General features: G+C 68.3%; 180 protein-coding genes and 2 pseudogenes (1 of these 182 cut by a window edge). 103 read left to right on the top strand and 79 right to left on the bottom strand.

Translation table 11 applies throughout. The features are described 5' to 3' along the window. On the top strand, positions 1–2,289 hold the 3' portion of the coding sequence (locus NE2_RS05785; protein WP_063024648.1) for a CaiB/BaiF CoA-transferase family protein. The gene continues 96 nt to the left of window position 1, outside the view; the window shows 2,289 of its 2,385 coding nt (coding positions 97–2,385); the start codon falls outside the window, past its left edge; it ends in the stop codon at positions 2,287–2,289. Positions 2,290–2,374: 85 nt separating this feature from the next. Here NE2_RS05785 and NE2_RS05780 read toward each other — a convergent pair whose 3' ends face one another. The 5 genes from NE2_RS05780 to NE2_RS05760 all read right to left on the bottom strand — a co-directional run bounded on the left by NE2_RS05780 (position 2,375) and on the right by NE2_RS05760 (position 7,622). Further along, positions 2,375–3,295, bottom strand: coding sequence for a LysR family transcriptional regulator (locus tag NE2_RS05780; protein WP_063024646.1), 921 nt, complete (start codon positions 3,293–3,295; stop codon positions 2,375–2,377). Next, entirely contained in the window at positions 3,292–5,667 is a 2,376-nt protein-coding gene (locus NE2_RS05775) for an acetyl-CoA acetyltransferase (RefSeq protein ID WP_063024647.1), read from the bottom strand. The genes NE2_RS05780 and NE2_RS05775 overlap by 4 nt, the downstream gene beginning before the upstream one ends. A 115-nt stretch (positions 5,668–5,782) precedes the next feature. Next, positions 5,783–6,259 (bottom strand): Dps family protein, encoded by a 477-nt coding sequence (locus NE2_RS05770; protein WP_063024505.1) that lies wholly within the window; start codon positions 6,257–6,259, stop codon positions 5,783–5,785. A gap of 33 nt (positions 6,260–6,292) precedes the next feature. Next, a complete protein-coding gene (locus NE2_RS05765; RefSeq protein ID WP_063024503.1) occupies positions 6,293–6,937 on the bottom strand; it encodes an HD domain-containing protein in 645 nt (214 codons plus the stop codon). Positions 6,938–6,962: 25 nt separating this feature from the next. Next, positions 6,963–7,622 (bottom strand): MIP/aquaporin family protein, encoded by a 660-nt coding sequence (locus tag NE2_RS05760; protein ID WP_063024645.1) that lies wholly within the window; start codon positions 7,620–7,622, stop codon positions 6,963–6,965. A 252-nt stretch (positions 7,623–7,874) separates the two neighbouring features. Between NE2_RS05760 and NE2_RS05755 the strand changes: the two genes are divergently transcribed. Continuing rightward, positions 7,875–8,531 carry a response regulator gene (locus NE2_RS05755; protein ID WP_063024501.1) on the top strand — a complete coding sequence of 219 codons (657 nt, stop codon included), beginning with the start codon at positions 7,875–7,877 and terminating at the stop codon, positions 8,529–8,531. On the opposite strand, the gene NE2_RS05750 is transcribed toward NE2_RS05755, so the two are convergent. Next, positions 8,509–8,880 (bottom strand): response regulator, encoded by a 372-nt coding sequence (locus NE2_RS05750; protein ID WP_307617224.1) that lies wholly within the window; start codon positions 8,878–8,880, stop codon positions 8,509–8,511. The genes NE2_RS05755 and NE2_RS05750 overlap by 23 nt on opposite strands. A 215-nt stretch (positions 8,881–9,095) precedes the next feature. On the opposite strand from NE2_RS05750, the gene NE2_RS05745 reads away from it, so the two are divergent. The 3 genes from NE2_RS05745 to NE2_RS05740 all read left to right on the top strand — a co-directional run bounded on the left by NE2_RS05745 (position 9,096) and on the right by NE2_RS05740 (position 11,964). After that, entirely contained in the window at positions 9,096–10,640 is a 1,545-nt protein-coding gene (locus tag NE2_RS05745) for a sensor histidine kinase (RefSeq protein ID WP_063024493.1), read from the top strand. A gap of 456 nt (positions 10,641–11,096) precedes the next feature. Next, positions 11,097–11,243, top strand: a complete 147-nt coding sequence (locus NE2_RS35470) for a hypothetical protein (protein WP_157110922.1) — start codon at positions 11,097–11,099, stop codon at positions 11,241–11,243. 70 nt (positions 11,244–11,313) lie between these two features. After that, positions 11,314–11,964, top strand: coding sequence for a TetR/AcrR family transcriptional regulator (locus NE2_RS05740; protein ID WP_063024491.1), 651 nt, complete (start codon positions 11,314–11,316; stop codon positions 11,962–11,964). Positions 11,965–12,006: 42 nt separating this feature from the next. Here the strand turns inward: NE2_RS05740 and NE2_RS05735 are convergent, their stop codons facing one another. Together NE2_RS05735 and NE2_RS05730 are read right to left on the bottom strand one after the other, a co-directional pair. Next, positions 12,007–13,023: a DUF2889 domain-containing protein gene (locus NE2_RS05735; RefSeq protein ID WP_063024489.1), complete on the bottom strand. Its 1,017-nt coding sequence runs from the start codon at positions 13,021–13,023 to the stop codon at positions 12,007–12,009. 214 nt (positions 13,024–13,237) lie between these two features. After that, positions 13,238–13,987: an enoyl-CoA hydratase/isomerase family protein gene (locus tag NE2_RS05730; protein WP_063024487.1), complete on the bottom strand. Its 750-nt coding sequence runs from the start codon at positions 13,985–13,987 to the stop codon at positions 13,238–13,240. 128 nt (positions 13,988–14,115) lie between these two features. Between NE2_RS05730 and NE2_RS05725 the strand changes: the two genes are divergently transcribed. After that, complete coding sequence (locus NE2_RS05725; protein ID WP_063024485.1) at positions 14,116–14,928, top strand: enoyl-CoA hydratase; 813 nt, start codon at positions 14,116–14,118, stop codon at positions 14,926–14,928. 7 nt (positions 14,929–14,935) lie between these two features. On the opposite strand, the gene NE2_RS05720 is transcribed toward NE2_RS05725, so the two are convergent. From NE2_RS05720 to NE2_RS05710, 3 genes are all read right to left on the bottom strand, one after another. Further along, complete coding sequence (locus NE2_RS05720; protein ID WP_167356705.1) at positions 14,936–15,838, bottom strand: acyl-CoA thioesterase; 903 nt, start codon at positions 15,836–15,838, stop codon at positions 14,936–14,938. Between the two features lie 108 nt (positions 15,839–15,946). After that, positions 15,947–18,088 carry an acyl-CoA dehydrogenase family protein gene (locus NE2_RS05715; RefSeq protein WP_063024483.1) on the bottom strand — a complete coding sequence of 714 codons (2,142 nt, stop codon included), beginning with the start codon at positions 18,086–18,088 and terminating at the stop codon, positions 15,947–15,949. Positions 18,089–18,117: 29 nt separating this feature from the next. Next, positions 18,118–18,876, bottom strand: a complete 759-nt coding sequence (locus tag NE2_RS05710; protein WP_063024642.1) for an SDR family NAD(P)-dependent oxidoreductase — start codon at positions 18,874–18,876, stop codon at positions 18,118–18,120. A gap of 200 nt (positions 18,877–19,076) precedes the next feature. On the opposite strand from NE2_RS05710, the gene NE2_RS05705 reads away from it, so the two are divergent. Further along, positions 19,077–19,385, top strand: a complete 309-nt coding sequence (locus tag NE2_RS05705) for a hypothetical protein (protein WP_063024481.1) — start codon at positions 19,077–19,079, stop codon at positions 19,383–19,385. A 34-nt stretch (positions 19,386–19,419) separates the two neighbouring features. After that, positions 19,420–20,922 carry a class I adenylate-forming enzyme family protein gene (locus tag NE2_RS05700; protein ID WP_063024479.1) on the top strand — a complete coding sequence of 501 codons (1,503 nt, stop codon included), beginning with the start codon at positions 19,420–19,422 and terminating at the stop codon, positions 20,920–20,922. Positions 20,923–21,005: 83 nt separating this feature from the next. On the opposite strand, the gene NE2_RS05695 is transcribed toward NE2_RS05700, so the two are convergent. After that, positions 21,006–21,815, bottom strand: a complete 810-nt coding sequence (locus NE2_RS05695; protein WP_063024477.1) for a FadR/GntR family transcriptional regulator — start codon at positions 21,813–21,815, stop codon at positions 21,006–21,008. Between the two features lie 172 nt (positions 21,816–21,987). Here NE2_RS05695 and NE2_RS05690 point away from each other — a divergent pair, with 172 nt between their 5' ends. Then, complete coding sequence (locus NE2_RS05690; RefSeq protein WP_063024475.1) at positions 21,988–23,268, top strand: FAS1-like dehydratase domain-containing protein; 1,281 nt, start codon at positions 21,988–21,990, stop codon at positions 23,266–23,268. A 156-nt stretch (positions 23,269–23,424) separates the two neighbouring features. Here NE2_RS05690 and NE2_RS05685 read toward each other — a convergent pair whose 3' ends face one another. Beyond that, the gene (locus NE2_RS05685) at positions 23,425–24,222 is read right to left on the bottom strand and encodes a FadR/GntR family transcriptional regulator (protein ID WP_063024473.1); all 798 of its coding nucleotides are present in this window, start codon (positions 24,220–24,222) and stop codon (positions 23,425–23,427) included. Positions 24,223–24,500: 278 nt separating this feature from the next. After that, positions 24,501–26,963, bottom strand: a complete 2,463-nt coding sequence (locus NE2_RS05680; RefSeq protein WP_084493825.1) for a CaiB/BaiF CoA transferase family protein — start codon at positions 26,961–26,963, stop codon at positions 24,501–24,503. Between the two features lie 305 nt (positions 26,964–27,268). Between NE2_RS05680 and NE2_RS05675 the strand changes: the two genes are divergently transcribed. The 5 genes from NE2_RS05675 (at position 27,269) to NE2_RS05655 (ending at position 32,210) form a co-directional block, all read left to right on the top strand. Further along, entirely contained in the window at positions 27,269–28,462 is a 1,194-nt protein-coding gene (locus NE2_RS05675; protein WP_373862222.1) for a thiolase C-terminal domain-containing protein, read from the top strand. Further along, positions 28,459–28,890, top strand: coding sequence for a Zn-ribbon domain-containing OB-fold protein (locus NE2_RS05670; protein ID WP_063024469.1), 432 nt, complete (start codon positions 28,459–28,461; stop codon positions 28,888–28,890). Before NE2_RS05675 ends, NE2_RS05670 begins: the two co-directional genes overlap by 4 nt. Positions 28,891–29,077: 187 nt before the next feature. Next, complete coding sequence (locus NE2_RS05665; RefSeq protein WP_063024467.1) at positions 29,078–30,115, top strand: phosphotransferase family protein; 1,038 nt, start codon at positions 29,078–29,080, stop codon at positions 30,113–30,115. Between the two features lie 50 nt (positions 30,116–30,165). Further along, a complete protein-coding gene (locus NE2_RS05660) occupies positions 30,166–31,470 on the top strand; it encodes an acyl-CoA dehydrogenase family protein (RefSeq protein WP_063024465.1) in 1,305 nt (434 codons plus the stop codon). Beyond that, the gene (locus tag NE2_RS05655; RefSeq protein WP_063024463.1) at positions 31,467–32,210 is read left to right on the top strand and encodes an SDR family NAD(P)-dependent oxidoreductase; all 744 of its coding nucleotides are present in this window, start codon (positions 31,467–31,469) and stop codon (positions 32,208–32,210) included. The genes NE2_RS05660 and NE2_RS05655 overlap by 4 nt, the downstream gene beginning before the upstream one ends. Before the next feature lie 29 nt (positions 32,211–32,239). On the opposite strand, the gene NE2_RS05650 is transcribed toward NE2_RS05655, so the two are convergent. From NE2_RS05650 to NE2_RS05640, 3 genes are all read right to left on the bottom strand, one after another. Continuing rightward, on the bottom strand, positions 32,240–33,217 hold the full coding sequence (locus NE2_RS05650; RefSeq protein WP_063024461.1) for an NADPH:quinone oxidoreductase family protein: 978 nt from the start codon (positions 33,215–33,217) through the stop codon (positions 32,240–32,242). Between the two features lie 17 nt (positions 33,218–33,234). Continuing rightward, positions 33,235–34,065 carry a mycofactocin-coupled SDR family oxidoreductase gene (locus tag NE2_RS05645; protein ID WP_063024459.1) on the bottom strand — a complete coding sequence of 277 codons (831 nt, stop codon included), beginning with the start codon at positions 34,063–34,065 and terminating at the stop codon, positions 33,235–33,237. Between the two features lie 113 nt (positions 34,066–34,178). Further along, positions 34,179–34,793: a TetR/AcrR family transcriptional regulator gene (locus tag NE2_RS05640; protein WP_063024457.1), complete on the bottom strand. Its 615-nt coding sequence runs from the start codon at positions 34,791–34,793 to the stop codon at positions 34,179–34,181. Positions 34,794–34,994: 201 nt separating this feature from the next. Here NE2_RS05640 and NE2_RS05635 point away from each other — a divergent pair, with 201 nt between their 5' ends. The 3 genes from NE2_RS05635 (at position 34,995) to NE2_RS05625 (ending at position 40,642) form a co-directional block, all read left to right on the top strand. Beyond that, on the top strand, positions 34,995–36,458 hold the full coding sequence (locus NE2_RS05635) for an aldehyde dehydrogenase family protein (protein WP_063024456.1): 1,464 nt from the start codon (positions 34,995–34,997) through the stop codon (positions 36,456–36,458). A 70-nt stretch (positions 36,459–36,528) separates the two neighbouring features. Then, entirely contained in the window at positions 36,529–38,997 is a 2,469-nt protein-coding gene (locus NE2_RS05630) for a CaiB/BaiF CoA transferase family protein (protein WP_233429679.1), read from the top strand. A gap of 112 nt (positions 38,998–39,109) precedes the next feature. Further along, complete coding sequence (locus tag NE2_RS05625) at positions 39,110–40,642, top strand: AMP-binding protein (protein WP_167356704.1); 1,533 nt, start codon at positions 39,110–39,112, stop codon at positions 40,640–40,642. A 93-nt stretch (positions 40,643–40,735) separates the two neighbouring features. On the opposite strand, the gene NE2_RS05620 is transcribed toward NE2_RS05625, so the two are convergent. After that, positions 40,736–41,737, bottom strand: a complete 1,002-nt coding sequence (locus NE2_RS05620) for an alpha/beta hydrolase (RefSeq protein ID WP_063024452.1) — start codon at positions 41,735–41,737, stop codon at positions 40,736–40,738. Positions 41,738–42,054: 317 nt separating this feature from the next. Here NE2_RS05620 and NE2_RS05615 point away from each other — a divergent pair, with 317 nt between their 5' ends. Further along, the gene (locus tag NE2_RS05615; RefSeq protein WP_233429678.1) at positions 42,055–42,396 is read left to right on the top strand and encodes a hotdog family protein; all 342 of its coding nucleotides are present in this window, start codon (positions 42,055–42,057) and stop codon (positions 42,394–42,396) included. A gap of 366 nt (positions 42,397–42,762) precedes the next feature. Here the strand turns inward: NE2_RS05615 and NE2_RS05610 are convergent, their stop codons facing one another. Further along, positions 42,763–43,848: an NADH:flavin oxidoreductase/NADH oxidase gene (locus tag NE2_RS05610; RefSeq protein WP_063024450.1), complete on the bottom strand. Its 1,086-nt coding sequence runs from the start codon at positions 43,846–43,848 to the stop codon at positions 42,763–42,765. Positions 43,849–43,956: 108 nt separating this feature from the next. On the opposite strand from NE2_RS05610, the gene NE2_RS05605 reads away from it, so the two are divergent. After that, a complete protein-coding gene (locus NE2_RS05605) occupies positions 43,957–44,739 on the top strand; it encodes an enoyl-CoA hydratase/isomerase family protein (RefSeq protein WP_106958372.1) in 783 nt (260 codons plus the stop codon). 28 nt (positions 44,740–44,767) lie between these two features. Next, a complete protein-coding gene (locus tag NE2_RS05600; protein WP_063024448.1) occupies positions 44,768–45,955 on the top strand; it encodes an acyl-CoA dehydrogenase family protein in 1,188 nt (395 codons plus the stop codon). Between the two features lie 157 nt (positions 45,956–46,112). Here the strand turns inward: NE2_RS05600 and NE2_RS05595 are convergent, their stop codons facing one another. Next, on the bottom strand, positions 46,113–46,316 hold the full coding sequence (locus tag NE2_RS05595; RefSeq protein ID WP_063024446.1) for a hypothetical protein: 204 nt from the start codon (positions 46,314–46,316) through the stop codon (positions 46,113–46,115). Between the two features lie 35 nt (positions 46,317–46,351). Further along, positions 46,352–47,506: an amidohydrolase family protein gene (locus NE2_RS05590; RefSeq protein ID WP_063024444.1), complete on the bottom strand. Its 1,155-nt coding sequence runs from the start codon at positions 47,504–47,506 to the stop codon at positions 46,352–46,354. Positions 47,507–47,647: 141 nt separating this feature from the next. Here NE2_RS05590 and NE2_RS05585 point away from each other — a divergent pair, with 141 nt between their 5' ends. Beyond that, a complete protein-coding gene (locus tag NE2_RS05585; RefSeq protein ID WP_063024442.1) occupies positions 47,648–48,280 on the top strand; it encodes a TetR/AcrR family transcriptional regulator in 633 nt (210 codons plus the stop codon). A gap of 60 nt (positions 48,281–48,340) precedes the next feature. On the opposite strand, the gene NE2_RS05580 is transcribed toward NE2_RS05585, so the two are convergent. Further along, the gene (locus NE2_RS05580; RefSeq protein WP_063024439.1) at positions 48,341–49,405 is read right to left on the bottom strand and encodes an acyl-CoA dehydrogenase family protein; all 1,065 of its coding nucleotides are present in this window, start codon (positions 49,403–49,405) and stop codon (positions 48,341–48,343) included. A 171-nt stretch (positions 49,406–49,576) separates the two neighbouring features. Between NE2_RS05580 and NE2_RS05575 the strand changes: the two genes are divergently transcribed. From NE2_RS05575 to NE2_RS05555, 5 genes are all read left to right on the top strand, one after another. After that, positions 49,577–51,118 carry a class I adenylate-forming enzyme family protein gene (locus NE2_RS05575; RefSeq protein ID WP_063024437.1) on the top strand — a complete coding sequence of 514 codons (1,542 nt, stop codon included), beginning with the start codon at positions 49,577–49,579 and terminating at the stop codon, positions 51,116–51,118. A gap of 6 nt (positions 51,119–51,124) precedes the next feature. After that, on the top strand, positions 51,125–52,273 hold the full coding sequence (locus NE2_RS05570; RefSeq protein ID WP_063024435.1) for an acyl-CoA dehydrogenase family protein: 1,149 nt from the start codon (positions 51,125–51,127) through the stop codon (positions 52,271–52,273). 12 nt (positions 52,274–52,285) lie between these two features. After that, complete coding sequence (locus NE2_RS05565; protein WP_063024433.1) at positions 52,286–53,431, top strand: thiolase family protein; 1,146 nt, start codon at positions 52,286–52,288, stop codon at positions 53,429–53,431. After that, entirely contained in the window at positions 53,431–54,228 is a 798-nt protein-coding gene (locus NE2_RS05560; RefSeq protein ID WP_063024431.1) for a crotonase/enoyl-CoA hydratase family protein, read from the top strand. The genes NE2_RS05565 and NE2_RS05560 overlap by 1 nt, the downstream gene beginning before the upstream one ends. A 337-nt stretch (positions 54,229–54,565) precedes the next feature. Then, positions 54,566–57,895: a serine/threonine-protein kinase gene (locus NE2_RS05555; protein ID WP_063024429.1), complete on the top strand. Its 3,330-nt coding sequence runs from the start codon at positions 54,566–54,568 to the stop codon at positions 57,893–57,895. An 82-nt stretch (positions 57,896–57,977) separates the two neighbouring features. Here NE2_RS05555 and NE2_RS05550 read toward each other — a convergent pair whose 3' ends face one another. Next, positions 57,978–58,589: a TetR-like C-terminal domain-containing protein gene (locus tag NE2_RS05550; protein WP_084493823.1), complete on the bottom strand. Its 612-nt coding sequence runs from the start codon at positions 58,587–58,589 to the stop codon at positions 57,978–57,980. A 64-nt stretch (positions 58,590–58,653) separates the two neighbouring features. Here NE2_RS05550 and NE2_RS05545 point away from each other — a divergent pair, with 64 nt between their 5' ends. Both NE2_RS05545 and NE2_RS05540 read left to right on the top strand, forming a co-directional pair. Then, a complete protein-coding gene (locus NE2_RS05545; RefSeq protein ID WP_063024425.1) occupies positions 58,654–59,190 on the top strand; it encodes a glutathione peroxidase in 537 nt (178 codons plus the stop codon). 144 nt (positions 59,191–59,334) lie between these two features. After that, positions 59,335–60,003, top strand: coding sequence for a hotdog domain-containing protein (locus NE2_RS05540; protein ID WP_233429677.1), 669 nt, complete (start codon positions 59,335–59,337; stop codon positions 60,001–60,003). A gap of 27 nt (positions 60,004–60,030) precedes the next feature. On the opposite strand, the gene NE2_RS05535 is transcribed toward NE2_RS05540, so the two are convergent. From NE2_RS05535 to NE2_RS05525, 3 genes are read right to left on the bottom strand one after another with little or no spacing between them, the layout of a single operon-like run. Beyond that, a complete protein-coding gene (locus NE2_RS05535; RefSeq protein WP_063024423.1) occupies positions 60,031–60,756 on the bottom strand; it encodes an ABC transporter ATP-binding protein in 726 nt (241 codons plus the stop codon). After that, the gene (locus NE2_RS05530) at positions 60,753–63,512 is read right to left on the bottom strand and encodes a branched-chain amino acid ABC transporter permease/ATP-binding protein (protein WP_063024421.1); all 2,760 of its coding nucleotides are present in this window, start codon (positions 63,510–63,512) and stop codon (positions 60,753–60,755) included. Before NE2_RS05530 ends, NE2_RS05535 begins: the two co-directional genes overlap by 4 nt. 42 nt (positions 63,513–63,554) lie before the next feature. Further along, on the bottom strand, positions 63,555–64,799 hold the full coding sequence (locus NE2_RS05525) for an ABC transporter substrate-binding protein (RefSeq protein ID WP_063024419.1): 1,245 nt from the start codon (positions 64,797–64,799) through the stop codon (positions 63,555–63,557). Between the two features lie 374 nt (positions 64,800–65,173). Between NE2_RS05525 and NE2_RS05520 the strand changes: the two genes are divergently transcribed. From NE2_RS05520 to NE2_RS05465, 12 genes and pseudogenes are all read left to right on the top strand, one after another. Next, positions 65,174–65,968: an enoyl-CoA hydratase/isomerase family protein gene (locus NE2_RS05520; protein WP_233429676.1), complete on the top strand. Its 795-nt coding sequence runs from the start codon at positions 65,174–65,176 to the stop codon at positions 65,966–65,968. Between the two features lie 9 nt (positions 65,969–65,977). Beyond that, the gene (locus tag NE2_RS05515) at positions 65,978–66,964 is read left to right on the top strand and encodes an NAD(P)H-dependent flavin oxidoreductase (protein ID WP_063024417.1); all 987 of its coding nucleotides are present in this window, start codon (positions 65,978–65,980) and stop codon (positions 66,962–66,964) included. Between the two features lie 21 nt (positions 66,965–66,985). Further along, positions 66,986–67,836 (top strand): annotated as a pseudogene (locus NE2_RS05510) (alpha/beta fold hydrolase). Positions 67,837–67,853: 17 nt separating this feature from the next. Further along, a complete protein-coding gene (locus NE2_RS05505; RefSeq protein WP_084493822.1) occupies positions 67,854–68,633 on the top strand; it encodes an enoyl-CoA hydratase-related protein in 780 nt (259 codons plus the stop codon). After that, on the top strand, positions 68,626–69,459 hold the full coding sequence (locus NE2_RS05500) for an acyl-CoA thioesterase (protein WP_063024415.1): 834 nt from the start codon (positions 68,626–68,628) through the stop codon (positions 69,457–69,459). Before NE2_RS05505 ends, NE2_RS05500 begins: the two co-directional genes overlap by 8 nt. After that, positions 69,456–70,127: a PaaI family thioesterase gene (locus NE2_RS05495; RefSeq protein WP_084493821.1), complete on the top strand. Its 672-nt coding sequence runs from the start codon at positions 69,456–69,458 to the stop codon at positions 70,125–70,127. The genes NE2_RS05500 and NE2_RS05495 overlap by 4 nt, the downstream gene beginning before the upstream one ends. After that, a complete protein-coding gene (locus tag NE2_RS05490) occupies positions 70,124–70,555 on the top strand; it encodes an acyl-CoA thioesterase (protein WP_063024413.1) in 432 nt (143 codons plus the stop codon). Before NE2_RS05495 ends, NE2_RS05490 begins: the two co-directional genes overlap by 4 nt. Before the next feature lie 140 nt (positions 70,556–70,695). Further along, the gene (locus tag NE2_RS05485) at positions 70,696–72,996 is read left to right on the top strand and encodes an acyl-CoA dehydrogenase family protein (RefSeq protein WP_373862221.1); all 2,301 of its coding nucleotides are present in this window, start codon (positions 70,696–70,698) and stop codon (positions 72,994–72,996) included. Between the two features lie 13 nt (positions 72,997–73,009). Continuing rightward, the gene (locus tag NE2_RS05480; protein WP_063024626.1) at positions 73,010–73,525 is read left to right on the top strand and encodes a DoxX family protein; all 516 of its coding nucleotides are present in this window, start codon (positions 73,010–73,012) and stop codon (positions 73,523–73,525) included. 31 nt (positions 73,526–73,556) lie between these two features. Further along, on the top strand, positions 73,557–74,606 hold the full coding sequence (locus tag NE2_RS05475; protein WP_063024409.1) for an aldo/keto reductase: 1,050 nt from the start codon (positions 73,557–73,559) through the stop codon (positions 74,604–74,606). Next, positions 74,603–75,775: pseudogene (locus NE2_RS36930) on the top strand (AMP-binding protein); the annotation flags it as partial. The gene NE2_RS05475 and the pseudogene NE2_RS36930, both read left to right, overlap by 4 nt. Further along, positions 75,726–76,979: an AMP-binding protein gene (locus NE2_RS05465; RefSeq protein ID WP_106958371.1), complete on the top strand. Its 1,254-nt coding sequence runs from the start codon at positions 75,726–75,728 to the stop codon at positions 76,977–76,979. The pseudogene NE2_RS36930 and the gene NE2_RS05465, both read left to right, overlap by 50 nt. Positions 76,980–77,154: 175 nt before the next feature. On the opposite strand, the gene NE2_RS05460 is transcribed toward NE2_RS05465, so the two are convergent. Beyond that, positions 77,155–77,916: a 3-hydroxyacyl-CoA dehydrogenase gene (locus NE2_RS05460; protein WP_063024405.1), complete on the bottom strand. Its 762-nt coding sequence runs from the start codon at positions 77,914–77,916 to the stop codon at positions 77,155–77,157. A gap of 137 nt (positions 77,917–78,053) precedes the next feature. Between NE2_RS05460 and NE2_RS05455 the strand changes: the two genes are divergently transcribed. Beyond that, positions 78,054–79,112 (top strand): enoyl-CoA hydratase/isomerase family protein, encoded by a 1,059-nt coding sequence (locus NE2_RS05455; protein WP_233429673.1) that lies wholly within the window; start codon positions 78,054–78,056, stop codon positions 79,110–79,112. 54 nt (positions 79,113–79,166) lie between these two features. Here the strand turns inward: NE2_RS05455 and NE2_RS05450 are convergent, their stop codons facing one another. From NE2_RS05450 to NE2_RS05430, 5 genes are all read right to left on the bottom strand, one after another. Further along, complete coding sequence (locus NE2_RS05450) at positions 79,167–80,567, bottom strand: amidohydrolase family protein (RefSeq protein ID WP_063024403.1); 1,401 nt, start codon at positions 80,565–80,567, stop codon at positions 79,167–79,169. Beyond that, a complete protein-coding gene (locus tag NE2_RS05445; RefSeq protein WP_106958370.1) occupies positions 80,564–82,048 on the bottom strand; it encodes a CoA transferase in 1,485 nt (494 codons plus the stop codon). The genes NE2_RS05450 and NE2_RS05445 overlap by 4 nt, the downstream gene beginning before the upstream one ends. 940 nt (positions 82,049–82,988) lie before the next feature. Further along, the gene (locus NE2_RS37415; protein WP_063024400.1) at positions 82,989–83,741 is read right to left on the bottom strand and encodes a hypothetical protein; all 753 of its coding nucleotides are present in this window, start codon (positions 83,739–83,741) and stop codon (positions 82,989–82,991) included. Between the two features lie 188 nt (positions 83,742–83,929). Beyond that, the gene (locus NE2_RS05435) at positions 83,930–84,682 is read right to left on the bottom strand and encodes a helix-turn-helix domain-containing protein (RefSeq protein ID WP_063024398.1); all 753 of its coding nucleotides are present in this window, start codon (positions 84,680–84,682) and stop codon (positions 83,930–83,932) included. A gap of 175 nt (positions 84,683–84,857) precedes the next feature. Beyond that, positions 84,858–85,130: a hypothetical protein gene (locus tag NE2_RS05430; RefSeq protein ID WP_146165154.1), complete on the bottom strand. Its 273-nt coding sequence runs from the start codon at positions 85,128–85,130 to the stop codon at positions 84,858–84,860. A 257-nt stretch (positions 85,131–85,387) separates the two neighbouring features. Between NE2_RS05430 and NE2_RS05425 the strand changes: the two genes are divergently transcribed. Continuing rightward, the gene (locus NE2_RS05425) at positions 85,388–86,122 is read left to right on the top strand and encodes a helix-turn-helix domain-containing protein (RefSeq protein WP_146165153.1); all 735 of its coding nucleotides are present in this window, start codon (positions 85,388–85,390) and stop codon (positions 86,120–86,122) included. A 407-nt stretch (positions 86,123–86,529) separates the two neighbouring features. Here NE2_RS05425 and NE2_RS05420 read toward each other — a convergent pair whose 3' ends face one another. After that, positions 86,530–87,906, bottom strand: coding sequence for an MmyB family transcriptional regulator (locus NE2_RS05420; protein ID WP_157110921.1), 1,377 nt, complete (start codon positions 87,904–87,906; stop codon positions 86,530–86,532). A gap of 412 nt (positions 87,907–88,318) precedes the next feature. Further along, positions 88,319–88,702 carry a hypothetical protein gene (locus NE2_RS05415; RefSeq protein ID WP_063024390.1) on the bottom strand — a complete coding sequence of 128 codons (384 nt, stop codon included), beginning with the start codon at positions 88,700–88,702 and terminating at the stop codon, positions 88,319–88,321. A 51-nt stretch (positions 88,703–88,753) separates the two neighbouring features. On the opposite strand from NE2_RS05415, the gene NE2_RS05410 reads away from it, so the two are divergent. Beyond that, on the top strand, positions 88,754–89,113 hold the full coding sequence (locus NE2_RS05410) for a hypothetical protein (protein ID WP_146165151.1): 360 nt from the start codon (positions 88,754–88,756) through the stop codon (positions 89,111–89,113). A gap of 153 nt (positions 89,114–89,266) precedes the next feature. Further along, on the top strand, positions 89,267–89,830 hold the full coding sequence (locus NE2_RS05405) for a hypothetical protein (protein ID WP_063024386.1): 564 nt from the start codon (positions 89,267–89,269) through the stop codon (positions 89,828–89,830). Positions 89,831–89,850: 20 nt separating this feature from the next. Here the strand turns inward: NE2_RS05405 and NE2_RS05400 are convergent, their stop codons facing one another. Then, entirely contained in the window at positions 89,851–90,420 is a 570-nt protein-coding gene (locus NE2_RS05400) for a hypothetical protein (protein WP_063024384.1), read from the bottom strand. Between the two features lie 1,125 nt (positions 90,421–91,545). Next, positions 91,546–91,884 (bottom strand): histone-like nucleoid-structuring protein Lsr2, encoded by a 339-nt coding sequence (locus NE2_RS05395; protein WP_063024382.1) that lies wholly within the window; start codon positions 91,882–91,884, stop codon positions 91,546–91,548. Positions 91,885–93,516: 1,632 nt separating this feature from the next. Here NE2_RS05395 and NE2_RS34735 point away from each other — a divergent pair. The 5 genes from NE2_RS34735 (at position 93,517) to NE2_RS05375 (ending at position 110,729) form a co-directional block, all read left to right on the top strand. Further along, complete coding sequence (locus NE2_RS34735; protein ID WP_084493816.1) at positions 93,517–93,696, top strand: helix-turn-helix transcriptional regulator; 180 nt, start codon at positions 93,517–93,519, stop codon at positions 93,694–93,696. Between the two features lie 13 nt (positions 93,697–93,709). Further along, positions 93,710–95,041, top strand: a complete 1,332-nt coding sequence (locus NE2_RS05390) for a tyrosine-type recombinase/integrase (protein WP_063024380.1) — start codon at positions 93,710–93,712, stop codon at positions 95,039–95,041. A 156-nt stretch (positions 95,042–95,197) separates the two neighbouring features. Further along, positions 95,198–108,841: a non-ribosomal peptide synthetase gene (locus NE2_RS05385; RefSeq protein ID WP_084493815.1), complete on the top strand. Its 13,644-nt coding sequence runs from the start codon at positions 95,198–95,200 to the stop codon at positions 108,839–108,841. After that, positions 108,838–109,827, top strand: coding sequence for an ATP-binding cassette domain-containing protein (locus tag NE2_RS05380; RefSeq protein ID WP_063024378.1), 990 nt, complete (start codon positions 108,838–108,840; stop codon positions 109,825–109,827). Before NE2_RS05385 ends, NE2_RS05380 begins: the two co-directional genes overlap by 4 nt. 119 nt (positions 109,828–109,946) lie before the next feature. Beyond that, positions 109,947–110,729, top strand: coding sequence for an ABC transporter permease (locus NE2_RS05375; protein ID WP_063013596.1), 783 nt, complete (start codon positions 109,947–109,949; stop codon positions 110,727–110,729). 66 nt (positions 110,730–110,795) lie between these two features. Here NE2_RS05375 and NE2_RS05370 read toward each other — a convergent pair whose 3' ends face one another. Next, positions 110,796–111,131: an RNA polymerase-binding protein RbpA gene (locus NE2_RS05370; protein WP_063024376.1), complete on the bottom strand. Its 336-nt coding sequence runs from the start codon at positions 111,129–111,131 to the stop codon at positions 110,796–110,798. A 204-nt stretch (positions 111,132–111,335) separates the two neighbouring features. Here NE2_RS05370 and NE2_RS36920 point away from each other — a divergent pair, with 204 nt between their 5' ends. The 3 genes from NE2_RS36920 (at position 111,336) to NE2_RS05355 (ending at position 115,240) form a co-directional block, all read left to right on the top strand. After that, the gene (locus tag NE2_RS36920; RefSeq protein ID WP_228816733.1) at positions 111,336–111,662 is read left to right on the top strand and encodes a hypothetical protein; all 327 of its coding nucleotides are present in this window, start codon (positions 111,336–111,338) and stop codon (positions 111,660–111,662) included. A gap of 1,342 nt (positions 111,663–113,004) precedes the next feature. Next, on the top strand, positions 113,005–114,378 hold the full coding sequence (locus NE2_RS05360) for a prenyltransferase/squalene oxidase repeat-containing protein (RefSeq protein ID WP_146165150.1): 1,374 nt from the start codon (positions 113,005–113,007) through the stop codon (positions 114,376–114,378). 4 nt (positions 114,379–114,382) lie between these two features. After that, complete coding sequence (locus tag NE2_RS05355; protein ID WP_146165149.1) at positions 114,383–115,240, top strand: DMT family transporter; 858 nt, start codon at positions 114,383–114,385, stop codon at positions 115,238–115,240. On the opposite strand, the gene NE2_RS05350 is transcribed toward NE2_RS05355, so the two are convergent. After that, positions 115,179–115,877 carry a phosphoribosylanthranilate isomerase gene (locus NE2_RS05350; protein WP_063024371.1) on the bottom strand — a complete coding sequence of 233 codons (699 nt, stop codon included), beginning with the start codon at positions 115,875–115,877 and terminating at the stop codon, positions 115,179–115,181. The genes NE2_RS05355 and NE2_RS05350 overlap by 62 nt on opposite strands. Positions 115,878–115,957: 80 nt before the next feature. Continuing rightward, on the bottom strand, positions 115,958–116,938 hold the full coding sequence (locus tag NE2_RS05345; RefSeq protein WP_063024369.1) for a glycosyltransferase family 9 protein: 981 nt from the start codon (positions 116,936–116,938) through the stop codon (positions 115,958–115,960). A gap of 221 nt (positions 116,939–117,159) precedes the next feature. Here NE2_RS05345 and NE2_RS05340 point away from each other — a divergent pair, with 221 nt between their 5' ends. Further along, positions 117,160–117,450 (top strand): hypothetical protein, encoded by a 291-nt coding sequence (locus NE2_RS05340; protein ID WP_030517012.1) that lies wholly within the window; start codon positions 117,160–117,162, stop codon positions 117,448–117,450. Between the two features lie 192 nt (positions 117,451–117,642). Further along, positions 117,643–117,993 (top strand): hypothetical protein, encoded by a 351-nt coding sequence (locus NE2_RS05335; protein ID WP_063024367.1) that lies wholly within the window; start codon positions 117,643–117,645, stop codon positions 117,991–117,993. Positions 117,994–118,051: 58 nt separating this feature from the next. Here the strand turns inward: NE2_RS05335 and NE2_RS05330 are convergent, their stop codons facing one another. The 4 genes from NE2_RS05330 to NE2_RS05315 form a co-directional block, all read right to left on the bottom strand. Next, entirely contained in the window at positions 118,052–119,245 is a 1,194-nt protein-coding gene (locus NE2_RS05330; protein ID WP_063024365.1) for a Dyp-type peroxidase, read from the bottom strand. Next, a complete protein-coding gene (locus NE2_RS05325; protein ID WP_233429672.1) occupies positions 119,238–119,669 on the bottom strand; it encodes a copper chaperone PCu(A)C in 432 nt (143 codons plus the stop codon). The genes NE2_RS05330 and NE2_RS05325 overlap by 8 nt, the downstream gene beginning before the upstream one ends. A 917-nt stretch (positions 119,670–120,586) precedes the next feature. Next, a complete protein-coding gene (locus NE2_RS05320) occupies positions 120,587–121,144 on the bottom strand; it encodes a hypothetical protein (protein WP_063909286.1) in 558 nt (185 codons plus the stop codon). A 111-nt stretch (positions 121,145–121,255) separates the two neighbouring features. Next, positions 121,256–121,765 carry a GtrA family protein gene (locus tag NE2_RS05315; RefSeq protein ID WP_063024618.1) on the bottom strand — a complete coding sequence of 170 codons (510 nt, stop codon included), beginning with the start codon at positions 121,763–121,765 and terminating at the stop codon, positions 121,256–121,258. 101 nt (positions 121,766–121,866) lie between these two features. On the opposite strand from NE2_RS05315, the gene NE2_RS05310 reads away from it, so the two are divergent. Next, the gene (locus NE2_RS05310; protein WP_030517006.1) at positions 121,867–122,667 is read left to right on the top strand and encodes a helix-turn-helix domain-containing protein; all 801 of its coding nucleotides are present in this window, start codon (positions 121,867–121,869) and stop codon (positions 122,665–122,667) included. On the opposite strand, the gene NE2_RS05305 is transcribed toward NE2_RS05310, so the two are convergent. Together NE2_RS05305 and NE2_RS05300 are read right to left on the bottom strand one after the other, a co-directional pair. After that, positions 122,653–124,425 carry a hydroxysqualene dehydroxylase gene (locus NE2_RS05305; RefSeq protein ID WP_063024616.1) on the bottom strand — a complete coding sequence of 591 codons (1,773 nt, stop codon included), beginning with the start codon at positions 124,423–124,425 and terminating at the stop codon, positions 122,653–122,655. The genes NE2_RS05310 and NE2_RS05305 overlap by 15 nt on opposite strands. A 124-nt stretch (positions 124,426–124,549) precedes the next feature. Beyond that, positions 124,550–126,010, bottom strand: coding sequence for an NAD(P)/FAD-dependent oxidoreductase (locus NE2_RS05300; RefSeq protein ID WP_084493813.1), 1,461 nt, complete (start codon positions 126,008–126,010; stop codon positions 124,550–124,552). Between the two features lie 235 nt (positions 126,011–126,245). On the opposite strand from NE2_RS05300, the gene NE2_RS05295 reads away from it, so the two are divergent. Next, positions 126,246–127,598, top strand: coding sequence for a WS/DGAT/MGAT family O-acyltransferase (locus NE2_RS05295; protein WP_063024361.1), 1,353 nt, complete (start codon positions 126,246–126,248; stop codon positions 127,596–127,598). Between the two features lie 68 nt (positions 127,599–127,666). On the opposite strand, the gene NE2_RS05290 is transcribed toward NE2_RS05295, so the two are convergent. The 4 genes from NE2_RS05290 to NE2_RS05275 all read right to left on the bottom strand — a co-directional run bounded on the left by NE2_RS05290 (position 127,667) and on the right by NE2_RS05275 (position 131,332). Then, the gene (locus NE2_RS05290) at positions 127,667–128,737 is read right to left on the bottom strand and encodes a cobalamin B12-binding domain-containing protein (RefSeq protein ID WP_063024359.1); all 1,071 of its coding nucleotides are present in this window, start codon (positions 128,735–128,737) and stop codon (positions 127,667–127,669) included. A 26-nt stretch (positions 128,738–128,763) separates the two neighbouring features. Next, a complete protein-coding gene (locus NE2_RS05285; RefSeq protein WP_063024358.1) occupies positions 128,764–130,371 on the bottom strand; it encodes a PP2C family protein-serine/threonine phosphatase in 1,608 nt (535 codons plus the stop codon). 61 nt (positions 130,372–130,432) lie between these two features. Continuing rightward, a complete protein-coding gene (locus NE2_RS05280) occupies positions 130,433–130,948 on the bottom strand; it encodes an ATP-binding protein (protein ID WP_063024357.1) in 516 nt (171 codons plus the stop codon). 24 nt (positions 130,949–130,972) lie between these two features. Continuing rightward, positions 130,973–131,332 carry an STAS domain-containing protein gene (locus NE2_RS05275; protein ID WP_063024356.1) on the bottom strand — a complete coding sequence of 120 codons (360 nt, stop codon included), beginning with the start codon at positions 131,330–131,332 and terminating at the stop codon, positions 130,973–130,975. Positions 131,333–131,767: 435 nt separating this feature from the next. Between NE2_RS05275 and NE2_RS05270 the strand changes: the two genes are divergently transcribed. After that, positions 131,768–132,154 carry a DUF1304 domain-containing protein gene (locus NE2_RS05270; protein WP_063024354.1) on the top strand — a complete coding sequence of 129 codons (387 nt, stop codon included), beginning with the start codon at positions 131,768–131,770 and terminating at the stop codon, positions 132,152–132,154. 18 nt (positions 132,155–132,172) lie between these two features. Here the strand turns inward: NE2_RS05270 and NE2_RS05265 are convergent, their stop codons facing one another. Continuing rightward, on the bottom strand, positions 132,173–133,009 hold the full coding sequence (locus NE2_RS05265) for a glycosyltransferase family 2 protein (RefSeq protein ID WP_063024353.1): 837 nt from the start codon (positions 133,007–133,009) through the stop codon (positions 132,173–132,175). 408 nt (positions 133,010–133,417) lie between these two features. Here NE2_RS05265 and NE2_RS05260 point away from each other — a divergent pair, with 408 nt between their 5' ends. Then, positions 133,418–133,918 carry a TspO/MBR family protein gene (locus NE2_RS05260; RefSeq protein WP_063024352.1) on the top strand — a complete coding sequence of 167 codons (501 nt, stop codon included), beginning with the start codon at positions 133,418–133,420 and terminating at the stop codon, positions 133,916–133,918. A gap of 23 nt (positions 133,919–133,941) precedes the next feature. On the opposite strand, the gene NE2_RS05255 is transcribed toward NE2_RS05260, so the two are convergent. Continuing rightward, a complete protein-coding gene (locus NE2_RS05255; protein ID WP_063024612.1) occupies positions 133,942–135,495 on the bottom strand; it encodes an AMP-binding protein in 1,554 nt (517 codons plus the stop codon). Positions 135,496–135,658: 163 nt separating this feature from the next. Between NE2_RS05255 and NE2_RS05250 the strand changes: the two genes are divergently transcribed. After that, positions 135,659–136,297, top strand: a complete 639-nt coding sequence (locus NE2_RS05250; RefSeq protein ID WP_063909277.1) for a TetR/AcrR family transcriptional regulator — start codon at positions 135,659–135,661, stop codon at positions 136,295–136,297. A 77-nt stretch (positions 136,298–136,374) separates the two neighbouring features. On the opposite strand, the gene NE2_RS05245 is transcribed toward NE2_RS05250, so the two are convergent. The 3 genes from NE2_RS05245 to NE2_RS05235 form a co-directional block, all read right to left on the bottom strand. Then, complete coding sequence (locus tag NE2_RS05245; RefSeq protein ID WP_218018560.1) at positions 136,375–137,295, bottom strand: SDR family oxidoreductase; 921 nt, start codon at positions 137,293–137,295, stop codon at positions 136,375–136,377. 116 nt (positions 137,296–137,411) lie between these two features. Beyond that, on the bottom strand, positions 137,412–140,072 hold the full coding sequence (locus tag NE2_RS05240; protein ID WP_167356703.1) for an excinuclease ABC subunit UvrA: 2,661 nt from the start codon (positions 140,070–140,072) through the stop codon (positions 137,412–137,414). Between the two features lie 207 nt (positions 140,073–140,279). Continuing rightward, a complete protein-coding gene (locus NE2_RS05235) occupies positions 140,280–140,987 on the bottom strand; it encodes a DUF8020 domain-containing protein (protein WP_063024350.1) in 708 nt (235 codons plus the stop codon). A gap of 336 nt (positions 140,988–141,323) precedes the next feature. On the opposite strand from NE2_RS05235, the gene NE2_RS05230 reads away from it, so the two are divergent. From NE2_RS05230 to NE2_RS05215, 4 genes are all read left to right on the top strand, one after another. Further along, positions 141,324–141,953 (top strand): TetR/AcrR family transcriptional regulator, encoded by a 630-nt coding sequence (locus tag NE2_RS05230; RefSeq protein WP_063024349.1) that lies wholly within the window; start codon positions 141,324–141,326, stop codon positions 141,951–141,953. Further along, entirely contained in the window at positions 141,950–142,819 is an 870-nt protein-coding gene (locus NE2_RS05225; RefSeq protein ID WP_063024348.1) for a fructosamine kinase family protein, read from the top strand. The genes NE2_RS05230 and NE2_RS05225 overlap by 4 nt, the downstream gene beginning before the upstream one ends. 176 nt (positions 142,820–142,995) lie before the next feature. Beyond that, positions 142,996–143,382, top strand: a complete 387-nt coding sequence (gene gloA2 / locus NE2_RS05220) for an SMU1112c/YaeR family gloxylase I-like metalloprotein (protein WP_063024346.1) — start codon at positions 142,996–142,998, stop codon at positions 143,380–143,382. 251 nt (positions 143,383–143,633) lie between these two features. Beyond that, the gene (locus tag NE2_RS05215; RefSeq protein ID WP_030516987.1) at positions 143,634–144,125 is read left to right on the top strand and encodes a peptidylprolyl isomerase; all 492 of its coding nucleotides are present in this window, start codon (positions 143,634–143,636) and stop codon (positions 144,123–144,125) included. A 99-nt stretch (positions 144,126–144,224) separates the two neighbouring features. Here NE2_RS05215 and NE2_RS05210 read toward each other — a convergent pair whose 3' ends face one another. Further along, complete coding sequence (locus NE2_RS05210; RefSeq protein WP_063024344.1) at positions 144,225–144,944, bottom strand: SDR family oxidoreductase; 720 nt, start codon at positions 144,942–144,944, stop codon at positions 144,225–144,227. A 101-nt stretch (positions 144,945–145,045) separates the two neighbouring features. Between NE2_RS05210 and NE2_RS05205 the strand changes: the two genes are divergently transcribed. Next, positions 145,046–145,918 carry a helix-turn-helix domain-containing protein gene (locus NE2_RS05205; RefSeq protein WP_063024342.1) on the top strand — a complete coding sequence of 291 codons (873 nt, stop codon included), beginning with the start codon at positions 145,046–145,048 and terminating at the stop codon, positions 145,916–145,918. Here NE2_RS05205 and NE2_RS05200 read toward each other — a convergent pair. Further along, the gene (locus tag NE2_RS05200; protein WP_063024340.1) at positions 145,856–146,566 is read right to left on the bottom strand and encodes a metal-dependent hydrolase; all 711 of its coding nucleotides are present in this window, start codon (positions 146,564–146,566) and stop codon (positions 145,856–145,858) included. The two genes, NE2_RS05205 and NE2_RS05200, sit on opposite strands and share 63 nt — an antisense overlap. Before the next feature lie 42 nt (positions 146,567–146,608). Beyond that, positions 146,609–148,879, bottom strand: coding sequence for a serine/threonine-protein kinase (locus NE2_RS05195; RefSeq protein ID WP_063024338.1), 2,271 nt, complete (start codon positions 148,877–148,879; stop codon positions 146,609–146,611). Positions 148,880–149,263: 384 nt separating this feature from the next. Here NE2_RS05195 and NE2_RS05190 point away from each other — a divergent pair, with 384 nt between their 5' ends. Genes NE2_RS05190 through NE2_RS05175 form a run of 4 tightly spaced genes read left to right on the top strand, consistent with a single transcriptional unit; the run spans position 149,264 to position 151,319 of the window. Beyond that, positions 149,264–150,010, top strand: coding sequence for an SCO6745 family protein (locus tag NE2_RS05190; RefSeq protein ID WP_063024337.1), 747 nt, complete (start codon positions 149,264–149,266; stop codon positions 150,008–150,010). Positions 150,011–150,050: 40 nt separating this feature from the next. Then, a complete protein-coding gene (locus tag NE2_RS05185) occupies positions 150,051–150,323 on the top strand; it encodes a hypothetical protein (RefSeq protein ID WP_030516981.1) in 273 nt (90 codons plus the stop codon). Next, positions 150,320–150,727, top strand: a complete 408-nt coding sequence (locus NE2_RS05180) for a hypothetical protein (protein WP_036508401.1) — start codon at positions 150,320–150,322, stop codon at positions 150,725–150,727. The genes NE2_RS05185 and NE2_RS05180 overlap by 4 nt, the downstream gene beginning before the upstream one ends. Positions 150,728–150,776: 49 nt before the next feature. Continuing rightward, positions 150,777–151,319 carry a hypothetical protein gene (locus tag NE2_RS05175; RefSeq protein WP_030516979.1) on the top strand — a complete coding sequence of 181 codons (543 nt, stop codon included), beginning with the start codon at positions 150,777–150,779 and terminating at the stop codon, positions 151,317–151,319. 4 nt (positions 151,320–151,323) lie between these two features. On the opposite strand, the gene NE2_RS05170 is transcribed toward NE2_RS05175, so the two are convergent. Beyond that, on the bottom strand, positions 151,324–152,265 hold the full coding sequence (locus NE2_RS05170; RefSeq protein ID WP_063024335.1) for a LysR family transcriptional regulator: 942 nt from the start codon (positions 152,263–152,265) through the stop codon (positions 151,324–151,326). A gap of 100 nt (positions 152,266–152,365) precedes the next feature. Between NE2_RS05170 and NE2_RS05165 the strand changes: the two genes are divergently transcribed. From NE2_RS05165 to NE2_RS05155, 3 genes are read left to right on the top strand one after another with little or no spacing between them, the layout of a single operon-like run. Next, positions 152,366–153,469 carry an alcohol dehydrogenase catalytic domain-containing protein gene (locus tag NE2_RS05165; protein WP_063024333.1) on the top strand — a complete coding sequence of 368 codons (1,104 nt, stop codon included), beginning with the start codon at positions 152,366–152,368 and terminating at the stop codon, positions 153,467–153,469. A 27-nt stretch (positions 153,470–153,496) separates the two neighbouring features. After that, positions 153,497–153,790, top strand: a complete 294-nt coding sequence (locus NE2_RS05160; RefSeq protein ID WP_051043657.1) for a hypothetical protein — start codon at positions 153,497–153,499, stop codon at positions 153,788–153,790. After that, positions 153,772–154,110, top strand: a complete 339-nt coding sequence (locus NE2_RS05155) for a ribbon-helix-helix domain-containing protein (RefSeq protein ID WP_030516975.1) — start codon at positions 153,772–153,774, stop codon at positions 154,108–154,110. The genes NE2_RS05160 and NE2_RS05155 overlap by 19 nt, the downstream gene beginning before the upstream one ends. A 6-nt stretch (positions 154,111–154,116) precedes the next feature. On the opposite strand, the gene NE2_RS05150 is transcribed toward NE2_RS05155, so the two are convergent. Together NE2_RS05150 and NE2_RS05145 are read right to left on the bottom strand one after the other, a co-directional pair. Continuing rightward, a complete protein-coding gene (locus NE2_RS05150; protein WP_063024331.1) occupies positions 154,117–155,580 on the bottom strand; it encodes a MutS-related protein in 1,464 nt (487 codons plus the stop codon). Further along, positions 155,577–157,097 (bottom strand): MutS-related protein, encoded by a 1,521-nt coding sequence (locus NE2_RS05145; protein WP_063024329.1) that lies wholly within the window; start codon positions 157,095–157,097, stop codon positions 155,577–155,579. Before NE2_RS05145 ends, NE2_RS05150 begins: the two co-directional genes overlap by 4 nt. Before the next feature lie 259 nt (positions 157,098–157,356). Here NE2_RS05145 and NE2_RS05140 point away from each other — a divergent pair, with 259 nt between their 5' ends. Continuing rightward, positions 157,357–157,920 (top strand): isochorismatase family protein, encoded by a 564-nt coding sequence (locus NE2_RS05140; RefSeq protein WP_063024327.1) that lies wholly within the window; start codon positions 157,357–157,359, stop codon positions 157,918–157,920. Then, a complete protein-coding gene (locus NE2_RS05135) occupies positions 157,917–159,320 on the top strand; it encodes an MFS transporter (RefSeq protein WP_063024325.1) in 1,404 nt (467 codons plus the stop codon). The genes NE2_RS05140 and NE2_RS05135 overlap by 4 nt, the downstream gene beginning before the upstream one ends. 1 nt (position 159,321) lies before the next feature. Here NE2_RS05135 and NE2_RS05130 read toward each other — a convergent pair whose 3' ends face one another. The 5 genes from NE2_RS05130 to NE2_RS05110 all read right to left on the bottom strand — a co-directional run bounded on the left by NE2_RS05130 (position 159,322) and on the right by NE2_RS05110 (position 164,711). Next, positions 159,322–160,278 (bottom strand): SRPBCC family protein, encoded by a 957-nt coding sequence (locus tag NE2_RS05130; protein WP_063024323.1) that lies wholly within the window; start codon positions 160,276–160,278, stop codon positions 159,322–159,324. Further along, positions 160,271–160,636, bottom strand: a complete 366-nt coding sequence (locus tag NE2_RS05125; RefSeq protein ID WP_063024321.1) for an ArsR/SmtB family transcription factor — start codon at positions 160,634–160,636, stop codon at positions 160,271–160,273. The genes NE2_RS05130 and NE2_RS05125 overlap by 8 nt, the downstream gene beginning before the upstream one ends. A 49-nt stretch (positions 160,637–160,685) precedes the next feature. After that, the gene (locus tag NE2_RS05120; protein WP_063024319.1) at positions 160,686–161,897 is read right to left on the bottom strand and encodes a TerC/Alx family metal homeostasis membrane protein; all 1,212 of its coding nucleotides are present in this window, start codon (positions 161,895–161,897) and stop codon (positions 160,686–160,688) included. A gap of 138 nt (positions 161,898–162,035) precedes the next feature. After that, positions 162,036–164,261 (bottom strand): catalase/peroxidase HPI, encoded by a 2,226-nt coding sequence (gene katG / locus NE2_RS05115; RefSeq protein ID WP_063024317.1) that lies wholly within the window; start codon positions 164,259–164,261, stop codon positions 162,036–162,038. A gap of 36 nt (positions 164,262–164,297) precedes the next feature. Then, the gene (locus NE2_RS05110) at positions 164,298–164,711 is read right to left on the bottom strand and encodes a Fur family transcriptional regulator (protein WP_063024315.1); all 414 of its coding nucleotides are present in this window, start codon (positions 164,709–164,711) and stop codon (positions 164,298–164,300) included. A 477-nt stretch (positions 164,712–165,188) separates the two neighbouring features. Here NE2_RS05110 and NE2_RS05105 point away from each other — a divergent pair, with 477 nt between their 5' ends. The 3 genes from NE2_RS05105 (at position 165,189) to NE2_RS05095 (ending at position 186,091) form a co-directional block, all read left to right on the top strand. After that, positions 165,189–165,374: a hypothetical protein gene (locus NE2_RS05105; RefSeq protein ID WP_146165148.1), complete on the top strand. Its 186-nt coding sequence runs from the start codon at positions 165,189–165,191 to the stop codon at positions 165,372–165,374. A gap of 246 nt (positions 165,375–165,620) precedes the next feature. Next, positions 165,621–183,854, top strand: coding sequence for a non-ribosomal peptide synthetase (locus tag NE2_RS05100; RefSeq protein ID WP_063024311.1), 18,234 nt, complete (start codon positions 165,621–165,623; stop codon positions 183,852–183,854). Positions 183,855–184,360: 506 nt separating this feature from the next. Next, positions 184,361–186,091, top strand: a complete 1,731-nt coding sequence (locus NE2_RS05095) for an FAD-dependent oxidoreductase (RefSeq protein ID WP_063024309.1) — start codon at positions 184,361–184,363, stop codon at positions 186,089–186,091. Between the two features lie 25 nt (positions 186,092–186,116). On the opposite strand, the gene NE2_RS05090 is transcribed toward NE2_RS05095, so the two are convergent. From NE2_RS05090 to NE2_RS05080, 3 genes are read right to left on the bottom strand one after another with little or no spacing between them, the layout of a single operon-like run. Further along, complete coding sequence (locus tag NE2_RS05090) at positions 186,117–186,908, bottom strand: ABC transporter permease (protein ID WP_233429684.1); 792 nt, start codon at positions 186,906–186,908, stop codon at positions 186,117–186,119. A 10-nt stretch (positions 186,909–186,918) separates the two neighbouring features. Beyond that, positions 186,919–187,764, bottom strand: coding sequence for an ABC transporter ATP-binding protein (locus NE2_RS05085; protein ID WP_063024305.1), 846 nt, complete (start codon positions 187,762–187,764; stop codon positions 186,919–186,921). Beyond that, the gene (locus NE2_RS05080; protein WP_233429671.1) at positions 187,761–188,234 is read right to left on the bottom strand and encodes a MarR family winged helix-turn-helix transcriptional regulator; all 474 of its coding nucleotides are present in this window, start codon (positions 188,232–188,234) and stop codon (positions 187,761–187,763) included. The genes NE2_RS05085 and NE2_RS05080 overlap by 4 nt, the downstream gene beginning before the upstream one ends. 186 nt (positions 188,235–188,420) lie before the next feature. On the opposite strand from NE2_RS05080, the gene NE2_RS36665 reads away from it, so the two are divergent. From NE2_RS36665 to NE2_RS05060, 4 genes are all read left to right on the top strand, one after another. Beyond that, positions 188,421–189,122: a type 1 glutamine amidotransferase domain-containing protein gene (locus tag NE2_RS36665; RefSeq protein ID WP_084493834.1), complete on the top strand. Its 702-nt coding sequence runs from the start codon at positions 188,421–188,423 to the stop codon at positions 189,120–189,122. Next, complete coding sequence (locus NE2_RS36660; RefSeq protein ID WP_063016149.1) at positions 189,119–189,469, top strand: UBP-type zinc finger domain-containing protein; 351 nt, start codon at positions 189,119–189,121, stop codon at positions 189,467–189,469. Before NE2_RS36665 ends, NE2_RS36660 begins: the two co-directional genes overlap by 4 nt. 120 nt (positions 189,470–189,589) lie before the next feature. Beyond that, positions 189,590–190,144: a flavodoxin domain-containing protein gene (locus NE2_RS05065; protein WP_063024302.1), complete on the top strand. Its 555-nt coding sequence runs from the start codon at positions 189,590–189,592 to the stop codon at positions 190,142–190,144. Next, positions 190,078–190,692, top strand: coding sequence for a flavodoxin domain-containing protein (locus tag NE2_RS05060; protein WP_084493809.1), 615 nt, complete (start codon positions 190,078–190,080; stop codon positions 190,690–190,692). Before NE2_RS05065 ends, NE2_RS05060 begins: the two co-directional genes overlap by 67 nt. Before the next feature lie 31 nt (positions 190,693–190,723). On the opposite strand, the gene NE2_RS05055 is transcribed toward NE2_RS05060, so the two are convergent. After that, entirely contained in the window at positions 190,724–191,185 is a 462-nt protein-coding gene (locus tag NE2_RS05055) for a cupin domain-containing protein (protein WP_063024298.1), read from the bottom strand. A 74-nt stretch (positions 191,186–191,259) separates the two neighbouring features. On the opposite strand from NE2_RS05055, the gene NE2_RS05050 reads away from it, so the two are divergent. After that, positions 191,260–191,838: a TetR/AcrR family transcriptional regulator gene (locus NE2_RS05050; RefSeq protein ID WP_063024603.1), complete on the top strand. Its 579-nt coding sequence runs from the start codon at positions 191,260–191,262 to the stop codon at positions 191,836–191,838. A gap of 10 nt (positions 191,839–191,848) precedes the next feature. On the opposite strand, the gene NE2_RS05045 is transcribed toward NE2_RS05050, so the two are convergent. Continuing rightward, positions 191,849–192,751 (bottom strand): LysR family transcriptional regulator, encoded by a 903-nt coding sequence (locus tag NE2_RS05045; protein WP_063024296.1) that lies wholly within the window; start codon positions 192,749–192,751, stop codon positions 191,849–191,851. Between the two features lie 79 nt (positions 192,752–192,830). On the opposite strand from NE2_RS05045, the gene NE2_RS05040 reads away from it, so the two are divergent. The 4 genes from NE2_RS05040 (at position 192,831) to NE2_RS05025 (ending at position 196,625) form a co-directional block, all read left to right on the top strand. Continuing rightward, positions 192,831–193,487, top strand: a complete 657-nt coding sequence (locus NE2_RS05040; RefSeq protein WP_063024294.1) for an SDR family oxidoreductase — start codon at positions 192,831–192,833, stop codon at positions 193,485–193,487. Beyond that, positions 193,484–194,041, top strand: a complete 558-nt coding sequence (locus NE2_RS05035; RefSeq protein ID WP_063024292.1) for an ester cyclase — start codon at positions 193,484–193,486, stop codon at positions 194,039–194,041. The genes NE2_RS05040 and NE2_RS05035 overlap by 4 nt, the downstream gene beginning before the upstream one ends. Positions 194,042–194,210: 169 nt before the next feature. Continuing rightward, positions 194,211–195,437, top strand: a complete 1,227-nt coding sequence (locus NE2_RS05030) for a cytochrome P450 (RefSeq protein WP_063024290.1) — start codon at positions 194,211–194,213, stop codon at positions 195,435–195,437. Positions 195,438–195,485: 48 nt separating this feature from the next. Next, positions 195,486–196,625 carry a phosphotransferase family protein gene (locus NE2_RS05025; protein ID WP_063024288.1) on the top strand — a complete coding sequence of 380 codons (1,140 nt, stop codon included), beginning with the start codon at positions 195,486–195,488 and terminating at the stop codon, positions 196,623–196,625. A gap of 6 nt (positions 196,626–196,631) precedes the next feature. On the opposite strand, the gene NE2_RS05020 is transcribed toward NE2_RS05025, so the two are convergent. Then, on the bottom strand, positions 196,632–197,534 hold the full coding sequence (locus NE2_RS05020) for an alpha/beta fold hydrolase (protein ID WP_063024286.1): 903 nt from the start codon (positions 197,532–197,534) through the stop codon (positions 196,632–196,634). Positions 197,535–197,615: 81 nt separating this feature from the next. On the opposite strand from NE2_RS05020, the gene NE2_RS05015 reads away from it, so the two are divergent. The 4 genes from NE2_RS05015 (at position 197,616) to NE2_RS05000 (ending at position 200,444) form a co-directional block, all read left to right on the top strand. After that, positions 197,616–198,203 (top strand): TetR/AcrR family transcriptional regulator, encoded by a 588-nt coding sequence (locus NE2_RS05015; RefSeq protein ID WP_063024284.1) that lies wholly within the window; start codon positions 197,616–197,618, stop codon positions 198,201–198,203. 222 nt (positions 198,204–198,425) lie between these two features. Further along, complete coding sequence (locus NE2_RS05010; RefSeq protein WP_063024282.1) at positions 198,426–199,526, top strand: GGDEF domain-containing protein; 1,101 nt, start codon at positions 198,426–198,428, stop codon at positions 199,524–199,526. An 82-nt stretch (positions 199,527–199,608) separates the two neighbouring features. Next, positions 199,609–200,031: a sigma factor gene (locus tag NE2_RS05005; RefSeq protein WP_063024280.1), complete on the top strand. Its 423-nt coding sequence runs from the start codon at positions 199,609–199,611 to the stop codon at positions 200,029–200,031. A 113-nt stretch (positions 200,032–200,144) separates the two neighbouring features. Then, positions 200,145–200,444, top strand: coding sequence for a hypothetical protein (locus NE2_RS05000; protein ID WP_063024278.1), 300 nt, complete (start codon positions 200,145–200,147; stop codon positions 200,442–200,444). A 133-nt stretch (positions 200,445–200,577) separates the two neighbouring features. Here NE2_RS05000 and NE2_RS04995 read toward each other — a convergent pair whose 3' ends face one another. Then, the gene (locus NE2_RS04995; RefSeq protein ID WP_063024276.1) at positions 200,578–200,943 is read right to left on the bottom strand and encodes a MerR family transcriptional regulator; all 366 of its coding nucleotides are present in this window, start codon (positions 200,941–200,943) and stop codon (positions 200,578–200,580) included. A gap of 47 nt (positions 200,944–200,990) precedes the next feature. On the opposite strand from NE2_RS04995, the gene NE2_RS04990 reads away from it, so the two are divergent. Further along, positions 200,991–201,830, top strand: a complete 840-nt coding sequence (locus NE2_RS04990) for an amidohydrolase family protein (RefSeq protein ID WP_218018559.1) — start codon at positions 200,991–200,993, stop codon at positions 201,828–201,830. Positions 201,831–201,866: 36 nt separating this feature from the next. Here NE2_RS04990 and NE2_RS04985 read toward each other — a convergent pair whose 3' ends face one another. Then, positions 201,867–203,396: a PucR family transcriptional regulator gene (locus tag NE2_RS04985; RefSeq protein ID WP_063024272.1), complete on the bottom strand. Its 1,530-nt coding sequence runs from the start codon at positions 203,394–203,396 to the stop codon at positions 201,867–201,869. Positions 203,397–203,595: 199 nt separating this feature from the next. On the opposite strand from NE2_RS04985, the gene NE2_RS04980 reads away from it, so the two are divergent. Beyond that, on the top strand, positions 203,596–204,042 hold the full coding sequence (locus NE2_RS04980) for a GreA/GreB family elongation factor (RefSeq protein WP_063016795.1): 447 nt from the start codon (positions 203,596–203,598) through the stop codon (positions 204,040–204,042). Between the two features lie 45 nt (positions 204,043–204,087). Continuing rightward, positions 204,088–204,339 carry a hypothetical protein gene (locus NE2_RS04975; RefSeq protein ID WP_030516939.1) on the top strand — a complete coding sequence of 84 codons (252 nt, stop codon included), beginning with the start codon at positions 204,088–204,090 and terminating at the stop codon, positions 204,337–204,339. 4 nt (positions 204,340–204,343) lie between these two features. Here NE2_RS04975 and NE2_RS04970 read toward each other — a convergent pair whose 3' ends face one another. Then, positions 204,344–204,586, bottom strand: coding sequence for a hypothetical protein (locus NE2_RS04970; RefSeq protein WP_063024601.1), 243 nt, complete (start codon positions 204,584–204,586; stop codon positions 204,344–204,346). Positions 204,587–204,823: 237 nt separating this feature from the next. Here NE2_RS04970 and NE2_RS04965 point away from each other — a divergent pair, with 237 nt between their 5' ends. The 3 genes from NE2_RS04965 to NE2_RS04955 all read left to right on the top strand — a co-directional run bounded on the left by NE2_RS04965 (position 204,824) and on the right by NE2_RS04955 (position 209,096). Next, complete coding sequence (locus NE2_RS04965; RefSeq protein WP_063024270.1) at positions 204,824–205,693, top strand: class II glutamine amidotransferase; 870 nt, start codon at positions 204,824–204,826, stop codon at positions 205,691–205,693. Positions 205,694–205,784: 91 nt separating this feature from the next. Continuing rightward, positions 205,785–207,308 carry an acetyl-CoA acetyltransferase gene (locus tag NE2_RS04960; protein WP_063024599.1) on the top strand — a complete coding sequence of 508 codons (1,524 nt, stop codon included), beginning with the start codon at positions 205,785–205,787 and terminating at the stop codon, positions 207,306–207,308. Between the two features lie 30 nt (positions 207,309–207,338). After that, positions 207,339–209,096: a DUF3556 domain-containing protein gene (locus NE2_RS04955; RefSeq protein WP_063024268.1), complete on the top strand. Its 1,758-nt coding sequence runs from the start codon at positions 207,339–207,341 to the stop codon at positions 209,094–209,096. 29 nt (positions 209,097–209,125) lie between these two features. Here NE2_RS04955 and NE2_RS04950 read toward each other — a convergent pair whose 3' ends face one another. Then, positions 209,126–211,423, bottom strand: a complete 2,298-nt coding sequence (locus tag NE2_RS04950) for a hypothetical protein (protein WP_146165350.1) — start codon at positions 211,421–211,423, stop codon at positions 209,126–209,128. A 289-nt stretch (positions 211,424–211,712) separates the two neighbouring features. Here NE2_RS04950 and NE2_RS04945 point away from each other — a divergent pair, with 289 nt between their 5' ends. Beyond that, a complete protein-coding gene (locus NE2_RS04945; RefSeq protein WP_228816735.1) occupies positions 211,713–212,708 on the top strand; it encodes an SMP-30/gluconolactonase/LRE family protein in 996 nt (331 codons plus the stop codon). A gap of 37 nt (positions 212,709–212,745) precedes the next feature. On the opposite strand, the gene NE2_RS04940 is transcribed toward NE2_RS04945, so the two are convergent. After that, on the bottom strand, positions 212,746–214,491 hold the full coding sequence (locus NE2_RS04940; protein WP_063024597.1) for a serine/threonine-protein kinase: 1,746 nt from the start codon (positions 214,489–214,491) through the stop codon (positions 212,746–212,748). A gap of 110 nt (positions 214,492–214,601) precedes the next feature. After that, positions 214,602–215,864, bottom strand: coding sequence for an MFS transporter (locus tag NE2_RS04935; RefSeq protein WP_063024595.1), 1,263 nt, complete (start codon positions 215,862–215,864; stop codon positions 214,602–214,604). 520 nt (positions 215,865–216,384) lie between these two features. Between NE2_RS04935 and NE2_RS04930 the strand changes: the two genes are divergently transcribed. From NE2_RS04930 to NE2_RS04920, 3 genes are all read left to right on the top strand, one after another. Continuing rightward, complete coding sequence (locus tag NE2_RS04930; protein WP_228816897.1) at positions 216,385–218,256, top strand: APC family permease; 1,872 nt, start codon at positions 216,385–216,387, stop codon at positions 218,254–218,256. A 439-nt stretch (positions 218,257–218,695) separates the two neighbouring features. Further along, positions 218,696–222,742, top strand: coding sequence for a Pls/PosA family non-ribosomal peptide synthetase (locus NE2_RS04925; RefSeq protein ID WP_084493807.1), 4,047 nt, complete (start codon positions 218,696–218,698; stop codon positions 222,740–222,742). A 13-nt stretch (positions 222,743–222,755) separates the two neighbouring features. Continuing rightward, positions 222,756–224,114 (top strand): M1 family metallopeptidase, encoded by a 1,359-nt coding sequence (locus NE2_RS04920; RefSeq protein ID WP_063024260.1) that lies wholly within the window; start codon positions 222,756–222,758, stop codon positions 224,112–224,114. Position 224,115: 1 nt separating this feature from the next. Here the strand turns inward: NE2_RS04920 and NE2_RS04915 are convergent, their stop codons facing one another. Next, complete coding sequence (locus NE2_RS04915) at positions 224,116–224,850, bottom strand: patatin-like phospholipase family protein (RefSeq protein WP_084493806.1); 735 nt, start codon at positions 224,848–224,850, stop codon at positions 224,116–224,118. 189 nt (positions 224,851–225,039) lie between these two features. On the opposite strand from NE2_RS04915, the gene NE2_RS04905 reads away from it, so the two are divergent. Both NE2_RS04905 and NE2_RS04900 read left to right on the top strand, forming a co-directional pair. Next, a complete protein-coding gene (locus tag NE2_RS04905) occupies positions 225,040–225,660 on the top strand; it encodes a TetR/AcrR family transcriptional regulator (RefSeq protein WP_063024255.1) in 621 nt (206 codons plus the stop codon). Between the two features lie 45 nt (positions 225,661–225,705). Continuing rightward, the gene (locus NE2_RS04900; RefSeq protein WP_063024253.1) at positions 225,706–226,359 is read left to right on the top strand and encodes an enoyl-CoA hydratase-related protein; all 654 of its coding nucleotides are present in this window, start codon (positions 225,706–225,708) and stop codon (positions 226,357–226,359) included. Between the two features lie 9 nt (positions 226,360–226,368). Here NE2_RS04900 and NE2_RS04895 read toward each other — a convergent pair whose 3' ends face one another. Beyond that, positions 226,369–229,344, bottom strand: coding sequence for a type II toxin-antitoxin system Rv0910 family toxin (locus NE2_RS04895; protein ID WP_063024251.1), 2,976 nt, complete (start codon positions 229,342–229,344; stop codon positions 226,369–226,371). Between the two features lie 99 nt (positions 229,345–229,443). On the opposite strand from NE2_RS04895, the gene NE2_RS04890 reads away from it, so the two are divergent. Next, positions 229,444–229,806, top strand: coding sequence for an ArsR/SmtB family transcription factor (locus tag NE2_RS04890; protein ID WP_063024249.1), 363 nt, complete (start codon positions 229,444–229,446; stop codon positions 229,804–229,806). Further along, positions 229,803–230,288 (top strand): SRPBCC family protein, encoded by a 486-nt coding sequence (locus tag NE2_RS04885; RefSeq protein WP_063024247.1) that lies wholly within the window; start codon positions 229,803–229,805, stop codon positions 230,286–230,288. The genes NE2_RS04890 and NE2_RS04885 overlap by 4 nt, the downstream gene beginning before the upstream one ends. The last annotated feature ends 398 nt before the right edge of the window (positions 230,289–230,686 follow it).

The following is a 230,686-nucleotide window of genomic DNA, read 5'->3' as shown; positions in this document are numbered from 1 at the left end:
GGCGCAACGGTCCTCAGGGTTCGGCTCGCCGGAGTCACCGACGACTCCGGCTTCGGTCCGGTGGTCGGCGGGATCGCACTCGGCAGTGCGATTGCCGCGCGTGGAGCCGGCACGGTCACGATCGATCCGGCCACCGATGCCGGGAGCTCGGAATGGGCGAATCTGCTTGCCGCATCGGACATCCTGATCGAGAACACGGCGCCGGGTAGTTCCGCCGAAGCCACACTCGCGATACCGGAGATCACCACAACTCATCCGTCGCTTGTGGTGCTGTCCATCAGCGACTTCGGCCGTGACAACGACTTCAGCCGATGGCAGGCCACCACCCCGGTCATCCATGCCCTCACCAGTGAGTTGTCACGCTCCGGCCTCCCGGGCCGGGCCCCGCTGATGCCGCCGGGGGAGCTGCCCTATGACGTCGCAGCCGCCCAGGCGGCGTTCGAGGCGCTGAGCATGTATGTCGACCGGTTGCGCACCGGTTCGGGGTGCCGGATCGATTTCTCTGTACTCGACGGTGCGATGCAAGCACTCGATCCCGCCTACGGCATGACCGGCAGCGCATCGGCCGGAGTACCGCTGAGTTCGCTTCCGCGGGGTCGTGCGGACGAGCGGTACAAGTACCCCATCATCGCGTGCAAGGACGGGTTCGTACGGATCTGCGTACTGGCCCAGCGGCAGTGGCGTGGCATGTTCGAGTGGATGGGACGCCCGGAGGAATTCGCGGACCCGAAGTACGACAAGCTCCTGGTCCGATTCAAATCACCGGACCTGTTGCCTGCCATTGGGCGGCACTTCGCCGACAAGACACGGACGGAACTCGAGCAGCAGGGGCAGGAATACGGGGTCCCCACGGCGAGCGTCCTGACGCCGGACGAGGCGCTGGCCACCGAGCAGATCAGGTCACGGGGTTTCCTGCGTGAGGTGGAACTGGCGCCCGGTGTGATCGTGCCGGTGCCGGCGGGGGTCATGGAAATCGACGGTGCGCGGGCCTGGGTGGACACCGCACCGGAGACCGCAGCAGAACAACGACCGCGAGGCGACATCCTGGCCGCCCGCCCCCGCACTCGTCCGGGGTTGCCGCTCGACGGTATCCGAGTTCTCGATTTCGGCGTGATCGTGGTGGGTGGTGACACCGGCCGACTGGTCGGCGATCTCGGTGCCGATGTCATCAAGATCGAGAATTCCGCCTTCATCGACGGTGCGCGAGGCGCCCAGGGCCCAGCCGGGATGACGCCGGGTTTCGCGGCCGGGCACCGCAACAAGCGCAGCATCGGAATCGATCTGCGCAACCCCGCCGGCCAGAAACTGGTCCGGCAACTGGTTCGTTCCGCCGATATCGTATTGACGAATTTCAAACCGGGCGTAATGAATTCGCTCGGGCTGGATTACGGCTCACTCGAAGACATGAATCCCGGGATCGTGGTCGTCGACAGTTCCGCGTTCGGGCCCACCGGCCCGTGGTCGCGGCGCCTGGGCTACGGCCCGTTGGTGCGCGCGGCCACCGGCTGCACCGCACGGTGGGTCTATCCGGATGATGCGGGTTCTTTCAGTGACGCGATCACGGTATATCCCGACCACGTCTGCGCTCGTATCGGTGCGCTGGGCGCGTTGGCTCTGCTGATCCGCCGGGAACGCACCCGGCTCGGCGGGTCGGTCAGTGTCGCCCAGTCCGAGGTGATGCTCGGTCACTTCGCCCCCGTGATCGCGGCCGGGCACCTGCTCGAAGGCGGGTCACCGCAGGCGGATGTTCTCGAGCGGGATGCGCCGTGGGGGCTGTTCCCGGCTGCCGGCGACGACGAGTGGCTCGCCGTCACGGTCCGCGACGATACGGATTGGGCCGCACTGTGCTCGGCGATCGGGCGCACCGACCTGCTGGCCGACGAGGCGCTGTCCGCCGCCGCCGGTCGCGACGCGCAGCGGGACCGCATCGACACCGCGCTCGCGGAATGGACACGCGAGCATGCACCTTTGGATGCGATGACGTTGCTGCAGGAGGCGGGCGTTCCCGCCGGTGCGATGCTGCGCGGCACCGATCTGCCCGAGTGGGCCTACTGCAAGCAGCGGGGCGCGTTCCGCGAAGAACGTCATCCCCACGGGCGTGAACCGTATGTGCTGGAGAACGTGCAGATTCACGCCGACACCGTGGCTGAGCCGCCGTATGGACCGGCGCCGTTGCTCGGGGAGCAGACCCGCCGGATCGCTGAGGATCTGCTCGGCCTCGACGAGGACCAGATCGATGACCTGCTGCGGCAGGGTGTGCTCGAGATCGCGGTGCCCCGGACCTCCTGATCGCTGGGGCGGCCGGCGGCCCAGCCGCCGACCGCCGACCCAGCATGTCTTCGCCCCCCGGGGGGGGCGTACCGGCTGGTAAGTGTCACGCCGCGCCGAAGGTCTCCATCAGTTCGCCGATGGCCGCCCGGAGTGCGGGATGCTGCTCCGGGCGGTCGCGTGACCACGCCAGCGCGAGTTGTCCCGGTTTCCACCGCTGGTCGTCGATGGGGATCAACTTGAACTGCGGTGGCGAGAAGACCCGGCCGAGAATGGAATCAGGAGCATAGGCGATCAGCAGGACCAGTCGCCTGCTCCGCACCTGCGCCGCGAGTTCGACCTCACTCGCGCGGCTGCCGGCGGCTTCCACGACTCGCGCGACACCACTGGAGTTGAGGCGGCGGATGAGTGTCGCCATAGCCAGGGGATTGGCTCGTGCGATGTCCACGGCTACCTCGCGATCCCGCAGATCATCGATCGTGATGACTTCGCGTGCGGCTAAAGGATCGTCGTTGCGTACCGCGATACCGCTTCGGTACCGGGAGATCACGCGGAAGTCGACTCGGGATTCGGGACACGGCAAATGGATCAGGCCGAGGTCGAGATGGCCGGCGACCAGGTGGGCAGCAACCTCCGCGGCGGAGCCGGGAAGGCTGAATTCCGTTGGCGCAGCGATTAATTGGTTGACCGCGTCCTCGAAGGCGTATAGGAAATCGGAGGGCGCGAATGCCGTCGCACCGACGCGCAGCGGCCCGGCGCTCCCGGCGATCTTGCTCGCGGTCGCTCGGAGCTCGGTCACCATGTCGAGAATTCGGTGAGCCGGCTCGACGAGCGCCGCGCCGAGTGGTGTCAGCCTCACGTCGTGGTAGCTGCGCGCGAACAACTCGCCGCCCAGCTCGCGCTCCAGCAGTTTGATCTGCTTGCTCAGTGGCGGCGGCGTGATGTGCAAACGGTCGGCCGCGCGTTTGAAATGCAATTCTTCGGCGACCGCCACGAAGTACTTCAGGCGGGTGAAGTCGACGCTCACCGATTGCGCCATACGGGCCGTCGCTTCTGCGCGAAGGCGGTCATCCCTTCGACACTGTCTTCGCTGAGCAGGAGTGCGTCGAGCGCCGGCGAGAGGTGGGTGACGGCGTCGATGGTATCGGCGATGCCGGCGGTCTCGCTCATGATCTGCAGGGAGGCGCGCACGGAGGTGGGGCTGCCGTCGAGAATCTCGGCTGCCAACGCGCGGGCGCCCGCCATCGCGGTACCGGGCGCCACCACACGGTTGACCAAACCGTAGGAGTGGGCTTCGGCGGCGGTGATGCGTCTGCCGGTGAGTATCATCTCGTTGGCGAGCTTCGCCGGTATCGCGCGCGGCAGCCGTACCAGGCCGCCCGCCGCGGCAGCGAGGCCGACTTTCACTTCGGACAGCGCGAACGTCGCGGTCTCGTCGGCGACGATGAGATGGCAGGCGAGTGCTATTTCGCACCCGCCGCCCATGGCGAAACCGTTGACCGCGGCGATGACTGGTTTCGTCATATCCCGGCGGCTGGTCAGCCCGGCGAACCCGTTCTTGGGCACCCAGACGGATTTCCCGGACGCGGAGTAGACGAGGTCGTTCCCGGCCGAGAATGCCTTGTCCCCGGCGCCGGTCAGGATAGCTACCCAGAGGTCCGGATCGGCGAAGTAGGCGTCGAAGATCTCATCGAGTTCCTCGTTGGCCGGCGGGTGCAAGCTGTTGCGCACCTCGGGCCGGTTGATGGTGATCTCGAGCAGATGACCCTCGCGGCGGACCGATACGTGTTCGTAGTTCTCGCGCAGCACCTTCGGCCGAGGTGGGAACAGTTCGTTCATCCGGGCCTGGTCCGTGGTCACCCTGTTTCCGAATCCGAACGAGCGGACGTAGACGCGGGTGCCGATCGGTTCGCCGGTACCGAGCCGGTCGAGAATCTCCTCGTCGCCGTGCTGGGTCATGGCGACGAAGCGGCGGGCATCGGCCTCGAGGCGTCCGATCACCACACCGGTGCGATCACCGTTGCGGCCGTGCTTCACGGTGTAGGTCTCGATGGTTGCCCAGCCGTCGGCGGCCGCTGCCTGCTCCGGGGTAGGCCACGCATCGATATCGGCCTGCAGTTCCGCGCTACGGTCGGTACGCCACGGGGCGGGAGCGGTCGAGTAGATGCCGACCGAATACTTGCTCAGAGTGCCGCCGTTGGCACCCACCAGACCGAAGGTGCCCGGCCGGGCACGTAGCCGGTTCACAGTTTCGGCGATGGCGTGCATGGAGTAGTTGTTGCCCGCGCCGCCGAAGAAGGGTAAGCCCCCGGTGAGGGTCAGTCCGCGCGGATCGTCCGGCGCCAGATCCAGGCCGTCGCAGATGTTGGATACCGCGATGGGGAAGCAGCTGTACAGATCGAACGTCGCGATCTCGTCCAGTTCGATCCCCGCGACTTCCAGCGCGTGCCGGACCGCCGTGACCGACGCCGGCGCGCACGAGAGGTCCTCGCGGTCCATCAGTGCGGGCTCGCGAAGATCGGCATGGCCGTGCAGGAACACCCAGCGTTCTTCGGGAACGCCGAGACGCCGGGCGGCCGCCACGGACATGAGAAGTACGGCCGCACCCTGGTTGACCTGGTCGCGAGCGACGAGAAACCGCGGATAGGGCTCGGATATGAATCGGTTGCGCTCGGTCGGTGTAGCCAGCTCGTGCGCGTCCCGCTGCACGGGTGCGGCGGCGTGCGGATTGGCCGCGGCCACCGCGGAGAAGGGCTCGAACAGGCGGCCCATGGACAGCGCGTAGTCCGCCCGCGACTGCTTCAGTCGTGCTCGCCGCGCATTCTCGAACAGCGCGTATTGGCTCGGTGCGTTGGTGAGGCCGTGCATGGCCAGGTGGCGGGAGGACAGGCCCTCGAGACCGTAACCGCGATCTTCCAGCTCGCCTCCGACGGTTTCGCTGAAATCCGGTTTGTCGGCGGACTTGGCGAGGTGGCGGGTAGTGGAAATTGCCTCCGAGCCGAAGACGAGTGCTACCTCGAGGTCACCACGGGCGATTGTCGCGGCCATTTCCGTGACCAGATGTTGCGGGGACTGTCCGCCACTGACTTCGAGTATGGCCTTACGCGGGTCGGCTCCGATTCGGCGCGCTACCGAGCGTGGATAGTTGTCGGACTTGCCTAGTGGTGCTCGAGCCCCGGGGGTGGAGATCTCGAATTGCCGGACAGCGGCGACGGTTTCGATCGCAGCGCCTACTGCGACAGCGTCGGCACCCGTGTCGGCCAGCGCCTCGGCGGCTGCCTCGGCCGCGAGTTCGACGGCGGACAACCCGCGGTATCCGGGATCGTCGATACGTTCGGAGGACTGTCCGACCCCGACGAGAACGGGGGTCCAGGAGTCCGGTTCGGAGAGGTCGGTCATGCCCGAGTACATATCTAACTATTATCACTATGTGCTCTAACAGTCGAGTGTCGGCGTCGACCCGTTTGCCGCGGTGAGCCGGGCTACGCTGGCTGGTCCGGCTCACCGATGACGTCTATCGGCCGCGGTTCTCGGAGCTGAGCAGCCATGCCAGCTTCTCGAGTTGATCGATCACGGCGTGTAGAAGATCGGCAGTGGACGGGTCCTCGGCGTCCACCTCGTCGTGCACCTCGCGTATCGTCGCGACAGTGGTGCGGATCTGGGTGGTGACCAGGTCTACGACACTGGAGGTGTCCTGTTCACCGGGTGGGAGTACCGGCAATCGGGTGGTGGCCGACACTGTTAGCGGCCGACCGTCGGGAACGGCGTCGAGGGCTCGCATACGTTCGGCGATGGTGTCGCTCGCGTCGCGGGCGGCATCGACGATCTCATCGAGCTGCAGGTGGAGGTCGCGGAAGTTGTGACCCACGACGTTCCAGTGGGCCTGTTTGCCGTTCAGGTGCAGGGCGGTCAGGTCGACGAGGACCCGCTGCAGGTGGCCGGCCAGTTGTGCCGATGCGTGGAAGCCGAGGCGTGTTTCGGTCTGAGTCATGATCGTTGCTCCTGATAGGTGGAAGGGGGCGATTTATTCGGGCCAGGGATTGGATTCGATGACGTCCACGAAGTCCGTTCGGACGAAGCCGGGGACGAAGTGGGCGAGAACGTCGGCATTGACGGTGCCGAACGTGGTGTCGGGACGATCGGCGAAGCCCTTGGTGAACGCGGCGAGAATCTGTCGTTTGAAATCGGGCCGTGGGTGAGCGTCGGTGACGGCTTCGATGTCGGCGGGTGCCAGGTCGTGGTATCCGATGCCGAGAACGTCGGTTTCGACACCGGCGGTCACGAGTGCGATCTCGGGTTCCATGTGCTCGGGGATTCCGGGCGTGGTGTGCAGGGCGATGGCAGTCCAGACCCGTTGTGCCGCTTCGGGTTCGATGCCGTGCTCGAGGAGGAAACGGCGAGCCTCGTCCGCGCCGTCGACCTCGAAGCGCCGATCCTCGGTGCGATAGGCATCGGTCAGCCCCAAGTCGTGGAACATAGCACCGACATACAGCAGTTCGGGATCGGGCTCGAGCCCGCGCAGTTGCCCTTGCAGCATCCCGAACAGGTAAACGCGGCGAGAGTGATGGAACAGCAGCGCCGGAGCAATACCGCGGACGAGGTCGGTGGCCTCGGCCACCACCCGGCTGTCGGGGATCGCGATCCCCGCGATGCGCATCGGTTTCGTCATTGTCGTGCCTTTCTAGTGGTTGAGGTCATTTGTCGTCGGGGTTGAGCGCGAGGAACACCGCGCCCGCCCCCGCGGCGGCGAGGAGTTGCGCCACGAAATACACCCAGAGCGTCGGCCAGGCGAAGACCCCCATCACCGCCGCACCGAGGGTGACCGCCGGGTTGAACGCGCCGCCGGAGATCGCGCCGACCGCGAATGCGCCTGCGACGACGGTGAATCCGATCGCGAGGCCGTAAAACGAGTTGTCAGGGTGACTCTTGCTGGTGGCGACGTTGAGCATCACGTAGCACAGCGCGAAGGTGAACAACAGTTCCACCGCGAACGCGGCCCCCACCGTGTGACCGGTCAGTGTCAGGGTCGGCGTGGTCGCGGTTCGTGCCGGATCCACCACGTAACGCACCACCAGTGCCGCGAGCAGTCCGGCGACCAGTTGTGCGACCCAATACCGCACGGCGTCGCGAAACTCGATCCGGCGCCGCATCAACACCGCCAGGGTCACCGCCGGGTTGTAGTGCCCGCCGGAGAGGTGCCCCCCGGCATAGATCATCACCATCAGAACCGCGCCGATGGCCAACGGGGCGAGCTGGCTTCCGCTGCGGACGGCCGCCCCCACCGTGAATACGAGAAGGAAGGTGCCGATCAACTCCACCGCATATTTCGACCTGAGCCGGTGGGCTGAGGTCATCGCGATATCTGTGTCGGCAGTGTTCGTCTCGGCTGAACGGAACTCTGTGGAAGTGACCATGTCACTACTCCTCGAATCTGTCTGGTGGACACCTCTCAGAATTGCTCGTCCGGATGCCGATGTCGTCGGCGCTGACGCCTATACGCGGTGCCCGCCAACCCCACTTCTGGTCTACCTGCCAGCTGCAATACGCCCGGGCTATGCTCGAATCCGATCGGTCGCGTCCCGAGCATCCGAGGAGGTCGAGCCCAGGTGACGACCCCGCTGCGGGTGCTTCTCGCCGAGGACGACGTCCTGCTGCGCGAGGGTGTGGCGAGCCTGCTGGCCAGGTCGGGGTTCGAGGTCGTGGGGCAGGCCGGCGACGCCGCGCAACTGCTGGAGCTGGTTCGGCAGGAGCCGCCCGATGTGGTGGTGGTCGACATTCGCATGCCGCCCTCGCACACCACCGAGGGACTGGACGCGGCCCGTGTCATCCGTGCGGAATTTCCCGACATCGGCATCCTCGTCCTGTCGGCACACTCCGATGTCGAACACGCGATGGAGTTGCTGGCCAGCGGGCACGGAATCGGCTATCTGCTGAAGAGCCGGATCACCGACGTCGAGGACTTCATCGGCACCCTCGGGCGAATCGCGAAAGGAGCCTCGGTCGTCGACCCTATGGTGGTGACGGAATTGGTGTCGGTCCGACGGCGCGACGATCCGCTCGCGATGCTCAGCGCGCGCGAGCGCGAGGTCCTGGCGTTGATGGCCGAGGGACGTTCGAATGGCGGTATCGCCCGGCAGCTGTGGGTCACCGAGGGCACGGTCGAAAAGCACGTGCGCAGCATTCTGACCAAACTGGATCTGGCGGAGGAAGCGGACGATCACCGCCGAGTGCTCGCGGTGATCACGTTCCTCGAATCGCGCTGATCCTATCCCCGTCCCGTCCATCGAGCAGCGCGAGGATCGCTACCGACGACAGGTCCGATTTGGCCAGGAAACCCACCGCCGGACTCTCCGCGATCAGGTCGGCGAAATCCTGTTGCGCATGAGTGGATATCAGAACAACCGGTACCGATGTCCCAGCCAGCCGCTCGGCCAGCTCGAAGCCGCTCTCTCCGCCGAGATCGATATCGACCAGGGCCAGATCGGGCCGGAGTTCCTCGACGCGCCGCAGCGCCTCGCCGACAGTGACTGCCACTCCGACAACGCTGATTCCCTGCTGCTGCAACAGGTTTCGGGCAGCAGCCAGGAAAAGGGGGCTGTCGTCGACGATCACGCAACACAGAGAGTCGGCCCTCGCGATCATGATCGCAGTCTGCCCCCGCCGCTCCCGGCGCGCATTACGGCTACCCGGAAAAGCCCGCCGATACGGAGTGGACCTCTACCCGACTCGGCCCTGCTCTGGATGACGATATGACGTGGACGGCTACGATGGATGTCGGAACCGAGGATTCATCCATACCCGTCGATGATCGATGTGAGCGACACATCATGATCCCGAAACCGTCACACGGACGCCGCTGGCGTTTCCGCTGGCTCTCACTGTCCATGCGCCCGGCGCCGCCGTCGCTGTCGCTCGGCCTCACCGTCGCGGCGTTGGTCATCGCTGTGGAGACGGTGGTCGTGCTGGGGCTCGAGCGGATCGCTCCCGGCAACTCGTTCGGAGTGCTGTATCTGCTCGGGGTCCTGATGATCTCCACACTGTGGGGACTCGGGCCGGCGATGATCACATCGGTCGTCAGCGCCATCGGCTTCGACTATTTTCGGCACTGGCCCGCCGAATCCGGCCCGGTCGCCCCGCAGAACGCCATCACGGTCGCGGTGTTCCTGATCGTCGCGGTATCGGCCAATACCCTTGCCACACTGGCCCGTTCGCACGCGGCCGAGGCCGATCGACGACGCCGGGAAGCCGATCGGGTGGCCCGGCAACAAGCCGCGTTGCGCCGGGTGGCCACCCTCGTCGCGCGCGGTGCGATATCGTCGGAGGTGTTCTCGGCCGTGGCGCAGGAATCGGCCCGCTGTCTCGGGGTGTTCAACGCAACCCTGCTGCGTTTCCAGCCTGACGGCTCGGCCGTTCTCGTCGCTGCCCGCGACGAGCCCGAATTGCCGAGAATGCCGGTCGGCATGCGATTCACCCTCGAGGGCGACAATGTGGCGGCGATGGTGCTGCACAGCGGCACCACTGCACGGATGGACAGCCATGACCAAGCCGCCGGCTCGGCCGCCGCGCTGATCCGTTTCTATGGTCTGCGCGCCGGTGTCGGTGCTCCGATCGTCGTCGACGGCCACGTATGGGGCGCGATCGTCGCCGGAACCACAGGTCGAGAGCCGTTACCGCCCGACACCGAGCAGCGGCTGGCCGAGTTCGCCGACCTCGTCGCGACCGCAATCGCGAATACCGAGGCTCACGCCGAACTCACAGCCTCCCGCGCCCGCATCGTCGTCGCCGCGGACCAGGCTCGGCGCCGATTCGAACGTGATCTGCACGACGGCGCGCAACAACGCCTCGTCTCCCTCGGACTCGCTTTGCAGACCGCCCGCAGCGCGGTACCTCCCGAGTTGGATACCCTGAAAACCGAACTCTCCCAGATCGTTCGGGGGTTGGTCGACGTGTCGGAGGACTTGCGCGCGATCTCCCACGGGATCCACCCGGCCATTCTGTCCAACGGCGGACTCGGCCCGGCGCTGAAGGCGCTCGCCCGTCGCTCCGCGGTCCCGGTCGATCTCGCCGTCGACATCGACCGGTCCATGCCGGAATCCACCGAGGTCGCCGCGTATTACGTTGCGGCGGAAGCGCTGACGAACGCGGTCAAACACGCGCAGGCGTCCGAGGTGACCTTACGTGCGACGATGAACGACGGCGGTCTGTGTCTACGGATTCATGACGATGGAGTGGGCGGAGCCGACCCCGGCAAGGGGTCCGGGCTGACCGGCCTGACCGACCGAATCGAAGCGCTCGGCGGCCACCTGCACATCACCAGCCACATCGGCCACGGCACCACCCTGACCGCGGCAATCCCCGTTCCTGCCGAATGACGCCGCGTCGTCACCACGTGACCAGACTCGAGCAGCACGTTTTCGGTTCGGTTCGGCACGGGCCACGTTCTGGGAATCACCAGGCAGGGGATGGGCAGCGAAATCGCCAGTACGAAGCGCGTACGGGGTACATCCGTCGGCGACCAGGTCTTGCAGGAGGAGCGGATGGTGTGCCCCGGCCACCGGCGTGTGCGGTGTAAGCGTGCGGCGCGGTGTCGCCGGGGAGATCGGCCCGCGCGGTCCGGTGGGAAGTTGCTTCGGGATACTGAGGCCGATGGATCTGTCGGAGCTGCGCCGCCTGGGTCGAGCGTTGTCGAATGCCGCGTTGACCTCGATGCATTTGGCCGTGGACAACTCCCTGACCGGGTAGCGAGGTCGCCGTCCTCGATTGCATACGGACGCCCGCGCTGGTGGAATTGCTCGCCAATTCCACCAGCGCTCGACGCGACGCCGACGTTGCGCAGCCTGTTCGCGGACCTGCCCGATGCCGAGGCGAAGGATTTGATCGCCGCGATCGAGAACGCCGCCCGCGCCATCGAGCCGCAAGCCGAGGCCTATCGCGATCGAACCGGCGGAACCCGCCGGCGGAAAGCCGACCTCTAGGTGTTCGATTACGACGCTAGAGTTGGAACACTGTTTCCAAACTGTCGTTCTGAGATCAGGGAGTCCGCACGTGACCGGTGGCAGCCCGAAAGGCGCGGATTCGGTGGTTTCCGGTGGTCGTCACCTGCGTAGGGTCGCCAATCCGGCCAGGCAGGCGCGCTACGACGACGAGGTCAAGGAGCTGATCCGGGCGACACAGGAGGTCATGCTTCGCAAGGGGCGGACCGAGGTGCCGACGGTTGCCGAAATCGTGCGCGCCGCGGGGGTGACGAATCAAGCGTTCTACCGGCACTTCCGCAGTCGCGACGACGTCATCGTGGCCACTTACGAGCAGGGGTTGCTGACCCTGCACAGCTACCTCGAGCACCGGGTATCGAAGTACTCCGGCGTGCACGATCGGATTCGAGCCTGGATCGATGGGGTACTGGCGCAGATCGAAGATGCTCGTCTGTCGGAACTGAGCGCGGTGATTCTGTGGAATGTCGGGCGGGTTGCCCGGGGCGACAGTGAGATCGAACCCGTCGGCTTCGTGCGGATTCTGGACCTTCTCGACACGATTCTGGCCGATGCTGGGGTGGTCGATCACCAGCGCAATGCGCTGTTCGTGCAGACGCTGGTGCTCGGCATGACCTCCCGGTATCACGACAGCGGCACAGTGCCGACGGCGGCTGATCGTGAGCAACTGCTGCGGTTCTGTCTGGGTGGGATCGGAATCGCTTGAGCCGCAGAGAGTTCCGTGGGGCGGCGGCCGTGGTGGTTCGGTTCAGCGGCGATCGCTATCATCGTGCAGGGCGCGGACCAGGGTGGGAACCTCCGCGAGCGCGCGCATCGCGTCGTTGAGGTGTGTACAGCCCTCGGTGCCGGGGAACGTATCCAGCACGACGGTGCGCAACTCGGAAAGCGGTGTGCCGAGGATCTTTTCGACATTGCGGGAGGCGAGGGGGCACTCGTCGTAGGGCAGCACTCGGGGGTCGGCATCGATCGTGAGCAATTCACCGGAGGCCGGATCCGCGGTGGCGGTGAGCCGATACTCGTGCACCGCGACGCGGCCGCCGGTCGGCACCGTCGAACTGTCCTGGAACATCGAGTCGATCGTGATCACCTCGCCGACGTGCACGTCGATGCGGCGGGCCCGGCGCATCGCCATCTCCGTGATCTCTTCCAGCGCATGCCAACTCACCGGATCGCCGGGTCGGGGAAGCGGTTCTACCGGCTGGACCTGGTGGTTCCATGCGGATGAGCCGTCGGGCATCAGGGCGCCGGAACCGGGCTGGAATCCCGTGCAGATACCGGTCATATCGCGCACCGGCGCGGCACTGATTTCCCGCATGAGCAGGTCGCGGTCGATCCATCGGGAATAAGCGAACCCGGCGATGAGTGAGCAGCCCGCGATATCGTCCAACAACAGATACAGCGGAGTGCCGGCCGCGGCCTCGTCGGCCATCGCCTCGGCGAGCACCGCGCGGGAATTGCCGCCGCCGCGGGCACCGATCAGCTGCGTCAGATTCGCGCGAGCGGGGGTTGCCGCTATATCCTCGATCGTGCGGGTAGCGGAGTTCACGCCTGCGCGCATGCTGTCCTCGCGCAGCACGATCGGATCGCGACCGTCGTTGGGGGTCAACAGATCTCGTGCGCGCCCGAGCATTCGGAGCTGAGTGCCGGGGCCGTCGGGCCAGTGCATGTCGATACTCGAGGTGCGCCGCACGGATCCGGGCCGGCGCAGCGGAGTCGGGTCGGCCGGGCCTCTGGCAACGAGGCCGAACGGTATCTCGACAACCAAGACGGACCTCCTTCGAATCGGTCGCGCACCGGCTCACTTCACGATGCCGTCGAGGCGAACCTTTGCCCCGAGCACGAGGTGTACTTGGTAAGTTATCACTGCGGGATACATAGCCGTGCTCCGGTACCGGAACGTGGACCCCGGAAAGATCCTCGCCCGATGAATTCGTCGTCGGTGGCGGGGGTGCAGTGCGATCGCGCGGTCGGTATCGCGATTACGTATTCCTGGCGGTCAGCCCGGAGCGCTCCACCCGATGGGCGAAATCGGCCGAGGTGAGTCGGTGTGACTGGAGCCGGGCGCATTCGTGGAGGTAGTGGTCGTCCGGCAATCCGGTTCGGGTGAGCTCTACGTATCCGGCCAGGGCGTCTGTGCCCGCGCGGGACAGTGCCGACGCGAACTCGACAGCTGCCGCGACGGGATCTGCGGCGACCTCGGCGATTCCGTGAGCGGCGGCTTCCTCGACGGTGAGGTCACCGCCGGTGCCCAGCAATTTCCAGAGCAGGCCGGGCGCCAGGCGCTCGAGCAAGGCGGCGCCACCTGTCCCGGGTATCAGCCCCATACGCGCCCAGCCCTGGCCCAGTCGCGCCGAGGGGGCCACGAATCGCCGATCGCACCATAGGGCGAGGTCGAGTCCGAGGCCGATGGCGGCGCCGTTCACCGCGGCGATCGTGGGGATGCGGGATCCGCGCAGTGCCCGGGCGAGTTTCTGGAAGCGGTCGTACACGATGCGTTCGACGTCCGCGGGGGCGGCACCGTCGATCGCCGACAGGATCGAGGGCAGATCACCGCCGGCGCAGAAGGCCCTTTCCCCGGTCAGCACCAAGGCTGCGGCATCACTGGCTGCCGCTTCCCCGATCGCCTCGGCGACTTCGCCGGCCTCCTGTGGCCCGAGGGCGTTTCGCCGCTCGGGCCAGCGCAGGGTGACGACTGCGGCGTGTTCGACTCTGTCGATCGTGACGCTCACTGATGCTCCTCGGGCCGCGCGGGTGCAGATGGAAAGTGCTGTCGTCCGCTGCACGTAGATAACTTAGATTAACAAGTGGCGTAGGATTGGTGGCAGGAAATCGGCCGTGAACTCGACGAGGAGCGCAAATGACCAATGCCGATAATTCGATGGGGCCGATACTGCTCACCGAACAGCGGGGCGGGGTTCGCATCCTCACCCTGAACCGCCCGGCGGCGCGAAATGCGTTGACCAGCAGTCTGATCGAGGCATTGCGCCACGAACTCACCGCCGCCGACGACGATGCCCGGGTGGATGTGATCATTCTGACCGGCGCCGATCCGGCGTTCTGTGCGGGGCTGGATCTGCGTGAGCTGGGTGCGACCGGAGACAATGCCGCCCGGATCGCCGCTGCGGAAGTCCCGGTCGGTCACCCATGGCGTCCGCTGTCCAAGCCCGTGATCGGCGCCGTCAACGGTGCGGCGATCACCGGCGGATTGGAGCTGGCTCTCGCGTGCGACTTCCTGATCGCCTCCGAGCGTGCGAGATTCGCCGACACCCACGCTCGAGTCGGTGTGTTGCCCGGCTGGGGCCTCACCTCACGGCTGCCCGCGGCGGTCGGGCGCGGCTTCGCTCGCCGGATGAGTCTGTCGGGGGATTTCGTCGATGCCGCAACCGCCCTGCGCATCGGACTGGTGACCGAGGTGGTCGCACACGACCAGCTGCTGCCGACCGCGATGGAAGTCGCGGTATCGGTGGTCGGAAACGACCAGAACGGCGTCCGCACGTTGCTCGAGTCCTACCGGCTCGCCGAGGCCCATCTCGTCGATCCGGCGCTCGACGTCGAAGACGCCACGTCGCGGGCATGGATGGCGCAGTTCGATCCGTCCCAGGTCGCCGACCGCCGCAACGCCGTCATCGACCGGGGGCGCGCACAGAATCAGAGCGTGCGCCACGGGTGAGTTGCGGCTACTTCCGCAGGCGTAGCAGCCCCTCCTGCATGGTGCTGGCCACCAGCACGCCGTCGCGGTCGTAGAGGTGGCCGCGGGCCAGGCCACGCCCACCGCCGGTCCACAACCCTTCCTGTTCGTAGAGGTGCCACTCGTCGGAGCGGAAGTCCGCGTGCAACCACACCGAGTGGTCGAGGCTGGCCAGCTGCATACCCGGCTCATCGATGGTGACGGCGTGCGGAGGTAGCGCCGACGACAGCAGGAACAGGTCCGAGGTGTAGGCGAACCCCGCCGCCTGGACCAAGGGGTCGTCAGCGAGCGCGGTGGCGGTGCGGACCCAGGCTCGCTGGCGCGGTGGCCGGGATTCGCCGCGCGCGTTGGCAATTCGCGGATACTCCTCCGGGAACCGGAACTCGACGGCGACATTCGCGCGCAGCTGTGGCAGCCACGCGGCGTCGGCCAGATAGGCGGAGTCCACCGAATCTTCGAACGCGGGAAGCTGTTCGGGGGCAGGGGCGGTGGTTTCGCGGGCTTGGTGCGAGAACCCCTGCTCGGGTCGCTGGAAAGATGTGGTCAGCAGGAAGATGGTCACCCCACCTTGGGTGGCCCGCACCGATCGGGTCGTGAAACTCCCACCGTCCCTGACTCTTTCGACGTGGTAGAGCACCGGCGCCTGCGGATTGCCGGGGTGTATGAAATGTCCGTGCAGCGAATGTGCCCGGCGCTCCGGGGGCACCGTCCGTCCGGCGGCGATCAGGGCTTGAGCGACGGCCTGTCCGCCGTAGATACGCAACGCCGCGTCGTTGTAGGAGCGGCCCAGGTAGAGATCGGTGTCGACCTCCTCGAGTTCGAGGATGCGCCGCAGCGGTGGGCGGTGACCGTGTAGTAGATCGACGGCGCCGGTCTCGGGGATGCTGGACATACGCCTAAGTGTATAACTAGGTGATACTTGTCGCGCAATCGATCGCAGCAACGGCGAAGGCCCCGGCATCGAATGATGCGGGGCCCTCGCCCTATCGGGAGTCCGGGGTCATCGTGCGAGCTGTTCCCGGGGCAGTCCCAGCAGCCGCTCGGCGATCACGTTGCGGTTGATCTCCGAGGTGCCACCCGCGATGGTGTGTGCCCGCCCGAACAGATAGTCGCGACTCACCTCGGGAAGCTGACCGACCACCGCAGCCTCGCCCGCGAGCCGCATACCCGCCTCGGCGGTGTGCTGCAGATGTTCGGCCGAGAGCATCTTGGTGACGCTGCCCTCGGGACCTGGGGCAGCACCTGTCACGGCGCGTGCGACGTGGCGCAGGTTCAGCACCTGCAGTGCCTGCTCTTTGGCGAGCAGGCCCGCGACTTCGCGTATCGCCGCGGTGCTGTCGCCGCCGAGATGGACCAGATCGATCAGATCGAAGGGTGTGCGGCCGTGCGCCATGCCGCCGATGGAGACGCGCTCGTTGCCGAGGGTCGCCCGGGCCACGATCCAGCCGTTGTTCACGTCGCCGACGACGTCGGAGTCGGGAACGAAGACATCGTCTAAGAACACCTCGTTGAACACCGCGTCGCCGGTGATCTCGCGCAGCGGGCGCACCTCGACACCCGGCGCCTCGAGATCGATGACCATCGCCGTGATGCCCTTGTGTTTCGGTGCGTTTCGATCGGTCCTGATCGTGGCCAGACCGCGGTTGCAGTTCTGCGCGTTCGAGGTCCACACCTTCTGCCCGGTCACCCGCCAGCCGCCCTCGACCCGCACGCCCCGCGTGCTGACCGCGGCCGCATCCGATCCCGCACCGGGTTCGGAGAACAACTGACACCACACCAACTCGCCGAGCAGGCTCGGGCGGATCCACCGCTCGACCTGTTCGGGCGTGCCGTGCTGGCTGAGCGTCAGCGTCACCCACGCGCCGATACCCAGATTCGGCAACTCCACATCGGCGAACTCCTCGTCGATGACGAGTTGTTCGACGGGGCCGGCCTCGCGGCCGAAAGGCTTGCGCCAGTGCGGCATCAGATAGCCCGAGTCGACCAGCATCCGGCGCCGGTCGGGCTCCGGCGCGGCGCGCAATTCGGCGACGAAGCCGGCCGCTTCGGTACGAAACTTCTCGGCCTCCGGCGGCAGGTCGACCGTGTATTCGCGGCGCACCCCCGCGACCGCGCTCGCGTACACCTCCGCCAAGGCGTCGTCCACCGCCCCGAACAAGGCTCGAATGCTTTGGGCGCGGCGCAGATACAGATGGCAGTCGTGTTCCCAGGTGAAGCCGATACCGCCGTGGACCTGCAGGCTCTTCTCGGCATTGCGGACGTATTCGTCGTAGGCGGTCGCCCCCGCGACACTTGCGCTCAGCGTGCCCTGTTCGCCGTGCACACCCGCGCGGGCGGCATCCCAGGCCGTGGCGACGGCGAGTTCGGAACCGGCCAGCATATTCGCCAGGTGGTGTTTGACCGCCTGGAAGGAGCCGATGGTGCGGCCGAACTGCTCACGCACCTTCGCGTAGCCGAGCGCGTGCTCGAGCGTGGCCCGGGCGCCGCCGGCGGCCTCCGCGGCGCCGAGGGTGCGGGCAGTGCGGACGGCGGTCGCGGCCGCACCCGGCAGGAGTGCTTCGGGGGTGACGTTCCGTAGTCGTACGGTGCGGATCTGCAGGGTGGGATCGAGCGCCTCGACGGCCTGCGAGCCGACTCCGTCGGCGGCTGCCGCCACCAGAGCGATATCGTCTCCGACGCGCACCGCGAGCAGGGTTGCCGAGCCCGCGCCGACGACGTAACCGGCATCACCGCTCACCGCGCCCGAATCATCGGCTACCAGCGTGCCACGCAGACCGAGCCCCGCTGTCCACGAGCCGTCCGCGAAACCGGGCAGCAGCGCCTTCTTCGCGGCATCGGCGCCGGAGGCGGCGAGTACGGACGAGGCGACGACGGTCGCAATGAACGGCAGCGGCGCGACCACGGCGCCGAGTTCCTCCGCGACGACGGCCAATTCGGGCAGCCCGTAATCGTCGCCACCGAATTCGCTCGGCAGATGCAACCCGAGCCAGCCGAGACCGGCGAGCTGTTTCCACAGCCCGGCGACGTCGGTTTCCGGATCGTCGAGCAGACGGCGCGCGAGGTCGTGTGCCTTCTGATCGGTGAGGAAGGATCGGACCGCCTCCGCGATGGCGAGGTGGTCCTCGGTCAGTGCCAACGGCATGGGAATCTCCTAGCTGGTGCGAATCGAAATCAGCGGGGCGCGAACCGCTGGCCGGCGTCCAGGCGCAAGCACTGACCGTTCAGCATCTGATTGTCGACGATCGCGAGCGCGAGCTTCGCGTACTCCTCCGGCCGCCCCATCCGCTTCGGGAACGCGGCATCGGCGACCAGCGGCGCGACCTGCTCGTCGGTGAACGCCGCGGTGGCGCCGGTGGCGAACAGGCTCGGCGCGATGGCCAGGACCCGGATCCCCTGCGGGCCCAAGTCGCGAGCCATCACCAGCGCCATCCCCGCGATGCCGGCCTTCGAGGCGGTGTAGGCGACCTGGCCGATCTGCCCCTCGAACGCCGCGATCGAGGAGGTGTTGATGATGACGCCGCGCTCGGAATCCTCGGGCTCGTTCTTGCTCATGTGGAACGCCTGCAGCCGGTTCAGGTTGAACGTGGCGATCAGGTTCAGATCGACGACCTGACGGAAGCTCTCGAGATCGTGTGGGCCGCTGCGGCCGAGGGTCTTCTTCACGGTGCCGCCACCCGCGGTGTTGACGGCGATGTGCAGGCTGCCCAATTCGGCCTCGGCGGCCGCGAGGGTGGCCCCGGCGCCCTCGAAATCGGTGATGTCGATGGCGTGGAAGATGCCACCGATCTCCTCGGCGACCGCCTTGCCATCGCTGGACTCCCGGTCGAGGATCGCGACCTTCGCCCCCGCCGCGGTGAGGGCCTGCGCGCTGGCCTTGCCCATACCCGAGGCGCCGCCGACGACGATCGCGTTCTTACCGTTGATCTCCATATGCGCTTCCTGTCCGCTGATTCGCCGGGCCCGGATGACGGCCGCCAGGCGGGGGGTTCCCACGAAGGTGTGTGGTGGGTCTTGCTTCGCTCACTTATAGTACTATCTTAACTATGTGACAGGGGCCACGGATCGGTGAAGTATCGAAAGCACCCCCCGTGACAAGGCTCGGTCCGGTAAGAGGCACAGATGGAGGCACCGTGATTCTGAAGGTAGGCCAGTCGCTGGCAAGTACCACCGACTCGACAGCGCTCATCGTCGTGCGCGCGCCCGCGGGCGATGTCGCGCTCACCTGCGGCGGCGCGGACATGGTGGTGGGCAAGGCGGGCGTCGGCGACGGCAGCGCCATCGACCCCGCGCACCGCGGCGGAACCTTACTCGGCAAGCGTTACGTCGACGAGGAGGCCGGGCTCGAGGTGCTGTGCACCAAGGCGGGCGACGGCTCGCTTGCGGTGGGCGAGCGGCCGCTCGAGGTCAAGCAGGCCAAACCGCTGCCGTCCTCGGACTGACCCCGCCGCGACCGCGAACTTTGGAGTATTTCGAATGAATCTGACGATGCTGCTGGACATGGCGATCGACGGTTTCGGGGACCGTGTGGTGATCGGTCGCCGCGAGGGCGGCATCACCGCCGCACGGCTCGCTGAGATGGCCGCGACAGGTGCGGCCGCGATTCGCGAATCCGGTGCGGACTCGGTGGTCTACCTGGCGGTCAACGGCCCGGCCTTCCCCGTCGCCATGTTCGCCGCGGCGCGGGCGGGGGTTCCGCTGGTGCCGGTGAACTACCGGCTCGGCGCCGAGCAACTCCAGTCGTTGCTGGCGAACCACCCGCGGGCGATCGGCATCGCCGACGACGCGCAGCTGCCGACCCTCCAGGCAGCCGGGCTGAGTGTGCTGACACCGGAACAATGGCTGGTCAGGACCGCAGAGCCCGCTTTCGCCGACGCGTCCCCGGACCTCGAGGAGACCGACGCGCCCGCGGTTGTGATCTACACCAGCGGCACCACCTCGGCGCCCAAGGGCGTGCTGCTGCGGCACGAGAACCTGACCTCCTACGTGTTCGGATCGGTCGAGTTCGCCTCCGCCGAGCCGAGCGATGCCGCGTTGATCAGTGTGCCGCCGTATCACATTGCGGCAGTGGCGAATGCGATCACCAGCCTGTATTCGGGCCGGCGCACCCTGGTGCTCGAACGGTTCACGCCCGGCCAGTGGCTGCGGCTCGCGCGCGAGGAGGAGATCACCAACGCGCTGGTCGTCCCCACGATGCTGGCCCGGATCGTCGATTCCGACGAGGACAAGGCGCTGCCGTCGCTGCGCAGCCTCGCCTACGGCGGGGCGCCGATGCCCACCTCCGTGATCGAGAAGGCGTTGCGGATGTGGCCGGAGGTCGGCTTCGTCAACGCCTACGGACTCACCGAGACCAGTTCCACCGTCGCGGTGCTCGGCCCGGAAGACCATCGGGCCGCGCTCGCCAGCGACGAGCCCGCCGTGCGCGCGCGGCTGGGATCGGTCGGCAGGGTGGTGCCCGGCGTCGATCTCGAGATCCGCGACGTCGACGACGCGGTGGTCGCGCCCGGGATCACCGGCAGCATCTGCGTGCGCGGCGAGCAGGTGTCCGCCGAGTACGCGGGTATCGGGCGTGCGGTCGACGCCCGCGGCTTCTTCAACACCCGCGATCAGGGGTACGTCGACGAGGACGGTTACCTCTACATCGGCGGGCGGATGGACGACACGATCATTCGCGGCGCGGAGAATATCGCGCCGGCGGAGATCGAGGACGTCATCCTGCGCCACCCCGCGGTGCTCGATACCGCCGTCGTCGGGGTGCCGGACGAGGAGTGGGGCCAGCGGATCGAGGCGGCCGTGGTGGTCCGCCCGGGCATGACACTGGATCCCGACGAGCTGCGCGCGCACGTGCGTAGTGTGCTGCGCGGCAGTAAAACACCCGAGCGGATCGTCTACTGGGACGAATTGCCACGTACCGAGACCGGAAAGTTGGTTCGTCGCCACGTGCTGGAGCGGATCGTCGCCGACGATGTCGCGGTCTGACACGCACCTCGGTCGACGACTGTGCCCCTTCCGAATATGGAAGGGGCACAGTTGGTTTCGGCCCGATGCTGGTGCAGTGGATCTCAGGCGAACAGGTCGACGATGGTGGTCTGGCCGGAGCCGTCGCGAAACAGTCCCTTGCCCGCCGCGCGCATATGCTCGGTCCAATGGCTCTGGGCGCCTTCGCGATCGCCCGCGGCGATCAGGCCGACGAGCTTCTCGAGTGAGCGCAGGTTGCGGTGAAAGTTCTCGGCGGGCCGGTCGGTTCGCGCCCCTTTCGTGAACGCATGCGCGTGATGGGTGTCGATGATGTCGCGGACGACCCCGGCTTGCACCGCGAGGGTTCTGTTGCCGGCGCGTTCGGTGATCAGCCGATGAAAGCGTGAGGACAGTGCCGACCACTCGGACAGGGCCGCGGCCGATTCGAGGTCACGCTCGCCGAGCCGGTGCAATTGCTCGATGCAGGCCCGCAGATCGCGGAGGTCCCGCTCGGAATGCCGCTCCGCCAGCAGGCCCGCGCACGCGGGCTCGGAGATCATCCGGGCCTCGTACACATCGGCGAGCGTGGTGCCCTGCAGTTGCAGGATCAACCCCACATAACGTGCGGCGACGCCGATGTCGGGCCCGGTGACCTGCGCGCCGCCGCGCGTGCCGCGCCTGCTGCTGATCAGCGACTCGGCCTCGAGAATACGAATGGCTTCGCGCAGCGTCGGACGAGACACGCCGAACTGCTCCATCAGTTGCGCCTCGGTCGGCAGCACATCGCCGGCGACGAGTTCGCCGTGCACGATCTTGCTCCGCAGCCGCATGGCCACCAGCTCCGCGGTCTTCGGCGCACGCACCGAAAGCCCTGGTTCGAGTTCCCGGGGCGAGGAGGCGTCGGTGGTGCTCATCCGGTTAGTCTACCTCGTTAACTTAGATAACGAGCTCAGTCGAACTTTGGGCCAACGTCTTTTACTTAGTTTACTTTCTATGTAAGGTGGAAGTGCGCCCCTCGGGTACGAGGCTCGGCCGCCGAATCGCAGCGCGGGCCCGCATCAGCTCACGATCACGGAGGTAGTACCGATGACGACGGCGGAAGAAAAGCAGAAGGACGCACCGCAGGTGTACACCTTCCGCGAAGAGGATATTCAGCGCGCGCACGACCTGGTCGGCACCTACCACGCGGTGACGCAGCGCGAGCAGTTCACCCGCGCCACACCTGATGTCATGCGCAATTTCGCGCGCAGCTACGGCGACGACAATCCGCTGTTCGTCGACGAGGAGTACGGCCTGGACACCCGCTGGGGTGGGCAGATCGCGCCGCCGATGATCAATATCGCCCTTACTCGGGATCTGCGCGCGGATCCGGTTCCGAAGGACCAGCGCCGCCCGTCTTTCCGTGGCATCCACGTTTTCGTGTCCGGCACCACCACCGACTGGTATCGCCCGGTATATGACGGCGACACTCTGTACTCCTTCCAGGGCTTCAGCGATGTGGAGCTCAAGGAGTCCGAATTCGCCGGCCGCTCCTTGATCGTCACGCGCTCGCACGTCCAGATGAATCAGCGCGCCGAGGTCGTGCAGGTGCAGAAGGTCATCACGATCCACACCGAACGTCACGAGTCGAAGAAACGCAACAAATATCAGGGAATCGAACCGGCCTCCTACACCCCCGAGGACATCTCGAAGATCGACGAGATCTATGCGGCCGAGCAGCGCCGAGGCGCGAATACCCGGTACTGGGAGGACGTTTCGGTCGGTGAAAGCCTCGGCACGATGGCCAAGGGGCCGCTGACCACCACCGATATGGTCGTCTTCCATTCCGGCGGTTACGGTTTCGCGCCCTACACACCCTCGACCGGGCGCCTGACCTACCTGAATCGCCAGCGCATCGCGCCGTTCTACATTCCCAACGAGCAGGGCATTCCCGATGTCGCACAACGCATTCACTGGGACAGCGACTACGCCCGCTCCATCGGACTGCCCGCCGCCTACGACTACGGCATGATGCGCGACTGCTGGCTCTCGCACTACCTCACAGACTGGATGGGCGACGAGGGATGGCTGGTGAGCATGTCCAGTCAGATGCGGAAGTTCAACTACCAGGGCGACACGCACACCATCACCGGTGAGGTCGTCGGCAAGCGTGTCGAGGGCGATCGCTACCTGGTCGACGTCGAATTCCGCGGCACCAGCCAGCGCGGTGAGGTCACCTGCCCGGCGACCGCCACCATCGCCCTGCCCAGCCGCGAGCACGGTCTGGTCGTCCTGCCGTCTCCGCCGAAGGAGCTCGAGGTGGTCGCCGCGCAGATGCTGGCTCGCCACGGTGAGTTGCGCGCGGCGGCTCGCGGCACCGCCAACTGACCGTTCCGCCAACCGATTCCAGCCGTGATGCTGGATCCTGAACGAACTCGCCGGGGTGTGTACATGTCCACCCCGGCGAGTTCTTTCCAAGTGTCGAAGCAGATCGACGACATGGTGATCGGTCCGCGTTCTCGACGGCGCGCGGCCGTGGCCGTGTCAGTCGAGGATGTCGCGGACCTGGACGTTTTCGCGGCCCTCCATCAGCGACAGTCGCGCGTTGACCATGTGCTTCTGCCAGTGCGCGAAGGCGCCGTCCGCGTCGCGGGCGCGCAGTAGTTTGATCAGTCGCCGGCAGGAGCGGATCTCGAGTTTGTAGGAGGCCTCGTAGCGCTCCTTGTCGGCGCGCGTCTCCAGCAGCACCGCACCGGTGTGGCGTTCGGTGATCTCGTGCAGCATGCCGGCGATGATGGCCAAAGTCGCATTGCCCGACAACTGCACCATCCGCAGGTGGAACGCCGACGTGCCGGCCGCGAGGTTGTCCGAGGCGAAGGCCGCGGGGATCTCTTCGTCGACGATCCGCTCGAGCTCGTCGAAATCTTCCTCGGTCCCCTCGGTCGCGAGGATGCGGGCGGCATCGGGCTCGATGGCCTCCCGGGCGACGAACACATCGGCGACCGTCGCCCCCGAGAGTTCGAGCAGCAGCGACGCCGGTCGCGCCACGATTTCGGGACCGGGGACACACACGCGGGCCCCGGAGCGCGAGCCGCGGCGCACCTCGACGAGGCGCTCGGATTCCAGGACGCGGACGGCTTCGCGCAGAGTGGGCCGGCTGACGGAGTAATGCTCCATCAGTTCGGCCTCGTGCGGCAGGTGGTCGCCGTCCTTCAGGTTGCCGTCGATGATCATGCGGCGAAGGTTGTGTGCGACGAGCTGGGCGGTCTTTGGCGTCCGGATCGGGCGAGACGCGGCGGCGTTGCGCGCGTCGAAGATCGGTGCGAGGGCCCTGTCAGCCACGTATTCCTCCCGGTAGATCGTTTTCGTCGGCCAAGTGAACCATCTGGTTCCAGTCCTGCCCGGCCGCGCCGACAGCTTCCCGCGACCGCTGGAAAACGGACTTCCCTTGAGCGTCGCTATGTATCGTACTAGGTTTAATAAGTTTCGCCGACCAGCGTGTCGTCGAGGTCATGAGCGAGTCGAAGGGCGGGTAGGTGTGGTCCGGCCGGGGCGGCAGAGTGAAGGCGTCCCGAAATTCCCCATCGTGAGCGGGATGCAGGTGTTCGGGTGTCGACAGGTCAGCTCACGATGCCGCGCGCTCGCAGATCGGCGATCTTTTCCGTGTCGTACCCGATCTCGGTGAGCACCGCGTCGGTGTGCTCGCCGGTCAGGCAGCCGCCGTCTGCCTTGGTGCGCGAGCGCGAGAACGTCGTGGCCGGACTGAGCCGGCGATGCACATCGAAGGTCGGGTGCACGGCCGTCACGCCGTAGCCGGCGTCGAAGAATTCGTCGCTCTGCAGCGTTTTTTCCGCGACCTGCTCGGCGACCGCCACGCAGCCCACATCCGCCGCGCCGAGTTCCTTCTCCCACAACGCTTTCGCGCGGGTGGCGAAGACCCGTGCCAGCTGTTCGGCGAGTGCGTCGTCGTTGTCGATGCGAGCCCGCGCGGTAGCGAAGCGGGGGTCGTCGGCCAATCGGAGTTGGGGTCCGAGTGCGGCGGTCAGGTCCGCCCATTCGTGTTCGAGCGGAGCGGCCAGGAAGATCCAGCCGTCCTCGGCCCGATAGAGCCGGTAAAGGGCGCTGTAGCCGTACATCTCGGGGTCGGGACGCAGCAGTTCGGGCCGGCCCGGGTAGTCGACGTTGCGGTCCACCAGCGCGTGGGTTCCGGTGGCGATCATGGTGGTGGTCAGCGTGCCCAGCGGCCGGCCCCTGCGACGGGCGAGCAGGCCGAGCAGCATCGCCGACGCCGCCCCGAGCGCCGCGATCCCGTCCGCCTGCACCGACAGGTTGGCGGCGGCGGCATAGAGCCGGATCACCGTGGCCTTGACCTCGTCGAGTTTGTCGACCCGCGCGGCGACGTCGGGTGCATCGGTCAGTCCGAGGCCGGTAGCCGCGCCGATGGACGGGGCATAGGCGGGTTTGGCGCCATACGGTCCGTCGATGCCGTATCCCGGTGCGCACAAATAGACGAGCTTCGGGTTGAGCGCGGTCAGGGTGGCGGCGTCGACTCCGGCGCGTTCGGCCGCACCCGCCCGATAGGTCTGCAACACCACATCGGCCCGCTCGGCGAGCCGGTGCACGATTGCCAGGCCCTCGGGTGAATGCATATCGAGCGCGATGGATTCCTTGCCCTGCATCACCTTCGCGCCCCCGGCCTCGGGGAACGGCACGAGGCCGCGAATGGTGTCGCCCGCAAGAGGTTCCACCTTGATCACGCGGGCACCGAGATCGGCGAGCAGAGTAGCGGCGTAGGGACCCGCGAACATGGAGCCGAGTTCGAGAATTGTGATGCCCGCCAGCGGAAGCTCGGCGGGGGAGTCGTCGAATGTCGTTCGCGCGGAGGGATTTCGGTTCGCGCGTTGCCGCAGTGCTTCGGTGTCGGCCCCCAGTCGCGGCGCTGGCCGTGGCGGTGTCAACGCCGCGCCGTCGACGTGAACGAGCGTGGAGGGCTGGCGCACCTCACCGAGATCCGGATCGGTGATCGTCACGACCCGCCCGTCGTGCACCAGCTGCGGGTGCCGCAGCGCATCAGCCGGGGTGCGGAAGACCTCCGCGCTGAGGTCGGGATTGGTGTCGAAGACCCGCTGCCATTCGGCGAGGGTGCGCGCGGAGGCCCGCTCCAGCATGATCTCCCACAGCTCGGTCCGCAGGGCGACGTCGTCGAGCTGCGGGACGGCGGCCCACTTCGGATCGGTGAACATCCAGGTGAGGTCGAGCTCCTTCATCAGCGCCAGGAACAGTCGCGGCTCGGTCTGCGCGAACTGGATGAAGTGTCCGTCCTTCGTCGGCGTCACCAGCAGCGGATAGATCAGGTGCCCGTTGGGATTTCCGTCGTCGTCGAACGCCGACACCGGGATAAAGGCATCGGGCCATCGGTTCACCACCAGTTCGGAGAACCACTGCCAGGTGTCCATCGTGGCGATTCCGCGGACCAGGTCGGCCTCGACGTGTTGTCCGGTCCCGCTGTCCTCGCGTTCGAGCAGTGCGGCGAGGATGCCGTGCACCGCGGTCTGCGCGGCGCCCCAGGAAGCGAACGGTGTGGGCACGAACGACGGACCGGGACGGGCCGTGGTCTGGCGTTTGCCGTACATGATGCCGAGCTTCGCCATCACCAGGGCCTCATAGCCCTTGAGATCTTTGAACGGCCCGGTCGAACCCCATCCGGTGATCGCGGCGCTGACCAGCCAGGGGTTCAGTGCGCCCACGGTCGCTGGGTCGAGACCGAGCCGGGCGGCGGCCGCGGGCCGCATGGTGGTCACCAGGACGTCGGCGGTGCGCAGCAGTCCCCGCAGGGTCTCGGCGTCGGTCTCGTCGTGGAGATCGAGGATGATGCTCTTCTTGCCGCGCCCCAGCGCGGGCCAGCCGGGTAGGGCTCGCAGCCGGCTGCCGGAGGGCGGTTCGACGAAGATCACTTCGGCTCCGGCGTCGGCCAGGAACATCGTTGCCTGCGCGCCGGGCAGCGTGGTCGACAGATCGATCACCGTGAGACGGTCGAGGGGGCCGGCGGGGATCTGGTTGCGGGGCTTCGAGTCGACAGTCACTGGCGATCCTCCGGATCAAGGGTGAGTTTCCGATCGGCCGCGCGAAGAATGGTGTGAGCCCGAACACTGTGCCGATCGCATGTGAGCTGCATCTCACAGTAACGTCGAGCTTACATAGTGCACAAGGTTCAATTTCTAGACCGGTCAGACGTCCGGGTTGCGCTACGTTCCCCATCAGAGATGAATCTGATAGATTACTATGTGAGATAGGTGACCTCATGGTCTCGCCTTCCCGGCGCCGAGGTTCCCGTATGGTTCCGCGCCTCGGGTTCGGTGGCCGGCGGCAACCAGAATGGAGTGTTGATGTGTCCAACGGTTTGAGGGATGTCGCGATCGTCGGGGTGGGGGCGACCCCGTACTACAAGCGCGGCGGATCCGCGCCGCAGACCAATCTGGAGTTGGCGGGCAAGGCAATCCTGGCGGCCTGCGAGGATGCCGGGATTTCGGTCAAGGAAGTCGATGGCTTCGCCTACTATTCCGGCGCCGGCGCCGGGTACGGCGACAAGATGGACACCGCCGATTTCATGGAAACTCTCGGCATTCCGGAGGTCACCTTCACCGCCTCGCTCACCTCCGGGGGTGGCGGTGCGGCCGGGTCGATCGGGCTTGCCCGCGCGGCCATCGTCGCCGGTGACGCCACCACCGTGGTCACGGTGATGACGCTGCAACAGCAGAAGCAGCGCCTCGGCTCGGTATTCGCCGCCAGCGCTCCGGATCCGATCAACTCCTTCCTGCAGCCGTCGGGTCTGTCGGGTCCGGGCCATCTGATGTCGGTGCTGGCGCGCCGGCACATGCATCTGTACGGCACCCGTCGCGAGGCGTTCGCCGAGATCGCGATCTCCACTCGGGAGAATGCGCTCAACCGCCCCAAGGCGATTCAGAAGAAGCCGTTGACCAAGGAGGAGTACTTCAACGGCCGCATGATCGCGGATCCGTTGTGTCTCTACGATTTCTGCCTCGAGACCGAGGGGGCCGTCGCGGTCGTCACCACCAGTGCCGAGCGGGCCAAGGATCTGCGGCAGAAGCCGGTGCCGGTCGTCGCGGTCGCGCACGGCGGCCGCCGCGAGTGGGGGCGCGCGTTCGCCTGGTACGGGATGCCCGACGAGTACTTCGCTTCCTCGGGTAACGCACCGATCGCCAAGCGACTTTACGAGCAATCGGGACTCAGTGCCACCGATATCGATGTGGCGCTGCTGTACGACCATTTCACGCCGATGGTGCTGATGCAGCTCGAGGACTACGGGTTCTGTGGCAAGGGTGAGGGCGGTGCGTTCGTCGAGAGCGGCGCCATCCGATACAAGGGCGGCTCTATCCCGGTCAATACTCACGGCGGCCAGTTGTCGGAGGCCTACATCATCGGGATGACTCACATCAAGGAGGCGGTGGAGCAGATGCGAGGTACCGCGATCAATCAGGTGAAAGATGCCGAATTCGCGCTCGCCACAGGCGGTCCCGCGTCGTTGCCGGTCAGCGGCCTGATTCTCGGGAGTGCGGCATGAGTGACCTCCGTGCGACCACACTGCCCGCCGAGGCCGTGCACATCACCACCAACAGCGATACCGAGCCGTTCTGGCAGCATGCCAAGGAGGGCGAACTCGTTGCGCTGCAATGCGGTTCGTGCGGGCACTTCCGGATGCCGCCGACGCCGTTCTGTCCGGAGTGCCAGTCCACCGAGAAGAACTGGAAACAACTGTCGGGTCGCGGCAGCGTCTACAGCTACGCCGTCATCCACGGCTTCCCCGGAATTCCCGATATCACTCTCGTCGGAGCGGTGATCTCGCTCGAGGGTGCGGGGGATGCCCGGCTGGTGACCAATGTCGTCGATGTCGATCCGGGAGAGGTGCAGATCGGGATGGAGGTCGAGGTGACTTTCTCGCCGATTTCCGATGGCTGGCAGTTGCCGGTGTTCCGTCCGGTTCAGGGGTGAGAATCCGGCCGCTCTGAGACATCGAATATCAAGTACCGCAACGCGGGTCACGGTTTTCCGGGCCCGCGTTGCGGCGTTTCCGGGGTTGACAACGCGCAGCGAACGCAGAATCATATTCTCAGAATGGCGTTCTGAAACGCGACCCCGCCGGACGTGCTCGATCGTCCCGGTTCGAAAGGGCATCTCCATGCACCCGTCCGACGCGGCCTCTCGGGTCGATGACCAGACTTTCGTCGACCAGCTCGCGGAACGTGCCACCGCGGCGGCGGCTCGGATCGGAGCCGCCGTGTCGGGCGTGCGGCCGTTGACAGGCGGTACATCGAGCCTGACCTTCGTCGCCGACCTCACCGCGGCCGGGGCGACGCTGCCGGTGGTGCTCAAAGTCGCGCCGCCCGGGCTGGATCCGGTCCGCAACCGGGACGTGCTGCGGCAGAGCCGGGTGATGGCCGCTCTGGCGCAGGCGCCGAGCGTGCGGGTGCCCGCGGTGCTGTTCGACGACGAAGGGCGGCCGCCGCAGATTCCGCCGTTCGTAGCCATGGATCTGGTGGCGGGCGAATGTGTGGAACCGCTGCTCGAGGATGGGCGCGACGCCGAAGCGGCGCGCCGGGTCAGGGCCCGCTATCTCGACGCCGCGCGCATGCTCGGTCACCTGCACCGTGTGGAGCCGGCCGATATCGGCCTCGGCGACGAGCCCGCAGTCGGTCTCGATGCCGAGATCGACCGGTGGACAAGGGCTTTCGAGACGGTGCCGGAGGATCTGCGGGGCAACTACCGCGCTTGCGCGCGTGCGTTGCGCGAAACCATGCCGGAGCAGGCCGGGCCGGTGGTGAACCACGGCGACTACCGGCTGGGCAACACCCTGTGCGACGGCGACAAGGTCACCGCGATCATCGATTGGGAGATCTGGTCGGTCGGTGATCCGCGAGTGGACCTGAGCTGGCTGACCTACTTCACCGACGAAGCGGGCCATCCGGCCGCGCCCAGCGCGCAACCGTGCGGTACGCCGACCATCGCCGAGGTGGTCCGGGAATACGAGCAGGCATGGGGACGGCCGGTGACCGACCTGGTCTGGTTCGACGCGCTGACCCGGTACAAGGAGGCCGCGGCTACGGCGCTGCTGATCAAACGGGCCCGCAAGGCCGGTGCCGTGCCGCCGGCGTTCCAGCGGATGGAACCAGGGCTGGCGGGCATGGTGGACGAGGCGATGGCCTTGATCGGGCATTGAGGTTCGCTGTCGAACAGCCGACTACCTTCTGAGACAAAGGATCAGAGCATATGTGGGATTTCCGGACCGAGCCGGACTTTCAGGCGAAGCTGGACTGGATGGACGCGTTCGTGCGGGAGGAGTGCGAGCCGCTCGATTTGCTCTTCCCTCATATCGGCCAGCCGTACAACACCGAGAACGCGGCGGCCCGCGCGATCGTGAAGCCGCTGCAGGACCGAGTGCGCGAGCAGGGTCTGTGGGCGTGCCACCTCGGCCCCGAACTCGGTGGCCAGGGTTACGGGCAGCTCAAACTCGCCCTGATGAACGAGATCATCGGCCGATCCATGTGGGCGCCAACCATTTTCGGTACCGCGGCCCCCGATACCGGGAACGCCGAAATTCTCGCCGTGTTCGGCACCGCGGAACAGAAGTCACGATATCTGCAGCCGCTGCTCGACGGCGATATCGTCTCCTGCTTCTCGATGACCGAACCGCAGGCGGGCGCCGACCCGAAGGAGTTCGTCTGCGCCGCACGCCGTGACGGTGACGAGTGGGTCATCAGTGGGGAGAAATGGTTCTCCTCCAACGCGCGCTACGCGGCCTTCTTCATCGTCATGGCCGTCACCGACCCGGATGCGTCGCCGTATCGCCGGATGTCGATGTTCGTCGTGCCCGCCGAAACACCGGGCGTTGAGATCATCCGCAATGTGGTGGTGATGCCGGACCGGGAGGAACTCGACGAGGGCACCCACGGCTACATCCGCTACCACGACGTGCGGGTCCCCGCCGATGCGATTCTCGGCGGTCCCGGCCTGGGTTTCGAAGTGGCGCAGGCACGCCTGGGCGGCGGCCGCGTTCATCACGCGATGCGCACGGTCGGCAAATGCCGGCGCGCATTCGACATGATGGCCGAGCGGGTCCTCTCGCGACGCACCCAGGGTGAACTGCTGGCCGACAAGCAGATGGTGCAGCAGTTCATCGCGGATTCGTGGATCGAATTGGCCCAGTTCCGGCTGTTGGTGATGCAGACCGCGTGGATCATCGACAACGAGCCGCACGGTGCGGCCCGCACCAATATCGCGATGTGCAAGGTGGCGATGGCGAAGGTCTTCGGTGACATCATCGGCCGGGCCGTGCAGATCCACGGGTCTCTTGGTGTCACCACCGAATTGCCGCTCTACGAGTGGTGGACCAGTGTTCCATCGCTGGCGCTGGCAGACGGGCCGACGGAGGTGCACAAGGTGACCGTCGCCAAGCAGGTGCTCAAAGGCTACGGGCCGGCCGCGGGACTGTTTCCCTCCGAACATATTCCGACACGTCGCGCCGCGGCCCGCGCACGATACGCCGACATTCTGAAGGAGTACGGCCTCGCATGAATGATCTGTTTTCACTCGCTGGAAAGGTCGCCCTCGTCACCGGCGGCAGCCGTGGTCTCGGCAGGCAGATGGTGCTGGCCTTCGCTGCGGCCGGAGCCGATGTCGTGATCACCAGCCGAAAGACCGAAGCGTGTGAGGAGGCGGCGAAAGAGGTTGCGGCACTGGGGCGTCGAGCGCTCGCGGTCGGATGTCACGTCGGCAAGTGGGACCGGATCGATGCGTTGGTCGAGGCCGCCTACGCCGAGTTCGGCAGGGTCGACGTGCTGGTCAACAATGCCGGGATGTCGCCGCTGGCACCGTCGTCCGCGCAGACGAGCGAGGAACTTTTCGACAAGATCGTCGATGTGAACTTCAAAGGTCCGTTCCGGCTGTGCGCCCTGGTGGGGGAGCGGATGGCGGCGGGCGAGGGTGGTTCGATCATCAACGTGTCCTCCTCCGGCGCGCTCATGCCGCAGCCGCGATTCGGCCCGTACTCCGGAGCCAAGGCCGGACTGAACGCGCTGACCCAGGTCTTCGCGCGCGAGTACGCCCCGAAGGTCAGGGTCAACACCATCTCGGCGGGCCCGTTTCTCACCGACATCTCCAAGGCTTGGCCCGAAGAGGTGCGGCGGACCACTCCCAGCGCGGCGGGCCGGCCGGGTGACCCCTCCGAGATCGTGACCACCGCATTGTATTTGGCGAGCCCAGCATCCAGTTACACTACGGCGTCACTGATCCGGGTGGACGGCGGCTTGTACTGAGTTCGGCGGGTGCCCGCCACTCACTGTGGCTACATCGTGGGGTCGAGCACGATCTTCCCGCGGGCTTCGCGGTCTCGGATCAGGGTCAGTGCGCGCGGCGCATCCTCGAGCGCGAACACCTGAGAGACGTGCGGCCGCATGCCCGTGGCTACCAGACCTGCGATCGCCGCCGTCCCCTCGGTCACGGCCTCGGGCCGGTGTTCGGCGAGCGTTCTGATCTCGAACCCGCGCAGGATCGCCCCTTTCAGGAGAACGAGATTCATCGGTATGCGCGGAATCTCGCCGGTTGCGAAGCCGACACAGACGTAGCGTCCGCCCCAAGAGGTGGCGCGGATCGCCGGTTCCGCGTATGCGCCGCCCACGGGATCGATAACCAAGTCGGCTCCGCGACCGGCGGTGATCGCCTTGATGCGGTCTTTGAGGTCCTCGTCCTCGTAGGCGATACCTGCGACCGCGCCGAGGCGGCGGCACAATTCGATCCGTTCCCGGGACGACGCCGCCGCGATCACCCGGCCCCCGAGTCGTGTCGCGATGTCGACACACGCGGTTCCCACTCCGCCCGCGGCGCCAAGGACGACCACCCAGTCGCCGGGCCGCATCTCGCCGATGGTGACGAGCGAGTGATACGCAGTTCGATACGTGACCCCGAACGCGGCGGCGTCGATCATGCTCAGCCCGGGCGGAATCGGCGAAAGCGAGGCCTCGGGCACCGCGATCCGCTCCGCGAAGGCGCCGGTGAACGCCACACCCATGACCGCGTCCCCGGGGGCGACGGACCGCACTCCCTCGCCCACCGACAGCGCAGTGCCCGCGAACTCGCTTCCTACCGTGAAAGGTGTCGGCACGCTGATCTGATACCGGTCGGAGGCGACGAGCACATCGGGATAGTTGACAGCTGCGGCCTCTACTCGGACAACTACCCGGCCGGGGCGCGCCTCCGGGGCGGGAATGTCTGTGACGGTGAGGGATTCGGGCCCGCCGTATTCCTCACATCGGACCGCGCGCACGGATCGTTGCCCTTGGGCTAGCGGATGGAGAAGCCGGCGTCCACCGGCAGGGAGACGCCGGTGATCCACTTCGCCTGATCGGAGACCAGAAAGGCGATCGCGTCGGAGATGTCGCCCGGCTGCAGAATCTCGATCGGCATCGCATTCTGCATCTGCGAAATGGAATTGTCGCCGCCCGCGGCGGCCTCCTGGGCGAGCCGGGCCATCGCCTCGTTCATCGTCATACCCGAGGCGACGCCGGTCGGATGCACGATGTTGACTCGAATCGAGTGCTGGGCCAGCGACGCGGCGTACTGCTTGCAGATACCGACCAGCCCCCACTTGGACGCGGTGTAGGCCAAGGCGGCGGTGTTGAGGCTCGCCGTCGGGCGCACGCCTGCCGTCGAGCCGGTGAAGACGATCGAACCGCCGCGGCCGCCTGAGATGATATGTGGCACAGCAGCATTCACTACGTGGAAGCCGCCGCTCAGGTTGGTCGACAGCACGTCCCGCCACGTCTGCGCGTAATCGTCGGGACTGTCGCTGAGCCGGACGATGCCCGCATTGGACAGCACGATGTCGAGTCGCCCGAACGTCTCGTAGCCCCGGTCGACGGCCTCCCGGGTCGCGGCGGCATCGCGAACGTCGGTCTCGGTCGCGACGATCCGCCGGCCGAGTGCCTCGACCTGGGCTACGGTTTCCTTCAAATCCTCGGGGGCCGCGTTCGGGTAGTCCATCGTGTCGATATCCGCGCAGATGTCGAGGGCGATGATGTCGGCGCCCTCGCCGGCCAGGCGCACCGCATGTGAGCGGCCCTGTCCTCGTGCGGCTCCAGTGATCAGGGCGACTTTGCCCTCGAGTCCGGCCATGGTGGTCCTCCGTCTGATTGACACGGGTTTGCCGCGGGGAGGGCCCCGTGTGCGGGGTGGGAACGCATGCCTCATGCGTGACCAAGTTAACCCACTGAGTTATATATGTGCAATCACTTCTTCGTCGGGCGGGCGGAGCGCGCGATTACTTCGACGAGTGGCCCGACGTGCTCGACAGGATACGTGCGTGCGTGCGCGCGCTCATCCGGTGAACATGCGAGAGTGTGCATCAGCACGGCGCCGAACAGCGACTCGATCAGTGGCCCGTGTGCGGTGTCCGTGGCCATCTCGCCGCGCTCGACGGCGCGGGTGAAGGCTCCGGTCGCCGCCGCTCGCAGCGCCTTCACGATGCGCTGTTGGAAGGGCTGCAGATCGGTGAACTCGGCGGTGACGTCGATGGTGATCCGCAACGTCGCCCAGCCGATCGGGTCGAGGAAGTGCTCGAGCAGTGCGGTGGCGAGCGCTGTCAAATCGCCGGTCAGCGAGCCGGTGTCGACATTGACGCGCAACGTCAGCGCCACCGATTCGACGCTGTCGAGCAGTAGTTGTTCCTTGTTCGCCCAGCGCAGGTAGAGCGCGGACTTGCCGACGCCGGCGCGCCTGGCGACGCCCTGCATCGTGAATGCGCCCCACCCCAGTTGGGCGTATTCGAGCAGCGCCGCCGTCATCAGTTTCTCGTCGAGTTCGGGGTCGCGCGGTCGTCCGAGCGGTGTGGCTTGCCGGCCCATGTGTCACTCCTCGCCTCGCATCTGTCCGCGCATTCCTCTCGGATCAACCAATCACAGTCGGCCGCCGCTGCGGCCGAGCGGCCTTCCTATTTTGCTACTTGCAGACACTTTAAGTCCGTAATAGTGTGTGAGCTGCGCAACATAGATAACTAAGATGGCGTTGTCATCTCACCCGACCGCAGCGAAGCGAGTGGCGAACCCATGACCAGTCACGCAATCGATACCACCAGGCCCACCGTGCACCTCCGAATCGGTACCGATCGGATCGCGACCGGATCGGGCGGGGTGCACGAGCACGTCAACCCCGTCGACGGCACGGTGGACGCGCGGATCCCACTGGCAGGTGCCGACGAGGTCGACCGGGCCGCCCGCACCGCACAGGACGCCTTCGCCGAATGGCGCCGCACCCGGCCGGCGGAGCGGCGGCGGCTGCTGACCAGGCTCGCCGATCTGATCGAGGCCAACGCCGGAGAATTCGCTCGATTGGGCGCACTCGACAACGGCACTCCCCTCCCGGTCGCCGCCGGTCTGGTCGTGACGTCCATCGAGTGGACGCGCTACTACGCCGGCTGGGCGGACAAGCTCACCTCCGAGGTCACCGGATCGCTCGGTGTGGACGGCGAGTTCTCCTATTCGCTGGGCCAGCCCTACGGCGTGATCGGTGTGATCATCACCTGGAACGGTCCGCTGATCTCGCTCGCGATGAAGATCCCGGCCGCATTGGCGGCGGGAAACACCGTGGTGGTCAAACCGTCGGAGCTCACACCCTTCACCGGCGAACTCTTCGCCGATCTGGTCGAGCAGGCCGGCATTCCGGCCGGTGTGGTCAACATCCTGCCCGGCGCACCCGAGGCCGGCGCGGCGCTGGTCGAGCATCCGCTGGTGAAGAAGGTGACCTTCACCGGCGGGCCCGATACCGCCCGCAAGATCCTGCACAGCTGCGCAGATCTGATGAAGCCGTCCGTACTCGAACTCGGCGGCAAGTCGGCCAATATCGTGTTCGACGACGCGGATCTGGACCAGGCGTGCTCGCACGGCACGATGATGTCGATCGGTGCGCTCAGCGGCCAAGGCTGCGCGCTGCCGACTCGAATGTTGGTGCAGGACAGCATCTATGAGGAGATGATCGGGCGGGTCAAGGCGTTCGCCGAATTCATCACCGTCGGCGATCCGCTGGCCGAGGGAACCGTATCCGGTCCCGTCGTCAACGAGGCGGCATTACATCGGATCCTGGGCATGATCGAGCGCGCTCGGGCCGATGGCGCGCGTCTGGTCACCGGCGGCCACCGGGGCGAGGGTGCACTGGCCGACGGTTTCTTTCTGGAACCAACCGTGTTCGCCGATGTCGACCCGCAGTCCGAACTCGCTCAGAAGGAGGTGTTCGGTCCGGTGCTGGCGATCACCCCGTTCGCTACCGAGCAGGAGGCGATCGAGATCGCCAACAACAGCGAGTACGGCCTGTCCGGTTATATCCAGACCAACGATCTGCGCCGCGCGCATCGGGTCGCCGAGGAGTTGGTCACCGGTGAGGTTCTGATCAACGGTGCGATGAACCTCGGTGTCAACCGGGCCTTCGGCGGTGTCGGGCTCAGTGGCCTGGGCAAGGAAGGCGGGCGGCAAGGGATCGAGGAGTTCCTGCGCCTGAAGAACATCGCCATCGCTTGATCTTTCGCCGTGCCCACGGGCAGGGCGTGGCACCGCGGTGCCGACCAGATTTGTGACGAAAGGATTCACCGTGACGACAGAACCGGACCAGGCAACCAGCTCGGGTCCCCTCGCGGGGGTGGTGGTCGTCGACCTCTCGACCACCCTGCCCGGCGCGCAGGCGAGCCAGTTTCTGGCCGACTGCGGTGCGGACGTCATCATGGTCGAGCCGCCCGGCGGCAGCGACCTGCGCCACCTCGCGGGCTGGCCCGGCCTGCTGCGCGGCAAGCGGAGCATCACCCTGGACCTGCACGCCGAGGACGATCTCGCGGCGCTGCGCGCGTTGCTGGGTACCGCGGATGTGCTGATCACGACGATGCGGCCGACCTCGGCGGCGCGGATCGGACTCACCCCGGAGTCCGTGGACGACAAGTATCCGCGGCTGGTCTGGGCGTCGATCACCGGCTGGGGCAGTACCGGCCCGTGGAAGAACTACAAGGGCTGGGAAGGCCTCGTGATGGCCAAAACTGGGGTCATGTTCGAGAAACGGCAGCTGACGATTCGGCCCGGACCGGCGTTCGTCACCGCGCCCTACGCGTCGTTCGGAGCGTCGCAGGCAGCTGTGCACGGCATCCTCGCCGCGCTGATCGAGCGCATGTCCAGTGGCCGCGGGCAGGCCGTCGAATCCAACCTGGTCACCGGGATGGGCGCGATGGATCCCTACAACTGGTTCTACGAAATGGTGCTCGAGCGCTACCCCGACGCCTTCAGCCCGATGGATGTGGCCTACGACGACGAGGGACGCCCGCAGGCCTACCTGATCTACGCCCTGCTGATAGCGGCGACCGAGGATGGTCGCTGGCTGCAGTTCGCACAGACCGCGCCCCGGTTGATGCAGGCCTGGCTCACCGAACTCGATCTGGTGAAGGAGCTGGCCGACCCCAAGTGGACCGGTTTCCCGATGCTGCCGACCCCCGAGCTCCGCACCGAATTCTGGCAGATGATGCTCGACCGGGTGGGCGCCCGCACCTTCGAGGAATGGCAGCAGGTCTTCGAGACCAACCACGACATCAGCGCAGAGGCATTCCGCACCCCCGACGAGGCATTGGATCACCCGCAGGTCGTCGCGGAGGGCCGAGTCGTCACGGTCGACAACCCCGGGATCGGTCCGGTGCGCCAACCGTCCACCCTCATCCACGCCGACGGGAAGCCGCTGACGCCGGTGCGTCCCGCGCCGCTGCCGGGCCAGCACGACGACGAGGTCCGGGCCGCGATCGCCGCGGCGACGCCCGCACCGGCGGCCGGTACGCCGGCGTCGGCGGAGTTGCCGCTGCGCGGGGTGACGGTTCTCGAATTCGGCACCATGTTCGCCGGTCCCTTCGGGGCAACTGTGCTCGGCGATCTCGGCGCCAGGGTGATCAAGATCGAGCCGATCGCAGGCGACAACATTCGCAACCTGGTCGCCTTCCCCGAGGCCGGGGGCGCGAAGGTGTTGCAGGGCAAGGAAAGTGTGGCGATCGACCTCACCACGCCGGCCGGACTCGAACTCGTCTACAAGTTGGTCAAGCGCAGCGACATTGTGCTGCAATGCTTCCGGGGCGCCGCTGCGGAGCGGGCACGGATCGACGAGGCGACGCTGAAGTCGATCAATCCCGACCTCGTCTATCTGAACACCCCCGGTTACGGGGTCGATGGCCCGTACGCGGCCAGGCCCGCGTACGCGCCCTCGATCGGCGCGGCGACCGGACTGTCGGTCGTGGACGGGCGGGACGCCGCCAACCCGCCGCGTGATGCGGACGCGTTGCGCGCGGGTGCGCGCACCCTGCACGCGGCCGGTGCGGTGCCGGCTGTCCAATCCGACGGTATCGCCGCGCTGGGGGTCGCCTCGGCGATGCTGGTGGGTCTCTACGCGAAGCGCAACGGCGTCGAACTCTCGACGATGGTCACCACCATGCTCGGGACCGTGCATCAGGCGCTGATCTCCTACAACTCCAGCTACGAAGGCCGCCCGCAGATCGCGATCCCGGATGCGCAGTTCTACGGGCTCGGCGCGCTCTACCGGATGTATCGGACCGCAGACGGCTGGGTCTTCCTGGCCGCGCCGCTGCCGAGCGAATGGGAGGCGCTGGTGAAGGCGCTGTCGCCGTACGCGGATCTGGCGTCGGATTCGAGGTTCGCTACCGCGCAGGATCGCCACACCAACGATGCGGCGCTCGCCGACGTCCTCGCCGGCGTGTTCGCGGGCAAGGGCAACCAACAGTGGGAGGACGAGCTCACCGCGCTCGACGTGGGTTGCGTGGCTATCCTCGAACGCAACTCCGAATCGGCGCTGCAGTCCGATCCGTTCTTCGAGGCCGGCTACAGCGTGGAGGCGGTGAGCCCGATCTTCGACGAACACCGCCGCCTGGCCCCGCTCACCCGCTTCTCGCGCTCGCGCACCAAGGCCGATGCGGGCTGCACCATCGGCCAGCACACCCGACCGGTGCTTCGCGAGATCGGGGTGGGTGAGCAGCGCATCGATGAGCTACTCGAGCTCGGAATCATCGCCTGCGACAACTGAATTGCCGACAGGCCGCGGGCGCCGGGCGGGCGCCCGCGGCCCGATGCGGCGCCGGCCCGCTCGCCAGGGCACTGCCGGTCGGCGTCCGAAGCGTGAGAAGAAAGAGGCCCCGGTGTCTGCTGTATCGACGTTCGTTTCCGCGGTGACCGATCCGGCGTCGATGTTGCCGGTTCAATTACGTTCTCGCGCTGGATCGGAGCCGGACCGGCCGTTTCTCCAGGAGGTCACCGGCTCCCACGCCACCTACGGTGCGACGTGGGAGGGCGCGCGCGGCTGGGCGGAGTACCTCCGCGGCCTCGGTGTAGCCCGGGGCTGCCGGGTGGCGACGGTGCTGCCGCCGTCGATCGATGCGGCGATGATCTGGATCGCGCTCGGTTGCCTCGGCGCGGTGGAGGTTCCGGTCAACCCCGAACTGAAGGGTGCCTTCCTCGAGCACGTTCTCGACGACGCCGCCCCGATACTGTGCCTGGCCCGACCGGAATTCGTCGACCACATCCGAAATACCCGACCGGCCTTACCTATTCACACAGTCGAGCGTGGCGGATGGCAACACTTACCCGCGGCCACTATCGAATTCGATGCGTTGCCGGCACCGGCCGATATCGCGTGCGTGATCTACACCTCCGGTAGCACCGGACCCGCCAAGGGCGTGATACTCGACTGGGCACAGTTCGCCACGATGGCCGACCGAATTCCCCTGGGCCCCAACGATGTGACCTACAACTGCCATCCGATGTTCCACGTCACCGGACGCAGCCCGCTGGTGGCAATGTGCGCCACCGGCGGCCAAGTCGTCTTCCGGGAACGATTCTCGGCGAAGGCCACCATGGACGATGTCCGCGAGTTCGGTTGCACCACAGCGACTCTGCTGGCGCCACTGTTGCTGGCGCTGCCACCGTGCGCGGATGATCCCGACAATCCGCTCGAGGCCGTGTTCGCCGGCCACAATGTCGCTCTCGCCGCCGAATTCTCCCAGCGATTCGACGTGAAATGCTACGACCTCTACGGATCCACGGAGGTCGGCTTCCCGCTGGTGCTGAGTGATCCACCCGATCTCGACCACATGTGGTGCGGTCGCGTACGCGATGGCTATCGAGCGCAAGTCGTGGACGAGAACGGCCGACCGGCGGCCGACGGCGTCGCGGGAGAGCTGTGGATCCAGCCGAGTGACCGGCTCATGATCATGGTTGGCTACCTCAACCAGCCGGAGGTGACCGAGCGGGTACTGGCCGGTGGTTGGTACCGCACGGGCGACATCGTGATTCGACACGTCGACGGCAACTTCGAATTCTGCCACCGGGCCGGTGACACCATCCGCCGACTGGGTGAGAACATCTCGACCACCGCGGTCGAAGCCGTCATAGACGAGCATCCGCAACTCGTCGCGAGCGCGGTCATCGGCGTACCGGATCCCATTGTGGGACAAGAGGTCCTGATTGTGGTGGAGGTGGCAGAAGGCAGCGCCCTCGACGAACCGGCACTCTACGAGTGGATGACGATCCGCCTCCCCAAACACGCTTTGCCGAAATACCTGACTCTGACCGGCGCGCTGCCGCGCACGCCCACGAACAAGATTCTCAAAACCGGTCTACTGGACACCGTCGACCTGGCCCGGGCCTGGAGCCCACCGGCCCGACGACGCTGACCTCAGCGCCCTCGGGCCCCGCGATGCGCGACGACCGGCTTTCACCCCTGCGCGCGAAGGTCGGTGACGACCACCCATCGCGCCATCTGTACCTCAGTTCGCGGTCTGCGCGGGCGGGCCGGTGACCGTGGGGATCCATGCGGCGATTCGGTCCCACAGGGTAGCGCGCTTGCCCGCGAAGTTGTGACAGTGTGCGGATCCCTCGACGAGATGCAGAGTCACATCGGGGGAGTGGCGGTAGTTGCCCGGCTCGGCATGCGGGTTCGGTGATACGTCGAGCACGGCCCCGAGCCCGATGAACACCGGCACATCGATCGTCTTGGCGAACGTGGCGACGTAGCCGGGGGTGGTGACTTCGGATGCGGCGCGGACCGGGACCACCGACTCGACGGCGTCGTCGGCGGCGACGATGTCCTCGGGGACATCGGGGGCGTGGAAGATCGCGCGCAGATGCGCTCTCGGGACGACACACGAGTTGGCTTCGGCCGCAACGCCGTTGAGTTCGCGGAAGACGCGTTCGCTGTCGGCGACGCGGTCTTCGAGGTCGTCGGCGTCGTTGGATTCGTCGTAGACGTTGGCGATATCGACGCCATAGCCGAGCAGGGCGACCGCGGCGTAGGGCCGCTGCTCTGCCTGCACGATCGTGGTGAGGCAGGCCCCCATGGAGTGGCCGACGCCGATCAGTGGGATATCGAGTGCGGGCAGGTCCGCGCTGAGTGTGCCGGCGGCCACCCGCTGCTTGATCTGATGTGCGACAGTGGCATCCCCGCGGGCGAGAAGAGACAGTCCGACCGGCCCGGCGCCGGTCGGGTCACTGCTTTCCCCGACGCCCAGGTGATCTACGGCCACGACGGCGAACCCACGGCCGGCGAGGTGCTCTGCGAAACTGTATCCACGCCGGGCGGGTACGTCGAGGTGCCAATAGTGCCAGTCGTAGGTGCCACCGGCGAGACAGACCAGCACCGCGGGTGTGCGCTCGGGGTGTTCGGGGAGGAAGAGGCGGGCGGTCTGGGTGAGCGAGCCCCCCGATCCGATGGCCTCTGTGACGTCGAACGTGATCACGGTGGGGGCGGTGAGGTGGGTGGTCTGGGACATGTCGGCTTGTCTCCTTGCCATGCTTGATAGTGAACTATGACACCGTTCAGTCGGCCGCCACGCACTCTCCGGCGGTGTCGATTGCGCGTTGTGCGTGCTCAGGCGGCGGGAAATGGAAGGCGCTAGTCGTAGATATAATACTTGGTGAACTATCTGTCCGGGGCGGATCGAAGATTCGGGTTCGGAATCAATTCCCGCCCCTGCTGTCGAGCTATACCGCGCCACCTCGGCGCGCGGTTCACACCGGCGCGCAATCGGCGAGTAGTATCACTAAGTGATATACGGTATGGCAGTTGCGGCGGGAAGAGGGTACGGCCATGAGCGTGGGTATCGAAGTCGTTGATGCACTGGTGGAGACGACCGGTCGCCCGCATCTGGCCAGGTCCCACCTCGGGCTGTACCCACTTGTCCGGACATCGCAGGGCCGGTATGCCGACATGGATGCCAATGCGCACCTGAACAACTTGGCATTGGAGTTGCTGCACGAAGATGCCCATGCCGTCTTGAATGCGAAGGTATTCCCCGGCGTGTACGACCCGCGAGCACGGCAGTTGCGGTTGGTCGCCTCCCAGAATGTCGTCCATTTTCGCGCCGAAGCGCACTGGCCCGCCACCATCGAGACCGGCGCGTGGGCCGGATCGGCCGGACCTCGTTCGTAGCTTCCTCGGCACTGTTTCGTGACGGAGTATGTATCAGCGTGTGCGACACCGTGGTCGTCGCGGTCGGTGACGACGGGCCCGTTCCGATACCGGGGTCAGCCCGAGAGGCATTGTGCGAGTTGCGGATCCGGCAAGACTGACACGACACTGGCCCTGTCGTCGCCGGGTTGCGCGCGCTCGCGCCGTCGTGGTGACGAGCGCGTCGGCCCGGCGCAGCCGTTGTCGTAGCGCAGGAGGAGATTCGGGCCGCTGTCGACGCCTTGCCTGCCGAGCACCGTCGCGCGGAGTGGGCAGCAAAGTGGCGGCGGGCGGCCGAGGGGTGCGCCGACGTACCGCACTGACCGGAGCGGATCGTCCGAGCGCGGGTCAGGGGATGCTGCCCTGGTATCGGGCCGAACGGTATGGGCCGGGCCAGCGCAGTTCGGATTTGAGTTCGACTGCCGCGCGGAAGGGCCAGTGCGGTTCACGTAGCAGTTGGCGGCCGAACATGAGCGCGTCGGCCGCGCCGTCGACCAGGAGCTGTTCGGCCTGGACGGCCTCGGTGATCAATCCGACCGCGATCACCGGGATGGATGAGGCCGCGCGCGCGGCGCGGGCGAACGGGACCTGGTAGCCGGGGCCGACCGTGATTTTCTGATGGGCGACCATGCCGCCGCTGGAGACGTCGATCATGTCTACGCCGGTGCCCTCGAGGTCGGCGCACAGCCGCACGGTGTCCTCGACCGTCCAACCGCCCTCGGCCCAGTCGGTGGCCGACAGGCGCACGAACAGCGGCATCGTTTCGGGGATCACCGCGCGGATGGCCCCCACGACCTGGTGCAGGATGAGGGTGCGGCCGGTGAAGTCGCCGCCGTAGCGGTCGGTGCGGTCGTTGCCGAGCGGCGAGAGGAATTCGTTGAGCAGATAGCCGTGTGCGGCATGGATTTCCAGAACCTGGAAACCCGCCTCGACGGCGCGTCGCGCGGCGGCGGCGTAGGCGGCGACGATCTCCGCGATTTCCTCGATGGTCAGCGCATGCGGTTGCGGCAATCCCGTATAGGCGATCGCGGATGGAGCCACGGTGCGCCAGCCGCCCTCGGCTTCGGTGATCGCGCCGCGTCCCTGTGTGGGAATCTGGGTGCTGCCCTTGCGGCCGGCGTGCGCGAGTTGCATCCCCGGAACAGACCCTTGGCCGACGATGAATCGAGTGATCCGGGACCAGGCTTCGGCGTGTTCGTCGCTCCAGATACCGGCGTCGGGGATGCAGATGCGGCCCTCGGGCACCACCGCGGTGGCTTCCGACATCACCAAACCGGCGCCGCCGCGGGCCATGCCACCGAGGTGGGCCAGGTGCCAGTCGGTCGGGACGCCGTTGTCGGTGGCGGAGTATTGAGCCATGGGCGCGACCCACAGCCGGTTCTTGACCGTGACCCCGCGCAGGGGCAGCGATGAGAAGAGCAAGCTTTGCGTCATGGATCGGGTCTCCCGGCCTCGTTCTTGTCGGCGCACGGCCCGACTACTGACATTTGAAGGATAACTTAGTAAGCTTTGTCGAGATCATAGGCGACGGCAGGAGGAACGGTGGATCTGAACGGATTGACCACGGTCATAGCGGAGCGCAAGGACCACGTCTTGACCATCACGCTCAACCGGCCGGATCGGTTGAACTCCTTCAACGACGCGATGCGCGCGGAGTTCAAGGCGCTGTGGCGGTTCGCCGACGACGAGGACGATGTGCACGCGATCGTGCTGCGGGCCAGCGGTGATCGCGCCTTCTGTACCGGGGTGGACGTGAAGGAAGGGACCTTCCTCGCCGACAATCCGTTCAGCCGGCAGGACCCGGGCGTCGATCTCTCGCCCAAGCAGAACGGGTGCTGGAAGCCGCTGATCTGTGCGGTGCACGGCATGGTCGCCGGTGGTGCCCTCTACTGGCTCAACGAGGCCGACATCATCATCGCCAGCGACGACGCTCAGTTCTTCGACCCGCATGTCTCCTACGGTATGGTCGCGGCCCTCGAGCCGATCGGTCTCGCTCACCGCATCCCGATCGGTGAGGTGCTGCGGATGGTGCTGCTCGGACTCGACGAGCGCATGTCGGCCGAACGCGCGCATCAGATCGGTTTCGTCAGCGAGGTGCTGCCGCGGGCGCAGTTGTGGGATCGTGCGCAGGCCCTCGCCGAGCGAATCGCCGCCAAACCACCGGCCGCGGTGCAGGGCAGCATCCGGGCGATCTGGGAGTCCCGCGACACCGGCCGCTCGAACGCCCTCGCCACGGGTATGTCGTACACGATCATTGGCAACCCGATCGGTCAGGAGCAGGTCGTACGGTCCGAAGTGCCCACCCGCAAGTACGAGGTTCGCTGACCGCCGGGTCGCCAGGAGGAGTAGCCAGATGGACTACGGAATGAGCCCGGAGCTCGAGCGGTTCCGGCTCGAAGTGCGGGAATTCGTCGAGGCCAATGCGCCCGCGATCCCGCCGAAGGCCGGTGTGCGAAGCGCCGAGAACCGGGCCGAGCAGACCCTGATCACCGAGTGGATCGGCAAGCTTTTCGCCGCCGGATACATGGGCGGGGACTGGCCGGAACAGTACGGGGGACAGGGGAGTTCGTATCAGGCCGAACGTGATGTGGTGGTCGGGGAGGAGATCGCGCGAGCCCAGGCGCCGCACTTCGCGGGCGCGGGCGCTCTGGTCTCGCACGCCCTGATCGACTTCGGCACCGAAGAGCAGCGTCAGCGCTACCTTCCGGGTATCCGTTCCGGCAAGGACACCTGGTGCCAGCTGTTCAGTGAGCCCAGCTCCGGCAGCGACCTGGCATCGCTGCGCACCAAGGCGGTCCGGACCGAGAGCGGAGGCTTCCGGGTCACCGGCCAGAAGGTGTGGACCACCAACGGACACTGGGCCGACTATGGCTATCTGCTGGCCCGCACCGATCCGGACGCGCCCAAACACAAGGGCATCAGCGCGTTCATCGTCGATATGAGCCTGCCCGGTGTCGATGTGCGCCCGCTGCGCGAGATGACCGGCACGTCGGACTTCAACGAGGTATTCCTCGACAATGTCGAACTGCCCGCCGACGCCTTGATCGGCGAGCTCAATTTCGGTTGGGCCATTGCCAATTCGAGTCTCGGACACGAGCGCAGCGGGGTCGCCACGAGCGTGGTGCGGCTGCGTCAGAACGTGGACGCGCTCGAAGATCTGGCGAAGCGAATCACCAGAGGTGGACGGCCGGCCATCGAAGACGGCGCGGTGCAGGAGGCGCTCGGCAAGTTCCGGGCCGAGGTCGAGGCACTGTCCGCGCTGGTCTACGCCAACATCAGCCGGTGGTCGCGTGGTACCGAGCGAGTGCAGGACGCGCCCATGGCCAAACTGATGTTCAGCGAACTGGGCGTTGACATTTCGCGCTTCGCACTGGAATTGAGCGGGGAGGCGGGCATTCTGGTCGAAGGTGACCGCGAGGCGGTCGACAACGGCCGATGGCAGGACGAATTCCTCTACGCCCGCGCCTACACGATCGCCGGAGGCAGCTCGGAGATCATGCGGAACATCATCGCCGAGCGCGGGCTGAAGATGCCGCGCTGACGGACGCTGGCGGATCACGAACGCTTGACCCCCAAGCACGTGGAAGCCCCGGAGCACATCGGCTCCGGGGCATTCCTATTTGTCTGAAACTGTGTCTGAGACGTAACATCCGCACCGGCCCGTGGGGCGCGATGCGGATGCTTCGTATTCGGTTGTGCTATGCGGTTTCCGCGGTGTGCGCGCGGGCCAGCGCCAGGCCCTCGTCGCGGGTGGGGGCTTCGACGTCCCAGCGGCCACAGGTGCAGTGGCACAGGTACCGGCCCTCGACGGGCAGGATGGACTGGGCGTCGCAGTAGCCTGAGGCGGCGGCCATGTCGGCGAAGAACTCGGTCGGCAGGTCGTAGAGAACGCTGTCTTCCATGAGGTGTTCTCGATTCTGTCGGGGACGGCGGGGCTTCAGACTGTCTCTGCGGCCGGGTTCACGGTGCCCGGGGCGGGCGGCAGCGGGGCGTCGGGGAACAGTTCCTGGAAGGCACCGAACATGATTCGGTCCCGCGTCTTCTGGTCGACGTTGTCGAACAGGTGGTGCAGGGTTTTCTGGGTGTGCCCGTAGGTGCCTTCCATATGTGGGTAGTCGCTGCCCCACATCACGTTGTTGAAGCCCATTCCCGTCATCGCGGCGACGGCAGATTCGTCGTGCTGGAACGACGCGTACACCTGAGAGTAGATGATCTCCTTGGGCGAGCGGTTCAGCTTCGGGCGCACCACCTGCGAATGCTGGCGGTAGCCCTCCTCCATCCGGTCGGCGATGAACGGCACCCAGGTTGCTCCGCCCTCGGAGACAAGGACTTTCAGGTTCGGGTGCCGGTCGAGCGCGCCGGAGGCGACCAGCTTCATCACCGCGCGCTGGCCGCCGAAGGTGGTCTCGGTGTAGTTCAGTACCGCGCCACCGGGGCCCCGGTACATGACGCCGGCCGCGCCGCCGCTGGCCATATCGATCGGCTCGGTGCCGATGTGGAAGGAGATCACCATGCCGATGTCCTCGGCGAGCGCCCAGAACGGCTCCCACGAGTCGTGGTTGTAGTCCTTCTGCTGCGGGTGCGGGGAGACGGTCAGGAATACGGCCTTGAAGCCCAGCTCTCCGCAGCGCTTCAGCTCGGCGCAGGCGTCCTCGATGGACAGGGTGGAGACCTGAGCGGTGGGGAGCAGGCGCGGCGAGTAATCCATGATGACCTCTTTGGCCCAGTCGTTGGACGCCCGGGTCGCCTCCCGGAGGACCTCGGGAGTGCGGAACGACGACGCCCACATGCCCAGCGACGGGAACACCAGCTCCGACCAGATTCCCTCTTCATCGAGGTCCGGCAGGCGCTTGGTCACATCGCCCGAGCCGGGCGCGCGGTGACTCGCGGCGAAGAACTCCTCCTGCGAGATCGTGGGCAGCCGGCGTCGGAAGGCCTGTCCGTCGACGAACACCGTCTCCCACTTGCCATCCGGATCCTTCTCCGACCGGGGAACGAGTTCGGCGAGCCGCTTCGGCAGCCGGGTCCGCCACAGGTCCTCGGGCTCGAGGAAGTGCGAGTCGGCCGAGTTCGCCCACAGCTTGGTTGTCATTTCGATGCCTCCTGATCGCTTCACCCGGGACGGTGATGCGGTTGTCGAAGAATTAGTTTCTAGAATCAGATTTTAGAATGTAAGGTGATTATCACCACGAAGGGTGGGAGAAGTCAAGGTTCGAATCGACGGAGGATCGCGATGACGGAAGCGAAGGGCCGCCCCCGCACCCGCGGCTGGACGAGTTCACCGGAGACCAAGGATCGGGTCCTCGAAGCCGCCGCGGAGATCTTCGGAGCGCAGGGGTTCACCGCGGCCACGATGGCCGACATCGTCGAGAAGTCCGGCGTCAGCATTGGCAGCATCTACCACCACTTCGGCGGGAAGGCGGAGGTCTTCCTGGCGATCTGGACCGATCTGATCGAGCGGATAGACGGACGTGCGCGGGACGCCGTGGACAAGGCACGCGCAAACGGAGTCGACGACCCGATGGAGCTCTACGGTGTGAGCACCCGCGCCTATCTGGAATTGCTGTGGGAGAACCAATCTCGCGCGCGCGTGGTTGCGATGGGGGATACACCGCCCGGTTTCGACGCGCTGCGCCGGGAGCAGGCCCGCCGCGGCAGCGATCACGACATCGCCCTGCTCGGCCTCGGCACCTCTCGCCGGGAGAAGCTGTTGCGCGACTTTCTGCTGGCGATGCGCGCGGAGTCCGCCCGCGTGGTGCTCAAATGCCGCACCCGCGCGCAACTGAGCGACGCGATCGACACCGCGCTCGAATACATCGGATGCCTGAATCCGGTGAATTTCGGACTGGGTCAGGCGCGTGGCTGAGCCCGGATCGGGGCGTCGAACGACACTGCGGGAGAGCAGAATCGGTGTTTCCGGGGGGGCTCAGGCATCGATGAGGCGCCTGCGGTGCCAGCTCACGGTGCCGTTCAGCAATTCGTCAACCTTGATCCGGCGGGTCAGCAGGTGCAGGTCATGCTCCCAGGTGAATCCGATACCGCCGTGGACCTGCAGGGCGATCGAGGCGACGGTGCTGGTCGCCTCGCCGGCGTAGGCCGCGGCGGCGGATACCGCGGTGCCGCGGCGGGCGGCATCGGTCCCGTCGAGCGCGACGGCGGCGGCCCACAGCGAGGCCCGCGCGGCCTCGGTCCGCAACGCCATATCGGCGCAGTGATGTTTGACGGCCTGGAACGAGCCGATCGGCTGACCGAACTGGGTGCGCTGACCGGCGTATTCGACCGTGAGGTCGACCAGTCGCGCGGCCGCGCCCAACGCATCCATCTTCCGGTAGAACGCGAGTGCGTCGGCTAGATAGGACACGGTTCCGCTCGGCACGCTCACCCAGCGGTGTGCGGGCACCGTCACGGCCGGCTCGAGTACGGACCAGGACCGGGTGAGGTCGAGGGTCTCGAGTGTGCGCAGCGCGGCACCGTCGCTCGGTATGTGGGCGAGGATCTCCGTTCCGTCGGAAGTGGTTGCGGCGAGCAGGAATCCGGTGGCGTCGAGCAGGGCGGTGGCGGGCGCGGTGGCGCCCCCGAGTCGCAGTTCGTCGCCGCTGATCTCCACAGTGGGCTGTGCGCCTTCGGTCGAGGCGAGAACCAGCGGGGTCGATTCCGCGCCGCTCGCGTTCGCCTCGGCCAGGCTCGACAGCGGGTGGTCGAGCCGGTCGAGAGCGGCGGTGGCCAAGGCCAACTCGGCCAGTGGGACGGCGCTGCCGGCCCGGCCGTGTTCTTCGACGAGCACTGCCAGGTCGACGTGCGTGCCACCCATCTCACTGGTCAGCAGTCCGATCAGCCCTGATTCGACGGCATGTTTCACGGCGGTGTCGGGAACGCGCGCCGGGGCGGTGTCGATGGTCGGCCGGCGCGCGGCGAGGGGGTCATGCTTGGCCAGCCAAGCCCGCTCACTGGCGGCGAGCTCTTCCTGTTCGGCGCTCAATGCGAAATCCACGGGGCTCCTCCCTTTGAATGTTGACCTAGTTAACCATGTCAGCTACCTTCTGAATAGAGCATACGACAGCCGGGATTCCGGATTGCGTGTTCATGGCGATCGATACGGCCGGAGCGCTGAGCACGGCGTTCCGACTCGGTGGCCCGCTACCGCAAGAGTGGGAGGAAACGAATGACGAGTATCCGAGGCGCGCTGGCGCGGCTATGGGAAGCCGACGACGACGCTGCCATGATCCAGCAGGGCGACACCTGGTTCACCTGGGGAGAGGTCCGGGCGCTTGCGGAAACCCTGGACACCGAACTGGCCGCCGCCGGGTGTGGTGCCGGCAGCCGGATCGGCGTGGTGCTCGACAACCGGATGGAGTCGATCGCAGCCCTGATCGCCATTCTCGGCAAGGGCCGCACGGTTATCACCCTCAATCCCATGCAGCCGGTGGCCCGGCTGACAGCCGATACGGCCGATGCGCATCCGAGCGCTGTGCTGGCGTCGGCGGCGCTGTGGCGCGAGCCGGTGTTCCGGTCCGCGGCCGAGGAGGGCGGCATGATCGGATTCGCCGTCGACGGGCAGCAGGTTGTCGCAACCACCGAGGCGCCGGCGGTGCCGGCACCGCAGGATGCCGAGATCGCGGATCCGGTGGGAGTGGAGATGTTCACCTCGGGCACCACGGGCCCGCCCAAGCGGATTCCGCTCACCTGGCGCCAGCTCGAGGCCGCTCTCACCGCCGTGCACGGACATACCGGCGCGGCCGGACCGCCCGACCGTACGCCGCTCACCGGGCGCGTCGCGCTGGTCACCCTTCCGATCGTCCATATCGGCGGTCTGTGGGGTGTGTTGCAGAACCTGGCCGAGGCCCGGCCGTTCGTGATGCTCCCGCGCTTCACCGTCGAAGGCTGGTGCGCGGCGGTGAAGGAACACCAGCCCAAGGTCGCCGGATTGCCGCCCGCTGCTATGCGCGCGGTGATCAATGCCGACATTCCGGCCGAGGATCTGGCCAGCTTGCGTGCCATCACCGCGGGCACCACATTCGTTAACCCCGATCTGGCCGACGAATTCACCGCGAAGTACGGCATTCCGGTTCTGGTCATGTACGGCGCTACCGAGTTTTCCGGCGCGATCGCCGGCTGGACCAAGCCGATGCACGCGCAGTGGTGGGACAAGAAGCGAGGCAGTGTCGGCCGCGAAATGCCGGGGGTCAAGCTCCGGGCGGTCGCAGAGGACGGCACGGTGCTGCCGGTCGGGCAGTCCGGACGCCTCGAGGTCAGTTCCAGCCAGACCGGCACCGGCAAACACGAGTGGGTCCGCACCTCGGATCTGGGCCATCTCGACGAGGACGGCTTCGTCTACATCGATGGCCGCGCGGACGACGCGATCATCCGGGGCGGATTCAAGGTTCACCCGGAGACGGTCGCCGAGGCGCTGCGCGCACACGACGCGATCGCCGATGCCACGGTCTACGGCCGCGAAGACGATCGTCTCGGGAAGGTGCCCGTCGCGGTCGTCGAATTGCGCGAGGGCGCGGCCGAGGTTCCCGAGGACGAACTGAAAACCTTCTGCCGCGGCCGGCTCACCGCCTACGAGATCCCGGTGCGGATCTACACGGTCCCGGAATTGCCGAGAAGTGTGTCGCTGAAGGTGGATCGGCGTCGGCTCCTCGAAATGGTCTCCGAGATCGACGAATCCGCGGCGGTTCCCGCGGTGGCATCGGGAAGGTAGCGCACAATGCAGCGAGAGATTTTCGGAACCGAGCACGAGCAGTACCGCGCAACCGTCCGGGAGTTCTTGGCCCGCTATGCGACTCCGCATCAGGAGCAGTGGGAGAAGGACGGCATCATCGACAAGCAGCTCTATGTCGAGGCCGCCAAGTTCGGACTCCTCGGCTTCTCGGTTCCCGAGGACTTCGGCGGCGGCGGAATGTCGGGCGACTTCCGCTACAACGCGATCGTCGCCGAGGAAGTGGCCCGCGCGAGTTCCGGTGGCCCGGCCTTCACCCTGCAGAACGACGTGCTCGCCCCTTACATGCTCGAACTCACCAACGACGAGCAGAAGGCCCGCTGGCTGCCGGGGTTCGCACGCGGCGAGCTGGTCGTGGCGGTGGCGATGACCGAACCGGGCGCGGGCAGTGACCTGCAGGGGATTCGGACCTCGGCGCGCAAGGACGGCGACGATTGGGTGCTGACCGGATCGAAGACGTTCATTTCTTCGGGTATCCACGCCGATCTGGTCATCGTGGTCGCGCGCACCGATCCCGACGCCAAGGCCAGCGCCGCGTTCACGCTACTGGCCGTCGAACGTGACATGGCGGGATTCACTCGCGGACGCAATCTCGACAAATTGGGTATGCATTCCCAGGACACCGCGGAATTGAATTTCGACCAGGTGCGAGTCCCGGCGGCGAATGTGATCGGTGAGGTCGGCAAGGGATTCCTGCACCTGATGCGAAACTTGCCGATGGAACGGCTGTCCATTGCCGTCACCGCTGTCGCCTCCTGCCGCACGCTGCTGGACATGACTCTCGAATATGTCAAGTCCCGCAAGGCATTCGGGACGCCGATCGGATCTTTCCAGGCCAACAAGTTCGAGCTGGCGACCCTGGAGACCGAAGTCGATCTCGCGCAGGTCTACGTCGACCGGTGCATCACCGCGTTGAATGCGGGCACCCTCGACGGCACCGATGCCGCCAAGGCGAAATTGTGGACCACCGAACTGCAGCAGCGGCTGATCTACACGTGCCAGCAGATGCACGGCGGCTACGGCTACATGATGGAGTACCCGATCGCCAAGGCCTACGCCGACGCTCGGATCCAGACGATCTACGGCGGCTCGACTCAGATCATGAAGGAAATCATCGGGCGCTCGCTCGGACTGTAGAAAGGAAACCCCATGGGTGCAGTAATTGTCGAGGCCGTCCGGACCCCGGTCGGGAAACGCAACGGTGGCCTGTCCGGCATTCATCCTGTCGATCTGTCGGCCGTGGTGCTGCAGGAACTGGTCAAGCGGGCGGGCATCGAACCTGAGCTGATCGAGGACGTCATCTGGGGATGCGTCGGACAGGTCGGGGAACAGACCCACGACATCGCGCGCAACGCGGTGCTCGCGGCGGGCTGGCCGGAATCGGTGCCGGGCGTGACCGTCGACCGCCAGTGCGGATCGTCGCAGCAGTCGCTGAACTTCGCGGTGGCCGGCGTGCTCGCCGGTCACTACGAGGCCGTCGTCGCCGGTGGTGTGGAGTCGATGTCGCGGGTTCCGATGGGTGCGGCGCTGGCAGGCGGTGGCAGCCCGCTCAGCCCGAAGTTCACCGAGCGCTACAACGCCTCGCCCAATCAGGGCATCGGCGCCGAGATCATGGCCGAGAAATGGGCGCTGTCGCGCACTGAAGTGGATGCGTTCTCGGCCCGTTCGCACGAACGCGCCGCGGCCGCGCAGGACGCCGGTCTGTTCGACGCGCAGATCGTGCCGGTCACCCTGCCCGACGGCACCGTGGTCTCGAAGGACGAGGGTATCCGCCGGGGAACGACCGTCGAGAAGCTGGCGGGACTCAAGACCGTCTTCAAGGCGGACGGTGTCATCCACGCCGGCAACTCTTCGCAGATCTCCGACGGCGCGGCGGCGCTGCTGATCGTCAGTGACGAATTCGCGAGCAAGCACGGCCTGACCCCGATCGCCCGGGTGCACACCGCGGTCGTCGCGGGCGCGGATCCGGTGATGATGCTCGGTGCCCCGATCCCAGCCACCGAGAAGGCGCTGGAACGGTCCGGCCTGACGGTCGACGACATCGGTGTGTTCGAGGTCAACGAGGCGTTCGCGCCGGTGCCGATGGCATGGCAGAAGGAGATCGGCGCACCGGACGAGAAGCTGAACCCCAACGGTGGCGCCATCGCGCTGGGTCACCCACTCGGCGGCTCCGGCGCCCGCATCCTGACCGACATGATCTTCCATATGCGCCGCAACGACATTCGCTACGGGCTGCAGACCATGTGCGAGGGCGGAGGCCAGGCCAACGCGACGATTCTCGAGCTGGTGAAGTGATGACGGCGGCAACCGAGACCGGCGCCCTGGTCGAGCGCAAGGGCAACGTCCTGCTGATCACCATCAATCGTCCCGAGGCGCGCAACGCGGTCAACGCCGCGGTGAGCGAGGCCGTCGGCGGCGCGTTGGTCGAGGCGGAGAACGATCCGGAGATCCGAGTGGTCGTGATCACCGGCGCGGGCGACAAATCCTTTTGCGCGGGAGCGGATCTCAAGGCGATCTCCCGAGGCGAAGGTCTGTTCGCGCCCGGCAACGAGCACTGGGGCTTCGCCGGCTTCGTCCGGCACGTCATCAGTAAACCGACCATCGCCGCGGTCAACGGAACCGCACTCGGCGGTGGCACCGAACTGGCTCTCGCCGCCGACCTCATCGTCGCGGCGGAGGGCGCCAGCTTCGGACTGCCCGAGGTCAAGCGCGGGCTCATCGCGGGTGCGGGCGGTGTGTTCCGGCTGCCGACGCAGATTCCGCAGCGCCTGGCCATGGAGATGATCCTCACCGGCGACCCGATCTCGGCAGCCACCGCCCGCGAGTACGGCCTGATCAACCAGGTCGTTCCCGACGGCACCGTGGTCGAGGCCGCGCTCGCGCTCGCCGAACGGATCGCGGTCAACGCCCCGCTGTCGGTGCAGGCCAGCAAACGGATCGCGCTCGGCATCCAGGCCGGAGACCGGCCCGCCGAGAACGACCGGTGGGGGCATTCCGAGGTCGAATGGCAGAGCCTGATGAGCAGCGAGGACGCGAAAGAAGGTCCGCTGGCCTTCGCTGAGAAGCGCGCCCCGGTGTGGAAGGCGCGGTAACCGTCGAGAGACTGCAACAGTCGTCGAAGGTACAGTGCGCCGATGTGATTCGAGCATCAGAGCCGAGCGGCGGGTCCGCCCCTGCGGGTAGCGCAGAGGCGGACTCTTCGTCCCCTGGGTATTTCGCCTGCCACCTACGGATATGAGTGCGTCACGAAACCGGACGATCACCTCTGCGACCCCGGAGATTATCCTGGCTACCTTCGAGACAACTTCGGGTCTATCGTTTGTGGGGTGGTCGGTGAGCCCGCGTGGGTTCGGCCATGATCCGACGGACTACCACCGTCCCGACAGGTAGCTGAGGACCGAAGTGGACAACGTCACGACACAACGGGATATGTCCAGCGGGATCGTCGGAGAGTTGCTCGCGGCAGGTTTCGGCGACCCGGTCGAGGTCGGGCGCGGCGGTTCCGGGGTGGTCTATCGGTGCCGGGAGTACGCACTGGACCGGTATGTCGCGGTCAAACTGCTGCTGTCGGAGGTGCGGGGTGACGAGCGCGAGCTGTTCGTGCGCGAACAGCGGGCGCTGGGGCGGTTGTCCGTGCACCCGCACATCGTGCAGGCGCTGCATGTCGACCTGACGCCGACCGGCCGCCCCTACATCGTGATGCCGTATTTCGCGCGCGGGTCACTGGATCAGCGCATGCGTCAGACCGGCCCGCTGCGCTGGCCCGAGGTGCTCTCGATCGGAGTGAAGATGGCCGGCGCGCTGGCCGCCGCCCATGCCGCAGGCATGGTGCACCGCGACGTGAAGCCGGGCAACATTATGCTGACCGACTACGGCGAACCCCAGCTGTCGGATTTCGGCATTGTCGACGTCGGCGAGGTCACGACCGGTTCGACGCCGCTGGTGCACGGGACGCCCGCGTTCACTGCCCCTGAGATCCTGCGTGGCGCGACCGCGACCGAACCGGCCGACATCTACGGTCTGGGCGCCACGATGTTCTGCCTGCTGACCGGGCACGCGCCGTTCGAGCGGCGCAGCGAAGAACCACTCGAGGTGCAGTTGACCCGGATCGCCGAGGCAGCGTTGCCCGACCTGCGCAAGTACGGCGTTCTCGACGCGGTGTGCGTGGTGGTCGAGTCGGCGATGGCCCGCGAGCCCGCGGATCGCCCCGCATCCGCCCTCGAACTCGGCGAACGGCTGCGTGATGTGCAGCGCGAGACCGGACAGCCGGTCGACGCCGTGGTGGTTCCCCCCTCCGACGAAGACGTCGCCGAGGGGACAGGCTCGGGCTCGCCGATACTGCCCGCCGTCTCTGCGGGCTCGGTCACCACACCGCCGCCACCCTCCGCGGCCACGAAATTCCGCCCGCCGACCGCCGCCCGCACCGCGATCGAACGCACGCGCCTGCGCGAGATTCTCGACGCCGGTGGCAGACGGCGGGTGATCCTGATTCACGGGCCGGCGGGGTTCGGCAAGACCACTCTCGCCGCGCAATGGGCCACCGGCCTCGAGGCCGACGGCGTCCCGGTGGCGTGGCTGACGACCGATCCCGACGACGACAACGTGGTGTGGTTCCTGGCCCACCTGGTCCAGGCGATCCGCCGGGTGCGCCCGGAGCTGGCTCGCGAGCTGGGCGCGCTGTTGGAGGAGCGATCCTCCGACGCCACCCGCGCGGTGCTCTCGGCCCTGATCGACGAAATCCACGACAGCGATCAGGCGATGGTGCTCGTGGTCGACGACTGGCAACTGGTGCGCGGTGATAACACCTTGGCGGCAATGAATTACCTGCTGGAGCACGGTTGCCATCACCTGCGGGTCGTACTGGTCACCCGGGGCCGGGAAGGGCTGGCACTGACCAAGCTGCTCGTCCAGGACGAACTGATCGAAATCGGCACCACCGCATTGCGTTTCGACGCCGACGAGGCTACCGCGTTTCTGGTCGGCCGCAACGATCTGCGGCTGGCGGCCGAGGACGTGGCCAAAGTACGCAGGTCGACCGAGGGCTGGGCCGCGGGGCTGCAACTGGCGCAACTGTCGCTGGCCGGCCGCGACGACCCGGCCGCGTTCATCGACAACCTCACCGGTCGACACCACATGATCGGCGAATATCTGACCGAGAACGTGCTGGGCTCGCTGGATCATCCGCTGCTGGAGTTCCTCATGTCCACCTCGATCACCAGGACTACCTGCGCTGATCTGGCGGCCGCCCTGTCCGGGCGGTCCGACAGTCAGGAACTGCTCGAGCTGGTCGCCGACCGGAACCTGTTCCTGCAGCGGATGGACGAGGATGACCAATGGTTCCGGTATCACCGTCTGTTCGCCGGTCATCTGGTGCGCAGGCTCGAGCATCAGGACCCGGATCGGTTGCGGCAGTTGCACTCTCGCGCGTCGGACTGGTTCGCCGAACACGACATGCTGGTCGAGGCCGTCGATCACGCCCTGTTCGCCGCCGACCCGCAGCGTGCGGTCGAGCTGGTCGACGCGCACGCGATCGAACTCATCGAATCCTTCCGCACGTCCACGTTCCTGGGCCTGATGGCGAAACTGCCGACCCCGCTGACCGAATCGCGACCCCGCCTCCAGTTGTGCCTGGCCTGGGCGGCACTCGGCCTCGAGCGGCACACCCAGGTCCATACCGCGCTGGACAGAGCCCTCGCCGCCGTCGAGACGCGCGATGTCGACGGGCGGGCCTCCAGGGTACTGCGTGCCGAAGCTGCCCTTCTGGTGGGCTTGGAGGACTACGCCCTCGACCGGCTCGACACCGTGCCCGACCCGGTCACCGAGCACATCGATGATCTGGCGGCTCCGGTGATGTCGGTGTCCGCGGCCGACCTGCTTGCCGCGGACGCGCTGAACCGGTTCGAGTATCCCGCGGGCCGGCGCTGGCATCGTTCGGCCCTGCGGCACGGTGCGAGCAGTGGCGCGCTGGCCGTTCAGCACAGTCACTGCATCGCTGGGCTGGCCGCGTGGGAGCAGTTCGACATCGCCGGGGCCGAGCGGCATTTCGCGATCACGCCGACGGTGCCGCGGGGCGCGGATCTCGGGACCCGCATCGCACTCATGTCCGGCGCCCTGCTGGGAGATCTGCGGTATCGGCAGGGCCGTCTGGTCGAGGCTGAGCGACTGCTGCGGGCCGGTGCCACGCTCGAACGGCTCGGCGGTATGCCCGATGTCCTGCTCGCCGCCTACGGGACCGGTGCGCGGCTGGCCATCGCGCTGGGCGAACTCACCGATGCCGAGCGGCTGCTGAGCATCGGCGCGCAGATCGCCGAGGACAAATCGCTGCCCCGCCTGGCCGCGCGCATCGTCAACGAACGCGTGCGGGCGAATCTTCCGATCCCGGACGACATCCGCTCATGGCTCGCCGCCCTGCCGCCGTACCGCGCACAGGACACCAGAATCCGCGCAATGACCGCCGAACTGGCCCAGGACTCGCTCATTCGTCTCCTGCTGGCCGAACGATCGCCCGCCACGATCGGCGAAGCGTGCGACCGCTCCGAGATCCTCGTACGCGAAATCGGCAGGCAGGCTCGTCCGGTGGCGCTGGTGCAGGCGCAGCTGTTGGCCGCCTGCTGCTATTGGGCCGCCGGACATCACGAGGAGGCGAAAGGCCTTGCCGCACCGGCGATCGCGCGGTGCATCGCAGGGGGAGTGCCGAGGCTCGTGGACGACGCCGGGCCGGGGATTCACGACATCGTCGGCGATCTGGTGGTCGGCTGAGCGCACGTCGGATACCGGCGAGGCCCGGCCGATGCCACGCCGTACGAACGGGCCGGCACCGGTCGCGGTGTGATCCCGCCCATTACGGGCGAGGGCGTGATGGCCGAGCGTCGCGCGGGCTCAGGCCGCTGAGCAGAAGCCGAATCAACTCCTCGCGGCGGTCGGCGGGCAGGACGTCGGACGGGTCGGTTGTGGCCCGGAACATGATGGTGCCGGTGATGGTCTCGGCCACGGTGGCGCGGTGGATGTCGGCGCGGATTTCGCCGCGGGTGATGGCGTCGTGCAGCGCGTCCTCGATGGCCGCGAGACAGCGATCGATCGAGTCGCGTGTGAAGGCGGCATACATCTGCGGGTGATCGGCCATCTCCGCCACGCAGCGGCGCAGGATGCTCAGCCGCGGCTCGACGAATACACCGGCGATCCGGTCGAGCAGCACGGCCAGATCCTCGGCGATCGATCCCGTGTGCGGTGGAATCAGTCCGGCGGCGAGGGTCGACATTCCCGCCAGGATTAGGTCCTCGCGCCGGGGCCAGCGCGTGTAGATGCTTCGCTTGGCGGCGCGGGCGCGGGCGGCCACCGAGGTGATGCTGAACTCGGAGATGCCCTTCTCCGCCAGCTCCTCCACGGCGGCATCGAGCACGCGCTGGTCCACGGTCTCGTCGCGAGGACGTCCCCGCGGCCGGGTCGATGTCATCGCGGCAGCATATATGGATCTGGTACCGTTGCATAATTCTTGATACTGAAATACGCTGGCGGCTATGGTATTTCACGAATTTTCCGTCGCCACTTCCGACGGTGGAAGCCGCTCGCTCGAGGAGTACGCGGGCCGCGTCGTCCTCGTGGTCAACGTGGCCAGCAAGTGTGGCTTCACGCCCCAATACGATGGCCTGGAAGCCCTGTACAAGAAGAATCGGGACCGCGGGCTGGAGATCCTCGGCTTCCCGTGCAACCAGTTCGGGGATCAGGAACCGGGCGACGACGCCGAGATCCAGGAGTTCTGCTCCACCAACTACGGCGTCACCTTCCCGGTGTTCGGCAAGATCGAGGTCAACGGGCCCGGCGCGGCTCCGCTGTACACCTACCTGCGTGCCGAGGCGCCGGGGGATTTCGGTCCCTCCGCCGGGCGGCTGTACGACCACGTCAAGGCCACGCGGCCCGAGGCGATCGGCACCGACGAGGTGAAGTGGAACTTCACGAAATTCCTCGTCGGCCGTGACGGCAAGGTGATCCGTCGCTTCGAGTCGACCGTGACGCCCGAGCAGATCGAATCCGAGATCGCCGATCTGCTGGACTGATACCCCCGCCGGACCCGGACCCGGACAGCGTCCGGCCGGCACAGTCGAATCATGTCGCCACGGCGCGGCTTTGCTCGAAGCAGCGGCAGGTCGCAGATCATCGGGCGATGTCGGCGTAATGCCCACGTATCGAAGGGAAAGTTGATGTCGCACAAGGACAACGGTGGAACCGGCAATGCCGAATCGAGCAGTCGCGAGCCCTACGACGCGAGTCCGCTGTCGGGCGAATCAGCCTGGAAGGTGGCGGTGGCGGCCGAGGGCGCGCAGCAGTTCGCCGCGATGATCGAATCGCTGCGGGCCCTGCAGGACCGGGTCGCCGGCTCGAACCCGCCGGCCTCGGAGATGGTCGAGGTCACCAAGCGCATCGACGAGCTCGAGCGGCTGCTGTCCGCCTACCAGGTCCCGCATGCGGAGTCGGTGGCCGGTCATCTCGAGGTGCCAGGCCGGGGACAGTCGCTGGCGCCCGCGTTCGTGGTCGACCACGGCGACGCCGATCAGGTCAGCGGACACGTGACCTTCAGCCGCTTCTACCTCGGCGGCGGGGGAGCCGTGCACGGCGGGGCGATCCCGCTGGTATTCGACGAGGTGCTGGGGCGCCTTGCGAACGCCGCCGGCCGTCCTCGCTCGCGCACCGCATATCTGCATGTGAACTACCGGGCGATTACCCCGCTCGATCGCGAATTGACCCTGACCGCTCGCTTCGACCGTGAAGAAGGCCGCAAGCGTTACCTGACCGCCGAACTGCGCGACGGCGACACATTGCTCGCTGACGCGGAGGGATTGTTCGTCGCACTGCGGCCGGGACAACCCTGAGCGGCGGGCCGTCGTGACCGCCGTCTGTCAGGCACCAGCCACAACCGCCGCTTCGCCCAGGTAGGCACGCTCGATCCGTTCCGGATCGGCCGCGAGTTCGGCGGCACTGCCGCGTAGTACGTCGCGTCCGTGCGCGAGAACGATTGCGGTGTCGGCGATGTCGAGGGCGAGCCGTACGTGCTGCTCGACGAGGATCACCGCGGTGTCACTCTCGTCGGCGACCCGCCGGATCACCGGCAGTAGCGATTCCACGATTACGGGGGCCAGACCCATGCTCAGTTCGTCGATCAGCAGTACCCTCGGCCGCTGCATCAGGGCGCGCCCGATCGCGAGCATCTGTTGTTCACCGCCGGACAGCATGCCCGCGGCGACCTTCGTGCGCTCGCCGAGTCGCGGGAAGTATTCGATGATCTGGGCGATGGCCGGACCCGAGCGGCGGCGGGCGAGCGCGAGATTCTCCTTCACGGTCAGTCCGGTGAACAGTGCCCGGTCGTCCGGAACGAGTACCAGTCCGGCGCGTGCGGACGCGCGCGCGTGCCCCGGTTTGATGCCGGCGCCCGCGATGGCGACCGTGCCGCCGAGACCGGGCAACAAACCGGCCAGCGTCATCAGCAGGGTGGTCTTGCCCGCACCGTTGGGCCCCAGCAGGCACAACACCTCACCCGCGGCGAGCGAGAGGTCGAACCCCCGCACACACGGGCGCCCCTTGGCATATCCGGCGTCGACTCCGGTGCATTCGAGAACCGTGGTCATGCGGAGACCTCCGTGGTGGCGTGGGTGGTGCCGAGGTAGGCGCGCACCACATCGGGATTCGACTGGATTTCCTTGGGCGTACCCTCGGCGATGACCCGGCCGAGATCGAATACCACGATCCGGTCGCAGATCTCGAGGACGAGTTCCATATCGTGGTCGACCATCAGCACGGTCACGCCCGCATCCCGCACAGCCTTCAAACGCGCACCGAGCCATTGGCTTTCGGTGCTGTCCAGACCGGCGGCAGGTTCGTCCAGCAGCACGATCCGGGGGTGCCCGGCCAGGGCGCGGGCTACCGAGACCAGCTGACGCTGGCCCTGCGACAGCTCGCTGACCGAACGGTCGGCGACCGCGTCGAGGTGGAGCACACCGAACAGGGCATCGATGTCCGGCAGTGCGGAGCCGGAGCCCTGTGCGCGGTCGACGGCGGCCACCGTGCCGACAGCGACGTTCTCGCGCACCGTAAGGTCGTCGTACAACTCGATGCCCTGGAAGGTCCGGCCCAGGCCGAGCCTGCTGCGTTTGTGCGGTTCGAGCCCGTCTACCCGCCGGTCGCCGAGTGTGACCGTTCCGGAGCACGAGGCGAAGCCGCTGAGTGCATCGATGCAGGTGGTTTTACCGGCGCCGTTGGGCCCGATCAGCCCAACGATTTCACCGGACCGCACCTCGAATCCGACATCGTCGAGCGCCACCACGCCCCCGTAGCGGACGCCGACGCCCGCGGCGGACAGCAGGACCTCGTCGGAAACCTCCCGCAGTCGCGTCGCCGCCTCGGGTACAGCGGACATGACCGGCGGTTCGGGTGCGGACGGGTGAATGCGATTGATCCACTGGCGAATTCGCGCCGAATGCTGATGCAGATGCCCGGCGAGCCCCTCGGGGTACCGGATGACCGTCAGCACCAGCAGGATGCCGGAGATGATCGAGTAGTAGTCGCCCAGGTGCAAGACCCGGTCCATGGCGATGAACAGAATTCCGCCCGCGCCGAGGATGCCGCCGAGGATGCCGCCGGAGACGCAGGTGATGCCCGCGATGTAGACGATCGCGAACAGCCCTATGCCGGCGAGTACGGAGAACGATTCGGCGGTGGCGACGGTCTGCTGGTAGCCCATCAACGCGCCGCCCAGTCCGGCGATGAACGCGCTGATGGCGAATGCCTTGATCTTGGTGCGTGCGACGTCGATGCCCGAGGCCGCCGCCGAGCGTTCGTTGGCCCGGACCGCGAGCATGGAGGCGCCGAGCCGGCTGGTCCGCAGTTTCGCCACGCCCACCGCGACCAGGACCAGCACCACCAGGCAGACGATGCCGAAGGCGATGCGCGGATATGCCTGTCCCGCACCAATACCGAGGTCGACACCGAACAGGGTCGGGTTCTCGATGTGCGCGCCGTTCAAGCCGCCGTTGAGGTTGCTGTTGCGGAACCAGAACGCCTCGAGGAAGACCGCCAGCGCCAAGGTGACGACGGTGACGGGTAATCCGCGAATTCGCAACGCGGGCAATCCGACGACGACACCGATCACCGTGGCGACCAGCGCGGCCAGGACCGGCGCAATCGGGAAGGGGATGCCGAGGTCGGCGGTCAGGCGGCTGAGGGTGAACGCGCCGACGCCCGCCAGTGTCAGCTGCGCGAGGGAGATCTGTCCGGCGAATCCGGTGACGACCACCTGCGACAGCGCGACCACCGCCAGGATCAGAGTGGTGATGACGGCGGCGCGGTAGCTGCCCGATGTCGTCAGCAGCGCGATCACGGCCACGACGACCGACAGGATGGTCGGGACGAGCAGGCTCTTCGGTCGCGGCGCGCGGCCCAGGGTCTGGACGATAATCGCGCCACGCGAGGGTAGCGGGCGCCCTCGGAACACCAGGAAGATGAGAATCAGCACCAGCGGAACCAGTTCTGCCATACCGGATTTCGGAAACCAGTCGACGGTGCTCTGCAGATGCGTGGTCTCCGACTGCAGCATCCCGATGCCGAGGCCGGCGACCACCGTCAGCCCGAGTGCGTTGAAGTTGCCGACCAGCGCGGCTGCGAGTGCCGGCACGATGAACAGTGTGTAGGAGACGGGGATGAGCGGCACGATCGGTGCGATCAGGATTCCGCTCAGCCCGGCCACCATCGTGCTCAGCGCCCAGTTGCCGAAAGCGATGCGTTCGGGTGAGAGCCCGGTGACCAGGGCGCCCTTCTCGGACTCGGCTGCGGCCCGGGTGGCCAGGCCGAACCGGGTCCAGCGGAACGAGAGCGTGAGAACCACCGCGAGCACCAGAATCACCCCGGCGAACCAGAGCCGGTCCGCGGGGATCCGAGCGCCGCCGAGCTCCAGCGCCCCGGACGGCAGAATCGCTTTCACAGATACCGGGGTGGTGCCGACCCGCAGCGCCAGCAGGGCTTGAACGAAGAGCATGACGCCGATCGAGGCCACCGCCTTCGCGACCGGTGGCGCGGTGCGCAGCGGTCGGAAGACGACGGCGTAGATCAACATTCCGAGTACTGCCGCGATGACCAGCGATATCGCCATCGCCGACCACAGCCCGAGTCGCCCGCCGAGATGGATGGACTCCGCCATTCCGGGGATCGGGTTGAGCAGCTCACCTTTGCGCAGCAGCCCGTAGGTGTAGGCCACGTACAGGGCTACCGCGCCGGTGCTGAAGTTCACCACGCCTGAACTGCGGAACGTCAACACCAGCGCCAGGCCGAGCGCCGCGTAGACGGCGCCGTTGCCCAGCCCCAGGGTCAGGAAGACCAGATGGTCGGTCACGGAAAGCTCCTCGGGTGCAACATATTTCGCCGAAGCGGGGACTTACTTGGTGACCTGGGGGTCGGTCGGCTTGCCGTCGGCGACCGTCACGGTCACCAACTCGGTGCTGCAGATCGAGGGCAGCTGTGCCATCGCGGTGCCGTTGCAGGTGAAGGTGATGCCGTGGCCGGCGGGCAGGGGCACGTTCTGGGCGGATTTGACGGCGGTGGAGACCGCCGCGGCGTTCGGATTGCCGGTGACGCCCTGGGCTGCGCGGACCAGACCGAGCATGCCCTGGTAGCCGGTGTAGGTGTAGCCACCGAGGTCGGTGCCGGGGGAGTACTTCTTCATCACGCTGCGGTAGAGCATCGCCTCGGGATCGTTGGAGACCAGGTCCGCGGTGGTGAAGACGTGGGCGCCGTTCATCGCGTCGCCGACGGCCTCGATGGTGGCGGGATCCAGGCACGGCTGGATCAGCATCTTGTCTTGCGTGGCGCCCAAGTTGCCGAGCGCCTTGACCACCGAGGTGCACATCGTCGCGTCGCCGACTACAGCGATGGCGCCGACATTGCCGGCGATTCCCGAACTCACCTGCGGGGTCGCATCCGGCGTGCCCGGCGGAATCGGCACGACCTGAAAGTCGACGCCGGCCGCGCCGAATGCCGCACTACCCATCGTCTTCGCGGTGGCGGTCGCGGCGCCGGAATCGACGACGAAGGCGGTGACCTTCTTGTATCCCTTGCCGGCGGCATAGACCGCCATCGACTTCAGGGTGCCGGGGAATCCGCCGGTGAGGGCGAAGGCGCCTTGGGTGGTCATCTCCGCGGCACTCGCGCCGGCCGGGGTGAGGTAGGGGATACCGGCTCCCGTGATGATCGGGACCATCGCGTCGCCGAACGCGGTCGTGGTGACGACGACGGCGGACACCTGTGCCTCGACCATTCGGTTGGCGCAGTCGCGGTTCGAGGCCGGGTCTTCTTTGCTCGCGCACGTGACAAGTTCGACGTGGTGCCCGCCGATGCCACCCAGGTTCGCGTTCGCGTACTTCACGACGGCCTCGGCCGCCTCACGATTCGCCGGTTGCGAAACAGCCGGCCCGCCTTCGGGATTGATCAGTCCGATCTTGATCGGGCTGCCGGTTGCAGGCATGTCAGGGAAGGCGCTGCTGGGAGCCTCGGCCGAGGTGCTCGAGGAGTTGTCGCCGCTGCTGCAGGCAGTGGCGAGTGCGATCGCGGGAACCAGCGCGATCAGGCCGAGCCGCCCGACTCGGGTCTTGATGGATCGCCAATTGTCACGCTTGTCGGTCATGGTGCTTCCTTCTCTGAGGGGCCTGAGCTGCGACGCTCGGAGGTGATGTGGGTCACAAACCCGGGGTCAGGTAAACCTAGGTGCGAAAATTAGATGTGTCAATAAGCAATCTAAGTTCACTTGGTGCTCATTGAAGTTCGGCGAACAGCGGCACGCGTGGCGGGCGTTGCGCAGCTCCTGCCGGGAGCGGTTGCGGGGGTGAAAAATACGGGCTGAGCACCCGAAATCTACTGAGCATTGCTAATGATTTCGGCGCGTTGGCGGCGTTCGCTGGACGTTGTGATGCGATCTTGCGGCGTGTCAGATAGTGAACTATGTTATCTAGGTGAGTTCCCGGTGATGTCGCCGGAAGGCTCGGCAGAAAGGTGGGCAGGGTGCAGACGGTCGAAGTCGAACGCCACGACGGGGTGGTGACGGTCGTGATGTCGCGGCCGGAGAAGAAGAACGCGGGCAGTCCGGCCATGTGGCGCGAGCTTGCCGAAACGTTCACCGAGATCGAACGCACGCCGGGCGACCGGGTCATGGTCCTGACCGGCACCGGCGGCGACTTCTGTTCCGGCGCCGACCTGGATGGGATCTCCGGCGACGCACTGGAGTACATGAACCGTGCGAGCCATGCGGCCGCGGCGCTGTCGGCGCTCACCATCCCGGCCATTGCCAAGGTCGATGGGGTCGCGGTCGGGGCGGGCTGGAACCTCGCGCTCGGATGCGACTTCGTCGTGGCCACCGACCGGGCCAGGTTCTCCCAGATCTTCATCCGCCGCGCCCTCTCGCTCGACTTCGGCGGCAGCTGGCTGCTGCCCCGGCTGGTCGGCCTGCAGAAGGCCAAGGAACTCGCCTTCTTCGGTGAGATCCTCTCGGCCGCAGAGGCTTACGAGCTCGGTCTGGTGACCCGAATCGTGGCCCCCGACGAGCTCGACAGCACGGTCGAGTCCATGGCCCGGCGACTGGTACACGCACCCGCCCAGGCCCTGTCGCTGACCAAACAGCTGCTCGACGCGGCCGCGGACGGCGGCAGTATCGAGGCCGCGCTGCAGCGCGAGAACCATGTGCAGGCCAACAACATCGTCGGGGCGGACGCGGCGGAGGCGCGTGCGGCGTTCCTGGAGAAGCGTGCGGCCCTCTTCTATCGACCCGATTCGCAGCCCGCCCCCACCGCGCACGTCTAGGAGTCCCTCATGTTGACCACACGATTCACCGAAGAGTTCGGCATCGAGCATCCGATCGTCCAGGGCGGAATGATGTGGGTCGGGCGCGCCGAACTCGCCGCTGCGGTCTCCGAGGCCGGTGGCCTGGGCATCATCACCGGGCTCACCCAGCCCACCCCGGAGGATCTCGCCAAGGAGATCGCCCGAACCCGGGAGATGACCGACAAGCCGTTCGGTGTCAACCTCACTCTGACGCTGTCGATCAATCCGCCGCCGTACGAGGAGTATCGCCACGCGATCATCGACTCCGGAGTGAAGATCGTGGAGACGGCCGGCTCGAACCCGCAGGTGCACGTCGAGCATTTCAAACAGCACGGCATCAAGGTGATTCACAAGTGCACCAGCGTCCGGCACGCCCTCAAGGCGCAGAGCCTCGGCGTGGACGCATTGAGTATCGACGGTTTCGAATGCGCCGGGCATCCCGGCGAGGACGACGTGCCGGGGCTGGTGCTCATTCCCGCGGCGGCGGACAAGTTGAGCGTCCCGATCCTGGCCTCCGGTGGCTTCGCCGACGGTCGCGGTCTGGTCGCGGCACTGGCGCTGGGCGCTGACGGCATCAATATGGGCACTCGCTTCATGTGCACGGTGGAGAGCCCGATTCATCAGCGGGTCAAGGAACAGATCGTCGCCGCGACCGAACTCGACACCCAGCTCATCTTCCGGCAACTGCGCAACACCATGCGCGCGGCGAAGAATTCGGTCAGCGAAGAAGTCGTCGAAATTCTGGGCAAGGGTGGGCGATTCAAAGATGTGCAGGAGCTGGTGGCGGGTACTCGCGGCCGTAAGGTCTACGAGAACGGTGATCCCGAGGCCGGCGTCTGGACCGTCGGCATGGTGCAGGGCCTGATCAACGACATCCCGACCGCCGGTGAGCTGGTCACCCGAATTGCGGCCGAGGCCGAGAGCGTCCTGCGTCGCAACGCGGCCCTGATCTCGGACCCGGTCGTGGTCTCCTGATCCCGTCGTAGGAGGAGCATGATGAGTATCGCGACCACCGGTTCGGCCCGGCCCGTGCAGTTCCGCGGAGCCGGTGGCCTGCGGCTGGCGGGGGATTGCTGGGGTGACGACGGCGATCGTGTGGTGCTCCTGCTGCACGGCACCGGGCAGACCCGGCACTCGTGGAAGAGGACCGGTATGCACCTGGCGGCCAAGGGGTTTCGCGTCATAGCGATCGACACGCGCGGACATGGGGACAGTGCCTGGGCATCATCGGCCGAGGGCTATGAGCTCGATGTCCTCACTCAGGACGTGTGCGCGGTGCTCGATCAGATCGGGGAGCCGGTCACACTTGTCGGGGCAAGTCTCGGCGGGCTGACCGGTTTGCAGGTCGCGAGTGAACTGGGCGCCGAGGGGGTCTGCAAACTCGTGCTGGTCGACGTGGTGCCGCGGATCGAGATTGGCGGCGGCACCCGGATCAGAACCTTCATGCAGGGAAATCCGGACGGTTTCGCCAGCCTCGAAGAGGCTGCGGACGCGATCGCGGCCTATCTGCCGCATCGGCAGCGCCCGCGGAGCCCGGAGGGCTTGCGCCGCAACCTGAGACAGCGTCCGGACGGCCGCTGGCGATGGCACTGGGACCCGCAGTTCCTGCACAAGCCGGATCGGCGCCTGCGCACGTGGTAGGCGAACTCGAATCGGCGGCCGCGACGCTGGGTGTGCCGATACTCGTAGTGCGCGGCGCGTTGTCCGATGTGGTCAGTCGCGAGGCGGTCGAGAAGTTCGTAGCGGTGGTGCCGACCGCGCGATTCGTCGAACTGAGCGGCGCGGGCCATACCGCCGCCGGCGACGACAACGACGCGTTCACCGATGCTGTAGTCGAATTCGTTTGAGAGACAAGGGAGTCCCGATGGGTGAGAAGAACGAGGGCGTCGAGGCCGAACCGGTCCTGGTGACCAGGCAGGGCCACGTCGCGATCCTGACGTTGAATCGCCCGGACCGGCGCAATGCCATCAACCGGGCGATGCGCAAGTCGATCAAACGGGAATTGTGGAAGGCCGACGCCGATGATGATGTCCGAGTGGTGGTGATCACCGGCGCGGGGACCGCGTTCTCCGCAGGCGTCGATCTGCCCGAGGCACTGACCGGGCCGCCTCCGCGCACCGAGGGGACCACTCCCACCCAGGTGTTGCGGGCGATCGGTAAACCGGTGATCGCGGCGGTAAACGGCCCCTGCTACACGGGTGGTTTCGAGTTCGCGGTGAACTGTTCGTTCATCATCGCTTCCGAGCAAGCCGTCTTCGCGGATACGCATGCCTCGATCGGACTGCTCAACGGCTGGGGCGGCAGTGCGATGCTGCCCCGCATCGTCGGGTTGCCGGCCGCGCTTCAGATCATCCTCAGTGGCGATCCGATCGACTCCGCGACGGCCCTGCGCATCGGCCTGGCGAACGAGGTTGTGTCACACGAGAAGTTGATGGAACGTACCCTCGAGATCGCGGAATCGATCGCGGCGAGCCATCCGGTGGCGGTGCAGCGCATGCTGCGTCTGCTCAAGGAGGGCGCCGGCGCTTCGGTCGCGCATGCGCTCGGCTTGGAGGCCGAGGCATCGGCCTCGTGGCGTCCCGACGGCAAGGATATCGGTGACCGCTTCGGCAAGCGCTCGACGAAATCGAAGGCCGATGACTGAGGTGGACGTGGCGCGCAATGCCGACGAATTGCGCACGGTTCCGCTCACCGACGTATTGCGCCTGGATCGTATCGACCGTGATCTGTTCCGTTCGGTGCACCGCTTCGATGTCGAGCGCCCGCTGTACGGGGGCCAGGTGATGGCGCAGGCGCTGCTGGCCTCCGGTGCGACAGTCGAACCCGAGCGGGTGCCGCATTCGCTGCACGGCTACTTCCTGCGCCGAGGCAATGGCGCTCGATCGGTCCTGTACCGGGTGGACAACGATCGCGACGGCCGTTCGTATTCGGCGCGCCGAGTGGTCGCATTGCAGGACGGCGAGGTCATCTTCAGCATGTCGGCGTCGTTCCGGACGGTCGCCGAGGGGCAGGAGCGGACCCGCTCGGGAGTGACGCCGGTGGCGGCGCCCGAGGAGTGCCGGGCCCTTACGCTCGATCCGGAACTCGCGCTGGAGGTGCGGGTGCAGGACTGGTCGAGCCCGGACACGTTCTTCCCGGTCAGGTTCTGGGCCCGTCCCAATGGTGAACTGCCGCAGCATGTTCCGCTCGTCCATGCGGCCGCGATCGCCTACCTGTCGGATTTCTCCACGGGACTGCAGCGCACGGTCGGCAGCGAGGTCCTCGGCCCGAGCCTCGATCACGCCCTGTGGTTCCACCGGCCACCGCGCTGGGACGACTGGCTGTTCATCGACTATCGCAACGGTGTGTCGGCGGGCCTGCGTGGCTGGTATCAGGGCGGCGTCATCGACAACGGCGAGGTCGTGGCGAGCTTGGCCCAGGAAATGGCGTACCACGATACCGCGCCTCGGCTCGACGGCCCGGCGCGATGATCGACTGGATCGCACCGGCCCGGCGAAAGTTGCTGTCGCGCTTCACTCCTGGTGATCCGTCCCTGACCGCGTTGCCGATCGATGATCCGCTCAACGACTCTGCGGTCGCGGTGCGGCGCATCATCGGCGCCTTGGCGCGCACTGCCCCCGACGACGCCGCGCTGCCCGCGGCCGCGGCCGAACTGGAACGCATCGCCGACGCGCTGGAGAGCCGTACCCGCCCCGTTCGAGCGCAGCTCTCGCAGATGTGGCAGGGGGAGGGAATCGCGCGACACGATCCGGCGACCGGTCCGGAGAACCCGATCGCGCCGCCGTTGACCATGCGGGACGCCGGTAACGGCTGGGCGGAAGGCATTGTCACCCTGGGGCTTCCGTACCAGGGGCCGCCCGCACTCGTGCACGGCGGCGTGTCCGCGCTGCTGCTCGACGGTGCGCTCGCGGTGGCGAACGAGCTGGCGGGTTCCGGCGGTATGACCGCACAGCTCGAGATCAGCTACCGCAGGCCGACTCCGCTGTATGCTCCGCTGACCGTGCGGGCCCGGCGGCTCCGCCGGGACGGCCGCAAGGTATACACCACGGGCGAGATCGTCGCCGACGGACAGGTGACGGTATCGGCGCAGGGGTTGTTCATCGTGTCCGACCGGTCCGGTGCGGGAGGTGCCGAATGATCGTCGCTCTCCCGCTCGAGGCATATCCGTGCCGGCGTGAGATCAGCCTGATATTCGCCGACATCGACACCATCGGCCACGTCAACAATGTCGCCATCGCGCGATTCTTCGAAGAGGGCCGCGTCGCGGTGGGCCGGATCATCGTCGAGCTGCTGGGCGAGCGAGTGCCGCTGCGCATGGTCCTCGCGCATGTCGAGATCGACTACCTCGCGGAAGTGATGTATCCGGGTGAGGTTCAGCTCGGCGCCGGCGTGCACCGGGTCGGACGGACCTCGATCGAGTTCCGGGCCGGGTTGTTCCAGCACGGCCGACCGGTAGCGGTGTCACGTTCGGTCGACGTCAATACCGTCGAGGGCCGACCGGGGGCTGTCCCGCTGAGCGAGCAGTACCGGACCGTGGCGCAGAAGCTGCTCCTGCCTGGCGACTGATTCTCGAACGTCGAAGCGGACCGGCCCGGATATTCGGGCGGTCTGCGGGCCTTTCGCTGGACAAGCGAGGGCGGTAATCTGTAACTAAGTTAACCTAGTGCTGATTGAGTCCAGCGCGTAGTGAAAGAGGCCGAGGAGGCGTGGTGGAAGGATCGACAGGCGCGGCGAAGGTGCCGGCAGCGACGGGCGACTGGCGTGCGCGTTTGACCGCGCTGCTCGACGACTATGTGCGGCGTCCGCGGCCGGAAACATCGAGAGAGCGCGCCGCGGCCGCCCGCGCCTGGCAGTCGGAGATGGTCGACGCGGGCGTTGCCGCGCCGGGGTGGCCGAAGTCGGTCGGCGGGCTCGAGCTGGGGCTCGAAGACCAGCTCGACTACTACCGGATGACCAGTGCCGCCGGTGTGCCCAAGCATCCGAACCCGATCGCCTTCATCGTCGCACCCACCCTCATCGTCTACGGCAACGACGCGCAGAAGAAGCGCTTCCTCGAACCGCTGCTGCGGGCCGACGAGACCTGGTGCCAGGGCTTCTCCGAACCAGGCGCAGGCAGCGATCTGGCCTCGCTGTCCACCAAGGCCGTGCGCGACGGCGACACCTACCGCGTAACCGGCCAAAAGATCTGGACCACCCAGGCCACCGAGGCCGACTGGATGTTCACGCTGGTGCGCACCGGCCCCGCAGGGCGCGGCACCGACGGCATCAGCTATCTGTTGATTCCGATGAACTCACCCGGTATCGATGTCCGGCCACTGCGCGACGCCTCCGGCGGCTACCACTTCGCCGAGGTCTTCTTCGACGATGTCGTGGTGCCCGCGGGGAATCTCGTCGGCGAGGAGGGCATGGGGTGGTCGGTGATGCGCACCTCGCTCGGTCACGAGCGCGCCACCGCATTCCTCGCCGACGAATTCCGCTACCGCGGCTTGGTGGACAAGGTGTTCTCGCTCGCGATCAGCCAGGGTTATGCCGACAACGCCTTGATTCGCCAGGAACTCGCTTTCGTCGAGACCGGTGTGCGAGCCATCGCGGCGAACAGTGCACGCGCCCTCGATGCCGTTCTGCGCCAAGCGGATCCGGGTGGAGTCGCCTCGGTGAACCGGCTGGTGAAATCGGAATTCGAACAGCAACTGCATCGGCTGGCGCTGCGGCTCACCGGATCGGGGGCGGCCCTCGGTGGCCGGTCGCCCGGCGCGGTCGCCGGCGGCAGTTGGACCTACGGCTACTTAATGACCCGGGCCTCGACCATCGGCGCCGGCACCGCCGAAATTCAGCGCAACGCCATCGCCGAGCAGGTGCTCGGCCTGCCGTCGCATCGTGGTGAGGGCACCCGCCTCGCGGCGGTGGTACCGGGCCGTCCACTGTCATCGCCCGACGAAGACGAGGCCGCGCTGCGTGAAGTGCTCGGCAAGGCGCTCGCCGCGCACAGCGGAACCGACCAGCTGCTGTCCTGGGCTACCAAGACGGCCGACTACGACATCGGGCTCTGGGACGAGCTGATCAGGTTCGGCCTGCCCGGCCTCGCGCTGCCCGAGACCCTCGGTGGCGGGGGCGCGAGCCTACGCCTGCTGGCCGCGGCCGTCGAGGAAGCCGGCTACGCGGTCGCCCCGGTGCCGCTGGTCCCGACGCTCATCGCACTCGAAGTCCTGCGGCAGGCCGGCGCCACCGACGTCGTGCGCGCGATCTGCGACGGCGCCACCGCCGCATTCGTCGTCCCGGTCGATGACCACGGCTGGGCGGTCGAGGGCAGGTTGCCAACATTGGACGGAACCCGGCTGTCGGGGTCGGTCGAGCGGGTGTCCGGTGCGCCGGTCGCTGATCGGCTGGTGCTGCTCGCCCGCGATAGCGGTACCGGCGAGTTGGTGCTCGGTACGGTGAAACCCATCGAGGTCGAGATAGAAGCGCAGGAATCGGTGGACGTTACCGGCACCATCGGCGTGGTGGTATTGGACGGGGTCGAGCCGGAGGTCATCGCCCGCGGCGCCGACGTGACCCGGATCCTCGACGCCGCGCGGCCGATGGCCCAGCTGGTTCTGGCGGCCGACTCGGTCGGTGTGGCGAACCGGGCCCTGGCGCTCGCCGTCGACTGGGCCGGACAGCGCGAACAGTTCGGTCACCTGATCGGCTCCTATCAAGCCATCTCACATCGCTGCGCCGACATGCTGGTGCGGGCCGAGGGTGCGCGCGCCCAGGTATTGTCCGCCGCGGACGTCGAGTCTGACGACGCCGAAACGCGACTGTCCGTGGATGTCGCCACCGCGGCCGCACTCGACGCCGCGGTCTGGGCGGCCGAGAACTGCATCCAGATCCACGGCGGCATCGGTTTCACCTGGGAACACCCGGCGCATCTGCTGCTGCGCCGAGCCACCGGCAACCAGGTGGCGCTGGGACGCCCGGAGAATCTGCGCGACCGTGCCGCCGGCGCGGTGCTGGCCCGACTGTCGTGAACAAGGAGATCTCGTGACTGCGATCGATGCGGCCCTGGCCCTGCTGCGAGTGTGCCTGGGACTGACCATGGCCGCCCACGGATACGCAAAGCTGGTACGCGGCGGCCGAATTCCCGGCACCGCACGATGGTTCGACAGCATCGGTATGCGGCCGGGCAAGGTGCAGGCGTGGTTGGCCGCGGGCACCGAGCTGGGTGCCGGAGTCCTGCTCGCCCTGGGCCTGCTCACCCCGTTCGCGGCGGCGGCATTCGTGTCGCTGATGGCGGTGGCGGCTTGGACAGTGCACCGCGGGCACGGCTTCTTCATCACAGGTAACGGGTGGGAGTACAACCTGATCCTCGCGGTCGGCGCAGTCTCGGTCGCGATCGGCGGAGCGGGCAGGTTCAGTCTGGACTGGGCGATTCTCGGGCACAACGTCTGCGACGGATGGGCCGGATTCGCGCTGTCGATGATTCTCGGCCTCGCGGCCCCGGCCGCACTACTGGGTGCGTGCTATCGCCCGGTGCGGGAGCCGGAGGCCGCGCGGTGACCCGGACACCCATACGGAAGGGACGATGACCATGGAGTTCGAACGTCTCGGACGCAGCGGAGTCACCGTGTCCAGATTGTGTCTGGGCGCGATGTCGTTCGGAGCGATGGGCAACGCCGACCACGACGACTGCCGCGCGATCATCGACCGGGCCCTCGACGCGGGCGTCAACTTCATCGATACCGCCGACGTGTACTCGCGCGGCGAGTCCGAACAGATCGTCGGGAAGGCGATCGCCGCTCGCCGCGACGAGGTGGTGGTGGCGACCAAATTCTTCAACTCGATGAGCCGCGATCCCAATCACCGCGGGGCGTCACGGCGATGGATCGTACGGGCCTGTGAGGACAGTCTGCGCCGTCTCGGCACCGACTACATCGACCTGTACCAGGTGCATCGGCTCGACGAGGCCACCGATCTGGACGAAACCCTCGGCGCCCTGTCGGATCTCGTCCGCGCCGGCAAGGTCCGTATGGTCGGCACCTCGACATTTCCGGCGGAGGCGATCGTGCAGGCGCAGTGGGTGGCCGCCGATCGCGGTCATATCGCGCCGCACTGTGAACAGCCGCCGTATTCGATCTTCGTGCGCGGCGCCGAGCGCGATGTCTTTCCCACCTGTCAGCGCTACGGAATGGGTGCCATCGTCTGGAGCCCGCTCAACGGGGGCTGGCTCACCGGAAAGTACCGCGGGGACAGCACATCCGACGAGGGGGCACGGTTCAACCGCCTCGGTCACGGAGCTTGGCGGATGGATTCCGAAGGCGCGCAACGCAAACTCGCGCTGCTGGTGCGGCTCGACGAGATCGCTGCCGAGGCGGGCACGGATCTGATCACCCTGGCGCTCGGCTTCACCCTCGCACATCCGGCGGTCACCTCGACCATCATCGGCCCGCGCACGATGGAGCAGCTGAAAAGCCAACTGAAGGTGCTGGACACCGCGCTCTCGGACGAGGTGCTCGATCTGGTCGACGAGGTGGTCGCCCCCGGCGTGACTCTCGCCCGCACCGACCTTGCCTACGAACCACGGGCGTTGCGGCACAAGCATTTACGACGCGCCGCTCGCCGAATCGGAAGCACCGCATGACCACCGGCGAGATCACCACCTACGACCCCGAGGCGTTGCGCGCCAAGTGGTATCGCGACGGCTGGTACACCGATCGAACCCTGCTCGACGCGTTCGAGGCCGGCGTGGAGTCCCACGCTGGTTCGGCGGTCGTGTTCGCCGGGGCGGACACGGTGCTCGAAACCACGGTCGGCGATCTCCATCGCGAGGCACAGTGTGTCGCGGCTGCCCTCCAGGGCATGGGGATCGGCCCCGGCGACGCGGTGGTCGTGCAGCTGCCCAGCCGGTTCGAATGTTCGGTGGCCTACGAGGCGGTGCTGCTGACCGGTGCGACGCTGGTACCGGTCGTGCATATCTACGGCACCGCCGAGCTGTCGTTCATTCTCGCGGAATCCAGGGCGAAGGTCCTGATCATGCCGGAGCGAGTGCGTTCGACCCGGTACACCGACCGGATCACCGACCTGTCGGCGGTGCCCACGCTGGGACGGATCGTGGTCGTCGGCCCTGCCGAATGCGAGGGTGCGACGACGTGGGCGCAGCTGGACCGTGACGGCGTGTATCGCGCCCCGCAGGTGCGTTCGGACGACGTGTGCCTGCTGGTGTACACATCCGGGACCACGTCGGCGCCGAAAGGTGTGCAGCACAGCCATAATTCGATACTCGCCGAGCAACGCACCATGCCGCGCCTGCAGAATGCGAATCCGGGAGCGGTGCATCTGGTGTCGTTCCCGCCCGGCCACATCGCGGGAGTCGGCGCCGTGCTGCGCCCGATCCTGCACGGCACCGACACCGTCTACCTGGAGAACTGGGATCCGCACGCGGCGGTGGAGTTGATCGCGCGTTACGGGGTCACCTCCACGGTCGGCACCCCCTTCCATCTGACCGGGATCCTCAACATCGCGGACCGGGGTGACAAGCTGGCCACTCTGACCGAATTGATGCTCGGCGCGGCCACTGTCCCGGACGAACTCGGCAGGCGGGCCGCGGCGGCGGGCATCACGACCTATCGGTGCTACGGCTCGACCGAACACCCGACTATCACCGTCTGCGGTGTCGACGATCCGCCGGACGCGCGGATCAACACCGACGGAGTCCCGCTGCCTGGCGTGCAGGTTCGGGTCCTGGACCCCGCCGGTCGCGATGTGGCGGCCGGAGTCGACGGCGAGATCGTCACCCGCGGCCCCGACCAGTTCGTCGGCTACCGCAACCGCGCGCTCGACCGGAGCGCATTCACCGACGACGGCTGGATGCGCACCGGAGATCTCGGCCACCTCGACGCCGACGGCCGGCTCTCGATCACCGACCGGATCAAGGACGTCATCATCCGGGCCGGAGAGACGATCTCCTCCGGTCAGATCGAGGACGTGCTGCGCACGCATCCGGCTGTCGCCGAGGGCGTTGTGGTCGCCGCGCCGGATGGGCAGCGCGTTCGGCTTCGGACCGGATTCGGTCTACCTCAGCCCCGGCCCGCTTTACCACGCCGCGCCGCTGGGCTGGACCCTGGGCACCGTGCGCAACGGCGGCACCGCGATCGTGATGGAGAAGTTCGACGCCGAGCAAACTCTACGGCTCATAGATCGATTCCACGTCACCCACGCCCAGTTCGTACCGACCATGTTCGTGCGAATGCTGAAGCTGCCCACCGATATTCGGGATCGCTACGACGTATCCAGCCTACGGCTGGTCGTGCATGCCGCCGCCCCGTGCCCGGTGGAGGTCAAAGAGCGCATGATCGAATGGTTCGGCCCGAAGCTGACCGAGTTCTACTCCGGCAGTGAAGGAACCGGATTCTTCATGATCAACACGCCGGAGTGGCTCACCCATCGAGGATCGGTCGGCCGCGCTGTCCAAGGCGTCGTGCACATCTGCGACGACGACGGCAACGAACTTCCGCCGGGCGAGATCGGGACCGTCTGGTTCAGCGACATTCAGCGATTCGAATACCTCGGCGACGCCACCAAAACCGCGGAAGCGTTCAACGACAAGGGCTGGAACACCCTCGGCGATCTCGGTCATGTCGATGCGGACGGCTACCTCTACCTGTCGGCCCGTCGCTCCGATCTGATCCTTTCCGGTGGGGTGAACATCTACCCGCAGGAGATCGAGGACGCCCTCACCCTGCATCTCGCGGTGTTCGACGTGGCGGTGATCGGGCTACCGGACGAGGAGATGGGCCAGCGCGTGCACGCCGTCGTCCAGCCGGCAGCCGGTGTGACGCCGGGCCCGGATCTCGAGCGAGAACTGATCGACCACTGCCGCGACCGGCTCGCACACTACAAAGCGCCCCGGTCGATCGCCTTCGGTGAGGTGCCACGGCTGCCGAGCGGAAAGATCCTGCGCCGTCAACTGATGTCCGATTACATCGACGCGCACACAGCATCGGCCCAGAACTGAATTCGGCTGCGTCCCCAGCGGAATCACGTGTTGCCGCTGCTGTCCTTCCGCAACTCGGACGCGTGGGCTTTGTCGTGCCGGGCACTGGTCACGGTGTCCACCGGGGCGGTCGGCCCACTCGGCGAATGTGCAGCGGTCCGGTCTGTTCATGGATCGAACCGCCGCACGATCACCCTCAGCGCGGGGCCATGCGGATGGCGCCGTCGAGGCGGATGGTTTCGCCGTTGAGCATCGGGTTGGACACGATGTGCGCGGCGAGGGCACCGTACTCGGACGGATCACCGAGGCGGGCCGGGTGCGGCACCTGGGCGCCCAGTGACTGCTGCGCCTCGTCGGGCAGGGTGCCGAGCAGCGGCGTCTTGAACAGCCCCGGCGCGATGGTGTTCACGCGAATCAGCAGTGAGGCGAGATCGCGGGCGATGGGCAGGGTCATCCCCACGACACCGCCCTTGGAAGCGGAATAGGCGGCCTGGCCGATCTGGCCCTCGAAGGCGGCAACCGAAGCGGTATTGATGATGACGCCACGCTCGCCATCGACCGGTTCGGTCTTGGCGATGCGTTCGGCGGCCAGTCGGATCACGTTGAAAGTGCCGATCAGGTTGACGGTGACGACCTTGGTGAAGCCGTCCAGCGGGAAGGGGCCCTTCTTGCTGACGGTCTTGGCGGCGTTGCCGATGCCGGCGCAGTTGACCGCGACCCGCAGCGGCCCCAGCGACTCAGCGACATCGAGCGCCTGCGATACCGCATTCTCGTCGGTGACGTCGGCGGCGACGAAACGCACCCGCCCGCCGAGTTCCTTGGCGACGGCCTCGCCGTTGGAGGAGGGGAGGTCGATGATGACGACGTGGGCGCCGTCTGCCAGCAGCGCCTTGGTTGTGGCCAAGCCGAGGCCGGAGGCTCCGCCGGTGACGACGGCGACGCTGTCGTTGATCTGCATCCGAATGTCCTTTCGCGACGCGGGAGATTCCGACACTCCCGGTACATAGTTCACTATGTAATCTATCTGAAAGAATTAACGGGCGGTAGCCGCGACTTCCGATCGAAGGTCGGATCCGTGGGTGCCAGGATCGAGGGGTGGTGTACGAACGGTTGTCGCTCGCCCCGGGCGAGTGGGAGTTGCGGATCGGTCCGCTCGGTGAACCCGAGGGGCCGCTGGTGGCGGTGTCGTTGGACGAGTGGCGAGCGGAGTCGCCGGCCAGGATTCGGCAGGCGGCCGAAGCGGTAGCGGGGAGCCTCCGGATCGTTGTGGGCGTTCTCGAGTCCGAGCCGACGGCTCGGTTGGAGCCGCTGCTGCGTGCCACGACGCTGACGCTGTCGTCGTCGGCCGAGGGGCGGGAGCTGATCGGGTGTGTGGATCTGCGGTCCGGCGTGGATCGGATTTCGGACGCGGTGGGCCGGAACCCGCGTGCGAGTGTGGCTTTGGCGAGGTTGGTGCGTCAGACGTCGGCGCTGGATGTCGAGGCGGGGCTCGCCGCGGAGGCCGCGGTGTATTCGATGTTGCTGGGTGGCAGTGAATTCGCGCGCTGGCGTGCCGAAAGGCCGGTGCGCCCGGTGGTGGCCCCGGAGCAGCCCGTGGTGCGGGTCGAGCGCCGCGGCGACCGGCTCGAGGTTCTGCTCGACAATCCGGGACGTCGCAATGCGGTGAGTATGCGGATGCGTGAGTCGCTGCTCGAGGCGTTCCAGCTGGCGGAGCTCGATCCTTCGATCGCGCGAATCGAATTGCGCGGTGCCGGACCGGCTTTTTGCAGTGGTGGTGATCTCGACGAGTTCGGTGTCGCTACCGATCTGGTCGCCGCGTATCTGGTGCGTCTGGAGCGGGCGCCGTGGCGGATCATCGATCGGCTGCGTGATCGGGTGACGGCCCGGGTGCACGGTGCGTGTATCGGGGCCGGCATCGAGATGGCGGCCTTCGCGGGGCGGCTGACCGCTGCTCCCGACGCATTTTTCCAGCTGCCCGAGATCGGGATGGGATTAGTGCCGGGAGCCGGTGGCACGGTGAGTGTCGTGCGGCGCATCGGACGATGGCGAGCGGCCTGGATGATGCTCACCGGGGAGCGAATCGACGCCGAGACCGCCGTGCGCTGGGGGCTGGTCGACGAGATCGGCCCCGTCGAACCCGGGTTCTCCGTATAGAAGGTGTCCCGCCGAGGGCGAGGCGCCGACCCGACCACCGACCGGATCGGTTCGTCAGCCCCGCCGGAAGACGATCTCTCCGGCTTGCACGACGACGCGGACCGCCGAGGAGGCTGGGTGGGTCAGCGCGACGCCCAGTGGTTCGGACAGCAGGCACAGATCTGCCGGGCAGCCGGTGTGCAACCGTCGTGGCGGCCCGCCCGGGTTGTCGGGCGCGGAAAGGAATCCGTCCAGGGCCACTCGAGCCGAAACGCGTTCTGCCGCTGCCACTCTCACGCCCGAACCGGTGGTCCTGCGGACGGCGGCGCGGATAGTGTGCCATGGATCGGCTGCGCCGAAGGGGGCATCACTGGAGGGGGCGACTCGGACTCCCGCGGCTACCAGCGACGCATACGGGTACAGCAGGTGATGGTCACGTTCGTCGACGGTGGCGAGGTATTCATCGCCACGGTCTGCGATGAAACATGGCTGGGTCACCACTGCCAGGTCCATGCGAGCAAGGTCGCGTCGCGTCTCGGGCGGGATGATCGCGGCGTGTTCGATGCGGTCGCCCGGCATCGTCCCGGTCGATTGCAGCGCGGCCAGTGTCAACAGCAACGATTCGCGGGTCACACAATGGACGGCGACGGCCCGTCCCTTTTCTCGTGCGGACTCGATAGCAGCGATGAGCTCGGGCAGGGTGGGCAGGTCGTGGTCATGTAGCAGTAACTTGCGTGGTCCGGCGGTCAGGCCTGAGACGGGGTGTGTGATCGCCGCCGCGCCGAGGACGTGGACTCGCAGCCGAAGCCTGCCGTCGCGGACGGCGGCGCCGAGAGTGAGCTGGCCGGTGCCGTCCTCATCGGGGGTGGCATCGGTGACTCCGGTGATTCCGTAGGAGGCAAGCCGCGTGCCAAGTGCGGCGAGGTCGGGTTCGGAGGTTCCGAGTGCCTCGCGCAGTCGTGCGTCGAAGCGCCAAAGCCGTCCCGTGGCAACACCTTCGGCATCGCGCTCCACGTCTGGGCTGGTGTCGACGGTGCTGCCGAGTGCGGCGATACCAGCCGAATTGAGTGTCCACAGCGCTCCGCCGCGGTGCTGGATTCGGACAGGCCGGTCGGCGATCATCCGATCGAGGATGGCGCGATCGAGAATTCCCGCCACGGATTCGTGATAGTTGACGCCGCGAATCCAGTGACCCGCCGGCAGCCGAGAGCTCACGTCGCGCAGCGCGTGCCGAAGTTGTTCGGCCGAGTGCACCTGAGGCGGGCCGCAGTCGAGGGAGTCGGCAGCCGCCGCCGCGGCCAGCAGGTGAATGTGATGATCGTGCAGACCCGGAATCAGGGCGCCACCATGTGCCGCGATCACGTCCTCGTCCGCCCGCGGAACCAGCCCGGCTGCCAGTTCCCGGACCACACCGTCGGCTATCCGGGCATCGAGCAGCCGCCCCGCTACGTCGGCGCCTTGGATCAACACGCTCATCCGCTCAACCACCGCGACAACGTCTTCTGTGTATCGGCGCCCAGTGCCGCGGCCGCGGTCGGTGCGTGGCGGGCGCGGGGTGCGGCGACCGGAAATTCCGCGTCCGCGGTCCGCACGTGCCAGAGGTCGTCCGGGCCGTTGACCACTTCGTGGGGCTCGACGCGATTGCGGAGGGTGGCAGCGACGACGTCGCGCATCGACAGGTCGACCAGAAACGCCCGGTCCGACGACAATACGGCGGCTGCGGCAACCGCGGCGTGCACTCCGGCCACCGGATCTGCCAACGCATCGCCGCAGGGCAGCACCTCGCAGCCGTCGAAGACGACCGCTCCGGCCGCAGCGGCCACATCGTCACCGAAACCGACTCGATCCGACCACGGTCCCGTTCGCCCGTAGGCGGTGATACTCAGCCAATTCGTGCCGCCCGCGACCGCGGACTCGGCATCGATACCGAGCTGGCGTAGCGCTCGTGGCCGGGAGGCCTCCAGCACCAGATCAGCGACGTCGATGAGACGCTGTAATGTTTCGACGCCTTCAGCGGTGTTCAAATCGATTGCCACGCAAGCATGTTCGGCATGCATCAGGTCGAAGAAATCGCGGCAACCGGAACGAGCCCCGTCCGGTCGGCGCGTGCTCTCCACTTTCACGATGTGGGCTCCGGTGCGGCCCAACAGGTGCGCGCACAGGGGGCCCGCCCACAGCGAGGTCAAATCGACGACAACCGGCTCGGCTCGGCGATGTTGCCGAAAGCCGCCTGGCCGCACGACGATTCCGCGCCCACCACGATGTCGGAACTGTTCGTCCTGCGGCATTCCGGGGGTGTCGGGGACCGCCGCGGCGGCGATTCCCAGTAGCTGGGCGCGTGCCGCCGCATCCTCGGCGGAACACGTTCGCGCCCATTCGGCAACCGCCTGCCATGGGGCACCGCCGACCTCACCTTCGACCAGGGCGGGCAGCAAAGCGAAGTCGTCCTGTCGTGGCAACGAGATACCCAGGTACCCGTGCATAGTCGGGAACATTCGAAAGGCTCCCCCCACCGACCATGGCGCATTGCGACCACGTCCGAACAAGGCTGCACGTTCACCGAGAACTTCGACCCCGGGCCACGGCAGCGCGCTCGACCCGTCAGGGGGGCGCAATGCCGCCAACAGAGCCAATGCGGCCCCGGTCGCGGCGGCGGGCGCCCCGGGAGAGACCATTGGCGGGCCGCCGGCCCGGCCGGTGAGCGCCATCGCGCCGGAGTCCGCCCAGGCCCGCACCGCCGAACGAGAATCGACGAGTACCGTGCGCCGCTGTCCACGGTCGTTCTCGGGGCGGGCGCCGAGCTCCTGGAGCAGGCGCCGGGCATGCTCCGCGGCCGCTCCCTCGCCCCGCGCCTCGATGGCTACGCCGGACAAGGGCATGGCATCGGCCGACTCGGCCGTCACTGCCTCGTCACAGTGGCGTACGGGTCGGGTCTGTTCGATGTCTGATTCGTTCATATGTCGATTCGATCGGGCGTTGAAAGGGCCCGTGCCAGCCTACGTAAAAGTTGTGGAAGAGTGCGGAAACCGCGGCGTCGGGCAGTGAACTGAGCCGGCCGTGGGATGCGGCGGCATCATCGTGGGCTGTGGCGCGCTGCACGACCCCGCTGAGATCAAAAGCCGATGACGGCAGCGGTGACAGCGCCTCGGGGCTACCTGCCTGATCCAAGCGGCAGAATGCAGCAACACAACATGCACTTCGGCCTGCTCCTCGTCCTCGGCCTGGCGCCGGGGAGCTCCAGCAGCGGCATCCTCGGACTTGATGAGTTCACCTTGGTCGCCACCCACCGCCCGGCAGGAGCAACAGTCGATCGGAAGGTCGTTGAACGTATTTTGCCTGGCAATCGACTGCCGCCCTCGGAGTATGCAAAAAGTTGACCTCAGCGTGGCGGCCAAGTGCTGGGCCCATTGGGTTCCGCGCCCTTCACACCCTCGGCGTCGAACGTGCGAAACTCGGCATGACCGAGCCCGTCTCGGGTGGCCCTTGCCGGATGTGAGTTTGGGAGTTTTCGGTTCGGTACTGTGAGATCGCCGTCGAATTTGGCTCCTCCGGATTCTCGGTCCCGCAGCGCCGTGTGCTGCAGGCACGGCTGGACAAGATCGCTGGCAGGTAAGCCCTTTCGCGGCTCCACGGCGGTTCGGGCCGCCGACCTACTGGGTCGAAGCCGGTACGTTCGCGACCGGGAACTATCGGGAGTTTGCGACCGTGCTGAGGTATCCGAGCTGTGCGCCGGCGCTTCGCGCCGACCCGATCCCCGCGACGGTGGTCACGGACTGACCCAGTCAGGCTGAACGCTATTTGTCGGTGCGGGCCCCGGTTGCGGCACCGAGGTGATCATGGGCGGCACCATGCCCGAGCTGCCTAGGATCAACGTCGCTCGACGCTCATGGTCGATCGTTAGCGGATGCTGAGTAGTGCGAGTGCCCACGTGCCGAAGGCGTGGCTGATGGTGAGGACGATCTGGTCGGGCGCGGCGCCGTCTTCGAGATAGCTCTGCAGGTTCAGTAGATTGTCGGCGGAGTGCACGTGGGCGAAGTCGGCGACGTTGTCGACATAGCAGAGGTTGTGGTCGAGTCCGGCTGACAGGGTCATGAACCGTAGTGCTTCGGTGTTGATGTTGTTGGTGATCACCTGCCGGATCTGGGTGCGGTCGATGTCCGCACGCGACAGCACCTCGTCCACAAGGCCGAGCAGGGTGCGGCGGGTGAGGGCGGCGATGGTGTCGGGGTTGGTGGCGGCGCGGATGAGTTGGTCGGTGGCGGTGGCGGTGGTAAGGATTTCGATGCGGGCGGGTTCGGTGGTGACGAGGCAGGAGGCGGCGCCGTCGCTGATGACGGAGTTGACTTGGCGGAGCAGGCGCTGTTCGGGTGCGGTGCAGGCGTCGGCGGTGACCAGCAGGACGGTGCGGGCCTCGCCGGAGGCGACGAGGGTCCGGGCCAGGTGTAAGGCGGTGCCGAAGTTGGCGCATTCGGCGGCCGAGATCCCGATCGGTGTGGCGTGGCTGAGTCCGAAACGCTCACTCAGTTGCAGCAGTTCGGTGTTTTCGATCTGTCCGAACCCGATGGTGGAGGAGGCGAGCATGAGGATGTCGATCCCAGACGCCGGTATCCGCGATTGGTCGAGGGTTTCCGCGATGCAGGCGGCGGCCATGTCGACGGGCGAGTCGCGAGCGCGCCTGTAGGTGGCGAGTCCGACCTCATGTAGGGCATCGACCAGTCTTGGCTCGGCGGCAATGGGTTCTATGTCTGTGATGGGCCGCGGGTCGCCGGTGGTGTGAGCTATTCCGGTCATGAAAACGCGCATGGTGTTCTGCCTTGAAACGTGTTGGGACACTGACGTTATCTGCATTCCGCGCTGGCGTTGCTGATGGCGTAAGCGACGAGGATGGCGTGTGGGCTGTGGAATTCGCTGATCTGCAATGAGATAGCGGCCGGATTGGGAGAACCGGTGTGCCGCAGTAGGACCGGCTTGCCGGACGGGCGGCCATAGCTGACGGTGGTGGGATGTCTGGTCCAGAGTTCGGCGAAGTGCGGGTTGGCGGCCAAGGTGTGCAGCAGGGCGCGAGCGTGGTGGCTGCGGCGGTAGGGGCCGATGGCCGCACGCAGCGCGGCGACGACGTGCGGTGCTTCGTCATCCCAGTCGACGAGCAGCCCACGCGCGGTCGGCTGGAAGAACCACAGCGCGATGTTGTTGCCGGCCTGACGGAGGCCGGGCAGCGCGGCATACAGCCGGTCGCTGGCGGTGAGCACGGTCGACAGGGGAGTGGTGTAGGCGCAGATGATGTGCGCGGCATCTAGATGTGCGAGGTGGGCGTTGACTTCGGATGTTGCGATCTGGTGCCGTAGTTCGTCGTCAGCCGGAAGCCGCTGGGGCGGGTTCCACAAGTCGTAGGTGTGGCGGCGTTGGGCGGGATCGAGGTCGTAGCCGCGCACGATCTTGGCCAGGGTGTCGACGGTGGGAACGGACCGGCCGTGCTCGATTTTGAAAAGATAGGCCGTGCTGATTCGGGCGCGAGCGGCGGCGATCTCGCGTGACCAGCCCCGCTCGTTGCGTAGCTGATCCAACCAGATGTGCAGGTTCGGTATCTCCACCCGTGCGGCGGCGCGGGCGCGTCGGGTGCGTCGAGGTGGGTGCCTGCCGTCTTTGTGGCCGCGTATTCGGTTCACCCGCCTGTCTCCATCTCTCCCCGACACCGTCTCGACCGGATCTGAAATATGAATAGTCATAGAGTTCGCGCGCATTGGACCGTGACCGATCACTGGTGTTTCAATGCCGCTCGTTGGTGTCGGTGCGATGGCGAGCGCTGAATTCGGTCCATGACATGGGTGGTTTCTTGGCGGTGAGTAATTGGGCGCGGTCGCGGAGCATGCATTCGGTGCGCAGCTGCATGGCGAATTGCCGGACGAATGCCGCCAATTCGAGGTCGTCGGCGGTGTCGGCGTAGGTTTGGATGAGGTTCGCGGCGTCGCTGACCTGCGACGCGACTCGGTAGCCGCGGTCGAGGTCGGATGAGAACAACTCCCGGCGCTCTGGACTCATGATGCAATTCCCTCCCGCATTACGCCGTAGGCGCTTTCGAACGAAATTCGTTGCACGACGGTGTGCTTCGACGGTGTGGCAGCCGAAACGCATATACCCCTGTGTATTCATGACCGGAGTCACACCGAATTGTGTGGTTGCGGCCTGTATGCGCTTGCGATCTCGCTCTAGCATTGTGTGCACAGTGCGGGGGGTCAACGGTTGCAGCGGGGACAACTTGTGCCCGGTGGCGGCACACGATCGGTGGGGAGGAAGCCATGACAATACCGGCGAGGTTCAGGAACCTCGGCGCGTTCATCGAAAAGCGCAGGAAGCAACTGGGTTTGGACCGGTTCCAGCTGGGCCAGCGGGTCGGGCTGGCGGCGGACACGATCAAGAAGATCGAGCTCGAGAAGCGTCCGCTGGTCGATGAGAACATTCGAAAAGTGTTGGCAGCATTGGAAGTTCAGGAGAACAACGTTCGCTTGCTTCTGTCGGCGCGGGAGGGGCGGCTGCGGTCCGACGACAGTGCGCCCTGTGATCTGGAGCTTCGCGCTATCGAGGCGATCACGGTGCCGGTGTTCATCCTCAACACCGTCATGGGCCGCATCGTGGCCGCCAACCGCGCGTGTGAGTCCCTGATGCATCTGCGCGCCGGTGTGAGTATCTACGAATGGCTGGTCGCCGACCCGTGGACGAGGCAACTGCTCGGGCAGGACTGGCGCACGATTGCCCACGGCCTGATCTGGGGTGCCGCGCCACTGATCGAGTGTGTGATGCCAGACAGTGAGCGGGAGCGGCTGCTCGAGGTCTGCAGTCGGGTTCCGGAATGGGAGACGTTGTGGACCACCCGCCCCGCCACCGCCGAATACATCTACGGCACACGCATGACCAACCCCGGCACAGGAGACACGCTCGACTACTCGTTCACCGCGTCCGAGCTGCGGTTTCCACCTCGGGTGGGGTGGTGGCAGGGGCAGCTCACCCCGCAGCGCCAGAGTTGGCGCGGGTGAGTGCATGAACGTGGCCCGGGAGGGAACAGGTGGATGCCTGGTGGTCTTCCCTCCGGGCCACGCCGTCCCGTGACGCCATACCGTCACGGGGTCCACCTTGTCGCCGCCGCCGCGGCAGCGGCGGCGGCGACAAGGTGGACCGCTGTGACGGCGTGGCGTCGGTGGCGGTGTGTTCGATGGCGGCGGCGATGTCGGTGGCGGTGAGAGCCCATGTTCGCCCGGCCCGATGTCCCGGCAGCGTGCCGGCTTTCAGCTGCCGCAGATACCACGCTTCGGACTTGTGCAGCGCGCGCGCCGACCGAGACCGGGTAGGTACGTTCATGCGGAACCGCCACTACATCCGCGGCATCCTCGAAACCCTTGGTGTCTGGGTGCTCATCGGTCGACACACCAGCACCGCCTTCACGCTATGAAACAGGCTGTGCCCCAACGCCGTCCGGGCCCCTACGCCCAGCAGTGTGCGATCGATACGCCAAGAACAGCCGAACTCCGGGTTCTTCGATTAGTTCGGCGACTTGCACGGTGACCGGCGCATTGTGGTCGCCCGAGCGGCGCGGAGAAGGACCGCCGTCGTAGGCGACTTCGACACCGCTACGCCACAGCGCGGCGAAGTGCGTACTAGCGGCGAGTCGTTGAAGGAGTCGGGCTCCCTCCGGCGCGTGGCGGAAGCGGCCCAGCGCCGCGCGCAGCGTCGCGACAAAAAACTGCGCATCCTCCTCACCGCCACCGCCACCGCCACCGCCACCGCCACCGCCACCGGCAGCGGTACCCGGGTGGGAGGGTTCGCCGGGCGACGAAAAGCGCCAGATGGCGAGGTTGTTCTCGGCTTGGTCCAGGCCGGGAAACATGCTGCGGAACAGGCGGTTGGCTGCTACGACGTTCCACAGAGGATCGCAGAAGCCGCAGGTAATCGACCGGGCCTCCCACGTCGCCAACTCGGCCCGGCGACCAGGAGTCGCTATACGCTCACGCAGCTCGTCCAGTGGAGCCAGGACGGCTGCGGGTTCCCACAGGTCGATGGTATGGCGGCTTTGGATCGGTGTCAGTTCGTAGCCGGTGATGATCTTGTCGAGGGTGTGGCGGCGCGGAGTCGCGGCGCCGGTCTCGACCGACTTCAGATAGGCGGCACTGACGTGTGTGTACTGGCCGGCCTGCTCACGGGTCAGGTCGCGGTGTTCGCGCATCACCCGTAGCCAGGACCCGAGCGTTGGAATGCGGACCGGCACATCACCAGCCAAACGGGCGACCTCGGGTGGCTGTAGAGCATAGGGTGAACCGGGAGTGGTGGTCATGAAACCCCCTCGAACGCCGACACTTTCGCGCCAGCGAATACAGGAAATGGTGAAAAGCTCTCTCCCCTGAGCGCTTTCATGCGACACGAGTTCGAACCCGGACGGCCTGATGGACGAATCGCGTTTCAGGTACCCGAGGCCGCCGAGCTGGTCGGTGGCGAGACCGGCGCAGGTGTCGAAACGGTGTTCCGGAACGATGATTTCCAGTTCCAGCCCGAGGTAGAGGGGGCCGGTGCCGTGGAAGCGGGGGTCGGGGCGGTAGGTGTAGTTCCACACCTTCCCCCGCTGGGCGCAGCCCTCGCATCCGTGTCCGGGTTGGACGAGGGTGCCGCATTCCGGGCAGGCGTGGAAGCGGCTGGCGCAGCGGGGGCAGGCGCGGTGCCCGCCGGAGATGTAGCGGCTGTCGGCACTGAACCGCCCGCAGCTGAAGCACGCGGCGAACAACGCGCCCGCGCACCGCGCGCACACCGGGTCATCGGTGTCGGTGCGCAAGTGCGGGCCGGTCAACCGCCGGCACGACAGACACCCCGCCCACCCGGACAAGCAGTGAGCACACAACTCGGATTCCTCAGCGGTGCGAGTCAAACGCAGTGACGGGGTCCGGCAGTAGTCGCAGCGGGGCAGTTGCTGCCAACACGACTCGCACACAGCGACATTCGCGATGCACAGCTCCGTTTCGGATGGCGCGCCGTCACAGACCGCGCACGGCGGGCCAAGGATCGGATCGGTCATGAACGCACACACCCTCCACAACAGAAAAGAGCGCCGGCCGACAAGGGAGTCGACCGGCGCACGGAGACGGACAAGAACAGGGCAAAACAAGAACAACGGCGAGCATTCGAAAGGAGCCGAGGGCCGAGCCGCTGCGTCATGAAGAGATGCCTTGACGCGGGGGGCTGTTCGTTCAGGCGGCCAGGCTGGGACGGGCGTATTCGCAGTCGTCGGCCGGTTGGCCGTGGTGTCGGCCCGGGCAGTCGATAGACCCCACGGCACGGTCGGTCACGGACAGCCGGGTGCGGGTCTCGGCTTCGAGATCGTCGATGCGGGACTTCGCGATCGCTTCGTAATGCTCGTGCGAACCGGTCACCGATTCCAGGTGAGGGAATCCGGCCTGGATCCACATGCGCACGTAGAGACCGAAGGCGGCCGTGTTGAGCGGCGCCTTTTGGCTGGCCTGCATGATCGCGAGCGCAACCTCGGCCGCGGTCCCAGAAACAGGGGACAGGCTCGCGGCGACGCGGTCGAGCAGTTCACGGCAGTGCGAGCGGTACACGAATTCCTGGCGCATCCGGTCATGGGTAGGTGTCAACAGCGCGAACGAGTGGTACAAGATGTTGCGGTGGCGCGGATGGCGTCGTTGCGCGCGGGTGATTTCGTCTTCGGCCCAGTCGATCTGTTCGAACGCAGGCTCGAGATCGGACAGACACCGAGATACCGCCGATGCGATATCAGCGACACGTCGAGCTGGCTTTCGGTCACGACGGACTCCTATCGTTGGATGAAGGAAGCGAACCGGTACTCCAGCGTCGGCTGGCTCGCACGCCGCGATTCGCTGCCCATATCGATGCCGGCAGAAGAGGCGATGAACGCGGGTGCGGCCAGCGCGCTGCATGCCGAAAATGTTTGGTGTTCATGCGCATTGGATGCATCCGAATACTGGGATCTGGCGCATCTGGAAGGCAGCAGAGCAGCAGTTTGATGCTGAGCGTGGGTGTTGGTTCGAAGTTTTAGCTGTCCGCGGCGGACACGTCGCTCACGGCCTACTCCGACTCCAGGGGCGAGGCCGGACCGTGGTTGTATCGTTGAAACTGCGAGGCACGACTGATCTCCTCAGCCGTTGGGAGATCCCGCGATGAACGATGACCGCAACACAGGGCCGCAGCGCGGACAGGGCAGTAGTGAACTTTCGGCGCGGCTGCAACATTCGCGTGATGTGCTGGAGCGCCGACGGGCCGCCGAACGCCAACGCGAACAAGGCGTCGCCGACGCAGTGCGCGAGTACTGGTCTGCATGGCAGGCGATAGCGACGATCGAACGACGCCGCGACCGCCGCATCCAATCCCTGCGCGACAAGATTCGCGACATCACCAAAACCGCTGCCACGGACATCGCCGTGCACCAGGAGACTCAGGCCGCAGCCGTGACACGCATGGACGAATACGGATGCAATGCCAACGACATCGCCGAACTACTCGAAATCAGCACCAAGGCCGTGCGTCAATTCCTCGCCGCCGGCCGCGCGGAGCCCGGACCACTTGACCAGACGCCACACCTGGGAAGCAAACCATCACCCGCGGAGTCGCAGCCGCCCTCGCGATCAGAACGAGGACCGAACAGTCACGGTTCGAGTGCCGGACCGCACATCGGGACTGTCATGCCATCGCCGCCGCCGCATGATGGCGGGGTCGTCCCATAGCGGTCAAGGGTGGCTTAGCATCAGGCGTCGTTCACGTAACCGCCTGCGTTCCAGACGATCCACTGAAAGGTGCCAGGAAAAACCGGATGTCGCACGGGGATTCCCTCCGCGGGCGCGAACGGCCAAAAACACACACCACACCGATGGCAGTAGACACCGGCGCGCCATACCGCATACGCGGCCGGCGCTCCGCGACGAATCCGAGCAGATCGCCGAATCCGTTGAAAGGCGGACCACAACATCCACAACGAGGGCGCCGCAAGAAACAGCACGACTACCGAGCTGACAATGATCAGGGACAGAATCGACATGTCGCGCGGAGGTTCGGCAACGACACCACCGACCGCAATCACGGCGACGGCCACAGCGGGCAGTGCGAGAACCAGGGCCCAAAAGGTCAGCCGGCCAGCACCACGGAAACTGGGCTCCGCCGCGAGAGAAGAAGCGAGCTCCGTGGACGACGTCTGCTCGAACGTCGACGACCCGGCGACCGGGAGTAGGCCACCCGAGCCGACACCAACGCCGGTGTAGTAACCAGTGCCGTACACCGTGGCGGTGCCGGAAGCCCGGATCGCAGGCACGCTCTGCACGCAATCGTCGTATCCGCAAGAGGGGCACGATATATCGACGCTCATGAGGTTTCGAGTCCCTCCGACCGCCGCTGCGCCGGGAAGATCGCAGGTGCGCAACAACGTCTCTGCTCGTAGCCGGTATCGAGATGGTTGCGTCAATCGAACACCGCCATCCGGAGCCTGTCGATAGGTAAAACGCACAACGGTGTCACGCATCGGGCAGGTACCTCCGCATCTATGACACAAATGTGGCGCACATCATCTGAACCGGCTAGGGATGCCTGCTCGTGACCTGCACAAATCCGTGAAGTATGAGTCGCGTCTCGGCGTGCTCGAGTGCGGCGCCGCCTACGGGGACCTGTCACGTGTGGTCGACTGGTCGACTGACGCTGTCAGGTGCAGGGATGGAATGTTCACGGCGGCAGTTGGGAACGGGTATGGTTTTCCCCGGAAAAGTGCGCGAATCCTTTGAGTTCCGCGGTGGGAGTCACAGAGGGCACGACCGCTGGATGATGCACGTGTTGTCCCTCGTCAGTTGAGCCGGATCGGACTCCAGTACTTCCTGGAATCCCTTGCGGCGACTGCGGGAAAGCGATGGTGCTCGGTCTGAATACCGGAGTGGCGGCTGTATGCAGCACCTCTCGGTGCGTGGCTGGGATCTCGATCCCGTTGTGGCGGCTGGTCGATGCCTCCGGGAAGGACTGCAACCCTGCGGGTCCTCACCGTCCGGTCCCTCGTGATGCCGATTCCGTGATCACACCGGTCAGCTCTGACTCCACCGGCGAGCTGCGGCCGCACTGGCTAATGATCCATTGAGTACGACTTGCCACCGCTCAACAACAGTGGCTGTGCGAACACGGTCTAGACCGGACGCAAACGCCGCGGTCGTAGTCGTCGACGACAGCGGACACTGCCTCACGCCGGCGCCCCTGCATTCGAGCTGCGCGGACGAATCAGTCTTACTGTTCCCACATCTCGTCCGAAACCCGGCCAGCACAGTCACGATCGCCCGCGCGCAGGTGGACCGTGAGGGTGATCTGGCCCCGGAAATCGGGCTCACCCAAGACTGGCGAGTGCCGACCGGGCTGTACTGGTTCGGCGCGACCAGGGTTGACACACCGCGTCGACATTGCGAAGGCAGCTTCAGTGAGCCTTGTTGTAGGCCTCGACGATGTCTTTGTGAATCCGTCCCCGTCGCGACACTTCGTATCCGTTGTCGCGTGCCCAATCTCGAATCGCCGCAGTCTGCTGCTTGTCGGCGGTGGTCCGGGTTTCGATCGTCTTGCTCTTACCCCGCGGGATCCGACCGACCCGCCGAGCAGGCTCGGTCCACGGTTCGAACGCTGCCCGCAGCTTCCCGGCATTCTTCAGGGACAGGTCGATCTCGTACTCCACGCCGTCGATGCCGAAGCGCACCGTCTCATCAGCCTTGGACTTCCCGTCGTAGTCGTCCACCAGCTCGACAATGACCTTCTTCGCCATGAAGCACCTTTCAACAGCCGACACGTGACGTGGCGAAATGCTAATGCGCCGTAGGTCTTGCAACAAATCCGGCACAACCAGGGCGGGGTGGAACGTCCGCGAATAAGTACGTCGGTGGAGCCTCAGTAGACCAGGGCGATACCGCCCTGAGTTTCCGACGACGCTGGCCGGGACGGACTGGATCCGGATGATTAAGACGACATGGGCGGTCGCTCTATCGATTCCGTGGGTGCAATACTCGTCTTATGGTGCGGCGTTGAGGATGTTTTGTCCGTAGGGTGCGGCGGGTGGGCATAGGCATTTGACGCTGGCGCCGGCGACGATTTCCATTGTGTGGAAGTCGTCGGGCCGGGTGTGGGGGAGTGCTGCTCCGCTGCTTCCGCGCCTCTTCGGGATGGGGCACCTGAGCCGCACTCAAAGCAGCGGCCCGCAGCCTTCCGAGGCTGAAGGCCGCTTGTCATCATTTTGGTGCAATCGCAGGAAAGTTCCTCTATCCCGCGGAACCGGTAGATGCCGGCGGACCTGATGTCGCCCCGAGGTCGGCCGGACCTGCAACGCGCAGGCCACCGTTCGTTCCTGTCCCGCATCGGGCCGACACCTCCTCCTCTCCGCATAAGTCGGCCTCCGGTCGCCGTACCATCACACGAGACACGGGCCCGGCTCGATGACGGCCCCCGCCCGGACGACCGTCAACGGGAAGCGAGGGAGGTTGCCGACGATGCAGCCGAAAGACTCGACCCGCAACATGTTTCGACACACTGTCAGCCAGTGTTATTGAGTGTCAACGGGTGAGGACGAGTGATGTGCGATCGACGTTACGCTAGACGATGAAGCCATTGGGGGACAGCGAGTGCCAACGGCAAATGTGATTGGTTAAGGAACATCTCTCAATCATTTTCTTGGTCGATGGGTATCCGATGTTCGGTCCGGGGAATGCTTTTCGTGACCGCGCATAGCGGCGTTGATGAGTGTAGATGTTCACAGTCGTGTTGCGAACCGAGGATGCCTTTCTTGTCTACCGGAACGCTTCGGTAGCGAAGCTGAGTGGCCGCCATTCGTGGCCGGATCCGGCACCGGCCAGCCGTTCCGATGCGACCCTTTCTGGTCATGTCGAACCGCGCCGCTGGCCTCTCCGGGAGTGCGGCCTTCATTACAAGACGGTCTCATTGATGCGGATGCGCGCAGCGCATCGTAATCTCGAAGTCGCGAGGAACCAGCGGTCTCAGTGACATCCGTCAGGAGACGAAGTTGCTGTGTTCACACTGTCTGAAGAGGTTCCCGCGCAAATTCTCGGTGGGTATCAATCTCGCCTGTCAGCTCTGGGCTATACGCCACCGGGGCGTGATCGCCTGCGACGGAGGCTGTTGTGTCTATGCCCGTCGAGCTGCGAGTCAAGTTCCCAGTGCGGTGGCGGCGAATTCGAGTATTGAGTTCTTCGCAGTCCGAGGTGACCTTCAGTGCGCTTTAACCGGCTATGGCGAAATCGCTTGTAAGAGCTATTGCCGCCTTCGAAAGGCGTCGACTCGCGACGAGCGAAAGCTCGGAGCTTTGTGGGGGCGGACACCATTCGGGCAATCCTTCAGCTACCTCGACAGCCCTTGCTTCCGACCCCACCGATAGCGGAGTTTATCCATGCCTGCCTACCTGACCCCCGAAGAAGTCGCCGAACGCCTTCGGCTCAGCCCGCGAACCCTTTCCAACTGGAGGGCAAAGGGCAAGGGCCCCAAGTGTATTCGCATCGAAGGCGGCCGTGTCCGCTACCCCGAAGCCGACTTCATCGACTGGCTACGGGAACTGGAACAACAACCATGAGAAAGGTCGAACAATGCCACGAGACGCGTTGACGCCCGGCGCGTACCCGCCCAAGGACAAGATCGTCCCGATCAAAGGCCGCGACGGTGTGTACCGGCTGACAGACGTCCGTCACCGCACCATCAGCGGTTGCTACACCCGGACATCGGCGCAAGGGCGCACGATAGACGAATGCCTGGAGTCGTTCGAGCGACGATGGAAGGTCAACCGCCTCAAGGGCGGTACGGTCCGTCGCAACAGTAAGCGCCAGGAACGCGTAAAACTGCAGCTCACCGACAAGATGAGCGCGGCCTTCAAGATGTTCGACGAGATGAAGAAGGTCAAGGCGGAGCAAGGCAAGCTGAAGTGGTACACGTACGACCTCTATCACCGCACGATTTACGCCAACGAGGGCGCACGGGCGCGTAGAGACGCGATCAAGCTGAATGTCGAGCTGGGCAGCTTCACCATCAGTGAGATGGGACGTCCGTCCGAACTACATGGTTACCTGCTCGACATTGCCGACCTGTCACCGTCGGTGGCCTACCGGCACCATGTCATTCTGCGCGCGGTCTTCACGGAACTTACGCTGCAGGGACTGTTCGATGTCTCGCCGATGCGAGACGTTCCCGCTCCGGACACCACGGTCGAGACGCCGCAGCGGGCGTTGAGTGAAGACGAGCGAGCCCTTCTGCCTGCGGTCCTCGGTGACGAGCAGAAGCGGCCCGAAGGGCATGAGTACGTGCTTCCGCTCGGTCTGGCCTTGCTGGGCACGGGAATCCGCCTGGGTGAGGGCCTCGCGCTGCGGTGGATGGATATCCCCGAGCTGGACGATCCGACCGTCGGGTGCGCCGTGGCGCACATCTGCGGCACGATGACCAAGCGCGTGGGGCTGCCTGCCTACCGTCAGGACGCCCGCAAGTGCGTCGGTGTCCCCGAGTATTGGATCAGACTGCCTCAGTGGCTCACAACAGTGTTGAGGGCGTGGAAAGACCTGTGTGAGCCGGCCGGCGAGGAAGAACACCTCTTCACCATCGGGGACCGTCCGGTCGACGCCTATCGCGCGCAGTATGCATTGGCCCGTCTTCGTCGTGGTACGTCCCTCGATTGGCTGTGTTGGGGTAATCTCCGCGACACAGCAGCTACGGAAGTGATGGGGCGTAGCGCAGACCGGCGCAGGGCGAGTGCGCAGCTCGGGCATTCCGAGGGGTCGACGATGGCGACTCGGCACTACGTCGACCGCAGAGGCTTCAAGCATCCCGTCGTCGACAACTCGGAGTACCTCGAGTACCTGAATCCGCAAAATGACGGCAATGTGCCGAACTTGATCTCCCGGTCGACCAGGACATCGCTCTGGCCAGCATAAATAGGGCGCCGCTTTGGTAACGACATCGTTACCAGTCCGGCCGCAACAGGGCTCCGAATCATAGGGCGTGGATCACGTCCTCCCGCTGGCGCGCGCTTTTCCGCTCGCGGACGGGGACCGGGGAGTTGCGTATACAGCGGCAGAACGGAGTGATTGATGGGTTCATTGGCCACCGATCGTGTCGACCAATGTGCTTCCGGCGAATTTTCAGCACAACCCTTCGCTCTGTCACCGGCGCAAACCGCCCTGTGGTACGCGCAGCGGATTCGACCCGATGTGCCACTGACCATCGCGCAATACGTGGACATTCACGGTGATCTCGACGTGGGCCGGCTGCTCTACTCCATCGAGCGGTTCGGCGCGGAATCCCAGGTGGGCCAGCTGCGCGTCGTGGAAATCGACGGCGTGCCACAGCAGGTGGTGGATTCGGCGCATCGGCCCGGGTGGGCCCGGATAGACCTGCGCCAGGAACCCGATCCGCGCGCGGCGGCGCTGCGGTGGATGAACGAGCACGCCAGCAGCCCGATCGATATCGAACACGAGCCGTTGACCATCAACGTCGTTCTGCGCCTCGGCGACCAGGACTATATCTGGTACTGCCGCGCTCACCACATCGTCATCGACGGCTATGGCGCCATGAACGCGCTCACCCGCACCGCCGAGATCTACACCGCACTGGAGAAACACACCGAGCCGTCGGTCTCGCGGGCCGCCTCGCTGGCCGAGATCTACGCCGGGGAGTCGCAGTACCGGGAGTCCAGCCGCTACCGCGCCGACCGGGAGTACTGGCGGGAGCAGCTCGCAGGGGTAGGCGCGCCGCTGACCCTGTCGTCGTCGGGGATCGCCTCGTCCACGCCGGATCCCGGCCGGCGCATCGCGGCGGCCGTGCTCGACGCCGAGACCGAAGCCGAACTCGACACCGCCGCAACCACTTTCGCTACGCAGAACTCCGCACTGGTGGTCGCGGCGCTGGCCGGCTACGTGCGCGCGGTAACCGGCACCTCCGATGTGGTGCTGAGCCTGCCGATGTCCGCGCGGACCACGGTCGCGCTGCGCCGCTCCGCGGGTGTGGTGTCGAACGTGGTGCCCATCCGGGTGCGATTCGACGCCGGCACCACGGTCGCCGACGTGGTCAAGGCCACCGAACTGCAGATCACCGGCGCCCTGCGGCATCAGCGTTATCGCCACGACGACATCAGACGCGACTGCGGTTATTCGCGCGATGCCCGCGGCTTCTTCGGGCCGATGGTCAACATCATGCTGTTCCACAGTGAACTGAACTTCGGCAGCTTCGTCGGCTCGTTGAACGTGCTGTCGACCGGACCGGTCGAGGATCTGTCGATCAACCTCTACAACGGCGAGGGCGGGCGCATCCACGTCGATTTCGAAGCCAATCCGCAGCTGTACGGCGCGGCCGAACTGGCGCGCCACCACGAGCGGTTCCTCGGCTACCTGAACCGCTTTCTGACCGCCGATCCGGCCGATCCGGTCGCGGCGGTGCCGGTGATCACCGACGCCGAACGCGACGAGGTGCTGCGGCAGTGGAATGCGACCGCGGTGCCGGAGCGGCCGGGCACGCTCGCCGACCTGTTCGGCACGCAGGCGCGGGCCACGCCGGATGCGATCGCACTCGAATTCGACGGCGACACATTGACTTACGAACAGCTACGGCAGCGCGCGGACCGGCTGGCCCGCATGCTGATCGCCCGCGGCGCCGGACCCGACACGGTCGTGGGCCTGGCCATGCGTCGCAGCCTCGACCTGGTGGTCGGCATGTACGCGATCGTGCGCGCGGGGGCGGCCTATCTGCCGATCGATCCCGATCATCCGGCCGAGCGCACCGCGCACATCCTCGAGCAGGCCGCGCCGCTGTGCGTGCTGACCGCGGCCCGGGACGAGGTCGACTTCCCCACAGAGGTCGCGGTGATCGACGTCCAGGAGCTCGGCACCGAAGATTCCGGCGCCGAACCGCCGATCACCGACGCCGACCGGCGCGCACCGCTGCACCGCGACCACCTGGCCTACGTGATCTTCACCTCCGGCTCGACCGGTAAACCCAAGGGCGTCGGCATCACCCACGCCGCCATCGTGAACCGCCTGGCCTGGATGCAGCACCGGTATCCGCTCGACGACAGCGACACCGTCTTGCAGAAGACTCCCGCGACCTTCGATGTGTCGGTGTGGGAGTTCTTCTGGCCGTTGCAGATCGGGGCGCGGCTGGTAATCGCCGCGCCGGACGGCCACCGCGATCCGGCCTATCTCGCGCGGATCATCGCCGAAAAGAACGTGACCACAGCCCATTTCGTGCCGTCGATGCTCTCGGTCTTCGTGACCGACACCGATGTGCGCGGCTGCGGCGGACTGCGCCGGGTGTTCTGCAGCGGTGAGGCGCTGCCGGCGGCGACCGTCCGCGATTTCCACGCCGTGGTTCCCGGTGCGCGACGGTCCGGATCGTCGGCATCGGCCGGTGGGGCGCAGCTGCACAACCTGTACGGGCCCACCGAGGCGGCCGTCGACGTCACCTACTGGGCCTGCGCGCCGGAGAACGACGTCATCCCGATCGGCGCGCCGGTCTGGAACACCCAGGTCTACGTCCTCGACGAGACCTTGCGGCCGGTCGCGCCGGGTGTGGTCGGCGAACTGTATCTGGCAGGCGTGCAGCTGGCCCGCGGCTATCTGGGCCGCCCCGGCCTGACCGCGGATCGCTTCGTGGCCAATCCGTTCACCCCCGGTACACGCATGTATCGCACCGGCGACCTGGTGCGATGGCGGATGGATCCGATACCGCCCGCGACCGGTGCCGACCGGTTGCCCGCAGTCCTGGAATACTTGGGACGCAGTGACTTTCAGGTGAAGATCCGCGGGCAGCGGATCGAACTGGGCGAGGTCGAGGCGGCGCTGCTGGCCGACGAGCGGATCGCCCGCGCGGTCTGCGTCGCCCACACCACACCGGCCGGTGACGAGCTGGTCGGCTACGTGGTGGCCGCGCCGGGGCACACCGTCGACAGCACGGCGCTGATCGCCGACCTGCGCGGCGTCCTGCCCGGGTACATGGTGCCGACCGTGGTCGTCGTACTCGACGAATTGCCGTTGAGCGCCAACGGAAAGATCGACCGCAAGGCGCTGCCCGCACCGGAGGCGACCGCGCGCCGCGGCGGCGACAGCATCGTCGAGCCGCGCACGGCCACCGAACGCCAGCTGGCCGCCCTCGTCACCGAGGTCCTCGGCTGTGAGAGCCTCGGCGTCGAGGACAGCTTCTTCGACCTCGGGGGCAATTCGCTCTCGGCCGCCCGGGCCGTGGCCCGGATCAACGCCGCCTTCGGTTCCGGTCTGACCATCCGGGATCTGTTCGAGTCGCCGACGGTCGCCCAGCTAGCCGAACGGATCGGCGCGCACGGCGTCGACCGTTCCTCTCCGAAATTGGTGGCCGGCCCACGGCCGCAACGCATTCCGCTCTCACTCGCTCAGCAGCGGCTATGGATCCTCAACCGTTTCGCCGAACACGCCGGCGCCTACAACATGCCGCTGGCCGTCGAGCTGAGCGGACCGCTCGAGGTCGAGGTACTGCGCGCCGCGCTGCTCGATGTGCTCGACCGGCACGAGAGCCTGCGCACCACCTTCCCCGATTCGCCGACCGGCCCGGTCCAGGTCATCCACCCGGCCGCCGAGATCCCGCTGAACCTCGAGCCGATCGACGCCACCGGTGCCGACGCGCTGGCCCTGGCCACCGAATACGCCGGATACGGCTTCGATCTGCGCAGTCAGGCGCCGATCCGGGTGGCGCTGTATGCCACCGGACCCGACGAACACATCTTCCTGGTGGTCCTGCACCACATCTGCGGTGACGGCTGGTCGGTGGCGCCGCTGGCCCGCGATCTGATGGGTGCGGTCGCCGCGCGGACCACGGGGCGGGCCCCGCAGTGGGCGCCGCTGCCGGTGCAGTACGCCGATTTCGCGCTGTGGCAGCGCGAACTGCTGGGGGACGAGACCGACCCCACCAGCGCGTTGGCGCGGCAGCTTGCCTACTGGCGCACCGCCCTGGCCGACCTCCCCGATCAGCTGGACCTTCCGCTGGATCGCCCGCGCCCGCGTCAGCGCGACACCGCCGGTGGCCGAGTCGAATTCACGATTCCGGCCGAAACCCGCCGCGCGGTGGCCGCGGTGGCGGCCGAGCGCGGCGTCAGCACGTTCATGATCATGCATGCCGCTCTGGCGAGCCTGCTCTCACGCCTGTGCGGCACCGCCGATATCGCCATCGGCACTCCGATCGCGGGCCGCTCCGATCCCGCGCTCGACGACCTGGTCGGCATGTTCGTCAACACCCTGGTGCTGCGCACCGAGGTGGACCCCGCCACCGGATTCGATCGCATCCTCGACCGCGTCCGCGAAACCGACCTCGACGCCTTCGCCAACGCCGATGTGCCGTTCGAGCGGCTGGTCGAGGTCGTCAACCCGTCTCGCGACGCGGGCAGGCACCCGCTGTTCCAGGTGATGCTCTCCTACGAGAACAACCCCGAACTGCGGGTCGAATTGCCCGGTCTCAGCGCGCGCGTGCTGCCGATGGATGTCGGCGTCGCGAAATTCGATCTGCAACTGATCGTCCACGACAGCGATGCCGCCGACGCCGAGGACGGCCCGCTGACCGCCGAATTCGGTTATGCCGCCGACATTTTCGACCACTCCACGGTCGAGTCGGTGGCGCGGCGTTTCGTCCGGCTGCTCGACGCCGCGGTCGGCGCGCCGGAGACCCCGGTCGGTGATCTGCCGATTCTCGACGCGCGAGAGGTCGGCAAACTGGTGCCGATCGCGGGCGCGCCCGGTGTGCCACCGCTGAGCCTGGCGCGGCTGCTGCACGAAACCGCGGAACGGGTCCCGGAGCTGGTCGCGGTCCGATACCGGGGCCGTGACACCACCTACCGGGAGCTCGACGAGGACTCCAACCGGCTGGCCCGGGTGCTGATCGAACACGGCGCCGGTCCCGAGGTGGTGGTCGCGATCGCGCTGCCGCGCGGCCTGGCCTCGATCACCGCGATCTGGGCGGTCGCCAAGACCGGTGCCGCCTATGTGCCGGTCGACCCCGGCTACCCCGCCGAACGTATCGAGCACATGCTCGCCGATTCCGGTGCGATGCTCGGCGTGACCGACGCCCGCAGCCACGCCGCCATGCCGAAGCGGCCGATGCACCGCGGGCGCCACCGCAAACAGGGCGCCGACTGGCTGCTGATGGATTCGGGCGTCCTCACCGACGCCCTCGCGCGGGTCTCGTCCGCGCCGATCACCGACCGGGATCGTCCACTGCCGCTGCGCATTTCGCATCCGGCGTATCTGATCTACACCTCCGGCTCGACCGGAAGGCCCAAGGCGGTCGTGGTCACCCACGGCGGTATCGCCTCGCTGGCGCACGAGCAGATGCACCTGTTCCGGGTCAACGACACGGCGCGCACGCTGCACTTCTCCTCGCCCTCGTTCGACGCCTCGGTGCTCGAACTGCTGCTGGGCTTCGCCGCGGGCGCCACCATCGTGGTCGCGCCGGCCGGACTCTACGGCGGCGCCGAGCTCGCGCGCCTGCTGCGCGACGAGCGGATCACCCACGCGTTCATCACCCCGGCCGCGCTGGCGACCGTATCCCCGGACGGCCTCGACGATCTCGAGGCCGTCATCGTCGGCGGTGACGCATGCCCCGAGGATCTGGTCCGCACCTGGACCGCCGGGCGGCGCATGCACAACATGTACGGCCCCTCCGAGGCCACCGTCGCCGCCACCGCCAGCGATCCGATGGTCGCGGGCCGTCCCGTCCCCATCGGCAAGCCGGTGCGTGGGATGCGATTGTTCATCCTGGACAACAGGTTGCGTCCGGTTCCGCCCGGCGTCGCGGGGGAGTTGTACATCTCCGGGCCCGGCCTGGCGCGCGGCTATCTGGGCCGCCACGGCCTGACCGCCGCCCGGTTCCCGGCGAATCCGCACGGGCGCCGCGGCGAGCGCATGTACCGCACCGGCGATCTGGTGACGACCGACGGCAACGGTGTGCTGCGCTTCCTGGGCCGCGCGGATGATCAGGTGAAGATCCGCGGCTTCCGCATCGAACTGCGCGAAATCGACCATGTGCTGCGCGCGCATCCGGGTGTGCGGTTCGCGATGACCGTCGTGCACACCGGTGAGCACGGTGCCGCCCGGCTCGCCTCCTATCTGGCCGCCGACACCGAGATCGATCCGGCCGAGGTGCTCGAGACCGCGCGCCGCCACCTGCCCGCCTATATGGTTCCCGCGGCGATCACGGTGCTGGACCGGGTGCCGGTGACTCCGGCGGGCAAGGTCGACCGTAAGGCGCTGCCCGCGCCGGTATTCACCTCCGCCGGACCGTCCCGGGCGCCGGAATCGGAACTGGAACAGCGGGTCGCGCAGGTCTTCGCCACGGTGCTCGGCCACGCCGTACCGGGCGCCGAGGACAGCTTCTTCGACGCCGGCGGCAACTCGCTGCTGGCCACGCGGCTCACCGCCGCACTGCACGCCGAATTCGGCGTCGAATTGCCGGTCCGGGCCATTTTCGAAACGCCTACCGTGGCCGGTGTCGCGGCGCACCTGGAACACGCGCCGCGCACGAACCGGGTGGCGCTGACGCGGTACGACCCGCGCCCCGGCCGGATTCCGCTGTCGCTGCCGCAGCAGCGAATGTGGTTCCTGAACCGCTTCGACCCCGAATCCAGCGCCTACAACATCGCTTTCGCGTTGCGCATCGACGGCGATCCGGATCTGCCCGCTTTGCGTGCCGCGGTGGCCGATCTGGTCTACCGGCACGAGGTGCTGCGCACGATCTTCCCCGAGGATCAGGCCGGTCCGTACCAGTTGGTCCTCGACTCCGACCGCTGCCTGCCGGTGCTGGAACCCGTGGTGACCGACGACCATGACGCCCGGCTGGTGCTGCGCGGCCTCGCCCAGCGCGGATTCGATCTCACCCGGGAGATTCCGTTGCGAATGATGTTGCTGCGCACCGGGATTCGTACCTATCAGCTGGGCATCGTGGTCCATCACATCGCCGCGGACGGCTGGTCGCTGGGACCGCTCACCACCGATCTGATGGTCGCCTACACCGCGCGTCGCGACGGGGCGGCTCCGGCCTGGGCGCCGCTGCCGGTGCAGTACGCCGATTTCAGTCTGTGGCAACGCGAATGCCTCGGCGACGAATCCGATCCGGCCAGCGCCGCGGCGGTGCAGCTGCGGTTCTGGCGCGAAACTCTCGAGGGCCTGCCGGAGGAGCTGCCGCTGCCCTACGACCGGCCGCGCCCGGCCGAGCCGACCAACAGCGCCGGCACCGTGCGGATCCGGATGCCGGAAGAGCTGCGGGAGCGGCTCGAGGAGCTGGCCCGCGCGCAGGGCGTGAGCCTGTTCATGGTGTTGCGCTCGGCGCTGGCGGTGGTGCTGCGCGTTGTCACCGGCGGCCGCGACATCGTCATCGGCACCCCGGTGGCCGGGCGGGGCGACACCCGCCTCGACGACCTGGTCGGCATGTTCGTCAACACCCTGATGCTGCGCTCGGATGTCGACCCCGACCACACCTTCGCCGATCAGCTGCGCGCCGACCGTGACGGTGAACTCTCCGCCATGTCGCATGCGGAACTGCCGTTCGAGCGCATCGTCGAGGAACTCGGCCGCGGCAACGGCGGACGGCGGCCGCTGCTGCAGGTCGCGCTCACCGTGCAGGACACCACGCCGCCGGCCCTGGAATTGCCCGGCCTGCGGTTGCGCGCGGAGGAACTCGACATCGCGGTGGCCAAGTTCGATCTGGAACTGCGGGTGCCCGCCGATACCCGGGACCTCGAAATGGTCTACGCCGCAGAGCTTTTCGACGAGGACACGGTGCGCACGCTGGCCGAGCGGCTGCTGCTGGTGCTGGAGTCGGTCAGCGCCGATGCGCGGATTCCGGTGCGCGACATCGACGCCCGCACCGACGTCGAACGCACGGACTTCACCCCGCGCCGCGGCCCGGCCGCCACCCCGCAGTGCAGCCTGGCGAACTACTTCACCGCGACTGCGCACCTGCATCCGCACCGCACCGCGATCCGCAGCGGCGACGACGAGCTCAGCTACGCCGAGCTGGAGGACTGCTCGAATCGGATCGCCCGCGCCCTGATCGCTCGCGGCGTCGGCAGTGGCGACCGGGTCGCGATCGGACTGACCCGCTCGATCGAATCGGTGGTCGCCGCCTTGGCCGTCACCAAATCCGGGGCAGCGTTCGTCCCGGTCGATCCGAAGTACCCGGCCGACCGCGTCCGGCATATGCTCGCCGACTCCGGGTGTGCGCTCGGAATCTCGATGACCGCGCATCTGGACCGGTTGCGCTCCGCCACCGCAGGTAACAACTCGGCGCCCGGCACCGACTGGCTGCTGCTCGACGACCCGGTACTGCGCGTCGAGCTGGACGTGCAGGACGAGCGCACGATCACCGACGCCGAACGCCTGCGCACGGTGAGGACATCCGACCTGGCCTACCTGATCTACACCTCCGGTTCGACCGGAAAGCCCAAGGGCGTGGCCGTCACGCACGCCGGGTTGTCCAATTTCGCCGACTGGTTACGCGACCGGATGCGCGTGGACGGCGAGGCCCGGACTCTGCACTTCGCGAGCCCGAGTTTCGATGCGGCCGTGCTGGATCTGCTGCTGACGATCTGCGCAGGCGCGACCATGGTGATCTGCCCGCCGGATATCTACGGCGGCGACGAACTGGCGGCTCTGATGGATCGTGAACGCATCAGCCACACCTTCATAACCACCGCCGCCTTGGCCACCATTGATCACCGTCGCTGGCCGCTGCCGCACCTGCGCTCGATCATGGTCGGCGGTGAGGCGCTCGGAGCGGATCTGGTCGAGCGGTGGGCGCCGGGCCGGATGCTGTTCAACGGCTACGGCCCGACCGAAACCACCATCGTGGTGACGATCGCCGGACCGATCGCGGTCGGTGCACCCATCACCATCGGGTCGCTGGGGCGAGGTGTACACGCCGTAGTCCTCGACGAACGGCTGCGTCCCGTCCCGGTCGGCGTCCCGGGCGAGTTGTATCTCGGTGGCCAGTCGGTCGCGCGCGGCTACTTCGAGCGCCCCGGCCTCAGTGCGGCCCGATTTGTCGCCGACCCGTACGGGCCCGAAGGCGCGCGGATGTACCGCACCGGCGATGTGGTGCGGTGGCGCGCCGACGGCGAGATCGTCTACCTCGGCCGCAGCGATCACCAGGTGAAACTGCGTGGTTTCCGCATCGAACTCGGCGAGATCACCGAGGTGCTGGCCGCGCACCCGGCGCTGCGTTTCGCCCACACCGAGGTGCGCACGATCGCGGGCACACCGCGGATCGTGTCCTATGTGCAGCCCGCCGAGACCGCCGCCGAACTCGATGTCGAGGCGTTGCGTGACCATGTGGCCGCGCACCTGCCGGCGCATATGGTGCCCAGCAGTGTCACCGTGCTGGACCGCATTCCGCTGACCCCGGTCGGCAAACTCGACCGGGACGCGCTGCCGGAACCGCGGCAGATCACGACCGCGGCGCGGGAACCGGGCACCGACACCGAACGCCTGGTCGCGCGGGTGATGGCCGAGCTGATCGGCGCCGAATCCGTCGGCGCCGACGACAATTTCTTCGAGATCGGCGGAAACTCGCTGCTGGCAACGCAATTGGTCGCCCGGCTCAGCGATGCCACCGGGGTGCGGGTGCAGGTGCGTTCGGTCTTCGGCGCTCCCACCGTCGCCGAACTCGCCGCCCTGCTCGACGGCGGCGTCCGCGACGGCGACCACGGTCCCGTTCTGACGCGGCGCGAGCGCCCCGCCCGGGTGCCGCTCTCGGCGGCGCAGCGGCGGCTGTGGTTCCTCAACCGGTTCAACGCCTCCTCGGCCGAGGATCTGTCCGGCGTCTACAACGTGCCGGTCGCTTTGCGCATGCGTGGCGCGTTGGATGTGGCGGCGTTGCACGCTGCCCTGCACGCGGTGCAGCGGCATCACGAAACGCTGCGCACGGTCTTCCCGGAGGTCGACGGCGAGCCCTACCAGCGGGTACTCGCACCCGGCGAGGCCGCGGTGGCGCTGCCGGTCGTCGACGTCGACGAGGGCGAAATCACCGGCGCGGTACGGACTTTCGCGGCGGCCGGATTCGACCTCGCCACCACCGCACCGCTGCGCGCGCAGCTGCTGCGGATCGCCGCCGACGATCACGTACTGGTGCTGGTGGTCCACCACATCGCGATGGACGGCTGGTCGCTGGAGCCACTGGCCGCCGATATCGCCGGTGCGTACCGGTCGTATGCGGCCGGGTCGGCGCCGGAATGGGCCGAGTTGCCCGTCCAGTACGCCGATTACACGCTGTGGCTGCAGGACACCCTGGGCGCGGAGGACGATCCGGAATCGCCGATCAGCCGCCAGCTCGACTACTGGCGCCAGGCACTGGACGGCATTCCCGAACTGCTGCCGCTGCCCACCGACCGGCGCCGCCCGGCGACGCCGAGCTATCGCGGCGGCACGGTGGAGTGCGTCCTCGATGCCGTCACCCACCGCGAACTGCAGACCGTCGCCGCCCGCCACGGCGTCACCATGTTCATGGTCCTGCACGCCGCGCTGGCCTCGCTGCTGCACCGAATCAGCGCCGAGCACGACATCACCGTCGGCACCCCGATCGCGGGACGCGGACAGCAGGCCCTCGACGCGATGGTCGGCATGTTCGTCGGCACGCTGGTGCTGCGCACGCCGGTCAGCGGCGCGCACACCTTCGCCGATCTGCTGCGCGCGGTCCGCGACACCGACCTCGAGGCCTTCGCACATGCGGATGTGCCGTTCGAGCGGCTGGTCGAGGTGCTCAATCCGGCGCGCTCGCAGGCGCACCACCCGATGTTCCAGGTGATGCTGTCGGTGCGGAATCAGCCGGTTCGCAGCCTGGAGCTGCCGGAGCTGACGATCGAGGCGTGCGACGCCGATCCGGGGATCGCGAAATTCGATCTGCAGTTCACCCTCACCGAATCGTGGACCGAGCAGCGGGAACCGGCCGGGATCACCGTCTCGGTGAATTTCGCCCGCGACCTGTTCGACGACACCAGTGCCGCCCGCCTCGGCGCCCGCTTCGCCCGGCTGCTGCAGGCAGCGGCCGCGAATCCGGAACTGCCGGTGGGCGATCTGGAGCTGCTCGACCCCACCGAATGGTCGACGCTGGCGCCCGTGCGGGGTGCGCTCGCCGGCCGTCCGGGGACGCTGCCCGAGGTCTTCGCCGCCGCGGTGGCCGCCGATCCGCGGGCGATCGCCCTGCGCACCGAAGACGCCGAGATCAGCTACGGTGCGCTGGACCGGTGGACCAACCGCCTGGCACGAGTACTGATCTCGCTCGGGGTCGGACCGGAAATGCTTGTGGCCGTGGGTATTCCGCGGTCGATGGAGTCGGTGGCGGCGACCCTGGCGGTGGCCAAGGCCGGTGCGGCGTTCGTGCCGGTGGACCCGAACTATCCCGAACACCGCATCGCCCACATGCTCACCGATTCCGGTGCCACCCTGGGCATTACGCTCGCCGCCCACCGCGAGCGGATGCCCGCGGGCGCCGAATGGATGGACCTGGACGGACCGGACCTGCAGGAGCACGTGCTGCGCGCCTCCGAGGCGCCGATCTCCCCGGCGGAGCGGCGGGGCCGGTTGCGGATCGAGAACCCGGCCTACGTCATCTACACCTCCGGTTCGACCGGCACCCCCAAGGGCGTGGTGGTCACCCACGGCGGTCTGTCGAACTTCGCCGCCGAAACCGCCGAGCGGTTCGACGTGCGGCCCGACAGCCGGGTGCTGCACTTCGCCACCCCGAGCTTCGACGCGGCGATGCTCGATCTGCTGTTCGCCCTGGGCGGGGCGGCGACGCTGGTCATCGCCCCGACCGGGATCTACGGCGGTGCGGAGCTCGCCCGACTGCTGGCCGAGGAGGACATCACCCACGCGTTCATCACCACCGCCGCGCTCGGCACGGTGGATCCGGCCGGACTCGATTCGTTCCGGCACGTGCTCGTCGGTGGCGAGGCGCTGCCGCCGGAGCTGGTGGCGCGGTGGGCGCCCGGCCGGAACCTGCACAACGTGTACGGCCCGACCGAAACGACCATCGTGACGCTGATGGCCCCGCCGATCGCACCGGGTGCGCCGATCACCATCGGCGAACCGATTCGCGGTGTGCACGCGGCGGTCCTGGATCCGCGGCTGCATCCGACCCCGGTCGGCGTCGTCGGCGAGCTGTACCTGTCGGGTCCGGCGCTGGCGCGCGGGTATCACAACCGCAGCGGGCTCAGCGCCGGGCGGTTCGTGGCCAATCCGTTCGGCAAGCCCGGCGAACGTATGTACCGCACCGGCGATCTGGTGCGCTGGGTGCAGCGCGGTGGCCGCTTCGAACTCGAGTACGTGGGCCGCACCGACCACCAGGTCAAGATTCGCGGTTTCCGCATCGAACTCGGTGAGATCGACGCCGCACTGCACCGCCACGCCCAGGTCGAGTGGTCCACCACGATCGGTCACCGGACCGCCGCGGGCGCCACCGCGCTGGTGTCGTATGTGAAGCCGCGTACCGGCACCGATCCGACGCCGGCGCAGTTGCGCGCCCATGTGGCCGGCCTGGTGCCGAGTTATATGGTGCCGCAATCGATCATGCTGCTGGAGTCGGTGCCGCTGAGCCCGGTGGGCAAGCTGGATCGCAAGGCGCTGCCCGAACCGGTCTTCGCCACCGAGCACGGCTACCGCGCGCCGTCGGGACCGATGGAAACGGCGGTCTGCGACGCGTTCGCCGAGGTTCTGGGAGTCGACAAGGTCGGCGCCGACGACGGGTTCTTCGATCTGGGCGGCAACTCGCTGCTGGCGACGAAGGTGGTGGCGCACCTGCGTTCCGCGGGGATCGAGATGCCGGTGCAGCTGATGTTCGCCGAATCCACCCCGGCCGGCATCGCCCGGCAGCTGGCGGCTTCCGGCGAGGATGTGCTGGCGGTCGCGATGCAGCCGCTGCTGCCCATCCGTCCCGCCGCCGAGGCCACGCTGCCGCCGCTGTTCTGCGTGCACCCGGCGATCGGCCTGTCGTGGTGCTACGCGGGCCTGCTGGCGCATCTGCCCGGCGACCGCCCGGTCTACGGGCTGCAGGCGCCGCACATCACCGGCGAGCAGGAGCACGACTCCATCCGGGCGGCCGCGAAAGATTACGTCGCGCATATGCGTTCGGTGCAGCCGGAGGGGCCGTACCATCTGCTCGGCTGGTCGCTGGGTGGTTTGATCGCCCACGAGATCGCGGTGCAGCTGCAGGAGGCGGGCCAGCGGGTGGCGCTGCTGGCGATGATGGACAGTTACCAGCTCGGCGACCGCTGGCTCGACCAGGCGATGCCCGGCGTGGCCGACATCATCGGCGAATTCGGCAGCGATCTGCTCGGCGGCGACAACGGCGTGGATCCGGGCCTGACCCTGGAGGAGGCGGCCGAGTTGCTGCGCGGCCGGCCCGGCCCGTTCGCGGCGCTGACGATGGATCACCTGCAGCGGCTCTACACCGGATACGCCAACGGCACGGTGCAGGCCAACGGATTCCGGCCGCGCGTCTTCGACGGTGATCTACTGTTCTTCACCGCCGCCGACGACGAGGTCAACCTCGTCGATCCCGAGCGCTGCGCCGCGGCCTGGGAACCGTTCGTGACGGGTGTGATCGAGGACCGCAAACTGCGCTGCCGGCATTCCGGCATGACGACACCGGAAGCGCTGGCCGTCATCGGTCCGGTGCTGCGGCAACAACTCGAGGCCGCCGCCGGCGGCGACACGGAGGAGACGCTGTGAGTTTGGCAGTGGAAGTCACCGATCTGGTCAAGACCTACGGTAAGGCGCGGGTACTCGACGGCGTCGACCTGGAGATCCCGTCGGGGACCGTGATGGGGCTGCTGGGTCCCAACGGCGCCGGTAAGACGACGACGGTCCGAATCGTCACCACCCTGTTGAAACCGACCTCCGGCAATGTCCGGGTCGCCGGGGTCGACGTGGTGCATCATCCGGCGCGGGTGCGCACCCGGATCGGGCTCTCGGGGCAGTACGCCGCGGTCGACGAGAACCTGTCCGGATTCGAGAACCTGCGGATGGTGGCCCGGCTGTACGGCATGGACCACAAGAAGTCCGCCGAGCGCGCGACCGAACTGCTCTCCGCGCTGGGGTTGGAATATGCGGCCGGGCGGCGCGCGGGCACCTACTCCGGCGGTATGGCCCGCCGTCTGGACCTCGCCGGTGCGCTGGTGGCCCGGCCCACGGTCGTGGTGCTCGACGAGCCGACCACCGGCCTGGACCCGCGCGGCCGGCTCGACATGTGGAAGGTGATCGGCGATCTGGTCGACGACGGCACCACCGTGCTGCTGACCACCCAGTATCTGGAGGAGGCCGATCAGCTGGCCGACCGGATCACGGTGATCGACAAGGGCCGGGTGATCGCGCGCGGCTCCGCCGACGAACTGAAGACCTCGATCGGCGGCGACCGGCTCACCGTGACTCTGGCCGAGGGGCAGGACCCGGGCCCGGCGAAGTCGGTGCTGGGCGAGGTCGGCCTCGGCGAGCCGATCCACGAGCCGGGCGCCGATCACGTCTCGATCGTGGTCGGCGACGGCACCCGGACCATGGTCGAGGCCCTGCGCCGGCTCGACGACGCGGGAGTGTGTGTGGTGGATGCGGAGGTGACCCGGCCGAGTCTCGACGATGTGTTCCTGTCGCTGACCGGCACGCCCGCAGAGCCGATCGAGGAATCCGAAACCGAAGACGTAGCAGAGGAGATCATGTCGTGAGTACCGTCGAAGCGGCGGTCGCCGAATCGGAGACGGCGGCAGAGCCCACGCAGACCGACGCGGCGGTGACGCGGCCCGACACCGACAGCGACGTCCATACCATCGCGGCGCCGGTCCGGGTGTTCCGCGACAGCGCGATCATCGCCTACCGCAACCTGCTGACCATCCTGCGGGTGCCGACGCTGCTGGTGACCGCGACGGTCCAGCCGTTGATGTTCGTCTTCCTGTTCGCCTACATCTTCGGGGCGTCGCTGGGCGGTGGCCAGTATCGCGAATTCCTGCTGGCGGGCATCTTCACCCAGACGGTCGCGTTCAACGCGGCGTTCACGACGGTGGGTCTGGCCAACGACCTGCAGAAGGGCATCATCGACCGGATGCGCACGCTCCCGATGTCGCGGATGGCGGTGCTGATGGGCCGCACCCTGTCCGACACGGTGGTCAACGTGGTGGCGCTGGCCGTCATGGTGGCCTGCGGCTATCTGGTCGGATGGCGGATCAACGGATCGGTGGCCGATGCGGCGCTGGGGTTCGCGATCATTCTGCTGTTCGCGTTCGCGATGTCGTGGGTGGGCGCGCTGACCGGGCTGATCGCGCCGAATGTCGAGGTCGCGCAGAGCGCGGGACTGATCTGGCTGTTCCCGGTCACGTTCATCTCCTCGGCCTTCATCTCCGCCGAGACGCTGCCCGGCCCGCTGCGCTCGATCGCGGAGTGGAATCCGATCACCGCGGTCTCGGCGTCCGGGCGGAAACTGTTCGCCAACAGCTCACCGCCGACCTTCGCCGCCCCGCACGGCTGGCCGGTCGACCACTGCGTGGAATACGCAGTGGCCTGTTCGGTGGCGATTCTGGCCGTGGCGGTGCCGCTGGCGTTGTTGCAGTACCGCAAGGTGGCCAGTCACTGACGGTCCCGATACGCGAAAGTCCCCTCGCACCGACCGGTGCGAGGGGACTTTCGCTGTGTACTCGATCTACCGGCCGCGCCGGGTCTTGAGCAGTTCGAGGCGCTCCTGCAGCAGTTCCTCGAGCTCCTCCTTGGAGCGGCGTTCCAGCAGCATGTCCCAGTGGGTGCGCGGGGGCTTGACCTTCTTGGGTTCCTGAGTGGTGCCCTCGATCAGGATGCCCTCCTGGCCGTTACGGCACAGCCAGGTCGACGGGATTTCGGCGTCGTCGGCGAACGGGACGTCGAACTCCTCGCCGTTGTCGGTCCGGTACCGCGCCACTCGACGTGGTGCCAGGTCGTGGTCGCGGTCCGTCTCGTAGCTCACCGCTCCGAGCCGGCTACCTCGGAGTACGCGATCTGCCATGGTGTGCGGTCCTCTCTGGCCTGTCGGCAACGTTCTACTGGACTATCAACGCGCCGGCGGCCTGATCGGTTCCCGCGACGGTCAACCGGTGTATTTTACGGTCTCGGCCGGGCCCGGCCGAGACCGGCCCGGGCAGCGGCGGCGGTTCGCCGGTTGCGGCGTGGCCCGGGCGCTGGCGCCGGGGGACCGCTAAGGTGTCGGGTCATGTCGCGCCGTGTGCTGTCGCCGTGTCTGTGGTGCGGTCGGGAAATCGCCGATTCCGAAATCGGCCGTCGCCGCCGCTACTGCCGGCAATCCTGCCGCCAGCGCGCCTACGAACATCGCAAGGGTTTGGAGGGCACCGGCATTCCGGAGGATTCGGTGGTGCTGAGCGCTCAGGAGGCCGCCGATCTCGCCGACCGCTGGTTCGCCGCCCGCTGCGCGGCCGAGGATGTCGCGACCGCTGTCGCCGAGGGCGCCGACTCGTCGGAGCTGGCCGCATTGACCGCGAATCTCGTCGAGCTCGCCAAGGACGCCGAGCGGCTGCGCTGACCGTGCCGCACGACGGCCGCGGCCGTGCCCAGTGTCACCACGCTCAGTGCGAGGAATGCGAGCACGGTGGCGCGGTCGGGGTGGATCAACGGCTGCGCTCGCAGCGCCTGCCACAACAGCAGCGTCACCAGCCCGGCGTAGCCGAGGCCCAGGACACCGATCAACCGGGCGCGCACTCGTTCGTCCAGCCAGGGCCGCCGTCGCGCGAGCCAGGCCGTGATCGCGACCGCCGCGAGCAGGAATTGGATGCCGTGCAGCCCGGCGAAATGCGGGATCCGCAGATCGCCGCCGATCGTGCTCCAGTGCGTGATCGGCATATCGCCCACGCCGTCGCGCACGGGCTGGGCGGTATCGGTCACCGTGTGGCCGGCCGCCAGCCGCACCGGACGGCCGTGGGCGTCACGCACCGTCTGCTCGCCGGTGAAGCCCATCAGATATCCGAGCGCCATCCCGGCGACGGCGATGGCGAGCCCGGCGTGCACGGTCCGGCTCGTGGGACGGTCCAGGACGCGCTGCCGGCACAGGATCACCGCGACGACGAGGTTCGCGACGAACAGGCCCGGTACGCCGGAGGCGAACACCATCTGGCCGATCGAATTGACCGCATCGGTTTCGGTGTCGAAGTGGCTGAAGGTGCCGCGTGCCGCCTGCACCACGATGAAACCCACGTCCACGACGCCGGTGAGGGCGAAAACGGTTCCCGCCCACCAGGTCACGCGCGCGCCGCGGTGCGGCACCGACAGCAGCCACGCGAGGGTCAGCGTGTACAGGCAGAAGGCGATGCCGAACTTGCCGGGTTTGAGCCATACCGACTCACCGAGGATGCGGCGGTCGTCGAACGGCGCGGCGCACAGACAGCACAGCGCGAGTGCCGCCATCGCCGCCGCGGTCCACAGCAACGGCCGGTGCCATCGACGGGCGGGAGAGCTGATAGTGGTCATGACGCGAAGTGTGCGGGCGCTGGTACCCGTCGCGCGTCCCCCGGCCGTACTGTGCGGCTGTCATACTCCGGTACCGGTTCGCCGTCGGTGGAAGGCGAGCTCTGTCACGGGATTTGCACACCGAGGGTCGGTAGCGCAGGGTACCGGCGCGTCGTGGGTTGCAATTCGGAGTCGGGCCGGAAGCGTTCCGGCAACGGGTCGACTGCCCCGAGATAACGGGCTCGTCCAGGACGGTGGACACCCGCAGGGCCGCCCGGTGAATCCTGCTCGCGGCCTGAACCTTTCGCGACGTCGTCGCGGTCACCGGCGGCAGCGTGGCTCGAGATGTAACCGAAATATGTTCGCTACCAGGCAATTCGGGCACCGAACGGCGGCGCGGCTTGTCGGAGCATCCGAGTAACTTGGCGGTTATCAGCCCCAACGAAAATCTACGGGGCTTCGTATCAAGGGGGCGGAGGGCCATGTCGAACATCGACGAGCGAATCCGGATGGCAGTGGAATGGCTGCGCGGCAGTCAGTTACCGCATCTCGACGGGGGTGCGGGCTGGGGCTGGATCCCCGATGTGCCGCCCAATCCGCAGAACACCGCCGAGGTGGTCTGCATCCTGCATCGGGCCGGGTGCGAAATCCCGCGCGCCGCAAAGGTCGCCATGCTGGTGCGGGCAACGGTCGTGCAACGGCCGATCGGCGACGAATGGTACTTTCGCACGCCGATCGACGTCGCGTGGCGGATCCGGGCCCTGCGCTGCCTCGAGATCGAGGAGTCCGATCCCGGACTGGCCGGCGCCGTGCGAAATCTGCTGGACCAGCAGGATTCCGAAACCGGCGGCTGGCGGATGTCGGGTTTCCTTGGCCCGGTGTCGATTACCGCGACCGCTGCCGCTGTCGAGGCGCTGATCGGCGGCGGGGCCTTCGACGGCGAACGCCACCAGGCCATCTCGCGCGGCATCGCCTATCTGGTGTCGTCGATGTATCAGGAGCCCCGGACGTTGCCGATGTACGCGGCGGCGCACATCGCGGCCGTGCTCTCCCGGCCGGAGATCGTCCGGATCGGTGACAAGCGCGCCGAGCGCGCGTGCGAGTTGGCGGTCAAGCGCCTGCTGACCGGACTGCGCCGCGGTGAGTGCGATATCGAGACCGAGATCTTCCGCCGTGACGATCTCGTCGACACCTGGCGTCACCTCACCTTGCACCTGGCGGTCGGGGCTGTGATCGCGGCCGACAGCCGCACCATCTTCGATCCGGCCGTGCGGGCGGCGATCGTCGCGCTGCTGGATATGCAGGAGATGGACGCACTGGCCATCTACCGGGGCGGATTCCGCATCTCCGACGAGGGCCCGGTCACCTCCTATGCCACCACGCAGGCGCTGGAGGCGCTGTTGCAGGTGCGTCCGGCGATCAACGAGCGGGTGAATCCGGCCAAGGTGTACGACGAGATCTGCCGGGTCGACGGCGCCCACCGCACCGACCCGCAGGCGATCGCCACGCTGGGCCGTCATCGCATGCTGATGAATTCGACTGCCGGACAGGCGTTGCTGGTGCTGGCGGCGTCCGCCGGTGCGACGGTGTTCGCGCTGGCGGTGGGTTTCGACACCGTATTCGGCACGGTCGGCAGCCGCGCGCTGGTGGTCTGGGGAACGGCGCTCGTCGCGGTGGGTACGTATTGCGGTCTGGCGACGCGCTTTCCGCGACTACCCAAGCGGCATGTGGCGAGCGCGGTTTTCGCCGCGTTCACCGCGCTGGTCATGCCGGTGGTCACCTATCTGCTCGCCTGAGCCGATGAGCGGGCCGCTCGTCCTCATGGTCGCGGTGACCTGTCTGTGGGGTACCTCCAGTGCCCTGCTGGCAACGCTGGCCGCTCCCACCACCGCGGGCCTGGTGGCCCTCGGTGGAGCGGTGCCGCTGCTGGTGTGGGCGCGGCTGCGCGGGCAGCACCCGTGGACGACGCTGACCGCCCATCCGGGGCTGTACTTCCGGCTGGGCGGGCTCGAGGCCGCCAATCTGGCGCTGTACGTGGCGGCGCTGCGGATGGGGCCGTTGCCGGTGGTGGTCGCCCTGCACCTGACCGCGCCGGTCCTCATCATCGCCGCCGCGCTGGTTCGCGGCCGGCGGGCGCCCACGCTGCCGGTACTGATCGAACTGCTGCTGGTCGGGGCGGCGATCTGGCTGGTCGCCTGGCGGCACCCGGGCGGCGACGCGCAGATCGCGGCCCTGACCGGATGCGCCCTGGCGCTGGGCAGTGCGGCCTGTGTGGCGATGCTGGTCAGTGTGGTCGCCCGGCACTCGGGACCTGACCACACGGCCACCTCGGCGGCGTTGCAGTTGCTGTTCGGCGGCATCGCGAGCAGCCCGCTGCTGGCGCTGGATCCACCGTCCGGGCGGGTGGCTGCCGAGCTGGCCGCGATCGGCGCCACCCTCCTCGGACCCGGATTCGCGCTCTACTGGCTGGCGCTGCGGCGATTGAGCGCGGCCACGGCCAGCGTCATCGGGCTCAACGAGGCCGTCGTGGCCACGCTGGTGGGAGCGGTGGCCACCCGGAGCCTGCCCACCGCGGCGACCGCCGCGGCGGGGTTGCTCATTCTGATCGCGGCCGGGCTAGAGCAGCGATCGGCGCCGCGACATCGCGTGCCGCCCTGACGAATTCGGTGCAGGTCGCGGGGTCCTTGTCGCCTCGGCCGTCGTCGACGCCGGAGTTGACATCGACCCAGGCCGGCCGGACGGCGTCGATCGCGGCCGTGACGTTGTGCGGGTTGAGTCCACCGGCGAGCATCACCGGAAATGCCGAGTCGTCCAACAGTTCGACGATGCGAGCGCTGATCGACCAGTCGTGGGTGCGCCCGGTGCCGCCCAGCCGGTCGGTGGAACGCGAATCCAGCACGAGCCCATCGCAATCGGGGGCCGCGCGTTCGGCGGCGGCGACCGCCTCCGGGCCGGTGACGTGGACCGCGCGGATCACCCGCCGCCCGCCCGCACCGCGCCGGACCGCGCGCGCGGTGTCGTGGGAGATCAGGCCGTGCAGCTGGATGCAGTCGACGCCGATCCGGTCGGCGAGGCGCAAGACCTCGCCGGCGTCGGTGAGATGGGTGACCAGTACGCGTTCCATCGAGGAGGGCACCAGCCGTGACAACCGGTGGGCCGATTCCGGGTCGAGTTCGTCTTCGCTGAAATGCGTCGTGCCCGAAATGAATCCGGCCGCGTCCGCATCAGCGGCGACGACGGCCCGGAGATCGGACTCGCTACGGATACCGCAGATTTTCGTTCGGACGGTGATCATCGGCACACGATACTGCCCGAACGTGTCCGGTCCGGCGGTTCGTGTCGATTACCACGCTGCCCGCCCCCGCGGCGGGGCGCTCAGCCGACGCGGCGATAGGCGGTTCCGCGCCGGTCGGCCTCGGCCCACCGGCGGCGGTCCAGCTGCGTGTCGACGGCCTCCACGACGTCCGGGACGGTGATCTGCAGCAGACCCGGATCGGGGGTGTCGCCGTCGCGCTCGCCGGTGTGGCCCGCCCACAGGGCGATGTGGCGGCCGGACAGATGCGGCGGCGGCCCGCTGCGGCCGGGGGCGGTGGGGCCGAACAGCGCGACGGTGCGGGTGCCGAATGCCGTCGCCAGATGTGCGACACCGGTATCGCCGCACACCACCAGCGCCGCCTCGGCGACGGTGGCCGCCAGTTCGATGAGGTTCTGCTGCCCGGCCAGTACCTGGTCGTGCGACAGCCCCGCGCGTGCGGCGATGCCGAGGGCGAGGTCGCGTTCGAATTCGTCGCCGGTCACCACGACCTCGCGACCCTGCACGAGCAGATGCCGGATCACCGCGGCGAATCGTTCGCCGGGCCAGCGGCGGGCGGGCGCTCCGGCGCCCACGTGCACGACCACGCAGTCGCGGTGACTGGTGGTGGCCACCGGCGGCACCAAGCCGAGATTGCGGCGGTCGGCGTTGATTCCGGCCGATTCCAGCAGATGACACCAGCGGTCGATGTCGTGCATATCCGCTTGCCATTCGGGGCCGTCGAGATCGGGAAAGGCGGCATTGCGGTAGCTGAGCAGCCGGGCGGGTTCGGTGCGGGAGAGTTCGACGATGCCGTCGGCGCCGGGGCCCTGCAGATTGACCGCCAAGGCGGGGGCCGCGCCCTCCCAGCGCATGGTGTGCGGGTCGGCGGCGGCGACCATCTCGTCGACCGAGGTGATCAGGTCGACGATGGGTTTGAGCCGGTGCGGTGCGGCCAGCACGATGTGATCGCGCGGCCTCGCCCGGCGTAGCGCACGAAGAGCAGGGACCGCGGTGAGGAGATCACCCAGTCCACGTGCGCGCAGCACGAGTACAACCGCCACCCTCTTCTCCTAGCCATCACCAAGCGACCCAGCAGTCCCGACCCACTCGATTCCGCGCCGTTGCCGCGGCACGACCGAAGAGAGCCACCTGAAGATGACTACCCGACGCGATCCGGCGTGAAACGCGCGTATTTCCGCCGGGTCCGCGTCGGTGCTGTGGCCGGGGGCGGCGGAACCGGTAACCTGAGCGACGGTCGGGCCGAAACAAACTGGAGGATTTCATGATTCGCACCGCTGGACTCATCACCGCCGTCGCGGCGGCGGGCGCGTTCGCAGTGCTCGGCGCCGGTGCCGCGCAGGCCGCGCAGGGCACCGTCACCGTCAACGGGCAGATCTACAACAACCCGACCGGTTGCATCGAACCGCACGCCTACCAGCTCACCGTCGGCAACAGCACCGACAAGGTGATCGAGGTCCACGCCGGGCGGGGATGCACCGGACCGGTGATCGGCAAGGTCGACCCCGCCGGCATCACCATGGTGCCGCGCGGCAGCCTGCTGATCGTCGAATAATTCTCCCCGTTCCGCCCCGCGTCCGAGGATCGGCGCGGGGCGGAGCCGTGCCTGCGCACGGCAGGACAACGGCACCGTGAGAGCGAGCCCGCGAGAACGCCTGCGGCGGTGCGGATATCCGGGGCCCGGCGGGGATGTAAGCCCTACTACGCCGTGTCGTTGAATCGGTGCCGATGATCTACGCTGTGAGCCATGACAGTGGTCTACAACCTGGTGGTCGTCGCCCACCTGCTCGGACTCGCCGCGGTGATCGGCGGATACGCCGCCGGCCGGCCGGCGGTGTCGCAGGTGATGCTCTGGGGTGCGCGAGCGCAGATCGTCACGGGTCTGATTCTGGTCGGCATGGCCGACGGCATCGATTCGCTCGACAAGAATCTCGACATGGCCAAAATCGTGGTGAAACTGGTCATCGCGGTCGCCGTGGCCGGTCTGGCCGAGATCGCGCACGCGGATGCCAAGCGTGGCAAGACCATTGCCTGGATGGTCGACGCGGCCGGACTGCTGGCCATCGCCAACGTGTTCGTGGCCGTGCTGTGGCACTGACATCCGATGCGGTTCGGCACCGGCTGCCGAACCGCATCGAGTGCCTGCGGTGGCCGGTTCAGCCCTCCAGCAGGGTCTGGCCGATATAGCCCTGCGCGTCGGTGATTCCCGGCGGAATCACGAATACCGCGGACCCGACGGGAGTGGTCCAGGTGTTGAGGGCGTCGAATTCGGCGAGGCGACGCTGCACCGGCAGATACTGCGCCGCGATATCGCGCTGGTAGGCGGCGAACAACAGCCCTGAATTCGAGGTGGTTCCGGGCGCGGGAGCATCGTCGTAGTTGTAGCCGCGGCGCAGGAAACGCTCGCCGTCGCTGGTGTGACGCGCCCGTGCGATATGCGCCGAGGGCGGAATGATCGGGATGCCGTGGGCGTCCACGGCCGCGAAATCCGGATTGTCGCTTTCCCGGGTTCCGGTCAACGGCGCCCCGGTCGCGATGCGCCGGCCCACGGTCAGTTCTCGCCCCTCGGGGTCGAGTTCGTCCCAGGTGTCCAGGCTCATCGCGATCCGGCGCAGCACCATCGACGTTCCACCCCGCAGCCACGGCAGGGTCGCGCCGTCGTCCCACACCAGCCGATCGAAATCGGCCCCGGGGGCGATGTTGACCGTGCCGTCGACCTGCCCCATCAGATTGCGCATCGTCTGCCCGGCAGCGGCGTTGCGGAATCCGCGCTGGGTCCAGCGCACGGTCACCAGCGAAGTCACGCTGCGCGAGAGCGCCCGCACCGCATGCGCCACCGTCGTCGCCTCGTCCGCGCAGACCTGTAGCAGCAGATCCCCCTCGCAGAATGCGGAGTCGAGCCGGTCGATGGTGAAGCCGGGCAGTTGCGTGAGCCAGTGCGGCCGCGCGGCTTCCAGTCCCGCCACGGTGAACAGCCGCGGGCCGAATCCGACGGTCACGGTCAACCGCGCCGGCCGGTGGGCCAGCTCCGGCTCGGTATCGGCCAGCGTCGGCTCACCGGCCGCGAGCCGCGCCGCGTCCCCGGACCAGATGCGCAGCAATCCCACGAGGTCGGCACGAGCGGTGCCGGGCCGCAGATCGAAGGCCACGAACGCCGCGTGCTGCTGCGGCTCGGTCGCAACCCCGCCTTGATGCGGTCCGTAGAACGGTTCCCGTGCGGTGCCCGGATCGGCGGTCTCGGTATGGCGGGTCCAGCGTTCGGCGCCGAGGGTGAGCCCCGCGACCCCCGCCGCACCCGCCGCGGCAGCACTGCCGCCGAGCAACCGGCGCCGCGACAGCCGCTCAGCCACCGTGAGCGGCCGTAGTCGGTGCGTAATTCTCCTGGTTGCCCGCGAAGTCACGCACCTGAGCCGTGAAGGTGGTGTTGGTGCCGTCGGCGAACTTCACCGTGATCGGCGTCTGCGTTCCGGTCCGCAGCGGGGCCTTCAGATCGATGAACATCAGATGGTCGCCACCCGGCATCAGTTTCGCGCTGCCGTGGGCGGGGATCGCCAGCCCGCCGGCCTTGGGACGCATCATGGACGCGCCGTTCGACTGGACCACCTCGTGAATCTCCACGCGCGCCGACGCCGGGCTGGTTGCGTCGACGATGCGGATCTCGTGGTCGCTGGTGTTGGTGAAATTCGCGAACGCCGCCGACATCCCCGCGTTGGCGGCCTTGATCCACTGATCACCAACGGTGACCGAATCGGCGTCCGCGGCGGTGGATGTCATGCCGGACGAACAGCCGGCCAGCAGCAGTGGGATCGAGGCCGCGGCGGTGATCAGCAGGCTCGCCGACCGACGCCGGCGGGTGGTACCTGCCGTGTTGCGGGACGGGCGTGTCGCACTGTGCGGCCGGACTCGGCTGGATGCCGCACAGCGAGGGCCATGGTCACTCGAGGCGAGGGTGGAACGCCCGGTGTGGGGGAGAGAGGACATTGGTGAACTCCATTGCATGAGAAGGGGTTTCATCGAGCAGGCGGCACGTCGTCGCGGATTCTCACCGCGCCCGGGCGCTCGTCACACCGTCGAACCACGCGTTGCGCGGCGTAGGGGTGAGTGCGCGGCTTATACCGCCACCGGTGTTCGTTCGTTGCTGTGCCCAGCGGCGAGCGGTGCGACCTCGGCGGTCATACGCGAATCAGCCACCCGCAAGCCCGACCGGCGTATCCGACCGACCAGGACATCCTCGGAAACCGACGACGACCGACCGAACAGCCCCGCGTGCGATCAGGGTCACGGCCGGACCGCCACAGCGATGACCGTGACCGTGACCGAGCACCCGGGCTCGCCGACGTCGACCCAGCACGCAGGCTCGCCGACGTCGACCGATGCGCCGACTGCTCGAGCGACCGCTTCTGCAAAGCGTCGGTAGCCGTTCGGGTGCCGTGTGGTAGCGGTCGATTCGGTCGCCGAATTCTCGATTGCCGATTGCCGATTGCCGATTGCGGGCCAGCGGCTGCCGCTTGTCCGTGTGCCGTTACCGGCTCACGGACATCGCCTCACGGGCGCGGCTGCACGTGCTGTGCGATCCGATGTGACGCTCTCGAGAGCTATCCGTACATCGGGTGGCCCAGCCGTTGGTCGTCATCCGTGGTCCGGCCGCGATCCGGCAAGTTAGTGGACGCATCCACCGATATGCCGGTAAATCACGCCCGCGCGGGTACGCGGTGCAAGGCAGCGAACGAACCGGTGAGCCTCGGCGGACCGCGCCGCCCGGTGCCGGAGGCCAGCACGAGCCGCCGCGGCGCGGTCACCGTATACGGTACCGAGACGACGACCGGAGCGCCGGAGATGCCCAGGTAGTGCGCGACCGCGCCGACCACGCGGCGAATCAGCGAAACGGCGCGTCGCAGTGCGGTTTCCGCGCCGCGGACGAGGACCGCCCCGACCACCGTCGCCGTGATGTGCGCGACGAGCATGGGCGCGGTGATCAGCACCTCGTGGCAGTGCGGGGACGTCGACAGCGCCAGATGGCCGATCGCCTGGCCGACCGCGAGCAGGCCCATCAGCCGGAACAATCCGGTGCGGGTGTGTGCGGCGAGGCAGCCGATCGCGGTGCTGGCGGCGATCAGCATCATGATGGCCGTGGAGCCGGGTGCCACCGCGCCACCACCGAGGGCGTGGGCGGCGATACTCACCGTGCCCGCGGCGGCGCCGACGCATCCACCACGCAGCTGCGTGGAAGGGTCGGCCGTTGCTCGCACGAGATCATGGTATCGGGGCTCGCCGGCGGGCCGGGCCGCCAGGTCCACCTGTATGTGCCGGCCGTGATGCCCGTCACCACCTGCGGTTTCGGTGCCTCGCGGGTGCGGCGGTCAGAGGATCTCCAGTTCGGCCTCGCGCAGATCCTGGGGAAAGACGAATCGCCGCAACGCCCAGAACCGGAAGGCCATCGCCAGCAGGACACCGAGAATCTGCCCGGTGATGAAGTTGGAGACCGCCTGGGTGAACGCGCTCACGTGCGGCACCCGGATATCGAAGACATACAGCGCGACCGCCTGCGGAATGACGGTCACGCCGACGGCGAGCGCGCTGACGGCGAAGAACAGCGCGGCCTCGTGACCGCGCTGGCGCCCGCCGCGGGTGTTGAACGACCATTCCCGGTTCAGGATGTAGGAGGCGATCGTCGCGATCAGCACGCCGAACGCGCGCGCGGTCAGCGGCTTGTCCGGCAATACGGTCAGCTTGAGCGCGTACACCACTCCGGTGTCCACGAACCAGGTGATCGCGCCGACGACGGCGAATTTCATCAGCTCCCGATGGGCGAGCAACAGTGCGCGCCAGCGTTCGGGCAGCCGGTCCAGTCCAGCCTGCACCAACGACACGCAATCCACCCTAACCGTGAGCCGCGCACCGGGCATCCGGACAGCGATCATGACCCGCGAGGTAATCGTCACGCCCACCCGTGCCGCATACGATCGAGCAGGTGCCGACCCATACTGCCGGGGATCTGCTGCGCCACTGGCGTCGCACCCGCCGCCTCAGCCAGCTGGAACTGGCCGGGCGCGCCGAAACCTCGACCCGTCACCTCAGCTTCGTCGAAACCGGCCGGTCCACGCCGAGCCGCCAGCTGATCCTGCACCTGAGCGAGGAGCTCGACATCCCACTGCGCGAACGCAATCGGATGTTGCTGGCCGCCGGTTACGCCCCGGTCTACGCCGAACCCGGATTGGATACTCCCACCATGGCCCCCGTCCGCACCGCGATGCGGCAGATCCTCACCGGCTACGAGCCGTATCCGGCGTTGGCCGTGGACGCGCAGTGGAATATGGTCGACGCCAATTCCGGTGTCGCCCTGTTCCTCGACGGCGTTCGCGCCGACCTGCTGACTCCGCCGGTCAACGCGCTGCGGCTGAGCCTGCACCCCGAGGGACTGGCGCCGCGCATCCTGAATCTCGCGCAGTGGCGCGGACATCTGTTCGAACGCGTCGATCGCCAGATCGAGGCCACCGGCTCGGCCGATCTGGCCGCGCTGCGCGCCGAACTGCTCGAATATCCCGGTGGCCGCGACGATCCCGGCCTGCCCGAACCGGATCAGGCCGTCGTCCCGCTGCGGCTGCGCCACCACGACGCCGAACGCGGGGACATCGACCTGGATTTCATCAGCACCATGACCATCTTCGGCAGTCCGATGAACGTCACGGTCGCCGAACTCGCGATCGAGTCGTTCCTGCCCGCGAGCCCGGCGACCGCCGAATTCCTGCGCAGCCGTTCACATATCGAGTAGATGCGGCAGCCCGGCCCGATAGCGGTCGGCGTCGATGCGCTTGAACGGTTCGAGCTCGGGCGGCGCGTACATCGGGAACACCGCCGCCCGCGGCGCCGCGTCACCGACCGCGTCGAGCACCGCGTTGGCCGCCTTGCGTCCCGCCTCGCAGGCACCCTCCATGGTCGCCAGGTCGATGCCGGTCCGCACGTGGTCGCCGCAGAAGAACACGTTGCCGATCGCCGAGTGCGCCTCCGGCCGGTGGTCCCAGGAGCCGACGGTGTTCACCAGCAGCGGGGTGTCGTTGCGGTTGCCGCCCTCCTCGAAATGTACGCCGGGATCGACGAACCACGAGTGCAGGTCGTCGTCGCGCAACCAGCCGGTGCCGGTGTTGAGCCAGCGTTTCAGCTGTGCCCAGACTTCTTGCACCACTTCGTCTTTCGAGCACTGTTTGGCCGGTTTGCCGAACAGGATGCCGGGGGTGTCCCAGTCCGACACGTCCGCGGACAGGCATTCCACCACCGTCCCGTCGCCGTAGCGGGCCGCGAAATCGCCGCGCCACATCGGCGCCTGCCGCAGTGCGGTGATCGCCCACGGCGAGCCGAGTGCCGCGATATGTCCTTCCGGCACGCCGGTGGGCCGGCGCAGATAGAACTGCACCCCGACCATCCAGTCCAGCACCAGTTCCCGCATCCCGGCCAGCGCCGGGTCCGCGGCGAGGATGTCGTCGTCGAGGATCGTGGCCGCGCGGTCGGCCGGCATCGCGCACACGTACCAATCCGCCTGCACCGCACGTCCGCCAACGTTCGCACCGCTGATCCGGTCACCGGACAGGCGCAGGCTCGTCAAGCCCGCGCCGGTGACGAACCGGACTCCCTGTCCGGACAGATGCGCCACCCACGGATCGATCCACGCCTCGTTGGTGGGGCCGTTCAAGATCCGGTCCACCCCGCCGCGATACTGCGGCGCGATGCCGGCGCCCGCGAAAACCAATGCCTCTCCGATGGTTCCGATGGTGCGCGCGGAGCTGGTCTCCGACCTGGCCGCCACCGTGATCCGGGTCAGCGCCCGCGCCAGATAGTCCCGATAGGCCTGCGACTTCCCGTTCGCCCCGACCGCGTCCACCCATGATCGGTACTCCCATTCGCCGAAGCGGCGTTCGGGAGAGCTGGTGAACCACATCATCATCCGATCGCCGAAGAACGCCAGCTCCTGCGGCGGCAGCTGCGGGACGAAGCCGAATCCGGCGACGAGCGAGTTGCGGATGCGCTCGGGGTTCAGCTCGCGCAGCCCCGCGATCTCGGTCGGCACCGTCACCGGCGGCAGATCCGGAAATCCGGCCACCGTCGATTCCACCCGGATCAGATTTCCGGCCACACCGTTCGCGTTGCCCGGGAACGGAATTCGCGCCATGGTGTCCGGCACGTGCTGGTAGCAACCCGGGAAGAAGCGGAAGCCGTGTTCGCCCGGCAGATCGGCGCGACCACCCGCCCCGGTGCCGGGCACGCTCATACTGCGCGCCTTCCCGCCCAGCGCGGTCGGCTCGTACACCGTGACCGCGTAGCCGCGTTCGGCCAGTTCGTGCGCCGCGGTCAACCCGGAGACCCCACCACCGAACACCGCCACCGTGCGTCCCGGGCCGACCTGGCGGCGGCCCGGATTCGCCCGCGCCGCCGCCGTGGCCCAGGTGCCGCTCGTCGCCAGAGCCGCGCCCGCGACCGCCGCGCCTCGCAGCAACTGCCGCCTGCCGAATCCACCCGCATTGTCCCGACCGGTCATGTCCACTCCTAGAATCAGCGAGCGGGACCGGCCCTGCGTCGATCCCGAAGCCCGAATGTCTGCGCCTGCGAAGCTTTTTCACCGAGGTCCGGCAGTATCGAGGGCCCGCCGGCCGGCCCGTCCCTCACTTCGGCGCCGCCGCGGGCCACCGCGACCACGCCGAACCCCACCGCGCCGCCTGACGTTCCCGCCAGTCCTGCGCGTTGTCGCACACCTCGCGAATCACGGTGTCCACCACCGCGGTCGCCGGCGCGTGCGCCAATGCCTGTATCGCGAACTTCGCCGCCCGCGCCGGGGTCAGCAGTTCGTCGGGGGTTCGAGCCCGGGTCATCACATCCAGCGCGAGGCCGGCCAGGTGCGGGTCGGCCGCGCCGGCGCGGTACAGCTGCACTTCGAGCGGTGTCATCTCGGCGCCGCGGGCGAGCCGGTTGGTCCACTGGTACATGGGCAGGCAGTCCTGTTCGCGCTGGTGCTCCCATCGGGTCAGTGCCCGGTCCAGCGCGGCCGCGTCGTCGAGTACCGGGGCCGCGTATTCGCCGAGCAGCCGTCCGTAGCGCATCGCATCGCGCATGCCCTGCGCGGTGACCGGATCCTTGAAGTGGCCGGCGTCGCCGGGCAGCGCCCAGCCGGGACCGCTGGAGCGGCGGAAGTAGGAGACGATGTCGGTGGCCGAGCGCACCCGCCCGAGCGGTTCGCAATCGGCCAGTCGCGCAGCGAGTTCCGGGATCGCGGCGACCATGCCGCGGTAACGCTGCTCGGTCTGCCCGGCGGTGCGCGGCCCGTGCGTGACCGGCGGCTGGATCAGTGACAGCACCGCCCCGCCCTCGCACGGGAAGGCGGTTCCCAGCAGCTGCCCGGCCCGCCACTGCGCCGCCGTCGACCGCCATTCCGGCCGGTTGTCGCGCCAGTAGGCGAAGTAGCACGCCCGCCCACTGGGTTTGCTGCGGTACGGGTCCAGCGCTCCGGTCAGCCGCGCGACGGTGGAGCGCCGCCCGTCCGCGCCGACCACCAGGCGCGCCCGGATCTCGTGGGTGGCCCCCGTGCGATCGACCGCGCGCACGCCGGCGACCCGGCCGCCGTCGCGGATCAGCTCGGTGACCCGCATCGACTCGTGGATCGTGGCGCCGGCCGCGCGGGCGGTGGCGACCAGGGCCGCGTCGAATCCGGTGCGCCGCACGCACATCGCGTAGTCGATGCCGTTCACGGCGGTGAACGGTGCCCGCACCACCTGGCCCGCGCCGCCGGCGTAGGCGACCCGCAGTTGTGGCGCGCCGAGCGCCAGCACCTTCTCCAGCGCGCCCAGCGCCGCCACTTCGGCGATGCCGGCGGGCCAGAGCAGATGGGTCGAGAGCGTGTCGGAGGGAAATCGGGCCGCGTCCACGACGACGACGCGCCGCCCCGCACGGGCGAAGGCGATCGCGGCGGCCGAACCCGCGCAGCGCGCTCCGACGACCACCACGTCAGCGAATCCGCTTTCCGGGCAATCGTTTTCGTCAATTCCTCGATCGAGTACCGGAAGGTCTCGGACGGTCGCGGCGGTACCCGAATCGGTCGGCGAGGAGTCGGCAGGTTCGTCGGTAGGCATCGGCGCCGCCTTCCGGGTCACTATGTTCGGACACTGTGTCCTAATGAGAGAATGAAGTGACTCCTCTCACATTGTCAATATGTTTGATTCAATTGTTCCCGGCAATTACCGACGCCTGAGCCGCCCGGGCCCGGTGAGACTCCGGATCACGCACCTGATCCGACCGCATCCGCGATGATCACCGGAAGGTGTGGCCACCCGGCCCGATCGGAAACGACCGTGATGAGGTACCGCGATGGCGTTGATGTCACCCCTGGACTCGGCATTCCTGCTGCTGGAATCCCGCGAACATCCCATGCACGTCGGCGGGCTCTCCCTGTTCCGTCCCTCGGGCACCGAGCCGCGATCGGCGCGGCAATTGCACGAGGAATTGGTCTCGGGCACTGGTCAACTCACGTCCTTGTTCCGGCGCCGACCCGCGCGGTCGCTGGCGAGTTTCTCCGCGCTGCAGTGGGATCTCGACGACGACGTCGATATCGACTATCACGTGCGGTTGCTTTCGGTGCCCACGCCCGGACGGGTGCGTGAACTGCTGGAGTTGGTGTCGATGCTGCACGGATCGCTGCTGGACCGGCATCGCCCGCTGTGGGAGGTCTATGTGATCGACGGTCTCGCCGACGGCCGAATGGCTCTCTACACCAAGACGCATCACGCGCTGATGGACGGTGTCTCGGCAGTGCGCACCTGGCAGCGGGTCCTCTCCGCCGACCCCGATGCCCGCGACTGCGTGCCGCCGTGGCGCTCGCCCCGCCGGCGTCCGGACGCCGGCCCGACTACGTTGTTGCGCCGCTCGGCCGAGGCGGTGCGCATGGCCGGGCGGATCGGCACCGCCGTCCCCGAACTGCTTTCCGGCGCTTACGAGATCGCGCGGGACTATCCCGAACCGCGCCCGTTCCGGGCCCCGCACACGATGTTCAATGTCGCCATCACCGGTGCCCGGCGATTCGCCGCGCAGTCGTGGCCGTTGCCGCGGTTGCGCACGGTCGGCGCGCGCACGGGGGCGACCGTGAACGACGTGGTGCTGGCGATGTGCGCGGGCGCGCTGCGCCGGTATCTGCTCGCCGAACAGGCTCTGCCGGTGGAGCCGTTGATCGCGATGGTGCCGGTCTCGCTGCGTGGAACCTCTGAAACCGCTGTGGGAGAGGGTAATTCGGTGGGCGCGGCGCTGTGTGATCTGGCCACCGACGAACCGGATCCGGCCGAGCGACTCGCGCGCATCCACTCGTCGATGGCGCGGACCAAGAACACCATGTCGCGGCTGACGCCACTACAGATCCTGGGCTTGTCGGCGGTGAATGTGGCGGGGCTGGCCTCGGCGGCGCTACCGGTCCGGTTGCCGGCCGCCGCGCCGCCGTTCAACATCGTCATCTCCAACGTCCCCGGCGCCACCGAACCCCGGTACTGGAACGGCCTGCGCCTGGAAGCCGCCTATCCGGCCTCGATTCCCCTCGACGGCCAAGCGGTCAACATCACGACGATCAGTTCCGGTGGCGCCATGCATTTCGGGATCGTCGGCTGTCGCCGCAGTGTTCCGCATCTGCAGCGGCTGCTGACCGGACTCGACGAATCCCTCGCCGAACTGGAGTAACCGGACTCCGCGGCCGGAAGGCGGCGAGGATTCGAGCGCACCGCGCGGTCGTCGGCCGGCGTCGATGGTCAGGCGATCCGCGCGGTGCCGGTGAGGGCGTCGGTGGCGGCGGTGAGAATCCGTCGCGCCCGCGGGAAGTCCTGCAGCTGCCCGCTCAGCAGGTCGAGGACGGGAAACAGCGATTGCGCGGGGACCGCACGCGCGCTCAGCACGCCCGCGGTCCACGTGACGAAGGTGGTGAACAACTCGTCGTCGTCCAGATACAGTGCGGTGGCGAGGAATTCGAGGATCTGCGCGATATCTTCGGCGGTGCGCTCCAGCTGGGATTCGGAGTATTCCCGCATCGCGGGGAAGTGATGCTCCAGCTCCGCCATGGTGGTCGCCAGCAACTGCGGTGTGCTGCGGGCGATCATGGTGAATTCCTGATCGGTCAGATGCGGCAGCGTCCGGTGCGGTCGGTCCGGCGGCCGCTGCTCCCGCCGCAGCCTCCGGGCGAGCAGCTCGGCCGCGGTCGCGGCGTCCGGCGCCCAGGCGTCCGCGCCGAGCAGGTTCGCGTAGCGGCCGTCCGGACCGAACGCCGCCCCGCCGACGAGCACCGGCACTCCGGCCGCCTGGCATGCGGTGATGGTGCCGTGCGCCGATGGCAGGCGGGTCGGCAGCGACGACGACAGCAACACGGCGTCGGGGCCCGTGTTGTGCAGGTGCGCGATCAGGTGGCGGGTGGGCACCTGGGCACCCAGGAAATCGACCTGCCAGCCGCGCAGCCGCAGCACTTCGGTCACCAGCCGCGCGGGAAGGGCGTGCCATTCGCCGTCCACACACGCGACGGTGACCCGCCCGGCCGAGGCGGGGTGCGAGGCGGACGCATGCAGTGCCAGCGCCGTCACGGCCCGGTCGTTGATCGCGGTGGCGGTGTGCTCGTCGGCGACACTGAGGGTGTTGGCGGCCCATTCCGCACCCACCCGGCGTTGGACCGCGGCGATGACGTCGAGCAGAACCGCTTCCGGTTCGAGCCCCGAATCCACCGCCGCGAGCACGATGCCGATCGCCGCCCGTTCGTCGCGGCCGGTGACCGCCGTCCACAATTGCTCGCGAAAAGCCGGAGCATCCCGGGAGTTTCGGCGATGCGGCTCGGACATGAACGGCGGCTCCTTCGCGGTAGCGGTCAGTGGAGGACGGTATCCGAGGTTCGCGGCGCGGTGATCGCGACGACCGCGATGTCGTCGTGCTCGTTGCGGCCGACCCACTGAGTGGTGAGCATGTGAATACGCTCGACCACCGCCTCCGCGGGCATATTCGCGCACTGCGCCAGCGCGGCGGTCAGACGCTCCTCACCGAACATGCGCCGGCCCAGCGGTCCGCCGCGAGCCTCGGTCACACCGTCGGTGTAGAGCAGGCAGGTTTCCCCCGGCGCGAGCGAGGTCCAGAACGTCGTGGCGCTGATCTCGGGCAGCGCGCCGACCAACTGTCCCCGCGTCTCGGCCATGTCGACGCTCCCGTCGGCCCGGACGATCAACGGCGGCGGATGCCCGGCGGAGGTCAGCCGCAGCTGCACCCGTCCTTCCCGACGCACCGCCGATGCCAGCACCAGCGTGGCGAACCGGTCGTGCCGGGAGGACATCAGCGCATTGTTCAGCAGGGTGAGCATGCGCTGGTGATCGTCGGCCATCGGCACCAGCGCGTGCACCGTGTTGCGGATCTTGCCGGTCAGAACGGCGGCCTCGAGACCCTTCCCGCAGACGTCGCCGAGGACGACGAGGGTTTCCCCGTCCGGTGCCGCCGCGCGATGTACGTCGTAGAAGTCGCCGCCGATGATTTCGTGATTCTCCGAAGCCCGGTAGGCGCCGGCCAGTTCGATGCCGTGGACGCGGTGCAGTTGCGGTGGCAGCAGCTCGCGCATCAGGATCGCGGTGATGCTGGTCTGCTCGGCGTACAGCCGCGCCGCCGACAACGCGATTCCGGCGCGACCGGCGAACAACTGGGCGAAGATCTCGTCGCGCTCGTCGAAGGTCCGCTCGCCGGAACGCCGCAGCAGGACCAGCGCGCCCGCCGAAACCCCGTGGCCGGGAAGCGGAGTCACGATCACCGAGCCTGTGCCGTGCTCGAAACCGGGCGGCAGCAGCCACACCGGCACCGCCGCGGGGTCCAGCCACTGCGAGGGAATGGGCGGGAAGCCGCGCAGCGCCTCGCTCAGCCCGGCCACCGCGTCGGGGTCCTCCTCGACGACGTTCACCCGCACCACACCGTGCTCGTCACAGGAGACGACCGACAGCGCCCGCCCGGCCGGGGGAGTGACGACCACCGCGGCGTCCGCGAGGTGGCGGGCGGCCAGCCGGACGGTCGTCTCCAGGCATCGGTCCACGTTCAGCGAGGCCAGCAGCCGCTCGGAGGCCTGCGACAGGAATGCGGTGCGTTCGCGTTCCTGCTCCAGTTCCGAGCGGCTTTCCTGCAGCGAGCGCGCGGTGTCGCCGAGTAGCCACCAAACCACAGTCCCGTCGGCGCCGGAGGAGGCGACCGCGTGCAGTTCGCGCCCGTCCACGCGCCCGGACACCGAGGCGGGCGACGGCGCGATGCCCGAGGCGGCCGTCTGCTCGTGTGCGGTGGACAACCAGGGCGGCACGGCACGGTGCAGCGGTTCGCCCACGACCGCGTCGGGAAACAGGGCGGCCGCTTCCCCGGTCAGCGCGACCACCGTGCCCGCGCCATCGACCACCACGGCCGGATGCGGTACCGCCGACCATCGGTCGACGTCACTCACGACAGATTCGGGCACGGCGGCCTCCTCACATCCGGTCGCGCGAGTGAAACCCGCTGCGCCGCAGTCGAAACCGATGTCACGGCTGGTCCGCGGAGCTGCGCCGGGGCCATTGCCCGGTGTCGGAGTCCGAACGGGATTCGGCGGTGGGCGAGACCACGAATTCCACCGTCGTCCCGTCGGTGCCCGAGACGACGCGGGTTCCGGGCATGAGGGCGTTCATCATCGGCAGGCCGCGACCGCGATCGATCTCCTCGTCCGCTCGCGGCGTGCGCCAGGTCCCGCTGTCGGAGACGGTGATGCGGATCGAATGCGCGGCCGACGCGTGCAGCACGACGGTCCGACCGTCACCGCGATGTCCGTGCTCGACCGAATTCGAACAGGCCTCGTTGACGGCCAGGAGGAGGTCGTACGCGCGATCCGGTCCGAGGCGCGTCCCCGCGAGCCAAGCGCGCAGCAGGGCCCGCACCCGCTGCAGTTCCTCGGACCGGGCCCGGAATTCGATGTGCAGGTCCTCGAGCGACCGCTGTCCGCTGGTGGTCGCGGCTTTGCGAGCTGCGCCTTCGGGACGACGTGGGCTTTCGGGGTAACGCATACCTTCGGGGTGACGCATGGGATATCAGCCGTTCGTGTGGGTGACAGCGCTCGCGACGGCGGCATCGACGTCGTCGAAGAGTGCGAATACCGTCGACAGGCCGGTGACCTCCACCACGCGCCGCACCGGCCGCGGCGCCACCACCAGCACCCGTCCCGCCTGTCGCAGGGCGCGTACCAGCACATTCATTCCGGAGGAGTCGAAGAACTCGACCGCGGACAGATCGACGATCAGCTGTCCCGGTTGACGAGTCACGGCCTGCTGGACGGCGGAGTCCAGCCGCGGCGCGGTATGCGAATCCACCTCACCGGCGGCGGCCACCACCCAGAGGCCGCCGATTGAGATCACATCGGCGGTGCAGCCGCTGTGGCCTTCGTATCCCACGTGTTCACCCTTCCCTACACTCGCGGCATCCGGGTCCGCCCCCTACGAGTATGAATCGTGACGGCGCAGCGGATATGTGCAGGCACATTCGCGCATGACGAACACCGCGATACTCGGCGTAGTTCGCGGTGCCGCGCGCGGCTGTGGTCTCAACCTCGCAAGGTCACCGAGTGTAACGGCCGCTGCGACTCGCCGGGACACGCGTCGGCCGGGGCGCACCGGGACCCCGCAACGGCGCCGCCGCGGCACGCGTCGTCCGGTGCGCGAAATCGCATGCGCTGAGGGGTGTTCGGCAGGTGAGGGCACGTCGAAGCCCGCGTTGCGGCGCATTCGCAGATCTGGCCGGGGGTGTCCACCGCAACATTCCGACGTGTCGCCGACACGTTCCGTCCGCCGCGTGGTTATATCGCGCGACGACGTTCACGGAGGTGTTCGGTGACGACAGCAGGTCTCATCCTCGCGTGCCTCGCGGCCGTGATTCACATCTACATCTTCTATCTCGAATCGGTGGCGTGGACGAGTCCGAAGACACGAGCCATCTTCGGAGTCTCCTCGGCGGCCGAGGCGGAGACGACCAGAATGCTGGCGTTCAATCAGGGCTTCTACAACCTGTTCCTGGCCGTCTGCGTGGTCGCCGGCACCGTCTTCTTCGCGGTGGGCGAGAAGACGATCGGCGCCACCCTGGTCTTCACCGGCGCCGGTTCGATGACCGCCGCCGGCCTGGTCCTGCTTCTGTCCAGCCCCGACAAGGCGAGTGCGGCCCTCAAACAACTCGTGCCGCCGCTGCTCGGCGTGATCGTTCTGGCGATCGGCCTGGTGTAACGCGACACCCGGCCCGGATCAGTCGGTGGCTCCCGTGGCGGAGATGCGCGCGGCGCCCGGGCGCAGAGTGAACCGGCGGGCGTGAAAATCCCAGAAGCGGTAAATCGGCCACTGCAGGGTGTGGGATATGCAGGCGCCCACGATGATCAGGCGATGCTGCGGTGGGACGCGCAGGCCGTGGTGTTCGAGGGTGCGCACCCCGATGTGGTGGAACTTCCAGTGGTGGTGCGGGGTGGTGCGCCGTCGACGTGACGATGTCCGGGCGCGCATGGTGGGCAGCTGGTGGATGCGCAGACCGCGCGTCATCAGGCACAGCGCCAGGTCGAGATCCTCGGCGATGTCCGCGCGGGTCTGCACATCGGGCCGGACCTGGTGCCAGGCCGTACGCCGCAGGGCCATGTTCGGTCCGTACATGTTCGCCACCTGCCCGCCGACCTTGCCCAGCCGCAGCAGCAGGCGCTGCCCGAATTCGAGGAAGAAGCCGATCGGGGAGTCGTGGTAGGTGCACAGACCGGTCAGCGCTGCGGTATCCGGATGGGCGGCGAGGTGGTCGCGAATGGTGGCCGCCCAGTCGTCGGCGACGAGCGTGTCGGCGTCGGTGCGGGCGATGACATCGCCGCGCGCCTTGTCGAATCCGGCGTTGCGCGCCGCCGGTATGCCGCGGGCCGGTTCGTGGATCAGCTGCACCTTCGGATGGGCGGCGGCGAATTGTTCGACGATGTGCGGGGTGCCGTCGTCGCTGCCGTTGTCCACGACGATCACTTCGTCGACCGCGTCCTGGGCGACGAGCCGCGACAGTGTTTCCTCGATGACAGGGGCTTCGTTGAGAGCGGGAACTACAACCGACAAGATCATCAATCATCTCCGTGCTGTGAGGGATGTTGAGAGAACCTGCAAGAAGCGCGCGCTAGCTTCGGGCAACCATAAGGGATAAGGCGTTGGGCCACTTGCATTTCGGTGGTCCGGCGCGGGAATGCCGGATAGGTGCGGTTTCACCTCGATCGGTCCAGTGGTCGAGAGAAGAATCGGCGCGCTCCGGTGGCGCGATTCGGCTCGTGTCGAATCGGTACCCGATAGATGGGCGAATCACCCGTTAACACCGGTTTCCTGTTATCGGCAGCGAAGTATGGGTAGGCCGAGCAGGGGACCGACCGCGCTGCCGGCCGCCCTGGGCGCGGAACCCTCGCGTGACAGCTCTTCGGGCCTTGCCGGCCGGCCGCTGCTCGGCCGCAAGCACCCGCCCCGCGACGAAAGGAGTCTCCCGTGATCGGAACGCGCACGCGGCGGACGGATTCGACCCGGTGGAAACAATCGTGGTGGACCTTCCCGGCCACCGCCGCCGCCGCGACAGCCGGCTCGGCGGCGACCACGACCAGCTCGCAGTGGTATCAGCGCCTGGAGAAGCCACCCTTCCAGCCGCCACCCGCGGTCTTCCCGGTCGCGTGGACAACCCTCTACGTCGATATCGCCGCCACGACGGCCCGAGCGCTCACCCGCGCCGATCCGGCCCAGCAGCGACGCCTCCGCAACGCCCTGCTGCTCAACCTGGCTCTCAATGCGAGCTGGAGCTGGGTGTTCTTCCGCGCGCACCGTCTCGGCGCCGCCACGGCCGTGGCGGCCGCCCTGACGCTGAGCAGTGCCGATCTCACTCGCCGCACGGCCGCGGTGGACCGCGCCGGCCTCCTGCTGGCCGCCTATCCGGCGTGGTGCGGCTTCGCGACCGTGTTGAGCGGTGCCCTCTGGCGTCGGAACCGCGCGGGGTGAGACGCACCGGGAGCTCAGGGACCTCAGATCTTTCGGTCGTGATCGGCCCAGTAGGGCGCTCGCAGTTCGCGTTTGAGGATTTTGCCGCTGGCATTGCGAGGCAGCGTGTCGACGAAACGGAATTGCTTGGGGCATTTGTATCCGGCCAGATGTTCGCGGCAGAACCGCTGGATATCGTCTGCGTCGCCGTCGGAGACGAGGATCGCGAGCACCGATTCGCCCCAGACGTCGTCGGGTACCCCGATGATCGCCGCGTCGGTGACGGAGGGATGTGCCAGCAGGACACGCTCGACCTCGGGTCCGTACACGTTCTCGCCGCCGGTGATGATCATGTCCTTGAGCCGGTCCTCGACGTAGAGGTAGCCGTCGGAGTCGACCCGGCCGATATCGCCGGTGCGGACCCAGCCGTCCACGATCGTCTCCGCGGTGGCGTCGGGGCGGTTCAGATATCCGGTCATGCGCTGGTCGGTGTGCAACCAGATTTCACCCTCCTCGCCGACGGGAACCTCAGCGCCGGTGGTGATGTCGGCGATGCGGACAGTGACGCCGGGTACCGGCCGTCCTGCCGACAGCAGGCGCCGGTCCGCATTCGGCCCGCGATGGTCGCCGGGGTCCAGCGTGGTGGCCACGCCGGACACCTCGGTTTGTCCGTAGACCTGGACGAAGCGCACGTCGGGGAGGGCGTCGAGGGCTCGGCGCAGGAGGGGGAGCGGCATGGGTGCGGCGCCGTAGCCGAGGTAGCGCAGCTGCGACAACGCGTCGACGGCCGAATCGCCCGCGGCGAGGAATCCGGCGATCACCGGCGGCACGAAAAAGGTGTGCGTCGCCCCGGCCAGCAGTGCGGTGATCAGCGCGGCGGGTGTGGGTTCGCGCGTCATGATGCTGTGTACGCCCGCGCGGATGCCGAACAGTGCGTAGCAGACGCCGCCGACGTGGAACATCGGCATCGCGACCAGATTCCGGTCGCCGTCGGTGAACGGGAACTTGGTTCCGACGCAGGCGGTGTGAGCGACGAGTGCGCGCTGGCTCAGCAGTACGCCTTTGGGCCGGCCGGTGGTGCCGGAGCTGTAGATCACCAGCGCGACATCCGATTCCGTTGCCGCCGTGCCGAGTTCGGCATCACCGCTCGCGGCGGCGAGGAAGTCCTCGTACTCGTCGTCGATGGTGACGATGCGCTCCAGCCGGTGCGCCGCGCCACATGCCTTCTCGGCAGCCATACGGAATTCGCTGCCCGAGAACAGAATTCGCGCCTCGCTGTCGTCGAGGACGTACGCGAGTTCGTCGCCCGCCAGGCGCCAGTTGAAGATGGCGAGCCCGGCGCCCAGTGCGGCCGCCGCGAACAGCAACTCGAGCCCGGCCGGATGGTTCTTGTCCAGGAAACCGATGCGGTCACCAGGGCCGATTCCGGCGGCGGCCAGACTGCGGGCGGCGCGGTCGATGCGGTCGTTCCACTGTGCCCAGGTCCAGCGCTGATCGCCGTAGTCGATCGCGATCCCATCGGGCCGTTCGGCCGCCCATCCGGTGACGAAATCTCGGAGCAGTTCCGGCGTGTCGGTGCCGGTTCGGCTGATGTGCATATGCGCCTCGGTGCTGGTGGCCAACTGATCGCCCTTTCGCTTCCGGGGTCTCGTCACGAGGACGGAAGTAGCCCGTTCGACAGAACTAGTCCACTTGGACTAGTAGCATGATGAGTGATTCAGTTCACACCTGTCAATGCCCCGAAGCCGATAGGAAGCGACCGTGCCGGACCGAACACGAGGAGAACGCGCTCGCGCGGCGGTGATCGACGCGGCGATCACGCTGCTGACGACCGGCGGATACACCGCCCTGACCACCCGTGCCGTGCAGGAGACCAGCGGGCTGTCTCGCGGATCGATGCTGCACCAGTTCCGGACCCGGGAGGATCTGCTGGCCGCGACGGTCGAGGAACTCGTCGCCCGGCGCGCCGCGCGGGCCGAGGAGATGATCGCGAAGTTTCGCGCCGAACCGCCCGGGGATCGCTTGACCGCCGCCATCGTCGCGGTGCGAGAACTGTTCTCGGGCCCGGATTTTCTGGCCGAGATGGAGTTGTGGGCGGCGGCTCGCACCAATCGCACGCTGCACGAGACCCTGGTTCCGGTCGTGGAGCGCATCGGCGGCCGGCTGCGTGAGCAACTGGCCGAATTGTTCGGCGCGGAGCTGGCCGCCCATCCCGACTATCCCAAGGTGTCGATGTTGACGGTCGAGGTCGCCCGCGGCCTGGCCTTCAGCGCCCCGATTCGCCGCGGCCACGGCGACCCGATACTGCTCGAGTACTGGTGCGCCGCTGCCGCCACCATGCTCGGCCGCCCCGCTCCCGGCACCCCGCATCGCGATCACGAGTACCGGGTTGTTGTCTGAAATGTGCGGCGCCCGACGTTGCCGGTGGTGTCGAACCTGTTGTGCCGCCGAAGGATTCGAGATTCGTTGGGGATCAGTTATCCGAAGATCCGGCGATGGTCGCGAACGAACTGTTCGAAGGTTCTCGGCGCGTCACCGGTCAGGTCTGTAACGGTGGATAGGACCGAATCGGCTCCGCCGTCGCCATACACGGTGCTCACCCGGACCAAGGCTTCTGCCATGAATGTCGGAACACCGGCGGCGAGCAGCCCGTCACGTGCCTCCGTCGCGCTTTGTGCGTGGTAGCGCACGGGCTTGCGCAGAACATCGGAGAAGACGTCGGCCACCTCGTCGTAGGTGAGAGCACGGGGACCGGTGAGGGCATAGATCCGGCCGTCGTGACCGCCGGTGGTGAGGACATGTGCGGCGACACCGGCAACGTCACGGGCGTCGACGTAGCTGATGGGCGCCGAACCTCCCGGGCGCGCGATCACTCCGTGCTCAGCGATCGCCGCCGCCATCTGCGCGAAGTTCTGCATGAAGAAGTTCGGCCGCAAGAAGGTCCACCGCAATCCGGAGCGCTCGATGGCCTCTTCCACCGGCCGATGCAGGTCGGCGAGGGGAGTGAGGCGTTCGTCGGCCCGCCACAAAGACACCTTGACGACCCGTTCGACGCCGGCTCTGTACGCCTCTTCGACCAGGGCGAGTTCGTCCCGAGTCTGCGTCGCGGTAGTGGCGGTGACCAGGAAGAGGGTGCCGACGCCCGCCATCGCGGCGGGCAGGGTGGCAGGCCGCGTGTAGTCGACGGTGACCGCGTCGTGGCCGGATTCCCTCATCGCGGCGGTGCGTGCGGGATCCCGGTAGGCCGCGCGAACGGGTGCACCCGCCGCGAGCAACGCGGCCACCACGCCCGAGCCGATTCTGCCCGATGCGCCCGTGATCAGCACCGGACGGCCGGATTGCGGCGACAAGGCCGGAAACGGCGCCGAGGGCTCTGTTCCGGTGCGGGGTTGGTTCACATGCCGGACGTTACCGGGAGCCACCGACAAGAATCCGAACGCAGACAGTGACTTTCACCTGGCTCGGCCGCGACCGGAGTCACGCTGATCGGCTCGTCCGCGGTTCCGAGGTGGTGTCAGCGCAGCGCCGCCGCGAGGTAGGGAGCGGTGGCGCTGCGCGGATCGGCGGCCGCCTCGGCCGGGGTGCCGGTGGTGACGATGCGACCGCCCTCGTTGCCGGCGCCGGGCCCGAGGTCGATGACATGGTCCGCCTGGACCACCACGCGCATGTCCAGTTCGGCGACCACGACCGTATTGCCCGCGTCCACCAGTTTCTGCAGATGCAGCATCAGCCGGTCGGTATCGGCAGGATGCAGGCCCGAGGTGGGTTCGTCGAGGAGGTACAGGGCGTCGCCGCGATGGGCGCGCTGCAGTTCGGTGGCGAGTTTGACCCGTTGGGCCTCGCCGCCGGACAGTTCGGTCGCCGGCTGCCCCAGCCGGAGGTAGCCGAGCCCGACGTCGTCCAACACGGTCAGTGAGCGGAGGATGTCGGTGTCACCGTCGAAGAATGCCCGCGCCTCGTCGACGCTCATCTCCAGGACCTCGGCGATATTGCGGCCGTGCCAGGTGATTTCGAGAGTGCTCGCTTGATAGCGGGTGCCGTGGCAGTCCGGGCACGGAGTGTAAACGCTGGGCAGAAAGAGCAATTCGACCATCACCCAGCCTTCGCCCTCACAGGTCGGGCACCGCCCGGAGGCGACGTTGAACGAGAATCGGCCCGCGTTGTAGCGCCGGCGACGCGCCTTCGGTGTGGCCGCGAAACGGCGGCGGATGTGGTCGAACATTCCGGTGTAGGTCGCGACGTTCGATCGGGGAGTGCGCCCGATCGGTTTCTGATCGATGCACACCACCCGGCGAAGATCGCCGACTCTGCCGACGATCGTGCCGTCGACGGCTTGCGAGTCGTCCGACAGCAGCACATCGTCTCCGGTGTCGTCGGCGGGCGCGCCGACCGGATGCCCCAGGTACTCACCGATGAGAGCCGGTAGCGCCTGACTGACCAGGCTCGACTTCCCGGACCCGGACACGCCTGTGACAGCGGTCAGGCACTGTAGCGGAAACGACACCGACACGTCGCGTAAATTGTTGCGGCGCACCTTCTTCAGTCGCACCCATTCCTCCGCGCGCCGCGGCGGCCGAGGTGCGGGCCGTTCGTGACCGAACAGGTAGCGACGGGTCGCCGACTCACCGACCTCCGCCAAGCCTTCGGGCGGTCCGCTGTGCAGAATCCGGCCGCCGTTCTCGCCGGCGCCGGGCCCGAGATCGATCAGCCAGTCGGCGGCGCGAACGATGTCGAGTGAATGCTCGACGACGAAAACGCTGTTGCCGCGGCGCTTCAGACCCTCCAGGATGACCAGCAGGGCGTCGCGGTCGCGCGGGTGCAGCCCTGCCGACGGTTCGTCGAGGACGTACACGACACCGAAGAGCTGCGAGGACAGTTGCGTCGCCAGCCGCACGCGCTGCAACTCGCCGGACGACAGGGTCGGTGTGCTGCGGTCCAAAGACAGATAGCCCAGGCCCAGATCGGTGACCGGCCGCAGCCGTTCCAGCAGTTCGGCGACCAAACGCTGTGCGGCAGCGCGTTTTTCGACCGACATGTTCGGCGTGCTGCGCACGTCCGGGGCCGCATCGTGTGCCGAGCCGCCGGCCGCGACACGCTTGTCGACCGCCGCTCGGCGGGTCGTCTCGTCGAGTACGGCGTCGGAGCCGGTTCCGGTCGGGTGCCAGTTCTCGGCGAGTACCGACGACAACAGTTCGGCGAGGCGGCCCAAGGGAAGTGCGGAGAATTCGGCGATGTCGAGCCCTTCGAACGTCACCGACAGGGCTTCCGGTTTGAGAAGTTTGCCGTCGCAGGTGGGGCACACCGCGCCGCTGATGAACCGAGACACCCGCTTCTTCACCGAGGCGCTCTTGGTGTTCGCGAAGGTGTCGAGGACGTACCGGCGCGCGCCGGTGAACGTGCCCTGGTAGCTGGGCTCCATCTGCTGTTTCAGCGCGCGCCGCGTCTGCGCCGGAGTGAAGCCCGCGTACACCGGCACCGTGGGATGCTCGTCGGTGTAGAGGATCCAGTCGCGGTCCTTCTTCGGCAGATCTCGCCACGGCCGGTCGACGTCGTATCCGAGTGAGACCAGGATGTCGCGGAGGTTCTGGCCGTGCCAGGCCGGTGGCCAGGAGGCGATCGCCCGGTCCCGGATCGTCACCGACGGGTCGGGCACCATCAGTTTCTCGGGTACCTCGTACACCCGGCCGATTCCGTGACAGGTGGGGCAGGCGCCTTGGACGGTGTTCGGTGAGAAGTCCTCGGCGTAGAGCATCGGTTGTTTCGCGGGGTAGTTTCCGGCCCGCGAATACAGCATGCGGACCAGGCTCGACAACGTCGTCACACTGCCGACCGAGGATCGGGCACTACCGCCGGCGCGGTGTTGCTGCAGGGCGACCGCCGGCGGCATCCCCTCGATCGAATCGACGTCGGGTACGCCCACCTGATCGATGAGGCGGCGCGCGTACGGGGCCACCGACTCCAGATATCGGCGCTGGGACTCCGCGAACAACGTACCGAAAGCCAGCGACGATTTCCCCGAGCCCGAAACACCGGTGAACACGACCAGCGCATCGCGGGGTAAGTCGACATCGACGTCGGCGAGATTGTGCTCCCGCGCGCCGCGCACTTGGACGCGGTCGGGAACGGCGATCGGCGGGTTCCTAACGGCCGTTCGCTTCGCGGGAGAACCTGCCATTACACCTGGCCTCACGTTGACGGGATCGATCCGGTGCCGAAAAAGTGGTGCTTCGATCTGTGCCGGATACCCGCGTCCGGCTGCCTTTATCCTGCAACTCGCCTGCACCGATGTGTAAATGGAAACACCGCCTCGGCAATGACGACGGTGCCCTCACAGCAAACGCTGTGAGGGCACCGTCGCATAGTCCGGCAGCGGATTAACTTGTTACTTGCTCGGTGCCGGCTTGAACGGGGCGGTGGTGGTGGCGAAGTACTGGATCGCGGCGCCGATCGCGACCGGAGCGGTCACGAAGATCTGGCCGGCGAGCACACCCAGGAAGCCGACGGCGGCAGCACCGGCGACACAGCCGCCCAGCGGGCCGGCGCCGAACAGGGCGAGCAGCGCACCGGTCGCGGCGAGACCGATAGCGGCGCCCGCGACACAGCCGATGACCGCGCCGCCGATACCACCGGCCAGCGTGCCGATGGTGGCACCGGTGGAGATGGTGTCCTTCAGGCGGTTGAACGCGGCGGTCTCACGGTCGTAGGGGGTCTTCCACGGAGCCGAGTCCTCGAAGGGGAGGGCGACCGGCTTGTAGACCGCGTGCGCCACGTCGTACTGCGGGGTCAGGGTGGCGGTATTGCCGGAGATGTCGGCGGCGATCGGGAACTCGAAGTCGTCGACCCGGAAGTTCAGCGGGGTGCCGGCGAGCACGGCGCCGTTGGCGGCCTTGATCTCCAGCATGCCGTTCTCGTTGACGATCGAGCCACCGTCGGTCTTGATCACGGCTTTGTCGTTGTCGACGACGCTGGCCTTGTAGTAGACGCTCTCGGGCGCCGCGGGGGCGGCGGGGTCGGCGTTCGCGGTACCGGCCGCGACGCCGACGGCGGCGACCAGCATGGCGGCGGTCGCGGCGAATTTCCTCATCATCATTTTTGCGGAACCTCGAGACGGAGTGGTTCAGGGACGAAGGAATCACAGACCAGGCCAGCTAACGGATAGTGAACGCCTGGAGTTCATTCATTCAGTTCCTGTTCACCCCGTCCGCAGCGCCGTCGGCAGCACAACTGAAACCTTCAGTGCGAGTGATGCTTTCTTGCGAGGCTGGCAATGGAGCGAAACTCGGCTGAACTGCCGTTTGTGGCTGTTATCACAGACTTTTCCCAGGATGACGCCCCCATCTTCCGGCGATTTCCTCCGGTGGTCACCTGCGTTGTCTCGTGACTCGAGCGACAATGTGCCTATGGCCGTCCTCGACGAACCCACGATATGGCGTCGCTGACCCGCCCCGGCTCGCGGTCTCGTGAGCGCGACGAACGGCGCGATGCGGTGGAGCGGCGGGTGCTCTCCGCTGTGGACCGGCTGCTGGATACCGGTGTCACCTACACCGAACTTCCGGTGGCCCGGATCGCCGCCGAGGCCGACATCGCCCGCTCCACCTTCTATCGCTATTTCCCCGACAAGAGCCGGCTGCTGATCCGGATGGCCGACCTCGCCACCGACGATCAGTTCCGTACGGCCGAACTGTGGTGGGCCGCAGACCATCTCGATGGAGAGGCGGGGGTCGTCACGGCCATGCGGCTGATGATCGCAGGCACCCGGGCACACCATCGCGTCCTGCGCGCGCTCACCGAGGTGGCGGGTTACGACCGCGATGTGGGCCACTACTGGCAGAAGCGGGTCCAGCGCTTCACCGAACTCGTTCGCGGCCGGTTGGATCGGGAACGCGCGGCGGGACGGATTTCCGCCGATCTGGAGGTCGAAGCCACCGCCATCGCCCTGACCTGCATGGTCGAGCGTGCCATCGACTTCACCTTCGCGGCCGGCAATCCGGTGGACGACGAACAGTTGGCCCGAGCGCTGGGCCGCGCGATCTGGCAGACGGTCTACGGCTCATGAGCGAGCTGTCGACACATCTGGAGTCCTTGCTGGGCGTACCGGTGGTGTCCGAGCGCACCGCCGGACGCGGGCATGCCTGGACCTTGTATCGCGTGCAGCTCGCCGACGGCCGCGATGCCTTCGTGAAAAGTGCTGTGGGCGAACCAGGGTCGACCGCGGACCATGCCTTGACCGCCGAGGCCGCGGGCCTGCGCTGGTTGCGCGAGGCCGACGCCGCGGACCTGATCCCGCAGGTATTGGCCGCCGACGAGCGCACTCTGGTATTGCCGTGGTTGAGTTCGGTGACGCCCAGCCGTGCTGCCGCAGAGCGATTCGGTGCGGCGCTTGCCGAACTGCACGCGCACACCGTCGACCGGTACGGCGCGCCATGGGCGGGCTGTATCGCCACGGTCCCGCAAGACAACGCGATGGTCGCGGGGGAGTGGGGGCCCTGGTATGCCCGGTATCGACTGCAACCGCTGTTGTCCGCCGCCGCATCCGTTCTGGGACGCGACGGAACTCGGCTCGTCGAGCGGGTGATCGACGGGATCGGCGATCTGGCCGGCCCAGCGGAGCCGCCGTGCCGCATTCACGGCGATCTGTGGGCGGGCAATGTGGTGTGGACCGAGCGCGGTGTGCGGCTCGTCGACCCGGCCGCCCACGGCGGTCATCGCGAGACGGACCTGGCCATGTTGCGGCTGTTCGGCGCGCCCTGTCTCGACCACATTCTGGGGGCCTATCGAGAGCGCTTCCCTCCCGCCCCCGGCGTGGAGCAGCGTGTGGCACTGCATCAGCTGTATCCGTTACTGGTGCATGTCGTGCTGTTCGGCGGGGGATACCGAGGACAAGCCATCGCGGCCGCGGAAGAGGCACTGTCCGCACTGTGAAAGCCTGTGCGCGGCAGCCTCTTCCGAGGCGGCCGGTGAACCGGGGCCGGCGGCAATAAACATACTGCTATGGATGTATGCGCATCTAGGCATGTGAAGTCGGCATGTCGTATGTCGTCGACACACGCTGCTGACCGTCTACAACCGCAGCCTCGAGAACTGGCTACGGTCAGGCGATGGAGTTGCGGAGGATTCACCACGCGGCGATCATCGTGTCGGACTATCAGCGATCGAAAACGTTCTATACCGAGGTGCTCGGGCTGCGGGTGGTGGCGGAGCACTACCGGGTCGAACGGCGTTCGTGGAAGCTCGATCTCGCACTGCCGGACGGCGCCCAACTGGAGCTCTTCTCGTTCCCGGATCCGCCGACGCGGCCGTCGCGGCCCGAGGCGTGCGGGTTGCGCCATCTCGCCTTCGTCGTCGAAGACGTCGCCGCGGGCCTGGCGGAGCTGCGGGGGAGGGGAGTGGCCGTGGAGGAGGTCCGTGTCGACGAATTCACCGGTCGCCGTTTCGGTTTCTTCTTCGACCCGGACGACTTGCCGCTGGAGTTGTACGAGGCCTGAATCCGTTTCGGCCGTCCTCGCGGTCGAATGCGCCGGCGCTCGAGGAGATGGCGGCCGGCGTTGCGGCACCACAAAACAATATGTGATGGAGATATGCGCATCTAAACATGTATTCTCTCGAAGAGCGCGCGCCGCAGACTGCCAGCTCACGCAGCAGAAACAAAAGACTGCACACGACGAAGAAGGTCTCTCCGTACGCCCGAGATGAGGGGTTGTCCGCCGGGTGCAGGCGGCTGCCATACGATGACCGGATGACCACAGTGTTGCTCAACACATCAGCCGGGGACATCACCCTCGAATTGGACGAGACGAAGGCGCCGCAAACGGTCGCGAACTTCGTGGACTACGTCAAGTCCGGCCACTACGACGGGACGATCTTCCACCGTGTGATTCCGGGTTTCATGGTGCAGGGCGGCGGCCTGACCGCCGATATGCAGCAGAAGCCGGCGCCCAACCGGGTGCAGAACGAGGCCAAGAACGGGCTGCGCAACGACAAGTACACCGTCGCGATGGCGCGTACGGCGGATCCGCATTCGGCCAGTGCCCAGTTCTTCATCAACACCGCCGACAACGACTTCCTGAACTACCCGGGTCAGGACGGCTGGGGCTACGCGGTCTTCGGGCGGGTCGTCGACGGTAACGCCGTCGTGGATTCGATCGAGGGTGTCCGCACGGGCTCCAAGGCCGGGCATCAGGATGTGCCGGTCGAGCCGATCACGATCGTCTCGGCTCAGCTGGCCTGATCGGCAGGGCGCGCGCCCCGCATATCCCGTCCGTTCAGCACCGCGGTAGCGGTGCCGATGGCCGGTGGTGCGGGGCGCCGCCATGTGCGGGGTGGTTCGTCAGACCAGCCGGTGTCCGCCTTCGACGTGCAGGACTTCGCCGGTCATGAAGTCGTTGTCGAGGACGGCATGGAACGCGGCCGCGATATCGGCGGGACGGCCGACGCGGCCGGCGGGCAGTCGGGCGGCCATCGCGGCGAGGCGGGCGTGTTTGTCGGGGCCGGCGAAGTCGTCCCAGATAGGGGTGTCGACCCAGCCGGGGGAGACGGCGTTGACTCGGATCGGCGCCAATTCCAGGGCCAGCGCTCGGACCAGGCCCTCCAGAGCGGCATTGGCGGTGGCGACGACCGAGCCGCCGGGTGCCGGTCGGTAGGCCGCGATTCCGGAGGTGACGGTGATGGAGTTACGGACCCGGTCTGCCGCGTATTTGGCGGCCAGCCACGGCCCGAGCACTTTGATGTCGAGGACGGTTCGCGCGTCGCGTGCGGGCAGCTCGGTGAGCGGGCCGTATCCGTGGCGCATGTCGGCGGCGGTGACGACGACGTGATCGACCGTACCGATGGTGTCGAAAAGTGCTGCGATGGAGGCTTCTTCGGCGATGTCGACGCGCTGTGAGCGGACCTGATCGGGATATCCGAGGTGTGCGGTCGCAGCGGTGAGGCGGTCGGTGTCGCGGGCGGCGATGGTGATTCGATGTCCGGCTGCCAGTAGTCGTTGGGCTAGGGCGAGTCCCATACCGGAGCTGCCGCCGATGACGAGGGTGTGGGGGGTGTCGGTCATGCATCCACCGTGCGGCGTGGCGAGCGCGGCGGGGAGACCGGCTGTGGCCTGGTCCTGGCGGGGCTACCCCGGCGTGGCTGGGAAGCGGGCACACTGGATGAGTGAGTGATCGTCGTGCCCTGGGAGAGTTCCTGCGTGCGCGCCGCGCGCGGGTGCAGCCGTCGGAGGTGGGTCTGCCGCCGGGGACGCGGCGGCGGCAGACGGCGGGCCTGCGCCGCGAGGAGGTCGCTGCGCTGGCGGGGCTGAGCGTGGACTATTACATCCGGCTGGAACAGGGCCGCGACCGCAATCCGAGCCCGGAGGTGCTGGCGGCGCTGGCCTCGGCATTGCTGCTGAATGCCGACGAGGCGGCTCATCTGTACCGGGTGGCGCGGCTGGCGGGTGTGGGCTCGGCCGCCGCTCCGGCGCCGGTGGAGGTGGCTGGGCGGGGCATGGTGTTGCTGCTCGAATCGGTGCGTCCCACACCGGCTTTCGTCCTGGATCAGGTGAGCAACCTGCTGGCGGCGAATCCGGAGGGGTTGCGGTTGCTGTGGGGTATCGAGCAGTGGGAGCCGAGGCGCCGCAATCTGATTCGGTACGTGTTCACGCATTCGGCGGCGCGGACGGTGTTCGAGGATTGGACGGGGATGGCGCGCGATTGTGTGGCGCATCTGCGGGTGGTGCAGGGCGCGGGATCGCATCCGGTGGAGCTGGCGGCGCTGACGGCCGAATTGTGCGCGGCGACCGCGGATTTCGAGGCGTTGTGGGCGCATTACGATGTGCGGGCCAAGCGCGGTACGCGGCGGATGTTCCGGCATCCGGCGGTGGGCCGGATGGAGTTGACCTCGGAGATTCTGACCGCGGCCGACGGGCAGCGGTTCGTCGCGTTCCAGGCCGAGCCGGGCAGCCCGGACCGCGACGCGGTGACGCTGTTAGGGCTGGTGGGTGATGACGTACCAGAGCGCGGCGAGGGTGCCGAGCACGAACAGTGGTGAGATCACCCAGGTTTCGACCTTGTTGCCGGTGCGGTCGATGATCGGGATGCGGGTGCGGATGTCGAGTGGCCAGAACAGCCTGCAGCCGCGGTCGGTGAGGCAGTCGCCGATGAGGTGGGCGAGGGCGCCGAGGCCGACGGAGAAGGGCAGCCAGGAAGGTTTGTCGGAGATCCACTGGTCCATGGCGAAGGTGCCGGCGACGGCGAGGACGGCGATGGTGGTGTAGGAGCGCAGTCCTTCGCCCGGCGGGCACAGGTTGAGGGCGCGCACGGCGAGGGCGAGCAGGAAGAAGACCAGGCCGAGGGTGAACCAGCGGCCGACCCAGTGTTCGCCGGCCCAGGTGCCGTAGGTGACGGCTGCGACGAAGGCCAGGGAGTGGGTGGCGTGGCGGTGCCCGCCGGAGACGGTGGAGATGATCTTGCAGGCGGTGTGCGTGATCGGTCCGAGCGCATGCGAGATGGTTCCGCTGGGGTGGTCGGCGTCGGGCAGCAGGGCGGCGCCGGCGGTGAGGAACGTTCCCATGAGCAGGTCGACCGTGCCGAGGTGGCCGATCTGCGCGGCGGGGAAGGTGAGAATCGAAAGTGGTAGCGCGGCAGCGGCTCCCGCCCACGCGAGCGCACCACTGGTCGCATGTGAATGTCCTAGCACCGCCTCGAGATTAGACGATCTTGGTCGGGTGGCCGCAGCCGGTCAGGAGTGGGGGTGGGGGTCGAGGATGCGGTCGAGGGCGTTGAGGTCGGATTCGAGTAGGTAGAAGGTGCGCAGGGTGATGAGGAAGGCGAAAAGCCCTCCGACACAGAGCCCGACGATGGGGCCGATGACGGTCTGCTGTTGGTCGGGGGTGAGGAATACGAGGCCGGCGGGGACGCCGATGAGTGGGACGCAGGCGGCGACGCCGAGGTAGATGCGGCTGCGGTGCACCATGCGGCGCAGCATGGCGGCGTCGGCGGGGGTGGTGCCGCCGGCGGCGACCAGGCCCGGGTAGTACCAGCGCAGGACGAAGTAGGTGACGGGGAAGTAGGTGTAGACGACGGCGACGCAGGCGGCGACGAGGTTGCAGGCGATGAGGCTGGTGGTGATACCGGCGGGTACGCCGCCGAGGGTGTGCAGTTTGACGAGGAAGACGCCCAGTGCGGCAAGCCATCCCGCGAAGGTGGCCACGGCGATGCGGTCGCCGCAGGCGAGGGTGTCGGCGCGGGCGCGGGCGAGGGTGGCGGCGTCGAATTGTCTGCCGCGGCGTAATCCGTTGGGTACCACGAACACCGAGCGGCACCAGTACATGAGGGCGGCGATGGCGATCGGGTAGGCGATGGCGATCATGACGATGCCCAGGCGCACCATCTGGTGGGCGGCGTCGGCGCCGAGGGCGTCGCGGATGAGTCGCAGGTTGTGGGAGCCGAGGTAGAGCCCGGCGAGCAGGTGGCCGAGCAGGCTGGAGAGGGTGACGACGGGCATGGGGCGCATGCGCAGGCGGGCGCGCAGGCTGTGGGTGGGCGGGTCGACGAGGTCGCGGGCGGCGCGGTCCTGGCTGAGGTCGAGTTGCTGGGCGAGGTCGGCGCCGGTGGCGTAGCGGTCCGCGGGGTCGGGTGCGAGGCAGGTGAGCAGGGCGTGGCGCAGCAGGGCGGGGGTGTCGGGTGGGAGGTCGGCTTCGAAGTGGTCGGCGATGGGTGTGCGGCGCCGGTCGATCATGGCTTGCAGGGATTCTTCGGTTTCGCCGGCGTCGTGGCCGTCGTCGAAGGGGAGGCGGCCGGTGAGCAGTTCCCACAGCACGACGGCGAGGGCGTAGAGGTCGGCGCGGGTGTCCAGGTCGGCGGCGGTGGTGTCGAGGTTGGGGTGGCAGGCCTCGAGTTGTTCGGGGGCCATGTAGGGCAGGGAGCCGCCGAAGTAGGCGACGGGGTTGGCGCCGGGCAGGTGGCGGCTGAAGCTGATGTTGAAGTCGGCGAGTTTGGGTTGGCCGTCGGCGGTGAGGAGCACGTTGGCGGGTTTGAGGTCGCGGTGCAGGATGCCGCGGTGGTTGGCGTAGTCGAGGGCGGCGGCGAGGCGGCTGCCGAGCCAGGCGACGGTTTCGGGCCAGCTGAGCCGGGCGAGTTCGGATCGGGTGGGCGAGGGCTGGGGTTCGAGGACGCCGCCGGTGGTGGTGGCGGCGTCGATGGCTTCGAGCAGGAGGGTGCCGTCGCGCTGGGCGAGTGGGGTGCGGCGCAGCATGCGCAGGACGCCGAGCAGGGTGCCGCCGGGCACGTACTGCATGTACATGAGTTTGAGGCGCTGGTCGGTGATCTGGCGCTGGTCGAAGACGCGCACGATGTGGTCGTGGTCGAGTTGGGCGAGGGTTTGTGGTTCGCTGCCGCGGTCGTGGGAGATCTTGACGGCGACGAGGCGTCCCATGGAGCGTTGGCGGGCGAGGAAGACGCGGGCGAACGCGCCTTGGCCGAGGGGGAGCAGCAGGTCGAAGTCGTCGACGGTGGCGCCGGGGTTGATGGTGTCGAGTGCGTCGAGGGCGGTGGGGTCGGCGAGCATGGTGGTGCGCAGTCCGGGTGCCGAGGGGGGTAGGTCCTCGAATCCTTCGGTGATGCGGGCCATCTGGATGGGGTAGTCCTGTTCGTATTCGCCGAGGTCGACGGCGTGGTGGTCGCGGCGGCTGCGGGCGTTGATCTCTTCGTAGACCAGGTCGGGGGGCAGGGGCGCGGCGGCGAGTTCGGGGAATTGTTCGCGGTAGTCGGCCAGTCGCGGTGCGTCGGTGTCGCGTTGCCAGCGTTCGTGCAGGTCGACCTTGATGAGTTCGATGAGTGCGGAGCGGCGCAGCGCGGGTTCGGCGGGCAGGTGGGCCGACAGATCGGGGGGTTCGCCGGAGGTTTGCCATTGCTGGGCGAAGCGGGCGACGAGCGACGTCAGCGCGGTCTGCGTTGCGGTGGCGCGGTCGGCACCGGGGTCGGGTGCGGTCGCGCCGAGGTTGTCGGTCATCCCTCGCTCGCTTCGAAATCGGTGGTACCCGGGCCCGGACCCGAGAATAGGTGAATCCTCCCATGAATTCTGGGGAACGTGCCGATGCCGTTACGTTATACGGGATTTCGTGCGTACCGTGCGGTGCTGGGAAGCCGGTCGGCTGCGGCGGGGGAATATCGCCGGGGCCGGGTCGGCGGGTTCGCCGGCCGGGGTGGTCGCGGCGTCGTCGCGTGGGCGGGCGGGGTCCCGCGGTGCGATGGTGGATTAGCTCGGGGGTTGTTCGCGGGGGCGGTGGATTGCGGCCCGGCGCTGGCATTAGTGGATTGAAGCGAGATAGGCTCCGGGGGATTGTCGAAGGAGCCGAGTGGCCGGATCGGTCGCTCTCGTCGAAAGGGGTCCGCCGTGTCGGTGCCGGCCGCGGTGAAATCCGAGATCCAGACCATCGGGGGCGCGTTCATGTTCTCCCGCGAGGCCAAGGCATTCGGTGCCGGCACCGGCGTGGACGGCTTCATCGGCCCGTATACGCGCGGCCGCGGCGGGGTGCTCGGCGAGGTGGATGCCGATGTGGTGACCGCGGCGTTCGGGTTCTTCGAGCCGGAAACCGTTCGGGCGGCCTGGGATTCGGTGGAGATGGCGCCCGCGCAGGCCGCGGCCGGATATCTGGCGGCGTGCCAGGGTTTCGGTCGCCGCAAACTCGCCGGATTCGACGGCTGCGACCGGTTGGCCGAATTGCTGCGGGTGGTGTCCGATGCCGCCGATGTTGCGGGGGTGAGCCTGTTCGCGGGCTGGCGGGCGTTGCCGCTCGCCGACGATGCCGCCGGTCGGGTGTTGCAGTTGATCCATTGTCTGCGTGAGCTGCGGGGCGGTCTGCATCTGATGGCGGTGCGGGCCAGTGGGCTGTCGCCGTTCGAGGCGGTGCTGATCGGTGGCTCGCCGCGTACCGACGGGCCCACCCAGGCGCGGCTGTTCGGGTGGGGTGAGCGGGTCGACACCACCGAGGTGAGCTCGGAGATGCGGCAGCGCTGGGATGCGGCCGAGGCGCTGACCGACGAGCTGATCGCCCCGGCCTTCGCGGAGCTGGACGACACCGCGGGCAAGGAGCTGGTCGAGCTGTTGCGCGGAGCGCAGGCCACGGTCTTCGCGCGGTAGTCGCTGCCGGCCGGGCGCCATACTGCCGTAAGCTGTCGGTATGGCGGAGACGAAGAAGGTGACGATCTCGGTCCCCAAAGATGATGTGTCCACCTTGGAGCGCTGGAAGGCGTCGGGGCGGATCGACAATCTGTCCGCCTACGTGTCGGCCGCGCTGCGGGATCGGATGGATCGCGATATTTCGCTGGATGCCATCGAGTCCAGTTTCGGTGGCGTGCCGCCGCTCGAGCTGGTGAATCAGGCCCGGCGTGTGCAGGGCCTGCCGCCGCTGTCGGCGGAGGATCTGGATCGGCGAAGCGCCGGCGCCGCGTGAGCCCGGCCGCACTGGGCGGCGTGGTGTTCGACACCGCCGCCGTGGTGGGCTGGACGCGGCGGCTGCCGTATGTGCACGCGGTGGCGTGGGCGACGGCCGAGGCCGGTCATACCATCGTGGTACCCGCGGCGGTGGCGGCGGCGGGGCAGGCGCTGATCCGGCCGGATCGGCTCGATATTCTCGCGGTGTTGCTGGAGCTGCCGCACACCGTGGTGACCGGACTGGACACCGGCGCGGCCTCCCGGGTGGCGGCGTTGCTGGCCGGACGTTCCGATGCCGATGGGCTGGTGGCCGCCGGACACGCCGCCAGTGAGGCGGTCTCTCGCAATTGGCCGTGTTTGACCGCTCGGCCGGATATGTTGCGACGCATCGACCATCAGGTGCTGGTCGATCCGCTGCCCTGACCGACCGCGGCCGCGGCTGCCGTGCGACGACGAGGAGAGGACCGCGACCATGTCAACGGCCCTGAGCCCCCGGATTTCCCGGCTGCGCCAGCTGATCGACCATCCCGCGACCGGTGCCGCCGAACGCGAGGCCGCCCAGCGCATGCTCGACCGCATCCTGGCCAAGCATCCGCAGGCGGCGGGACCGCGGGGCGATCGTGATTACGGTCCCCGCTATCACCGGGTCGGCCGGCACGCCACGTTGGCGAGCATTGCCGAAATGATCAGTCAGGACATCGTTTTCGCGCAGATATTCAGCATGCCGCAACATCGTGCGGAGCTCGCCGAACGTTCGCCGATCCGGGACGCTCCCATCGAGATCTCCTACTCGGTCGCGACGCCGTACGTCGGCAAGATCATCGTCACCATCGAGGGCGTGCCGCGGGAGTGGGGCTGGGTCAGTGATTGCGGCATCGACAACCCGAGCCCGGCGTTGCAGGAGCTGGCCGACGAGCTGGCCGAGATCATGAACGCCTACAACCACGACGGCAGCGATATCGGCAAACGGTTCTTCGCGTGTGTGCGGGTGCCCGAGCGGACCCTGATCTGGTGACCCGCTAGCCCGGCGCCCGGGCGGTAGCGGGGGCGAAAGGTGTTGCGGCGCTCCGCAATGCGTCGATGACGGCGGCGACCGCGGGGGTGAGTGCGGCGGGTGGGCGGATCAGCGACAGGCGGCGCAGTTCGGTGGCGGCGCGGTCGTGGGTGCCGGTGAGCACCCGCAGCGTGATCACCTCCGGCGGCAGTACCGGGAACAGGCCCGAGGGGATGGTGGTGACGCCGCAGCCGGCGGCGACGAGGGCGAGTTTGGCGAGCCAGTCGCGGGCGCGGTGGGCGATGTGGGGGCGGCCGGGCAGGCCGGGCCACACTCCCAGCAGGGGTTCGGTGGTGGCGGCGGGGCTCGCGATCCAGGGGGCGTCGAGGAGTTCGTCGACGGTTACGGTGGCGCGGCCGGCGAAGCGGCCGGTGGCGGGCGCTGCGACGAGCAGTTCGACGTCGGTGAGTTGTTCGACGATCAGGCGCGGTAGGTCGGTGTCGGGTGGCCGGTGCGGCGGGCGAGAGGTGATCACGGCGAGATCCAGGCTGCCGGCGCGGATCGCGCGGACCAGCGCCGGAGTGGTGCCCTCGCGGGTGGACACGTCCAGGCCGGGATGGGTACGGCGCAGCGCGGCCAGCGCGGTGGGTACGAGGACCACGCCCGCGCTGATGAGGCTGCCCAGCCGCACCTGTTGGGTGACGTCGCCGCCGTCGAGGTCGCGTCGTGCCGCGTCCAGGGCGTCGAGGACGACGCGTGCGTGGCGTAGCAGGGTGAGTCCGGCGGGGGTGAGGTGGACGCCGGTGCGGTGGCGTTCGAACAGCGGTTTGCCGGCCTCGCGTTCGAGGGCCGCGGCTTGGCGTGAGATGCCGGATTGGGTGTAGCCGAGGGCCGGGGCCGCGGCGGTGAACGAGCCGCGTTCGGCGACCTCGGCCAGCACCCGCAGTCCGGCCGGTGACAGATCCATGACTGTCCGGCATACCAGATATGCCGGGCTTTCGCTGGTGGCATGGCCGGATCGCGTCCTACGTTGGCGAAGAAGAGATTCGGAACCGGAGGAGTGGGCGATGCGTGCGGCGATGTTGGAACAGTTCGGGCAACCGTTGACGGTGACGACTGTGCCCGATCCGGTGGGCGGGCCGGGTGAGGTCCTGGTGGATGTGCTCGCTACCTGTGTCTTGCCGTATGCGGCGGAGGTTTTCGGCGGTGTGCGCAACTATCCGCTGGAGCCGCCGGTGATTCCGGGGATGGGTGGGGTCGGGCGGGTGGTGTCGGCCGGTCCGGATGCGACCCGGCTGCGGCCGGGGGACCTGGTGTGGTGTGATCCGACGGTGCGTTCCCGCGACGACGCGCGCACTCCCGACATCACGTTGCAGGGCTGGAGTTCGCGTGGTCCGGGCGGGCTGCGATTGTCGCGGTACTTTCATCACGGTTCGTTCGCGGAGCGCATGGTCGTGCCGACCGAGAACGCCGTGCCGCTCGGTGACGTCGACGGCGAGGACGTGGCCGGCTGGGCGTCGCTGGCGGTGCCGCTGGTGCCGTACGGGGGTCTGCTGGCGGCGGATCTGCGTGCCGGGGAAACGTTGCTGGTGAGCGGGGCGACCGGCAATTTCGGGGGTGCGGCGGTGGCGGTGGGGCTGGCCATGGGTGCGAGCCGGGTAGTGGCTCCCGGCCGCAACCGTGCGGCTGCGACCCGGTTGCGGGACCTGTTCGGGGATCGTGTGCGCCCGGTCGAGCTGACCGGTGACCCAGAGGTGGATCGGCGGGCGATGCTGGCCGCGGGCGGGGGACCGGTGGATGTGGTGCTCGATATTCTGCCGCCCGCGGCGGACGCGCGCGTGGTGCGGACCGCGGCGATGGCGGTGCGCGAGTTCGGGCGCGTCGTGCTCATGGGCGGAGTGGGGATGCTCGGCGGTTCCGATCTGGCGCTGCCGTATCCGTGGCTGATGCGCAACAGTGTGACGGTGCGGGGTCAGTGGATGTGCCCGCGCACCGCTGTCGCGGGGTTGATCGAGCTGGTGCGGTGCGGGCTGCTCGATCTGTCGGGGGAAACGGTCACCACGTTCGGATTGGACGACATCGCGGCGGCGGTCGAGCACGCCGCGGCCCATCCCGCGGCGTTCGATCGCACGGTGGTGCTGCCGCAGCCGCACTCACCACTGCCGAGGTAGGTAATACGCGGGTATTATGGTGGCTGCGTGGAGTACGCATGGTGGATCGGAATCCACTCGTTCCTGGCTCGTGCCGAGGTGGCGCCCTGGGAGGTGATGGAGGTGCTGTATTCGTCGCGGCGCTGGCCGCGCCCGGCCCGCACCCCGGAAGGGTTGCCCGTTACGACCGTGTGGGGCCGCACCGATGCGGGCCGTCCACTGGTGGTGATGCTGCGGATGCGGCCGTCGCCGGAGTCGGCCGGCACCTGGGAGATCGTGATGGCCGCGCAGATGCGCCCGCAGCAGCTCGAGGAATACACCGCATGGGAGGCGAACCGATGACCGACAAGCACATCTTCGAACCGAAGCCCGGCGCCGACCCGCAGGCGGTGGTGGACGGGTTGGTGTTCGACGACTCCGCCGCCGCGCCCGCGCTGCCGCCGACCGGCGAGGAGATCGAACGCGGCATGGTCACCACCTCCTTGAAACTGCCGAAGGATCTGCGCGACCGGATCCGGGAGGCGGCCGCCGAGCACTGCATCACCCCCTCGATGCTGATTCGCCAATACATCGAGATGGGGTTGCTCGCCGAACAACCCGGCCGGATGATCCCGCTATCGGATGCGATCCGGGTGCTGAGCAGTCTGCGTCCCTCGGCCTGAGCCCGGTTACCCGAGTTCGGTGGCGGCCCACAGGTCGTAGCCGTGACCGCCGGGCTCGGGCGGACCCGCCACGACGCGGTGGGTGCGCGTGCCGTCGGGTCCGCGTTCGGCGCGCAGGAACAGGTCGCCGGGGTGCGACTCGGTGTGGCGGGTGCGGGCGTAGTCGTAGAGGTGGGTGACGAACACGACCTTCACTCCGGCCTCGGTGAGCGCCCGCAGCAGGGGCCCGGCGATACGGCCGGCGTCGCGTTCGCCGGTGGAGGCGAACGCCTCGTTGCACAGCAGCAGCCCGCGCGGCCCGATCCGGTCGATCACCGCGTTCATCCGGACCAGTTCGTCGGCGAGTTTGCCGTAGGACAGGGTGTGGTCCTCGTCGCCGACGAAATGGGTGAACACTCCGTCGCGGACGTCGGCGGCGAATTCCTCGGCGAGGACGAACATTCCGGCCTGCATCATCAGCTGCGCGGCGCCGAGGCTGCGCAGGAACGTGGATTTGCCGCCGTTGTTGGCGCCGGTGACGATCAGCAGCGATCGCCCGTCGGCGGCGAGGTCGCTGCCCGCCACGCTCGCGGGTTCCGGGCCCAGCGCCAGGGTGATGTCGCGCAGCCCGCGGCAGCACAGCCGCGTCGTGTCGGACGGGTGCGGGTGCGGCAGGCAGTAGGGGATCGCGATGCGGTCGAGGCGCTCTCGCAGGATCAGGCAGCCGAGGTAGAAGGCGGTCTCCTCGCGTAACCGCAGGAAGAAGGCGTGCAGCCGGTCGGCGGCAGCGGCGACCACGTCCGCGAGCTCTGCCAGCGCGTGATCCTTCAGCTGCATCACCGGCTCGGCCTCGGCCTCGCCGTCGGCGATCGCTTCGAAAACGCTTGTGCTGCGGGGGAATCCGAAACGTGGCCGGCGTGCGGGTGGCCGGTGGACCACGACATCGGTGATCTTGTTGCCGGTGCCCAGGCCCGCCTCGATGTCGACGCCGTGGTCGAAGCGCAGCACGCTCAGCTCGTCGCGCACCGCCCGCAGGTAGGTGTCGTCGAACTGTTTCGTCGTCGCGATCAGGTCGGTCCAGCCCGCGGCGGTGAGGCGGTCGCCGTCGCGTTCGAGCAGGGTGCGCAGCCGGCGCAGCTGCTCGAGCTGTGCGGTGAACGGTGGCAGGGTCAGGACCAGTGTGCCGTTGGCGCGCCGGCGCGCGGCCGATGTCCAGCGTCGCACCGACGTCGCGGCGGCGGCGATGTCGTGGACGGCGCGCACGAGGTCGGGGTGCGCGCAGCAGTCGGTGAGCACGGCGTGGCGGTGTGTGATCACGGCCGGATCCGCCGGGGACGCGGTGATGACGGCCCGGACCGTGTCGGCGATCGCCGGGTCGCCCTCGGCGATGGTGTCGATCAGCGCGGATATGCCCAGATCCGCGACAGCGGTGTCGCCGAGCGCGGCCGGTGCGGGTGCGGTGTCGGCGGGGAACAGCAGCCGGACCCTCATCGCGCCAGCCTCGCGGCCACCGCGTGGTAGCCGAGTCCGTAGCGTTCGGCGAGTTCGGTGGCGTAGGCGTTGCCGTCGGCGGGGCGGCGCACGATGCGGTAGGTGCGGTGTGCGCGGTCGGCCGGGTCGGTCGATGCCACCATCGACACCACCTCGGGTCCGGCGTCGGCCAGGTCGTCGAAGAAACTCACCCACACACCCCAGGCGCCGAGCCGCACGATGTGGGCCAGTACCTCGCCGGCGATGCGCGCGCCGTCGTGCGTGGTGGTCGTGGAGAAACTCTCGTTGAGCACGATCAGGGTGTCTGCGCTGGCGGTCCGCAGGATTTCGCGCATGGAGCGCAGGTCCGCCAGTAGCCTTCCGTCCGGGTCGCCGGCGTGTTCGGCGCGTTCGAAGTGGGTGTGGATGCGATCGGGCAACGGCAGCCGCGCCGCCTGCGCCGGGACCGGGCCGCCGAGCGCGGCGAAGTACACCAGTTGCCCGATCGCGCGCGCGAAGGTCGTCTTCCCGCCCTGGTTGGGGCCGGTCACCACCGTCACCCGTTCCGGGGGTTCGAGGCGGAAATCGTTGCACACCAGCGGGTTCGGTGAGCGGGTAGCGAGGGCGAGGTCGTAGGCGCGGTCGGCGTGGATCGGTTCGCCGGGTGCGGCGATCTCGGGCAGGCACACCCTGCGGCCGGTGCCGGCGGCGCGGTGGGCGAACCGGCGACAGCGCAGATAGAACTGCATGCCTCGATCGAATTCGGCCACCTCGGGGGCGATGAAATCCCTATGGCGGGTGGCGAATTCGGCCAGTCGCTCGAACGGCGCCGGGAACAGGTCGGCGACCCGGTCGAGGATCTGTTCCTCGGTCTGGTTCATGTCCGGCCACTCCGGTTGCGGGCGCGGGTCGCGGCGGTGTGGTGCGCCGAAGCGGGCGAGCAGTCGCGTCACGGCGGCGGTGTAGTCGGGTGCGGGGCGTGCGGGGCTCACCTCGAGGGTGCGGTCGACGATCCGCAGCCGGTACCGCACGCGTGCCAGCGCGGCTCGTACGGTGTCGATGTCGTGGGCCAGTGTGCGCAGATCCGCACCGGTGCAATAGGTGTCGAGGTAGGTGCGCCACCGCAGCAGTGCCCGCGATCGCAGTGGCAGCCGTGCGGCCGCCGCGTGCAGTGCGGTCACCGCGGCCACGTAGCCGGCGGCGGCGTCGAGGTGGCCGCGGTGGCGTTGATGCCGGTGATACAGTTCGCCGGCGATGCGCAGCCGGCGCCGCACCCGCCACATGGCGACCACGAATTCCTCTGCGGCGGTGTATGTTGCGTGGTCGTCGAGGTCGGTGAACACCTCGTGGCGAAATCGTACGGTGTCGGGGTCGCGGACGGGGCGGCGCAGCAGGGTGGTGAGGTCGTGGTCGTCGGTCTCGCCGACGATCGCGGCGAGCAGCGGTTCGATCTCCAGGTCGGTCAGCGCGTCCTCGCCGACTTCGACGGTCGCGACGCGCTCGGCCGGCACCGGCCACAACACGCTGACGGTTTCCATCCCCACCCACTTCCCACGCCGGCCGGATCGAGTAAACGACCCGGTAGGGGGCTTTTCGGTCAGGTTAGCGACATTACTTACCGGCCGTCAAGTAATCAGACTCGGCGAAGGCCGAGTCGCGACTGCTCGACCGCATCGGCCGCGCCGGCTGATCGAAGCGCCCACAACCGATATCCGCGACCCGGCCACCGGGTTCGCGCGATCCAGCGCGCGCCGACCCCGGTGCGTCCGAAACCTCACGCCAGCAAAGGAATTCGTTATGCCCGTCACCACCCTGGACCCGGCCACCGCCCTCATCGTGATCGATCTGCAGCAGGGCATCGCCGGCCGGCCGCTGGCGCATCCGGTCGAACCCGTGATCACGCGCGCGGCCACACTCGCGCACGCCTTCCGCGACCGGGACCTGCCGGTCGTGCTCGTCAACGTCGCCGGCACCCCGCCGGGGCGCACCGACGCCGGCGCGATGACCATGACCGATCTGCCGCCGGACTGGACCGCCCTCATCCCCGAGATGACGCCGCAGCCCGGCGACATCCAGGTCACCAAGCACGCCCGCAGCGCCTTCGCCGGCACCGGGCTCGCCGACCGGTTGCGTGCCGACGGCGTCACGCAGGTGGTGGTCGTGGGCATCGCCACCGGCGCCGGCGTCGAATCGACCGCCCGCGACGCCCACGAACAAGGTTTCCACGTCACGCTGCCGGTCGATGCGATGACCGATTCCGACGCCGAACGCCACGACCACAGCATCGCCCACATCTTCGGCCGCATCGCCGAAACCGGAACCACCGACGACGTGCTACGGACATTGGCGGCCCGCTCGTGACAGCCGCCCCCGCCGACACCGCGCGCGCTCGCAGCGACCCGTTCACCGTTCGTTTCGTCGGTCCCCTGCTGCTGGGCTCGACCCTCAATCCGATCAACACCTCCACCATCGCCACCGCCCTCGTCGGCATCGGCGTCGATTTCCACCGGGGCCCCGGCACCACCGCCGTGCTCATCTCGGTGCTGTATCTGTGCAGCGCCGTCGCCCAGCCCACCATGGGCAAACTCGCCACGCTGTTCGGGCCGCGCCGGGTGTTCACCGGCGGGTTGATCATCCTCATCGCCGCCGGCGTGATCGGCGCCGCCGCACCGGCATTCGGGTTCCTGGTGGTGTCGCGCGCGCTCATCGGGATCGGCACCTCGGCGGCGTTTCCCACCGCGATGGCGCTGGTGCGGCGGCGCGCCGACGACGCCGGGACGGGGGTGCCGGCGCAGGTGCTGGGCAACTTCTCGATCGCCGCGCAGGTCACCTCCGTGGTGGGGCTGCCGCTGGGTGGTCTGCTGGCGGGCGTATTCGGTTGGCGCGCAATATTTTTCGTCAACATCCCGCTCGCGCTGGTCGCGCTGGTGGCGACGGTGACCGGTGTGCCGAAGGATGCGCCGCGCGACCGCGATCAGGGGTCGCTGCCGGCCGCGGTCGACCTCGTCGGCATAGGCCTGTTCGCCGGCGCCGTGATCGGCATGCTGAGGTTTCTGTCTGATCCGCGCTCACCGCTGTGGTGGTTGCTGCCGGTGACGCTGGGCCTGGTCGCCGCGCTGGTGGGGTGGGAGTTGCGGGCCCGCAGTCCGCTCATCGACGTGCGGATGCTGACCCGCAACGGCGGCCTGTTGCGCACGTATCTGCGGCAGGCGGTGGTGTCGCTGGGCACCTACACCGCCCTCTACGGGACCAGTCAGTGGATGGAACAGGCCGCCCACTACAGCGCCTCCCAGGTGGGGTTGATCCTGCTGCCGCTGTCGGCGATCAGCATCGTCATCGCGCGGCTGGTGTCCAATCGTGGCTGGGTGCGGGTGCCGCTGACCGCGAGCGGTGCGGCGTTGATCGCGACCGGGCTGGTCATGGTCGTGATCACGCACAACTCGCCGGTGATCGTGCTGATCGCGATGTCGCTGCTGTTCGGAGTGGCCAATGGTGCCAGCGGGTTCGCCAACCAGGCCGCGCTGTATGTGCAGGCGCCCGCCCGGCAGGTCGCGGTGGCGTCGGGGTTGTATCGCACCTTCGCCTATATGGGGGCGATCTTCTCCTCCAGCCTGATCGCGCTCACCTTCGGTTCGGCCACCACCGATGCCGGGCTGCACGCCATCGCGTGGGTGATCGTCGGTCTCGGTGCCCTCGTCGCGCTGATGACGGTGCTGGACACCACGATTCCGGCCCGCACCGCCCGCGCGCCCGCGCAGTGACTCAGCTGTAGGTGGCGGTCAGTTCGGTGACCCGCTGCTCGGGCCACGGGCATCGGATCTCGCCCTGGGTGGCGGCGAAGAACAGTTCGATATGCACCTGCCAGGCGGCCAGCAGTCCGGCGCGGTGCGCGGCGAGCCGGTGGGGCAGGGTGTGGGTGAACTCGACCCGGGTGCCCAGTCGCGGATCGGCGATGATCTCCCACCGCGCCCGTCCCGCCGGCTGTCCGTCCACCGACACCTCGTATTCCAGCAGCCGCGGCGGATCGAATGCGGTGACCGGTCCGGGTTCGATCGCCGGGTTGGTCGCGCGGGCCGGTGGCAGCGCGCCGACGCGCAGGGGGTGGTCCTCGACCAGGATCGCCCAGATCGTGTCCGCGGGCCGCCACACCAGGTCGCGCGAAAATCGCAGCAGCACATCGGATTCGGGGCCAGCGCCGGGTTCGGCGCTGCCGCGGGCCAGCCCGAACTTCTCGGCGTAGGCTTCGGCCCGGGCCAGCCATCCGGCTCTCGGGTCCTCGCCTTCGGCGCGGTCGTCGAGTGCGGCGGCCAGGCTCGTCAGGCAGCCGTCCCATCCGGCGGCGGTGCGGGCGGCGCCCAGGCGGCCGGTCGGGCCGTCGCCGAGCGCGTGGGTGAACACCAGCCGGCAGCCGTCGCCGTCGGCGATCAGCTCGAACCGCAGCACATCCCGGTTCCAGCGGAACATGAACACCTTCGGCGGATCGACCTCGAGGACCTCCCCGTCCCAGGTGTCCTCGACCGGGGCTTCGTCGTCGAAGACGAATCGCATCGGCGCGCCGGGGCGCAGGTCGGTCTGCACCGCGGCCGGAAACCACGCCTTCATCTGCTCGGGATCGCTGATCGCCCGCCACACTCGTTCCCGGGGGTGGGCGAAGCGGCACATGAACCGCAACGTGGGCGTGCCGTCGATCGTGGTCAGTTCGGCGGACGGGTCACTCATCGTCATCACTCCTTGCGGTCTCGGCTTCGGTGGGGGCGGCGCTGTCGTCGGCGGCGGCCAGGACGTCGAGGTGGCGGGCCAGCGCGTCGAGGCTGGTCTCCCACAGCTGCCGGTAGGGAGCCAGCCACAGGTCTATCTCGGTGAGCGGCTGGGGTCGCAGCCGATACCAGCGCCGTTGCGCGTCCTGGCGCACCTCGACCAGGCCGGCGCCGCGCAGGATCTTCAGGTGTTTCGACACCGTCGGTTGTGCCAGGCGCAGTTCGGTGACCAGTTCGCCGACCAGGTGTTCACGCCGGCGCAGCAGGTCGAGGATTTCGCGGCGCCGCGGTTCGGCCAGCGCCTCGAACGTAGATGCCATATCGGCAATATAGCCGAAACGGAATATAAAGGGAGAGGTTCGACGGTCGTCACATGCGCAGGGGCAGGCCGGCGCGGATACGCTCCATGCGGTCCTCGTGCACGACGTGCGCGCGGTCGAGCAGCGTGGACAGGTCGTCGGCGCGGAACCGGTGCACATATTTGTCCGGCAGCCCGGCCATGGCCCGTTCCGCTGCCAGCATCCGCCCGTACGTGCGTTCACGCACGGCCTGATCAACCTCGTAGCCCAAATCGAGGTACCGGGTGGCGTAGCGGCGCGCTCCGGCGACCGCGGTCTGCGCGCGCCCGGCCGGGCTCCACAGCGAAACCACCACCGTCACAACGAGTATCGCGACGATCACGACCAGCGACCACACCGTGGGAATCTCGGCCACCGGTACCGGGTCGCCGTCGTTGACGAACGGCACGCTGTTGTGGTGCAGGGCGTGCAGGATCAGCTTGACGCCGATGAACCCGAGCACGGCGGCCAGCCCGAAGCCGAGGTAGATCAGCCGGTCCAGCAGGCCCTCCAGCAGGAAGAACAACTGCCGCAACCCCAGCAGCGAGAACGCCGTGGCGGTGAACACCAGGAACACGTTCTGGGTCAGGCCGAAGATCGCGGGAATCGAATCGAGGGCGAACAGCACATCGGTGCCGCCGATCGCGATCATCGCCGACACCATCGGCGTCAACCGGCGCCGACCGTCCACGATCGTGGTCATCGCGTCACCGTCGTAGGAGTCGGTGGTGCGCAACAGTTTCCGGGTCGCGCGCACCACGAGCCCGTCGCCGGAGTGGGTGTCCTCGCTCTCGGGACGCAGCATATTGCCCGCGGTCACCAGCAGCACCCCGCCGAACAGGTAGAACACCCACGCGAAACGATTGATCAGCGTCGCTCCGAGGAAGATGAATCCGGTGCGCGCCAGCAGCGAGATCACGATCCCCACCAGCAGCACCTTCTGCTGAGCGGCCGCGGGCACCCGGAAGGCGGTGAAGATCACCAGGAAGATGAACAGATTGTCCACCGACAACGCCTTCTCGGTGATGTAGCCGGCGAAGTACTCGACCCCCATCTCGGAACCGCCCAGACCCCACACCACGAACCCGAACGCCACCGCCACACCGATATAGGCCGCCGACCACGCTGCCGACTCGCCCAGCGTCGGCGAATGCGCGCGACGCACGTGGAAGACGAAGTCGAACACCAGCAAGACGACGATCAGCGCCAGCGCACCGGCCCATGCCAGCAGCGGAACGGTCACGGCGGCCTCCTGTGCCCGAGTGTTCTCGGGTGACTGTAGCGTCCGCGGCCGAACGCCCGCCCGAACCGACATGCTCCCCGGACGTGCGGATGCCCCGCGCACCGGCGGTGGTGCGCGGGGCATCCGGGCAACGGCGGATCAGGCCAGGTCGAACCGATCCAGGTTCATCACCTTGTCCCAGGCGGCGATGAAATCGTCGACGAACTTGGCCTTGGCGTCGTCGGTGGCATACACCTCGGCCAGCGCCCGCAGCTGCGAGTTCGAGCCGAAGACCAGATCGACGCGGCTGCCGGTCCAGCGCTGCTCGCCGGTGGCCCGGTCCGAGCCGACGTAGGTGCCGTCGTCGGCGGGAGAGGGCTTCCACTCGGTGCTCATGTCGAGCAGATTCACGAAGAAATCGTTGCTCAGCACTCCGGGGTTGTCGGTGAGCACACCCAGCGGCGACTGCTTGTAGTTGGCGCCGAGCACCCGCAGACCGCCCACGAGCACGGTCATCTCCGGCGCGGTCAACCGCAGCAGGTTCGCCTTGTCGACCAGCAGATACTCCGCCGACAGCCGGGTGCCCTTGCCGAGGTAGTTGCGGAAACCGTCGGCCTTGGGTTCGAGCGCGGAGAACGACTCCACATCGGTCTGTTCCTGGGTGGCGTCGGTGCGGCCCGGGGTGAACGGGACACTCACCCCGAAACCGGCGTCGCGGGCGGCCTTCTCGATCGCCGCGACACCGCCGAGCACCACCACGTCGGCGAACGAGACACGCACATTGCCGGACTGTTCGGTGTTGAACGCCTCCTGGATCGCTTCCAGGGTGCGGATCACCTGGGCCAGCTCGTCGGGGTCGTTGACCTCCCAGCCGTTCTGCGGTTGCAGCCGCAACCGGCCGCCGTTGGCGCCGCCGCGTTTGTCGCTGCCGCGGAACGAGGCCGCCGCCGCCCACGCCGTCGACACCAGTTGCGGCACCGTCAGGCCCGAATCCAGGATCCGCGCCTTGAGGGTGGTGATCTCGGCGTCACCGATCAGGTCGTGATCGACGGCCGGGATCGGGTCCTGCCACAGCAGGGTCTCCGCCGGCACCAGCGGACCCAGATACCGGGACTTGGGTCCCATATCGCGGTGGATCAGCTTGTACCAGGCCTTGGCGAACTCGTCGGCCAGTTCCTCGGGATGGTCGAGCCAGCGCCGCGTGATCGGCCCGTAGATGGGGTCGAATCGCAGCGACAGGTCGGTGGTCAGCATCGCCGGGGCCTGGGTCTTGGACGAATCGTGGGCGTCGGGCACCGTGCCCGCGCCGGCGCCGTCCTTCGGCACCCACTGCCACGCCCCGGCGGGGCTCTTGGTCTGCTCCCATTCGTAGCCGTAGAGGGTTTCGAGGAAGCTGTTGTCCCACCGGGTCGGGGTCGGGGTCCACGTCACCTCGATGCCGCTGGTGATCGCGTCCTTGCCGACACCGGTGCCGAACGAGCTCTTCCAGCCCAGGCCCATCTGCTCGAGCGGCGCGGCTTCCGGTTCGGGGCCGACGTTGTCGGCGGGGCCGGCGCCGTGGGTCTTGCCGAAGGTGTGGCCACCGACGATCAGCGCCGCGGTTTCCACATCGTTCATCGCCATCCGGCGGAACGTCTCGCGGATGTCGATCGCGGCCGCCAGCGGATCCGGGTTACCGTTGGGCCCTTCGGGATTGACGTAGATCAGGCCCATCTGCACGGCCGCGAGCGGGTTCTCCAGATCGCGTTGCCCGGAGTAGCGGGCATCGCCGAGCCATTCCATCTCCGGACCCCAGTACACCTCCTCGGGCTCCCACTCGTCGACGCGGCCGCCGCCGAAGCCGAAGGTCTGGAAACCCATGTGCTCGAGGGCGACGTTGCCGGTGTAGACGATGAGATCGGCCCACGACAGTTTGCGGCCGTACTTCTGTTTCACCGGCCACAGCAGCCGGCGCGCCTTGTCCAGGCTGGCGTTGTCGGGCCAGCTGTTGAGCGGGGCGAATCGCTGCATCCCGGATCCGGCGCCGCCGCGGCCGTCCTCGATGCGGTAGGTGCCGGCCGCATGCCAGGCCATGCGGATGAACAGCGGCCCGTAGTGGCCGAAATCGGCCGGCCACCAGTCCTGCGAGGTCGTCATCACCTCGATAATGTCGGCCTTGACCGCGGCCAGATCCAGGGTGGCGAATTCGGCGGCGTAGTCGTAGTCCGCGCCGAAGGGATTGATTTCGGCCGGATTGTGCTGCAGCACTTTGAGATTGAGCTGTTCCGGCCACCAGTCGCGGTTGCCGCCACCTTCGACGGGTCGCTTCATGCGGCCGACGACGGGGCATCCGCTCTCGGGCGGTTCGGTATTGGCCTCGGCGATAGGTGGATGTTCCTCAGGCACGGTCTTTCCTTTCCGAGTGAGTGAAACGGGCTGTGATCACGGGGTCGATCGAGCAGTCGGCAGGGAGCAGGTGGGGCACAGGCCCCAGTAGATGACCTCGGCCTCGTCGAGGACGAAGCCGTTGTCGTCGGCGGCGGTCAGACACGGTGCGTCGCCGACCGAACAGTCGACATCGGCGATGACGCCGCAGGAGCGGCACACCAGATGGTGGTGGTTGTCGCCGACGCGGGTCTCGTAGCGGGCGACCGACCCCATCGGCTGGATCCGGCGCAGCAGACCCGCCTCGGTCAATGCCCGCAGCACGTCGTAGACGGCCTGATGGGAGACCGTGCCCAGGGTGCCGCGGACGAGGCCGAGGATGGTGTCGGTGTCGGAGTGCGGATGGTCGGCCACAGCGGTCAGCACCGCGATCCGCGGGGCCGTCACCCGCAGCGCGGCCCGGCGCAGCATGCGCTCGAAATCCGCCGTAGTGGACACGGTCCGAAGTATGACTCATTCAAGTAACCGGTAGGTGCGGTTTTGAGAACCAAATTTCCGAACACTTCGGATCCGGCCGTCCGAGGGCCGGCCCCGCGGCCGCCCGGCGCCCCGCACCGCGCGGGACGCGCCGGTGCGGTCCGTCGGTCACATCCGTGTGGTGCCGCGAATTCTGTGATTGTTGTGATTTCTGTGGTTTCTGATGCCGGTGACCACACCGAAATTCAGACCTCCTCGGGGCTCGATTTCATAACGACCGTCACGAAAACCGTCGGGAGCAACCGGGAACGTCCCGTTCTTCCTGCGCTCGAGCGGGCGAAAGTCCGGCTATCTGGTACCGAGGAAACTGCGTAGTTATCAAAAAATTACTTTTTATCCGGGCGCGCCCGCCCACCGAATCTACCTACGACACACTGCCGTGAGGTGCTTCACGTGCCAGAAGGTGATCCGGTGAACGCGATGAATTCCAACGATGTGGGTGACCCGCCCGGCCCGGATGCGGGCCGCGCCGCCCCGCACGACGCGATATGCGGCGGCGGGCACGGCGACGGTGACGGCTCCGAACCCCAGGGCGGCGTCGTATCCGCGGACCGGCGATCGCGCGATCACCGGCTCCGCTACAAACGCAAGGACTGACCTGGGCCGACGGCCCACGCGGGCGGTCGCCGCGGCGTGTCGGGGCGTCGTGACCACCGCTTTCGCGCCCGCCGGCCGCACCACCGGACGAACATCCGCCCAGGGCGACGAGGGCGCTGTTCGTCGCGCTCGAGAAATCGCGGCGCACATTTCGACGTGCTTCACGCATTACGGCGAACGTCGTTTCGAGGAAACGGTCCGGCGTTGTGTTACTGCGTCGAAGTAAAGAGATCCGATGGAGGACCGGTGACCCAATTCAAAAGCAACTTCGGCGGCGATTCACAGGCACCGAAGTCACCGCGGATCGGCACGGCGCCACTCGGCGGTCACCAGGCACCCGGCACCGGAACACGCGCACGCACTTCGGGGCACGGATTCCCGCGCCCGGCGCCGGACGGCGTATTCAAGCTCACCGCGGCGCAGCGCGGAATATGGTTCGCCCAGCACCTCGCGGGCGAATCCCCGATTTCGGTGGCGCAATACGTGGAAATCATCGGGGAATTGGATACCGATCTGCTCATGGAGGCCTGCCGCGCCGCGAGCATCGAATTCGGGTCCGGACATCTGCATTTGATCGAGGTCGACGGCGAACCCTGCCAGTTCGTCGACCACTTCCGCGGCGCCCCGATCTCGGTGGTGGATCTGCGCCGCCACACCGACCCGGTGGCCACCGCGCACCGGCTGATGAGCGAGGACTACGCCGCACCGCTGGATCTGCTGCACGACCACCTCATGGTGTGCGTCATATACCTGGTCGGCGACAACCACTACCTGTGGTATCAGCGCGCCCACCACATCGCCCTCGACGGATTCGCCGCGGTGACGATGCTGCAGCGCATCACCGAGCTGTACAACGCGTGGCTTCGCGGCACCGAACCCTCCCCGGCCGCGGCGAAGGATCTGGCCGAGATCACCGAACAGGACCTGGCCTATCGCGGGTCGACGCGATTCGACAACGACCGCAAATACTGGACCGAACATCTGGCGGACGCACCGCCCGTGGTCAGCCTGGCCGGACGTGTCGGCAAACCCACCATCCACCCGGCACTGGTCAGCGACGCGCTCGCACCCGAGACCGCCGCACTGCTCGATGCCGTGGTCGCCGAACGCAGCACCAGCGTGACACCGATCGTCGTCGCCGCCTTCGCCGCCTACCTGGCCCGGATGACCGGAAGCACCGAGGTGCTGCTGAGCCTTCCGGTGTCGGGCCGTCACTCCGCGATACTGCGCCGCTCCGGCGGCATGGTCGCCAACGTGGTGCCGCTGCGCGTGCGGGTCGGCTCCCGCAGCGTCGGTGAACTGATCGACGCGGTGCAGAGCGAGCTGACCAGCGCGCTGCGCCGCCAGCGCTACCGGCAGGAAGACATCTTCCGCGATATGGGCATCGCCCGCGACGAGACCGCCTCCTTCGGTCCCGCCGTGAACCTGATGATGATCGACAACGACGTCGTCCTCGGCGACACCACCGGCCGGTTGCACGTGCTCACCTCCGGGCCCACCGCCGACCTGTTCGTCAACATCTATCCCGGCGCCGGCCGCGACAGCACCCACATCGACTTCCAGGGCAATCCGAACATCTACCGGCCCGACGAACTCGCCGCCCACCACGGGCGCTTCCTGATGTTCCTGCACGAATTCCTCGACCGCGGAACGCAATACCGCATCGACCGGCTGCCGCTGCTCGCACCGTCCGAACAGCAGCGGCTGCTGCCCGTGCACGGCGACGACGCGGTCGCGCCCCGGCTGCTGCCCGACATCCTGGCCGACAGCGCCGGCCGCCACCCCGCCTCCGACGCGATCTCCACACCCGGCACCACCGTGACCTACGGCGAGCTCGACGCCCGGTCCTCACGCCTGGCCCGTCAACTGATCGCACGCGGCTGCGGCCCCGACACCACCGTCGCGATCATGCTGCGCCGCTCGGTCGAATCGATCGTCGCCGCCTGGGCGGTCGCCAAATCCGGCGCCGCGATCGTGCAGGTGGATCCCGACTATCCGGCCAAACGCATCGAGCACATGATCGCCGACAGCGGCGCCCGGGCCGGCATCACCGTCGACGCCTACCGGGGACGGCTGCCGCAGACGGCCACGCCGGTGGTGCTCGACGATCCGGACACCGCGGCCGCCTGCCGCGACACCCCCGGCACCCCGATCGGCGACAGCGAACGCCTGCGCCCGCTACGCCCCGACGACCTCGCCTACATCACCTACACCTCCGGATCCACCGGCATCCCGAAGGGGGTGCAGGTGACCCATGCGGGGCTGGCCAACCTCATCGCCGACCGCAGCGAGGTCTGCGGTGTGGACGCCACCGCACGGGTGTCGTATGCGCTCTCGCCCAGTTTCGACGCCTCACTCGAGCAGTTCCTGGTGTGCTTCGCCAACGGCGCGACCCTGTTGGTCGTCCCGCCCGAGGTGATCGGCGGCGACGAACTGACCGAACTGCTGGCCGCCCAGCACGTCACCCACCTCACCCTCACCCCGGCGATGCTGGCGACGGTGGATCCCCGGCGCCTGAGTGAGCTGCGGGTGGTCGTGGTCGGCGGTGACGTGTGCCCGCCGCACGTGATCGAACGGTGGACGCGCTCGGCGGCGATGTTCAACGAGTACGGGCCCACCGAAACCACCGTCACCGCCGCCAGCGCCGCCGTCACCCCCGGCGGGGACCTGACCGTCGGCGGCCCGATCCGCGGGGTCTCGGCGATGGTGCTCGACCGCTGCCTGCAAGCGGTGCCGACCGGCACCGCCGGTGAGCTGTATCTGGCCGGGCCGGGAGTGGCGCGCGGCTACAGCCACCGGTTCGCCGAAACCGCGGCCCGCTTCGTCGCCGACCCGCACGGCGGGCCCGGGGCGCGCATGTACCGCACCGGCGACATGGCACGCTGGGTCGGCGACGGACCCGTCCCCGAACTGGAATTGCTGGGGCGCACCGACTTTCAGGTCAAGATCCGCGGCTACCGCATCGAACCCGGCGAAATCGACGCCGCGCTCACCGCCCACGACGATGTCGACATCTCCGTCACCGTGCCGGTGCGCAACAACGCCGACGCCACCGTGCTGGCCTCCTATGTGGTGCCGGTGCGCGGACGCCACATCGACCCGCTGGACCTGCAACGCTTCGCCCGCGACACGCTGCCGCCGCATCTGGTGCCCGCGGTCATCATGGCGCTGGACGCCCTGCCGGTCAACGCGTTCGGCAAACTCGACCGCGCCGCCCTGCCCGCACCCGCCTTCGGCACCGCGGCCGCGGGGCGGGCGCCGTCCACCCCGCGTGAACAGCGGGTGGCGCAACTGTTCGGCGAAATCCTCGACGTCGCCACAGTCGGCGCCGACGACAGCTTCTTCGCCCTCGGCGGCGACAGCATCCTGTCCATTCAACTGGTGGCGCGCGCCAAGGCCGAGGGCCTGAGTTTCTCCACCCAGGACGTGTTCGAACACAAGACCGTCGCCGCTCTGGCCGCGGTCGCCACCGACGCCGGCGGCGGCCCGCAGCTGCCCGAACTGCCCGGCGGCGCGGTCGGGCCGATGCCGCTGACCCCGATCATGTACGCGATGCTCGCGCGCGGGCGATTCGATCGCTTCGCGCAGGCCACCCTCATCGAACTGCCGCCACACGTCGACGACGCCGACCTGGTGGCAGCGCTGGCGGCGGTGCTGGACCGCCACGACATGTTGCGCGCGGTGTTGCGCGGCGCCCACTCCGCCGACCGGTACATCGACGTGGCCGCCCCCGGCACGGTCGACGCCGCGGCCGCCTACGAATCGGTGCGGTTGGCGCACCGCGACGCCACCGAGATCGACGCCCGGTTGCAGGCGGCCGCCGACCGGCTCGATCCCGCCGACGGTGTGCTGGTGCACCTGGTGCGGATGAGCGACGACACCACCGGGCCCGACCTGATGTGGGTGGTGATCCACCACCTCGCCGTCGACGCGGTGTCGTGGCGCATCCTGCTCACCGATCTGGCCGGGGCATGGCAGCAGATCAGCGCCGGCGCCGAACCCGCCTTCGGCTCCGCAACCACCTCGGTGCGGCGCTGGAGCCACGGACTCACCGAGCACGCCGCCGGCCGCCGCGCCGGCGAACTGGAGCTGTGGAAGACCATCCTCGCGCCGGGGGAGAAGCTGCTCGGCACACGACATCTCGATCCCGCCCGCGACACCGCGGCCACCGCGGGCCGCGTCCAGGTCCGTGTACCCGCCGACGTGTCCGAAGCGATCCTCACCACCGTCCCCGCCCGCTTCCACGGCACACCCAACGACCCGCTGCTGGCAGCGCTGGCGCTCGCACTAGGGGAGTGGCGTCGCCGCCGCGGCGGCGACCCCGACACCGAACTGATCTCCCTCGAAGGACACGGCCGCGAGGAACACGCCGTGCCCGGCGCCGACCTCAGCGCCACCGTCGGCTGGTTCACCACCCGCTTCCCGGTGCGCCTGGACCTGCGCGGCATCGACGCCGACGACGCGTTCGCCGGCGGCCCCGCCGCGGGCACCGCGATCGTGGCAGCCAAGGAACAGTTGCGCTCGATCCCCGACAACGGCATCGGCTACGGGATGCTGCGCTGCCTCGACGCCGAGGCCGGCGCCGAACTGGCCGGCGCGACCGAACCGCAGATCGCGTTCAACTACCTCGGTCGCGTCGGCGTCCACGAACAGTCCGGGCCGTGGACACCGACCACGGAATTCACCTCCCTCACCGCGACCGGCGACCCGGCGATGGCACTGCCCGCGGTCCTGGATGTCAACGCGATCGCCGAACCGAGACCCGACGGCCTCGAACTCGACGCCACCTGGGAATTCGCCACCGACGTGCTGAACAGCGCGGACGTGGAGGAACTGGCCGGACTGTGGGTGCGGGCGCTGCGCGGGCTCGCCGAGCACGCGCGCAGCGAATCCGCCGGCGGCTTCACCCCGTCGGATTTCCCGCTCGTGGACCTCACCCAGGACGAGATCGACCGCTGGCAGCTGGAATATCCGACCATGACCGACGTGTGGCCGCTGACCGCACTGCAGTCCGGTCTGCTGTTCCACGCCGTCTACGACACCGACCGCGTCGACGGCTACACCGTGCAGGCGACACTGACCCTCGCCGGGCAGGTCGACACCGCCCGCATGCGGGCCGCGGCACAGGCGGTGATCGACCGCCACGACAGCCTGCGCACCGCGTTCGTCGAAAGCGCCGCCGGGCCCCGCCAGATCGTGATGAGCGGCGTGCGCGCCGACTGGCACGACAGCGACCTCACCGAGATCGCCGACGCCGGGGAACGCGACCGCGAACGCCGCCGCATCATCGACGCCGCGTCGGCCCCCTTCGATCCGGCCCGGCCGCCGCTGCTGCGTTTCCACCTGATCCGCACCGGCACAACCGAATTCGAACTGCTGCTCACCAACCATCACATCGTGCTCGACGGCTGGTCGATGCCGCTGCTGATCCACGAACTGCTCACGGTGTACGCCGCAGACGGCGATCCGGCCGCACTGGCACCGGCCGGCACCTACCGCGACTACCTGCACTGGCTGCACAGCCAGGACCGCGACGCCGCGATCACCGCCTGGCAGAACGTGCTCGCCGGCATGGAGAGCCCGACCCTGGTGACCGGGCGCCCGGACCGGACCGTGCCCGCCGACAACGCCGAGGTCAGCCGCAACCTGTCCGCCGAGACGACCGCCGCGATCACCGACCTGTCGCGCGCCTACGGTGTCACCGCCAACACCACCGTGCAGGTGGCGTGGGCGCTGCTGCTGACCACCTTGACCGGCCGCTCCGACATCGTGTTCGGTAACACCGTCTCCGACCGCCCACCCCAGCTGCCGGGCGTCGAACGCATGGTGGGGCTGTTCATCAACACCCTGCCCGTGCGGGTCCGGCTCGAACCCGCCGAAACCGTCGCCGACCTGCTGGACCGGGTGCAATCCGAACAGGCCGCCACCCTCGATCACCGCCATCTCGGGCTGGCCGAACTGCAACGCGCCACCGGATTCGCCGACATGTTCGACACGGTGACCGTGCTCGAGTCCTATCCGCTCGACCGCGAACAGCTGACCCACAATCTGCGCGAGGCCGGGCTGCGGCTCGTCGACGTCGACGCCCACGACGCCACCCCGTATCCGCTGAGCCTGCAGGTAACCCCGCCGCGGCCCGGCCGCGCCGGCGACCCGGACTCGGCCACCTCCGCCACCCACACCGTGATGTTGCGCTTCTCCTGCGACCGGCTCGACATCGACACCGCCCGCACCCTGCTCGACCGCTACGAACGGATCCTCGACCAGATCGCCGCCGACCCCACCGCCACCGTCGCCGCCCTCAGCCCCTGCGTGAATGCCGAACTCGCCGAACTGATTCCGGCGCCACGCAGCGCACCGGCCGGACGCACCCTGCGCGACATCCTCACCGACACCGCCCGCACCCACCCGGACGCGGTGGCCGTGCGGTCGGGAACCGCCACGCTCACCTATCGGGCACTCGCCGCGCGGGCCCACCAGCTCGCGCAACGGCTGCTCACCCGCGGCGCGCGCCCGGAAACCGTTGTCGCCGTGGTCGTTCCGCGTTCGATCGAGCTGGCCGTCGCGATCTGGGCGGTCGCCGAAACCGGCGCGGCGTTCCTGCCGCTGGATCCGGCCAACCCCGGCGAACGCCTCGCCGAACTGCTCGCCGATTCGGGCACCGCCCTCGGCGTCACCACCCGCGCCCTCGCACAGGGGCTTCCCGCCACCGTCGACTGGACCCTCGCCGACACCGACCTGCCCGCCGAACCCGACATCACCGCCGAACCCGACGAGCTGCGGCTCGACCACGCCGCCTACCTGATCTACACCTCCGGATCGACCGGCACACCCAAAGCCGTGCACCTCACTCACCGCGGCCTCGCCGGCCTGGCCGCCGCCCACGCCGACGCGTTCGGCGTCGACACCACCTCGGCCGTCTTGCAGGTCGCCTCACCGGGATTCGACGCCTGCCTGTCGGAACTGCTGCTCGCCCACGGCCACGGCGCCTGCCTGGTGATCGCACCGCCCGATGTCTACGGCGGCGCCGCACTCGAAGACCTGCTGCGCGCTCGAGGGGTGACCCATGCCATCATCACCCCGTCGGTGCTCAACACGATGGACCCCGCGCACCTGCCCGCACTGACGACGATCGCCGTCGTCGGGGAGGCCACCGCAGCCGACCTCGTCACCCGCTGGGCGCCCGGGCGGCGGCTGATGAACCACTACGGTCCCACCGAAACCACCGTGTGGGCCACCGGATCCGACGCCCTCACACCCGGGCAACCCGTCACCATCGGCACCCCGATCCCCGGACTGTCGGTGACCGTGCGCGACATGTGGCTGCGGCCGGTCCCCGCCGGCGTCGCCGGCGAACTGTATGTGCGCGGCCCCGCACTGGCCCGCGGCTACCTCGGCCGACCCGCCACCACCGCGGCCCGCTTCGTCGCCGACCCGGAATCGGCTCGCGGAGAACGGGTCTACCGCACCGGCGACAGCGTGCGCTGGTTGCACACCGCTCGCGGACCGCAACTGGAATACCTGGGGCGCAGCGACCAGCAGGTCAAAATCCACGGCCTGCGCATCGAACCGGGGGAGATCGACGCCCGCCTGGCCCGCCACGACACGGTGGCCGTCGCCGCCACCGTCGACCGCCCCGGACCCGCCGGCGAACCCGTGCTGGTGTCCTATGTCGTCGCCGCACCGGGGGCCACACTCGATCCGGCCGCGCTGCACGCCGACCTGGAACGCGAACTGGCCCACTACATGAACCCCGCCGCCATCGTGGAACTGGCGGACATGCCCCGCACCCCGGCCGGCAAGATCGACCGGAAAGCGTTGCGCGAACTCGACTTCCGATCCGAGGAGGCCGCCGGACGGGCACCGGCCACCGCCGAAGAACAGCTCATGGCGAAACTGTTCGCCGAAGTTTTGCACCTGGACACCGTGTACGCCGACAGCAACTTCTTCACCCTCGGCGGCGACAGCATCGTGTCCATGCGGCTGGTGGCGTTGGCCCGCTCCGCCGGGCTCACCCTCACCCCGCGCGACGTCTTCGAGGCCAAAACCGTTGCCGCACTGGCGGAGCTGGTCCGCGGCACCGTCGCCGTCGACCCGTCGCTGACCCGTGAACCGGCCCACCGCGCCGAAGGCCGCCCACCGCGCCCGTCGGACTTCCCGCTGGTCGAGCTGACCGCCGCCGACGTCGAACGGCTCGATGACCGCTACCCGGACCTGGCCGACGTGTGGCCCCTGTCGCCGATGCAGGCCGGAATCCGATTCCACTCCACCTACAACCCCGGCGCCGGCGACAACTACACCGTGCAAACCGCGATCGGCTTCACCGGGACCGTCGACGCCGAGCGCCTGCGCCGCGCCGCCCAAGCCCTTGTCGACCGCCACGACATCCTGCGCGCCGCCTTCACCGACACCAGCGCCGGACCCTGCCAGATCGTGCTCGGCCACGCGCCCGTCCGCTTCCGGCACATCGACCTCACCTCCAGCGAAGACACCAGCCCCGATCAGGTGGCCGCCGGCGACGCCGCCGAAGGGTTCGACCTGTCGGCGCCGCCGCTGATCCGATTCACCCTGATCACCGTGCGACCCGACCGCTACCGGCTGCTCGTCACCAACCACCATGTGATCCTCGACGGCTGGTCCATGCCGCTGCTGATGAGCGAACTGCTCGCCGACTACGGCACCCCCGCCCACATCGACACCGCCGAACCCGCACCCAGCTACCGCGACTACCTGGCCTGGCTGCACCGCCAAGACCGCGCCGCCTCCACCGCCGCCTGGGCCGACGAATACGCCGACGTCGAATCACCCACCCGCGTCGCGCGCGCCGACGCCGCCCACCGCGACACCTCCGCCGGCGAAATCGACACCCTGCTGCCCGCCCACCGGGCCGCGGACCTGCGCCGCGTCGCCGCCGCCGCGGCCGTCACCGTCAACACCGCCGTCGCCGCGGCATGGGCGCTGACCCTGCGCGAACTGACCGGCGACACCGACGTGATCTTCGGATCCGCCGTCTCCGGCCGGCCCCCCGAACTCCCGCAGGTCGACCGCACCCTCGGCATGTTCCTCAACACCGTCCCCGTACGCGTGCCCCTCGACCCCACCCACACCGTCGAGCAACTGCTGACGCGGATTCAGCAACACCAGGCCCGCATGCTCGACCACCACCACATCGGACTGCCCGACATCCACCGCGCCCTCGGAATGACCGCCCTGTTCGACACCGCCGTCGCCTTCCAGTCCTTCCCCGTCGACCGGCCCGCCCTGCAGCACCTCGTCGACGCCGCGGGCCTGCGCATCGACGACATCACCGGCGTCGACGCCACCCCCTATCCGCTCAGCCTCGTCGTCGCCCCCGAATCCGACGACACCGAACACACCGACACCCACCCGGCCGCGGTACCAGGACTGCGCATCACCCTGCGCTACCTCGACGACGAATTCGACACCCACCGCGCACAGTGGATCCTCGACCGGTTCGTCGCACTCCTGCACCACATCGCCGACGACCCGGCCGCACCGCTGGCACGGCTCACCGCCGCCGAAGACACCGAACCCGCCCACCCGGCCCGCGCGCACCGCCGGCCGCGAACCTTCGACGACATCCTCACCGCCACCGCCGCTGCCCATCCCGACGCCGTCGCCGCCACCTGCGGCACCGACACCCTCACCTACCGCGACCTCGACGAGCGATCCAACCGGCTGGCCCGGCTGCTGTTGCGCCGCGGGCTCCCCCCGCACACCGTGCTCGCCAGCGCCCTGCCACGCTCCCTCGACGCCGTCGTCACCGTGTGGGCAGCCGCGAAGACCGGCGCCGCGTTCGTGCCCATCGACCCCCGGCTACCCGCCGACCGCGTCGCGTTCCTGCTCGACGACTCCGGCGCCACCTTCGGCATCACCCGTACCGGCAGCGCCGACATCGGCACGGTCCGCCCGCACCGGCACATCGACTGGCTCACCTTGGACGACCCCGACACCGTCCACGCCCTCGACACCGAATCCGGCGCACCGATCACCGACACCGAACGCGGCGCGGCGCTCACCCCCGACCGCACCGCCTACCTCATCTACACCTCCGGATCCACCGGAACCCCCAAAGGCGTGCTGGTCACCCACCGCGGCCTCACCGACCTCGTCGCCGCCCAACGCCGCATCCTCGGCGTCACCGCCGACTCCGCGGTGCTGCAGGTCGCCTCACCCAGCTTCGACGCCTCGATCTTCGAACTGCTCATGGCCCACGGCGTGGGCGGCCGGCTCGTCGTCTCCCCACCCGACGTGTACGGCGGGCCGGAACTGGCGAAACTGCTTCAGCGCGAACATATCTCGCACGCCGTGCTGACGCCGTCGGCGCTGGCGACCATCCCCGGCGACCACGTCGGCACCCTGCGGGTACTGGCCACCGCCGGCGAACCCGTCGGCCCCGAACTGGTCGACCGGTGGGCGCCCGGACGCACCATGGTCAACCTCTACGGACCCACCGAATCCACCATCTGGGCCACCGCGAGCGCACCGCTGACCCCGGCCGCACCGATCACCATCGGCGCCCCCGCCGGCCCCGTCACCACCGCCGTCCTCGACACCTGGCTGCGGCCCGTCCCGCACGGCGTCGCGGGGGAGCTGTACCTGCTCGGCCCCGGACTCGCCGACGGCTACAAAGACCGCACCGCACTGACCGCGACCCGATTCGTCGCCTGCCCCTTCGGCGCACCCGGCACCCGTATGTACCGCACCGGCGACATCGTGCGCCGCACCACCGGCGGCGACCTGGAATTCGTGGGACGCAACGACTTCCAGGTCAAAGTGCGCGGCAACCGCATCGAACTCGCCGAGATCGACGCCGCCCTGGCCGCCCAGCCCGGCGTCGCCTTCGCCGTCACCGTCCCACGCGCCGACGACGGCCGCCCCACCACCCTCGTGTCCTACGTGACCCCCGCCACCGGCGCCACCCTCTCCGACACCGACCTGAAAACCGCACTCGCCCAAGCGCTTCCGCCCTACATGGTGCCCGCCGCCGTCATGATCCTCGACGAGGTGCCGCTCACCCCGACCGGCAAACTCGACCGCGACCGACTACCCCGGCCGCCCGCCACCGCCCGCGCCTTCCGCGCACCCACCACCTGGCAGGAAGACGTCATCGCCCGCACCTACGAACAGGTCCTCGACGCCGAACACGTCGGCGCCGACGACGACTTCTTCGCTCTCGGTGGCGACTCGCTCAGCGCCGCCCTCGTCGCCGCCCGTATCGGCGCCGCCCTCGACGTACGCATCCCCGTGCGCACCATCTTCGAAGAACCCACCGTCGCCGCCCTCGCCCGACGCGCCCGCACCCTGCACGGCACCGCCCGCCTCCCACTCACCGCAGGGGAGCGCCCCGACCCGCTGCCGCTGTCGCTGGCCCAGCAACGCATGTGGTTCCTCAACCGGTTCGAAACCGAATCGGCCGCCTACAACATCCCCGTCATGCTGCACCTGTCCGGACGCCTCGACACCGCCGCACTGAGCGCCGCCCTCGACGACGTCATCGCCCGCCACGAAGTACTGCGCACCATCTACCCCGAAACCGACGGCGAACCACGCCAGCTCATCCTCGACCGGGCACCGATCACCCTCGAAACCGGCCACCCCGCCCGCGACACCCTGCCGCAGCTGCTCACCGAATTCGTGCGCCGCGGCTTCGACGTCGCCACCCAGGTGCCGATCCGCGTCGCCCTGTTCGACATCACCACCGACACCGACGACACCGGCCAGTACACGCTCGTCCTGGTCGTACACCACATCGCCGGCGACGGACAATCCATGGGCCCGCTGGCCCGCGACGTCATGACCGCCTACGCCGCCCGCCACACCGGACAACCCCCGCAGTGGCAGCCCCTGCCGGTCCAGTACGCCGACTTCGCGCTGTGGCAACGCCGTATCCTCGGTGCCGCCGACGACCCCACCTCGCTGATGTCCACCCAGCTCGACTACTGGCGCACCACCCTCGACCGGGTACCCGACCTGCTCGACCTGCCCACCGACCGGCCCCGCCCCACCGTCGCCACCCTCACCGGCGGACGCGTCCCCCTCGATATCCCCGCACCCCTGCACCGGCAACTACAGACACTGGCCCGCGACCACGGCACCTCCCTGTTCATGGTCGTACACGCCGCCCTCGCCGTGCTGCTCGGGCGGCTCGCCGACACCGACGACATCGTCATCGGCACCCCCGTCGCCGGCCGCGGCGAACCCGGCCTCGACGACCTCGTCGGCATGTTCGTCAACACCCTCGCCCTGCGCACACCCATCGACCGCAGCGAACCGTTCACCGACCTGCTGGCCCGCACCCGCGACACCGACCTGCACGCCCTCGACCACGCCGACGTCCCCTTCGAACGCATCGTCGAAGAACTCAACCCGCGCCGCACCACCGCCGCACACCCCCTGTTCCAAGTGGTGCTCGCCTTCCAGAACACCGGCGCCATCGACATCGCCCTCCCCGACGTCGCCGTCTCCCGCGCCGACGTCGACACCGGCACAAGCCAATTCGACCTCCAGCTCGTCATCTCCGACACCAGCACCGAAACCGGTGCCGCCCAAGGCCTGTCCGGCATGATGATGTACGCCCGCGACCTGTTCGACCCCGACACCGTCACCAGCTTCGTCCAGCGACTGCTGCGGGTCCTCGACACCGTCGCCACCAGCCCCGACACCCCGGTCGGCGACATCGACTGGCTGCACCCGCGCGAACACCACGCCCTGCTCACCAGCATCGGCCCACGCACCGCCCCCACGCCCGAATCACCGCTGCTGCCCGCCGTATTCGCCGACGCCGTGCGCCGCAACCCCGACGGCCTCGCCGTCCGCACCGGCGAGGACGGCCTCACCTACACCGAACTCGACCAGCGCTCCAACCGCCTGGCCCGGCTGCTCATCGAGCACGGCGCCGGACCCGAAATCCCTGTCCTGGCCGCCGCGCCCCGCTCCGCCGAATCCGTGCTCATCTGGTGGGCCGTGGTGAAAACCGGCGCCACCTACGTCCCCGTCGACCCCGCCTACCCGGCCCACCGCATCGACCACATGATCACCGATTCGGCTGCCGCACTGGGCATCACCGTCACCACCGCACGCCCCGCGCTACCCGACACCGCCGACTGGATCGTCCTCGACGCCCCCGAAACCACCGCCCACCTGCACACCCGCCCCGACAGCCCCCTCGACGACCACGACCGGCTGCGGCCCCTGCGCGCCACCGACACCGCCTACGTGGTCTTCACCTCCGGATCCACCGGACGCCCCAAAGGCGTCGCCGTCACCCACACCGGCATCGCCGACCTCATCGCCACCCAACGCGCCGACTACCACCTCGAACCCGGCTCCCGATTCCTGCACTTCGCCTCACCGTCCTTCGACGCCTCACTGATGGAGATCCTGTTCGCCACCGCAGGCGCCGCCACCCTCGTCATCGCACCCACCGGAACCTACGGCGGCGAAGACCTCGCCGACCTGCTGCGCACCCAGCACGTCACCCACGCCTTCGTCACCCCCGCCGCCCTCGCCTCCGTCGACCCCACCGGACTCGACGACCTGCAGCTGGTGCTCTCCGGCGGCGAAGAAGTTCCCGCCGAACTCGTCAAACGCTGGGCAGGCACCGACCGCCGCGGCACCCGCGAATTCCGCATCCTCTACGGACCCACCGAAACCACCATCCTCGCCACCGCCACCCGGGCCCTGCACGCGGGGGACCGGCCCACCATCGGCACCCCACTACCCGGCATGCAAGCCTTGATCCTCGACACCCGCCTGCATCCCGTCCCCGCCGGCGTGGTCGGCGAGCTCTACCTCGCCGGCCCCGCACCGGCCCGCGGCTACCTCAACCGCCCCGCCACCACCGCCGCCCGCTTCGTGCCCTGCCCGGCCGGCGAACCCGGCACCCGCATGTACCGCACCGGCGACCTCGTCCGCTGGAACACCCACGGCGACATCGAATTCGTCGGACGCAACGACTTCCAGGTCAAAGTCCGCGGCTACCGCATCGAACTCGGCGAAATCGACGCCGTCCTCGACGACCGCGCCGACACCGCCTTCGCCGTCACCATCGCCCACCGGCAAGGCAACGCCCCCGCCATGCTGGTCACCTACGTCGTGCCCGCACCCGGCGCCACACCCACCGCCGCCGAACTCACCAGCGCACTCGCCGACGCGCTCCCGCCCTACATGGTGCCCGCCGCCGTCATGATCCTCGACGCGATCCCACTGTCGCCCAACGGAAAACTCGACCGCAACGCACTACCCGAACCCATCCTGCACACCGAAACATTCCGCGCACCCGCCTCACCGGTCGAAGAAATCGTCGCCGGCATCTTCGCCGACCTCCTCGGCCTCGACACCACCATCGGCGCCGACGACAACTTCTTCGACCTCGGCGGCAACAGCCTCGTCGCCACCCGCGCCGCCGCCCGCATCGGCGCCGCCCTCGACACCCGCGTCCCCGTATCGATGATCTTCGACGCGCCCACCGTCGCCAAACTCGCCGCCCGCGCCGAATCCCACGCCGACACCCGCCGCATCGCCCTCACCGAACAACCACGCCCACAACACATCCCACTGTCCTACGCACAACAACGGATGTGGTTCCTCAACCGCTTCGAACCCGACACCCCCGCCTACAGCATCCCCATCGTCATCCGGCTCACCGGCCGCCTCGACACCCACGCCCTGCACGCCGCCATCGGCGACGTCATCGCCCGCCACGAAGTGCTGCGCACCATCTACCCAGCCGTCGACGGCGAACCCACCCAGAAAATCCTCCCGCCCGCCCAAGCCGTCCCACCCCTCACCATCACCCGCATCCCCGAAACCGAACTCCCACACACCCTCTCGGCGCTCCTGGCCACCGTCTTCGACGTCACCACCACCGTGCCGCTGCGCATCCGGCTCTACGAGATCGCCGACGACACCTGGATCCTCGCCCTCGTCGTCCACCACATCGCCGGCGACGGATCCTCCCTGGCGCCACTGGCCCGCGACCTCACCCTCGCCTACACCGCACGACTCGACGGCGACGCCCCCGCCTGGCCGCCGCTGCCCGTCCAATACGCCGACTACGCCCTCTGGCAACGCACCGTCCTCGGCGCAGACGACGACCCCGACTCGCTGCTGCACGCCCAAATCGACTACTGGACAACCCAACTCGCCGACGTGCCCGCACTGCTCGCCCTGCCGACCGACCGGCCGCGACCGCCCGTGCAAACCTACGCCGGCGCCACCGTCCCCCTCACCGTCGACCCCGAACTCCACGCCCGGCTGCAACACATCGCCCGCGCCCACAACACCACCCTGTTCATGGTGTTCCACGCCGCACTCGCCGCCGTCCTCGCCCGCCTCGCCGGCACCGACGACATCACCATCGGCACCCCCTACGCCGGACGCGGCGAACCCGAACTCGACGAACTCGTCGGCATGTTCGTCAACACCCTCGTCCTGCGCAGCCACCTGCGCACCGACATGACGTTCACCGACCTGCTCGACCAGGTCCGCGACACCGACCTCGCCGCCTTCGGACACGCCGACGTCCCCTTCGAACGACTCGTACAAGAACTCAACCCCACCCGCTCCCACGCCCACCATCCGCTGTTCCAGGTGATGCTCGCCTTCCAGAACCTCACCGGCACCGAATTCGAACTCCCCGAACTCACCCTCGCCGCCGTCGAAGCCGATATCGACACCTCACTGTTCGACCTGCAGATCACCGTCACCGACAGCTACGACGACCACGGCGGCCCCGCCGGCATCACCGGCGGCATCACCTACGCCCGCGACCTGTTCGACCCCGATACCGTCACCGGCATCGCCGCCCGCCTCGACCGGATGCTGCGCGGCCTCGTCGCCGACCCCACCGGCCTCGTCTACGACGTCGACCTGCTCGACGCCGACGAACACCACAACGTCGTGGACCGCTGGAACACCACCCACCACACCCTCCCCACCGACGAAACACTGACCTCCATGTTCGCCGACGCGGTACCGGCATACCGTGACCGCACCGCCGTCACCTACGGCGACCTGTCGCTGACCTACGCGCAGTTCTCCGCCCGCGTCAACCGGCTCGCCCGCTGGCTCATCACCCGCGGCGTCGCCCCGGAAAAGCTGGTCGCCGTGCGAATGCGCCGATCGCTGGACCAGGTCACCGCCCTCTACGCCGTGCTCGCCGCCGGCGGCGGCTACGTCCCCGTCGACCCCGACCTGCCCGCCGACCGCATCGACTACATGCTGGCCACCGCCACACCCGTCGTCGTCCTGTCCACCCTCGACGGCATCGACCTGGCGGCCTTCGACGACACACCCGTCACCGACCACGACCGCCACGCCCCGCTACGACCGACCGATGTCGCCTACGTGCTGTTCACCTCCGGATCCACCGGACGCCCCAAAGGCGTCGCCGTCCCGCACGGCGCCGCCGTCAACCAGATCCGCTGGCTCAGCGAGGAATACGGCCTCAGCGCGGCCGATGTGGTCCTGCAGAAGACACCGGCCACCTTCGACGTCTCGGTATGGGAACTGTTCGCCACCCTCGGCGTCGGCGCCCACCTCGTCATCGCCCGCTCCGACGGCCACACCGACCCCGCCTACCTCGCCGAAACCATTGCCGCACAACAGATCACGATCACCTCGTTCGTGCCGTCCATGCTCGCCGTCTTCGCCGAAGCCGCACCCGCCCGCACCCTGACCTCGCTGCGCGCACTGCTCATCGGGGGAGAGGCATTCGGTTCCGACACCGTGGCCGCCGTCCGGCGCGTGCTGCCCGACGTCGAACTGCACAACCTGTACGGGCCCACCGAATTCACCGTGCACGTCACCTCCCACCACGTCACCGACGCCGACCAGGGCAGCGTGCCGATGGGCATGCCCGTCTGGAACGCGCGCGCCTACGTCCTCGACGCCCGGCTCAACCCGGTACCGCCCGGCGTGGCGGGGGAGCTGTACCTCGCCGGCACCCAGGTCGCCCGCGGCTACCACGCCCGCCCCGGCCTCACCGCCGAACGGTTCGTGCCCGACCCCTACAACAACGGCGGGCGCATGTACCGCACCGGCGACCTCGTGCGGCGCCGCCGCCGCGACGGCGAACTGGAATACCTGGGCCGCACCGACTTCCAGGTCAAACTGCGCGGACTGCGCATCGAACTCGGCGAAATCGAAACCGTGCTCGCCGAACACCCCGACGTCGCCCGCGCCATCGCCGTCGTCCACTCCAGCGAGGTCGCCGCCCAGCTCGTCGGGTACGTTGTGCCCGCCGCCGGCGCCACCGTCGACACCGCCGCGGTCCTCGCGCACGCCGCGGCCGAGCTGCCGAACTACATGGTGCCCAGCACCCTCATGGTGCTCGACACCGTGCCGCTCACCGCCTCCGGCAAACTCGACCGCGCCCGGCTGCCCGAACCGGTGGCCGCGGTAGGGGAGTTCCGCGAACCCTCGACCTGGCTCGAAGGTGAGGTCGCGCGCGCCTTCGAACACGTCCTCGGCGTCACCCAGGTCGGCGCCGACGACGACTTCTACGCCCTCGGCGGCAACTCGCTGCGCTCGGTGCAGGTCGCCAGCGAACTGACCAAGGAACTCCATTTCGAGATCCCGCTGGGGTGGATGCTGTCGGATCCGAATCCGGCCGACCTGGCCAAGCGGATCGAAACCGGAATGAGCAACGGCCACCACGAATCCGGGTCGGCGGCATTCGGTCTGGACGTCGTGCTGCCGATCCGGACCGGCGGCAGCCGGCCACCGCTGTTCTGCATCCATCCCGCGTCGGGCCTGTCGTGGTGTTACTACACCTTCGGCGACCACCTCGCCGGCGACCGCCCGATCTACGGTCTGCAGGCGCCGCAGATCGGTGGGGAAGTGCCGGGCCCGCAAACGTTCGAGGAGATCGCGCGGCGCTACTTCCAGGAGATCCGCGCCATCCAGCCGCACGGGCCCTATCATCTGCTCGGCTGGTCGCTGGGTGGGCAGATCGCACACGCCGTCGCCGCCGAAATACGTTCGGCCGGTGAGGAAGTCGCACTGCTGGCGCTGCTGGACGCCGAGGCCGAAGGGATCGACGCCACGGAGGTCACCGAGGCCACGCCAGGGGAGCTGATCAGCAATCTCGGCCCGGTCATGGGCATCGACGTCGTCGGCGCCGACGCGACCGCCGAGGAGGCCGCCGAACTGATCCGGCAGCAGCTGGGTGACAGCTTCACCATCGACGCCGCGACCATCGAACGCATGACCGACGCCTACAACTTGTCCATCCGCGCCGCGAGCGCCTGGCGGCCACCGGTCATCGATGCCGACCTGCTGTATTTCACCGCCACGAAGGACCGGCGTGCCGACGCCGCGGGCCACGAGGGTTGGGCCCGGTTCGTCACCGGCCAGATCTCGAACGTCGACATCGCGGCCGAGCATCTGGCGATGACCGAACCCGCCGTGGTCGCCGAGATCGCGAAGATCCTCAACCGCCGGCTGGATCGGTGAGGTGAGGGGATCGGGCCAGACCGCCATTACTTGACATAATGTAGATTATCGGCGCAATGGAACGGGTGCCGGAGGCTGCATTCACCCTTGCGTCTCAGCATGTTTCGGCACCCGCCTTCCGTGCCTCGGCCGCGCTGCTCGACTGTCCCGCATTCCGCCGACATCGGTGTTCGGCGCCGCCGTCGCGCGTAAATCTGCCGAATCCCTCCTGATGAACTTTTTCGCCTCTGGCCCGATTCGCCGGAAAATTTACTGAGGCGTCCGTCGGGTTGCTCTCCATTCCTATGAGCCACTTCCCCGGCTTCCCGGATTCCCGTCACGAAACGTCACAGTGACGTAATGAGGGTGCCTGGGCGGGTCTGCCGCCGACGGTTCCGATACACATCACCGCGCGCCTCCCGGACGTCTTGTGATTCGAAGGCAGTGCGCACCGCCTGGATTGGTACCCGCCACGAGACCGTCGCGGCTGCGGTGGTGGCTTGTTAGCGTCCTCGGTAGGAGGTGTCATGAAGGCAGCGCGGCCTTTCGATGTCGATGTGGTGATCGTCGGATCCGGATTCGGCGGCAGTGTGACGGCATTGCGATTGGTGGAGAAGGGATATTCGGTCGCTGTACTCGAGGCCGGGCGACGCTACGAAGACGCCGACTTCGCCACCACGAGCTGGGATCTGCGGCGATATCTGTGGGCGCCGGCACTGGGCTGCTACGGCATCCAGCGGATCCACCGGCTGCGCGACTGTTTCATCCTCGCCGGCGCCGGAGTCGGCGGCGGCTCGCTCAACTACGCCAACACCCTCTACAAACCGGGACGCGCGTTCTTCGAGGACCGGCAGTGGGCCGAGATCACCGACTGGGACGCCGAACTCACCCCGCACTACGACCAGGCCCGGCGCATGCTCGGTGTCGTGGAGAATCCGCACACCACCCCAGCCGATGAGATCATCCGCTCGGTGGCCGAGGATATGGGCGTCGCCGATACTTACGTCCCGACGCCGGTCGGCGTGTACTTCGGCGAGCCCGGAGTCGTGAGCGCAGACCCCTATTTCGGTGGCGTCGGACCGGAGCGCACGGGCTGTATCGAATGCGGCGAGTGCATGACCGGTTGCCGGCACGGCGCCAAGAACACACTGGTCAAGAACTATCTCGGTTTGGCCGAAAGCGCTGGGGCGCAGGTACATCCGATGACGACGGTGACCGCGCTGCGACCGCAGGACGACGGCAGCTGGCGCGTCGACACGCGCCGGACGGGCCGATTGCGGGGTGGCAAGCGCAGCTTCTCGGCGCGGTACGTGGTGCTGGCGGCGGGGACCTGGGGTACGCAGCGGTTGCTGTTCCGGATGCGTGATACGGGGGTGCTGCCGTCGCTCTCGCCGCAACTGGGCGTGCTGACCCGCACGAATTCGGAGGCGATTCTGGGGGCGGGCCGCACCCGGGTGGACACCGGCCTGGATCTGACGGCGGGTGTGGCGATCACCTCGTCGTTCCATCCGACCGCCGATACCCATATCGAGCCGGTGCGCTACGGCAAGGGCTCGAACACGATGGGGTTGTTGCAGACCTATCTGGTCGACGGCGGGAAGGCCGTGCCGCGCTGGGTGCGGGTGCTGGCGATCGCGGCCACCCATCCGGTGCGGACGGTGCGGTTGCTGCGGACACGGCGCTGGAGTGAGCGGACGTTGATTCTGCTGGTGATGCAGAGTCTGGACAATTCGATCACCACGTTCACCCGGCGTGGGCTGTTCGGTCGCCGCTACACCAGCAGACAGGGCTACGGCGAGCCGAATCCGTCGTGGATTCCGGCCGGGCACGAGGTGACGCGGCGGGTGGCCGGCAAACTCGGCGCCACGGCGGGCAGTACCTGGCCGGATATTTTCGGTGTGCCGATGACGGCGCATTTCATCGGTGGGTGCGTGATCGGCGGCGACCGCGAGCACGGTGTGATCGATCCGTATCACCGTGTGCACGGTTATCCGACGTTGAGCATCGTGGACGGGTCGGCGATCTCGGCGAATCTCGGTGTGAATCCGTCGTTGACGATCGCCGCTCAGGCCGAGCGGGCGGCGTCGATGTGGCCGAACAAGAACGAGTGGGATCCGCGTCCGCCGATGGATCTGCCCTACCGGCGCATCGATCCGGTCCCGCCGGTGGCGCCGGTGGTTCCGCCCTCCTCCCCTGCCGCGTTGCGGCTGCCGATCGTGGAGGTCCGCCATATGGCCGCGGATGGTCGCCCGGCCTGAACCGGCGCGTCGGCGGTTCTGGGCGTCAGCGTGTGAGGCGCCCCAACAGTGCTGAGGCACAGACGATTCCGAGGAGGGCGGCCAGGACGAGGACGCCGAAGTCGGTCCACAGGTCGGCGGTGCCGCCGACGAGCAGGCCGCGCAGGGCGTCGACCTCGTAGCTGAGCGGGTTGACGTGGCTGACGGCGTGCAACCAGCCGGGCATGAGTGCCAGCGGGTAGAGGGCGTTGGAGGCGAAGAACAGCGGCATGGTGATGGCCTGGCCGATGCCCATGAGACGGTCGCGCTTGGTGACCAGCCCGGCGATGGTCATCGACAGGCAGGCGAAGAAGGCGGCACCGAGGACGACGACGGCGAGGGCGCCGAGCAGTTTCAGCGGGTTCATCGTCATGTGGACGCCCATGATCAGGGCGAGCACGACGATGATCAGCACCTGGGCGATGGCGCGTACTCCGGCGGCGAAGCATTTGCCGGTGATCAGCGCCGCGCGGGGTGTGGGGGTGACCATGAGTTTGTTGAGGATGCCGGCGTCGCGGTCCCAGATCAGTTGGATGCCGTAGAAGATCGCGATGAACAGTGCCGATTGGGCGATGATGCCGGGTGCGAGGAAGTCCAGGTAGGGCATGTCGCCGGTGGGAATGGTGTGCAGGCGGGCGAAGGTGGTGCCGAAGATCAGCATCCACAGCGCGGGTTGCACTGCGCGGGTGACCAATTCGGTGCGGTCGTGGCGCAGTTTCTGCAGTTCGACGATCGCGAAGGTGAGGATGCGGGAGCCCAGGGTGGCGATGCGGGCGGCGCCATGCGGGGAGTGGCGCAGGGGCGGGAGTTCAGCCGGCGCGTTGAGCGGTTCGACGGGTGCTTCGGACACCGCGCAGTCCTCCTTCGGTGGTGGGGTCGTCGTCGAGTCCGGCGTCGGCGTGGTGCCGGAAGACGTCTTCGAGGGTGGCGTGCGGGCCGAGTGCGGCCCTCAGGTCTGCGGGTGCGCCTGCGGCGCGCAGTTTTCCCTTGTGCAGCAGGGCGATTCGGTCGCAGAGGCTGTCGGCTTCGGCCATGTAGTGGGTGGTGAGCAGGACGGTGGTGCCGAAGCGGGTGCGAAGGTCGTGGACGCGTTCCCACACGCTGTCGCGGGCGATGGGGTCGAGGCCGACGGTGGGTTCGTCGAGGATGAGCAGGGCGGGCCGGTTGACGAGGGCTTGGGCGAGTTCGAGGCGGCGGATCATGCCGCCGGAGTAGCCGGCGGCGAGGCGGTCGGCGACGTCGAGCAGGTTCATGGCGTCGAGGGCTTCGGTGACGCGGTGGCGGCGTTCGCGGCGGGGGACGTCGAAGAGGCGGGCGAACCAGGTGACGTTCTGGCGGCCGGTGAGGGTGGCTTCGATGGAAAGTTGTTGGGGGACGTAGCCGAGGTTGTAGCGGATGTCGGTGTCGCGGCGGCCGGCTCGGAAGCCGAGGATGTCGACGGTGCCGTGCTGGATGGGCATCAGGGTGGTGAGCAGGCGGATGGTGGTGGTTTTGCCGGCGCCGTTGGGGCCGAGGAGGCCGAAGATTTCGCCGCGTTCGATGCGCAGGTCGAGGTGGTCGACGACGGTGTGGTCGCCGTAGCGGTGGGTGAGGTTGTGGCAGTCGATGGCGGGGACGGCGGCGGCGGGGTGTTCGGGTGGGGCGTGGGGGGTCATCGTCGTCCTTGTTCGTGGTCGTGCAGGAGTTCGGTGATCTTGTCGACGACGGCGAGGCCGCGGAGGAGGTCGTCGCGTTCGGCCGGTGTGAGGGCGTCGAGGGCGGTGGCGACGATGTCGTGGCGGCGTCTGCGGATGTCGTCGACGTCGCGCTGGACGTGGGCGGGCAGGCTCAGGCGCATGACGCGGCGGTCGGCGGGGTCGGGTTCGCGGACGAGGAGGTCGTCTTTGACGAGTGCGGTGACGAAGGTGGAGACGCTGTTGGGGGCCAGGCCCATGTCGGCGGCGGCGGATTTGACGGAGATGTGGGGGTTGCGGCCGACGAGGCGCAGGAATTCGGCTTGGGAGGCGCTGACACCGGGGCGGTCGAAGGATCGGCCGGCGATGCGGCCGACTTGGCGGCGGAAGCGGCCGAAAGCGCTCATGAGCCGAGGGACCAGGTCGGCGTGGGCGGTGGGTGGGGTGGTCACCGTCTCACAATACCTCTGACTCAGAGCTATTTTCCTGTGAGTCTCCCCCGGGTTCCAGGACGGCTCCGGCGATCGCCTTCCGTGTTACGTTGTGATCGACATCACGCGGCCGGCGGTGTTCCCGGATTGGACGCCAGTGATCTCGGACGGCCGGTCGCCCAGCGCACGGACCGGAAGGAGATCGCTGTGGCCACCGACCGGATTCTGGTCATCGTCACCAATGCCGGAGAGTACGAGAAGGTCGGCTATCGCACCGGGCTGTGGCTCGGTGAGCTGACCCATTTCTACGACTATGTCACCGAACAGGGCTATACCGTCGACATCGCCAGTCCCGCAGGCGGATTCGTGCCCATCGATCCGGAGAGCCTGGCGCACGACGTCCTGGCCGACCTCGGCACCGACCGCCGTTACCGCGATCGGGAATTCATGGATCTGCTCGACCGTACGCGCAGCATCGGCGAGATCGAGGTCGAGGATTACGACGCGATCTACTTCACCGGCGGGCACGGGGTCATGTTCGACTTCGGCGGCGACGATCTCGGCGCGCTGACCGCGGCGTTCCACGACAGCGGCCGCGTGGTGTCGGCGGTGTGCCACGGGCCGGTCGGGTTGCTGAACGTCTCGCTGGAGAGCGGGGCCGCGCTGATCGCTGGGCGGCGGGTGACCGGGTTCTCGTGGCCGGAGGAGGAAGCCGCCCAGCGTGCCGACGCGGTACCGTTCAACCTTCAGGACGAACTCGTGAAAGTGGGCGCCGACTACAGCATGGCCGACGAGCCGTTCGGGGTCCACGTCGTGACGGACGGGCGGCTGATCACCGGTCAGAATCCCGCCAGTGCCCGCGGCGTGGCCGAAGCTGTGGTCGCGACCCTGAGAGGAGATCAGCGGTGAGCGATTCCGGCAGCGATATCGATGTCGAGGTGCCCGCCAGCGGGACCGGTTGCGCGGAGTGTGTCGCCGCCGGCGGCTGGTGGGTGCATCTGCGTCGGTGCGCGCGCTGCGGGCATGTGGGTTGCTGCGACACCTCCCCCGCCCAGCACGCCACCGCCCACTTCCGCAGCACCGGCCATCCGATCATCCAGAGCTTCGAACCGGGTGAGGACTGGTTCTACGACTACCGCGACGGCGCGGTCGGTGAGGGGCCGCAATTGGCGCCGCCGACCAGCCGTCCGGAGACGCAGCCGGTGCCGGGGCCGGCGGGGAAGGTGCCCGCCGACTGGCAGGACCATATCCACTGACGCATGCGCGGCGCCGGGCCCCGGCGGTGTGGCGGGGCCGCTCACTGGGGACGTTCGTCCTCATCGCATGAGGTACGCCGCCTCTGGGAGGGGTCGCGGGCCGGGGCGCAGGCTCGACGTATGACTCACGAAACTGTTCGCATCGCAGTCGTTTTCGCCACCTCGCAGGGCTCGACCCGGGAGATCGCCGACTATATCGGGGCGGCGCTGGCCAACCGCGGAGCCGATGTGGAGGTCGCCGATGTGGCGCATGCGCCCGAGTTGTCGCGGTTCGACGCGGTGATCCTCGGCAGTGCCGTGCACAACATGGATGTGCTTCCCGAGATGTCGGGGTTCGTTCGGAGTCATCGCTACGAGCTGGCCGCGACGAATGTGTGGCTGTTCACCGTGGGGCTCGGGCCGGCGCTGCGGGGGCCGATCGGGCGGCGGATGGGCAGAATCGTGCCGCCGAAGATCGCCGCGTTGCGCGATTCGATCCATCCGGTCGGCTACCGCGCCTTCGCGGGCCATTTCGAGAACGTGGGGGTGTCGCTGAAAGCGCGGATCATCTACCGCCTGCTCGGCGGGGGTCGCTTCGGTGACCTGCGCGACTGGCCGGCGATCGGCGAATGGACGGCGACGATCGGCCGGATCCTGCTTCTGCCCCAGCCCGCCGCGAATATCGCCTACCCGTAGTCCGCCCCCTGCGGCCGGTGAGAGGAAGGTACGCCGTGACATCGGAACCTGTTCTCGTGGCTTACGGCTCCACACGGGGCGGTACTGCCGAAATGGCGGAGTGGATCGGCGAGTCGCTGCGCGCGGCCGGTGTCGACGCCGAGGTCCGCAATGCGCGTGAGGTTCGCTCCCTCGACGGCTATGGGGCGGTGGTCCTCGGCGGTGCGCTCTACACCGGTCGCTGGCATCGTCACGCCCGCCGCTTCGCCCGTCGTTTCGCGCGGCAGATGCGCACGCGGCCGGTCTGGCTGTTCGCCAGTGGGCCGCTGGACGACTCGCTCACCTCCGGCGGTCCCGAAAAGGTGCCGGGGGTCAAAGCCGTCGAGCGAGCCGCCCGTCGCGTGAATGCCCGGGAGTACACGATTTTCGGTGGCCGCCTGCAGGCCGATGCCCACGGTTTCCCGGCCGCGGCGATGGCCAAGACGATGGCGGGTGATTTCCGTGACCCGCAACATGTTCGCGAGTGGGCGAGCGGTCTGGCCGCCGAGCTCATTGCGGGTCCGCGTTGATCGCTGCGCAGGGGCGGTATCGGGCTGTCGTTCAGGACTCCTCGTAGCGGATGCTGTGGGCCGCGGCGATGGGGTTGATCTTGCGTGGGTCGAGCGCGCCGTCGGTGAGCACGGTGGGCCCCGCGTCGAACAGATCTTCCAGATAGCATTCCCATCCGCCCGGTGACGATATCTGGATCACTGTGGGCGGCGGGTTCGAGACCGCGCGCAGGGCGTGCGGGATGCCGTGCGGCAAAAGGACGAACGTTCCGGCGGGCGCTACGTACGACCGGTCGTCGAAGTCGACGCCGAGTTCACCGCTGAGCACATAGATGGCTTCGTCGGCCACCTCGTGGGTGTGTCGCGGGATATCGCGCGCCAGGGTCACCTCGAGCAATGAGAACCGGCCCTCGGTGTCGGCGGTGGTGGCCTTGACCGCGAAGGCGGGTGGCATCGGAATCCGGCCCGGGCGTATCTCGCCCGGGGCCAATCGGAGAAATCTGTTGTGCGACATCGTGCTACCCTTCCGGCGACAAAACGGAATCGGAATCCGTTTCCGTCTAGATGGTAGCCGGAAAGGACGCACGGATGTCAACGCCCGCGACGCCACGAAAGACGCGCGCCGACGCGGCACGCAACCGCGACCGCCTCCTCGGGGCCGCTCGGAAATTGTTCGCCGAGAAGGGCTCTCAGGTGCAGTTGCCCGACGTGGCGCGCGCCGCGGGTGTCGGGGTCGGCACGGTCTATCGCCACTTCCCCACCCTCGCGGAGCTGGTCGACGCGGCCGCCGAACAGCGCTTCGCGGAGATCGAGAACTACGCGCGCACAGAATGTCTCACGCATGCCGGGGCCGGCGAGGGGCTGCGACGCTATCTGATGCATGTGGGTGAGCTGCTCAGCGCCGATCGCGGCCTGTCCGCGGCCGTCGAAGCCGCCCGCCACTCGCCCGGCAGCGAGCCGCGCGGCATGTCTCGTGCCCGGCTGGAAGCCGTTGTCGGCGAGATCATCGCGGGCGATCGCGAGGCCGGCGCGCTGCGGGAGGACTGTACCGCCGCGGACGCCTACCTGCTCGTCGGTGCGATCTCGGCGACGATTCGCACCGGCAGCGGGAATTGGCGGCGCCTGCTCGACCTGATGCTCGACGGCCTACGGCCGCGTATGTCGTAGCCGTCGCGGATCAGCCGAGTTGTCGTGCGGCCGAGGGGTTCACGGGGACGCCGCGGTCGACGAGGTCGGAGGCGAAGCGGCGCAGCAGTGGGTCGGCGGGGGTGGCGAGCAGGCAGACGAGATCGCGGGACACGCTGGGATGCAAGCGTTTCAGGGTCGCGGGCAGGCCGGAGCCCAGGGCGGTGACGGGGACCAGGGCGATGCCGAGCCCGGCCGCCGCCAGTTGTGCCGCGGTGGCAGCCTGCCGGGTGCGCATGACCGGGCTGAGGGTGACGCCGTGGGCCGCGGCTCGGGCGTCGAGCCAGCCGGCGAGGCCGTTGTCGGGGTGGTAGTGCACCACCGGTTGGTCGTGGAGGTCGTCGAAGCGGAGCCGATCCTGCCGGGTCAGGGCGTGGTCGGCGGGGAGGACCGCGACGATCTCCTCGGTGCCGACGAGTTCGGATGCACCGGTCCAGCGAGTCGGCCGGGGTCCCAAAGCCAGGTCGGCCGTTCCGGATTCGAGGTGGCGGACGAGGTCGTCGGCGCTCGTTGCCTCGGTGAGCGTCACGTGCACCGCGGGGTGGCGGCGCAACCAGGTGCGCAGTACGGGGGCGAGCAGACTCGCGGTCAGGCTCTCCGCGCAGGCCAATCGCAACAGGCCGCCTTCGCCCCGGGCCGCGGCCCGGCCGCCGTCGACGACGCGAGCGGCCGCGGTCAACGCGGCGCGGGCGTCGGCCTCGACGGCGCGGCCGATGGCGGTGGCGCGCACCCCGCGCGGCAGCCGTTGCAAGACCGGCGCGCCGATCTCGCGTTCGAGCGCCGCCAACTGGTGCGACAGCGCGGGTTGTGACATGTGCAGTGCGGTGGCGGCGTCGGTGATCGAGCCGGCGTCGAGCACGGCGATGAGGCATTCCAGTGCCCGCAGCGTTGGCATTCGTACATACTATGGCAGCGATCGAAAACATTCATTCGGCGAAGGGATTATCCGGTGCTGTCGCGCTGCTGAACCGGGCATGACAACGCTGCAAGACAAGAAGATGGTCATCGTCGGCGCCGGATCGGGCATCGGCCGACGTCTGGCCGCCGACGCCGAAGCGCAGGGGGCGCAGGTGATTTCGGTGGGCCGGCCCGAACTGGACCTGGCCGACGAGGCGACTGTGCGCGCCATGGCCGAACGCATCGGCGAGGTGGACTACCTGGTGTCGCCGGCCGCCGACCACGCCAACGGTCCGGTCACCACACTCGACCACGACGCGGTGCGCCGCGCCTTCGACGCCAAGGTGATCGGGCCGATCCTGCTCGCCAAGCACTTCGCTCCGCGATTCCGTGCCGGAGGTGCGATGCTGCTGTTCTCCGGTATCGCGGCGTGGCGGCCGTCCCCGGGACGGTCGGTGATGGCCACCACCAACGCCGCGGCCGCCGCTCTGGCCGAGGCGTTGGCGGTCGAGCTGGCGCCGGTGCGCGTCACCGCGATCTCCCCCGGCATCGTCGACTCGGGGGTGTGGGACGGCCCCGGCAAGGAGGGGTTCTTCCGGACCGTCGCCGATCGCAATCCGGCTCGCCGGGTCGGGACACCGGCCGACATCTCCGCCGCGGCGCTGCTGGCGCTGACCAACCCCTTCCTCACCGGCACCACCCTGCATGTCGACGGCGGCGGGAGACTGGCATGAGGATCGCGCTGTTCGTCTGCGCCGCACTGTTTCTCGGTGCCTGCTCGGCGCAGCCGCCGCACCCGGCCGACCCCGTCGACCGTTCCGGCGACCTGGTCGTACCGCGAGCCGTGCACATCGACGGCGGACTCGGCGCCGACCGGGCCGCACGCGAAGTTCGTGCGGCACAACGGCTCTACACCTTCTGGAACACCGGCAACGTCGACTACCTGCGGCAGGCTGTCACACCGTCGTTCCGGGACAACACACTGCCGCCGGGCCGGCCGCAGGGGCCGGCCGGACCCGCCGCGGCGTCGAAGGCCTTCCGCGCCGCCGTCCCCGACCTCACCTGTGAGCTGTCGGATCTGTACGTCACCGGGGACACCCTCACGGCACGTCTGGTCTTCCGCGGCCATTTCACCGGCAGTTACAACGGGGCCGGCGGTTCCGGGCAGGCCGTCGAATTCGACGCCATCGACATCCAGCACCTCGGCGACGACCACGCCCGGATCATCGAGGATTGGCATATCGAGGACAACCTGAGGTTCCTGCGCCAGATCGGGCAGACACCGTGACCGCCGTCCCGATCGCCGGGATGGGACCGAGCGCTCCCAATATCGCCTTACGGCCGGATTGACACCTGTAAGGTGCAGGCTGCCGGGGCCGTGCGACGGCGCCCGGCAGCCGCCGACAGGCGATCTCGTGATGTGGGCAAGCGTGATGTGGGCAAGGAGGTGACACGTCGTGCACGAGGATATCGACCTCACCGCCCTGGACCGGTTCACCAATGGCTTCCCGCATCGGATATTCGATCGGCTGCGGCGGGAAACGCCGGTCTGGTTTCATCCGCCCACCGCGCACAGCCCCGGCGGCGACGGTTTCTGGGTGCTCAGCCGCTACGCCGACATCGTCGCCGCGGCCACCGACACCACGGTGTTCTCCTCCGAATCCGGCGGCGGACGCGACGGCGGCGGCACCACGCTCGAGGATATGCCGCTGGGTGTGCCGGTCGGGGCGCTGCTGAACATGATGGACGATCCCCGCCACGCGAAGATCCGTCGCCTGCTCGCCCCCAGCACCACTCCCCGAGCACTGCGGCGGATCGAGAACGACCTGCGCCGGCGCGCGGCCGATATCGTCGACGCGGCCGTGGCGAAGGGTGACTGCGACTTCCTCACCGACGTGGCCGCGGAACTGCCGCTGCAGGCCGTCGCCGAACTGGCGGGTGTGCCGCAAGCCGATCGCCACGAACTGATGAACTGGGCGAACGTCACCCTGGACTACGACGGCCGCGAAGTCGGTGAGGTCGACGACCGTCTCGCGCGGGCACAGGCTCGCATGTTCGCCTATGCCGCGGAGCTGCTGCAGCGCAAACGCGTCGCGCCGGGTGAGGATCTGCTGTCGGTGATCACGCACGTACTCGTCGACGACGAGCCGCTGACCGATGCCGAACAACACCTGTTCCTGTCCCTCGTCGTGGCCGCGGGCAGCGAGACGACACGCAACTCCATCGCCATCGGCACGGCCGCACTCAGCGAATCGCCGCGGCTGTGGAAACAGTTGCAGCAGGACAGGTCTCGCCTGCCGGCGGCCGTGGAGGAGATGCTGCGCTGGGCGTCCTCGACGCCCTACAACCGGCGCACGGCCACCGCGGACGTGTGGATCGGCGGCCACCGCGTCGCCGCCGGTGACAAGGTCACGCTGTGGTGGGCCTCGGCCAACCGCGACGACAGTGTGTTCACCGACCCGCATCGCTTCGACATCACCCGAAACCCCAACCCACACGTGGCTTTCGGGCGCGGCGTGCACTTCTGCCTGGGCGCGTCGCTGGCGCGGATGGAAATGCGGGTCATGTTCGACGCACTGCTGGATCGGGTCGAAACCCTCACTCCGCGTGGGCCCGTCGAGTACGTCCGCAGCAACAAACACACCGGTATCCGGCATATGCCGGTCACGATCGGCGCACGATGAGATCTGAGCGGCCCGTGGGTGACCCGCCCGAGTGAAAGGAGGCAGCCAGTGGCTACCGAACCGACCGTGGAGAACGTCAGCCGACTGCAGAGCTCGAGCCGCGACGTCACCCAGTTGCCCTCGATCCTCGCCGACTGGCTGGCCACGGTCATGCCGAACGGGCAGCGGCCCGAGATCACCGTGGTCGGCGGGATCGACGCCAACGGCATGTCCTCGGAGACGATCGTGCTCACCGCCCGCTGGGACGACGACGGCGCCGTCGTGGATCGGAAATGGGTGATGCGGGTGGCGCCCACCGAGGCCGACGTCCCGGTCTTCCCGGTCTACCGTCTGGATCATCAGGCCCAGGTGATCGAGGCCGCCGGCACGAGGGCCGGCATTCCGGTCCCACGGGTGCGGTTTCTGGAGAACACGGGAACGGTGCTGGGTGCGCCGTTCTTCATCATGGACTACGTCGAGGGAATCGTCCCGCCCGATGTGATGCCGTATACGTTCGGCGGCAACTGGTTCTTCGACGCGGCCCCCGAGCAGCAGCGCGAACTGCAGGACGCCACCATCGAGGTGCTCGCGAAGCTGCACTCGATTCCCGACGCGGGCAGCGCATTCGGGTTCCTCGTCGCCGACCGCGCCGGCGACACCGCGCTGGGAAAGAATCTGGCCTGGCTGCGGGCGTGGTACGACTTCTCGGTACCCGACATCGGGGGTTCAGCGCTGGTCGAGCGTGCCTTCGAATGGCTCGACACCCACTGGCCCGAGCAGATCGCGGCCGGTGAGACCGTGCTGTTGTGGGGTGACGCGCGGATAGGCAATGTGCTCTACCGCGACTTCCGTCCGGCCGCGGTCCTCGATTGGGAGATGACCACGGTGGGCCCCCGCGAACTCGACGTCGCGTGGTGTGTGTTCGCGCATATGGTGTTTCAGGAGCTGAGCGGGCTGGCCGGCCTGCCGGGGTTGCCGAATGTGCTGCGCGAGAACGATGTTCGCGACACGTATCGTCGCCTCACCGGTGTCGAACTCGGTAACCTGCGGTGGTTCTACGTCTACTCGGCCGTGGTCTGGGCGTGTGTGTTCCTGCGCACCGGCGCCCGGCGGGTGCACTTCGGGGAGATGCAGCGACCCGAGGATGTCGAGTCGCTGTTCTACCACGCGGCGTTGCTGCGCCGGCTAATCGGGGAAACGGCGCAGTGACCGCGGCTACCGGCCCGGTCCGAGGTAGTCGAGGATGATCCGGTCGACCTCCTCCGGCTTCTCCAGATGCAGGAAATGCCCCGCGTCCTCGATGCGGACGACGCGGCTTCCCGCGGGCAGGTGTCGCTCCAGATCGCGGAAGAAGCCGGGGCGCAGGCATCCGTCGGTGGCGCCGTAGAGCTGCAGTATGGGCTGGATCGGTGGGCTCATCAGCAGTCGGTCGAGGTCGCGGGGTCGCGTCGGCCGCGGGCGGACCAGTTGCCGGTAGTAGCCGATGATCGCCGAGCGGTGTTGCGGCGGCGCGGACGCGGCGAGGTGAGCGAGGTCGTCGGTGGCGTCGTAGCCCGGAGACCATCGCCGCCACAGGAATGCCGTCATCGGAGTGAACAATCGTTCGGGAACGGCGGGGAACTGGTTGGCGAGGATGTACCAGCTGTTCACCGACTGCGCCAGCGTCCGCCCGACCTGGCGGGCGAGGTCGCCGCGGCTGATCCGGACGCTCGCCAGGGGCGGAACGGCCGCGGCGACGAAGGCCCGGAACGGTGATTCGGGCAGTGCGGCAATGGCATTCGCGGTGAAGGCGCCCCAGTCGTGGCCGATGACGACGGCCCGGTCGGCGCCGAGGCGTTCGGCGATGCCGAGAGCGTCGGCGACGCGCGAACCGGTCGACAGGTCACCGTCGGCCGGCACCGACGACGGAGCGTATCCGCGGCTGAACGGTGCGACGGCGTAGTACCCGTGCTCTGCCAGCGCGGGTCCGAGATGGCGCCACGTCCAGGCGGTGTCGGGGTAGCCGTGCAGGCACAGTGCGAGCGGCGCCGCGGGGTCGCCCCAGGTGAGGGCGTGCAGGGTGACCTGTCCTAGATCGAATTCGGTGCGCCCCGGCGCGGGAGTGGAGGTGGATGCCATCGTGCCTCGTCGGTCGTTCCGCACCCGCTGGGTCCGGCGTCGGCTTTGCTGTTTACAGGCGTATATCCTAGTGTCTGACCCATGGTGGAGGCCGCGATACATCCTCGCCCGGCCCGGCGCTCTCTGGCCGGGCGCTCCGCCGAGACCGTGGACCGCCTGCTCGACGCCGGTCTGGACGTGCTGCGCGAACAGGGCTACGACCAGTTGTCGATGCGGGAGGTGTGCCGGCGCGCCGGGCTCACCCACGCCACGGCCTATGGCTACTTCTCGGCGAAACAGCATCTGGTGGCCGAGGCGTACTGGCGCCGGATCCGCACCTGGTGTGCGCGGCCGGTCACCGGAGATACGCCGTCGCAGCGGCTGGCGGCCGTGTTCACCGAGATGGGTGACGTGATGGCCGAGGAACCGGAACTGAGTCTGGCCGCCTCCGCCGCGATCCTCAGCCACGACCCCGACGTGTCGGCCCTGCGCACCCGCATCGGTGCCGCCATGAGCGAGCGCGTCCGCACCGCCCTGGGCGACGCGTGCACCGGCGAGCTTCTCGACGCCCTGAACATCGCCGTCAGCGGGGCGATGATCCAGGCCGGGATGGGCTACTACAGCTACCAGGAGATGACCAACCGGCTGACCTCGGTGGCGCGTCTGCTGCTGGCGGCCGGCGATCGCTGAGCCGATGCGCACGATCCCGGCGAGGCGGCACGCGCGGGATGCGCCGAGGCCGGTCGGTCGCGACGGCCGTCGCGCAAGTGCCACATTTTTGCCCGATGGGCCCGAGTTGCCGGTCTAGACTGCTGCGGATCAGCTGGTGAGATTCCTGAGGTCCTCGCACAGGGATTCTCGCACCGGTAACGAGCGACGGCCGGGCAACCGGCCGGGTGCGAGGGTGAGTCGATGAATGGCGGCAAGACACTGCGGGCCTGGTGGAACGATCCGGTCGACTACTGCTGGCTGGTACGCAGCCTGACGGCCCGATCGGCGCTGGGTCCGCTGAAAGTGCTGGTCGGTGTCGCCGGGGCGATGATCGCGGCGATGGGAGCGGTGATCACGGGCTCGCCGGTGGGACCGCCCGGCCATCCCGGCATCGCGTCCGCGGTCGGGGTCTCGTGCGGGGTGCTGTGGGCACTGCGCTGGTGGCTGCTGCGCTGGCCCGGTAAAACCGAATCGCTGCTGCTGATCGGCGGCGCCGACGTGCTGTTCATCCTGGAATTCCTGCAGGTGCCGGATCGGGTGTTCGCGGCGATGGGCACGGTACTGCTCGTGGTCACCGGCAGCTACCTCGGCTTCTTCCACAATGCGCGGGTGTTGGCCGCGCACTCGGCGTGGTCGCTGCTGGCGGTGGTCGTGGTGTCGGTGCGCATCGCCACCGGCGGCGGGCAACTGCGCCTGGCGCTCGCGGTCGGGCTGCTGCTGTTCGTGTCGGTGGTCAGTGCCCTGCCCGCGTTGCAGATCCTCTATTGGCTGCTGCGCACCGAATCGCTGTCGGACCCGCTGACCGAACTGCTGAACCGCCGCGGCCTCGAGATCCGGCTCCCGATCCTGGTCGACCGGCACCCGGCGATCAGCGTCATGACCTTCGACCTCGACAAATTCAAAAACGTCAACGACACCTGGGGTCACCGCGTCGGTGACACCGTGCTGGCGCGAACCGCCCGGCGCCTGCACGAGGCCGCGGGGCGCTCCGCGGTGGTGGCCCGCACGGGCGGCGAGGAATTCGTGGTCGCCGCGCCGATCGCCGCCGATCTCGCCCGCGCCGAGGCCGAGCGCCTGCGCCGCACGGTCGCCGAACCGTCGGACACCACGGTCGAGGTCACCGCGAGCGTCGGTGTCGCCGTCTACGACGCCAGAATCTGCCCGCAATGCCCGCGACCGACCCCGGACCGGCTGCTGCAATCCGCCGACGCCGCCATGTACCGGGCCAAACAGGCCGGGGGAAATCTGGTGGTGCTCGACGACCTCACCCCACCGCCGGATCACCACCGGGCAACCGGATAACCCCGGTCGGCGGGTGATGCCACGCCCGGGCGGTTCGGGGACTCTGTGGTGGCAGACGATCGAACGGCCGAGGAGGTTCACCATGGCGTCGACGCCGCAGCATGCCGCCGGCGACGAGCTCACCGATCGGTTCCTCGCCTATCGCGAGCTGCTGTTCTCGGTGGTCTACACCATGCTCGGCAGTGTCGCCGACACCGAAGACGTGCTGCAGGACGTGTGGCTGGCGTGGGCCGGGCGGCATCGCGATCCCGGCGCCGAGCCGGTCGAGAACCCCCGCGCCTACCTCGTCCGGGTCGCGGCCAACGCCGCGCTGGCCAAGCGGGCCGAGGTGAACCGACGCCGCGAGAGCTACGTCGGCCAGTGGTTGCCCGAACCGCTGGTGTCCGACGAGGAGGCGAGCGTCGGCGTCGAACGAGCAGAGTCGCTGTCGATGGCGTTGCTGGTGGTGCACCGCGGCGACTTCCTCACCGCCGGCGTCTTCCACATCCGGTCCGGCGGTGAGTGACCGGCCGGTGTGAAATCCGCGGCGGGCAGTGGGCGGGCAATCCCTTCGCAAATGCCTCGATGCCTGCGAGGATACGAAGTATCGAGGGAGCCGTAGCGAAGGGAGCAACGCTGATGACGAGCAGTGGGCACACCACCCATCCCGGACACGAGCACACCCACGGCGAGGGCTGCGGGCACGTCGCCATCCCGCACGGCGATCACGTCGACTACCTGCACGACGGCCATATCCACCGGGTACACGGAGACCACGTCGACGAATGCGAACCGAGCGGGCACACCGAACACGCCGGACACGAGCACGTGCACGGCGAAGGCTGCGGACACGTCGCCATCCCGCACGGCGATCATGTCGACTATCTCCACGACGGGCATCGGCACGCGCCCCACGACGGCCACTACGACGAACACTGACAGCGACACCGGCTGCCGGCTGTTCGGCGAAAGCTTTACGGCGCCAGCGCGTTTCAGCAGTCATCCGGTTTCGATGCCCGTAGCGAGAACAGCAACGGAGCCCGCGGCTGCCCCGAGGTGCCCGTTGCCGGGCTCATGGCGCGGCAGATGCGGCGGCTTCTGCGGTGGTGATGGTCTGCAGCAGGACGTTCCTGGCTGCACTGAGCTCTGCCGATCGCTGCTCGAGGACACGGAGCTGGGCGCGCAGCGCGTCCAGGACGCCGGGGCAGGGCATGACCGTGGCCTCGGCGTCGGTGCAGGGAAGAATCTGGCGGATGATGCGGGTCGGCAGACCCGCCGCGAGCAGAGCCCGAATCCGCAGGACCGTCGTGACAGCGGTCCCGTCATAGGTCCGGTATCCGTTGGACCGGCGCTCGGCCCGGAGCAGCCCTGCCCGTTCGTAGTAGCGCAGGAGGCGTTCGCTGGTCCCGGTCCGCTCGGCCAGTTCTCCGATGAGCACGTCTTTTCTTCTCCCGCTTGACCTTCCAACAGTGTCAAGCAGCAACAGTGGACGTGCCTCGCCGCATTCCAGCGGCCCCCGATTTTCTGGAGGAACCCTTGATCATCGATGCCCACAGTCATGTCCACGACCCGGTCGAGAGCCACCTCACCGCCCTGGACGCCGCCGGGGTGGATCGCGCTGTGCTCTTCGGGACCAGAGCACATCCGGAACGCGCCGTCGATCTTGCCTCACTGCGCCGCGAGATGAGTGTCCTCGACGATGCCCTGGCAGGCGGTGAGAACAGCATCGACAGATACCACACCGCCTGGGCGGAGCTTCATCGGACTCTGGATGCGCACCCGAGCCGGTTCATCGGATTCGGCTCCGTGCCGCTGAACCTGCCCGAACAGGACCTCGCGGCCCTCATCGACCGCGAAGTGGTGGGTCGCGGACTGCGCGGTATCGGGGAACTCACACCTCCCGTGGGTGAGGCTGCCCGGATCGAGCCCCTGCTCGCCGCAGCGCACGACCACGGCGGGCTGCCGGTCGTGGTGCACGGTTCTGCCCCCACCACTGCGGACGACCTGCGCACGTTGTCCCGTCTCGCCGCGCGATACCCGGCGGTTCCGCTGGTGGTCAGCCAGCTCGGCGGGATGAACTGGATGGAAGCGATCGAACTGGTGCGGGCCACACCGAGCATGTATCTGGAACTGTCCACGGCCACCATCATTTTCGCGGTGCGGCTGGCGATCCGCGAGATTCCCGAGCGGACGTTGTTCGGCTCGGACGCTCCCTATGGTGACCCGGTACTCGCCCGCACCGCCGTGGAACGGGTCACCGCTCCCGGCGAGGTGCGTGACCTGGTGCTGGGAGGAACCCTGGGAAAACTGCTGGGCATCTTCTGAACTCACGACCGTCTCCACCGATTCACCGGCCCGAGCTCACCCTGTGTGGATCGACAAGGCGATGAGCATCGCCGTGCGTTTGGCCGGATCATCCGGGTCGAGGAACCCCAGCTCGCGCATGCGCCGCATCCGATGACGCACGGTATTGGGGTGCACGGCCAGGGTGCGGGCCGCGGTGGCGGGATCGCCGTGGGCTTCGAGCCAGGCCTTCAGCGTGGGCAGGTACTGGGTGCCGGCCCGCTCGTCGATCTCCGCCAGCTGGGCGACGGGATCTCGGGACGGGAGCCGGCCGGTGGAGGCCATCGAGCGCAGGCGCTGGATCAGGACCCGGTCCCAGGCGGTGTCGTAGCAGGCCGGTTCCGGGGTGGTGGTCGCCGGCAGTGCCATGCACTCGTCGGCCTCCTGGCGGCTCGCGGGCAGCTCCCGCGCGTCGGCGGTGCCGCCGATGCCGGCGACCACGGTCATGTGCGCGGGCAGGCTCGCGGCGATGTCGGCGATCCACCGATACGCCGGTGCCGGGTCCTCACCGGCCGGCAGCAGCGTGTAGACGGTATTGCCGAACAGCGTGCTGCGACCCACGCGCGACCAGCCGAAGCCGGTGGTGGCGCGCTCGAACGCGAGCAGGATGCCGGCGTTGCGTTCCTGCTCGGCATGGGCCTGCAACGCGATGACACGCAGATCGCGCGCCGGGATACCGAGCTTGCCGATCGCGGCCTCCGCGTCGGGACTGCCTTCGATCAGCTCGATGACCAGCTCCGACTCGACCTGCCGTTCCAAATCGGCACTGACCCGCGAACGCAGCAGATGCAGCGCGACGGTGTGCGCGCCTTCCTGCAGGATTCTGGCCCGATCCGCCGAGAGCGGCTCACGGCCGGACACCCACACCGAACCCAGCAGCTCCCGGCCCGCGCGCACCGCGGCCACGGTGCGCCCGTGCAACCCGTGCTCGGGCGCGGGCGGGATGTAGCGCGGTGCGTCGGAGCGCGCGAGATGGGCGAAAATGCCCTGCTCCTCGAAGAATCGGCGTACCCGATCGGGCATGCGGCGGCCCAGAATGGTGTCCGAGCGCACCGGGTCGGTGTCGTGGTGCGCGGTCGAGTAGGCCATCACGCGTGAGAGCTGATCCTCGATCGTGACCGGTCCGTCCAGGGACGCGGAGATGGTGTCGGCCAGGGCGAACAGGTCGCTGGGACCGCGTCCGGATTCGGTTTCGCGGCCCTCGAGGACGAGCCCGTAGACCACCGAGGCGATCTGGCTCCAGGACACGCTCGGATCGATGGTCATCAGGGCTGGGCCGCGATCGTCGAGCAGCTGCCGGATCCGGGCATCCGGTGTCTCGGAGGTGCGGGCCACGATCACGCCGGCGCGGGCGTCGATGCCCAGGGCGAGCGCTTCGGCCAGGTCGGCGGCGCCGACGGCGAGGAACACGTCGCCGGTAGCCGCGTGCGGGCGAATCGGATCGTGGACCGCGACGCTGTGGATCTCGACGGTGCGGTCCACGACGGTGCCGTGCAGGCGGGCGCCGTAGCGGCTCACGATATTGATCAACCGATCCAGTTTCACCATCGGCGCAGATCACCGCTCCTTCCTGGACACGGGGCGAGCGCCACGCTGTTCGCCACAGACAACCTGTGCGATCGAGATTGTTTCCTGCTGACAATGTAGCCGGTGTGCCGGCGGGTCACTCTGGAGATGGACCTCGGTGCGGCGGATGTGGTGCCGTCCGGGGTCCGGGGTGTTGTCGGCAGTGGACGAAGAGAATGAGATGACCGGAACGGAAGGCGTCTGGTTGACGCAGGACGCGTACGAGCGGCTACGGCGGGAATTACTGGAGTTGCGGTCGGCGCAGCACGGTCCCGGAGACGAGGACGGACAGTCCGCGGCCGGGCGGCGGTTGCGCCGGCTGGAGTTGGAGGAGTTGCTGGATCGTGCCGTGGTCGGGCAGGCGCCCGCCGACGACGGCATCGCCGAACCCGGGATGGTGCTGACCGTCCGGTTCGACGACGAGCAGACCGAAACCTTCCTGCTGGGCCGGCGCGACGGCGCCGACACCGAGGAGCTGGAGGTCTATTCGCCCGAGTCGCCGCTGGGCAGCGCGCTCACCGGCGCCCGGCCCGGGCAGGTGTGCTCGTACCGGATTCCCAGCGGGGCGTCGGTGAACGTGACATTGCTCGAGGCGGTCCCCTACGGCATGCACCTGCGGCGGCGTTGATCGCGGTCGGCCGCGGTGGACTGGGCCGGAAAGTGAGGTCGTGAAATGGATTGGCCACATCTGCTCAGGTTCGTCGGTGTCACCGTCGCGTTCTCGGCACTGGTGCTGCTGGTTCTGGTGCCGCGGAAGGTGACGCGCCGACTGTGCTCGCACTGCGGGCACTCCAATATCGTGCACGACCCGGTATCGGGCCGCTGCCGCAGCGCCGTGGACGCCGGAGTCCTGGTCTCGCGCGACGGCGGCGCCGGGCCGGCGGCCGAGCGCTGCCGATGCCAGGACTATCGCGGCGAACGGTGAGGCCTCAGGAGTGGGTGTGGCCCGGTTGCCGGCGTCCGGCGAGGAAGTAGGCGATCGGCACCGTACCCGCCGAGTTGAGCAGTGTCACCGCGGTCGCCCACCGCAGTTTCGACCCCCGGATCTCCGCGGCCGGCCGACGCGCGATATCGATCAGCGCCGCGATTTTCAAGATCCCTTCGACCACGGTCGCGGCCACGATCAGCCGCCGTGTCCGCTCGTCCAGCTCGCTCCACCGTTTCCTCGCCACGAGCACCTCTTTCCGGTTCCGTCACATTTCGATCACCTCATAGTGCACGGCGGGCAACCGCCGATCCAGGGCCGAAGGGCCTCGCGTTTGGCCGCGGCCGAGTAGGGTCGGTCCGGCGGCCGTGGCCGCGTCATCGACGGGAATCACGGATGGCCGTGCACTGAGTATCGAAGCGCGACAAGCATTTTCGTCCGAGGCGGATGGTCGGTCCGTGCCGGCGCGGCGAAAGGTGAATCGATGTGCCGATTGTTCGGGCTCAGCGCGGCACCGCAGCGGGTGCACGCGACGTTCTGGTTGCTGGAGGCCTCCGACAGCCTGGCGCGGCAGAGTCGCCGCGAACCCGACGGCACCGGGCTGGGCACCTTCGAACCCGACGGCCGGCCGCTGGTGCGCAAGCAGCCCATCGCCGCCTACGAGGACAAGCAGTTCGTGCGCGAGGCCATGGAGTGCGAATCGGCGACCTTCCTCGCTCACGTGCGCTACGCCTCCACCGGGGCGACGGTCGCGGCCAACACCCACCCGTTCGAGCAACACGGGCGGCTGTTCGCCCACAACGGTGTCGTCGGGGGCCTGCCGGAACTGGAACGCGCGCTGGGTGACTACCGCGATCTGGTCGCCGGGCAAACCGATTCCGAACGGGTCTTCGCGCTCGTCACCCGGTGCATCGACGAACACGACGGCGATGTCGTCGCCGGGATCGGCGCGGCGGTCGGGTGGATCGCCGACAACCTGCCGGTGTTCGCGCTGAACTTCGTGCTCACCACCGCCCAGGATCTGTGGGCGCTGCGCTATCCCGACACCCACGACCTGTTCGTCCTCGAACGTGCCGCGGGTGGACCCGGCGGCGGCAAACACCTCGACCACGCCGGCACCGGCCCCATCCGCGCCCACTCCCCCGCGCTGGCCGACCATCCGGCCGTGGTCATCGCCACCGAACGCATGGACGGCGATCCCGGCTGGCGTGATCTGCCGGTGGGCCGGTTGCTGCACGTGGGACCCGATCTGGTGACCACCCGCCACGCCGTCGTCGACCACGCGCCGCGGCACCGGCTCACTCTCGCCGATCTCGGTGAGCACGCCGCGGCCTCACAACGAGCCACCACCTGAGACAAACGTCTGTAACAGGTTCTATTTCCCGTGTTACTGTCACTGGCATGAGACGGGGAGCCGGCACGACCGCGCGCAGTGGTGGGGTCCGCTGATGGTGGATTCGCGTACGCCGGTCGTCGTGGGCGTCGGACAGGCCATCGACCGCATCGACAGTTCCGAATACCGGCAGATGTCGTCGGTCGACCTCGCCGCCGCGGCCGCCCGCGCCGCCCTCGAGGACACCGAGGTCCGCTACGCCGACGCCGCCGCGAGCGTCGAACTCATCGCCGGGGTGCGCCAATTCGAAATATCGGCGCCGGTGCGCGCCCCGCTCGGCCGCTCCGACAACTACCCGCGCTCGGTGGCGCGGCGACTGGGCATCGACCCGCCCCGCGCCGTGCTCGAGGTGGTCGGCGGGCAGGGCCCGCAACATCTGCTCACCGAGTTCGCCGCCGACATCGCCGCCGGGCGACTGGAATCGGTGCTCATCACCGGATCGGACGCGATCTCGACCGAGCGCCACTACGCCGGCCGAGACGACCGACCCGACTTCACCGAAACCGCCGCCGGTCAGCTCGAGGACCGCGGCTTCGGATACGAATCGTTCGTCGACGACAACCTGATCGCCCACGCCGTCATGGGCGCACCCACCCAGTACGGCCTGCTCGAGAACGCCCGCCGCGCGCGCGTGGGCGCGACACCGCAGCAGTATCGCCTGGAAATGGGAAAACTGCTGGCGCCGTTCACCTCCGTGGCCGCCAAGAACCCTCTCGCCGCCGCACCGGTCGAGCGCAGCGCCGAGGAACTGGCGACCGTCACCGACTCGAACCGGATGATCTGCGACCCGTTTCCACGCCTGATGGTGGCCCGCGATCTGGTCAACCTCGGCGCCGCGGCCGTGGTGATGTCGCTGGGCACAGCCCGCCGGCTCGGCATCCCCGACGACAAACTGGTATATCTGCGCGGCCACGCCGACCTCGAGGAGCAGACCCTGCTCGCGCGCCCCGACCTCGGCGCCGCGCCCACCGCGTGGACGGCGGCGCGAGAAGCGTTGCGGGTGGCCGGAATCGGGCTCCACGACCTCACCACCCTCGATCTCTACAGCTGCTTCCCCGTCGCGGTGTTCAACTTCTGCGACGGCACCGGACTGGCCACCGACGACCCGCGCGGGCTCACCGTGACCGGCGGGCTGCCGTTCTTCGGCGGCCCCGGAAACAACTACTCGATGCACGCGATCGCCGAGACCGTGGCCCGGATGCGTGACCAGCCGGGCGCTTTCGGCCTGGTGGGCGCCAACGGCGGCATCATGAGCAAATACTCGGTCGGGGTGTATTCGACCACGCCGGCGCCCTGGGAGCCCGACCGCAGCGCGCACCTGCAGCGCGCCGTGGCGTCGGCCCAGCAGGTGCCCAGCCGGGCCCGCGCCGACGGGCCGGCCCGGATCGAAACCTACACCGTGCGCCACGCATTCGAGCCGCGCACCGGACTGGTCGTCGGGCGCCTGCACGCCGACGACAGCCGGTTCCTGGCGATCATGGCGCCGGAAAGCCTTGCCGCGGTGGATGATCCGATCGGCCGCGACATCCTCGTCACGTCGAGCGAGAAGGGCAACACCGCGGTCATGGTGCCGTGACCGGCCGCGGACGCGGGAACGGAGAGATTGATGGGGTTCGTTCAGCCGGAACTGCCGGTCGTCGATCAACAGCAGTGGCAGAACAGCGGCCGCAGTGAGCGCATCCGGCTCATGGCGCGGCACTGGGCCGAGGTCGGCTTCGGCACACCGGTGGTGCTGCATCTGTTCTACGTCGTCAAGATCTGCCTCTACATCCTCGGTGGCTGGCTGTTCGCGCTGAGCACCAGCGGCATCGACGGATTCACCGATGTGGGCGGCTGGTGGTCGGAACCGATCGTGTTCGAAAAAGCCGTGCTCTACACGATGCTGTTCGAGGTGATCGGGCTCGGTTGCGGGTTCGGGCCGCTCAACAACCGCTACTTCCCGCCGATGGGATCGATCCTGTACTGGCTGCGGCCCGGAACGATCCGGCTTCCACCGTGGCCGCGCGTGGTCCCGCTGACCCGCGGCACCGCCCGCACCCCGGTCGACGCCGCGCTCTACGCACTGCTGCTGGTGGTGCTGCTGTGGGCGCTGCTGTCCGACGGCACCGGCCCGATTCCCGCTCTCGACACCACCGTGGGACTGTTGCCGGCCTGGCAGGTCGGCCTCGTCGTCGCCGTGCTGGCGGTGCTGGGACTGCGCGACAAGGTGATCTTCCTGGCCGCGCGCGGCGAGGTCTACGGCTCGCTGGCGGTGGCGTTCCTGTTCGGCGGCGCCGATGCGATCCTCGCCGCCAAACTCGTCTTCGTCGTCATCTGGATGGGTGCGGCGACCTCGAAACTGAACCGGCACTTCCCGTTCGTGGTCTCGACCATGATGTCCAACAGCCCGATCGTGCGCCCGCGATGGCTGAAGCGCCGCTTCTTCGCCGACTTCCCCGACGACCTGCGGCCGGGCTGGTTGTCGCGATTCGTCGCCCACAGCGGCACCGCGGTCGAGATGTGCGCGCCGATCGTGCTGTTCTTCTCCCACGGCGGCTGGCCCACCGCGGTGGCGGCGGTGATCCTGCTGTGCTTCCACCTGGCGATCCTGACCGCCATCCCGATGGGCGTACCGCTCGAGTGGAACGTGTTCATGATGTTCGGGCTCGGGGTGCTGTTCGTCGCCCACGCCGACATCGGCTTCGCCGACGCCACGCATCCCTGGCTGCCGGTGCTGCTGTTCGCGGTCCTCGTCGCGATCGTGATCACCGGCAACCTGCTGCCCTCCCGGATCTCGTTCCTGCCCGGGATGCGCTACTACGCCGGCAACTGGGACACCACGGTGTGGTGCGTCAAACCCTCGGCGGCGCAGAAGATCGACCGCAACATCGTCGCGATCGCGAGCATGCCGCAGGCGCAGATGGAGCGCTACTACGGCAAGGACCGGGCCCAGATCCCGCTGTATCTCGGCTACGCCTTCCGCGCCATGAACACCCACGGCCGCGCCCTGTTCACCCTCGTGCACCGCGCCATGCCCGCCGGCCGCGAGGACGAATACACCATCACCGACGGTGAACGCATCTGCAGCACCGCCATCGGCTGGAACTTCGGCGACGGGCACATGCACAACGAACAACTCATCGCCGCCTTGCAGCAACGCTGCCACTTCGAACCCGGCGAAGTGCGTGTCGTACTGCTCGACGCCCAGCCCATCCACACCCAGGTCCAGGCCTACCGCCTCGTCGACGCCGCCACCGGCGAATTCGAAAGGGGCACAGTCCGGGTCGCCGACATGGTGGAAAGCCAGCCGTGGGCCGACGACCTTCCCGTCCACGTCACCAGCACCGCCGGCCCGGCCGTCACGGATTCGCACCCAGCTCCCTGACGACATCCTCGGCGACGGATCGATCGGCATCAGAACGTCGGAATGGCCTTGGACGGAGTCAGTTTGCTGGTCCCCAGCCAGTACTCGGGCAAGGCCATCTTCCGCAGAATCTCCGACGCGGCCGGCAGATCCTCCGCCTGCGCGGCCGCGAGATAGCTGCGGCTGAGATGCACATTGATGAAGCGGTTCATCAATGCCGCGCGTTCGGGTTCGACGGTGCCGGTGATTCCGGGCAGCGTGGTCGCCGAACCGGTGGCGACCTGGTTTATTCGTTCGATCACCGGCTTGGTCGGGTTGGCGAAGTAGGCGCGCAACAACGCCTGTTCTTCGGCGTCGAAACTGCTGAACCGCAACTGCGGGTCGGCGAACCGGCGGTTGGCCAGCCGGTGCGCCGTGCGCTGGAACAACGCCACATTCGCCGGTGTACGCCCGAGTTTGAGGACGTTCATCGAGGCGATCGCCTGGCCGAGGTGCTTGTCTCCGTCCCACATGTTGGGGCCCCAGCTGGTGCGGTAGTTGTAGGCGCGAATGGCATCCAGACGCATTTGCTTGTCGGTGAAACCGGCGCTGGTCAGGGCGGAATCGGCGTCACCGAGGCCGCCGCCGCGGTCGACGACGCGATCCACCGCGACCGCTGCGCCCAGCGGCGTGTGGCCGTATTCGCCGGCAGCCGAGCGAGCCGAGTCGATGATCTGTTCCCTGGTCCGGTTGTAATTCAGGATCCAGCCTCGGCGCCCCGACTCCGCGGCGATGCGCATATTTGCCGTCTCCGCGTCCTGCCGCAGCCGCGAGCGCGAGCTGAGCGGAAAACGCCTGCGCCCCATCATGTATTCGGCCACCGGGTTCGCGTTGACGGTATTGATCGCCGCCAGCGCGGTGAGCAGCCGCTCCGAACCCGAGGGCGCGCCCGCGGCCGTCGCCGCAGCCGCACCACCGGCACCGGCCTGACCGCCGGCGAGAACCGAACCGATGCGCGCCACAGCCTGATTGCCGCGCGCGGCGACGTTCTTGCCCACTCGGCGCAACAACACCACGCCGACGACCATCACCGCACCGCCGACGAAGATCACCTCCATCCCCTGCCCGGGGGTCTGCCGGAACAGATCGTCGAGCACCAGCGCGTACACACCGAGATAGATGGTGAACGCGACCATCTTGCCCGCCGACACGAACGCGTCGACCAGATTGCGGACCAGGAAGGTCTGCGTCGGCCCGTAGACGAAACCGCCTGCCGCGAAACCGAATATCGCCATGAACGCGTGATAGATCGCCTCGGCCGCCGCGACCACGATCTTGCCCGACAGATACACCCCGAACAGCAGCAGCACCGCCGCGAAGAGCAACAGCAGCAGACCGGTGCAGACCTGCCCGGCATTGGGGTTCTGAGATTTGGTGTAGGCCGCGGTATCGCCGCAGCGCTGCATGCCGCTCGCGACACGGGCATCACTGCCCGCCGCGACTCCTGCCGACCATTCGGCCCGGCACGCCGGCGAGCGATCGACGACATGCCCGAAGTTCCAGACCTGCAACGGGTGGCGCACGAAATTGTCGGCCAGAGTGTTCTCCATCGTGGCAATCACCGATTGCGGGTTCGGATTCGCATCACCGTTCAGCCCGGCCGCCACCGCGACGCCCACATCGCGGCCCTCGGCGAGCAGCCCGTGGGGCGAGAGCACGTCGGCCATCGGATGCGCGAGATAGCCGACCCCGAACAGCGCGACCGCCAGCATCGTCAGCACCTGCAGCGTGGCCTTGCTGAACAGCCCGCGCAGGACGAACCACGCGACGAAGAACGCGCCGACACTGGCGGCCACCGTCATGACCATCGGGGTGCCGATCTGACCGGCGAGGGTATCGGCGACCTCGGTCAGCGGCACCGAGACCAATTGGAGCCAGCGAAAACTGATCGCGTACCCGATCAGCCAGATCGCGGTGACAGCGATCGCCATGAAACCGGCGAACTCCAAATCCAGCACCGTCGACAGTGCCGTGTTCCCAGGATGCAGCAGGCTGCCGTGGTTGGTGGCGAAGACGTAGTCCGAGACCGGTGTTCCGGACGAATCCCGCACGTCCATCCAGCCGATCGCATCGATTGTCGAGGCACCCGCGGCGTCGGTCCGCGACTGCGCGGTCGCTACCGCACCCACACCGATCGGCGCGACGCACAGCAACAGAACCGTCAGCAGCAGCCACGCCGCGACCCGTCGTCCCCGGCTCGCGCCGAGCCAACGCGCCCAGCGCCCGGCCACGACTGCGGGCCGCCACCGCGCCGTATCCCAGAAATCGCCCTCCGCGCCGCTTCGCTCCGGAGCCCTGACACTCGTCACACCACTATCCCGTCGAAACCGAAACCAGGACCGGCGGAACCACGCGCCGGCGCCGCCACATGCCGACAGCGCATCGACGTGTTCGCCGGCGCTGATGATCACCGGGCACTGTACGGCCGGCTGGGAAGCCCGTAACCCGTTGCGCTCGAGGTGATTCCATCGACTCGCTCGGCGCGGCGACTACTGTGCACCGCCGACCGCCGGGCCTGCCCGCCGACACCGGGGTGATCACCCGCCTGCGCCGAAGGTGGTGACGCCTCGGGCCGGCGCCCGGTGGATAAGGTGAGTCATGTCTTTCCAGCCGACCCGGTGGACTCCCCCGCCGGCGCCCGCCCGGGCGCGCGCCCCGCACAGCGATCCGCCCATGTCCGATCTGCGGCTGCTCGAACTGCCCGGGGACGGTCCCGAGGATGTGGTGCTCGCGCCCGACGGGCGGGTCGTCACCGGCATCGCCGACGGCGCCGTCCTCGCGGTCGACCCGGCCACCGGTGTGGTCGAGCAGATCGCCCACACCGGCGGTCGGCCGCTGGGCCTGCACGCCGAGGCCGAGGGATCGCTGCTGATCTGCGACGCCGAGCGCGGACTGCTGCGCCTGGACCGCCCGCACGGCACCCTGGAAACCCTGTGCGACCGGGTCGACGGCGTAGCGCTGAACTTCGCCAGCAACGTCGTCGCCGACACCGACGGCACCGTGTACTTCTCCGAATCCAGCCGCCGCTACCCGCTCGACGACTACATGGGCGACATCCTCGAACACTCCGGCACCGGCCGGCTGTTCCGCCGCAGCCCCGACGGCCGGGTCGAAACCCTGGTCGACGGACTGCAATTCGCCAACGGGATCGTCCTGGCCCCCGACCGCTCCTGTGTGCTGGTCGCCGAAACGGGCGGCTACCGCATCGCCCGCCACTACCTCACCGGCCCCCGCGCCGGCGAGACCGACCATCTGGTGGAGAACCTGCCCGGCTGCCCCGACAATCTCGGGCTCGGCAGCGATGGCCTCGTCTGGGCCGCGCTCGTCACACCGCGAAACCCGGTGCTGGACACGCTGCTTCCGCTGCCCGGTGTGCTGCGCCGCCTCGTGCGCGCCATCCCGCCGGCCCTGCAGCCCAAACCCGCCCGCACCGTCTGGGTACAGGCCTACGACTTCGACGGCACCCTCGTCCACGACCTGCAGCGCGAACCCGACCGGTACGCGATGGTCACCGGCGTCGCCGAAACCGACGGCACCCTGTACCTGGGCAGCCTCAGCGAACCGGCGATCGCGGTGGTGCGCCTGCCGTCATGAGGCGGTCGAGGCGACAACCGTTGTGCCGCGGCCGGTTTCACTGGCGCCGCAGCGTCCCCGTGATGGCGCCGATCGGGCCGGTCATCGAATAGGCGACGGTGTGGTCCGGGTTCAGGGTGAGGGTGGAGGACTGGCCGTCGTCCATGCAGGTCGCGCCCGAGACCAAGCGGGCCCGCAGCGTGATCGCGGAATCGCTCGCCGAGGTGAGGGTTTCGGCGCGCCGGCAGGTGAGACCACTGGTCCGGCCGGTATTGCTCGCCGTACCCAGTTCCGTGCCCACCGCGCCCGCGCGCAGGGTGACGACGATGTCGTAGGTGGCCAGCCCGTCGGTGGCGGTGCCCTTCCAGGTGCCCGCGTAATCGGCGGGCAGCGCCGCCAGCTCGCTTCCCGCGGCCGTCGTCTCGGCGGTGGTGGCCTCCGAAGCCGACGTGTCCGCGGTCTCGACCGAGGTTTCGGTGCCGGGAGCAGACGCCGGCCGATCCGATGACGCGCTGCGGAAGGCGAGCGTGGCACTGATCACCGCCGCCGCCACCAAAACCACGGCCAGGCATCCGAGCATCACCATCCGGCGCCGCGACCTATTGCTGTGTGCGGGAGGGCTTTCGGCGTGTGCCCCGGCCTGGGTGTAGCCGTGGGAAGTCCATGGTGCGGACGGTTGCGACGGCGCGCCGGGCCACGGACCCGTCCGCCCGTGCATACCGGTGTTCGGGAAGTGGCCCGGGGTGAAGGTCGATGACCGGCCCGCATCGCCTGGATGCGATCGTCGTACGGTGGGCGGTGACGCCTCGGTCGGCGGCACGGGCGTGTGCGGGTGCCCTGCGGCGCCGGAGCCGATCAGCGTCGACGGAAGGTCGGGCGCGCTCTGCGGCGTGACCGACGGATCGTTCGGCACCGGACCGGAATCCAGATCGAGCAGCATCACCGCCTGACGGCTGATCGCCTCCAGGATCGGTCCCGGCAACCACCCCGACCGGGCGTCACCCAATGCCGCACACTGCCTTTCGACCTCGGCGGGCGTCGGCCGATTACCGGGCTGTTTGTCCAGGCATGCTCCCGCGATAGGACGCAACGCCGCCGGAAGGCCGTCGAGGCGCGCCGGTTCCTGCATCACCCGCCACAGCATCGGGATCGAATCACCCGAACCGAACGGCCCACTGCCGCTGGCGGCATACACCAGCACCCCGCCGAGGGCGAACACATCGACCGCCGGCCCCACCGGCGCATCGCCCGAAATATGTTCCGGCGCCATATAACCCGGCGAACCGATCACCTTGCCGGTCGTGGTCAGCGTGCCGTCGTCGGCGGCGCGCGCGATACCGAAATCGATCAGCCGCGGCCCGTCGAGAGTCAGCAGCACATTGGACGGTTTCAGGTCGCGGTGCACCACCCCGGCCGCGTGCACATCGGCCAGCGCCCGCGCCAGGCCCGCGGCCAGCGGAACCAGCGCCGATTCCGGTAACGGCCCGAACGAGTCCACGGCCTCGCGCAACGACAACCCCGCCACGTACCCGGTGGCCAGCCACGGCCGCTCGGCCTCCACATCGGCGTCCAGCACCGGCACGGCATGCGCGCCCGTCACCCGCCGCGCGGCGGCCACCTCCCGCCGGAACCGGGTGCGGAATTCGGGATCATCCGACAGATCCGGTCGCACCACCTTCACCGCGACAGTGCGGCCACCGGCGTTGCGGCCCAGATAGACTCGGCCCATTCCGCCGGAGCCGAGTACCCCGAGCAGACGGTAGGGGCCGATGGTCGCCGGATCACCGGACTCCAGTGGGAGCATCTGGACTTGTCGTTCCTTCCGGGCCGTGCCCTGCCGCGTGCGGGCTCGCTCGATCACACACGAGCGCGGCATCCGCCGCAAGCGGTGGACCTAGGCAAGCTCCGGAAGCTCTAGCTGGGCTGGGGAACCGGTTCCTCGTCGGCCGCGTCGGGAACCTCGGTGCCGGCCAGCGAGACGCCCGCGGTCTCGCGCAGGAAGAACCACGCCACCAGGCCCACCAGGCACGCGCCGACCATGTAGTAGGCGGGGAACAGATGCCAGCCGGTGGCGTCGATGACCGACTCGTTGATCAGTGGTGCGGTACCGCCGAACGCGGCGGTGGAGATGTTGTAGCCCAACGCGAATCCCGCATACCGCACCTGCGTCGGGAAGATCGCCGGGAAGGTCGCCGAGATCGTGGACAGCTGGGGAACGTAGAGCAGGCCCAGTACGACGAAGCCGACGATCGCCCACGCCGCGCCCTGAGCCATCAGCCAGTACATGGGGATGGCCATGATCGCCAGCCCCACCAGCGACACCAGCCACATCGGCCGCCGGCCCACCCGGTCGGAGACCGCACCCGACACCGGCAGCACCAGCGCCATCACGATCTGGCCGACCAGCACCATCGCCGTGGTCTCGGAATCGCCCATGCCCAGGGTGTTGTGCAGATAGGTCGGCTGATACGCCAGCAGCGTGTAGTTGACGACGTTGAGCGCGACCACCAGTCCGGCGATGGTCAGCAGTTCGCGGCGGTAGTCGCGCAGCAGGACCCGCAGCCCGCCCTGGGCCTTCTGATGCTCGGCGACCTCGGTGAACACCGGCGATTCGTCGAGCTTGCTGCGCAGATACCAGCCGATCAGGCCCAGCGGCACCGCCAGCAGGAACGGAATGCGCCAGCCCCACGATTCCATCGCGGCGTCGGAGAGCAGAACCTGCAGGATCAGTACCACCGTGGAGCCACCGACGAATCCGGACAGGGTGCCGAATTCGAGGAAGCTGCCGAGGAATCCGCGGCGGCGCTCATCGGTCGATTCCGCGATGTAGGTGGCCGCGCCACCGTATTCGCCGCCGGTCGAGAATCCCTGCACGACGCGCAGCAGGATCAGCAGGATCGGCGCGGCGATCCCCACCGCCGAATGGGTGGGCAGGATGCCGATGCAGCCCGTGGCCGCGGCCATCAGCAGGATCGTGGTGGCCAGCACCAGTTTGCGGCCCACCCGGTCGCCGAGCGGGCCCCACACCATGCCGCCGATCGGGCGCAGCACGAAGGAGATGGCGAAACCGAGCAGCGTGCCCAGCGTGCCCAGCGAGCCGGGGAAGAACGCGTCGGTCAGATAGGAGGCGGTGGCCGCGTAGACGCCGTAGTCGTACCACTCGGTGGCGTTGCCCATGGCCGCGGCGGCCACCGAACGTCGTTGCTGGGCGTGCGGCAGGCTGGTGCTCACGCGCGCTCCTCCTCACCTGTTTTCGGTTGCTGCGCGCCCGGCCGCGACGCCGCGACGTGGGACACGAAACACTCGGGTACCCGGTGGGTGGTCCGGCAAACCGGACGCAGACAGCGCGGCCGGCTCGATCGGTGGGAACCACCTGCGATGATATCGGGGTGGGTGACTCCGCTCACAGCGCGACGCGGCCGGTGAACGGGAGTCATCGGCCGGTCCTGCGCCGGATTTGCCGGATTATGTGTCTGATTTGCCGTTTTGTGCTGCCGCGCACGACATCCGGAATGCGTGGCTCCGGTGGCGGCCCACGTACATTGACCCGGATATCGCTGGACTCCGGGTTGCCCGGACAGATGCTCCCGAGGGGGATCACGTGACCGCCACCGCCACCGGACGACCGCGTTCGGCTTTGACGGACTGGTTGCTGCAGGGCGCCGACGAGGACCGCTACTCCCGCCATCCCGGCCCGATGGTGAAGCAGGCCGAAGAGCAGCATCAACGGTCGTGGTGGCAGGTGATGTGCCTGACCGGTGTCGACTACTTCTCCACCCTCGGCTATCAGCCCGGCATCGCCGCCCTGGCCGCCGGCGTGCTGTCCCCGCTGGCGACGCTGGTGCTGGTCGCGCTGACGTTGCTGGGCGCGTTGCCGGTGTATCGGCGAGTGGCCCGCGAATCCCCGCACGGGGGCGGATCGCTGGCCATGTTCGCCGATATCCTGCCCCGCTGGACCGGCAAACTGTTCATCCTCGTCCTGCTCGGATTCGCCGCCACCGACTTCGTGATCACCATGACGCTGTCGGCGGCCGACGGCGCCGCCCACATCGTCGAGAATCCGTTCGTGCCGCAGGCGCTGCACGGGCACGGGCTCGCGATCACCCTCACCCTGCTGGCACTGCTGGCCGCGATCTTTCTCAAAGGATTCGCCGAGGCGATCCGGATCGCGATCGGGCTGGTCGGGGTCTACCTGGCACTGAACCTGGTGGTCGCGGTCGTCGGGGTGTGGAAGGTCGCCACCGCCTCGCACCTGGTCGTCGACTGGGGCCACGCCATGACCGCCCAGCACGGCAGCGTCTTCGCGATGGTGGGCATCTCGCTGCTCGTCTTCCCCAAACTCGCGCTCGGACTCTCGGGTTTCGAAACGGGTGTGGCAGTGATGCCGCAGATCAAGGGCGGCCCCGGCGACACCGAGGAGCACCCGGAGCGGCGGATCGTCGGCGCGCGCAAACTGCTGACCACGGCCGCGCTGATCATGAGCGCATTCCTCATCGTCACCAGCTTCATCACCGTGGTGCTGATCCCGGAACGCGAATTCGAATCCGGCGGATCCGCCAACGGCCGCGCGCTGGCCTATCTGGCCCACGAGTATCTGGGCAACGGATTCGGCACCGTCTACGACATCTCCACCATCGCCATCCTGTGGTTCGCCGGCGCCTCGGCCATGGCCGGACTGCTCAACCTGGTGCCGCGGTATCTGCCCCGCTACGGCATGGCGCCGGAATGGGCGCGCGCCACCCGTCCGCTGGTGCTGGTGTTCGCGGTGATCGCTTTCGGCATCACCTGGTACTTCGACGCCGACGTCGACGCCCAGGGCGGCGCCTACGCCACCGGTGTGCTCGTGCTGATCACCTCCGCCGCCGTCGCCGTCACCCTGTCCGCGGCACGAAAACGCCAGCGCGGCAAGGTTTTCGGATTCGGTGCCGTGGCGGCCGTATTCGTCTACACCACCATCGCCAATATCATCGAACGCCCCGAGGGCGTGCAGCTGGCCTCGCTGTTCATCATCGCCATCATCGTGGTGTCGTTCGTCTCACGGGCGCGGCGGGCGTTCGAACTGCGGGCCATCGAGGTCGACTTCGACGACAAGGCGGCCTGGCTCATCGATAAGATCGCCGCCTCGGGCACCATCCGCATCGTCACCCACGACCTCGACGACGTCGACGCCCGCCGGCCCGACGACTACCGGCAGAAGGAAGCCGAACAGCGGATCGAAAGCCACATCCCCGCCAAGGAGCCGATCCTGTTCCTCGAGGTGATCGTCAAGGACGCCTCGGAATTCTCCACCGACCTCAACGTCAGCGCGGTCGAGATCGACTGCTACAAAATCCTCTCCGTCGAAGCCGCCGCGGTGCCCAACTCGATCGCGGCGATCCTGCTCGCGATACGCGATCGCACCGGCATGAATCCGCACGTGTATTTCGAATGGACCGAGGGCAATCCGCTGCTCAACCTGCTGAAATTCCTGTTCGTCGGTGAGGGCGAGGTCGCGCCGGTGACCCGGGAGATCCTGCGGCGCGCCGTCGCGGATCCGAATCAGCGCCCGCACGTGCACGTCGACAGCTGACCGGGCGCTCGCAGGGGGCCGGTGCGTGGTCGGCGAGAGCCCGGCATATCGCGGGCGAACACGCCCGTCGCCCCCGCGAGAGCCCACGCGCGGTTGTGTTGGGACAATAGGGCGGGCCGACGGTGCGATCGTCGGGGGCTGTGGCGGCCCGGACGCGCGTGAACCGGACAGCTGGTGTTTGCGCAACGGTAACCCCAATGTGAGAGAACCGGACGTCCGATAGCCGGGAACGGGAGAGGCAGGCAGCAACGTGATCGTCGGTTCGCAGTCGGGCGCGGGCGCTACCGACGCGCCGCTCACCGCGCCCTCGGGCAGCGACACGAATGGTGAGCCCCCCGAGCCCACAGCCTCCGCGGACTCCGAAGCATCGACGGACTCCCAAGCATCGACGCACTCCGAGACCGCGGCGGCCCCCGAAGCTCCGATGAGGTCTACCGCGATGGACTCCCGAACCCGCGCAGATGCCGGCCCCTCCGCCTCGGCGGTGACCGGTACCGACGGAAGATCGGCGCCCGAGGTCGCCGCCCCGGACTCCGGCCGGCCCACGGCGCAAGCTCCCGCCTCGCCGCTGCTGCGCGGGGCCGCCGCGGCGCAGCCCCGGACACTGGTCGACATCCTCGCCGAAACAGCACACGCGCACCCCGACGCCGATGCCGTCGACGACGGCACCGAAGTACTGACCTATCGGGAGTTGCTCGCGGCGATCGACACGTCGGTAACCGAGTTGCAGGCGGCGGGAATCCGCCGCGGCGACCGGGTCGGAGTGCGGATCCCCTCGGGAACCGCACGGCTGTATGTGACCATCCTCGCCGTCCTGCGCGCCGGGGCCGCCTACGTCCCCGTCGACGCCGACGACCCGGAGGAACGCGCCGAACTGGTCTTCGGCGAGGCCGCGGTCGCCGCCGTCGTCACCGCCGACGGCATCACCGCCGTGCGCCGAGACGACACCACCATGCGCCCGGACGACACCGCCGTCGGTGGAGACGGCACCGCCCCGCGCGGAGACGGCAACCACGCGCCGGCCGATCCCGACGCGCCCGGCCCCACGATCGACGACGACGCGTGGATCATCTTCACCTCCGGCTCCACCGGAACCCCCAAGGGGGTCGCGGTCACCCATCGCAACGCCGCCGCCTTCGTCGACGCCGAAGCGCGAATGTTTCTGCAGCAGGAGCCGATCGGGCCCGGCGACCGGGTGCTGGCCGGACTGTCGGTGGCCTTCGACGCGTCCTGCGAGGAAATGTGGCTGGCGTGGCGGCACGGCGCGTGCCTGGTGCCGGCGCCGCGCGCGCTGGTACGCAGCGGGATGGATCTGGGACCGTGGCTGGTGCGCCGCGAGATCAGCATCGTGTCCACGGTGCCCACCCTGGCCGCCATGTGGCCGCCGGAAGCGCTCGACGCGGTGCGGCTGCTGATCTTCGGCGGCGAAGCGGTGCCCGCGGAACTGGCCGAGCGGCTCGCCGGCAGCGACGACCGCGAGGTGTGGAACACCTACGGCCCCACCGAGGCCACCGTGGTGGCGTGCGCGGCGCAACTCACCGGCACCCCGCCGGTGCGCATCGGATTACCGCTGGACGGCTGGGATCTGGCCGTCGTCGACGCCGACGGCACACCGGTCGCCGAAGGAGAAGCCGGTGAACTGGTGATCGGCGGCGTCGGGCTGGCCCGCTACCTCGACCCGGCCAAGGACGCCGAGAAGTACGCGCCGATGCCGACCCTCGGATGGCAGCGCGCCTACCGCTCCGGCGATATGGTGCGCAACGACCCCGCCGGGCTGATCTTCCTCGGCCGCGCCGACGACCAGGTCAAAGTCGGCGGACGGCGGATCGAACTCGGCGAACTCGACGCCGCGCTGCAACATCTGCCCGGCGTCACCGCCGCCGCGGCCGCCGTGCGCACCACCGCCACCGGCACCCCGATCCTCGTCGGCTACCTGTCCACCGGCGACGACGGCATCGACCTGTCGCACGCGCGGGAACTGCTCGCCGAACGGCTGCCCGCGGCCCTCGTGCCCCGGCTGGCCGTGCTGGACGAATTGCCCACGCGCACATCGGGAAAGGTCGACCGTGACGCGCTGCCGTGGCCGCTGCCCGGCGCCGACGGCGAACCCGGCGCGGGATTGGACGGCACCGCGTATTGGCTTGCGGGACTGTGGCATTCGGTGCTCGGCGCCGATGTCGACGGCTTGGACTCGGACTTCTTCGACCTCGGCGGCGGTTCGCTGTCGGCGGCGCAACTGGTCACCGCGCTGCGCGAACGGCTGCCGCAGATCACCGTCGCCGACCTCTACGATCATCCGCGCCTGGGCGCGCTGGCCGAATTCATCGACGCCGCCGCCCCCACCGAACAAGCGCCCACCCGCCACGTCACCCCGACCCCGCGGCGCGCGCAATGGTTCCAGGTGCTGGCCTCGGTGCCGTTGACCACCCTCACCGGCCTGCAATGGCTCACCTGGCTCGGCGTGGTCACCAACATCGCCTCTCGCTTCGGTGCGCTGCCGTGGATGCCGGGACTGTCGTGGTGGTGGGCGCTGGCCGGATTCGTGCTGTTCATCTCACCGCCCGGCCGGATGGCGATCTGCGTGGCCGGCGCTCGCATCCTGCTGCGCGGCGTGCGCGCCGGCAGCTACCCACGCGGCGGCTCGGTCCATCTGCGCCTGTGGACGGCGGTGCGGATGGCCGAGGCCGCAGGCGCGGAAAACCTCTCCGGCGCACCGTGGATGGTGCCGTTCGCCCGCGCGCTGGGGGCACGCATCGGGCGTGGCGTCGACCTGCACACGCTGCCGCCGGTCACCGGGATGCTCGAACTCGGCGACGGCTGCAGCGTCGAACCGGAAGTGGACCTGGCCGGATATTGGATCGACGGCGACCGCGTGCACATCGGGGAAATCCGCATCGGGCCCGGCGCGGTGGTCGGTTCCCGCTCCACGGTGATGCCCGGCGCGGTGATCGGCAAGAACGCCGTCGTGGAACCGGGCTCGGCGGTATTCGGGAAGGTGAAAGCCGGCCAGAGCTGGGCCGGATCGCCCGCGGTGAAAGTCGGTCCCGCCGAACATCGCTGGCCCGCCGGCACACCGCCGCGCGCACTGCACTGGGTGCTCGCCTTCGGCGTCACCTCGGTGCTGCTGTCGGCGCTGCCGGTGATCGCCCTGGCCGCGGGCGGACTGCTGCTGGCCTGGTGGATCCGCGACGAAACAACGCTGACCGGGGCGCTGGCACACGCGATGCTGATGCTGCCGGTGGCCGCGCTGATCGTGCTCGCGGTCTTCGCCGCGGTGACTGTCGTCGCGATCCGCGTGCTCGCGATCGGATTGACCGAGGGCTACCACCCGGTGCGCAGTCGCGTCGGCTGGCAGGCCTGGGCTACCGAACGGCTCACAGACTCCGCGCGCACCTTCCTGTTCCCGCTGTATGCCAGCCTGCTCACTCCGCTGTGGCTGCGGCTGCTCGGCGCCGACGTCGGCAAGGGCGTCGAGGCGTCGACGGTGCTGCTGCTGCCGAAATTCACCAAGGTCGCCGACGGGGCCTTCCTCGCCGACGACACCATGATCGCCGGCTATGAACTCGGCGGCGGCTGGATGCACATCGGCGGCGCCAAGGTGGGAAAGCGGGCGTTTCTGGGTAACTCCGGTATGACCGCGCCCGGACGGCGGGTGCCCAAGAACGGTTTGGTGGCGGTGTTGTCGGCGGCTCCGGAGAAGGCGAAGGCGGGTTCGTCGTGGCTGGGCAGCCCCCCGGTGCGGTTGCGCCGCACCGCCGGCGATTCCGACACCGCGCGCACCTTCGATCCGCCGCTGCGGTTGAAACTGGCGCGCGCGCTCGTGGAGACCTGCCGGCTGATCCCGGTGATCCTCAGCTTCGGCATCGGGCTCGGTGTGCTGTTCGCCTTGGCCTGGCTGGCCTCCGGGCCCGGATACTGGCTGGCCGCACTCTGTTCCGGTGTGGTGCTGCTGATCGCCGGCGCCGTGGCCGGCGCGTGCGCGGTGGCGGCGAAATGGCTGATCGTCGGACGTATCCGGAAGGTGGAACATCCGCTCTGGAGTTCGTTCGTGTGGCGCAACGAGGTATGCGACGCGTTCGTGGAAACCGTTGCCGCTCCGTGGTTCGCGCGCGCGGCCACCGGTACCGCGGTGATGAACATCTGGCTGCGCGGGCTCGGCGCGCGCATCGGGCGCGGAGTGTGGTGCGAATCGTACTGGCTGCCCGAGGCCGATCTGGTGACCCTCGGCGACGGAGCGACGGTGGAACGCGGCTGTGTCGTGCAAACACATCTGTTCCATGATCGGATCATGTCCATGGACAGCGTGACCCTCGAGGCCGGAGCCACCCTCGGCCCGCACTGCGTGGCACTGCCCGCGGCCCGCATCGGCGCCGGTGCGACCGTGGGTCCGGCGTCGCTGGTGATGCGCGGGGACACCGTCCCGGCGTCGACCCGGTGGCAGGGCAATCCGATTGCGCCGTGGCCGGATACCCGGCGCGGCAAGTGAAGGCAGGTCGTCGGTGAAGCTGGGCAAAGGTGGCGCCGAGGCGCCGATCGACGACTATCTGCCGCAGAACGGCAACCGCGGCTATCGGGTCTCGCGCTACGAACTGGACCTGGTGTACAAGGTCGCCGCCAACCGGCTGACCGGGCGGGCCACCATCACGGCGGTGACCACCGCGGTGCAGCCGCGGTTCGCACTGGATCTGTCGCAAACACTGAGTGTGGCAAAGGTTTTCGTCGACGGCGCCAAACCCGCCAAATACACCCACACCCGCGGGAAGTTGACAATCACACCCGCGCGCCAGGTCCCGCCCGGCGCGGCCTTGTCGATCGTGGTGCACTACGGCGGCACCCCGAAACCCGTGCGCGGGCCGTGGGGTGAGGTCGGCTGGGAGGAACTCACCGACGGTGTGCTCGTGGCGAGCCAGCCCAACGGCGCGGCGTCCTGGTTCCCGTGCGACGATCACCCCAGCTCCAAGGCGAGCTACCGGATATCCATCACCACCGACTCCCCCTATCACGCGCTCGCCAACGGCGTGCTCACCGCTCGCACCACCAAATCCAGCCAGACCACCTGGGTGTACGAGCAGTCCGAGCCGATGGCCTCCTATCTGGCCACCATCCAGATCGGACCCTATCGCGCCCACCGCATCGACGCCGGACGCCTCACGAAGGTGCCGATGACCGCGGTGCTACCGCCGCGGCTGCGCACCGCCTTCGACCACGACTTCGCCCGGCAACCACAGATGATGGCCGAATTCGAGCGCCGGTTCGGGCCCTACCCGTTTCCCGGCTACACCGTCGTCGTCACCGACGACGAGCTCGAAATCCCCATCGAGGCACAGGGATTGTCGATCTTCGGCGCCAACCACTGCGACGGGCAGCGCGGCGCGGAACGACTCATCGCGCACGAACTGGCCCACCAGTGGTTCGGCAACAGCCTCACCGTCGGGCAGTGGCGCGACATCTGGTTGCACGAGGGCTTCGCCTGCTACGCCGAATGGATCTGGTCCCAGGCCGGCGGCGGGCCCAGCGCCGACCAGCTGGCCCGCGCTGCCCGCCAGAACCTCGCCCGGTCCGCGCAGGATCTCGTGATCGGCGATCCCGGACCGGCGTCGATGTTCGACGACCGGGTGTACAAACGCGGCGCCCTCACCTTGCACGCGCTGCGCCTGCGCCTCGGCGACGACGCCTTCTTCTCCCTGCTGCGCGACTGGACCGCCCGGCACCGCTACGGCACCGTCGCCGCCGAGGACTTCACCGACCTCGCCGGCCACTACAGCCCCGCCCCGCTGCGCGAGTTGTGGGACAGCTGGCTCTACCGCGCGGCGTTGCCCGAGCTGCCGCAGCACGGGCTGGGCGCGGTCGGCAGCTGACTCAAGCGTCGAATCCGACGTCGGCCAATTGCCGTGCCGCGTCAGCGGATTGGCGCAACCCGGCTTCGTAGGCAGGGGTCAACGCGGCCGGGTTGAACACGTCGATGCCGAAGACGGCCACCGCCTCGCCATCGGGGGCGATCGAGATCTCGGTCTCCGCGCCGTGCGCGCGATCGGTGCGGGTGCGGGGGAACATGTGCGCCAGCGGTTCCATGATCACCACGATCTGCGCGCCGGCGGCCAGGTCGGCATTGAGGGCCGAGCGCACGCCACCGTCGAAATAGCGGGAATCACCGATCGGGATCGGCGGGAAGACACCCGGGACCGAGGTACTCGCGGCCAGCGCCTGCGGCAACGTCGCCGCCGTGTCGCGGGTCCACACCTGCAGTTCGCCGGTGCCGATATCGACCGTGGTGACGCGCAGGTCGGCCTCCGGCCATTCGGTGACACCGGCCAGCCGGGCGATGCGTTCGACGTGGGCGTCGGGATCTCCGGCCTCGGCGGCCAGCGCCAATTCGCCCATGCGGCGGCGGATCTCGCGCGCGTCGCCGGGTGTGGTTCGCAATGAGAAGATCTCGGCGAGTCGGCGTGGATCCGGGGCGAACGATTCGCCGCCCGACGACCGGGTGGCCCCCAGGTGTTCCAGATCCCCGCCCGCCGCGAGCACCGCGCCGACCACCGACCCCGCCGACGTGCCCACGATCCGGTCCGCGCGCGGGATCGATCCCGGCGGCACGCAATCCGACCATCACCCCCGCCATCCACGCGATCCCGACGGGACCGCCACCGCCCAGTACCAACGCGGTGCGGAATCGGTCGGGCGAGAGTGCGGCACACATGAGCGCGACACTACCGGCGCGCTCTCCCTCACGCATGTGGCGCACACCACCGAGTAATAGAGCAACTGCTCTGTTATGGTGAGGTCGTGCCCCGCCCTCGCATCCACGACCTCGATGTCGTTCTCGACCATGCCGAAGCGCTCGCCGTGGCCGCGGGTGTGCCCGCCGTGACGATTCGCGCGGTCGCTGCTGCCAGCGGCATGTCGAACGGGGCGATCTACCACAGTTTCGGCTCGCGCGCGGAACTGGTGGCGCGCATGTGGATTCGCGCCGCGCGCCGGTTCCTGGACGTGCAGAACGAACTCGTCGACGAGGCGCTGGCGGAGGGGTCCGGCAGCGAGGCCGCCGTGCAGGCGGTGGTGCGCGCGGCCGAGGCGCCCGCGGAGTTCTCCGCACGGTATCCGGCCTCGTCCCGCCTGGTGACGATGCTGCGTCACGACGAGGTCCTCGCCACGGAGCTGCCCGAGAGTGTCGCCGCCGAGGTGCGCGCACAGCACCACGGGCTCGTCGCGGTGATGCGGACGTTGTCGGCGCACCTGTGGCAGCGCGAGGACCGGCGCGCGGTCGAGGTGATCACCGCCTGCATCGTCGATCTGCCCACCGCGCTGTTGCTGTCGCGCGACCGCCTCGCCGACCCCGACACCCGGATGCGGTTGCGGGCCGCCGTCCGTGCCGCCGTCAGCGCCGGACCACCACCGAAACACTGACCAACGCCACAACTCCGGCTACACCGAAACACCGAAGGAGATCCGATGTCCCCCGCTCTCACCTACCGTGACACCGTCGCCGTCCTCGACCTCGGCGCCGGCGAGAACCGCTTCTCACCCGAGTTCCTCGCCGCCGTGAACGCTCACCTCGACACCGTGCTCGCCGATGGCGCCACCGGATTGATCACCACCGCGAGCGGCAAGTTCTACTCCAACGGACTCGACCTGGAGTGGCTGGGCGCCCACAGCGAGCGCGCCCCGTGGTACGTCGAACAGGTGCAGGGGCTGCTGGCGCGGGTGCTCACGCTGCCGGTGCCGAGTGTGGCGGCCCTGCCCGGTCACGCCTTCGGCGCCGGCGCGATGCTCGCCCTCGCGCACGACCAGCGGGTCATGCGCGCCGATCGTGGCTACTTCTGCTTCCCCGAGGTCGACATCCGCGTGCCGTTCACCCCGGCGCTGGCCGCGCTCGTGCAGGCCAAGCTGTCGGCCGAAGCCGTCACCGCCGCGGTGCTCACCGGACGACGATTCGGCGGGGCCGAAGCCCACGAATACGGTCTGGTCGACGCCACCGCCGCCGCGGGTACGGAGGTCGAGACCGCCACCGCGCTGCTGGCCCCACTCGGCGCCAAGGACCAAGGCACGTTGGGATCGATCAAATCGGTGTTCTACGCCGGCGCCTACACCGCGTTGACCGCCTGATCGCGCTGCTCAGCGGCCCTTCCACTCGGGCGTGCGTTTCTGCGCGAACGCCAGCACACCCTCGGCCGCATCCTCCGACGACAGCGCACTGCCCGAGACCTCGAGCTGGCGCGTGAACGCGACATCGGTGGACCAGTCCGGTGATTCGTCGATAATGCGTTTACTCGCCGCCAGACTCAGCGGCGCGTTCACGGCGATCCGCTGCGCCAGCTCCAGTGCGGCGTCGAGGGCCTTCCCCGATTCGGTGACCTGATTGACCAGTCCCAGTGCCGCCGCGCGTTCGGCGGAGATGGGATCACCGGTCAGCGCCAGCTCCATCGCCACCGCCCGCGGTAACCGCTGCGCCAGCCGCAAGACGCCACCGCCGACGGCCACCAGTCCGCGTTTGACCTCGGGGATCCCGAACGTCGAATCCTGGGCTGCCACTACGAGATCGGCGGCCAGCGCCAGTTCGCAGCCACCGGCCTGGGCCGGTCCCTCGACCGCCGCGATCAACGGCTTCACCGGTGGTCTCGCGGTGATACCGAGCGGGCCGCGCTTCTCGGTCATCGGCGTCTCGCCGCGCGAGGCGGCCTTGAGATCCATTCCGGCGCAGAAGTATCCACCCGCGCCGGTGATGATCGCGACCTGCGCCGACGGATCGGCCTCGTAGGCGTCCAGGGCCCGTTCCAGCCCGAGGGCGGTGGCCAGATTGACGGCATTGCGCACCTGCGGGCGGTTCAAGGTGATGATCGTGACCGGACCGCGACGCTCCACCAGCACCGGCGGGGCGGGCGGGGCCGGCAACTCCACCCGCTCGCGACCCTCGACGCTGATGTCGTGGCCGGACACCGTCACCGGCAGGCCCAGCAGATCGCCGTCGACCAATTGCGCGATCAGCTCGGAATCGGTGTTGCGCAGCAGAATACGGCTGCCCGCGGGTTCGATCAGGCTCAGAATCGCCGCTTCCGGCTGCCCGTCGCGAGCGTAGGCGACGGTGTAGGCCTCCACCACCGCGGACCCGTCGTGGGTGCTGCGGGCCGGGCGCGCCGGAGGATTCTCGATGATCGGGCGCAGATGCCGGTACGGCTGGGCGGGCGGCAGCGACGAGTACACGCCCAAGGCGTGTTTGGTGACGTACCAGCCCAGCGAACTCGCCAGGCCGAAGGTGCCCGGTTCCGCGCGCAACCGCTGCACCATCGTCGCCACCGCGTGGCCGCCGTAGTTGTTACCCGGACCGCCGCCGAAGGTCAGGCCGCCGGTCACCGACAGCGGACGGGCCGGATCGTCGATCGCCAGCCCCAATTCGCGCGCGGCGATCTGCACCGCCACCGGGAAGCAGGCGTAGAGATCCACGTGGGTCAGCGCCTCGACGCCGATACCGCTGTGCTCGAGCACCGCCCGGCCCAGCGTCGCGATCGCCGGTGAGGCCGCCAGTTCGCCGCGTTCACTGGTGAACCACTCGTCGTGCCCGGACGCGCCGGCGTGGATGAAAATCCACTTGTCTTGCGCGATTCCGGCCTCCTGCGCGGCCGCGGCACTGCACACCACGATGCCGCTGGCCATATCGACGGTCAGATTCGCGCATTCCAGTTTGGTGTAGGGCGTGGACACCATGCGATTGTCCGGACCGGGGGTGGCGATCCGGTCGGCGTCGAATTCCTCGGGCTGCCAGGCGTATTCGTTGCGCGCCGCCACCGCCGACAGCCGCGACCAGAGTTCGGCCACGGCCTCGGCGTGATCGCCGGGGCTGCGGCCCAGCCGATGCCGGTTCGCCGACTCCAGCAGGGCGTACATGTTGATCGGCGCGATCAGGCCCGCCGCGGTCTCGGCCGGATTGTTGGCCGGTTTGTCGATGCCGATCGAGCGGGTCGGCGCGACCTCGGAACCCTGCTGCGGCCACGACAGCTCGACACCGGCGCGCTGGGCGGCGGCCTGCGTGGCTCCGGCCTCCGCGCCGGTGACCAGCACCATGTCGTACTCACCGGCCGCGATCGCTGCCGCGGCCTCGTTGATCACCAGCTGACCGCCGTCGCCGCCGAAGGGACTCGACTGCGCGGTGTCGATACCGGCCACGCCCAGGCGCTGCGCGATCACCGCCCCCATATCCCGGTACTGCCACGATGTGCACGCCACCGCGAACACCGCGTCCGCGCGGCGCAACAGCTCCTCTCCGGCGCCGGTATCGGCCGCGGCGCGCCGCAACGCGGTCACCGCGAGCGCGGCCGGATCGCCGTAACCGGAATCCGGTGTGCGCTGGGTGATCTGCCCGACGCCCACCAGCACGGGGGTCCGGGGATCGATCTCGGTGCCCGAGGCACGATGCCGAATGGGCTGTGCCGCACGCTTTTTCACCGGTCCGGCCGCGGCGATCGCGTCGGGTAGCCGGGCCAGGGACTGCTCCATCGCCTCACCGAGGCTGCGGGCCACCGACGCGCCCAGCGGGCCCTCGACGGGCGGGCCGCCGAGCCCGGCATCGAAGTACACCGTCGCCTCGGCGCCGGAACCGGCGACGGTCAGCCAATACCCCAGCCGCACTCCCTGCGGCCCCTCGCCGCGCAGCGCGAAACCGCGCTCGCCGGCCTCGACGACCGTCCAGCGCAACTCGGCGGGGATGCCCATCACCAGCGCCTGCTGCGTGAACGTCAGGCCCTCGCGCACAGCGCCGGGTGCCTCGCCGCGCCAGCCGGCGTGCAGGGTGAACCAGTCGGCCAGCCGGTTCAGATCCGAGAGATAGGCCGCCACGGCATCGGGTGCCACCCGAATGCCGCGGCGAGCATGTGCGGAACGGGGGTAGTCGCTCACACCGGCGGGCGTGAGATAACCGTCTGCCTCTTCGGCCGGTGTGGCCGCCGGGGCGGAGTGCGATCGAGCGGCGCCGACCAGGCCGGTGATCAGGTCACGTGCGATGCGCGGATCCTTGCGCACCGCCGCGAACAGGGCATTTCCCGCCTCGAGCTTGGTGCGTGCGGCGCGGATTCGATCCGATCCCGGCAATGGCGACACCGACAACCTCCTTGTTGCGTCCCGAGACAATTAATCACCCGCTCTTTCGGGGCGTCAAAGACTTGTGACCTGCGTTACGTAAGTCTAGACTTACGGTTCGTGGGGACTTACCAAGATGGTGCGCTCGACGCTCTCGGGGATCCGACCCGGCGAGCGATCTTCGAACGACTCGGGCGCGGACCCTGCGCCGTCGGTGAGCTGGCCGCCGAACTCCCGGTCAGTCGTCCGGCGGTCTCTCAGCACCTGAAGGTGCTCAAACAGGCGGGGCTGGTGGTCGACGAGGCGATCGGCACCCGCCGGATCTACCGGCTCGATCCGAACGGCATCGACGCCCTGCGCGGCTACTTCACCCGGTTCTGGACGACGGCGATGTCGTCGTTTCGCGACCGGGCCGAGGCCGCCGCACGCGCTCAATCGATCGAAACAAGCAACGGGACAACCACATTCGAGGAGCAGTCATGACACAGCAAACCAGCGAGACCCAGGTCCGCGTCGAACTCACCGTCGAGGCGCCCATCGATACCGCCTTCGACGTCTTCACCACCGGCATGGACAGCTGGTGGCCCCGCGAACACCACATCGGTGCGGGGCCGCTGGCCGAAGTGGTGGTCGAACCCCGCGTGGGCGGACGGTTGTTCGGCCGCGAGGCCGACGGCACCGAATGCCCGTGGGGTCGTGTCCTCGTATGGGACCGTCCCGGCCATTTCGCGTTCTCCTGGGACATCTCCCTGGACTGGAAATACCAACCCGACCCGGCCCTGACCAGCCGCGTCGATGTCACCTTCATCCCTGTCGATTCCACCCACACCGCCGTCACCCTCGTCCATGGCGACTTCGCCAACCACGGCGAGGGGTGGGAATCCATGCGCGACGCGGTCGGCTCGCCGGGCGGCTGGCCCGGCCTGGCGGACACCTACGCACGCGCCGCCGCGGCCGCTGCCTGAGCTGCGGCGCGCACTTCCGCGCCCCCATCGCGGCGGCGGCAGTGGTGAATCGGTTCAGCGCTGAGGTAGACGCAGACCCGGCTGTGAGGCACAAGCGGGCACGGCGCGGAAGCACCGTGCGGAGGCATGGCTTCGGTGCAGTCCGTGCCGGCACGCATCGGCTGCCTCCAGCCGGTCCTGGGGCGCGGTGAACAATGGGGCGTGGCCGGATTCGCGCCCTGCGGTGCATTCGTCCGGTCGCTGTCCCGATTCGGGTTGATGTGTGGTGGAGGTTTGTGAGTATGGCCGGAATTTCTTCGGTGCCGACGTCGGCGCTCGCCGCCGGTGGGCTGCTCGGCGGGTTCGCGCTCGCGCAGGCGACCAAGCAGCGGCAGCTCGGTGGTGTGGTCTTCGCCGCG

It is taken from the genome of Nocardia elegans NBRC 108235 (genome assembly GCF_001612845.1).
In the GTDB taxonomy this organism is placed as follows: Bacteria; Actinomycetota; Actinomycetes; order Mycobacteriales; family Mycobacteriaceae; genus Nocardia; species Nocardia nova.
Note: the sequence above shows the minus strand (reverse complement) of the source record. Positions and strands in the feature narration are given on the sequence as shown.

Bases quoted from the DNA above. Each gene is read 5' to 3' on its own strand.
- NE2_RS05775 (WP_063024647.1), bottom strand. From the start codon at position 5,667: ATGACCGACCTCTCCGAACCGGACTCCTGGACCCCCGTTCTCGTCGGG.
- NE2_RS05770 (WP_063024505.1), bottom strand. From the start codon at position 6,259: ATGACTCAGACCGAAACACGCCTCGGCTTCCACGCATCGGCACAACTG.
- NE2_RS05765 (WP_063024503.1), bottom strand. From the start codon at position 6,937: ATGACGAAACCGATGCGCATCGCGGGGATCGCGATCCCCGACAGCCGG.
- NE2_RS05760 (WP_063024645.1), bottom strand. From the start codon at position 7,622: ATGACCTCAGCCCACCGGCTCAGGTCGAAATATGCGGTGGAGTTGATC.
- NE2_RS05745 (WP_063024493.1), top strand. From the start codon at position 9,096: ATGATCCCGAAACCGTCACACGGACGCCGCTGGCGTTTCCGCTGGCTC.
- NE2_RS05725 (WP_063024485.1), top strand. From the start codon at position 14,116: ATGACCAATGCCGATAATTCGATGGGGCCGATACTGCTCACCGAACAG.
- NE2_RS05720 (WP_167356705.1), bottom strand. From the start codon at position 15,838: ATGTCCAGCATCCCCGAGACCGGCGCCGTCGATCTACTACACGGTCAC.
- NE2_RS05715 (WP_063024483.1), bottom strand. From the start codon at position 18,088: ATGCCGTTGGCACTGACCGAGGACCACCTCGCCATCGCGGAGGCGGTC.
- NE2_RS05710 (WP_063024642.1), bottom strand. From the start codon at position 18,876: ATGGAGATCAACGGTAAGAACGCGATCGTCGTCGGCGGCGCCTCGGGT.
- NE2_RS05700 (WP_063024479.1), top strand. From the start codon at position 19,420: ATGAATCTGACGATGCTGCTGGACATGGCGATCGACGGTTTCGGGGAC.
- NE2_RS05695 (WP_063024477.1), bottom strand. From the start codon at position 21,815: ATGAGCACCACCGACGCCTCCTCGCCCCGGGAACTCGAACCAGGGCTT.
- NE2_RS05690 (WP_063024475.1), top strand. From the start codon at position 21,988: ATGACGACGGCGGAAGAAAAGCAGAAGGACGCACCGCAGGTGTACACC.
- NE2_RS05670 (WP_063024469.1), top strand. From the start codon at position 28,459: ATGAGTGACCTCCGTGCGACCACACTGCCCGCCGAGGCCGTGCACATC.
- NE2_RS05665 (WP_063024467.1), top strand. From the start codon at position 29,078: ATGCACCCGTCCGACGCGGCCTCTCGGGTCGATGACCAGACTTTCGTC.
- NE2_RS05660 (WP_063024465.1), top strand. From the start codon at position 30,166: ATGTGGGATTTCCGGACCGAGCCGGACTTTCAGGCGAAGCTGGACTGG.
- NE2_RS05655 (WP_063024463.1), top strand. From the start codon at position 31,467: ATGAATGATCTGTTTTCACTCGCTGGAAAGGTCGCCCTCGTCACCGGC.
- NE2_RS05645 (WP_063024459.1), bottom strand. From the start codon at position 34,065: ATGGCCGGACTCGAGGGCAAAGTCGCCCTGATCACTGGAGCCGCACGA.
- NE2_RS05640 (WP_063024457.1), bottom strand. From the start codon at position 34,793: ATGGGCCGGCAAGCCACACCGCTCGGACGACCGCGCGACCCCGAACTC.
- NE2_RS05635 (WP_063024456.1), top strand. From the start codon at position 34,995: ATGACCAGTCACGCAATCGATACCACCAGGCCCACCGTGCACCTCCGA.
- NE2_RS05620 (WP_063024452.1), bottom strand. From the start codon at position 41,737: ATGTCCCAGACCACCCACCTCACCGCCCCCACCGTGATCACGTTCGAC.
- NE2_RS05615 (WP_233429678.1), top strand. From the start codon at position 42,055: ATGAGCGTGGGTATCGAAGTCGTTGATGCACTGGTGGAGACGACCGGT.
- NE2_RS05610 (WP_063024450.1), bottom strand. From the start codon at position 43,848: ATGACGCAAAGCTTGCTCTTCTCATCGCTGCCCCTGCGCGGGGTCACG.
- NE2_RS05600 (WP_063024448.1), top strand. From the start codon at position 44,768: ATGGACTACGGAATGAGCCCGGAGCTCGAGCGGTTCCGGCTCGAAGTG.
- NE2_RS05595 (WP_063024446.1), bottom strand. From the start codon at position 46,316: ATGGAAGACAGCGTTCTCTACGACCTGCCGACCGAGTTCTTCGCCGAC.
- NE2_RS05590 (WP_063024444.1), bottom strand. From the start codon at position 47,506: ATGACAACCAAGCTGTGGGCGAACTCGGCCGACTCGCACTTCCTCGAG.
- NE2_RS05585 (WP_063024442.1), top strand. From the start codon at position 47,648: ATGACGGAAGCGAAGGGCCGCCCCCGCACCCGCGGCTGGACGAGTTCA.
- NE2_RS05575 (WP_063024437.1), top strand. From the start codon at position 49,577: ATGACGAGTATCCGAGGCGCGCTGGCGCGGCTATGGGAAGCCGACGAC.
- NE2_RS05570 (WP_063024435.1), top strand. From the start codon at position 51,125: ATGCAGCGAGAGATTTTCGGAACCGAGCACGAGCAGTACCGCGCAACC.
- NE2_RS05565 (WP_063024433.1), top strand. From the start codon at position 52,286: ATGGGTGCAGTAATTGTCGAGGCCGTCCGGACCCCGGTCGGGAAACGC.
- NE2_RS05560 (WP_063024431.1), top strand. From the start codon at position 53,431: ATGACGGCGGCAACCGAGACCGGCGCCCTGGTCGAGCGCAAGGGCAAC.
- NE2_RS05555 (WP_063024429.1), top strand. From the start codon at position 54,566: ATGTCCAGCGGGATCGTCGGAGAGTTGCTCGCGGCAGGTTTCGGCGAC.
- NE2_RS05550 (WP_084493823.1), bottom strand. From the start codon at position 58,589: ATGACATCGACCCGGCCGCGGGGACGTCCTCGCGACGAGACCGTGGAC.
- NE2_RS05545 (WP_063024425.1), top strand. From the start codon at position 58,654: ATGGTATTTCACGAATTTTCCGTCGCCACTTCCGACGGTGGAAGCCGC.
- NE2_RS05540 (WP_233429677.1), top strand. From the start codon at position 59,335: ATGTCGCACAAGGACAACGGTGGAACCGGCAATGCCGAATCGAGCAGT.
- NE2_RS05535 (WP_063024423.1), bottom strand. From the start codon at position 60,756: ATGACCACGGTTCTCGAATGCACCGGAGTCGACGCCGGATATGCCAAG.
- NE2_RS05525 (WP_063024419.1), bottom strand. From the start codon at position 64,799: ATGACCGACAAGCGTGACAATTGGCGATCCATCAAGACCCGAGTCGGG.
- NE2_RS05515 (WP_063024417.1), top strand. From the start codon at position 65,978: ATGTTGACCACACGATTCACCGAAGAGTTCGGCATCGAGCATCCGATC.
- NE2_RS05505 (WP_084493822.1), top strand. From the start codon at position 67,854: ATGGGTGAGAAGAACGAGGGCGTCGAGGCCGAACCGGTCCTGGTGACC.
- NE2_RS05500 (WP_063024415.1), top strand. From the start codon at position 68,626: ATGACTGAGGTGGACGTGGCGCGCAATGCCGACGAATTGCGCACGGTT.
- NE2_RS05495 (WP_084493821.1), top strand. From the start codon at position 69,456: ATGATCGACTGGATCGCACCGGCCCGGCGAAAGTTGCTGTCGCGCTTC.
- NE2_RS05490 (WP_063024413.1), top strand. From the start codon at position 70,124: ATGATCGTCGCTCTCCCGCTCGAGGCATATCCGTGCCGGCGTGAGATC.
- NE2_RS05475 (WP_063024409.1), top strand. From the start codon at position 73,557: ATGGAGTTCGAACGTCTCGGACGCAGCGGAGTCACCGTGTCCAGATTG.
- NE2_RS05465 (WP_106958371.1), top strand. From the start codon at position 75,726: ATGTGGCGGCCGGAGTCGACGGCGAGATCGTCACCCGCGGCCCCGACC.
- NE2_RS05460 (WP_063024405.1), bottom strand. From the start codon at position 77,916: ATGCAGATCAACGACAGCGTCGCCGTCGTCACCGGCGGAGCCTCCGGC.
- NE2_RS05450 (WP_063024403.1), bottom strand. From the start codon at position 80,567: ATGAGCGTGTTGATCCAAGGCGCCGACGTAGCGGGGCGGCTGCTCGAT.
- NE2_RS05445 (WP_106958370.1), bottom strand. From the start codon at position 82,048: ATGAACGAATCAGACATCGAACAGACCCGACCCGTACGCCACTGTGAC.
- NE2_RS37415 (WP_063024400.1), bottom strand. From the start codon at position 83,741: ATGGCCGCCGCCTGCATCGCGGAAACCCTCGACCAATCGCGGATACCG.
- NE2_RS05430 (WP_146165154.1), bottom strand. From the start codon at position 85,130: ATGAGTCCAGAGCGCCGGGAGTTGTTCTCATCCGACCTCGACCGCGGC.
- NE2_RS05425 (WP_146165153.1), top strand. From the start codon at position 85,388: ATGACAATACCGGCGAGGTTCAGGAACCTCGGCGCGTTCATCGAAAAG.
- NE2_RS05415 (WP_063024390.1), bottom strand. From the start codon at position 88,702: ATGCGCCAGGAATTCGTGTACCGCTCGCACTGCCGTGAACTGCTCGAC.
- NE2_RS05405 (WP_063024386.1), top strand. From the start codon at position 89,267: ATGAACGATGACCGCAACACAGGGCCGCAGCGCGGACAGGGCAGTAGT.
- NE2_RS05395 (WP_063024382.1), bottom strand. From the start codon at position 91,884: ATGGCGAAGAAGGTCATTGTCGAGCTGGTGGACGACTACGACGGGAAG.
- NE2_RS34735 (WP_084493816.1), top strand. From the start codon at position 93,517: ATGCCTGCCTACCTGACCCCCGAAGAAGTCGCCGAACGCCTTCGGCTC.
- NE2_RS05390 (WP_063024380.1), top strand. From the start codon at position 93,710: ATGCCACGAGACGCGTTGACGCCCGGCGCGTACCCGCCCAAGGACAAG.
- NE2_RS05385 (WP_084493815.1), top strand. From the start codon at position 95,198: ATGGGTTCATTGGCCACCGATCGTGTCGACCAATGTGCTTCCGGCGAA.
- NE2_RS05370 (WP_063024376.1), bottom strand. From the start codon at position 111,131: ATGGCAGATCGCGTACTCCGAGGTAGCCGGCTCGGAGCGGTGAGCTAC.
- NE2_RS36920 (WP_228816733.1), top strand. From the start codon at position 111,336: ATGTCGCGCCGTGTGCTGTCGCCGTGTCTGTGGTGCGGTCGGGAAATC.
- NE2_RS05355 (WP_146165149.1), top strand. From the start codon at position 114,383: ATGAGCGGGCCGCTCGTCCTCATGGTCGCGGTGACCTGTCTGTGGGGT.
- NE2_RS05350 (WP_063024371.1), bottom strand. From the start codon at position 115,877: ATGATCACCGTCCGAACGAAAATCTGCGGTATCCGTAGCGAGTCCGAT.
- NE2_RS05340 (WP_030517012.1), top strand. From the start codon at position 117,160: ATGATTCGCACCGCTGGACTCATCACCGCCGTCGCGGCGGCGGGCGCG.
- NE2_RS05335 (WP_063024367.1), top strand. From the start codon at position 117,643: ATGACAGTGGTCTACAACCTGGTGGTCGTCGCCCACCTGCTCGGACTC.
- NE2_RS05325 (WP_233429672.1), bottom strand. From the start codon at position 119,669: ATGACATCCACCGCCGCGGACGCCGATTCGGTCACCGTTGGTGATCAG.
- NE2_RS05305 (WP_063024616.1), bottom strand. From the start codon at position 124,425: ATGACCGGTCGGGACAATGCGGGTGGATTCGGCAGGCGGCAGTTGCTG.
- NE2_RS05300 (WP_084493813.1), bottom strand. From the start codon at position 126,010: ATGCCTACCGACGAACCTGCCGACTCCTCGCCGACCGATTCGGGTACC.
- NE2_RS05295 (WP_063024361.1), top strand. From the start codon at position 126,246: ATGGCGTTGATGTCACCCCTGGACTCGGCATTCCTGCTGCTGGAATCC.
- NE2_RS05290 (WP_063024359.1), bottom strand. From the start codon at position 128,737: ATGTCCGAGCCGCATCGCCGAAACTCCCGGGATGCTCCGGCTTTTCGC.
- NE2_RS05280 (WP_063024357.1), bottom strand. From the start codon at position 130,948: ATGCGTTACCCCGAAAGCCCACGTCGTCCCGAAGGCGCAGCTCGCAAA.
- NE2_RS05265 (WP_063024353.1), bottom strand. From the start codon at position 133,009: ATGATCTTGTCGGTTGTAGTTCCCGCTCTCAACGAAGCCCCTGTCATC.
- NE2_RS05255 (WP_063024612.1), bottom strand. From the start codon at position 135,495: ATGCACATCAGCCGAACCGGCACCGACACGCCGGAACTGCTCCGAGAT.
- NE2_RS05240 (WP_167356703.1), bottom strand. From the start codon at position 140,072: ATGGCAGGTTCTCCCGCGAAGCGAACGGCCGTTAGGAACCCGCCGATC.
- NE2_RS05235 (WP_063024350.1), bottom strand. From the start codon at position 140,987: ATGATGATGAGGAAATTCGCCGCGACCGCCGCCATGCTGGTCGCCGCC.
- NE2_RS05230 (WP_063024349.1), top strand. From the start codon at position 141,324: ATGGCGTCGCTGACCCGCCCCGGCTCGCGGTCTCGTGAGCGCGACGAA.
- NE2_RS05225 (WP_063024348.1), top strand. From the start codon at position 141,950: ATGAGCGAGCTGTCGACACATCTGGAGTCCTTGCTGGGCGTACCGGTG.
- gloA2 (WP_063024346.1), top strand. From the start codon at position 142,996: ATGGAGTTGCGGAGGATTCACCACGCGGCGATCATCGTGTCGGACTAT.
- NE2_RS05215 (WP_030516987.1), top strand. From the start codon at position 143,634: ATGACCACAGTGTTGCTCAACACATCAGCCGGGGACATCACCCTCGAA.
- NE2_RS05210 (WP_063024344.1), bottom strand. From the start codon at position 144,944: ATGACCGACACCCCCCACACCCTCGTCATCGGCGGCAGCTCCGGTATG.
- NE2_RS05195 (WP_063024338.1), bottom strand. From the start codon at position 148,879: ATGACCGACAACCTCGGCGCGACCGCACCCGACCCCGGTGCCGACCGC.
- NE2_RS05185 (WP_030516981.1), top strand. From the start codon at position 150,051: ATGGCGGAGACGAAGAAGGTGACGATCTCGGTCCCCAAAGATGATGTG.
- NE2_RS05175 (WP_030516979.1), top strand. From the start codon at position 150,777: ATGTCAACGGCCCTGAGCCCCCGGATTTCCCGGCTGCGCCAGCTGATC.
- NE2_RS05170 (WP_063024335.1), bottom strand. From the start codon at position 152,265: ATGGATCTGTCACCGGCCGGACTGCGGGTGCTGGCCGAGGTCGCCGAA.
- NE2_RS05165 (WP_063024333.1), top strand. From the start codon at position 152,366: ATGCGTGCGGCGATGTTGGAACAGTTCGGGCAACCGTTGACGGTGACG.
- NE2_RS05155 (WP_030516975.1), top strand. From the start codon at position 153,772: ATGGGAGGCGAACCGATGACCGACAAGCACATCTTCGAACCGAAGCCC.
- NE2_RS05150 (WP_063024331.1), bottom strand. From the start codon at position 155,580: ATGAGGGTCCGGCTGCTGTTCCCCGCCGACACCGCACCCGCACCGGCC.
- NE2_RS05145 (WP_063024329.1), bottom strand. From the start codon at position 157,097: ATGGAAACCGTCAGCGTGTTGTGGCCGGTGCCGGCCGAGCGCGTCGCG.
- NE2_RS05140 (WP_063024327.1), top strand. From the start codon at position 157,357: ATGCCCGTCACCACCCTGGACCCGGCCACCGCCCTCATCGTGATCGAT.
- NE2_RS05130 (WP_063024323.1), bottom strand. From the start codon at position 160,278: ATGAGTGACCCGTCCGCCGAACTGACCACGATCGACGGCACGCCCACG.
- NE2_RS05125 (WP_063024321.1), bottom strand. From the start codon at position 160,636: ATGGCATCTACGTTCGAGGCGCTGGCCGAACCGCGGCGCCGCGAAATC.
- NE2_RS05110 (WP_063024315.1), bottom strand. From the start codon at position 164,711: ATGCTGCGCCGGGCCGCGCTGCGGGTGACGGCCCCGCGGATCGCGGTG.
- NE2_RS05095 (WP_063024309.1), top strand. From the start codon at position 184,361: ATGAAGGCAGCGCGGCCTTTCGATGTCGATGTGGTGATCGTCGGATCC.
- NE2_RS05085 (WP_063024305.1), bottom strand. From the start codon at position 187,764: ATGACCCCCCACGCCCCACCCGAACACCCCGCCGCCGCCGTCCCCGCC.
- NE2_RS05065 (WP_063024302.1), top strand. From the start codon at position 189,590: ATGACTCACGAAACTGTTCGCATCGCAGTCGTTTTCGCCACCTCGCAG.
- NE2_RS05060 (WP_084493809.1), top strand. From the start codon at position 190,078: ATGGACGGCGACGATCGGCCGGATCCTGCTTCTGCCCCAGCCCGCCGC.
- NE2_RS05055 (WP_063024298.1), bottom strand. From the start codon at position 191,185: ATGTCGCACAACAGATTTCTCCGATTGGCCCCGGGCGAGATACGCCCG.
- NE2_RS05050 (WP_063024603.1), top strand. From the start codon at position 191,260: ATGTCAACGCCCGCGACGCCACGAAAGACGCGCGCCGACGCGGCACGC.
- NE2_RS05045 (WP_063024296.1), bottom strand. From the start codon at position 192,751: ATGCCAACGCTGCGGGCACTGGAATGCCTCATCGCCGTGCTCGACGCC.
- NE2_RS05040 (WP_063024294.1), top strand. From the start codon at position 192,831: ATGACAACGCTGCAAGACAAGAAGATGGTCATCGTCGGCGCCGGATCG.
- NE2_RS05035 (WP_063024292.1), top strand. From the start codon at position 193,484: ATGAGGATCGCGCTGTTCGTCTGCGCCGCACTGTTTCTCGGTGCCTGC.
- NE2_RS05020 (WP_063024286.1), bottom strand. From the start codon at position 197,534: ATGGCATCCACCTCCACTCCCGCGCCGGGGCGCACCGAATTCGATCTA.
- NE2_RS05015 (WP_063024284.1), top strand. From the start codon at position 197,616: ATGGTGGAGGCCGCGATACATCCTCGCCCGGCCCGGCGCTCTCTGGCC.
- NE2_RS05010 (WP_063024282.1), top strand. From the start codon at position 198,426: ATGAATGGCGGCAAGACACTGCGGGCCTGGTGGAACGATCCGGTCGAC.
- NE2_RS05005 (WP_063024280.1), top strand. From the start codon at position 199,609: ATGGCGTCGACGCCGCAGCATGCCGCCGGCGACGAGCTCACCGATCGG.
- NE2_RS05000 (WP_063024278.1), top strand. From the start codon at position 200,145: ATGACGAGCAGTGGGCACACCACCCATCCCGGACACGAGCACACCCAC.
- NE2_RS04985 (WP_063024272.1), bottom strand. From the start codon at position 203,396: ATGGTGAAACTGGATCGGTTGATCAATATCGTGAGCCGCTACGGCGCC.
- NE2_RS04980 (WP_063016795.1), top strand. From the start codon at position 203,596: ATGACCGGAACGGAAGGCGTCTGGTTGACGCAGGACGCGTACGAGCGG.
- NE2_RS04975 (WP_030516939.1), top strand. From the start codon at position 204,088: ATGGATTGGCCACATCTGCTCAGGTTCGTCGGTGTCACCGTCGCGTTC.
- NE2_RS04965 (WP_063024270.1), top strand. From the start codon at position 204,824: ATGTGCCGATTGTTCGGGCTCAGCGCGGCACCGCAGCGGGTGCACGCG.
- NE2_RS04955 (WP_063024268.1), top strand. From the start codon at position 207,339: ATGGGGTTCGTTCAGCCGGAACTGCCGGTCGTCGATCAACAGCAGTGG.
- NE2_RS04945 (WP_228816735.1), top strand. From the start codon at position 211,713: ATGTCTTTCCAGCCGACCCGGTGGACTCCCCCGCCGGCGCCCGCCCGG.
- NE2_RS04940 (WP_063024597.1), bottom strand. From the start codon at position 214,491: ATGCTCCCACTGGAGTCCGGTGATCCGGCGACCATCGGCCCCTACCGT.
- NE2_RS04935 (WP_063024595.1), bottom strand. From the start codon at position 215,864: ATGGGCAACGCCACCGAGTGGTACGACTACGGCGTCTACGCGGCCACC.
- NE2_RS04930 (WP_228816897.1), top strand. From the start codon at position 216,385: ATGGTGAAGCAGGCCGAAGAGCAGCATCAACGGTCGTGGTGGCAGGTG.
- NE2_RS04925 (WP_084493807.1), top strand. From the start codon at position 218,696: ATGGACTCCCGAACCCGCGCAGATGCCGGCCCCTCCGCCTCGGCGGTG.
- NE2_RS04900 (WP_063024253.1), top strand. From the start codon at position 225,706: ATGTCCCCCGCTCTCACCTACCGTGACACCGTCGCCGTCCTCGACCTC.
- NE2_RS04885 (WP_063024247.1), top strand. From the start codon at position 229,803: ATGACACAGCAAACCAGCGAGACCCAGGTCCGCGTCGAACTCACCGTC.